This window comes from Rhodococcus sp. GQ147 (assembly GCF_059759155.1).
Map to the genome: position 1 here is coordinate 1 of NZ_JCAXDU010000012.1, position 170741 is coordinate 170741.

Annotated in this window: 144 protein-coding genes, 1 tRNA gene, 2 pseudogenes and 1 riboswitch; of the genes and pseudogenes, 70 read left to right on the forward strand and 77 right to left on the reverse strand. The window is 70.4% G+C overall.

What is annotated here, in order from left to right; translation table 11 throughout:
* The first annotated feature begins 39 nt into the window (after positions 1 to 39).
* From pepN to AC6CID_RS14810, 3 genes are all read left to right on the forward strand, one after another.
* On the forward strand, positions 40 to 2532 hold the full coding sequence (gene pepN, locus AC6CID_RS14800) for an aminopeptidase N (protein WP_498354188.1): 2493 nt from the start codon (positions 40 to 42) through the stop codon (positions 2530 to 2532).
* Positions 2529 to 3659 carry a site-specific integrase gene (locus AC6CID_RS14805; protein ID WP_258261160.1) on the forward strand — a complete coding sequence of 377 codons (1131 nt, stop codon included), beginning with the start codon at positions 2529 to 2531 and terminating at the stop codon, positions 3657 to 3659. Before pepN ends, AC6CID_RS14805 begins: the two co-directional genes overlap by 4 nt.
* A gap of 130 nt (positions 3660 to 3789) precedes the next feature.
* Complete coding sequence (locus tag AC6CID_RS14810; protein ID WP_498354150.1) at positions 3790 to 4473, forward strand: DNA alkylation repair protein; 684 nt, start codon at positions 3790 to 3792, stop codon at positions 4471 to 4473.
* 868 nt (positions 4474 to 5341) lie between these two features.
* On the opposite strand, the gene AC6CID_RS14815 is transcribed toward AC6CID_RS14810, so the two are convergent.
* On the reverse strand, positions 5342 to 5479 hold the full coding sequence (locus AC6CID_RS14815) for a hypothetical protein (protein WP_155738849.1): 138 nt from the start codon (positions 5477 to 5479) through the stop codon (positions 5342 to 5344).
* 263 nt (positions 5480 to 5742) lie between these two features.
* Here AC6CID_RS14815 and AC6CID_RS14820 point away from each other — a divergent pair, with 263 nt between their 5' ends.
* The gene (locus AC6CID_RS14820; RefSeq protein ID WP_498354151.1) at positions 5743 to 8109 is read left to right on the forward strand and encodes a phosphoketolase family protein; all 2367 of its coding nucleotides are present in this window, start codon (positions 5743 to 5745) and stop codon (positions 8107 to 8109) included.
* Between the two features lie 3 nt (positions 8110 to 8112).
* On the opposite strand, the gene AC6CID_RS14825 is transcribed toward AC6CID_RS14820, so the two are convergent.
* The 4 genes from AC6CID_RS14825 to AC6CID_RS14840 form a co-directional block, all read right to left on the reverse strand.
* Entirely contained in the window at positions 8113 to 8877 is a 765-nt protein-coding gene (locus tag AC6CID_RS14825; protein WP_498354152.1) for an HAD family hydrolase, read from the reverse strand.
* Positions 8878 to 8893: 16 nt separating this feature from the next.
* A complete protein-coding gene (locus AC6CID_RS14830) occupies positions 8894 to 11311 on the reverse strand; it encodes a glycoside hydrolase family 65 protein (protein WP_217580196.1) in 2418 nt (805 codons plus the stop codon).
* A 65-nt stretch (positions 11312 to 11376) separates the two neighbouring features.
* Positions 11377 to 12228 (reverse strand): trehalose-phosphatase, encoded by an 852-nt coding sequence (otsB, locus tag AC6CID_RS14835; RefSeq protein ID WP_230810854.1) that lies wholly within the window; start codon positions 12226 to 12228, stop codon positions 11377 to 11379.
* A gap of 72 nt (positions 12229 to 12300) precedes the next feature.
* Positions 12301 to 13368 (reverse strand): helix-turn-helix domain-containing protein, encoded by a 1068-nt coding sequence (locus AC6CID_RS14840; protein ID WP_498354153.1) that lies wholly within the window; start codon positions 13366 to 13368, stop codon positions 12301 to 12303.
* 120 nt (positions 13369 to 13488) lie between these two features.
* Here AC6CID_RS14840 and AC6CID_RS14845 point away from each other — a divergent pair, with 120 nt between their 5' ends.
* Positions 13489 to 13950, forward strand: coding sequence for a 6,7-dimethyl-8-ribityllumazine synthase (locus tag AC6CID_RS14845; RefSeq protein WP_006552156.1), 462 nt, complete (start codon positions 13489 to 13491; stop codon positions 13948 to 13950).
* 25 nt (positions 13951 to 13975) lie between these two features.
* On the opposite strand, the gene AC6CID_RS14850 is transcribed toward AC6CID_RS14845, so the two are convergent.
* On the reverse strand, positions 13976 to 14575 hold the full coding sequence (locus AC6CID_RS14850; RefSeq protein WP_498354154.1) for an SDR family NAD(P)-dependent oxidoreductase: 600 nt from the start codon (positions 14573 to 14575) through the stop codon (positions 13976 to 13978).
* A 1-nt stretch (position 14576) separates the two neighbouring features.
* On the opposite strand from AC6CID_RS14850, the gene AC6CID_RS14855 reads away from it, so the two are divergent.
* Entirely contained in the window at positions 14577 to 15368 is a 792-nt protein-coding gene (locus tag AC6CID_RS14855) for an AraC family transcriptional regulator ligand-binding domain-containing protein (protein ID WP_498354155.1), read from the forward strand.
* Positions 15369 to 15476: 108 nt separating this feature from the next.
* Here AC6CID_RS14855 and AC6CID_RS14860 read toward each other — a convergent pair whose 3' ends face one another.
* Both AC6CID_RS14860 and AC6CID_RS14865 read right to left on the reverse strand, forming a co-directional pair.
* Complete coding sequence (locus AC6CID_RS14860) at positions 15477 to 16622, reverse strand: MFS transporter (protein WP_006552159.1); 1146 nt, start codon at positions 16620 to 16622, stop codon at positions 15477 to 15479.
* Positions 16619 to 17518, reverse strand: a complete 900-nt coding sequence (locus AC6CID_RS14865; protein ID WP_006552160.1) for a PAC2 family protein — start codon at positions 17516 to 17518, stop codon at positions 16619 to 16621. Before AC6CID_RS14865 ends, AC6CID_RS14860 begins: the two co-directional genes overlap by 4 nt.
* Before the next feature lie 51 nt (positions 17519 to 17569).
* Between AC6CID_RS14865 and metH the strand changes: the two genes are divergently transcribed.
* From metH to hisG, 6 genes are all read left to right on the forward strand, one after another.
* Entirely contained in the window at positions 17570 to 21139 is a 3570-nt protein-coding gene (gene metH, locus AC6CID_RS14870; RefSeq protein ID WP_217579772.1) for a methionine synthase, read from the forward strand.
* The gene (locus AC6CID_RS14875; RefSeq protein WP_064851807.1) at positions 21132 to 21839 is read left to right on the forward strand and encodes an HAD family hydrolase; all 708 of its coding nucleotides are present in this window, start codon (positions 21132 to 21134) and stop codon (positions 21837 to 21839) included. The genes metH and AC6CID_RS14875 overlap by 8 nt, the downstream gene beginning before the upstream one ends.
* 1 nt (position 21840) lies before the next feature.
* On the forward strand, positions 21841 to 22701 hold the full coding sequence (trhO, locus tag AC6CID_RS14880; RefSeq protein ID WP_019289517.1) for an oxygen-dependent tRNA uridine(34) hydroxylase TrhO: 861 nt from the start codon (positions 21841 to 21843) through the stop codon (positions 22699 to 22701).
* A gap of 4 nt (positions 22702 to 22705) precedes the next feature.
* A complete protein-coding gene (locus AC6CID_RS14885; RefSeq protein ID WP_498354156.1) occupies positions 22706 to 23593 on the forward strand; it encodes a pseudouridine synthase in 888 nt (295 codons plus the stop codon).
* A 40-nt stretch (positions 23594 to 23633) separates the two neighbouring features.
* Positions 23634 to 23915: a phosphoribosyl-ATP diphosphatase gene (locus AC6CID_RS14890; RefSeq protein ID WP_170318512.1), complete on the forward strand. Its 282-nt coding sequence runs from the start codon at positions 23634 to 23636 to the stop codon at positions 23913 to 23915.
* Between the two features lie 93 nt (positions 23916 to 24008).
* Entirely contained in the window at positions 24009 to 24872 is an 864-nt protein-coding gene (hisG, locus tag AC6CID_RS14895) for an ATP phosphoribosyltransferase (RefSeq protein WP_006552165.1), read from the forward strand.
* 41 nt (positions 24873 to 24913) lie between these two features.
* Here the strand turns inward: hisG and AC6CID_RS14900 are convergent, their stop codons facing one another.
* Positions 24914 to 25753, reverse strand: coding sequence for a thioesterase family protein (locus AC6CID_RS14900; protein ID WP_033098345.1), 840 nt, complete (start codon positions 25751 to 25753; stop codon positions 24914 to 24916).
* The gene (locus tag AC6CID_RS14905) at positions 25750 to 26625 is read right to left on the reverse strand and encodes a RecB family exonuclease (protein WP_498354157.1); all 876 of its coding nucleotides are present in this window, start codon (positions 26623 to 26625) and stop codon (positions 25750 to 25752) included. The genes AC6CID_RS14900 and AC6CID_RS14905 overlap by 4 nt, the downstream gene beginning before the upstream one ends.
* Positions 26626 to 26714: 89 nt before the next feature.
* On the opposite strand from AC6CID_RS14905, the gene AC6CID_RS14910 reads away from it, so the two are divergent.
* Positions 26715 to 27566 carry a tRNA (adenine-N1)-methyltransferase gene (locus AC6CID_RS14910; protein ID WP_033098347.1) on the forward strand — a complete coding sequence of 284 codons (852 nt, stop codon included), beginning with the start codon at positions 26715 to 26717 and terminating at the stop codon, positions 27564 to 27566.
* Between the two features lie 21 nt (positions 27567 to 27587).
* Here the strand turns inward: AC6CID_RS14910 and AC6CID_RS14915 are convergent, their stop codons facing one another.
* The gene (locus AC6CID_RS14915) at positions 27588 to 28067 is read right to left on the reverse strand and encodes an MTB12 C-terminal domain-containing protein (RefSeq protein ID WP_498354158.1); all 480 of its coding nucleotides are present in this window, start codon (positions 28065 to 28067) and stop codon (positions 27588 to 27590) included.
* Positions 28068 to 28254: 187 nt separating this feature from the next.
* Between AC6CID_RS14915 and arc the strand changes: the two genes are divergently transcribed.
* The 6 genes from arc (at position 28255) to prcA (ending at position 34070) form a co-directional block, all read left to right on the forward strand.
* Positions 28255 to 30024: a proteasome ATPase gene (gene arc, locus AC6CID_RS14920; RefSeq protein ID WP_024101038.1), complete on the forward strand. Its 1770-nt coding sequence runs from the start codon at positions 28255 to 28257 to the stop codon at positions 30022 to 30024.
* A gap of 92 nt (positions 30025 to 30116) precedes the next feature.
* Positions 30117 to 30503: a nitroreductase family deazaflavin-dependent oxidoreductase gene (locus AC6CID_RS14925; RefSeq protein ID WP_019289524.1), complete on the forward strand. Its 387-nt coding sequence runs from the start codon at positions 30117 to 30119 to the stop codon at positions 30501 to 30503.
* 55 nt (positions 30504 to 30558) lie between these two features.
* Positions 30559 to 32052: a depupylase/deamidase Dop gene (gene dop / locus AC6CID_RS14930; RefSeq protein ID WP_006552172.1), complete on the forward strand. Its 1494-nt coding sequence runs from the start codon at positions 30559 to 30561 to the stop codon at positions 32050 to 32052.
* A gap of 166 nt (positions 32053 to 32218) precedes the next feature.
* Positions 32219 to 32410 carry a ubiquitin-like protein Pup gene (locus AC6CID_RS14935; RefSeq protein WP_006552173.1) on the forward strand — a complete coding sequence of 64 codons (192 nt, stop codon included), beginning with the start codon at positions 32219 to 32221 and terminating at the stop codon, positions 32408 to 32410.
* On the forward strand, positions 32407 to 33261 hold the full coding sequence (gene prcB, locus AC6CID_RS14940) for a proteasome subunit beta (protein WP_006552174.1): 855 nt from the start codon (positions 32407 to 32409) through the stop codon (positions 33259 to 33261). Before AC6CID_RS14935 ends, prcB begins: the two co-directional genes overlap by 4 nt.
* Positions 33258 to 34070, forward strand: a complete 813-nt coding sequence (gene prcA, locus AC6CID_RS14945; protein WP_064060381.1) for a proteasome subunit alpha — start codon at positions 33258 to 33260, stop codon at positions 34068 to 34070. The genes prcB and prcA overlap by 4 nt, the downstream gene beginning before the upstream one ends.
* Here the strand turns inward: prcA and AC6CID_RS14950 are convergent.
* Positions 33971 to 35569 carry a bifunctional phosphatase PAP2/diacylglycerol kinase family protein gene (locus AC6CID_RS14950; RefSeq protein ID WP_072740511.1) on the reverse strand — a complete coding sequence of 533 codons (1599 nt, stop codon included), beginning with the start codon at positions 35567 to 35569 and terminating at the stop codon, positions 33971 to 33973. The genes prcA and AC6CID_RS14950 overlap by 100 nt on opposite strands.
* Positions 35570 to 35600: 31 nt before the next feature.
* Between AC6CID_RS14950 and pafA the strand changes: the two genes are divergently transcribed.
* The 7 genes from pafA to AC6CID_RS14985 all read left to right on the forward strand — a co-directional run bounded on the left by pafA (position 35601) and on the right by AC6CID_RS14985 (position 44259).
* Positions 35601 to 36959 (forward strand): Pup--protein ligase, encoded by a 1359-nt coding sequence (gene pafA / locus AC6CID_RS14955; protein ID WP_498354159.1) that lies wholly within the window; start codon positions 35601 to 35603, stop codon positions 36957 to 36959.
* A gap of 88 nt (positions 36960 to 37047) precedes the next feature.
* Positions 37048 to 38043: a helix-turn-helix transcriptional regulator gene (locus tag AC6CID_RS14960; RefSeq protein WP_064062096.1), complete on the forward strand. Its 996-nt coding sequence runs from the start codon at positions 37048 to 37050 to the stop codon at positions 38041 to 38043.
* Positions 38040 to 39071, forward strand: a complete 1032-nt coding sequence (locus tag AC6CID_RS14965; RefSeq protein WP_064062095.1) for a helix-turn-helix transcriptional regulator — start codon at positions 38040 to 38042, stop codon at positions 39069 to 39071. The genes AC6CID_RS14960 and AC6CID_RS14965 overlap by 4 nt, the downstream gene beginning before the upstream one ends.
* Before the next feature lie 127 nt (positions 39072 to 39198).
* Entirely contained in the window at positions 39199 to 39453 is a 255-nt protein-coding gene (gene tatA / locus AC6CID_RS14970) for a Sec-independent protein translocase subunit TatA (RefSeq protein WP_033098352.1), read from the forward strand.
* Positions 39454 to 39557: 104 nt separating this feature from the next.
* Positions 39558 to 40520: a twin-arginine translocase subunit TatC gene (tatC, locus tag AC6CID_RS14975; protein WP_019289529.1), complete on the forward strand. Its 963-nt coding sequence runs from the start codon at positions 39558 to 39560 to the stop codon at positions 40518 to 40520.
* Positions 40517 to 43273, forward strand: coding sequence for a DEAD/DEAH box helicase (locus AC6CID_RS14980; RefSeq protein WP_033098354.1), 2757 nt, complete (start codon positions 40517 to 40519; stop codon positions 43271 to 43273). The genes tatC and AC6CID_RS14980 overlap by 4 nt, the downstream gene beginning before the upstream one ends.
* A 104-nt stretch (positions 43274 to 43377) precedes the next feature.
* The gene (locus AC6CID_RS14985) at positions 43378 to 44259 is read left to right on the forward strand and encodes a DUF4333 domain-containing protein (RefSeq protein ID WP_498354160.1); all 882 of its coding nucleotides are present in this window, start codon (positions 43378 to 43380) and stop codon (positions 44257 to 44259) included.
* 10 nt (positions 44260 to 44269) lie between these two features.
* Here AC6CID_RS14985 and AC6CID_RS14990 read toward each other — a convergent pair whose 3' ends face one another.
* Positions 44270 to 45247, reverse strand: a complete 978-nt coding sequence (locus AC6CID_RS14990; protein ID WP_033098355.1) for a 5'-3' exonuclease — start codon at positions 45245 to 45247, stop codon at positions 44270 to 44272.
* 35 nt (positions 45248 to 45282) lie between these two features.
* Between AC6CID_RS14990 and AC6CID_RS14995 the strand changes: the two genes are divergently transcribed.
* Positions 45283 to 46413 (forward strand): M24 family metallopeptidase, encoded by a 1131-nt coding sequence (locus tag AC6CID_RS14995; RefSeq protein ID WP_498354161.1) that lies wholly within the window; start codon positions 45283 to 45285, stop codon positions 46411 to 46413.
* A gap of 45 nt (positions 46414 to 46458) precedes the next feature.
* Positions 46459 to 47205, forward strand: coding sequence for a decaprenylphospho-beta-D-erythro-pentofuranosid-2-ulose 2-reductase (gene dprE2, locus AC6CID_RS15000; RefSeq protein WP_498354162.1), 747 nt, complete (start codon positions 46459 to 46461; stop codon positions 47203 to 47205).
* 955 nt (positions 47206 to 48160) lie between these two features.
* On the opposite strand, the gene AC6CID_RS15005 is transcribed toward dprE2, so the two are convergent.
* Complete coding sequence (locus AC6CID_RS15005) at positions 48161 to 49420, reverse strand: fatty acid desaturase family protein (protein ID WP_019289547.1); 1260 nt, start codon at positions 49418 to 49420, stop codon at positions 48161 to 48163.
* A gap of 203 nt (positions 49421 to 49623) precedes the next feature.
* Between AC6CID_RS15005 and AC6CID_RS15010 the strand changes: the two genes are divergently transcribed.
* Positions 49624 to 49800: a WGxxGxxG family protein gene (locus AC6CID_RS15010; protein WP_019289545.1), complete on the forward strand. Its 177-nt coding sequence runs from the start codon at positions 49624 to 49626 to the stop codon at positions 49798 to 49800.
* Between the two features lie 301 nt (positions 49801 to 50101).
* Positions 50102 to 50554: a response regulator gene (locus AC6CID_RS15015; RefSeq protein WP_019289546.1), complete on the forward strand. Its 453-nt coding sequence runs from the start codon at positions 50102 to 50104 to the stop codon at positions 50552 to 50554.
* Positions 50555 to 50593: 39 nt separating this feature from the next.
* On the opposite strand, the gene AC6CID_RS15020 is transcribed toward AC6CID_RS15015, so the two are convergent.
* The 3 genes from AC6CID_RS15020 to AC6CID_RS15030 form a co-directional block, all read right to left on the reverse strand.
* Complete coding sequence (locus AC6CID_RS15020; protein WP_037216795.1) at positions 50594 to 50794, reverse strand: cold-shock protein; 201 nt, start codon at positions 50792 to 50794, stop codon at positions 50594 to 50596.
* Between the two features lie 593 nt (positions 50795 to 51387).
* The gene (locus AC6CID_RS15025; protein ID WP_064063730.1) at positions 51388 to 52131 is read right to left on the reverse strand and encodes a GAF and ANTAR domain-containing protein; all 744 of its coding nucleotides are present in this window, start codon (positions 52129 to 52131) and stop codon (positions 51388 to 51390) included.
* On the reverse strand, positions 52131 to 52262 hold the full coding sequence (locus tag AC6CID_RS15030) for a hypothetical protein (RefSeq protein ID WP_259444072.1): 132 nt from the start codon (positions 52260 to 52262) through the stop codon (positions 52131 to 52133). The genes AC6CID_RS15025 and AC6CID_RS15030 overlap by 1 nt, the downstream gene beginning before the upstream one ends.
* A 1604-nt stretch (positions 52263 to 53866) precedes the next feature.
* Here AC6CID_RS15030 and istA point away from each other — a divergent pair.
* Together istA and istB are read left to right on the forward strand one after the other, a co-directional pair.
* A pseudogene (gene istA, locus AC6CID_RS15035) lies at positions 53867 to 55464 on the forward strand (IS21 family transposase).
* Positions 55461 to 56232 (forward strand): annotated as a pseudogene (gene istB / locus AC6CID_RS15040) (IS21-like element helper ATPase IstB). Before istA ends, istB begins: the two co-directional pseudogenes overlap by 4 nt.
* Before the next feature lie 199 nt (positions 56233 to 56431).
* Here istB and AC6CID_RS15045 read toward each other — a convergent pair.
* Positions 56432 to 56590 (reverse strand): hypothetical protein, encoded by a 159-nt coding sequence (locus AC6CID_RS15045; protein WP_157100847.1) that lies wholly within the window; start codon positions 56588 to 56590, stop codon positions 56432 to 56434.
* 158 nt (positions 56591 to 56748) lie between these two features.
* Between AC6CID_RS15045 and AC6CID_RS15050 the strand changes: the two genes are divergently transcribed.
* Together AC6CID_RS15050 and AC6CID_RS15055 are read left to right on the forward strand one after the other, a co-directional pair.
* A complete protein-coding gene (locus tag AC6CID_RS15050; protein ID WP_019289557.1) occupies positions 56749 to 57090 on the forward strand; it encodes a hypothetical protein in 342 nt (113 codons plus the stop codon).
* A gap of 596 nt (positions 57091 to 57686) precedes the next feature.
* Positions 57687 to 58148, forward strand: a complete 462-nt coding sequence (locus AC6CID_RS15055; RefSeq protein WP_019289558.1) for a DUF5994 family protein — start codon at positions 57687 to 57689, stop codon at positions 58146 to 58148.
* 292 nt (positions 58149 to 58440) lie between these two features.
* Here AC6CID_RS15055 and AC6CID_RS15060 read toward each other — a convergent pair whose 3' ends face one another.
* The 3 genes from AC6CID_RS15060 to AC6CID_RS15070 form a co-directional block, all read right to left on the reverse strand.
* Positions 58441 to 58677, reverse strand: a complete 237-nt coding sequence (locus AC6CID_RS15060) for a hypothetical protein (RefSeq protein WP_064062091.1) — start codon at positions 58675 to 58677, stop codon at positions 58441 to 58443.
* 822 nt (positions 58678 to 59499) lie between these two features.
* Complete coding sequence (locus AC6CID_RS15065) at positions 59500 to 60963, reverse strand: dihydrolipoyl dehydrogenase family protein (protein ID WP_498354163.1); 1464 nt, start codon at positions 60961 to 60963, stop codon at positions 59500 to 59502.
* 96 nt (positions 60964 to 61059) lie between these two features.
* Positions 61060 to 61824: a ferredoxin-like domain-containing protein gene (locus tag AC6CID_RS15070; RefSeq protein WP_039586446.1), complete on the reverse strand. Its 765-nt coding sequence runs from the start codon at positions 61822 to 61824 to the stop codon at positions 61060 to 61062.
* A 74-nt stretch (positions 61825 to 61898) separates the two neighbouring features.
* On the opposite strand from AC6CID_RS15070, the gene AC6CID_RS15075 reads away from it, so the two are divergent.
* From AC6CID_RS15075 to AC6CID_RS15085, 3 genes are all read left to right on the forward strand, one after another.
* Positions 61899 to 62315 (forward strand): PPOX class F420-dependent oxidoreductase, encoded by a 417-nt coding sequence (locus tag AC6CID_RS15075; protein ID WP_498354164.1) that lies wholly within the window; start codon positions 61899 to 61901, stop codon positions 62313 to 62315.
* A gap of 5 nt (positions 62316 to 62320) precedes the next feature.
* A complete protein-coding gene (locus AC6CID_RS15080) occupies positions 62321 to 62821 on the forward strand; it encodes an acyltransferase (RefSeq protein WP_498354165.1) in 501 nt (166 codons plus the stop codon).
* A gap of 105 nt (positions 62822 to 62926) precedes the next feature.
* On the forward strand, positions 62927 to 63460 hold the full coding sequence (locus AC6CID_RS15085; protein ID WP_006550017.1) for a glutathione peroxidase: 534 nt from the start codon (positions 62927 to 62929) through the stop codon (positions 63458 to 63460).
* Positions 63461 to 63502: 42 nt separating this feature from the next.
* On the opposite strand, the gene AC6CID_RS15090 is transcribed toward AC6CID_RS15085, so the two are convergent.
* The 3 genes from AC6CID_RS15090 to AC6CID_RS15100 form a co-directional block, all read right to left on the reverse strand.
* Positions 63503 to 64873, reverse strand: coding sequence for a metallopeptidase TldD-related protein (locus tag AC6CID_RS15090; protein WP_498354166.1), 1371 nt, complete (start codon positions 64871 to 64873; stop codon positions 63503 to 63505).
* Positions 64870 to 66381: a TldD/PmbA family protein gene (locus AC6CID_RS15095; protein WP_498354167.1), complete on the reverse strand. Its 1512-nt coding sequence runs from the start codon at positions 66379 to 66381 to the stop codon at positions 64870 to 64872. The genes AC6CID_RS15090 and AC6CID_RS15095 overlap by 4 nt, the downstream gene beginning before the upstream one ends.
* A 62-nt stretch (positions 66382 to 66443) precedes the next feature.
* Positions 66444 to 67208 carry a TSUP family transporter gene (locus AC6CID_RS15100; protein ID WP_033098288.1) on the reverse strand — a complete coding sequence of 255 codons (765 nt, stop codon included), beginning with the start codon at positions 67206 to 67208 and terminating at the stop codon, positions 66444 to 66446.
* A gap of 105 nt (positions 67209 to 67313) precedes the next feature.
* On the opposite strand from AC6CID_RS15100, the gene AC6CID_RS15105 reads away from it, so the two are divergent.
* From AC6CID_RS15105 to AC6CID_RS15120, 4 genes are read left to right on the forward strand one after another with little or no spacing between them, the layout of a single operon-like run.
* Entirely contained in the window at positions 67314 to 67856 is a 543-nt protein-coding gene (locus AC6CID_RS15105; protein WP_064061913.1) for an FxsA family protein, read from the forward strand.
* A gap of 18 nt (positions 67857 to 67874) precedes the next feature.
* Complete coding sequence (locus tag AC6CID_RS15110) at positions 67875 to 69485, forward strand: amidohydrolase (protein WP_254707529.1); 1611 nt, start codon at positions 67875 to 67877, stop codon at positions 69483 to 69485.
* Positions 69482 to 71110: an apolipoprotein N-acyltransferase gene (gene lnt / locus AC6CID_RS15115; RefSeq protein WP_498354168.1), complete on the forward strand. Its 1629-nt coding sequence runs from the start codon at positions 69482 to 69484 to the stop codon at positions 71108 to 71110. The genes AC6CID_RS15110 and lnt overlap by 4 nt, the downstream gene beginning before the upstream one ends.
* Positions 71110 to 71886 carry a polyprenol monophosphomannose synthase gene (locus tag AC6CID_RS15120; protein WP_006554797.1) on the forward strand — a complete coding sequence of 259 codons (777 nt, stop codon included), beginning with the start codon at positions 71110 to 71112 and terminating at the stop codon, positions 71884 to 71886. The genes lnt and AC6CID_RS15120 overlap by 1 nt, the downstream gene beginning before the upstream one ends.
* A gap of 114 nt (positions 71887 to 72000) precedes the next feature.
* On the opposite strand, the gene AC6CID_RS15125 is transcribed toward AC6CID_RS15120, so the two are convergent.
* The 5 genes from AC6CID_RS15125 to AC6CID_RS15145 all read right to left on the reverse strand — a co-directional run bounded on the left by AC6CID_RS15125 (position 72001) and on the right by AC6CID_RS15145 (position 77062).
* Complete coding sequence (locus AC6CID_RS15125) at positions 72001 to 72996, reverse strand: AurF N-oxygenase family protein (protein ID WP_498354169.1); 996 nt, start codon at positions 72994 to 72996, stop codon at positions 72001 to 72003.
* Positions 72993 to 73907 (reverse strand): prephenate dehydrogenase dimerization domain-containing protein, encoded by a 915-nt coding sequence (locus AC6CID_RS15130; protein WP_498354170.1) that lies wholly within the window; start codon positions 73905 to 73907, stop codon positions 72993 to 72995. Before AC6CID_RS15130 ends, AC6CID_RS15125 begins: the two co-directional genes overlap by 4 nt.
* Entirely contained in the window at positions 73904 to 76075 is a 2172-nt protein-coding gene (gene pabB / locus AC6CID_RS15135) for an aminodeoxychorismate synthase component I (RefSeq protein WP_498354171.1), read from the reverse strand. Before pabB ends, AC6CID_RS15130 begins: the two co-directional genes overlap by 4 nt.
* 8 nt (positions 76076 to 76083) lie before the next feature.
* Complete coding sequence (locus AC6CID_RS15140) at positions 76084 to 76464, reverse strand: chorismate mutase (protein ID WP_019289573.1); 381 nt, start codon at positions 76462 to 76464, stop codon at positions 76084 to 76086.
* Positions 76465 to 76723: 259 nt separating this feature from the next.
* Positions 76724 to 77062, reverse strand: a complete 339-nt coding sequence (locus AC6CID_RS15145) for an RNA polymerase-binding protein RbpA (protein ID WP_006554802.1) — start codon at positions 77060 to 77062, stop codon at positions 76724 to 76726.
* A 232-nt stretch (positions 77063 to 77294) separates the two neighbouring features.
* Between AC6CID_RS15145 and AC6CID_RS15150 the strand changes: the two genes are divergently transcribed.
* On the forward strand, positions 77295 to 77636 hold the full coding sequence (locus tag AC6CID_RS15150) for a hypothetical protein (RefSeq protein WP_006554803.1): 342 nt from the start codon (positions 77295 to 77297) through the stop codon (positions 77634 to 77636).
* Positions 77637 to 77660: 24 nt separating this feature from the next.
* On the opposite strand, the gene AC6CID_RS15155 is transcribed toward AC6CID_RS15150, so the two are convergent.
* Positions 77661 to 78248: a hypothetical protein gene (locus AC6CID_RS15155; RefSeq protein ID WP_033098325.1), complete on the reverse strand. Its 588-nt coding sequence runs from the start codon at positions 78246 to 78248 to the stop codon at positions 77661 to 77663.
* A gap of 541 nt (positions 78249 to 78789) precedes the next feature.
* On the opposite strand from AC6CID_RS15155, the gene AC6CID_RS15160 reads away from it, so the two are divergent.
* Positions 78790 to 100839: a non-ribosomal peptide synthase/polyketide synthase gene (locus AC6CID_RS15160; RefSeq protein ID WP_498354172.1), complete on the forward strand. Its 22050-nt coding sequence runs from the start codon at positions 78790 to 78792 to the stop codon at positions 100837 to 100839.
* 33 nt (positions 100840 to 100872) lie between these two features.
* Here AC6CID_RS15160 and AC6CID_RS15165 read toward each other — a convergent pair whose 3' ends face one another.
* Together AC6CID_RS15165 and AC6CID_RS15170 are read right to left on the reverse strand one after the other, a co-directional pair.
* Positions 100873 to 101442: an ATPase gene (locus tag AC6CID_RS15165; protein ID WP_498354173.1), complete on the reverse strand. Its 570-nt coding sequence runs from the start codon at positions 101440 to 101442 to the stop codon at positions 100873 to 100875.
* Positions 101439 to 101825: a TA system antitoxin ParD family protein gene (locus AC6CID_RS15170; protein ID WP_039585981.1), complete on the reverse strand. Its 387-nt coding sequence runs from the start codon at positions 101823 to 101825 to the stop codon at positions 101439 to 101441. The genes AC6CID_RS15165 and AC6CID_RS15170 overlap by 4 nt, the downstream gene beginning before the upstream one ends.
* Before the next feature lie 206 nt (positions 101826 to 102031).
* Here AC6CID_RS15170 and AC6CID_RS15175 point away from each other — a divergent pair, with 206 nt between their 5' ends.
* Positions 102032 to 103102 carry a class I SAM-dependent methyltransferase gene (locus tag AC6CID_RS15175; protein WP_006552788.1) on the forward strand — a complete coding sequence of 357 codons (1071 nt, stop codon included), beginning with the start codon at positions 102032 to 102034 and terminating at the stop codon, positions 103100 to 103102.
* A 69-nt stretch (positions 103103 to 103171) separates the two neighbouring features.
* Entirely contained in the window at positions 103172 to 103537 is a 366-nt protein-coding gene (locus AC6CID_RS15180; protein ID WP_024101068.1) for an HNH endonuclease, read from the forward strand.
* Positions 103538 to 103553: 16 nt separating this feature from the next.
* Here AC6CID_RS15180 and AC6CID_RS15185 read toward each other — a convergent pair whose 3' ends face one another.
* The 5 genes from AC6CID_RS15185 to AC6CID_RS15205 all read right to left on the reverse strand — a co-directional run bounded on the left by AC6CID_RS15185 (position 103554) and on the right by AC6CID_RS15205 (position 109672).
* A complete protein-coding gene (locus tag AC6CID_RS15185) occupies positions 103554 to 104099 on the reverse strand; it encodes a hypothetical protein (protein ID WP_498354174.1) in 546 nt (181 codons plus the stop codon).
* Between the two features lie 1130 nt (positions 104100 to 105229).
* The gene (locus tag AC6CID_RS15190; RefSeq protein ID WP_498354175.1) at positions 105230 to 106162 is read right to left on the reverse strand and encodes a TAXI family TRAP transporter solute-binding subunit; all 933 of its coding nucleotides are present in this window, start codon (positions 106160 to 106162) and stop codon (positions 105230 to 105232) included.
* Positions 106159 to 107586 carry a sensor histidine kinase gene (locus AC6CID_RS15195; RefSeq protein ID WP_094980434.1) on the reverse strand — a complete coding sequence of 476 codons (1428 nt, stop codon included), beginning with the start codon at positions 107584 to 107586 and terminating at the stop codon, positions 106159 to 106161. The genes AC6CID_RS15190 and AC6CID_RS15195 overlap by 4 nt, the downstream gene beginning before the upstream one ends.
* A 1-nt stretch (position 107587) precedes the next feature.
* Complete coding sequence (locus AC6CID_RS15200; RefSeq protein WP_498354176.1) at positions 107588 to 108244, reverse strand: response regulator transcription factor; 657 nt, start codon at positions 108242 to 108244, stop codon at positions 107588 to 107590.
* Between the two features lie 15 nt (positions 108245 to 108259).
* Entirely contained in the window at positions 108260 to 109672 is a 1413-nt protein-coding gene (locus tag AC6CID_RS15205) for an MFS transporter (RefSeq protein WP_498354177.1), read from the reverse strand.
* Between the two features lie 184 nt (positions 109673 to 109856).
* Here AC6CID_RS15205 and AC6CID_RS15210 point away from each other — a divergent pair, with 184 nt between their 5' ends.
* Together AC6CID_RS15210 and soxR are read left to right on the forward strand one after the other, a co-directional pair.
* On the forward strand, positions 109857 to 110075 hold the full coding sequence (locus AC6CID_RS15210; RefSeq protein ID WP_230826497.1) for a hypothetical protein: 219 nt from the start codon (positions 109857 to 109859) through the stop codon (positions 110073 to 110075).
* A 96-nt stretch (positions 110076 to 110171) separates the two neighbouring features.
* A complete protein-coding gene (gene soxR / locus AC6CID_RS15215) occupies positions 110172 to 110663 on the forward strand; it encodes a redox-sensitive transcriptional activator SoxR (protein WP_064061652.1) in 492 nt (163 codons plus the stop codon).
* A 10-nt stretch (positions 110664 to 110673) separates the two neighbouring features.
* On the opposite strand, the gene AC6CID_RS15220 is transcribed toward soxR, so the two are convergent.
* The gene (locus tag AC6CID_RS15220; RefSeq protein WP_064061651.1) at positions 110674 to 111558 is read right to left on the reverse strand and encodes an alpha/beta fold hydrolase; all 885 of its coding nucleotides are present in this window, start codon (positions 111556 to 111558) and stop codon (positions 110674 to 110676) included.
* A 13-nt stretch (positions 111559 to 111571) separates the two neighbouring features.
* Positions 111572 to 111805, reverse strand: coding sequence for a hypothetical protein (locus AC6CID_RS15225; protein WP_019289588.1), 234 nt, complete (start codon positions 111803 to 111805; stop codon positions 111572 to 111574).
* A gap of 138 nt (positions 111806 to 111943) precedes the next feature.
* On the opposite strand from AC6CID_RS15225, the gene AC6CID_RS15230 reads away from it, so the two are divergent.
* Positions 111944 to 112978 carry an NAD(P)H-binding protein gene (locus tag AC6CID_RS15230; RefSeq protein ID WP_498354178.1) on the forward strand — a complete coding sequence of 345 codons (1035 nt, stop codon included), beginning with the start codon at positions 111944 to 111946 and terminating at the stop codon, positions 112976 to 112978.
* Between the two features lie 9 nt (positions 112979 to 112987).
* The gene (locus AC6CID_RS15235) at positions 112988 to 113731 is read left to right on the forward strand and encodes a VIT1/CCC1 transporter family protein (RefSeq protein WP_039958188.1); all 744 of its coding nucleotides are present in this window, start codon (positions 112988 to 112990) and stop codon (positions 113729 to 113731) included.
* Between the two features lie 72 nt (positions 113732 to 113803).
* Here AC6CID_RS15235 and AC6CID_RS15240 read toward each other — a convergent pair whose 3' ends face one another.
* Positions 113804 to 114010: a hypothetical protein gene (locus AC6CID_RS15240; protein WP_006552774.1), complete on the reverse strand. Its 207-nt coding sequence runs from the start codon at positions 114008 to 114010 to the stop codon at positions 113804 to 113806.
* A gap of 130 nt (positions 114011 to 114140) precedes the next feature.
* Here AC6CID_RS15240 and AC6CID_RS15245 point away from each other — a divergent pair, with 130 nt between their 5' ends.
* Positions 114141 to 115337, forward strand: coding sequence for a Fic family protein (locus tag AC6CID_RS15245; RefSeq protein ID WP_498354179.1), 1197 nt, complete (start codon positions 114141 to 114143; stop codon positions 115335 to 115337).
* A gap of 45 nt (positions 115338 to 115382) precedes the next feature.
* Here AC6CID_RS15245 and AC6CID_RS15250 read toward each other — a convergent pair whose 3' ends face one another.
* Positions 115383 to 115607: a DUF2188 domain-containing protein gene (locus AC6CID_RS15250; protein ID WP_039585957.1), complete on the reverse strand. Its 225-nt coding sequence runs from the start codon at positions 115605 to 115607 to the stop codon at positions 115383 to 115385.
* A gap of 151 nt (positions 115608 to 115758) precedes the next feature.
* On the opposite strand from AC6CID_RS15250, the gene AC6CID_RS15255 reads away from it, so the two are divergent.
* Positions 115759 to 116802: a tyrosine-type recombinase/integrase gene (locus tag AC6CID_RS15255; RefSeq protein WP_064061648.1), complete on the forward strand. Its 1044-nt coding sequence runs from the start codon at positions 115759 to 115761 to the stop codon at positions 116800 to 116802.
* Between the two features lie 79 nt (positions 116803 to 116881).
* A complete protein-coding gene (locus tag AC6CID_RS15260; protein WP_217579748.1) occupies positions 116882 to 118321 on the forward strand; it encodes an NAD(P)/FAD-dependent oxidoreductase in 1440 nt (479 codons plus the stop codon).
* Positions 118322 to 118376: 55 nt separating this feature from the next.
* Here the strand turns inward: AC6CID_RS15260 and AC6CID_RS15265 are convergent, their stop codons facing one another.
* From AC6CID_RS15265 to AC6CID_RS15275, 3 genes are all read right to left on the reverse strand, one after another.
* Complete coding sequence (locus AC6CID_RS15265; RefSeq protein WP_006552769.1) at positions 118377 to 118826, reverse strand: PaaI family thioesterase; 450 nt, start codon at positions 118824 to 118826, stop codon at positions 118377 to 118379.
* A gap of 118 nt (positions 118827 to 118944) precedes the next feature.
* Entirely contained in the window at positions 118945 to 119430 is a 486-nt protein-coding gene (locus tag AC6CID_RS15270; protein WP_498354180.1) for a hypothetical protein, read from the reverse strand.
* 557 nt (positions 119431 to 119987) lie between these two features.
* Positions 119988 to 120704 carry a hypothetical protein gene (locus tag AC6CID_RS15275; RefSeq protein ID WP_006552766.1) on the reverse strand — a complete coding sequence of 239 codons (717 nt, stop codon included), beginning with the start codon at positions 120702 to 120704 and terminating at the stop codon, positions 119988 to 119990.
* Between the two features lie 196 nt (positions 120705 to 120900).
* On the opposite strand from AC6CID_RS15275, the gene AC6CID_RS15280 reads away from it, so the two are divergent.
* The 7 genes from AC6CID_RS15280 to AC6CID_RS15310 all read left to right on the forward strand — a co-directional run bounded on the left by AC6CID_RS15280 (position 120901) and on the right by AC6CID_RS15310 (position 128201).
* Positions 120901 to 122319 (forward strand): FecCD family ABC transporter permease, encoded by a 1419-nt coding sequence (locus tag AC6CID_RS15280; protein ID WP_498354181.1) that lies wholly within the window; start codon positions 120901 to 120903, stop codon positions 122317 to 122319.
* The gene (locus tag AC6CID_RS15285; protein WP_482127052.1) at positions 122316 to 123452 is read left to right on the forward strand and encodes a FecCD family ABC transporter permease; all 1137 of its coding nucleotides are present in this window, start codon (positions 122316 to 122318) and stop codon (positions 123450 to 123452) included. The genes AC6CID_RS15280 and AC6CID_RS15285 overlap by 4 nt, the downstream gene beginning before the upstream one ends.
* A complete protein-coding gene (locus AC6CID_RS15290) occupies positions 123449 to 124321 on the forward strand; it encodes an ABC transporter ATP-binding protein (RefSeq protein WP_217579744.1) in 873 nt (290 codons plus the stop codon). Before AC6CID_RS15285 ends, AC6CID_RS15290 begins: the two co-directional genes overlap by 4 nt.
* 78 nt (positions 124322 to 124399) lie before the next feature.
* On the forward strand, positions 124400 to 124810 hold the full coding sequence (locus AC6CID_RS15295) for a BlaI/MecI/CopY family transcriptional regulator (RefSeq protein ID WP_006552762.1): 411 nt from the start codon (positions 124400 to 124402) through the stop codon (positions 124808 to 124810).
* Between the two features lie 13 nt (positions 124811 to 124823).
* Positions 124824 to 125774, forward strand: a complete 951-nt coding sequence (locus AC6CID_RS15300; protein ID WP_498354182.1) for a M56 family metallopeptidase — start codon at positions 124824 to 124826, stop codon at positions 125772 to 125774.
* 71 nt (positions 125775 to 125845) lie between these two features.
* Positions 125846 to 127297: an NADP-dependent phosphogluconate dehydrogenase gene (gene gnd, locus AC6CID_RS15305; protein WP_482127054.1), complete on the forward strand. Its 1452-nt coding sequence runs from the start codon at positions 125846 to 125848 to the stop codon at positions 127295 to 127297.
* Between the two features lie 4 nt (positions 127298 to 127301).
* Positions 127302 to 128201: a DMT family transporter gene (locus AC6CID_RS15310; RefSeq protein ID WP_220666637.1), complete on the forward strand. Its 900-nt coding sequence runs from the start codon at positions 127302 to 127304 to the stop codon at positions 128199 to 128201.
* Here the strand turns inward: AC6CID_RS15310 and AC6CID_RS15315 are convergent.
* Positions 128155 to 128796: a class I SAM-dependent methyltransferase gene (locus AC6CID_RS15315; protein ID WP_051121633.1), complete on the reverse strand. Its 642-nt coding sequence runs from the start codon at positions 128794 to 128796 to the stop codon at positions 128155 to 128157. The genes AC6CID_RS15310 and AC6CID_RS15315 overlap by 47 nt on opposite strands.
* 304 nt (positions 128797 to 129100) lie before the next feature.
* Between AC6CID_RS15315 and AC6CID_RS15320 the strand changes: the two genes are divergently transcribed.
* The 6 genes from AC6CID_RS15320 to AC6CID_RS15345 all read left to right on the forward strand — a co-directional run bounded on the left by AC6CID_RS15320 (position 129101) and on the right by AC6CID_RS15345 (position 137839).
* Entirely contained in the window at positions 129101 to 130504 is a 1404-nt protein-coding gene (locus AC6CID_RS15320) for a hemolysin family protein (protein ID WP_019289600.1), read from the forward strand.
* Positions 130501 to 131619 (forward strand): hemolysin family protein, encoded by a 1119-nt coding sequence (locus tag AC6CID_RS15325; protein ID WP_006552756.1) that lies wholly within the window; start codon positions 130501 to 130503, stop codon positions 131617 to 131619. The genes AC6CID_RS15320 and AC6CID_RS15325 overlap by 4 nt, the downstream gene beginning before the upstream one ends.
* Positions 131616 to 132554 carry a hypothetical protein gene (locus AC6CID_RS15330; RefSeq protein ID WP_006552755.1) on the forward strand — a complete coding sequence of 313 codons (939 nt, stop codon included), beginning with the start codon at positions 131616 to 131618 and terminating at the stop codon, positions 132552 to 132554. The genes AC6CID_RS15325 and AC6CID_RS15330 overlap by 4 nt, the downstream gene beginning before the upstream one ends.
* 66 nt (positions 132555 to 132620) lie before the next feature.
* Positions 132621 to 134804: a malate synthase G gene (locus AC6CID_RS15335; protein WP_006552754.1), complete on the forward strand. Its 2184-nt coding sequence runs from the start codon at positions 132621 to 132623 to the stop codon at positions 134802 to 134804.
* 142 nt (positions 134805 to 134946) lie between these two features.
* Positions 134947 to 136680: a substrate-binding domain-containing protein gene (locus tag AC6CID_RS15340; RefSeq protein WP_498354183.1), complete on the forward strand. Its 1734-nt coding sequence runs from the start codon at positions 134947 to 134949 to the stop codon at positions 136678 to 136680.
* 1 nt (position 136681) lies between these two features.
* On the forward strand, positions 136682 to 137839 hold the full coding sequence (locus tag AC6CID_RS15345) for a metallophosphoesterase (RefSeq protein ID WP_006552752.1): 1158 nt from the start codon (positions 136682 to 136684) through the stop codon (positions 137837 to 137839).
* 135 nt (positions 137840 to 137974) lie between these two features.
* Here the strand turns inward: AC6CID_RS15345 and gcvP are convergent, their stop codons facing one another.
* From gcvP to AC6CID_RS15400, 11 genes are all read right to left on the reverse strand, one after another.
* Positions 137975 to 140827, reverse strand: coding sequence for an aminomethyl-transferring glycine dehydrogenase (gene gcvP, locus AC6CID_RS15350; protein ID WP_498354184.1), 2853 nt, complete (start codon positions 140825 to 140827; stop codon positions 137975 to 137977).
* Between the two features lie 162 nt (positions 140828 to 140989).
* Positions 140990 to 141085, reverse strand: a riboswitch (glycine riboswitch).
* A 117-nt stretch (positions 141086 to 141202) separates the two neighbouring features.
* Positions 141203 to 141829, reverse strand: a complete 627-nt coding sequence (locus AC6CID_RS15355; protein ID WP_006552749.1) for a MerR family transcriptional regulator — start codon at positions 141827 to 141829, stop codon at positions 141203 to 141205.
* Between the two features lie 239 nt (positions 141830 to 142068).
* The gene (locus AC6CID_RS15360) at positions 142069 to 142542 is read right to left on the reverse strand and encodes a bifunctional nuclease family protein (protein ID WP_006552748.1); all 474 of its coding nucleotides are present in this window, start codon (positions 142540 to 142542) and stop codon (positions 142069 to 142071) included.
* Between the two features lie 148 nt (positions 142543 to 142690).
* On the reverse strand, positions 142691 to 143428 hold the full coding sequence (gene ftsR / locus AC6CID_RS15365; RefSeq protein ID WP_064852427.1) for a transcriptional regulator FtsR: 738 nt from the start codon (positions 143426 to 143428) through the stop codon (positions 142691 to 142693).
* On the reverse strand, positions 143428 to 143889 hold the full coding sequence (gene garA / locus AC6CID_RS15370) for a glycogen accumulation regulator GarA (RefSeq protein WP_006552746.1): 462 nt from the start codon (positions 143887 to 143889) through the stop codon (positions 143428 to 143430). Before garA ends, ftsR begins: the two co-directional genes overlap by 1 nt.
* Before the next feature lie 155 nt (positions 143890 to 144044).
* Positions 144045 to 144449, reverse strand: coding sequence for a glycine cleavage system protein GcvH (gene gcvH, locus AC6CID_RS15375; RefSeq protein WP_006552745.1), 405 nt, complete (start codon positions 144447 to 144449; stop codon positions 144045 to 144047).
* Between the two features lie 42 nt (positions 144450 to 144491).
* A complete protein-coding gene (locus AC6CID_RS15380; protein WP_387399439.1) occupies positions 144492 to 145253 on the reverse strand; it encodes a DUF881 domain-containing protein in 762 nt (253 codons plus the stop codon).
* A 2-nt stretch (positions 145254 to 145255) separates the two neighbouring features.
* Positions 145256 to 145615: a small basic family protein gene (locus AC6CID_RS15385; protein WP_006552743.1), complete on the reverse strand. Its 360-nt coding sequence runs from the start codon at positions 145613 to 145615 to the stop codon at positions 145256 to 145258.
* Positions 145612 to 146475, reverse strand: coding sequence for a DUF881 domain-containing protein (locus tag AC6CID_RS15390; RefSeq protein ID WP_024101102.1), 864 nt, complete (start codon positions 146473 to 146475; stop codon positions 145612 to 145614). The genes AC6CID_RS15385 and AC6CID_RS15390 overlap by 4 nt, the downstream gene beginning before the upstream one ends.
* Before the next feature lie 4 nt (positions 146476 to 146479).
* A complete protein-coding gene (locus tag AC6CID_RS15395; protein WP_217579739.1) occupies positions 146480 to 147082 on the reverse strand; it encodes a CDP-alcohol phosphatidyltransferase family protein in 603 nt (200 codons plus the stop codon).
* Between the two features lie 111 nt (positions 147083 to 147193).
* A complete protein-coding gene (locus tag AC6CID_RS15400) occupies positions 147194 to 147811 on the reverse strand; it encodes an NUDIX hydrolase (protein ID WP_217579738.1) in 618 nt (205 codons plus the stop codon).
* Positions 147812 to 148008: 197 nt separating this feature from the next.
* On the opposite strand from AC6CID_RS15400, the gene AC6CID_RS15405 reads away from it, so the two are divergent.
* The gene (locus AC6CID_RS15405) at positions 148009 to 149037 is read left to right on the forward strand and encodes a phosphotransferase family protein (RefSeq protein WP_217579737.1); all 1029 of its coding nucleotides are present in this window, start codon (positions 148009 to 148011) and stop codon (positions 149035 to 149037) included.
* A gap of 40 nt (positions 149038 to 149077) precedes the next feature.
* Complete coding sequence (locus AC6CID_RS15410) at positions 149078 to 149473, forward strand: MmcQ/YjbR family DNA-binding protein (protein WP_024101105.1); 396 nt, start codon at positions 149078 to 149080, stop codon at positions 149471 to 149473.
* A gap of 21 nt (positions 149474 to 149494) precedes the next feature.
* Here the strand turns inward: AC6CID_RS15410 and AC6CID_RS15415 are convergent, their stop codons facing one another.
* Both AC6CID_RS15415 and AC6CID_RS15420 read right to left on the reverse strand, forming a co-directional pair.
* Positions 149495 to 149911 (reverse strand): VOC family protein, encoded by a 417-nt coding sequence (locus tag AC6CID_RS15415; protein WP_006552737.1) that lies wholly within the window; start codon positions 149909 to 149911, stop codon positions 149495 to 149497.
* 123 nt (positions 149912 to 150034) lie between these two features.
* Positions 150035 to 150256, reverse strand: a complete 222-nt coding sequence (locus AC6CID_RS15420) for a hypothetical protein (protein WP_019289610.1) — start codon at positions 150254 to 150256, stop codon at positions 150035 to 150037.
* Here AC6CID_RS15420 and AC6CID_RS15425 point away from each other — a divergent pair.
* On the forward strand, positions 150219 to 150407 hold the full coding sequence (locus AC6CID_RS15425) for a hypothetical protein (RefSeq protein WP_350247647.1): 189 nt from the start codon (positions 150219 to 150221) through the stop codon (positions 150405 to 150407). The two genes, AC6CID_RS15420 and AC6CID_RS15425, sit on opposite strands and share 38 nt — an antisense overlap.
* Here AC6CID_RS15425 and AC6CID_RS15430 read toward each other — a convergent pair.
* Complete coding sequence (locus AC6CID_RS15430) at positions 150334 to 151350, reverse strand: helix-turn-helix transcriptional regulator (protein WP_498354185.1); 1017 nt, start codon at positions 151348 to 151350, stop codon at positions 150334 to 150336. The genes AC6CID_RS15425 and AC6CID_RS15430 overlap by 74 nt on opposite strands.
* Before the next feature lie 126 nt (positions 151351 to 151476).
* Between AC6CID_RS15430 and AC6CID_RS15435 the strand changes: the two genes are divergently transcribed.
* On the forward strand, positions 151477 to 151872 hold the full coding sequence (locus AC6CID_RS15435; protein WP_006552734.1) for a RidA family protein: 396 nt from the start codon (positions 151477 to 151479) through the stop codon (positions 151870 to 151872).
* 516 nt (positions 151873 to 152388) lie between these two features.
* Here the strand turns inward: AC6CID_RS15435 and AC6CID_RS15440 are convergent.
* The 18 genes from AC6CID_RS15440 to AC6CID_RS15525 form a co-directional block, all read right to left on the reverse strand.
* Positions 152389 to 152462: transfer RNA gene (locus AC6CID_RS15440), tRNA-Pro, on the reverse strand.
* Between the two features lie 97 nt (positions 152463 to 152559).
* Positions 152560 to 153990 carry a ribosome biogenesis GTPase Der gene (gene der / locus AC6CID_RS15445; protein WP_019289613.1) on the reverse strand — a complete coding sequence of 477 codons (1431 nt, stop codon included), beginning with the start codon at positions 153988 to 153990 and terminating at the stop codon, positions 152560 to 152562.
* Positions 153987 to 154649, reverse strand: a complete 663-nt coding sequence (cmk, locus tag AC6CID_RS15450; protein ID WP_039585988.1) for a (d)CMP kinase — start codon at positions 154647 to 154649, stop codon at positions 153987 to 153989. The genes der and cmk overlap by 4 nt, the downstream gene beginning before the upstream one ends.
* 32 nt (positions 154650 to 154681) lie before the next feature.
* A complete protein-coding gene (locus tag AC6CID_RS15455; RefSeq protein WP_498354186.1) occupies positions 154682 to 155821 on the reverse strand; it encodes a pseudouridine synthase in 1140 nt (379 codons plus the stop codon).
* Positions 155822 to 155831: 10 nt separating this feature from the next.
* Positions 155832 to 156464 (reverse strand): SMC-Scp complex subunit ScpB, encoded by a 633-nt coding sequence (scpB, locus tag AC6CID_RS15460; RefSeq protein WP_064852432.1) that lies wholly within the window; start codon positions 156462 to 156464, stop codon positions 155832 to 155834.
* 215 nt (positions 156465 to 156679) lie between these two features.
* On the reverse strand, positions 156680 to 157576 hold the full coding sequence (locus AC6CID_RS15465) for a segregation and condensation protein A (RefSeq protein WP_082937684.1): 897 nt from the start codon (positions 157574 to 157576) through the stop codon (positions 156680 to 156682).
* A 5-nt stretch (positions 157577 to 157581) separates the two neighbouring features.
* Entirely contained in the window at positions 157582 to 158565 is a 984-nt protein-coding gene (locus tag AC6CID_RS15470) for a ParA family protein (RefSeq protein WP_064061543.1), read from the reverse strand.
* Between the two features lie 134 nt (positions 158566 to 158699).
* Entirely contained in the window at positions 158700 to 159671 is a 972-nt protein-coding gene (gene xerD / locus AC6CID_RS15475; RefSeq protein WP_052040137.1) for a site-specific tyrosine recombinase XerD, read from the reverse strand.
* 3 nt (positions 159672 to 159674) lie between these two features.
* A complete protein-coding gene (locus AC6CID_RS15480) occupies positions 159675 to 160301 on the reverse strand; it encodes an NUDIX domain-containing protein (RefSeq protein ID WP_006552726.1) in 627 nt (208 codons plus the stop codon).
* Between the two features lie 5 nt (positions 160302 to 160306).
* Positions 160307 to 162061: a CTP synthase gene (gene pyrG, locus AC6CID_RS15485; RefSeq protein ID WP_024101113.1), complete on the reverse strand. Its 1755-nt coding sequence runs from the start codon at positions 162059 to 162061 to the stop codon at positions 160307 to 160309.
* Positions 162062 to 162220: 159 nt separating this feature from the next.
* Positions 162221 to 163171 carry a copper transporter gene (locus AC6CID_RS15490; protein ID WP_019289621.1) on the reverse strand — a complete coding sequence of 317 codons (951 nt, stop codon included), beginning with the start codon at positions 163169 to 163171 and terminating at the stop codon, positions 162221 to 162223.
* Positions 163168 to 164352, reverse strand: coding sequence for a putative cytokinetic ring protein SteA (gene steA, locus AC6CID_RS15495; RefSeq protein ID WP_006552723.1), 1185 nt, complete (start codon positions 164350 to 164352; stop codon positions 163168 to 163170). Before steA ends, AC6CID_RS15490 begins: the two co-directional genes overlap by 4 nt.
* 85 nt (positions 164353 to 164437) lie before the next feature.
* The gene (gene recN, locus AC6CID_RS15500) at positions 164438 to 166207 is read right to left on the reverse strand and encodes a DNA repair protein RecN (RefSeq protein ID WP_006552722.1); all 1770 of its coding nucleotides are present in this window, start codon (positions 166205 to 166207) and stop codon (positions 164438 to 164440) included.
* Between the two features lies 1 nt (position 166208).
* Entirely contained in the window at positions 166209 to 167153 is a 945-nt protein-coding gene (locus AC6CID_RS15505; RefSeq protein ID WP_006552721.1) for an NAD kinase, read from the reverse strand.
* Positions 167150 to 167974 (reverse strand): TlyA family RNA methyltransferase, encoded by an 825-nt coding sequence (locus tag AC6CID_RS15510; protein ID WP_024101115.1) that lies wholly within the window; start codon positions 167972 to 167974, stop codon positions 167150 to 167152. Before AC6CID_RS15510 ends, AC6CID_RS15505 begins: the two co-directional genes overlap by 4 nt.
* Position 167975: 1 nt before the next feature.
* Positions 167976 to 168206 (reverse strand): hypothetical protein, encoded by a 231-nt coding sequence (locus AC6CID_RS15515; protein ID WP_019289625.1) that lies wholly within the window; start codon positions 168204 to 168206, stop codon positions 167976 to 167978.
* A gap of 52 nt (positions 168207 to 168258) precedes the next feature.
* Positions 168259 to 169290, reverse strand: a complete 1032-nt coding sequence (locus AC6CID_RS15520; RefSeq protein ID WP_019289626.1) for an HAD-IIA family hydrolase — start codon at positions 169288 to 169290, stop codon at positions 168259 to 168261.
* Positions 169287 to 169844, reverse strand: coding sequence for a tetratricopeptide repeat protein (locus AC6CID_RS15525; RefSeq protein ID WP_006552717.1), 558 nt, complete (start codon positions 169842 to 169844; stop codon positions 169287 to 169289). The genes AC6CID_RS15520 and AC6CID_RS15525 overlap by 4 nt, the downstream gene beginning before the upstream one ends.
* Before the next feature lie 6 nt (positions 169845 to 169850).
* Between AC6CID_RS15525 and AC6CID_RS15530 the strand changes: the two genes are divergently transcribed.
* Positions 169851 to 170717, forward strand: a complete 867-nt coding sequence (locus AC6CID_RS15530; protein ID WP_498354187.1) for a hypothetical protein — start codon at positions 169851 to 169853, stop codon at positions 170715 to 170717.
* The last annotated feature ends 24 nt before the right edge of the window (positions 170718 to 170741 follow it).

The following is a 170741-nucleotide window of genomic DNA, read 5'->3' on the forward strand; positions in this document are numbered from 1 at the left end:
CCCGTCGAGTCCGGGCGCGTGATGGCAGGATCGGGACTCGTGAGCTCCGCGAATCTGACCCGTGCCGAAACCGCCGCGCGCGCCCGCGCACTCGACGTGCACTCCTACCGCGTCGAACTCGACCTGCGGGGTGCCGTCGATGCCCGCCGCACCGGATTCCCCACGGTCACGACGCTCGAATTCACCGCCTCCACCGACGAGGCCTGGCTCGACTTCATCGGCGACTCCGTCGAGTCGGTGACGATCAACGGCGAGCTCGTGCCCGTCGTCTACGACGGCGCGCGGATCACGATCGGCGGTCTGAAGGAGATCAACGTCGTCACCGTCGTCGCGACCGGCCGGTACAGCCGGTCGGGGGAGGGGCTGCACCGCTTCGTCGATCCCGTCGACGGCGAAACCTATCTCTACACCCAGTACGAACCGGCCGACGCGCGTCGCGTGTTCGCGTGCTTCGAACAGCCGGATCTCAAGGCGCCGTTCACCTTCGTGGTCACCGCGCCGCGCCGCTGGCAGGTGCTGTCGAACGAGGCCGCCGAGCGCACGGTGCAGCGCGACGACACCCAGACCGTGACGTTCGCGCCGACCCAGCCGATCTCCACCTACATCACCGCGATCGTCGCCGGCCCGTACCACCGGGTGGACGCGTCGTGGAGCCGCGACGAGCTGACGGTGCCGCTGGGGGTGCTGTGCCGCGCCTCGCTCGCCGAGCACCTCGACGCCGACGAGATCGTCGAGGTCACCCGGCAGGGCATGGACTTCTACGCCGAGCACTTCGACTATCCGTATCCGTTCGGCAAGTACGACCAGGTGTTCGTGCCCGAATACAACCTCGGCGCGATGGAGAACCCCGGCTGCGTCACCTTCACCGAGGCCTACGTCTTCCGTGGTGCCGCCACCGCCGCCCAGCACCAGGGTCGAGCCAACACGATCCTCCACGAGATGGCCCACATGTGGTTCGGCGATCTCGTGACCATGAAGTGGTGGGACGACCTGTGGCTGAAGGAGTCGTTCGCCGACTTCATGGGCGCCTTCACCAGCGCCGAGGCCACCAAGTTCACCGACGCGTGGGTGGCCTTCGCGAACCGCCGCAAGGCCTGGGCGTATCTGCAGGACCAGCTGCCGACGACACATCCGATCGTCGCCGACATCGTCGACCTCGAGGCCGCGAAGCTGAACTTCGACGGCATCACCTACGCAAAGGGCGCGAGCGTGCTCAAGCAGCTCGTCGCCTATGTCGGCCGCGACGCCTTCTTCGAGGGGGCCCGCCGGTACTTCCGCAAGCACGCCTTCGGCAACACCACCCTCGACGATCTGCTCGTCGAACTGTCGAGCACCTCCGGCCGCGACCTGTCGTCCTGGGCGCAGGCGTGGTTGCAGACCACCGGGGTGTCGACCCTGCACCTCGAGGAGACCGGGACCGGGTACGAGATCGTCCAGAGCGATCCGCGCCCGCACCGCCTCGCCGTCGGTTGCTACGACTCCGACGACTCCGGCGACCTCGTCCGCACCCACCGCGTCGAGGTCGACCTCGCCGACGAACGCACCCCCGTCGACCTGCCCGAGGCGGCGCTGGTGCTGCTCAACGACGACGACCTCACCTACGCGAAGATCCGTCTCGACGCCCGGTCGCTCGACACCGTCGAGGCCACCCTGGACCGCGTCCGGGAACCGCTCGCGCGCGGCCTGCTGTGGTCGGCGCTGTGGAACGCGACCCGCGACGGGGAACTCGCCGTCGACCGCTATCTGTCCATGGCCGCGCGATTCGCCCCGCACGAGGCCGACATCGCGCTGCTCACCGCCGTGCTCGCCAACGCGGCCCAGGCCGTCGAACACTATGTGCCCGACTCGGTGCGCACCGACGCGCGGCGTGGCTGGCTCGACGCGGTCTGGGACGGGATGCACGGTGCCGCACCCGGCAGCGACGCCCAGCTGGCGTTCGCTCGCGCCGTCGGTGTCGCGGCGAGCGTCGACGACCGGCACGCCGCCGACCTGCGAGCGATCCTGTGCGGCAACGTCGCACCGCCGGAGGGCCTACGTCTCGACCCCGACCTGCGGTGGAGCTGGTGGGCGGCGCTGACCACCACCGGCGACGCCGACGAGGCCGACCTCGACGAGGAACTGCGCAACGACGACACCGCCTCGGGACGCACCGCGCACCTGCGCGCACTCGCCTCCCGCCCCCGCGCCGAGGTCAAGGCGCACGCGTGGGCGACGATCCTCGCCGACCACACCCTCACCAACGACCACCTCGACGCGACCATCGCCGGGTTCCGCGCCGGGGCGCGCCGCGACCTGATCTCCGCCTACGACACCGACTACTTCGCGGTGCTCCGCGAGACCTGGACGAGCCGCAGCATCGAGATCGCCCGCCGGATCGTCGTCGGGTTGTTTCCCGCGGCCGACAGTCTCGAACCCGTCGACACCTGGCTCGAGGCCCACACCGCCGCTCCGGCCGCGCTGCGGCGCCTGGTGATCGAACAACGCGACCATCTCGCCCGCGACCTGCGTGTCCAGAGGATCAACACGCCGTGACCAGCCCGGATCTGCCCCGTCCCGAGGTGCCCGCGGTACCGGACACGGTCGCCACCGCGATGCGGCGACTGCGGGAGAAGGCGACCTCGGAGAACACCCGCGCCGCCCAGATCGGCGACTGGACGATCTTCACCCGCTGGTGCGAACGCACCGGGCACAGTCCGATGCCGGCCACCGCCGAGCAACTGAGCTGGTTCCTCACCGAGAAGGCCGCCGAAGTGCGCCCCGACGGACGCTGGGCGTACGCGCCGTCGACGCTGTCGCGGTGGGTGTCGACCATCAACAAGATGCACGCCCTGGCAGACCTGCCGAAACCCGGTGGGCACGAATCGGTTCGGGATCTGCTGCGTGGCATCCGACGCGACCGGGCCACCCCGCCGGCGCGGCGCACCCCGCTGCTCACCGACGACATCCGCACCATCCTCACCGCGATGCGCGCCGAGGCCGCCGACGGCGGGTGGGCCGAACGCGTCGCCGAACGTCGCGACGCCGCGCTGCTGCTCATGGGACTGGCCGGGGCGCTGCGCCGTTCCGAGCTCACCGGGCTCGTCGTCACCGACGTCGTCCCGCACCGCGCCGACGGGCTCTACGTGAGGGTCCGCCGGTCCAAGACCGACCGCAGCGCCCGCGGCCGCACCGTCACCCTGCCGTACGGGTCCGATCCGCACACCTGCCCGGTGTGCGCCTATCGACGCTGGCGGGAGGTGCTCGACGCCTGGGACGAGTCCGGACGCGAGGCCGTCGTCGACCTGCTCGGCAACGCCACCGCCGACCCGGCCGAGCACTGCTGCCGTGGTCTGGCAGCCGGGCGCACGCAGGACGGCGATCGGCCCCTGTTCCGGCCGGTGCACCACAGCGGCACGGTGGGGACGAGCGCGCTGTCGGGGCAGTCCGTGCACTCGATGATCCAGCGCCGCGCCCGCCGCGCCGGGTTCAGCGACGACCTCGTCGCCACCCTCGGCGGGCACAGCCTGCGGGCCGGGTTCGTCACCCAGGCGGTGCGCGGCGGCGCGACCACGCAGACGATCATGACGCAGACCGGGCACGCGGACGAACGGATGGTCGCGCTGTACAGCCGCCACCACGCCGGTCTCGTCGGCAACGCGGTCACCCAGCTCGGCCTGTGAACGGATTCGGGTGGATCCGACCCCGCTCAGCGGGGCCGAACCCACCCGAATCGACGACGGAACCGGCCCAGGCTGTCGCCCGGCGCTCGTAGGCTGAGGCGCGACCGACACGCACGGACAGGAGATCGCGGTGGCACAGACGACAACGGACGCTCCGACCGTCGACGAGCTGCTCACCGAACTCGCCGCGCTCAACGACCCGAAGATCCGCGCGGTGAACGAGAAACACGGCGACGACCACGGCGTGAACCTCAGCGCCCTGCGCGCCGTCGCCAAGCGGGTGAAGACGCAGCACGAGCTCGCGCAGCAACTCTGGGCCACCGGCGACACCGCCGCCCGGCTGCTCGCGCTGCTGATCTGCCGCCCGAAGGCGTTCACCGCCGACGAACTCGACACGATGGTCCGTGAGACCGGCACCCCGAAGGTGCACGACTGGTTCGTGAACTACGTCGTGAAGAAGAACCCGCACGCGGAGGAGCTGCGCGGGCGATGGATGACCGATCCAGATCCGATCGTCGCGAGCGCAGGCTGGGCACTCACCGCCGAGCGTGTCGTCAAGAACGCCGACGGCCTCGACCTGTCCGGCCTGCTCGACATCATCGACGCTCACATGCGCAACGCCCCCGAACGATTGCAGTGGGCGATGAACACGTGCCTGGCGCAGGTCGGCATCGAACACCCCGACCACCGGGCCCGCGCGCTCGACATCGGCGAACGCCTCGAGGTGCTGAAGGACTATCCGACGTCACCGGGCTGCACGTCACCGTACGCGCCGGCCTGGATCGGCGAGATGGTGCAACGGAAGAGTACGTGAGCTATCGCAGGCCGCTGGGAAGGATACGACTATTCCTCATCGAGGGTTGCACTGCACGTTTGCGCGTCAGTGTTTATTTCCCACACGAACGCGTATTGGCTACCTTCGGCTACATCGATCGCCCCTGATTCCCTCAGATTGCAGCGCACTCCGAGAGAATTGCACTGCAGTAGTCCAGTCATGGAGTAGGGCTGCAATCCAATAGGAACATTCCGGATAGTATGGCGTGCCCCGGTCGGGATAATCACTTGATTCGCGATATGGACCGTAATATCCGCGGTGCACCCGTAGTCCTGATCTTCGTAAACGAGCGCAATCGTCGCTGTGGCGGGCTCGGATGATGGACTTGAGGTGTCGTTGGGGGGGCGGGGGAGGAGGTTCTTGGCCCTGAGTGCTAACGATTACGCCGAGAACGGCCCCCAATGCGGTAATCAGTGCAGCCAACGCCCCGATGCCCTCTGCGGACTTCCAGAAACTCTTGCCTTCTCCGCTGGACTGGTCGGAGGGTGCGTTCATCGGATCCTCCCGCGTTCGTTGCAGTGGTTTCACAACGTTGGGTGAAGCGCCATCGGCATGGCTCCACCGGCGGCCTTGTGGCGGGCCCGGTTGGTGACATGACCAGTATGAGCTGTCCGAAGATGCGAAATTTCTGAATTGCCGATTTTCCCTGGAGTGTTCTCGCGGCGACATCCAATTTTGTGTGATAAGTAATGGAGTAATTTGGTGCGGGCAACTCTTTGCTGAGTGAATTTCGAGGTGGTGGCCTACGCGCAAACATCCCCGGAGCGACAGACGTCCCCGTACGCACCGGGCTGGATCGGCGAGATGGTGCGATGGAGGAACGAGGCGACGGCCACCCCCTCGTAGCTCACGCCACGTCGAGTGTGCGGATCTCCTGCCGGATCTCGTTCCACCCGGTGGTCCGTCCCGTCAGCAACCACACCCGGGCGTCGAACCAGTATCCGCGGCCACCGGCCACCGCCGTGACCAGGTGTGCGAACGCCACGAGCGCCCGATCACCCCCACCGCGCGGCCTGCGAACGGGATGGATCACCCGCCGCTGCGGTGCTTCGTAATCGACTGTGCGGTCCTGGCCCAGGGCATTCGCATTCGACTTCCGGTGTCGGATCGTTCCGGTCGGTACCGGGAGTGGGTACCTCCCCGATTGGGTACCGTTCCGAGCGAGGGTACGCGGCAGGCCGGGCCCCGCATGCGCTTTCGCGGGAAAGCCCTGGCCGGCGCCGGATATCAGCGACGACGAGGAGAACGATGCAGCTCCCCACCACCGACACCGACTTCGACACCCTCGACGCGTGGTGGCGGGCCGCGAACTATTTGTCCGTCGGCCAGATCTACCTCATGGACAATCCGCTGCTGCGCGAACCGCTGCGGCCCGAACACATCAAACCGCGGCTGCTCGGACACTGGGGCACCACACCGGGATTGAACTTCGTCTACGCGCACCTCAACCGCGCCATCACCACCCGCGACCTGGACATGATGTACGTCATGGGTCCCGGTCACGGCGGACCCGGACCGGTGGCCGCGGCGTGGCTCGAAGGCACCTACAGCGAGGTCTACCCGAGTATCTCCCGCGACGAGGACGGCATGCGGCGCCTGTTCCGCCAGTTCTCGTTCCCCGGCGGCATTCCCAGCCACGTCGCCCCCGAGACCCCCGGATCGATCCACGAGGGCGGTGAACTCGGCTACTCCCTCTCGCATGCCTACGGCGCCGCCTTCGACAATCCCGATCTGATCGTCGCCGCGGTCGTCGGCGACGGCGAAGCCGAGACGGGACCGCTGGCCGCGAGCTGGCATTCGACGAAATTCGTTGACCCGCGCCGCGACGGCGCGGTACTGCCGATCCTGCACCTCAACGGTTTCAAGATCGCCAACCCGACGGTGCTCGCGCGCATCGGCGAGGACGAACTGATCTCGCTGCTGCGCGGCTACGGGCACGAACCGATCGTCGTCGCCGGCGACCATCCCGCCGACATGCATCGGCGCTTCGCCGCCGCCCTCGACGCGGCGCTCGACCGCATCTCCGAGATCCAGCAGACCGCCCGCAGCTCGGGAAACGCGACCCGCCCGGCGTGGCCGATGATCGTGCTCCGGTCCCCGAAGGGCTGGACCGGCCCGGTGGAGGTCGACGACGCCCCGGTCGAGGGCACGTGGCGCGCCCACCAGGTGCCGATCGGTGATCCGCGCAGGAACGACGAGCACCGCCGCCTCCTCGAGGAGTGGCTGCGCAGCTACCGGCCGAAGGAGTTGTTCGACGACGACGGCGTTCCCGTCGCGGCCCTGCGCGACCTCGCGCCCCGTGGCACCCGGCGGATGAGCGCCAACCCGCACGCCAACGGGGGAGCGGTGCTGCGGGATCTGATCCTGCCCGACTTCCGCGACTACGCCGTCGACGTTCCCGAACCGGCCACCGCCACGGGCGAGGCCACCCGCATCCTCGGCACCTTCCTGCGCGACGTCATGCGGCGCAACGCCACGAACTTCCGGATGTTCGCGCCCGACGAGAACAACTCCAACCGCCTCGACGCGGTCCTCGACGCCACCGACCGCACCTGGAACGCGCGCATCGAGCCGGGTGACGACCGGGTCGCCCCCGACGGCCGCGTCATGGAGATCCTGTCCGAACACACCTGCCAGGGCTGGCTCGAGGGGTATCTGCTCACCGGCCGGCACGGATTGTTCTCCAGCTACGAGGCTTTCGCGCACCTGGTCGACTCGATGGTGAACCAGCACGCCAAATGGCTGCTCACCACGAACCGGATCCGCTGGCGCCGCCCCATCCCGTCGCTGAACTACCTGCTCACCTCCCACGTGTGGCGGCAGGACCACAACGGCTTCTCGCACCAGGATCCCGGATTCATCGACCACGTCGTCAACAAGAAACCCGAAGTCGTGCGCGTCTACCTGCCGCCGGACGCCAACACCCTGCTTTCGGTGGCCGATCATTGCTTGCGCACCCGCCAGTACATCAACGTGATCGTCGCCGGGAAGCAACCGGCCGTACAGTTCCTCGACATCGACGACGCGATGACCCACTGCCGCAAGGGCATCGGGATCTGGCAGTGGGCCTCGACCGACCGCGACGTCGAACCGGATGTGGTGCTCGCCTGCGCCGGCGACATCCCCACGATGGAAACCCTCGCAGCCGTCGACATCCTGCACCGCCGCTTCCCCGACCTGCGGATCCGGGTGGTCAACGTCGTCGACCTCATGCGGCTGCAGGACGACCGGGCGCACCCGCACGGGCTGCCGGGCGCGCACTTCGACGCGCTGTTCACCACCGACAAGCCGGTGGTCTTCGCCTACCACGGCTATCCGTGGCTGATCCACCGTCTCGTCTACCGGCGCACCAACCACGAGAACTTCCACGTCCACGGCTACATCGAGGAGGGCACGACCACCACACCGTTCGACATGTGCGTGCTCAACCGCATCGACCGCTACCACCTCGCGCTCGACGTCCTCGACCGCGTCGAGCGGATCCGGCCGATCGCCGGGCACGCCCGCGAGGAATTCGAGAACATCCTCGCCGAACACACCCGCTACGTGCGTACCCACGGCGAGGACATGCCGGTGATCACCGACTGGCACTGGCAGGGCGTCGGAATAGACTGAGCGTCAAACCGATCCGCGGCGGGCCAGTCGCCCGGCGGTGAAGGCGTCGACGTCGACCTCGTCGAGGGAGGTCACCACCAGATCGGCGCCCGCGTCCTCGAGGTCGGCGGCGTCGTCGAAACGGGCGACACCGAGCGCCCACATGCCGCCGGCCTTCGCCGCCCGGATCCCGCTGATCGCGTCCTCGACGACCACGCACGCCTGGGCGGGCACCTCGAGTTCGTCGGCGGCGGTGAGGAACAGTTCCGGGTCGGGTTTGCCGTGGGCGACCGGCCGGCCGGACAGATCCGCGTCGAACCGGTCGAGCAGCGTCTCGCCAGGACGGTCATGGGCGGGGACCGCCCGCAGGAACAGCCCGGCATTCTTCGACGAGGACGCCGCGGCCACCGCGATCCCCGCCGCCTGCACGGCCGCGACGAAGCGCACCCCGTCGTCGTAGGCGCGGAACCGGCGCTCGTCGATCAACCGCAGCAACCGGGCCTGCTTGCGCTGGGCGTAGTCCACCGCGCGGCGCTCGGCGTCGGGCACCGCGAAGTATTCGAGCGCGGCGCGGGCGCCGTCCATCCGCGGCCGACCCGACAGCACCTGCCGGTACACCGCCGCGGTGAACGCCTCGTCGGTCCAGGAGGTCTCGGGTTGCAGGTCGCGCCAGTCGCCGGTCATCAACTCCGCCAGCGCTTCCCGCCACGCCGTCTCGTGCGGTGAATCGACGAGCACCCCGTCGACGTCGAAGATCACCGCACGGAACCGCGACTGCGTCTCGGCCACGATGCCCTCCTCGCGGTCAGGCAGGGACGGCGGCGAGCCGGAACTCGTGCGACTCGCCGGCGCCGAGCTCGACGAGTTCGCCGTCCACCGCGACCTGCACCGGCACCCGGAAGCCCTCGGTCTCGGCGCGCACCGACAGCTTGTCGCCGTCGATCCGCACCCGCAGGGGAGTGCCGCGGTACCGCATGGAGAACGACACCCCGTCGAGGTGCGAGACGAGCTTGGGCCGGAAGACGAGCACGTCGCCGTACGCGCGGGCACCGACGTAGTAGCGCTGCACCAGATCGAGGGTGCCGCCCATGACCCCCATGTGGATGCCTTCCTTGGTGGTGCCGCCCTGCAGGTCGCTGACATCGCTCTCGAGCGCGAGCTTGAACCGCAGCCACGACGACTGCGGGTCGAAGGTGGCGAGCACACCGGCGAACGTCACGTGACTGAGCGTCGAGCCGTGCGAGGTGCGCTGGTCGTAGTAGTCGACGGTGCGGCGCACGAGGTCGCGATCGTAGGGATAACCGAGCTGCTCGAACACCTGGCGCAACTCGGCATCGTCGAACAGGAAGAACAGCATCACCGTGTCGGCCTGCTTGGCGACCTTGTAGGCATCCGGGTCGCGGCCCTCCGCCCGCAGGATGCGGTCCATCCGACCGATGTTGCCGTACTTCGTGCGGTAGTGCTCCCAGTCGAGTTCCTCGAGATCCTCGTAGCCCTCGAACTGGCTGATCACCCCGTCGTGGTAGGGCACGAACATTCTCCGGCTCATCTCCGACCAGGTGCGCAGTTCCTCGTCGGTGACCCGCAACCGGGCCCGCAGGGCCGTGCGCCGGCTCTTCGACAACACCTCGAAGACGTCCAGGGCGCGCGCCGCGATCCACGCGACCATCACGTTGGTGTACGCGTTGTTGCGCAGACCGCCCTCGGTGGCTCCCGGATACCGTTCGTGGAACTCGTCCGGGCCCATCACCCCATGGATCTCGTAGCGGTCCCGCTCCGGGTTGTAGTGCGCGATCGACGCCCAGAACCGCGCGATCTCGAGCATCATCTCGGCGCCGTAGTCGGCCAGGAAGTCGACGTCGTCGGTGGCCTGGTAGTAGTGCCACACGTTGTAGAAGATCGCGGCGCTGACGTGACGCTGGTTCCGGCTCAAGTCCGGATCCCATTGCCCCGACATCGGATTGAGATGCACCGTCTGGGTCTCCTCCGTGCCGTCGCTGCCGCTCTGCCAGGGGAACATCGCGCCGCGGTAACCGGCCTCGCTCGCCGCGGCCTGCGCCTCGCCCAACCGGCGGTAACGGTAGAGGATCAGTCCCTTGGTGATCTCGGGGACCCGCATGTTCAGGAAGGGATAGACGAACATCTCGTCCCAGAACACGTGCCCGCGATAAGCCTCGCCGTTGAGTCCGCGCGCCGGCACTCCCGCGTCGAGACGCGCGGTGTGCCGTGAGCAGACCTGCAGCACGTGCGAGACGTGCAGACGCAACAGCAACTGCGCGCGCGGCTCCCGCGGCAGCCGGATGTCGCAGATGTCCCACAACTCGTCCCAGGCCGCGACGTGCTCGTCGTACGCCTCGGCGAAATCCGGATAGCGCAACACGTGCCGGCCCGCCGACGCGAGGGGCTCGGTGATCGCGTCGTCGCGGGAGGTGAACATCGCCACCATCTTCTCGATGCGCACCGTCGAGCCCTCGGCGATGTCGAAGGACAGGACCTGCTGGATGTAGTCCTCCATCTGGTACAGATCGCGGTCGACGAGCATCGCCCCGCACGAGCCCTCCCGGAACACCCGGGTGCGGGCGGCCTGGGCGATGTAGGTGTCGGACTGGCGGATCTGCACCTTCAGCGCGATCGTCTCGGGGCCGTAGGTGCGCGGCGAGACCGGATCGAGGTGCCGTGCCTCGAGATCGCGGTAGCGGGCCACGGCGCGGTTGGAGACCCGGCCGTCGAGGGCGGTGACGATCTCGACCCGCCCCGACCAGTTCTCCGGGGTCAGCGACCATTCGAGCGCCCCCTGGTTCGGATGCTCCATGCTCACGAACCGCCTGCTGCACAGCGACGTCTCGCGGCCGTGCCGATCCCGGAACCGCAGTTCGCGGACCACGGTGGCGGTGCGGATGTCGTAGACGTGCCGGTAGTCGAGGATCTCCACCTGTGCCAGGCGGATCGCCTCGCCGCCGTCGATGCGCAGCTTCAGCACGAGCCAGTTCGGGAGGTTGACCAGATCCTCGTTCAGGACCGGGCTGCCACCCATGATGGTGGTCTCGCGGTTGTAGCAACGATGCGCGTAGGTCCCCGGATAATGGACCTCGCCCATGTCTTCCCACTCGGCGGTGCCGCGTGAACAGAAGTAGCCGTTGCCCGTCGAGGTCAGGGCTTCGCGCAGGGGTTCGTCGTCTGGATCGAAACCGTCGTAGTCGAGGGTGAACTCCGGGTCGTACACGCGAACCTCCTGGCGGGTCGTACTCGACACGAACTGTCCGGCGGTGCTGTCACCCGGCGGCGCTGTCATCTACCCAGGGCCGACAGGAAACGTTCGACGTCGTCGACCGACGCGAGGACGAACTCGGCGTCGGTGCGGCGTCCGGCCATCTCCGGGTCGTCGGGGCTGCCGACGAGGATCCCGATGCCGCGACCCCGCAACGCCCGGAAGGCGTCCTCGTCGGTGATGTCGTCGCCGAGATAGAGCGGCACGACGTCATCGGAGGCGAGACCGAGGACCTCGATCAGGTGCAGGACCGCCTTGCCTTTGTTCCAGTCCACGGCCGGTTTGAGTTCGTAGACCATCTTTCCCGGCACCACGGCGAGCCGGTCGGGGTTCTCCTGCAACAGCGTCTCGACGATCGCACCCACCCGGTCGTGCACCTCGGGGGAGGCCTGCCGGTAGTGCACGGCAACCGACGCGCGCTTCGGTTCGATGCCGACACCGTCGAGACCGTCCAGGCGGGTGCGCAGGGTCTCGGTGGTCTCGGTGATCAGATCGGTGAAGTCGGTGAGGACGTCGTGGGCGATCTGCCCGTGGGTGGGGCTCCAGATGTCGAAACCGTGGCTGCCGGCGACGACGAGATCGTCGACCCCCATGAGCTGCTGGACGACGTCGCGGTCGCGGCCGGTGACGATGCACACCGACACGCGGTCGGCGAGTTCACGGACGGTGCGGCGCATGGCATCCGACCACACCGCGTCCTCGGGACGGGCGACGATCGGGGTGAGCACACCGTCGTAGTCGAGGAAGACCGCGGGCCGGCGGCCCGCGAGACGATCGGACAGAGCGGCGCCGTCGAGTGCCGACGGTAGGTCCTCCACGGTGCGCGGCGCGGTCATCTGATCGGTACTCCTGTCGTCGCGGCGACCCGTCATGGTTCGCACCGTACACAAAGATCGAAAGGCTCGGCCGTGGATCCGGGGAGGGGGATCGGCCGGATGCAGCGGTCAGCGGACCGGGCGTCGCCAGTGCTCGTCCGCGGTGAGCCGGGAGCGGACGTGTTCGGCGGCATCGTCGTTGCGGAACGGGCCGGCCAGCAGGTCGGCGTAGACGTGTGAGACGGCGGCATGCCGCAGTCCGCCGCGACGGTCCATCCGTTCGAAGACCACCGGCGACCAGGGGATCGCCACCACGACGTCGCCGCCGTGCTCGACCGGGCGCAGGCCGAGACTGTCGGCGAAGTCGTCGGGGTCGTCGGCGTAGACCTCGAGCAGCGTCGGGGCCGCGTAGTCGGTGGCGCCGACGCCGGTGAGCGCGTAGGGGATGTCGATGCGTTCGGCCAGTCGCGCGCGGGTCGCGGTGACGCCCTCGGGGGCGGTGAACCGGCGGACCGCGCACACCTTCCGCTCGGCGGCCCAGGCCCGCAGCATCGGTTCCCAGCGCACCTCGACGATCGGGCCGCGCGGGACCCGGCGCACGAGCTCACGTTCGACGAGCACCTCGACGACGCGGTAGGTCGCGCCGGTGGACGCGCCGGACAGCTTGATCAGTTCCGGGACGGAGATCTCCCCGACGTGATCGGCGAGTGCGCGCACCACGCGGTCGGACGGTTCGCCGGTGAGCACCCCGGACGGGCGGCCCGGGCCGCGCCACGGGTCGGCGTCGGCGCCGCGGTCGCGGACCCACACCGCCGGGCGGTCGGCGACGAGCGAGAGGTTGCCGGTCGCGTCGGCGTAGGAGATGCCGTGCCGGTCGAGCTGGCGGCGCACCGGATCGGACAGATAGTGGGCGCACACGAAGCCGCGGTCGGAGTCGGACAGGTCGGCGGCGATGCGCGCGACGTCGCCGGAGAGCACACCTCGGGAGGCGACCACGGAGAAGGACACGGTGTCGCCGTCGGGGGCGGAGACGAGCATCCGGGTGGGTGCCTCGGGGGAGCGGGGGCGGTCGCTCGACAGCGACCAGCCGAGCGGCAGGCACGCCTCGAGTCGGGCGGTGGCGCGACGGTAGATGTCGATGTACCGCTCGGGGCGGGGACCGATGGTGTTCTCGGGGACGGGAGCCGACTGTGTCACATCCACCACCGTAGTCACTCTGTGCATGACGGAAAAGAGAAATAATCGAAATCCCATAGGGCGGAACAGCCCCTCTCCCGCACCGCAAACTATGACGCGGCATGCGCTAGTTTCGTGACCATGACCGACATCACCGGGCGCATCGCGTTCGTTCAGGCGACCTGGCACCGCACCATCGTCGACCAGGCACGTACAGGCTTCACCGAGGAGATCACCCGCCTCGGCGTCTCGCAGGACGCCCTGGACTTCTTCGAGGTCCCCGGCGCCTTCGAGATCCCGCTGCACGCCAAGCGACTGGCGAAGACCGGGCGTTACGACGCGATCGTCGCGGCCGGGCTGGTCGTCGACGGCGGCATCTACCGGCACGACTTCGTCGCCACCGCGGTGATCGACGGCCTGATGCGCGTCCAGCTCGACACCGATGTGCCGGTCTTCTCCGTCGTGCTCACCCCGCACAACTTCCACGAGCACGACGAGCACGTCGAGTACTTCACGCGGCACTTCGTCAAGAAGGGCGCCGAGGCGGCTCGCGCCGTCGACGCCACGGTGCGCTCGCTGCGCGCGCTGCCGACCGGAGACTGAGCCCCGGTCGGCAGCGCGCGTCGGATCAGCGTGCGCTGCCGGAGGGATTCTTCGCCGCCGAGTCCTCGCCGGCCGCTGCCTGGTTCGGAGCCTCGGTGCGCCGACGGTAGGCCGCCCGCGCGGTCTCGTCGGTGTTCAGTGCCAGCGACTGCAGACCGAATGCCGCGGTGATGCGGTGACGGGTCGCTTCCGGCACCGCCTTCCGCGCTCCGAGGATCGCGCCCGCCGTGCGGGGCACGTACCGCAGGCTGGGACGAGCCGTCGCGATCACCTGCACGATCGCGGCGGCGACCTCGTCCGGGCCGATCACGGCGTGCTCGGTCGCGGAGTACACCGTGAGGCCGGGGGCGCCTTCGATGCCCACGACGGAGCCGAGATTGACGATGTGTCCGTAGCCCTGTTCGGTGAACCGCGCCGCGGGCGGCTTCGAACCGAGGATCACACCGCGGACGTTGATGTCGATCTGCCGGTCGGTGACCGTGTCGGTCTCCTCGAGGAACGCGCCGGTGGGCATGATGCCGGCGTTGTTGACGAGCACGTCGATCCCGCCGAACTCCATGTGGGCCAGGCTGAGGAATTCGTCGAAGGATCCTCGGTCGGTGACGTCCAGAGGCCACCGGAACACCGTGGTGCCGAAGCGCGCATCGATCCGGGCGGCGGTGCACGGGATCTTCGGTTACGCCCTGATGAGCTGTGCGACGGTGCGCGACGGCATCGAGGTGGGCACCCGTTTCTTCGATCTCACCTTCGCCTTCTCGCGCGCCGCCCTGGAGTATGCGGGCGACGAAGTCCGCTTCTGCCTCGACGACCGGCACGTGCCGGTGCAGCTGCGGGGCTTCCTGCTGGAGCGCGACGTCCCGGGGATTCTCGCCCATTGGGGTGCGCTGTGGGGGCAGCCGTCCGAGATCCGTCGCATCGAGGTGGCCGAATCGCTCGGTGAGCGGATCGCGCCGGTGTTTCGCGACCGGGGGTTCCTGGTGAAGACGACGGCGTCGACGCATGCGGTGGTAGTGGACGCGCGGGCGTTGGACCGGCCCATGCCGACCGCGAGCCCGGAGGCCGCCGCCGTACTGCTGCGGGAGTGCGCGGAACTGCTGCAGCGCAGACAGAACCACGGCGAGCTCGGCGCCCGCGTGCGGGAAGTGCTGCTGCGCCGGGCCGCGGAGGGCCCCACGCAGGACCAGGTGGCCGAGACGCTGGGGGAGGAAGGGGGCCTCGTAACGGGCGATCGTGGCCGAGACGCTGGGGGACGATGGCGGGGGAGAGGGTGGCGCACCGTCTGGGCTACGCCGATGCGTCGAGCTTCTCGGTGGCGTTCCAGCGGTGGACCGGCCGGACGCCGGGTGGGCGAGGACGGGAGAGACGCTCGGTCTGAGGCGACTGCGGGACCGGTTCGAGAGCTCTTGGAGATATTCTGAACAGTACGGAAAACATAGAAAGTCAGAATCCATCCTCCTTCAGGACCTACTCACCGCACAGCGGGGCACCAGCTACCAACCACCAAACCTGCCAGGAGAACGTCGGTGTCAGCGGCTCGATGCCTCAGGGCGTCGAGTCATGGCCAGGGGAACGAGCACACCGAGCAGCGCGGCAGGCAGCAGGAACGCGAGGACCGGGTCGGCGCCGTACACCGGCGTCAGCAGGAGAGGGGAGAAGGCCGCACCGCCGAAGCGGAAGGCCTGCACGACGGACACCGCGCCACCGCGGTTGCCGCCCGGCCCACCGAGCACCGCGGCGTTGACCCCGACGAGGATGAACTGCGAAGCGATACCTGCCAGGAACCACGCGACGCCGAGCACGACGAGCCACGGGACGGTACCGACGACCACGACCAGCGCTGCGCCGCTCACCGCGCCGATGAGCACGATCGCGCGGGCACCGACGCGGTCGATGAGCATCCCGACCGGCCGGGAACTGAGGATGCCGGCGAGTCCGAACACGGTGAGTACCACGCCGCGTTCGGACGGGGACAACCCGAAGTCGTCCTCGACCCGGAAGGCGAGGAGGAATCCGAGTCCGCCGAGCGCACCCCAACCGAGCAATGCGACCAGCCCGATACGCAGGACGCGCGGGGTCAGCGCGTCGCGCAGTCGGACCCGAGTGGTACCGGACGGGTCGTCGCGCACCGATTCGGGCAGGCCGGCGAGCGCCAGGAGCAGCGCGGCGCCGGCAAGCACAACGAACGCCCATCTCCAGCTCACCTCGGCGGCGAGACCGCCGATCAGTGGGGCGACGGTTTGGCCGGCGGCCTGCATCGCCCCGAACAATCCGAGAGCGCGTCCGAGCCTGTCCTTCGGGGTGATAACGGCCAGCGCCGCGAGCAGCAGCGGAGTGGTGAACGCGTTGGCCGCACCCTGCAGCATGCGGGTGCCGATGAGCACCGAGAAGGTCGGCGCCAGCGCCGCGGCGATCGAGACCGCCGCGTAGACGAGATAGGCGGTGCGCACGGTGCGGACGCGTCCCCACCGTGCGCCGAGCGTGCCGGAGAACAGCATCGCGGCGGCGAACACACCGAGATAGGCGGTGACCGTCGTCGCGGCTGTGCCGGTGGACACACCGGTGTCGGCGCCGATCTCCGGCAGCATCGACACGACGACACTGCCGCCGAAGGGACCGAGGAAGCCGCCCGCGTACAGCGCCGTGCGCTGCAGCGGTTCGCGCAGATCCCTCACTTGTTGAAGCCGCCGGGGCCCCGTCGCCGCAGATAGCGTTCGAACTCGGCGGCGAGGGCGTCGCCGTCGATCTTGGCGATGACCTCGGAGATGTCCTCCTCGGCCTCGGCGTCGCCGCGCTCCTCGAGGGTGCGCACGTACTCGGCGATCTCCTCGTCGTCCTCGATCATGTCGGTGACGGTCTGTTCCCACTCCTCGGCGAGGAGGGGGAGTTCGCCAAGGGGCACCTCGAGGTCGAGGACGTCCTCGACGCGGCGCAGCAGCGCCACGGTGGCCTTGGGGTTCGGCGGGTTGGACACATAGTGGGGGATCGCCGCCCAGAACGACACCGCGGGGATGCCCGCGCGGACGAAGGCGTCCTGCAGCACGCCGGTGATCCCGGTGGGTCCTTCGTAGCGGGAGGTCTGCAGCTTGAAGCGTTCGGCGGCCTCGGAGCTGTAGGCGGTGCCGGTCACCGGGACCGGGCGGGTGTGCGGGGTGTCGGCGAGCAGTGCGCCGAGCAGGACGACGGTGTGGACCTCGAACTCGTCGACGAGTTCGATGATGGCGTCGCAGAAGCTGCGCCAGCGCATGCTCGGCTCGATGCCGTGCAGGAGGACGATGTCGCGGTCGCTGCCGGGCGGGGAGCACAGCGACAGCCGGGTGGTGGGCCAGTCGATCTCGCGGGTGACCCCGTCGACGAGCCGCACCTGCGGCCGGTTGACCTGGTAGTCGTAGTACTCCTCGGAGTCCAGCTCCGCGAACGGCTCGGCGTCCCAGATCAACTCGAGGTGTTCGACGGCGCCGCTGGCGGCGTCGCCGGCGTCGTTCCACCCTTCGAAGGCGGCGACGAGCACCGGATCGCGCAGGACGGGGACGTCCTGGTCCGGGGTCTCGGGAAACTCGGGTGTACTCACTCGTCCAGCCTACGACCCGGCCCGATCCGGGCGCCCACTAGTCTGAAGGGCATGTCCACCCCACTTCATTCTGTCCTGCTCGATGCGCTGAGCCAGCGCGTTGTCATCGGAGACGGGGCGATGGGCACCATGTTGCAGGCCGCGGATCTGTCGCTCGACGACTTCCGCGGTTTGGAGGGGTGCAACGAGATCCTCAACGAATCTCGTCCCGATGTGATCCGGGGGATCCACCGGGCGTACTTCGAGGCCGGCGCCGATGTCGTCTCGACGAACACCTTCGGCTGCAACCTGCCCAACCTCGCCGACTACGACATCGCCGACCGCATCCGTGAGCTGTCCGAGCTCGGTACCCGCCTCGCCCGCGAGGTCGCCGACGAGATGGGTCCCGGCGCCGACGGCATGGCCCGGATGGTGATCGGGTCGATGGGTCCGGGTACGAAGCTGCCCACCCTCGGCCACGCGCCGTTCGCTGCGCTGCGCGACGCCTACGGTGAGGCGGCGCTGGGCATGCTCGACGGTGGTGCCGACGCGATCCTGGTGGAGACCTGTCAGGACCTGTTGCAGGCGAAGGCCGCGATCATCGGTAGCAAGCGGGCGATGGAGCAGGCCGGTCGCCGGATCCCGATCGTTACCCACGTGACAGTGGAGACCACCGGCACGATGCTGCTCGGTTCCGAGATCGGTGCCGCGCTGACCGCCCTCGAGCCGCTCGGCATCGACCTGATCGGGTTGAACTGCGCGACCGGTCCGGCGGAGATGAGCGAGCACCTGCGGTATCTGTCGCAGCACGCGACGATCCCGGTGTCGGTGATGCCGAATGCGGGTCTGCCGGTGCTGGGCGCTAACGGCGCCGAGTACCCGCTGCAGCCGGAGGAGCTCGCCCAGGCCCTGGCAGGTTTCGTCTCCGAGTACGGGTTGACCTTCGTCGGTGGCTGCTGCGGCACCACCCCCGAGCACATCCGGCAGGTTGCGGCGGCGGTGCGGGGGGTGCAGCCGGCGCCGCGCGCCGCGCAGCCGGAGCCGGGTGTGTCGTCGCTGTATACCTCGGTGCCGTTCGAGCAGGACGCGTCGATCCTGATGATCGGTGAGCGGACCAACACGAACGGGTCGAAGGCGTTCCGTGAGGCGATGCTCGCCGCGGATTGGCAGAAGTGCCTGGACATCGCGAAGGATCAGATCCGCGACGGTGCGCACATGCTTGATCTGAACGTCGACTATGTCGGGCGTGACGGGGCGGCGGACATGGCGGAGCTGGCGTCGCGGTTCGCGACGTCGTCGACGTTGCCGATCATGATCGACTCGACGGAGCCGGACGTGATCAAGGCGGGTCTCGAGCATCTCGGTGGTCGGTGTGCGGTGAACTCGGTGAACTACGAGGACGGCGACGGTCCGGGTTCGCGGTTCGAGCGGATCATGGAGCACGTCGTCGAGCACGGCGCGGCGGTGGTCGCGTTGACGATCGACGAGGAGGGCCAGGCCCGCACCGCCGAGCACAAGGTGCGCATCGCCGAGCGGTTGATCGCGGATCTGACCGGTCGGTGGGGGTTGTCGCCGCAGGACATCATCGTCGATGCGTTGACCTTCCCGATCTCGACGGGTCAGGAGGAGGTGCGGCGCGATGCGATCGAGACGATCGAGGCGATCCGCCGCCTCCACGAGGCGCATCCGGAGGTGCACTTCACGCTGGGCATCTCGAATGTGTCGTTCGGTCTGAATCCGGCGGCGCGGCAGGTGTTGAACTCGGTGTTCCTGAACGAGTGCACCGCGGCGGGTCTGGATACGGCGATCGTGCACGCGTCGAAGATTCTGCCGATGGCGCGGATCCCGGAGGAACAGCGGCAGGTCGCGCTGGATCTGGTGTACGACCGGCGCAGCGAGGGTTACGACCCGCTGCAGAAGCTGATGGAGCTGTTCGAGGGGGTGTCGGCGGCGTCGGCACGCGAGTCGCGGGCGCAGGAGCTGGCGGCGTTGCCGCTGTTCGAGCGGCTCGAGCGGCGCATCGTCGACGGCGAGCGCAACGGTCTCGAGGACGATCTGACCGAGGCGATGAGGACCACCCCGCCGCTGGCGATCATCAACGACACGCTGCTGTCGGGCATGAAGACTGTCGGTGAGCTGTTCGGGTCGGGTCAGATGCAGTTGCCGTTCGTGCTGCAGTCCGCCGAAGTGATGAAGACCGCGGTGGCGTTCCTCGAGCCGCACATGGAGTCGACGGGCGACGAGGGCAAGGGCCGGATCGTGCTGGCGACGGTCAAGGGCGATGTGCACGACATCGGCAAGAACCTCGTGGACATCATCCTGTCGAACAACGGCTACGAGGTGGTCAACCTCGGCATCAAGCAGCCGATCGCGACGATCCTCGACGCGGCGGTGGACAAGCGCGCCGATGTGATCGGCATGTCGGGTCTGCTGGTGAAGTCGACGGTGGTGATGAAGGAGAACCTCGAGGAGCTCAACTCCCGCGGGGTCGCGGAGCAGTTCCCGGTGTTGCTCGGTGGTGCGGCGCTGACCCGCAGTTACGTCGAGAACGATCTGGCGGAGGTCTACGAGGGCAAGGTGTCCTACGCGCGCGATGCGTTCGAGGGTCTGTCGCTGATGGACCGGGTCATGGCCGAGAAGCGCGGTGAGGGTCCGGCGCCGGACAGTCCGGAGGCGATCGAGGCCGCCCGCAAGGCCGCCGAGCGCAAGGAGCGGCACGAGCGCAGCAAGCGGATCGCGGAGAAGCGCAAGGCCGCGGAAACGCCGGCGGAGATCCCCGAGCGCAGTGACGTCGCGAAGGATCTGCCGGTGCCGACGCCGCCGTTCTGGGGCACCCGGGTGATCAAGGGCATCCCGCTGGCCGACTATGCGGCGCTGGTCGACGAGCGTGCGCTGTTCCTGGGGCAGTGGGGCCTGCGCGGGCAGCGCGGTGGCGACGGCCCGAGCTACGAGGAGCTCGTGGAGACCGAGGGCCGGCCGCGGTTGCGGTACTGGCTGGACCGGTTGGCGACCGAGGGCATCCTGCAGCACGCGGCGGTGGTGTACGGCTACTTCCCGGCGGTGTCCGAGGGTGACGACGTGGTGGTGCTGACCGAGCCGCGCCCGGACGCTCCCGAGCGTTACCGGTTCACCTTCCCGCGGCAGCAGCGTTCGCGGTTCCTGTGCATCGCCGATTTCGTGCGGTCGCGGGAGGATGCGCTCGCGTCGGGCCAGGTGGATGTGTGGCCGTTCCAGTTGGTGACGATGGGGCAGCCGATCGCGGACTTCGCGAACGAGTTGTTCGCGTCGAATTCGTACCGCGACTATCTCGAGGTGCACGGCATCGGTGTGCAGCTGACCGAGGCGCTGGCCGAGTACTGGCATCGGCGGGTGCGGCAGGAGCTGGCGTTCGCCGAGGGCGGCACGGCCGCGGACGAGGATCCGGAGGAGGTCGCGGAGTACTTCAAGCTTGCCTACCGCGGTGCCCGGTTCGCGTTCGGTTACGGCGCGTGCCCGAATCTCGAGGACCGCATCAAACTGGTCGAGCTGCTCGAACCCGAGCGGATCGGGGTGGAGCTGTCGGAGGAGCTGCAGTTGCATCCCGAGCAGTCCACCGATGCGTTCGTGCTGCACCACCCGGAGGCGAAGTATTTCAATGTCTGATCGGGTGGAGGCGCCGCTCGCGGTGCAGACCGGTGCGCTGCGGGCGGTGCTGTGGGACATGGACGGCACCCTGCTCGAATCAGAACGCTTGTGGGACATCGGGATGCACGAGTTGTCGTTGCATCTCGGTGGGCCGATGAGCGACGAGACCCGCATCTCCACGATCGGGGGGCCGATGGATCTGGCGGTGCTGCGCACCTTCGCCGGGTTGGGTCTGGAACCGACCCCGGACGAGGCGGCGGCTGCGGCGGCGTGGCTGACCGACTACATGGGCCGGTTGTTCGCCGACGGGCTCACGTGGCGGCCCGGCGCGCAGGCCGCGCTGCGCACCGTCCGCGAGGCGGGACTGGGGTCGGTGCTGGTGACCAACACCGAGCGGGCGTTGTGTGAGGTGGCCCTCGCGACCCTGGGCCGTGAGCATTTCGATCATTCGGTGTGTGGCGACGAGGTGCCGGCCGGCAAACCCGATCCGGCGCCCTACCGTCGGGCTGCGGAGTTGCTCGGTCTGGATCCGGCGCAGTGTCTGGCGGTGGAGGATTCTCCGACCGGGGCGGCCGCGGCGGATGCGGCCGGGTGCACGGTGCTGGTGGTGCCGTCACTGGTGGATGTGCCCGGCTCGGAGCGGCGGGTGTTCCGGTCCACGCTCGAGGGGTTGAGCGCCGAGGATCTGCACGAGCTGCACGGTGCGGGGGTGCCCTGAGGTGGCGGTCCCGAAGATCGTGCTGTTCTACAAGTTCACCCCGTTGCCCGACCCGGAGGCGATCCGGTTGTGGCAGCACACCCTCGCGTCGTCGCTGGGGTTGACCGGGCGGATTCTCATCTCGGAGCACGGCATCAACGGCACCGTCGGCGGTGACATCGCCGACGTGAAGAAGTACGTGCGTGGCTTGCGCGGTTATGCGGCCTTCAAGGACACCGATATCAAGTGGTCCGACGGCACCGGCGACGACTTTCCGCGGCTGTCGGTGAAGGTACGTCCGGAGATCGTGACGTTCGGGGTGCCCGACGAGGTGAAGGTCGACGAGAACGGCATCGTCGACGGCGGCACCCATCTGTCGCCGCACGGCGTGCACGAGCTGGTCGCCGAGCGCGGCGACGAGGTGGTGTTCTTCGACGGCCGCAACCGCTTCGAGGCGCAGATCGGCCGGTTCCGGGATGCGATCGTGCCGGATGTCGCCACGACCCGCGATTTCGTCGCCGAGCTCGACAGCGGACGCTACGACCATCTCAAGAACCGCCCGGTGGTCACCTACTGCACCGGTGGGGTGCGCTGTGAGGTGCTGTCGGCGTTGATGCGCAATCGCGGGTTCGAAGAGGTCTACCAGCTCGACGGTGGCATCGTCCGCTACGGCGAGACCTTCGGAGACGAGGGCCTGTGGGAGGGTTCGCTGTACGTCTTCGACGGGCGGATGAACGTCGAGTTCAGCGCCGAGGCGCCGGTGATCGGCCGCTGCACCCTGTGCGGGACGCCGACCTCGCGGTACCGGAATCATCCGGATCTCCACGGCCGGGAGTTGACTCTGGTGTGCGAGGGCTGCGTCCCGGACCTCGTGGAGGCGTAGACCGGTGCGTGCTGCACCGCTGCCGGTGCGCGACGGGCTCGGCCCCGACCGCATCCGGATGCCCGCCGATGCCGACGCGGCCACGATCGTCGAGTTCCTGCAGGCCGGCCACCCCGAGGAGGACTGGGCGGCGCACATGGGGGCGGGGGAGTTGGTCGACGAGCACGGCCGCCGCGTCGATGCGTGCACGCCGTATCAGCCGACGCGGTTCGTGTACTTCTACCGCGATCCGCCGCCGGAGGTGCCGGTGCCGTTCCCGGTGCGCGTGTTGCATCGGGAGGACGGTCTCGTGGTGGTGGACAAGCCGCATTTCCTGGCGACGATCCCGCGCGGAGCGCACATCCGCGAGTCGGTGGTGGTGCGGTTGCGGCGCGAGCTGGAGTTGCCGCATCTGGTGCCGGTGCACCGGCTCGACCGGATGACCGCCGGGGTGCTGCTGTGCACGACGGATCCGGCATGGCGGCGGCCCTATCAGGAGCTGTTCGAGCGTCAGCGGGTGCGCAAGGTGTACGAGGCGGTCGCCGGTTATCGGTCCGACCTGCCGTTCCCGCAGGTGGTGCGCACGCGGATCGTCAAGCGGCACGGGGAGCCGACGGCCGAGCAGTTCGCCGACGAACCGAATTCGGAGACGCGCATCGAGCTGGTCGAGCGGCGTGGGGAGCTGGCCCGTTACCGGTTGTTCCCGCGCACCGGTCGCACCCACCAGCTGCGGCTGCATCTGGCGTCGTTGGGGGTGCCGATCGTGGGGGACAACTTCTATCCGTGGTTCCGGCGGCGCGACGCGGACGATTTCACCGATCCGCTGCGGTTGCTGGCGCGGTCGCTGGAGTTCACCGATCCGATCAGCGGGGTGGAGCGGCGGTTCGTCAGCGGGCGGGAACTCGAGTTCTGAGCGAGGGTTGGTGTCCTGGCTGTGGGGCCGGTGGCGGGGCATGAAACAATCGACCCCTGTGAAGACCTTCGATTCCCTGTTCGCCGAGCTGTCCGAACGCGCCGCGACCCGCCCCGAGGGCTCCGGCACCGTCGCCGCCCTGGACGCCGGCGTGCATTTCCAGGGCAAGAAGGTACTCGAAGAGGCCGGTGAGGTGTGGATCGCCGCCGAGTACCAGTCCGACGAGGAACTGTCCGAGGAGATTTCGCAGCTGCTGTACTGGGTGCAGGTGCTGATGGTGGGGCGGGGTCTGAAGCTCGAGGACGTCTACAAGCATCTGTGACGGCCGGTGGCCCGCTGTGCCGGTGCCGCCGTCCGTGCCCCCTGTAGATCCCTTCCTCGCTTCTGCTCGTCGTTCGAAAGGACCCAATCCGTCATGCTGCGCGTCGCAGTCCCCAACAAAGGTTCGCTGTCCGAGTCCGCCGCCGAGATCCTGCAGGAGGCCGGCTACCGTCGGCGCACCGACTCGCGGGATCTGACGGTCATCGACCCGGTCAACGACGTCGAGTTCTTCTTCCTGCGGCCGAAGGACATCGCGATCTACGTCGGTTCCGGCGAGCTGGATCTGGGGATCACCGGCCGCGACCTGGCGATGGATTCGGGGGCTCCGGTCACCGAGCGGTTGTCGCTGGGCTTCGGGTCCTCGCGTTTCCGGTACGCCGCGCCGAAGGGCCGCGACTGGTCGGTCGAGGATCTGCAGGGTCTGCGCATCGCCACCTCGTACGCGAATCTGGTGCGTCGTGATCTCGCCGCCCGCGGCATCGAGGCCGAGGTGATCCGGCTCGACGGTGCGGTGGAGATCTCCATCCAGCTCGGGGTCGCCGACGCGATCGCCGATGTGGTCGGCTCGGGCCGGACGTTGCGGCAGCACGATCTCGTCGCCTTCGGCGAGTCGTTGTGCGATTCGGAGGGTGTGCTGATCGAGCGGGAGGATTCGGATCGCTCGGATCGGGCCCGCAACCAGCTGATCGCCCGTCTCGAGGGTGTGGTCTTCGCGCAGCAGTACGTGATGATCGATTACGACTGCCCGAAGCACCTGCTCGAGCAGGCCGTGCAGGTCACGCCCGGTCTCGAGTCGCCGACGATCTCGCCGTTGGCGAACGAGAATTCGGTGGCGGTGCGGGCGATGGTGCCGCGCAAGGGCCACAACGCGGTGATGGACCGGCTCGCCGAGATCGGTGCCCGCGCGATCCTCGCGTCGAACATCCGCTCGTGCCGGGCGATGCGCGCCCCCGAATAGACGCGCACCGATCCCGACATCTTCCGGTGCGGTCCCGCTGATCAGCGGGAGCGCACCTGCACGTTCTGGGCGATGCGGCCGAGCGCGCCGGTCTCGTCGTAGAGCAGACCGGCGGTCATGCCGACCCCGTCGGGTCCGACGGACATCTCCGCGGCGATCCCCACCCAGTCCTGTTCGCGGAACTCGGGGGCGCGGAACAGGTGCACGGTCAGTTCGGTGTTGAGGAAGGTGTACTCGCGGGGGTCGAGTTTGGATCCGACACCGTTGGCGACGTCGGCGACGCTCATCAACCGGTCGAGCCCGCTGGGGGTTTCGCCTTCCACGAGGGCGATCTCGCTGCGCACCCACGCCGACGACAGGCCGGGAGCGCCGAAGGGGACGATGATGCGCCATTCGACGGTGTCGATGTAGCCGCCCTTCCAGAAGACGTGCGGGGCGGTGGCTTCGAAGTGGTCGGGGGCGGGCAGCGGGGTTTCGGAGGTCCGCGCGACCTGCGGCAGGTCGATGGTTTCGAGGCGCCAGCCGGTGCCGCGCGCCACCGGGCGGTCGGTGCCGTCGGGGGCGGTGGCCCACAATTCGGCGACGACCAGTTCGATGCGGCGACCGGGTCGTTCGATGTGGGTGCGCACCTCGAGGTCGGTGAGGGGGACGGGGCCGAGCAGTTCGACGGTGAGCCGGCTCAGGCGGGTGTCGGGGCGGGGCCGGTGCCGGTCGATGGCGCGGGCGAGCAGCGCCGAGGGTGGGGCGCCGTGCTGCAGGTGCGGTCCCCAGGTGCTGACGGTGTGTTCGGTGGGGCGGAACACCGCGATCTCGACGTCGTCGACCGGGCCGGTGGGGGTGGTCGGCCGGGGGACCGGCACGTAGTAGGCGGCGTCGCTCACTCGGGATTCTCCTGCTGCTCGATGTGGTGGGGCGCGCCCGGTGTCGATTGCGTCGCAACGCCGTCGGCGGGATACGGCGGTGGGGTACCGCCGAACGCCGGGCACAATGCCCGATGATCGCACCACCGGCAGCCGGGACCGGGATTGGGGCGGAAGTCGCCGCTGGCGCGCAACTGCTGGATCGTCGCCCACATCGCCCGCACGATCCGTTCGAAGCGACGCAGTTCCTCGGGGTCGGGCCGGTAGTGCAGCACCTGACCGTCGCCGAGATACAGCAGCCGCAGCGAGGCCGGGACGATGCCGCGTTGCCGCCACACGATCAGCGCGTAGAACTTCAGCTGGAACAGCGCCGCCCGCTCGCCGCGCGGGGACGGGGCGCGGCCGGTCTTGTAGTCGACGACATGCACCGCACCGGTGGCGTCGACATCGAGGCGGTCGATGATGCCGCGCAGCGGGACGTCGCCGTCGAGGGTGGTCTCCACCCGCAGTTCGCAGCCGTCGGCGGTGACCGCGGTGGGGTCCTCGACGGTGAAGTAGGTGTCCAGCAGCGCGGCGGCCTCGGCGAGGAACCCCGCGTCGTCGGTGTCCACGCCCAGATCGGGGGTGGCGGCGAGGACCCGGGCCAGGGCGTCGGGCAGCAGGGTCTGCGCGGCGGTGGCGGTGCGGGCCGGTCCGTCGAGGCCGAACAACGCTTCGAGGGCGGCGTGCACGACGGTGCCGCGTGCCTGGGCGCGGGTCGGGGGTGCGGTGAGCCGGTCGACCGCCTTGAAGCGGTAGAGCAGCGGGCAGCGGGTGAAGTCGGCGGCCCGGGAGGGGGACAGGGCGACCGGCCGCGTCGTGTCGGTGGGGGGTGTGGGCGCAGCTGTGGTCACACCTGGCAGGCTAGGACGCGGGTCCGACACGGTGCCGGACCCGCGTGCCCGATCCCGGGTGCGGGGCTGGAACGAAGGTGGACACGGCGATGGCGGTAGGCGGACTCGGGCGCAGCGGACCCTTCCAGGTGGGGGACCGGGTGCAGTTGACCGACGCCAAGGGCCGCAAGTACACCGTGGTGCTCGAACCGGGCAAGGAGTTCCACACCCATCGCGGCGGGATCCTGCACGACGATCTGATCGGCACCGACGAGGGTGTGGTGGTCACCTCCACCAACGGCACCCCCTATCTGGCGTTGCGTCCGCTGCTCGTCGACTATGTGATGTCGATGCCGCGCGGTGCGCAGGTGATCTACCCGAAGGACGCCGCGCAGATCGTGCAGGAGGGCGACATCTTTCCCGGCGCGACGGTGCTCGAGGCCGGCGCCGGTTCCGGCGCGCTGACGTGTTCGCTGCTGCGCGCCGTCGGCGAGAGCGGCCGGGTGATCTCCTACGAGGTGCGCGAGGACCATCTCGAATACGCCGAGCGCAATGTCGACACCTTCTTCGGGCAGCGCCCGGCGAACTGGGCGACGGTGCTCGGGGATCTGGCGGACTACGACGTCGAGAAGTACGGCCGCGTCGACCGGGTGGTGCTGGACATGCTCGCCCCCTGGGATGTGCTCGAGACGGTGAAGAAGGCGCTGGTGCCCGGCGGGGTGCTCATCGTCTATGTGGCGACGACGACGCAGCTGTCGCGGGTGGTCGAGGCGATGCGGGAGCAGACCTGCTGGACCGAGCCGCGTTCGTGGGAGTCGATGGTGCGCGGCTGGCACGTGGTGGGGCTGGCGGTGCGGCCGGAGCATCGGATGCAGGGGCACACGGCGTTCCTGGTCAGTGCCCGGCGCCTGCAGGACGGGGTGGAGACCCCGAAGCCGCAGCGCCGGCCCAGCAAGGGCTGAGCCGACGCCGACCCGCAGGGGTTATTCGCAGCTGAGCGTGCCCGCGGCCAGGATCGAGCAGGCGCTCTCGTCGGCGATGACCCAGGTGCCGTCGATCTGCTCGAAGGTCAGCGGCATCGGGGCGCCGCCGTGCGGGCCGGCGACCTCGGTGGTCGCGGTGACGGTGTCGGCGTCGACCGTGGTGATCTCGCCGACGGTGCCGGTGAGCGGGTAGCCGGCGAGCACACCGGTGAACTGATCGAGCACGGCGGTGCGCGCGGCGCCGTTCTCCACGACCGCGGCACGGTCCTCGGTGGTGGCGGCCGGGTCGAAGAACACGTCGATCTGTTCCTGCAGTTGCTCGACGGTGACCGCGGCGGTCACGGTGGTGCGGGTGGTCGTCGTTGCGCTGGTCGTGGCAGCGGTGTCGTCGCCGGCGTCGTCGGAGCTGCAGCCGGTCAGGGCGGTGAGGGCGGCGATCGCGGTGGCGGCGCAGAGTGTGCGAACTGGACGTGGGGTCACGGAGGAGTACCTTTCGAGAGAAACGGTCGACGCACGGTATTTAGGGGAGCCTAACAGCGTGCCGGAGGTGCGGCGCCATGGCGCGCCCCACGCGCGACACATGTTCGGAACACGACTGTTTCGTGTCCTCCCCCATGTGGGGCGATGTCCCGGTAGCGTGGAATGACCGACAGTGGAGGGAGTCGCTATGAGCTCGTCAGAGAAGCCGGATGCGGTTGCGGCGGCACGCGAAATCGAAGAGTTGCGCGCAGAGGTGGCGACCTTGCGTCGTCGGCTCGGCGAACCGTCCGATCAGGTACGCGATCTCGAAGCCCGGCTCGAGTCCCTCACGGTCCGCAACGGCAAACTGCTCGAGACCCTCAAGGATGCGCGCCAGCAGCTGATCACGCTGCGCGAGGAGGTCGACCGGCTGGCCCAGCCGCCGAGCGGCTACGGGGTGCTGCTCGAGACGTTCGACGATCAGACCGTCGACGTGTTCACCTCGGGCCGCAAGATGCGGGTCGCGGTGTCCCCGAATCTCGAACTCGACACCTTCCGGCCCGGTCAGACGGTGCGGCTGAACGAGGCGTTGACCGTCGTGGAGGTCGGTGGTTTCGAACGCGTCGGCGAGATCACCACCCTGCGGGAGGTGCTCGACGACGGCACCCGCGCGCTGGTGGTCGGGCACGCCGACGAGGAACGCATCGTGTGGCTGGCCGCCCCGCTCGCCGCGGCCGCCGCCGACGACAAGACCGATCTGCTCGTCGACGACGAGAACTCGTTCACGCTGCGCCCCGGTGATTCGTTGCTGGTCGACAGCAAGGCCGGCTACGCCTTCGAACGGATCCCCAAGGCCGAGGTCGAGGATCTCGTGCTCGAGGAGGTCCCGGACGTCGGCTACAGCGACATCGGCGGTCTGGGCCGGCAGATCGAGCAGATCCGCGACGCGGTGGAGCTGCCCTTCCTGCACAAGGACCTGTTCCGCGAGTACTCGCTGCGCCCGCCGAAGGGTGTGCTGCTGTACGGCCCGCCCGGTTGCGGTAAGACCCTGATCGCGAAGGCGGTCGCGAACTCGCTGGCGAAGAAGATCGCCGAGGCCCGCGGGGACGATTCGAAGGAAGCGAAGTCGTTCTTCCTGAACATCAAGGGCCCGGAGCTGCTGAACAAGTTCGTCGGTGAGACCGAACGGCACATCCGGTTGATCTTCCAGCGGGCCCGGGAGAAGGCGTCCGAGGGCACCCCGGTGATCGTGTTCTTCGACGAGATGGATTCGATCTTCCGCACCCGCGGTTCCGGTGTGTCCTCCGATGTGGAGACCACGGTGGTGCCGCAGCTGCTCGCCGAGATCGACGGTGTCGAAGGGCTCGAGAACGTCATCGTCATCGGTGCGTCGAACCGTGAGGACATGATCGACCCGGCGATCCTGCGGCCCGGCCGCCTCGACGTGAAGATCAAGATCGAGCGTCCGGACGCGGAGGCCGCGCAGGACATCTTCTCGAAGTACCTGACCGAGAGCCTGCCGGTGCACGCCGACGATCTCGCCGAGTTCGGCGGCGATCGGGTCGCGTGCGTGCGGGCGATGATCGAGCGGGTCGTCGAGCGGATGTACGCCGAGTCCGAGGACAACCGTTTCCTCGAGGTCACCTACGCCAACGGCGACAAGGAGGTCCTGTACTTCAAGGACTTCAACTCCGGCGCGATGATCCAGAACATCGTCGACCGGGCGAAGAAGTATGCGATCAAGTCGGTGCTCGAGACCGGGGCGCCCGGTCTGCGGGTGCAGCACCTGCTCGATTCGATCGTCGACGAGTTCGCCGAGAACGAGGACCTGCCCAACACCACGAATCCGGACGACTGGGCCCGGATCTCGGGGAAGAAGGGCGAGCGGATCGTGTACATCCGCACCCTGGTCACCGGCAAGAACGCCAGCGCGAGCCGCGCGATCGACACCGAGTCGAACACCGGCCAGTACCTGTAGGAATCGACCCGCGACAATCGATCCGCGACGGCCGGGCCTTCCCTCCTCCGGAAGGTCCGGCCGTCGCGGCCTATCCAGGGGGAGGACCGACCGTGCCGTTGCCGCGCACCCTGGCCCGGTTCAACAAGATCGTCACCAACCGGGTCACCACCCCGTTCGCGCAGCTGCTGCCGGGCACCGCGGTGGTCGAGCATCGCGGGCGCCGCTCGGGCCGGGTGTTCCGCACCCCGGTGCTGCTGTTCACCGTCGGTGACGATCTGCGGATCGCGTTGACCTACGGCGCCGACACCGATTGGGTGCGCAACGTGTGCGCCGCCGGCGAGGCGGTGGTGCACACCCGGGGCAGGGCGATCCCGGTGCGCGACCCGCGACTCGGGACCGATCCGCAGGCGAGCTGGGCGCCGCTGCCGGTGCGGGTGGCGCTGCAGGCGATCGGGGCGCACGGCTATCTGGACTGCACCCCGCAGCCGCACCGCTGACCGGTGGCGGGGCTGGTCACGACCGTGAGCGTCCGGATCGCCTAGGCTCGAGGGCATGCAGCGGATCATCGGTATCGAGGTCGAGTACGGGATCTCCTCACCCAACGAGCCATCGGCGAACCCGATCCTGACCTCCACGCAGGCGGTGCTGGCCTACGCGGCCGCCGAAGGGGTGCCGCGCGCCCGCCGCACCCGCTGGGACTACGAGGTCGAATCGCCCCTGCGCGACGCGCGGGGCTTCGATCTGGGGCGGTTCAACGGCCCGGCCCCGGTCATCGACGCCGACGAGGTCGGTGCCGCGAACATGATCCTCACCAACGGGGCGCGCCTGTACGTCGACCACGCCCACCCCGAATACTCCGCCCCGGAGGTCGCCGACCCCCTCGACGCGGTGATCTGGGACAAGGCCGGGGAACGGGTGATGGAGGCCGCCGCCCGGCACGCGTCGAGTGTGCCCGGCGCGCCGCGACTGCAGCTGTACAAGAACAATGTCGACGGCAAGGGCGCCTCCTACGGCACCCACGAGAACTACCTGATGGACCGGGAGACCCCGTTCTCCGCAGTGGTCGCGGGCCTGACCCCGTTCTTCGTCTCCCGGCAGGTCATCACCGGCTCCGGCCGGGTCGGGATCGGCCAGTCCGGTGACGAGCCCGGTTTCCAGCTCTCGCAGCGCGCCGACTACATCGAGGTCGAGGTCGGTCTCGAGACCACCCTCAAGCGCGGCATCATCAACACCCGCGACGAGCCGCACGCCGACGCCGACAAGTACCGGCGCCTGCACGTGATCATCGGCGATGCGAATCTGGCGGAGATGTCCACCTACCTCAAGGTCGGCACCACCGCGCTGGTGCTCGACCTGATCGAGGCCGGCATCGACCTGTCGGATCTGCAGCTCGCCCGCCCGGTCACCGCGGTGCACCACATCAGCCACGACCCGTCGCTGCGCAAGACCGTCGCGCTCGCCGACGGCCGGGAGCTGACAGGTCTGGCGCTGCAGCGGATCTACCACGAGCGGGTCGCGAAGTTCCACGACGGCACCGAGGACAAGCGGATCCTCGACATCCTCGACAAGTGGGCGATGGTGCTCGATCTGCTCGAACGCGACCCGATGGAATGCGCCGACCTGCTGGACTGGCCCGCGAAGCTGCGGCTGCTCGAGGGCTTCCGCAACCGCGAGGGACTGTCCTGGTCGGCGCCGCGCCTGCACATGGTCGACCTGCAGTACTCGGATGTGCGCCTGGACAAGGGCCTGTACAACCGCCTCGTGGCCCGCGGGTCGATGCAGCGGCTGGTGTCCGAGCAGCAGGTCCTCGATGCGGTGCACACCCCGCCTTCGGACACCCGCGCCTACTTCCGCGGTGAGTGCCTGCGCCGTTTCGGTGCCGATATCGCGGCGGCGAGCTGGGATTCGGTGATCTTCGATCTCGGTCGCGAATCGCTGGTGCGCATCCCGACGCTCGAGCCGCTGCGTGGCAGCCGCGCGCATGTCGGGGAGCTGCTCGAGACTGCGCAGTCGGCGGCGGAACTGGTCGATCAGCTCACTCACTGACCACCCCTCCCGGCGGAGGGCGGTGGCCGGATCACAGGCCGCGAGTACGCGTGTCGCCACCGGTGGACCGGTTCGCTGGGTAGGGTAGGAGTTCGAAGCAGCGGTGACCACACCGATCGTCGACCGGTGACGGTTCCGCGCCGAGTACAGGAGGAGGTCGGCGGCTATGGCACAGGAGCAGACCACACGCGGTGGCGGCGGAGACGACGACGAGGTCGTCGGTGACGGCGGTGCCGGTCAGGAGCGTCGCGAGAAGCTCGCCTCGGACACCGACGATCTTCTCGACGAGATCGACGACGTGCTCGAGGAGAACGCAGAGGACTTCGTGCGGGCATATGTGCAGAAAGGTGGCCAGTGACAGCCGAACGATCCTCTCTTCCCTACCGCGAGGTGCAGCCGAAGCTGCACCTCGCGTCGCCCTTGTCGTCGTTCTCCGACCACCTGCGGATGCACGCCCCGGAGATGCTGCCGGAGAACCGGTTCCGATTCGAACGAGGTGACCACGTGGACCTCGCCCCGCACGGCACCACCATCGTGGCGCTGACCTTCGACGGGGGTGTGCTCATCGCCGGCGACCGGCGCGCGACCATGGGTAACCTGATCGCCTCCCGCGATGTCGACAAGGTGTTCATCACCGACAACTATTCGGCGGCCGGCATCGCCGGCACCGCGGGTCTGGCGATCGAGCTCGTGCGACTGTTCGCGGTCGAACTCGAGCACTACGAGAAGATCGAAGGTGTGCCGCTGACCTTCGACGGCAAGGCCAATCGGCTCTCGTCGATGGTGCGCGGCAATCTCGGTGCGGCCATGCAGGGCTTGGCCGTGGTGCCGTTGCTGGTCGGTTTCGACCTCGACGCGTCCGATGCGCACCGCGCCGGGCGGATCGTGTCCTACGACGTGGTCGGGGGCCGCTACGAGGAACGCGCCGGCTACCACGCGGTCGGCTCCGGATCGTTGTTCGCCCGCTCGTCGCTCAAGAAGCTCTACCGCGCCGATGCCGACGAGCAGAGCGCGCTGCGCAGCGCCGTCGAGGCGCTGTACGACGCGGCCGACGATGACACCGCCACCGGTGGTCCCGACACCACCCGCGGGATCTACCCGACGGCGGTGGTGATCACCGCGGCCGGGGCCGTGGCCGTCGCGGAGGAAACCCTGTCCGAGCTGGCCCGCACCATCGTGGCCGACCGCACCGCAGGAGATGCCCGGTGACACTTCCGTACTATGCGTCCGCCGAGCAGATCATGCGCGATCGCTCGGAGCTGGCCCGTAAGGGCATCGCCCGCGGCCGGTCGGTGATCGCGTTGACCTACGCCGGCGGTGTGCTGCTGGTGGCGGAGAATCCGTCGAAGGCGCTGCACAAGATCAGCGAACTGTACGACCGGGTCGGTTTCGCGGCCGTCGGCAAGTACAACGAGTTCGAGAATCTGCGGCGCGCCGGGATCATGCACGCCGACATGCGCGGCTACTCCTACGACCGGCGGGACGTGACCGGGCGGGCACTGGCGAACGCCTACGCGCAGACCCTCGGCACCATCTTCACCGAGCAGCCCAAGCCGTACGAGGTGGAGATCTGCGTCGCCGAGGTCGGGCGCGCCGACACCGACGACGGCCCGCAGCTGTACCGCATCACCTACGACGGCTCGATCGTCGACGAACCGCAGTTCGTGGTGATGGGCGGCAACACCGAACCGATCATCACCGCGCTGCGCTCGTCGTACAAGCCGGGTCTGCCGCTCGACGAGGCGGTCGCCGTGGCGGTGACCGCGCTGCAGCAGCCCGCCACCGCCGACGCGGCGCCGCGGGTGCTCGGCCGCGGGGAACTCGAGGTCGCGGTGCTCGAGAAGCAGCGGCCGCGCCGCGCCTTCCGGCGTATCTCGGGGGCGGCGCTCGACGCGCTGCTGACCAGCACCGGGTCCGCTCAGGCGGCCCCGTCGGAGACGCCCGCCGATCCGGCCCCCGAATCGGGGTCCGACACCGCGACCGGCTCGGAGACCGAGTCCGGTCCCGACGCGGGCTGATCCACCGCGAGCCGATAGACCGTCAACGCCGACGGCACCACCTCGAAGTCGAAACCGGTGCCGTCGGCGAGGACCTCCCCGTCGGTGGCCAACGCCACCGGATCCCCGATGACCTCCACCGCCAGGCCCGGGATGTGCCGCTGCCGATACATCGGTGACGCGCCGAGGGTGCCGGTCGCCGCAGCGAGGAGCAGACGCAGCCGCGAGAACCGATTCTCCGCGGGTAGATACCGCACGTCGAGGGTGCCCGGATCCAGATGCGCCCGGGACATCGGCACCTGATCTGCCGGGGTGTAGCGGCCGTTGCCGACGAACAGCAACCACACCGCCCGCCCCGCCCCGTCGATGCGGACCGGCATCGGGCTCGCCGTGCGCAGCACCGCGAGCATCGCCAACCCCGCCGCCGGCCACTTGCCGATCCGCGGTTCCCAGTGCTGCCGCAACCGCACCGCATCCGGATAGCCACCGAGGCTGGCGGTGTTGACGAACCGCCGCACCGTGCGCCCGTCCGGCCCGGTCACCGTCACCTGCCCGAGCCCGACGGCCACCGCCTGCCCGGCGGTGACCGCCCGCACCGTCTCCTCCAGATCCACCACGCCGAGATCGAGCGCGAAATGGTTGAGGGTGCCGCCGGGGAACACCGCGACCGGCAGCCGCGCGTCGACGGCGACGTCGAGCACCGCCGCGACGGTGCCGTCCCCGCCGCACACCCCCACCGCCTGCGGCCGATATTCGGTCAGCAGACGTTCCGACTGCTCCGCCGGATCACCGTCGGGATCCAGATCGACGCGACGCACGCTCGGCAGCGCGGCGGTGACCCGCGCGGCGATCTCCTCGGCGGTCCCGGCATCGCGGTTGACCACCAGCAGCATTCCGTCGCCGCCGGGCAGGGCGGGCGCGGCCGCCGCGACCTGCACGGTCGCCGGTTCGCGGCTGCGCACCGCCCACCAGCGGCGCGTCGACCACGCCACCGTCGCCCCGACCGCGGCGCCGACGACGACGTCGCCGGGCCAGTGCACGCCGGTGTGCACCCGCGAATAGGCCACCGCCGCGGCCAGCGGCGCCAGAACCGCCCCAGCCGCAGGGGATTCGAGCACCACCCCGGTCGCGAACGCCGCCGCCGACGCGGCGTGCCCGGACGGGAACGACGACGAGCGGGGGATCGGCACCGTGCGGCGCCGAAACTTCGGGTCGGTGCGCGCCGGGGGCCGGCGGCGCGGCAACAGCGGTTTGAGCAGCCCGTTGGTCAAGGCGCTGGCCCCGGCCACCGACAACAGACCCCGCACCGCCCCGCGGCGGGCGTGACCGCCGGCGGTGGCGCACACCGCGGCGCACGCCACCCACAGCACACTGTGGTTGGCGGCGCGTCCGAGGTCGCGCAGCAGCGGGTCGGCAGGGGACGCGCGCAGCGCCCCGGAGCGCTCGAACAGGGCCCGGTCGGCGGTGCGGTAACGCTCGGGAACGATCACACCTCGACCGTAGATGTCGTTGCGACCCATGGGGGTCGGGTTCGCGCGGTACTGTCGAAGTGTGCAGCGACGAATCATGGGTATCGAGACGGAGTTCGGCGTCACGTGTACCTTCCACGGGCATCGTCGGTTGAGCCCCGACGAGGTGGCCCGCTATCTGTTCCGCCGGGTGGTGTCCTGGGGGCGCAGTTCGAACGTCTTCCTGCGGAACGGGGCGCGACTGTATCTCGATGTCGGTTCGCACCCCGAGTACGCCACCGCCGAGTGCGACGACCTGCTCCAGCTCGTCGAGCACGACCATGCCGGTGAGCGGGTCCTCGAGGAACTGCTCATCGACGCCGAGCAGCGTCTCGCCGAGGAAGGCATCGGCGGCGACATCTTCCTGTTCAAGAACAACACCGACTCGGCGGGCAACTCCTACGGCTGCCACGAGAACTATCTCGTCGCCCGCGTCGGCGAGTTCTCCCGCATCTCCGATGTGCTGCTGCCCTTCCTGGTGACCCGCCAGCTGATCTGCGGCGCCGGGAAGGTGCTGCAGACCCCCAAAGCCGCCACCTTCTGCCTGTCGCAACGCGCCGAGCACATCTGGGAGGGCGTCTCGTCGGCGACCACCCGGTCGCGGCCGATCATCAACACCCGCGACGAGCCGCACGCCGACGCCGAGAAGTACCGGCGCCTGCACGTGATCGTCGGGGACTCGAACATGTCCGAGACCACCACCATGCTCAAGGTGGGGTCGGCGGCGCTGGTGCTCGAGATGATCGAGGCCGGGGTGCCGTTCCGGGACTTCGCGCTCGACAACCCGATCCGCGCCATCCGCGAGGTCTCCCACGACCTGACGGGCCGGCGCCCGGTGCGCCTGGCCGGCGGCCGGCAGGCCAGCGCCCTGGACATCCAGCGCGAATACCACGCGCGGGCGGTGGACTATCTGCACCAGCGCGAACCCGACCCGCACGTCGCGCAGGTGGTGGACCTGTGGGGCCGCGTCCTCGATGCCGTCGAATCGCAGGACTTCGCGAAGGTCGACACCGAGATCGACTGGGTGATCAAGCGCAAGCTGTTCCAGCGCTACCAGGACCGCTACAACATGGAGCTGTCCGACCCGAAGATCGCCCAGCTCGACCTGGCCTATCACGACATCAAACGCGGACGCGGTGTGTTCGACCTGCTGCAACGCAAGGGACTGGCGGCGCGGGCCACCGACGACGAGTCCGTCGACGCCGCGGTGAACACCCCGCCGCAGACCACCCGCGCGAAGCTGCGCGGTGATTTCATCGCCGCCGCGCAGGCCGCGGGCCGCGATTTCACCGTCGACTGGGTGCATCTGAAGCTCAACGACCAGGCGCAGCGCACCGTGTTGTGCAAGGACCCGTTCCGGTCCGTGGACGAACGCGTCGAACGGCTCATCGCCTCCATGTGAGTACCGCCGTCCATCGGAGCGGACCGTCCGGTCCGCTCCGATGGACGGTGATGCGGTGCCGGCGGCGCGCGGGCACTAGGGTTGGCGCGTGGCGATCTCGAAAGTCGAACGGCTGGTGAACCTGGTCATCGCGCTGCTGTCCACCCGACAGTTCGTGACCGCGGAGAAGATCCGTGCCTCGGTGGCCGGCTACTCCGAATGCGCGAGCGACGAGGCGTTCAGCCGCATGTTCGAGCGGGACAAGAACGAACTGCGCGATCTCGGGGTGCCCCTCGAGACGGGCCGGCCGTCGCGGTCGTCGACGGTGGAGGGCTACCGCATCAACCGCGACGCCTACGAACTGCCCGAGATCGACCTCACCCGCGAGGAGACCGCCGCCGTGGCCGTCGCCGCCGCGCTGTGGGAATCGCCGGAGCTGACCGCCGCCGCGCAGGGCGCGGTGCTCAAGCTGCGCGCCGCCGGGATCCGTGTCGACTCCGACGGCGGGGAGGTCGTCGCGCCGCTGCCGCCGCGCGCCCGCGGTTCCGAACCCGCGTTGACGGCGTTGCTCGCCGCGATCGACGCGCGCCGCGCGGTGCGGTTCACCCACCGCAGTTCCCCCACCGAGCCGTGGTCGACGCGAACCGTCGAACCGTGGGGTGTGGTCACCGTGCACGGCCGCTGGTATCTCGTCGGCCACGACCGCGATCGCGACGCCGTGCGCACCTTCCGGCTCTCGCGCATCGGCGACGAGATCACCGCGATCGGCCCAGAGGGGGCGGTGCAGATCCCGGGGGGCGTGGATCTGCGGGGGCGGGTGCTCGCCGCGACCTCCCCGGCGGAGGTCAGCGGATCGGCACGCCTGTGGGTGGCCGATGGACGCGCGTGGGAGCTACGCCGGCTCGGACGGACCGGCGCGGCACGGCGGATCGGAGACCGCGACGGGGTGGAACTCGAGGTGCCGGTGCGCTCGTGGGAATGGATCGCCCGGATCGTCGCCGGGCAGGGCGCGGACGCGTTGGTGCTCGACCCACCGGAGTTACGGGCCGAGGTGCACCGCATCCTCGAACAGGCGGTCACGGATGCGGGGGAGGAGGAGCGATGAGCACACGACTGTCGGCGCGACTGGGACGACTGCTCAATCTCGTGCCCTACTTCCTGGCGCACCCGGGGATCAGCGCGGCCGAGGCCGCCCGCGATCTCGGGGTCACGCCCAATCAGGTGATGGACGATCTGAACCAGCTGTGGGTGTGCGGCCTGCCCGGCTACGGACCCGGTGATCTGATCGACCTGTCGTTCTCCGAGGACAGCATCGTGGTGACCTTCACCGCCGGCATCGAACGACCCCTGCGGTTGACCTCCACCGAGGCCACCGCGCTGCTCGTGGCGCTGCGGTCGCTGCAGGAGATGCCCGGCGTCGTCGACCCGTCCGCGGCGCAGTCGGCGATCGCGAAGATCGAGGCGGCCGCCGGGACCGCCGCGCTGCCCGCCGACACCGCCACCGCCGACACCGCCACCGCGGCGACTGCCGAGCCTGATCCGGAGGCAGCCGGGGACTCCGACGCCGCCGGACAGGTGCGGGCCGCGGTGCGCGACGGGCGCGCCGTGCACCTGACCTACTATTCGGCTTCCCGCGACACCGTCTCCGAACGCGACGTCGACCCGATCCGCATCGTCATCATCGACGAACACGCCTACCTGCAGGCGTGGTGCCGCAGCGCCGAAGGAGTGCGGCTGTTCCGCTTCGACCGCATCGACGCCGCCACCGTGCTCGACGAGCCGACGCGACCGCCGCACCGGGCGATCACCGACGACGAGCACCTCGAACTGTTCGAGGGCGACCCGTCGCTGCCCGCCGCGCGGTTGCGCATCGCCCCGTCGTACACCTGGCTGCTCGACTACTACCCGCTCACCGACGTGCAGGTGCTTTCCGACGGCAGGTGCGAGGCGTCGATGCGGTACGCGTCGCCGGGGTGGATGGCGCGGCTGCTCGTCGGTCTCGGCGCCGGGGTGCAGGTGCTCGACCCGCCCGAGTTGCGGGCCGCGGTGCGGGCGCGGGCCGAGGCGGCGCTGGCCGCCTACGCCGAGCTCGACGGGGAGAACGCGACCCGCGGCGCGGGTCCGACACCGTGACGGTCGCGTTGTGAAACATCTGTGTGAACCCTCCGCGAATTGTGGGTGGATACACCGGCGCGAAGCCTCGGGCTGTGCTCGAGGTCCGGTAGCATCGATCGGAGCCGATCAGTGGAGGTTGTTGTAAATGGGTGCAATGAGCCCCTGGCACTGGGCCATCGTGGCGCTGGTGGTCGTGATTCTCTTCGGTTCGAAGAAGCTGCCCGACGCCGCGCGCGGTCTCGGTCGTTCGCTCCGGATCTTCAAGAGCGAGGTCAAGGAGATGCAGAACGACGACGCCCGGGCGTCCACGCCGCAGCCGGCGCCGAATCCGTTGCCGGCCGCGCAGCCGACAGCCGATCCCGCCGCGCCGAACACGCACACCGAACCGCGGTCTGCCTGACCGACGTTCATCCTGCCGGGGCGCCCACCACGGGTGTCCCGGCGTTCCGCTGACCCCGGCACGCCCGCACGCCGGTGGTCTCGACAGGAGCTGAGAACCGCACCGTGCGCATCCCGTTCGATCCGCGCCGAAGCCGGCGCAAGACCAATCCCGACGGCACCATGTCGCTGGTCGAGCACCTCTACGAATTGCGCACGCGTCTGCTGATCGCTCTCGCTGCGATCGTGCTCACCACCATCCTCGGATTCGTCTGGTACAGCCGCAGCCTGTTCGGCCTCGACAGCCTCGGGGAGATCCTGCGCGGCCCCTACTGCGACCTACCCGCCTCGGCCCGCGCCGACCTGAGCAACGACGGCTCGTGCCGACTGCTCGCCACCGGACCGTTCGAGCAGTTCATGCTGCGCCTGAAGGTCGCCGCGACCGCCGGCATCGTCATGGCGTGCCCGATCTGGCTGTACCAACTGTGGGCGTTCGTCACCCCCGGCCTGTACCGCAAGGAACGCCGCTACGCGATCGGCTTCGTCACCTGCGGGGCGGCGCTGTTCGTCACCGGCGCGGTACTGGCCTATCTGGTGATCTCCCACGCGTTGTCGTTCCTGCTGTCCGTCGGCAACGACGTGCAGGTCACCGCCCTTTCGGGCGCCGAATACTTCGGGTTCCTCATCAACCTGCTGGTGATCTTCGGGGTGTCCTTCGAGATCCCGCTGGTGATCGTCGCGCTCAACGGCGTCGGGGTGCTGCCCTACGCCAAGCTCAAGGCGTGGCGGCGCGGGCTGATCATGGCGGTGTTCGTCTTCGCCGCCATCGCCACCCCCGGCCAGGATCCGTTCTCCATGCTCGCCCTGGCGTTGGCGCTCACGCTGCTCGTGGAGTTCGCCATCCAGATCGCCCGGCTGACCGACCGGCGCCGCGCCCGCAAGGCCCGCGCCGAGGGCTGGGCCGATCTCGACGACGACGAGGGTTCGACGATCCCGGCCCCGAGCCCGGTGGAGCCGGCAGCGCCGACGGCGCCCACCGACACCGTACGGACCGATCCGGCCCGCACCGACTACTCCGACACCCTGTGACCGGCGACCCCACTCCCGGCCCTGCCGGTAACGACGAGACCGGCACCGCGCCGCTCGTCCCCACCCCGCAGCTCGCGGAGTTCGCCACCGGCCTCGGGTTCCCGCTCGATCCGTTCCAGATCGAGGCGTGCCGCGCCCTCGAGGGTGGGCATTCGGTGCTGGTGTGCGCCCCCACCGGCGCCGGCAAGACCGTCGTCGGCGAGTTCGCGGTGTATCTGGCGCTGCAGGGCGGTTCCAAGTGCTTCTACACCACCCCGATCAAGGCGCTGAGCAACCAGAAGTACGCCGATCTGTGTGCCCGGCACGGCCGGGACTCGGTGGGTCTGCTCACCGGCGACCAGTCCATCAACTCCGATGCGCCGGTGGTGGTGATGACCACCGAGGTGCTGCGCAACATGATCTACGCGTCGTCCACCGCCCTGATCGGGCTCACCCACGTGGTGATGGACGAAGTGCACTTCCTCGCCGACCGGTTCCGCGGCGCGGTGTGGGAAGAGGTGATCCTGCACCTGCCGGAGGACGTGCGGCTGGCGTCGCTGTCGGCGACCGTGTCGAACGCCGAGGAGTTCGGCGACTGGATGACCACGGTGCGCGGCGACACCACCGTCGTCGTCGACGAGGTGCGGCCCATCCCGCTGCACCAGCACATGATGCTCGGCTCCCGTATCTACGACCTGTTCGACCGCCGCGCCGACACCGACACCGCCCCGACCCGGCGACGCCGCGACATCGTCGTCAACCCGGAGCTGGCGTCGGCGGTGCGGCAACGGCAGAGTCTGTCCGGGATGGACCGCTGGGGTGAACGCGGCCCCCGCTTCCGGCCGCCGCCGCGCCCGGAGGTCATCGTCCGTCTCGACCGCGACGGTCTGTTGCCGGCGATTACCTTCGTGTTCAGCCGCGCCGGTTGCGACGCCGCGGTGCAGCAGTGCCTGCGCTCGGGTCTGCACCTGACCGACGAGACCGAAGCCGCCGAGATCCGCCGGATCGTCGACGAGCACACCCGGGATCTGCCGCGCGGCGACCTCGAGGTCCTCGGCTACGCGTCGTGGCGCACCGCCCTCGAACGCGGCATCGCCGCCCACCACGCCGGGATGTTGCCGGCTTTCCGGCACACCGTCGAAGAGCTCTTCGTGCGGGGGCTGGTGCGGGCGGTGTTCGCCACCGAGACCCTCGCGCTGGGCATCAACATGCCGGCCCGCACCGTGGTGCTCGAAAAGCTCGTCAAGTTTAACGGCGACACCCACGCCGAGCTGACCCCCGGCGAGTACACGCAGCTGACCGGCCGGGCCGGGCGGCGCGGCATCGACGTCGAGGGCCACGCGGTGGTGCTGTGGCAGCCGGGCATCGAACCGGCGGCGGTCGCCGGGCTCGCCTCCACCCGCACCTTCCCGCTGCGCAGCTCGTTCCGCCCGTCCTACAACATGGCGGTCAACCTCATCGACGCCGTCGGGGTGGAGCGGTCGCGGGCGTTGCTCGAGATGTCCTTCGCCCAGTTCCAGGCCGACAAGTCGGTGGTCGGTCTCAAACGCGGCATCGACCGCAACGAGGCCACCCTCGCACAGCTGCGCGACCAACTCGGCGGTGAGGGCAGCGAGATCCTCGACTATCTGCGGTTGCGCGCCGAGCTGACCGACGCCGAACGCGCCCACGAGCGGCGCGGCAAGCAGGATCGTCGGGCCGCGGCGGTGGCGTCGCTGGTGACCCTGCGGCGCGGTGACATCATCGCCGTGCCCGCCGGTAAACACACCGGCCTGGCCGTGGTGGTGCTGCCGGACACCGACGCCGGCGATCCGCGGCCGCAGGTCGTCACCGCCGACGCGTGGTCCGGTCGCCTCTCCGCCGGGGACTTCCCGACCCCGGCGACGGTGCTGGGCACGCTGCGGCTGCCGCGGCACGTCGATCACCGCACCGGCCGTGGGCGCCGCGACATCGCGTCGGCGTTGCGGTCGAAGGGCCTCGTGCCGCCGCGCCGTCCCAAGCGCAGCACGTCCAAGGGCGACACCCGCGAGATCGACGCGTTGCGCCGCGAACTCAAGCACCATCCGGCCCGCAAGCACCCCGATCTGGACTCGCTGGCGCGTGCCGGGGAGCGCTACCACCGGTTGCTGCGCGAAACCCAGCAGCAGCGCCGCAAGGCCGCCGCGGCGACGGATTCGCTGGCGCGCACCTTCGAGCGGATCGTCGCGCTGCTCACCGAACGCGGCTATCTCACCGAGGGTGACGATCCGGCGACCACCGAGGCGGGGGAGCGGCTCGCCCGCATCTACACCGAATCGGATCTGCTGGTCGCCGAATGCGTGCGTCGCCGTGCCTGGGCGGGACTGTCCGCCGCCGAACTCGCGGCGGTCGCCTCGGCGGTGATCTACGAGTCGCGCACCGACGAACCGGTCACCGTCGTCGGGCCGACCGGCCCGATCCGGCACGCGCTGGCCGAGACCACCCGGATCTGCGACGGCTTGCGGGCCGACGAGATCCGGCACCGGCTGCCCCCGACCCGCGAACCGGATCTGGGTTTCGTCACCGCCGCCTACACCTGGGCGTCGACCGCGTCGCTGACCGAGGCGCTCGTCGCCGCGGAGGCCGCCGGCAAGGAACTTTCACCCGGAGATTTCGTGCGGTGGTGCCGGCAGCTGATCGATCTGCTCGACCAGATCCGCACCTGCGCGGACGATCCGGAACTCGCCCGCACCGCCGGCAAGGCGGTCGGGGCGGTGCGTCGCGGGGTCGTCGCCGTCGATCCCACCGCCGAATGACCCGGCCCCTGCGGGGTGTCCGGGACGCCCGGTAGGCGTGGATGCCCGCGGCGGGTGGACGCTACCGTATGGGCACACAACGGGAAGGGTGAGTGGAGACGACGATGACCGGGCCGAACGAACCGCAGGACTCGCCGGGGCAGAAGCCGCGGGAATCGACGGATCCATGGGCACCCAACCCGACCTCCGGGGGCGGTGAGCAGCCCGGATCACCGTGGGCGCCGCCCGCCGGCCAGCAGCAGTGGGGGCAGGGCAGCGGCACCGGCTGGGGACAGTCGACCGCCGGGCAGTCGCCGTGGCAACCCGACACCGGTGCGGGCGGGAACGCTCCGCAGCCCGGGTGGGCGCCGCCCGCCGGGCAGCAGACTCCCGCGCAGCCCGGTGCCGGGCATCAGAATCCGTGGGGTGCGCCGACCGGTGCGCCGCAACAGGGCTGGGGTCCGGCCCCACAGCCGCCCGCCCCCGGCTGGGGGCAGCCGGCACCCGGTCAGCAGGCACCAGGACAGGCGCCGGGCTGGGGTCAGCAACCGGGCGCACAGCAGCCGTGGGGCGCGCCCGGTCAGCAACCGACGCAGCCCGTCCCCGGGTGGGGTGGGCAGCAGCCCGCCGGGGCGCAGCCCTGGGGAGCGCCCGCGAACACCTGGCAGCAGCCCGGCGGCGCGCCTCAGCAGAACGGCAAGTCGAAGCTGCCGTGGATCCTCGGCGGCGCCGGGCTCGTCGTGGTGCTCGCCATCGTCGGGATCCTCGCCACGACGATGTTCGGTGGGAAGGTCCTCGACACCGAGTCCACCCAGGCGGGCATCGCGAAGGTGCTCACCGAGTCCTACGGGGCCGGGCAGGTCGGCGACGTGCAGTGCCCGAGCGATCAGAAGGTCGAGGCCGGCCACAGCTTCACCTGCGCGGTCACCGTGGACGGCCAGTTCCGGGAGGTGACCGTCACCGTCACCGACGACAACGGCACCTACGAGGTCGGCCGCCCCAACTGACCGGAAGCGGTCATCGGTCGGCCAGGGCCGCGACCAGCGCGGACACCGGCCGTTCCAGACCCCACCGCTGCGCCAGCGCGGTGAGCTGCTCCGGAGCGGCCGGTGCCGCCGGCAACACGTCCGAGCGGGACAGGTCCACGTCGGCGTCGGTGGCGACCCGCACCACCGGCAGCGCCGCATCCAGATAGTCCGCCGCAGCGGCGAGTTTGACCCGCATGCCCTTCGCCATCGACGACGACTTGTCGACCGCGGCCGCGCGCACCGCGTCGAGGGAGCCGTACTGCTGCAGCAACGACGCGGCGGTCTTTTCCCCGACCCCCTTGACGCCGGGGAGTCCGTCCGACGGGTCGCCGCGCAGCACCGCGAGTTCGGCGTAGGCGGCGCCGGCCCGCTCGCCGGGCACTCCGTAGCGTTCGGCGACCAACGCCGGATCGAACAACTCGGCCTTGGCCAATCCGCGCCCGGCGTAGAGCACCCGCACCGGCACCGGACTGTCGGCGACGACCTGCAGCAGGTCGCGGTCGCCGCTGACCACGATCACCCGGTCGATGGTCTCGCGGGCGGCGAGGGTGCCGAGCACGTCGTCGGCCTCGAAACCGGCCGCCCCGCCGGTGGCGATGCCGGCGGCGGCGAGCACGTCGAGGATCACCGGCACCTGCGGCAGCAGCGCGGGTGGGACCTCCTCGACGGTGCCGTCCGACCCGGTGGCGACCCGGTGCGCCTTGTAACTGGGGATCGCCGCGACACGGAAGGCCGGCCGCCAGTCCAGATCGAGGCACACCACCAGCCGGGTGGGGCGGTGGGTGCGGATCAGCGAGGCCACCATGTCCACGAAGCCGCGCACCGCGTTGACCGGGCTGCCGTCGGGGGCGGTGACCTTCTCCGGGATGGCGTGGAAGGCGCGGAACCACAGGCTCGCGCCGTCGAGCAACATCAGCGTGGGGTCCGGTGCGGGCGTGGGGTTCTCCGGTGCGGTCACGGACCACATCCTGCCATCCGGCCGCGGCCACTAGGCTCGAAGACATGACCACTGCCGCCCCCCGATTCCCCGCCGACCGTTACGCGGCCCGCCTGGCCCGCGCCGCCGAACTCGGTGCCGCCGCCGGCGTCGACGCGCTGCTCATCACCCCCGGACCGGACCTGCGGTATCTCACCGGCTCCCGCGCCGAGTCGTTCGAGCGCCTGACCTGCCTGGTGATCCCCACCGACGGTTCCGGCGCCACCGTGGTGGTGCCGCGGCTGGAACTGGCGTCGCTGAACGACTCCGCCATCGGTGAACTCGGTCTGCCGGTGCGGGATTGGGTGGACGGGCAGGACCCCTACGCGCTCGTGCGTGAACTCGTGGCGACCGCAGGGGCCTTCGCGGTGGCCGAGGCGATGCCGGCGCTGCACCTGGTGCCGCTGACCGCCCGGTTCGGCAGCGCCCCGGCGCTGGCGACGTCGGTGATCCGGCAGCTGCGGATGGTCAAGGACGCCGACGAGGTCGAGGCCTTGCGCCGCGCCGGTGCCGCCATCGACCGGGTGCATGCCCGCATGGGTGAATGGCTGCGCGCCGGGCGCACCGAAGCCGAGGTGGCTGCGGACATCACCGCCGCGATCCTCGAAGAGGGGCACACCGCGGCGGCGTTCGTCATCGTCGGTTCCGGCCCGCACGGCGCCGACCCGCACCACGAGGTGTCCGAGCGGGTCATCGAATCCGGCGACATCGTCGTCATCGACATCGGTGGTCCCGTCGAGCCGGGCTACTACTCGGATTCGACCCGCACCTACAGCATCGGCGAACCGAACCCGGAGATCGCGACGAAGATCGCGGTGCTCGAGAAGGCACAACAGACCGCGGTCGACGCGGTGCGTCCCGGGGTGCGCGCCGAGGACGTCGACGCCGCCGCCCGTAACCTGCTCGCCGCCGCCGGTTACGGGGAGGCGTTCGTGCACCGCACCGGGCACGGCATCGGCCTGTCGGTGCACGAGGAGCCGTACATCGTCTCCGGCAACGACGACACCCTGCAGCCCGGCATGGCATTCAGCATCGAACCGGGCATCTACTTCCGCGGCGAATGGGGGGCGCGGATCGAGGACATCGTCGTCGTCACCGAGGACGGCTGCGAGTCGATGAATCTGCGTCCGCACGGGCTGACGGTGCTGCCGGGCTGAGACCCGACACTGCCTCCCGGAAATCGACCCGGGACACTGGGCCGCATGAACCACAGCGCGCAGAGAACCGTCGTCATCTTCGGGGGACGCAGCGAGATCGGCGTCGAGGTCGCCACCCGCCTCGCGCCGGGCCGCACCGTGATCCTGGCCGCGCGTCGCGCCGACGACCTGACCGACGAGTGCGCCGCCGTGCGGGCGGCAGGAGCGACGGCGGTGCAGACGGTCGAGTTCGACGCCGACGCCCTCGACACCCACACCGCGGTGCTCGACCGCATCGCCGCTTTCGGGCCGATCGATGTGGCGGTGCTGGCCTTCGGCATCCTCGGCGACCAGGCCCGTGCGGAAACCGATGCGGCGCACGCGGTGTCGATCGTGCACACCGACTATCTCGCGCAGGTCGCGCTGCTCACCGACCTGGCCCAGCGGCTGCGCGCGCAGGGCTCGGGGCGGCTGGTGGTGTTCTCCTCCGTGGCCGGGTGGCGGGTGCGCCGCGCCAACTATGTGTACGGGTCGGCGAAGGCCGGCCTCGACGGTTTCGCGTCCGGCCTGGCGGATGCCTTGCACGGCAGCGGGGTGTCGTTGCTGCTGGTGCGCCCCGGTTTCGTGATCGGCCGGATGACGGAGGGCATGAGCCCTGCACCGTTGTCGAGCACCCCACCGCAGGTCGCCGGCGCGACGGTGCAGGCGCTGCACCGCGGGCGCGGGGAGGTGTGGGTGCCGGCGGTGCTGCGCCCGGTGTTCTTCGGGATGCGCCTGCTGCCGCGGGCGATGTGGCGGCGTTTGCCGCGCTGACGACTGCGGCAGACGGCGAGCGCTTCGCACAGACCGGGCCGATGTCGCTTGTCTCCCGCGTAGCCCTTGTCCGTATAGAGCGCCCTTGTCCGTATAGAGCCGGTCGTCGCGGACTCCGGCCTTTGAGGGCTCCGTGGTGCGGTTGCAGATCTTGGCCCGCGGTGCTGCATCGGGAACAGCCGATCAGGATTCCGTCCATGAGGCGACGAAAGTGCTGTTTGAGTCAGCTATTCGAGACCGACATGCAGGACGGTTAAGCAGGACGGTCGGACGGCCGTCTTCCGCAGGACGCGATCGAGTGCCGGACCGTGTCGGGGTGTGCTGTTTGAGGATCGGTCCGCAGACTTGATCTTGTTCCGAAAACGAACGTACATGAAACATCCGCGGCGGAATCGGGCGATCTGATCTTCAGTGATAACGGCAGTTTTTTCGCGGGGCTAGGTGATGTTGCTCCGCGAACCCTAGTACCCGCCCGGGATAGAAACATTCCGGGCGCGGGTGGATGGTGTCGCTGTTCCACAGCACGTTCATTGTCGGCGAAGACCTCGAAGGCTTCCAGCTCGGCAGAGGCGAGGATCGCCTCGACACACTGCTTGGACCCGCTCGCATGGTTGGCCATCGCTCGATATTCGTCGCCACGCACCAGGCGCGGTCCTGCGGCCGTCAGGGGTTCGGAGAGGGCAGGTTGCGGAACCGGTTGTCTCGGAATCTACGGCCGCAGCACGCTGAGTCCGTGCCCGAAAGGTGCGATTGTTCCTGGTCAAGGGTGGGTCAGGAAGGCCTGGCACGGCGGCGGCTTCGCCTTCACCCTGCTGGTGGGGACTGCCTATGCCTGAAAGTCGCTTCACCGCAGAGGGGTTCGGCACGTCTATGCTGCGGGGCAGTCCGCGCGGGGGCGGTCCATCGTGTTCGGTGCTGGGAGATGTGAAGTTGCGATCGATACGGACGACGCCGGTCACTTCCGGCGCGTGAACCTGCGTGCTTCGACGCGGACCTCGGTGTGCGCACGCAGCGCCGACAGCAGCCCGCGGCGCCGCCCGGTCTCGGTATCGATCCGCGGTGCCTCGGTGGTCCGCGAGCCGGTGGGCCGGAACTTGTGTTCCGACGACGTCTCGGGTGCATCGTCCGAGGTCCGCTCGAGGAAACGGTCCGGCAGGGCAAGCTTGTGGATCGTGCGCAGCGCAAGCAGGTACTGCTTGCCCAGCGGCCCGCTGGTGTACGGCAGGTCGTATTCGGCGCATAGTGCCCGCACGCGTACGGCGATCTCGGGGTACCGGTTCGACGGCAGGTCGGGGAACAGGTGGTGCTCGATCTGGTAGCTGAGGTTGCCGGTTAAAAATCCCAGGACCGGGCCGGCGTCGATGTTGGCGCTGCCGAGCATCTGCCGCAGATACCACTGGTCCCGCGTCTCGGTCTCGAACTGGTCGGCGGTGAACTTCTCGGCGCCGTCGGGGAAGTGCCCGCAGAAGATCACCGCGTACGCCCACAGGTTACGGATCAGGTTCGCTGCCGCGTTCGCCGCCAGCGTGTGTTTCCACGCCCGGCCGGTCAGGGCCGGGAACAGGACGAAGTCCTTGCCCACCTGCCGGATGATCTTGCGGGCGAACTGCCGGTTCGGTGCGCTGTCCAGCGTCCACGGGCCGACGCCGTGGAGTTTTTGTTGTGCTTCCAGGTCGTGCAACGCGATGCCCCACTCGAATGTGGCGGCCAGGATTACGTTCGCGAACGGCTGCAGCACGTTGATCGGGCGCCACTTCTCGTCCCGGGTCATCCGCAAAATGCCGAATCCCACATCGCTGTCCATCCCGACGATGTTGGTGTAGGTGTGATGCGCGTAGTTGTGCGCGCGCTTCCAGTGCTCGGACGGCCCGGTCTGGTCCCACTCCCACGTCGCGGAATGGATCTCCGGATCGTTCATCCAGTCCCATTGCCCGTGCATCACATTGTGCCCGAGCTCCATGTTCTCGATGACCTTGGCCAGCGCGAGCAGTGCCGCGCCCGCGACCCAGGCGGGACGCCGACGACTACCGAACAGCATTGCCCGCGCACCCGACTCGAGGGCACGATGCAGGCGGATCACACGCCGGATGTACCGGGCGTCACGGATGCCGCGGGACTGTTCGACGTCGCGTCGGATCTCGTCCAGTTCCCGCCCGAGGGCGTCGATTTCGGCATCGGTGAGATGAGCGAACTCGTTGATATCGGTGATGGCCACCGAGGGTCCTCCGTCAAAAAGATAGGTTCACCGGCACCAACTATCGACGCAGGTCACTAGGTACAAGGCTACGGGAACTCGGGCATCGGCCGCGGTGCGACCGAGCCGAGGTCATCGCAGGCACTTATCCCGTGTAACGCCCAGAAACGCAGGCGCTTGCTCACCGGCTTGCCCGTTGGCTCCCCGGGTGCGGCCCTGAAGCAGTGACGGGCCCCCAGATAGTCGCCCAGCAGAACCAGGACAACGACGCCGACGGCGATAAGACCGGTTTGTGGGGTCTTGCGGGTCTGCTCGGTCTACTCGGCCTCGCCGGACTCAAACGCCGAAACGAGCCGCACGTCCACAACACCCCGACTGTCGATCCCCACCGTCGCCCGTAAAGCTCTCGACCCGGGAACCCTTTTCCGCCCGCATCCTCATTTCTTCACCCCGAGGGTGCGGGCGGATCCGGTGATGCAGACACGTGCTCGTCGGCACCCCCGGACTCCGGCTCGTGACCGTGCCGCTGCGCCCGCGGATGATCAGCCGTGTCCGATCGCGTCGAATCCGTCCTCGTGCCGGTTCACGGCACGGTCCAGCCGGCCCCCGAGCCGGGCACCGGCACGGGGGAGTCAAGGGGGCACCGGCGTAGCGTCGAACGGGTTCGAAGACTATGCACTCAGAATTCCGGGAGAACGCACGATGACCGACTTTGCGCAGCCCGTCGTCGTGCTGCTCGTCGAGGACGACCCCGCCGACGAACTGTTGACCGCCGAAGCCCTGGGCGAGCACAAGATCACCAACCGGGTGCATGTGGTGCGGGATGGGTACCAGGCTCTGCGTTTTCTGCACCGGCACGGCCCGTACAGCGAGGCGCCCCGCTCGGATCTGATCCTCCTCGATGTGCACCTGCCTCGGTCCAGCGGAATCGAGGTGTTGGACCGGATCCGGCTCGATCCGGATCTGCGGGCCATTCCCGTGGTGATGCTCACCGCCTCGGTCGCCGAGGAAGATCTCCTGCGCAGCCGCCGGCTGCCGGCCGATGCCTACATCGTCAAACCGGTCGATCTTGCGCAACTCGCTGCGGTGGTCCGCCGCATCGACGACTTCTTCTTCCAGGTCGTCCACGCCCCCACCCCCGCTGATCCCCGCTGAGACAGGGGAATCGAGCAGAGCGGCGCTTCGGGTCGTCACTCACAGCCGACGTACCCGGCGGGCGTGGCGCCGCTTCGGGCCCACACCCACGTCGAATTCCACGTCTTGGTCGTCCTGGAAGACGGGGACGTTGCTGCATTCGATGTCGGTGTGCTCGACGAACAGGTCGCCGCCGCCGTCGGGAGCGATGAAACCGAAGCCTTTCGCACCGTTGAACCACTTGATCACGCCGCGTGCCACCGCCACCCGCCCTTCCTCGATACCGCCGAGGTCGATGCCTGATTGTGTCATCGCTCGGTTCGATGAGCGGTGGCATTCGACGAGGACGCGAGGACCTTCAGCACGGCAGGGCCGCCGCGAGGGCGGGGGAGGACCGATTCTCCGGGTCGGTCGCAGGGTGGTCCTCTGTGTGTTCGGCAAGAGCCCTGAACCTCAAGGTGGACGTCACTTGCTGCTGCACCCCCACGGACGGTGACCGAGCGGCGACGCTGCACGGTGGCGTTGCCGGGCCTCGAGTTCCCCGAATCCGTGACTCTCCGAGTGTCGATGTCCACGACTGCGCCCCGTGGCACCGTCCCCCGCGGAGCGGCCCTGTCTCCGCGGCGACCGCGGATCCTGCGTGCCTGGATGTAACGCTAGAGGCGAAAGTCCATATGTGTTTGTCGGCAGTCCCCGCTTTTTCTCCCTCCTCGGAGTGACGGGGCCGCTCGGTCCGCGCATTCCTCCCCCGGTGTGCGTGGATCGGCGGGAAGCCCGGTGGGTGCACACCCGGGTTTTCCGCGCCGCTGTCGGCGGTACTGCGGACCGCCGGGCGGTCGCTTTCGTCGGAACGATCAGGGATTGTGGGCGCGGCCGTGCCGCTCAAGCATGGCGCGGGCCAGGTCGGCGACTTTGAGGTTCATCTGCTGGGAGGTGCGGCGCAGTGCGTCGAAGGCCTCGTCGGCGGTCATCTTCTCCAGTCCCATCAGCAGGCCGACGGCGGTGCCGATCTCGCGGTTGCTGAGCAGCCCGGCCCGCAAAGACGCGATGTCCTGATCGCGGCTGACCGCGGTCGCGGTCACCGACGCGAAGGCAGCAAGCACACCGGCCTGGGCGGCGGCCTGGGTGGTGAACGCGCCCGGAGTGGTGGAGAACAGGTTCAGGGCACCGATCTTGTGCTGGTCGATGGTCAACCGGAAGCCCATCACTGCGCGCACCGGGGTGGTCTCGACCACCGCGCGGGCGAGTTCGGGCCACTGGGAGGCGGTGCGCAGATCGGCGTCGATCTGCGGGATGTTCTCGGTGATCGCATCGACGCACGGGCCTTGTCCGAGGCGTCGCTCCAATGCGTCGATGCGGGCAGCGATGTCATCGGTGGCGGCGACGGTGACGTGCTGTCCGCGCTGCTGCAACATCACGCTGGCGTGGTCGCAACCCGGTACCAGCAGGGTGGCGGCGACGCAGATCGCCGCGTACACCTCGCTCGCGTCGGAGCCGCTGTACAAGATCTCGGCCAGCGCGGAGAACACTGTGGCCGGATCCGCCCGGGTCGGCTCGGGGATCAGCGGGGACTCGGCCACCGCGTCCTTGTCGGTCATCACATAAGGATTTCACGCCCCCGATGGCAGCCGGCACCGGGGATGACCCGCACGGTAACCACCACCAGGTGGCCACCCGCGGTGAAGGCGAGCCCACCGACCGTGTCCATCCGCAGTGCGGACGGTGCCATCACTGTCCTACCGCAGAGGCGGCACGGACCCGGGATCTGTCGCAGGGGCACGCTCCTTCGGCATCGCGCCCCTGCTCGCGATCGTCGTCGAGCGGTGGCGGGACCTCACGTAGGTCGCGGTCGGATGATGCGACCGAGGTGGAGAACCGAGCACCGATCTACGCGATGACCAGCCAGGGAACCCAGTTCACGGGGGCAATGAGCCGAACCGAAGCAGGCTTACCGGATGGTACGTAAATCCGGTAGTTTCACTCGGGTCGAGAGCACACCCGAGGATAGTGGCACCGTCAGCTGCGCTACTGAACCGACGGCACCTCTACCGTGCCGACCCGAAAGCCGACGACCGCTCCCACGCTACGCCTCTGCCCGGGTGTTCTATTCTCAGCGTCGCCGAGTCGCAATGCGATCAGTGCCCCCGACGGGTACGGACGGCCCCACGTCCCCTGCGGGAATCGGCCCCCGCACGATGCTCGCGCATCACTTCAGGGCGGAGCCGGTGCGAACCCGAAGTTTGTTTACTCAGGCAAATCCGAACGTATACTCGAATAACCCCTTCCCCCAGGGTGGATGACCGGCCGACACTTCCGTCCAGGAAGGGTCGGCCGGTCGGCACCGTCGAATCCACAAAAAGTCCACTTCTGCGGGGTTCGCCCGGCTCGACTCCCGGACGCGGCCCCGTCTGGCTGTGCCCACTTCTGAGCTGGGGGAACGCTGGGGGAGGGTCCTACCGGCACGAAGGCCAGGATCCGACACGTCCCCGAGGAAGCGGTGTCCTGCGTCATTCGACCTGAGGCACGAAGAGGCCACTGACCAGCAGTGCCTCAACCATGTGGCAAAGCGGCGCCGTGGCGTTTCTGCCACCTTGGTGAGGCAAGCCCTTGGCCGGCTATCGGGACATACGTTGCTCGACGGGTAGAGGCGCTCGCGTGACGAGCGATCCCTGGCGCTCGTGAGGCGTTGCGCAACGGTTATGACGAAGACGCACTGCTGCATGCCAAGACCAACCCCGGCGACCGGCACGACACATTCTTTGAGGACCAGAACGCGCAACACTGCATCGACAATTGCACACGTACGCAGCATCGCGGGCACTACGGTGCTCATCACGCCGCGGCGGAACGATGCCGCTGTCCCAGTCGTTCCTATCGATGTACTGCAGATCCGATCTTTTCTTGTCTGCGCGTAGCCCGATAAACTGATCGGCACCACCGGCACCCCCTGCGCGGTGGTCGAGACCCCGCCGACGTGGCTTCCGCCCCGCCGACGGGGTTTCTCGTCGATGTGAACACACAGCTATCGCTGGGGTCGGAATGATGGGACGCTGGGCGAGGCCGGATCGGCTGTGTCCTGCAGGGGGCTGCGCAGCCGTTCCGGCCGCCACCGGCGCATTTCTGCCACCACTGGCACGTTCGCTCGATGACAGAGGTGAAAGCGGACATGCCAATCTCCCTGTAGACGGACACCTCTGTCCCTGCTGACGGACAGCTGATCTCCCTGTCGATGGACGTGGGGCCGGCGGTGTGTCGGTCCTGAACCAGACGCCCCTGAAGGGGTTTTGCTCGAGGTCTTCGACCACCACCGAGCGACTCCCACCGGAGGGACGCATGAAGAAGTCTGACAGGGACATCATGGAAATTCTCGAAGCCTACGACGCGACCGGCAGCGCGCATTCCGCCGCACAGCTGGCCGGTGTCGATCCGAAAACCGTCCGGCGCTACGTCACCGCCCGTGACGCGGGGCTGACACTGGCCGGTCCCACTCGGCGACCACGCCTCATCGACGACTACCTGGCGAAGATCGAAGAGTGGATCGACCGCAGCAAGGGCAAGGTCCGTGCCGACATCGTCCACGAACGTTTGATCGAGCTCGGCTTCGACGGCACCGAACGCACCACCCGCCGGGCTGTGGCGGAGGCGAAGGCAGCGTGGCGGGCCGGGCATCGTCGCACCTACCGGCCTGGGGGCACCTCCCACGCAGTGGGGGAGGATCACCGAACCCGGCTTGTGGATGCAGTTCGATTGGGGCGCAGGACCGAAAGTACCCGGCCCCGACGGGATCATGCGCTCAACCCTGCTGTTCTGGGCCTGGCTGGCATGGTCACGCTACCGCGTCGTGATTCCGGTCTGGGACCAGACGTTGCCGACGTTGATCGCCTGTCTCGACGCCACGCTGCGCCGCTTCGGTGGGGTGCCGACCTACGCGTTGACCGACAATCCGCGCACCGTCAGCATCGATCACGTCGCCGGGATCCCGGTGCGGCATCCGCAGATCGTCGAGGCCGCCCGGCACTACGGCATGACGGTGCACACCTGCGTGCCCTTCGATCCGGAATCGAAGGGTGGCAGCGAAGCCACGGTCAAGATCGCCAAGGCGGATCTGGTGCCCACCGAAGCGAACCTGCTGCCGGACTACGCCTCGTTCGCCGACCTCGAAACCGCCTGCGACCGGTTCTGCGCCACCGTCAACGGCCGGCGGCATCGGGAAAGCGCCCGCATCCCCACCGAGGCGGTGGCCGAGGAACGTGCCCGTCTGCACACCCTGCCGACCAGCCCGCACACCCTGGCACTGGGCACCACCCGCAGCGTCGGCACCGACCAGACGATCCGGTTCGGGTCGGTGCGCTATTCGACCCCGCCCGGCCTGGTCGGCGTCGAAGTCTGGGTGCGGGCCGCCGGCACCGAGTTGGTCATCGTCGCCGACCTCGATGCCCTGCCCCGGACCCCGGCCTGGGCCCAGAACAGGAAAGGATTGAGTGAGGTTGCCCGGCACCGACTGTCGACGCCCGGGAATCCGAGCATCGACCCGGCGCACTATAGAAGACCATCCGCAGGAACCGGGCGGTGCCCCGAAGCCTCCGATCCCGAGGGCCCGTTCGGCGGCCGAGGCCCGGTTCCTCGATCTCGGTCCCGGCGCGCATGCCTGGCTGATCGCCGCCTCGGCGGCCGGCGCGGTCCGGATCCGCGCGAAGATGACCGCCGCGGTCGAACTGGCCGCGTTCGTCGTCGTCGGCACCGTCGACGCCGCGTTGGCGGTCGCCGCCGAGGCAGGCCGGTTCGCCGAGTCGGACCTGCCGGCGATCGTCGCCCACCATGCCGACGCCCCCTCCAGTGGGAATGTCGTTGCCGACGAGGAGCATTCGGTCCAACCCGGCACCGGTGCCTGGGCCGGATTCGGCACCACAGCGGCGGGAGCAGGATCGTGAACCCGACTCCGCCGCCGCTGTCCGAGGATCTGGTGGCGGTACTCAAACGGATGCGTCTGCCCTATCTGCGTGCTGCCGCACCCGAAGTCCTCGCCACCGCGAAGGCGCAGCGGTGGGATCCGGCCGAGGTCCTCAAGGTTCTGCTCGACGAGGAGATCCGGGGCCGGGACGAGGCCACCAGGGCGATGCGCCGCAAGAGCGCCGGCCTTCCCGCGGGCAAGACCTTTTCCTCCTGGCGCGAGACGGATTCGTCGATCCCGCTACCCACCCAGCACGCACTGGCGACGTTGGAGTGGGTGCATCGCGCCGAGAATCTTGCGGTCAGCGGGCCGTCCGGAACCGGCAAGACCCACTTCGTCGAGGCACTCGCGCATGCGGTGATCGACGCCGGGATGCGGGTGTCGTGGTTCAGTCTCGAATCGTTGACCGCGGCGATCGGGCGGGCTGCGGTGGACGGATCGATCACCAAGGCCATCACCCGCATCACCCGGGCCGAGTTGATCGTCGTCGACGACATCTTCGATGCTGCCCTCCGGTCAGGCCGCCGCCGAGGCGTTCTACCGTCTCGTCGATGCTGCCTACGAACGGCGCAGCGTGGTGGTCACCAGCAACCTGCACCCGTCCGGCTTCGACACGATCATGCCGAAAACCCTCGCTACCGCCGCGGTCGACCGACTGCTGCACCACGCCCATGTGGTCATCACCGAGGGCACCTCGTTGCGACTGCAGGACGCCACCGCCGGACGCGGGGTGATGCCCTTGGCCTGACCTGCCGCGGGAGATCAGTTGACCGCCGGCAGGGAGATCAGCTGTCCGCGCACAGGGACGCAACATGTCCGCCTACAGGGACGCCCTCATGTCCCTTGACAAGAGGAACACGCATGTTTCCGATCCACGGTGAGGGGGCACACGGTCGGTACCCAGGCCGGTCTATCCGGAGAGCTCAGCTCGGGGAGGCATCGCCAGTTCAACCCAGCAGCTGGCGATGCCGTCTTCGCACTCGTGCACCCGCACCAGCCTCCTCGAAACCTGATAAACAAACGTGAACTGCTGCGTCCATTCCGACCAGGACGATGAGCAACAGCAGCATGTGAGCTTTCAGCGAATTCAGGAGTTCATTGCTCACTGCTGCACCTGGTCTCGGCTGATCGGCGAGGCTTCCACGACAGATGATTCGCTCGTACCACTCCCCTTGGTGGTGGGCACCGATGCAGTTCGGAGTCGGAGCCCCGTTCCACGGAAGTCCCACTTGATCCGGAGATGTTCCACCGACGAGGAGAGACCATGAGTTTGGTGTACTACATCCTTCCCGACGGTCGTGAAGCCGGCTACGGAGTCGCCGCCGAATGCGACGATCCTCAGTGCCATCAGCTGATCGACCGGGGACGCGGGTATCTGTGCGGGGACAATCCCCTCGGGCGTAAGGAGGACGACGAAGCGGGGTGCGGCAACTACTTCTGCCTCGTGCATCTGCCCGACCACCGGTGCCCGGTGCCGGGATGCGATGTGCCCTGCGATGACGCGTTGCCGTGTTCGCTGGTGCGTGGTCACGATCGGCCGCACCGGAACACCACCGCCCGGCCACGCACGCGTACGCGTCGACGCTCACCCCCGAGACACCCGTGACCACCTCACACACCCGCGCTTGTCCCACCTCGATACCTGAGGGCGGTGCCCACACACCGGATCGGAGAATTCGCCGGGCCGCATCCAGCGCCGAGACGGCCGTCGCAGGCGTGGGCCGTCGCTACGGCGCGGGCCGTCGCTACGGTCCTTCCGCCGGTGGTGTCGTCCCGGGGACAGACAGGTCCCACCGAGGGATGCGACCTGACCGGCTCTCCCGCAGGCCGACGCTGCGCCTTGGCGGTCTGTGCGCTGGCCGCCACGTGGGCTCTCTCGCGGTGTACCGGGCCACGGTGTGCCGATTGCCGACCACGTGACCGTGGTGACGGTAGGCTGAAGGTGCCGGGGCCTGAAGTGCGAGACCATGCCCGGTCTCGTCGGCGCCGTCGATATGAGCAGGCCGCTCTGCGGCCCAGTCAGGAGCGTCGCGATGACGCTGCACCACGCCCGGATCCGCTCGGATCGCTCTTTCTCTCGTTACCCCGCCGGACCTCGGCGACTGCGCGGTGATTGTCGCGAGTACCGGGTCCGGTGGACAGCCGCCACGGACCTCGGATGCCGGCACCGGCCTCCATCCGGACCCGACACGGGACTATGACATGAGCAGACTTCCGCGGCGCCTGTTCACCAATCGTGACCTGGGGCGTTTCCGCGCTGCCGCCGACGGTGGACAGCCCTTCGACGCCCCGACCCGCACGGTGCGGCTGCTTCTGCGCGACCCCGACGAGCACTCCGCCGGCGTCGACGGCGCCTGGTGGCCGCGGGGCGACAATGTCACCGCCGAACTCCACAACCTGGTCTCCGCACTGACCTCCCGCCTGGGACGAACCGAACGGATCGCCTTCGACTGGAATGCCCTGAGCATCTCCCAGCGAGGTATCGATCCTCCGGACGGTCTCGACTTCGTCGGACCGGCACCGGATCAGCCACGCAACCAGATGTACGTTTTCGGCCGGAACGGAACCTGCCTCCGGTTGTTGATCATCGAGCCCATGCTCGATGCCGATCGAGCGTACGAAGACATGCAGAAGACCGTGGCACCGAATACCGAACAAGCCTGAGCAACCTAGGTGTTCGGTCATCGACAGACCCTCGCGGTGCTGCCGTGTCACCACGACAGGCCTGAATGTGCGTAGCGTTCATCCGGTCCTACCAGCTCCCAGCCGAGGATCACACCCGCACACCGAAGACCACCGGGGATTCGGACCCGCGACGAACCCATCCGCCTCCAGGTGAGGATCTGCACAGCTGAACGAAAGGCGCCGGACGATGCCCATGCTCCCCATGATCGAGGCAGTGCTGCGGACCCATTACCGCCTCCTCCGAGTCCCGCTGGCGGTATTCGAGCAACACCTATCTCGTCCTGCCGGGCAGGGCTCTGCCGTGCATTCGGCCTGCCGACAAGTACTGATCACGTGTGACCGCACGGCCGCGCACGTTCTGCGTGACGGGACGGCCGGCCATGCCGCCGACCGGACCGAGCAGCGCCACACCGCCGACCGCCACGCTCACGCCCGGAAACAACACGACCGAGACCTGCGGGACGCAGCAGTACTCGACGAGCACCGCCGTCGATTCCTCGACAGCCACTACCGGGCTGGACACACCTCGCCACCGGCCCATTCATCGGAGACACCACCGAAAGCCGCCAACGGTAGCGTTGAACAACGATGATCCCCGATATTCGGATGTGCGCTCCGGGGGCCTCCCGCACCGAGAACCGCCAACGATCTGAAGGAATGCGCAGGCGAGGGGATCTCCCGTCACGAGATACGGGCAGTGCACCTCATCCTAAAATCCACAAATAGGCTGTAGGTTCTCGCCCAACTTGTCAGTCGTGCAGCAGCGCGTGGACCCGCGGCGTTCCGACTTCGTGTCCGTCAGAGATTCTCGCGAACTTGCCGGAATCCTCAGAAATTCCGACCCCGTCTCGCTGCGCACCTGCCCTGAACTGGGGAAACGCGGAGATGAGGGCGCCCTACCGACACGAAATCTGAAAATGACACGTTCCGGCGTGTGACGTCCTGGTGGTGGTGTCGGTCGGAGCCAGGGAACTACGGGCGTGAAACTAACGGTGAGCAGGTAGGTGGCGGCACCGGCGCATCCGGTGACAGTCACCGCTGTTGATGAGGTCCGTGGCGTCCGCATCACCGGAGGCAACCCGCGCTCATCGTCGGCCCGGGCTCCAACAAGTCGCCGGTCTACGTGCCGAAATGCACGTAGACCGCGGGGACCTGCGTGCCTTCGGCACCGTCGGGGGAGCGCAGGGTGCGGCGCAGCATGTCGTCGGTGTTCTTCGGGATGCGCCTGCTGCCGCGCGCGGTGTGGCGGCGTCTGCCGCGCTGACCGTCGGCGTGCAGTTCTCGTCGCCACGCGGCGTGTCACGACGACAACTGCACGTTCGAGAGGCGGTCAGCTGCGGCGGGATTCGAGCAGCCGCAACCAGATCTCGCTGATGGTGGGGTAGGACGGCACCGCATGCCACAGGGCGTCCAGCGGCACCTTCCCGACCAGGGCGATCGTGGCGGCGTGGACGAGTTCGGCGACCTCCTGGCCGACGAAGGTCGCGCCGACGAGGGTGTCGGTGGCCCGGTCGACGACGAGCGCGGCGTGGCCGGCGTAGTCATCGCGGGCGAGCGAGGCGCCGGCGACATCGATGTCGGCCTCGAGGACCTCGACGTCGAGTCCGTCGGCGCGGGCCTGCTCGGCGGTGCGGCCGACCGCGGCGATCTCCGGGACGGTGAAGATCACCTGCGGGACCTGCCCGTGGTCGGCGCTCGCCCGGAACCGTGACCCGTCGGTGGGGCGGTTCTCGGCGCGGGCGGCGATGACGTCCCCGCACACCCGCGCCTGGTATTTGCCCATGTGGGTCAGTGCGGCGCGACCGGCGATGTCCCCGACCGCATACAGCCACTGGCCGTCGACCCCGTCGACGGTGAGATCGTCGGCGACGGTCACCTTCCCGTCGGTCAGGCCGACAGTGTCGAGACCGAGCCCGTCCACGGCGGGGCAGCGGCCGGCGGCGACGACGATCTCGTCGACCTCGAGAGTGCTGCCGTCGGACAACTCCACGGTGGCGGGACCGCCGTGGATGCGGCCGACGCCGGTGTCCTTGACGTCGGGGCGCTGCACCGAGCGGATCTCGGTGCCGTAGCGCACATTCAGGCCCTTGTGGGCCATGCGGGTGGCGACGCGTTCGGCGGCGAACGGCTCCACGCGCGGCAGCAACCGGTCGCCGCGCACCGCGAGGGTGAGTTCCTCGACGCCGAGTTGCCGCAGCCAGGTGGCGGTTTCGCAGGCGACGACACCGCCGCCGACCACCAGCACCCGGCGGGGGACCTCGAGCAGATTCGTCGCATCCCGGGAGGTCCACGGCAGCGCGTCGCGCAGGCCGGGCAGGTCCGGGATCGACGCGACGGTGCCGGTGGCCAGGACGACGGCGTGCCGGGCCTGCAGGCGACGCTCCCCGTCGGCTCCGGTGACGGTGACGGTGCGTTCGCCGGCGAGGCGGCCGTGGCCGCGCACGACGTCGATACCCGCGCCCTCGGCCCAGTCCACCTGGGAACTGTCGTCGCGGTTGTGGGTGAAGCTGTCGCGGCGGGCGAGTACGGCCGGTACCTCGACGCCGTGGGCGCTGATCTTGTCGGCGACGCCGGGCATGTTGCGGGCGGTGGTGAGCACCTGGGTGGGGCGCAGCAGGGCTTTGCTGGGCATGCAGGCCCAGTAGGAACATTCGCCGCCGACGAGTTCGTGTTCGACGAGCACCGCGGTGCGGTCGCTGCCGGCGATGGCGTACTGGGCGGCGTTCTCCCCGGCCGGGCCCGCGCCGAGGACGATCACGTCATAGCTGTCGGATTCCGCTGTCGGACCGCTCATCCGTCCACGATAGGCGCGGCCGAACCGTCGGCGGGCCGGATCGGGGGCGACGGTCCGGTTCGCGAAGTCCGCCCGTTCGTGCAGGTCAGCGGCGGCTCAGCGCAGATGCGGGGAGTCGGCGTCGAAGATCAACCCCATCGGGGCGAGCACCCGCACCACCTGTTCGGCGGTCCACTCGTCGAGATCGCACAGCAGCACCGACCGCCACGGGGTGACGATCACCGGACGTTCGACGGCGGCGAGGAATTCCGCCAGTCGTGCGGGAAGGATCCCGCCGGGCAGCCCGCCGGCGAGGGTGACGGCCCCGTCGGGCTGGTCGAGCCACCCGATCGGTGGCCGCGGCTGCTCCGGTACCGGTTCCGGATCCCCGGTGGGGTCGGTCGGTGGGGTGAGCAGCGCCTCGGCGGCGTCCTGCGGGTCGACGCGCACCCCGGTGTCGGCGCCGTCGCGGATCACCGCGAAGCGGCCGTCGGGGCGGGCGAGGACCGCGACGGTGGGGGCGAGGGCGACGATGTCGCCTGTGCCGTCGTCGAGCCCGAGGACGGTGCCGGCCGCCACGGGCCGGTCGTCCAGGCGCGCGATCACCGTGGCGGTGAGTTCGCGCAGGTCGTGGTGTCCGCCGATGCGGCCGCTGAGCGGGGAGACGAGAAGCCGTGCGCGGGTGGGCACGTCGACGGTGAGACCGGCGGCGGTGACGGCCGCGCTGATCGCGGCGTGGTCGCCGCGCACCCGCAGCTGGGCATGGGCGGTCAGGTGCAGTTCGCCGCCGCCGTGGGTGTGGGCGAGCTCGGCGAGCACCTGCACCTGCGCGGAGGTCAGGTGCCCGGCGGGCAGGTGCACGTCGACAGCGGTATCGGCCATGACCGCCAGCGTAGAACGCGGCGCCGGGGGGACGAGCGGTGCCGTGAGACCGGGCGGTTTGTAGGGTGGTGGCCATGCCCGAGTCGACGACCCCCACCTTCGCGGACCTCGCCGCCGCCAAGTTCGTGCTGCTGACCACCTACCGCAAGGACGGCAGCGCGGTGGACACCCCGGTGTGGGCGGCGCCCGACGGGAACCGGCTGCTGGTGTGGACGGTCGCCGACGCCTACAAGGTGCGGCGACTGCGCCGCGATCCGCGGGTGTCCCTGGCGATCTGCGACGCGCGCGGCAACCCGAAGTCGGCGGCGGTGCCCGGCACCGGGGAGGTGCTCGACGCCGACGGGTCGGCGCACGCCCGGTCGGTGATCGCCCGCAAGTACGGGCTGCTCGGCCGGATCATCGTCGGCGCGAGCGTGGTGCGCCGCGGCCGCACCGGCACCGTCGGGTTGGCGTGTGTGCTCGATCCTGCCGACGAGAAGCTCGGCGGGTAGGCGTCGTGGCTCGTTCTCATACCTATCGGTCCCAGGCGATCGCGGTGGCGCTCGCAAGCAGCCCGCTGATCTCCAGCGGGAGTCGCTGGAAGTGGTTGCGCCGCGCCGGTGTCGACGCCGCACCGCCGAGCCTGATCCACACCGGCGTGGTGGTGCAGGGCCTCGGCCGGCTCACCCTCGGCGCGGGCTCGTTCGTCAACCACGGCTGCTATTTCGACACGGTCGCCGACATCACCCTCGGGCAGCGGGTGTTCCTCGGCGACCACGTGCGGGTGCTCACCAGCAGCCACCGCATGGGCACCGCCGAACAGCGCGCGTCGACGCTGACGGGGGAGCCGGTGACCATCGGCGACGGCGCGTGGATCGGCTCCGGTGCGGTGATCATGCCGGGCGTGAGCATCGGCGCCGGTGTGGTGATCGGCGCGAACTCGCTGGTGACGAAGGACTGTGCCCCACACACGCTGCATCTGGGCAGCCCCGCCCGGCACGTCCGCGACTTGGACTGACCCCGCACCGGCAGCCCCGCCCGGGTCGTCCGATCCCGTAGGGTCCGTGGTGATCTCGGCCTCACCTGCGGGGCCGAGCCGATCGAACCCAGTTCAGGAGAGCGCATGTCCGTGCACGAGTACACCGTGGCCACCGCCGACGGCGGCAGCGAGGATCTCGCCCGCTTCGCCGGCCGGCATCTGCTGATCGTCAACGTCGCCAGCAAGTGCGGCCTGACCCCGCAGTACGAGGCCCTCGAGGCGCTGCACCGCGAGCTGGGCGAGCGCGGACTGCAGATCCTCGCGTTCCCGTGCAACCAGTTCGGTGGTCAGGAACCGGGTAGTGACAGCGAGATCCAGGAGTTCTGCCGCGTGAACTTCGACGTCACCTTCCCGGTGTTCGCGAAGGTCGATGTCAACGGCGACGATGCGCACCCGCTCTACCGGCACCTGCGCGCCGAGGCTCCCGGTGATTTCGGGCCGCAGCACGGTTTCCTGTTCGAGCACGTGAGCAAGACCCGCCCGGAGGCGATCGGCACCGACGAGGTGAAGTGGAACTTCACCAAGTTCCTCGTCGACCCGCAGGGCGCGGTGGTGCGCCGCTTCGAGCCGACGGTCACCCCCGAGGAGATCGGCAAGGAACTCACCGACCTGCTCTGAGCCCCTGCCGGTCCGGTCGGTGCCTACGGACCGGACCGGAGGTCAGTGGGCGGCGCTGACCGAGGACATGCGGAAGTCGGGGATGCGCACCGGCGGCATCGCGGTGCGGGTGAACCAGTCCTTCCACTCCCGCGGCAGGGTGCGTTCGGTGGCGCCGATCTCGGTGGCGCGGCCGAGCAGATCGACCGGGGATTCGTTGAACCGGAAGTTGTTCACCGCCGCCCGCACCTGCCCGTCCTCGACGAGATACACCCCGTCGCGGGTCAGGCCGGTCAGCAACAGCACCGCCGGATCGACCTCCCGCAGGTACCACACGGTGGTCAGCAGCAGACCGCGTTCGGTGCGGGCGATCATGTCGTCCACATCGGCAGTGCTGCCACCGGTGAGCAGCAGATTCTCGCCCGGCGCCGTGGGGGTGGCCCCGAATTCGGCGGCTGCGGCCCGCGGATACGCCAGCGCGTGCAGGGCGCCGTCGCGGAGCCAGTCGACGCGCCCGGCGCTCATCCCGGTGTCGAACACCGAGACGCTGTCGGTAGAGGCTGTGGTGACCACGAACGGCGCATAGCCGAGCCCCGGCGCGGCCGGATCGGACGTCAATGTCACCGGCAGCGCCGCGATCTGCTCGCCGAGGCGGGTGCTGCCGGGCCCGGCCCACACCGACCGGCCCTCCTCGGCGCCGCGCCCGTCGAGGGACCACAGCAGCGGGATCATCAGGTCCGCGACCACCGAGGGTGGCAGCAGCGTCTCGTACCGTCCGGCGGGCAGGTCGACGCGGGTACCGGCCCAGTCCAGCCGCCGCGCCAGTTCGGCGCGCAGCGGATCCATTGCGATGTCGGTGAAGTCGACGGTGCCGGCGCCGACCCAGGCGCTCGCCCCGGTCAGGCCGCCGCGTTTGCCGTTGATCTCGAGCGACCCGTCGCGTTGCACCCAGCGGCGCCGCACCCCGGTGGAGGTGCCCAGCCACATCGTCGTGGATTGGTGGTGGGCGAATCCGTAGAGGGCGTCGGTGTCGTCGAAGCCGGCGGCGAGCCCGTCGAGGAGCGGGGCGAAGACCTCGACGTCGGTGCCGACGGCCTCTTCGCCCCACTGCGGGTCGGTGTCGTCGCCGTCGATCAACGGCATGGCATCCGGGGCCGCCGGGGCCTGCTGCGCGGCCGCCCACGCCGCGGCAACCACCGCGCCGATGTCGTCGGCGTCGACGATCGGGGCGCTGACCACCCCGCAGTGTGCGCCGTCGGGGGTGCGGCGGATCGCGAGGATCGTGGCGCCGCGGGCACGGGCGGAGCCGTTGGTGGTCATCGAACTGCCGGCCCACCGCAGCGACGCCTCGGCACTGTCGGTGACCATCACGATGGTCTCGTCGGCAGGGGAGGTCGCCAGGGCGGTTTCGACGAGTCGGTCTCCGGGGATCATCGGCCACCTTCCTGCACCGTGTTGAGCACGTTCACGCCGCGCACCAGCACCGACGGGCAGCCGTGCGAGACGGACGCGACCTGCCCGGGTTGCGCCTTGCCGCAGTTCATCGCGCCGCCGAGCTGCCAGGTCGACGCGCCGCCGACCGCCTCGAGGGCACCCCAGAACTCGGTGGTCGACGCCTGATAGGCCACATCGCGGACCTGCCCGGCGAGCCGGCCGCCGCGGATCCGGTAGAACCGCTGACCGGTGAACTGGAAGTTGTGCCGCTGCATGTCGATCGACCAGCTGCGATCGCCGACGATGTACAGCCCGTCGTCGACCCCGGCGATCAGATCGGCGGTGCTGCGATCGACGCTCGGATCGGGTTGCAGCGACACGTTCGCCATCCGCTGGATCGGCACGTGATGCGCCGAATCGGCGTAGGCGCAGCCGTTCGAGCGGGCCACCCCGAGCTTCGGGGCGAACGCCCGGTCGAGTTGGTAGCCGACGAGCACCCCGTCCTTCACGAGATCCCAGGACTGGGCGGCGACCCCGTCGTCGTCGTAGCCGACGGTGGCCATGCCGTGCGGTTCGGTGCGGTCGGCGGTGACATGCATGACGTCGCTGCCGTAGCGCAGGCTGCCGAGCAGGTCGGGGGTGGCGAAGGAGGTGCCGGCGTAGGCGGCCTCGTAGCCGATGGCGCGGTCGTATTCGGTGGCGTGCCCGACCGATTCGTGGATCGTCAGCCACAGATTCGTCGGGTCGATCACCAGATCGGTGCGGCCCGGGATCACCGACGGGGCCTGCGCCTTCTCCGCGAGCTGCTCGGGCAGTTCGGCGAGCTCACGGCTCCAGTCCCACCACCGGTCCGAGGCCACATACTCCCAGCCGCGGCCGGTCGGCGGGGCCAGGGTGCGCATCGACTCGAAGGTGCCGGCCTCACGGTCGACGCGGGTCGCGTCGAGGTCGGAGTGGATCCGCACCCGCTGCTGGGTGATCGTCGACCCGGCGAGATCGGCGTAGAAGGTCTGCTCCTTGACCAGGGTCAGATTCGCGGCGACATGGTCGACACCGACGGCGTCCTGCAATCGCCGCGAACGGTCCTCGAGCACCGCGATGCGCTCGGCGGCGGGGACGGTGAACGGGTCGATCTCGTACGGCGAGACCCACACCGCGTCCCGGTGGACCGCTTCGTCGGCCCACTGCACCGGATCCCGGTTCAACGCGCGCAGGGTGCGGGCGACCGCGACGGCGCGGGCCGCGGCATCGGCGGCGCCGTCCGGGCCGGGCACCGGATGCGACGCGAATCCCCAGGTGCCGTCGAGCAGCACCCGCACCGCCACCCCGCAGTCGCTGTCGTCCACCGCCGCCTGCAGGGCGCCGTCGCGCAGGGTGCTCGTCCCGGTCCGGATCCGATGCACCCGCACATCGGCGTGACTCGCACCCGCCGCCCGCGCGACCGTCAGGCCCGCGTCGGCGGCCGCGTGCAACGGCAGGGCCAGGAAATCGTCGTCCACCGCATTCACCCGCCCACGGTAACGCCGGGATGTGCGGCATCGGGGTTGCCGCACCGAGCGTCTCGGGTGGCTCAGCCGAACTGTTCGATGCCGAGGCGGATCACCATGGCGATCACCACGACCAGCAACACCACCCGCACGAACCCGGCGCCGCGGGCGAGCGCCATCCGGGAGCCGAGCACCGAGCCGGCGACATTGCACACCGCCAGCGCCGCCCCGAGCGCCCACCACACGTGCCCGCCGACGGCGAACAGGACCAGCGCCCCGAGATTCGAGCCGAAGTTGAGCACCTTCGCCATCGCCGCCGAGGTGACGAACTCGCTGCCGAGCATCGCCGCGAACACGATGATGAAGAAGGTGCCGGTGCCGGGCCCGAGGATCCCGTCGTAGAAGCCGATCACCGCCGCGGCCGTGACCACGACGGTGGCCAGCCGCAGCGTGGACGGGCGGCGGGTGCTGCCGGTGCCGAGTTTCGGGCGGGCGGTGACGAACACCGCTACCGCGACGAGCACGACCATCACGATCGGGATGAACACTTCCCGGTCGATGAGCGAGACCGCCGCCGCCCCCGCCGCCGCGGCCAGCGCGGCGACCAGGGCGGCGGGGCCGAGCAGCGACCAGCGCAGCGGGATGCGCCGCGCGAAGGTCAGCACCGCCGCGCCGGTCCCGCAGATCGCGGTGAGCTTGTTCGTCGCCAGCGCCGCCTGTGGCGTCAATTGCGGGGCGACGAGGAACAGGGCGGGCAGCAGGATCAGCCCGCCGCCGCCGACCACCGCGTCCACCCAGCCGGCGGCTGTCGCGGCGGTCATCAGCAACGCCCAGTCACCTGCAGTCATGGCGGCCATTCGATCACGCGCCGCATCCGCGGGTCGGGTGCGGGAGCAAAACCGGTGGTCCGTTCGTTGACCGGACAGAAGCCGCCGACGGAAGGAAGTCCCGCCGTGTACCCGTTGTTGTTCGTGCTCTACGTCGTGGCGGAGATCGCGGTGCTGGCCTGGCTCGGCTCCACCCTCGGAGCCCTGGCCACCGTGTTGATCTTCCTCGGTGTCAGCGCCGCCGGTTATCTCGTGCTTGCCGCCCTGGGTCGCCGCGCGCTGCGCAACCTCGGTGAGCTGCGCGGTGGCCGGGCGCCGCACGCGAATTCCCCGGAGCGGGTGCTCACCGACGGCGCGCTCATCGGCGCCGGCGCGGCCCTGGTGCTGATTCCCGGCATCGTCAGCACCGTGCTCGGGGTGCTGCTGTTGCTGCCGTCCCGCGCCGCGCTGCGTCCGGCGGTGCGCACGCTGGTCGCGCGGCGGGCCCGCGCCGCCGGGTTCTCCGCGCAGCGGCTGGTGGTGGTCGACGGGCAGGTCGTCGATCACAGTGTCGTCGGTGGTGCCCCGCACCTGACCGGTGGTGCGGCCGTGACCGAGCAGGTCGACGACCGTGGCACCGTGCTCGAAGGGGAGATCGTGGAGACCCCGCGCCGCCGCGAGGAGCGGTAACGGGCAGACTGGGCACTCGTGAGCCCTGCACCGCACACCCAGCTTCTCGTCGGCGGCCGCATCTACAGCGCCAGCGCCCCCGATGCCACCGCGATGGCCGTCACCGACGGCACGGTCGTGTGGGTCGGGCAGGACCGGCCCGGCCGCGCCCTGCACCCGGACGCCGAGATCGTCGATCTGCACGGCGCGTTCGTCGCCCCCGGTTTCGTCGACACCCACGTGCACACCACCAGCCACGGCCTGGCGTTGACCGGGCTGGATCTGACCGACGCCGTCGACCGCGACGACGCATTGCGCCGGGTCCGCGCGCACGCCGATGCGCACGACGACGCGGTGATCTGGGGGCACGGCTGGGACGAGACCCGCTGGCCCGACCCGACGCCACCGACCACCGCCGACCTCGATGCCGCCGCCCCGGCCCGGCTCGTCTATCTCGGCCGGATCGATGCGCATTCGGCGGCGGCGTCGAGCGCGTTGCGGGCCGTCGCCGAACCCCTCGACGAGCTGGCCGGCTTCGATCCGCAGCAGCCGCTGACCGCCGCGGCGCATCATGCGGTGCGCGGCGCCGCCCGCTGCGGGCTGACCGCCGCGCAGCGTGCCCGCGCCCGCCTGGCGGCCCTCGACGATTTCGCCGCGCACGGTTACGTCGCGGTGCACGAATGCGCCGGCCCCGACATCTCCGGGCTCGACGACTTCACCGAACTGCTCGGCACCGACCATCCGGTGCAGGTACGCGGCTACTGGGGTGAGGCGGTGCGCACCGGCGAGGAAGCCGCGGAGCTGCTCGCCGAGACCGGCGCCGATGCCCTGGGCGGGGATCTGTTCGTCGACGGGTCGATCGGTTCGCACACCGCCGCGCTGGCCCGCCCGTACGACGATCTGCCGGACTGCTGCGGCACCCGCTATCTGACCGAGGACGAGCTGACCGCGCACGTGCGCGCGTGCACCTCGGCGGGCATTCAGGCCGGTTTCCACGTCATCGGTGACGCGGCGACCACCGCCGCGGTCGCGGCCTTCGAGGCGGTCGCCGCGGAGGTCGGGGGACCGGTGCTCGCCGCGCGCGGGCATCGGCTCGAGCACGTCGAGTCGTTGACGGTCGCGCAGGCGGAGGTGTTGTCGCGGTACGGGGTGATCGCGAGCATGCAGCCGAGCTTCGACGCCTTGTGGGGCGGGGCGGACGGGATGTACGCGCAGCGGCTCGGCGCCGACCGCGCCGCGGCGTTGAACGCGTTCGCGCCGCTGGCAGCGACCGGGCTGGCGTTGGCGTTCGGTTCGGATGCGCCGGTGACGGCGCCGCGGCCGTGGCCGATGCTGCGGGCGGCGGTGCACCACCGCACCGAGGGCAGCGGGATCTCGCCGCGGGCGGCGTTCGCCGCCGCGACCCGCGGGGCGTGGCGTGCTGGTGGGGTCCGTGACGGTCTGGCCGGCACCCTCGATCCGGGTGCGCCGGCGTCGTATGCGATCTGGGAGGTCGGGGAGCTGGTGGTCAGCGCCCCGAAGGATTCGGTGCAACGGTGGTCGACGGATCCGCGGTCGCGGGTGGCGCCGCTGCCGGATCTCGCCCCGGGCACCGCCGATCCGGTGCTGGTGCGCAGTGTGCACCGCGGCCGGGTCGTGTACGCGCGGTGACCGGCCGGCCCCTCGCGACGGTCACCGTGCGGGCGGTGCGGGTCGTCGCGCTGCGCGCGCTGCTCGCCGTCGTCGCGGGAGTGGTGCTGTTCGCGTCGTTCCCGCCGCGTCCGCTGTGGTTCCTCGCCCCCGTCGGGATCGCGCTCCTGGTCGGTGTATCGACTGCAGTACCGATGCGGCGACGCGCGGGGTTCGGCTACGGCTATCTCGCCGGCCTCGGTTTCCTGGTGCCGCTGCTGCCCTGGATCGGCGTGTACGTCGGTCCGTTGCCGTGGTTGGCGCTCGCCGCCGCCGAGGCGGTCTTCGTCGGCCTGTTCGGGGCGCTGGTGGTGCACCTGCGGTCGTTGCCGGTCGCGCCGTTGTGGATCGCGGCGGCGTGGAGCCTGACCGAATGGTTGCGGTCGAGCGTGCCGTTCGGCGGGTTCCCGTGGGGTCGGCTGGCGTTCGGCCAACCCGACGGTGGGTTCGTCTCCCTCGCCGTCGTCGGCGGCGCCCCGCTGGTGTCGTTCGCCGTGGCCGCGACCGGCGCCGGGCTCGCCGCCCTCGCCCTGACCGCCTCCCGCCGTCCCCGCCCCGTGCGGGCCTGGACGGTGCCGGTCGCGGTGACGCTGCTCGGTCCGCTGCTCGCCGCGGCGGCGTGGCCGCTGGTGCGCACCGCCACCGACGAGTCGTCGACGGTGACGGTCGCGGCGATCCAGGGCAGTGTGCCGCGCCTGGGCCTGGACTTCAACGCCCAACGCAAGGCGGTGCTCGACAATCATGTCGCCCGCACCCTCGCTCTCGCCGAGGACGTCACCGCCGGACGGGCTCCGGCCCCGGATGTGGTGATCTGGCCGGAGAACGCCTCCGATATCGACCCGCTGCGCAACGCCGATGCCGCACGCGACATCTCCGCCGCGTCCGCCGCGATCGACGCGCCGATCCTCGTCGGGGCGGTGCTCGTCAACGACGACCGGACCACCACCAATTCGGTGATCGTGTGGGACGCGCAGACCGGTCCGGGGGAGCGGCACGACAAGAAGATCATCCAGCCGTTCGGCGAATACCTGCCGTGGCGGTCGTTCTTCCGGTTGTTCTCCGAGTACGCCGACCGCGCCGGCCATTTCGTGCCCGGCGACGGCGACGGCATGGTCACCGCCGGCGGCATCGACATCGGGGTGGCGACCTGCTACGAGGTGGCCTTCGACCGGGCGTTCCGCGACTCGATCGACGCCGGCGCGCAACTGCTGGCGGTGCCGACGAACAACGCCACCTTCGGCGACACCGAGATGACCTATCAGCAGCTGGCGATGTCGCGAGTGCGGGCCGTCGAGCACGGCCGGGCCGTGATCGTCGCGGCGACCAGCGGGGTCAGCGCGATCGTCGATCCGGCCGGTCGGGTGCAGCAGAGCACACCGTTGTTCGTGCCCGATGCCCTGGTGGCGCAGGTGCCCGTGCGCGCAGACGTTACGCTGGCTAGTCGGCTCGGAGTGGCGCCGGAGCTTGTGCTCTGCGCCGCGGCCGTGGCCGCCGCCGGTTTCGTCCTGGTGCGAGGACGGCGGGAGAAGGCCGGTGCGGCAGCTCGCACCAGCACCGGCGCAGCAGGAGCACCGGCCGGTGGCCGGTTCGACAAGGAGGACCTCTGATGGCAGCGGCGACGCCGGCCGGGAACGACAGCGCACCCAGCGCCCGCACCCTGGTGATCATTCCGACCTACAACGAGCGGGAGAACCTCGGTCGGATCATCACGCGGCTGCACGCTGCGCTGCCGCACACCCATGTCCTCGTCGTCGACGACGGCAGTCCCGACGGCACCGGTGACCTCGCCGACGACCTCGCCGCCGCCGACGAGCGCATCGCGGTGCTGCACCGCACCGAGAAGAACGGTCTCGGTGCCGCCTACATCGCCGGTTTCCGGTGGGGGCTCGAGCACGGCTACACGGTGCTCGTGGAGATGGACGCCGACGGCAGCCACGCCCCCGAGCAGTTGCACCTGCTGCTGGAGAAGGTCGACGCCGGCGCTGATCTGGTGCTCGGCTCCCGTTACGTGCCCGGCGGCACGGTGGTGAACTGGCCGTGGCACCGCGAGGTGCTCTCCCGCGGCGGCAACATCTACTCGCGTCTCGCGCTGGGGGTGTCGATCCAGGACATCACCGGCGGCTACCGTGCCTACCGCCGTGAGGTGCTCGAGAAGCTCGACCTCGACGCGATCGCCTCGCACGGCTACTGCTTCCAGGTCGATCTGGCGTGGCGCACCCTGCAGGCCGGATTCACCGTCGCCGAGGTGCCCATCACGTTCACCGAACGGGAAATCGGCGAGTCGAAGATGAACGGCAACATCGTGCAGGAGGCCCTCGTGCGGGTCACCGTGTGGGGGCTGCGCAGCCGTCTCGCGCGGTTGCGGGCACTGCTGGGCCGCTGACTCGGCCCGCGCGGCCGGGATACCAGGCGCTGTGCGGCCGAGGCGCTAGGCGCTGTGCGGCCGAGGCGCTAGGCGCTGTGCGGCCGAGGCGCTAGGCGCTGCGCGGCCGAGGCGCTAGGCGCTGCGCGGCCACGGCCAGCGGGCGTCGAGTTCCTCCCCGAGCCCCAGTCCCGCGCACAGCCGGCGGATGGCGCTGCAGTCCTGCACCACCGGCCGGCCCTCGGTCACGGCGATGGTGTCGGCGACCAACTCGTCGCCGCCGGGGATGTTCTCGCGCGCGATGATCGCCGCCCAGGTGGAGGTGTCGGCGCCGGTGAACGCCGCGACCGCGGTGCCGAGCGCGTCGAGCAGCCGCACCCGATCGGTGTCGTCGAGTTCGGTGAGGACCGCGGTGAGCAGCTCACCGGCCAGCGAGGCGTGGCACAGCTCGTCGCGGCGGTGCACCGCCACCGTCGCGCGGTTGACCGGTTGCAGCTCCGGGTCGGTGGTGAGCAACGCCAGATAGGCGCTGATCGAAGTCTCTGCGACGGTGGTGAACGCCAGCTGCACCAGCGCCGCGTCCCGCGGGGTCTCGGCGTGCGCGACCGCGGCGCGATGCTCGCGCACAGTCGGGCACGGCGGCAGCACCGACTCCTTCAGCGCCCAGCCGCGGCGGCGGCGGGTGAGCACGTTGGCCTGCTGGTGCATGAGGGTGTGGTACTGCTCGTCGACCATCGCCTGGAGCACCCCGGTGACCACCGTGTCGGACGGGCCGATACCGAAGGCGTCCTCGGTGATCAACGCGAAGCCGGGGTTGACGACGTGCTGTTCGATGTCGACGACGCTCTTGTTGTAGGCAATCCACGCCCAGGCCCGCAGCCGCGCCTGTTGTTGTTCGTCGAGCGCGAGATAACGCGGATGCTCGGCGAAGGGCAGCATCTGCTCGGGATAGTCGGCGCGGTCCGCCTCGAACAGCGCGTCGAGGTCGACCTCGGGTTTCTTGACGGCGGCGCGGCGCGGCCACGAGCGGGTCAGCCCGGCGATCACCGCGCTCTCCGCCGGATCGGACGGGTCGTACTGCGGGAGTTCCGGCGCGCGCAGCTGCGGGCCGGGGATGTCGGATTCGTTCATGTCCGGCTCCTTTCCTCGCTCGGACCGCCGACCGCGCCCGGATCGCGGGGCAGTGCCGCGAACAGCTGCCCGCACAGCTGCGTGGCGGCGGGTTGCCCGTCGCCGAGCGCGGCGCGGGCCCGGTCGAGCAGCGCCGCGAAGTCGGGCAGGGCGTCGGTGGCGGCGTCGAGATCGGCGACCGCGCCGGCGAGGGCGCGGCGGGCGGTGGCGGCGTACGGGTTGGTGAGCTGGATGTCGTGGTAGACCTCGGCGGTGCCACCGGAGACGCGGGCGAGCAGCGCGCGCAGCACGGTGTGCGGGGGCGCGGCGACCCGCGCGGCGGCATCCGGCACGTCGAGCCGGTCGAGGGCGATACCGAACGCGAGGATCGCGGCGTGGGTGAGCACCTGCACGGCGGCGGTGATGCGGTCGTGTTCGTCGGCGGTGGTCTCGACCACGGTGGCACCCCAGTCGCGCAGCGCCGCGACGAACTCGGTCACGACCGGTGCGTCGTGGTGGCGCACCGTCAGCACGGGTCGGCCGGGCAATCCGAGATCGGGGGCGAACATCGGGTTGATGCCGAGCGTGGGGGCGCCGAGCCGGTAGGTGTGCAGCGCCGCGGCGATCGGGGTCTTCACCGACAGGGTCTCTACCAGCAGGGTGTGCGGGGGCAGCAGCCGCGCGAGCACCGGCAGGGCGGCACCGGCGACGACGTCGGGGACGGCGAGGACCACGATGTCGGCGCCGTCGAGTGCCGCGGCGAGGCGGGTGTCGGGGGCGGTCAGATCGGCGCGCAGCATCCCGGGTGCAGCCGGGGCGGCGGCCGGGTCGACGACGAGCACCTGACGGCCGGCCTCGCGCAACGCCGCGGTGAGCAGGGCGCCGACGGCGCCGCATCCGCCGGCGACGATCACCCGGCCGGGCGTGATCACGGCCCGGCCCGCCCCGGCAGCACCGGTGGCCCGTCGACGAGATCGTCCGAGTCCGCGGAGCGGATCGCATCGGTTCCGTCGGTCGGGGTGGTGTCGCGCGCGGCGGCGAGGCAGCGGCGCATCACCACGGATTTGACGAGGGTCTCGTCGAGTTCGTCGTCCGGATCGGACAGCGCCACGATCGCCCCGCCGATCCCGAAGGTGACCTCGTGGGCGGTGGCGACGAGGGTGCGGATGACCACCGACAGGTCGGCGGCGCCGGTCGGCGACAGATATCCGATGGCCCCGGAGTACACCCCGCGGGGGCCGTCCTCGAGCTTGTCGATGATCTCCATGGTGCGCAGCTTCGGGGCACCGGTCATCGATCCGCCGGGGAAGGCGGCGCGCACACAGTCCACCGCCGAGACGTCCGGACGCAGCGTGCCGCGCACCGTGGACACCAGCTGATGCACCGCCGCATAGGTTTCCACCGCGAACAGTGCCGGCACGTGCACCGAGCCGGGCACGCACACCCGCGACAGGTCGTTGCGCACCAGATCGACGATCATCAGGTTCTCGGAGCGGTCCTTTGTGCTGGCCCACAGTCCGTCCCGCAACGCGGCGTCCTCGCCGGGGGTCCGGCCACGTGGGCGGGTGCCCTTGATCGGTTTCGATTCGACGGTGCCGTCGGCGTCGATCCGCAGGAACCGTTCCGGGGAGGCGCTGAGCACCGCGACCTCGGGGAAGTCGAGCAGCGCACTGTAGGGGGTGGGGCTGATGCGGCGCAACGCCCGATAGGTGCTCAGCGGGTCGATGCCGCCGTCGACGGTGACGGTGTTCGTCAGACACACCTCGTAGGTCTCGCCGCTGCGGATCTCGTTCTGACACTGGGCGATCAGATCGAGATAGCGCTGCGGGGAGTGCCGCAGCCGCAGTTGCGGGCCACCGTCCGCGCCGATCAGCGGCACCGGGATCTGCTCGTCGGTCACCGGTTCGGGCAGCGCCGACAGGATCGCGGCGGTCGCGTCGAACCAGGCGAGGGTCTCGGGATCGTCGGTGTCCTCGGTCAGGGCGAGCAGATAGCAGCAGCGGTCGTCGTGGTCGACGATCACCGCCCGGTCGGCGAAGACCAGCGCGGCGTCGGCGTAGGGGGAGGTGTGCACGAGTTGCGCGCCGGCGTCGGCCTTGAGTTCGTAGCCGAGATACCCGACGTAGCCGAGCGCGAACCCGAACGGCAGGTCGTCGCGGGCGGCGGCGCGGCGCTCCGCGAGGCGGGCGGTGAGATGGTCGAAGACGGGTCGGCGGTGTTCCTCGACGGTGCCGTCGGCGCGGTGTTCGCGCACGATGCCCTCCCCGACCCGGTAGGTCAGGTAGTCGGCGCGGGGTCCGGCGCCGTTGCCGAGGACGGTGAACCGCGACTGCGGTTCCAGCGCGGCGCTGCCGTCGAGCCAGAAGCCGTGCGGGCCGGCGGCGAAGAGCGCCTCGTACACCGCGGACGGGTCGGGGTGCAGCGGCAGCCGGCGGCTGGCCAGCAGATAGCGCGGGGCCGGTTCGGGTACCGGTTCCGGATCGGCGGGGGCGGTGACGGTGATCGGGCTGCGCGGCGGGGTGGCGTCGCGGAAGTTGGCGAGCAGTTGCGCGCCGTGGGCGGTGCCGATCGATTCGGGATGGAACTGCACCCCCCACAGCGGCCGGTGCCGGTGCGCGACGGCCATGAGCAACCCGTCCGGGGTGTGGGCGGTGGCGACCAGCTCGTCGGGGACGGGGTCGGCGATCAGCGAGTGGTAGCGCACCGCCTCGAAGGGCGACGGCAGCCCGGCGAACAGGCCGGTGCCGTCGTGCAGGATCGGGCTGGTGCGGCCGTGCACCGGTTCGGGGGCAGTGATCACGGCGCTGCCGAACAGCTGGCACAGCCCTTGATGGCCCAGGCACACCCCGAGCAGCGGCACTTCTGCGTCGGTGAGGGCGCGGGCGCTGATCCCGAAGTCCCTGGCCCGGTCGGGTCGGCCCGGGCCGGGGGAGATGACGATGTTGTCGAACGGTTCGGCGACGAGCTCGTCCCAGCTGCGATCGTTGGTGAGCACCCGCGGCGGGATGCCGTTGACGCGGGTGATCAGGTCGTAGAGGTTGTAGGTGAACGAGTCGTAGTTGTCGATCAACACCGTGCGGATCGGTCGGGGCGCGGACACGACGGGCCTCAGTTCGTGCCGTCGCCGCGGCGACCGGAGCCGACCCGGTCCGCGGGGGCGCCGCCGGAGACGATGCGGTCCTCGACCCGGCACGCCTCGTCGATGAGCAGGGTGTACAGCGAGCGCACGAAGTCGCCGGACAGGCCGTGCCTGTGCGCGTAGTCCTGGGCGCGGCGGTGCACGACCTCCATGCGGCCGGGTTGCAGCACGTCGAGGCCGTGGCGTTGCTTGAGTTCGGCGACGCGTCCGCACACTTCGAGGCGGGCGCGGATCCCGTCGAGCAGGGTCCGGTCGATGTCGTCGAGTTCGGCACGCAGGTCGGCCAAATCGGCGGCGGCCTGTGTCGACGGCGCGTCCGCCGCAGTGTGGTGACGGTCGGTCACGGACATTCACCCCCTTGCAAGCGACCCGCCGGAGCACCGGCGCGAAGGTCGTGGATCGGGCGTGCCGATCATGATCGATCGGCGTGCGATCATGATTGCACGCACCATCCGGCCGATATCGACGATTGATCGATTCGTGGCGGGGCCGCAATCGAATTCGCGGAACCACCGTCCCGTCGGGCTGCGCTTGCGGGGTCCGTAACGACGTGTGCCGCCCCGGACGATCGTCCGGGGCGGCACACGTACGTGTTCGGCGGCGCGGGTGTCAGGCGCCGCGGCGCTTGGCCTTGAGCAGGTCCAGGCGCTCCTTGAGCAGGTCCTCGAGTTCCTCGACGGAGCGACGCTCGAGCAGCATGTCCCAGTGGGTGCGCGGCGGCTTGACCTTCTTCGGCTCCGGTGCGGCGCCCTCGACCAGGGTGCCCTCGAGGCCGTTCTTGCAGATCCAGGTGCCGGGGATCTCCGCGTCGTCCGCGAACGGCACGTCGTATTCCTCGCCGTTGTCGCAGCGGTAGCGCGCGATTCGCCGCGGCGCCAGATCGTGGTCGCGGTCGGTTTCGTAGCTCACCGCCCCGAGTCGGCTGCCTCGCAGTACACGATCTGCCATGGTGGTGTCCTTCCTTGTGTGCTCCGCCCGGGTGACGATGCCGTGCGGCATCGACACCGGGCTCGACGTCCACTGTGCTCAACGTCTGCGGAGCCGATTCCGTTCCCGCGGCCCACCGAGGAGCCGAGGGACCAGTCTACCGACTCGCCGCACCGCCGCGCGCACGGCGCCCGCACCGGCCCGTGCGTCCGGGGTTCCCGCCGCCCCGCCGGGGGTGCAGGTGGGCAGTACAGTGACGCTCGTGACCGGACGTGACACCCGAGCGAGCACGTGCCTGTGGTGCGGGCGCCCGGTACCGGAGATCGGCACCGGGCGGCGACGCCGCTACTGCCGCCAGTCGTGCCGGCAACGCGCCTACGAGCAGCGCAGCAGCGCCCGCCGCGCCGGACTGCCCGAGGATTCGGTGGTGCTCACCGCCGGCGAGGTCGAGGCACTCGCCGACCGCGCGTTCCGGGCGCGCTGCGCCGCCGAGGACGTCGCCACCGCGGTCGCCGAGGGCGCCGCGGCCGACGAGCTGACCGCCCTGTGCGCGGAGCTGCTCGATCTGGCCCGCGACGCCGAACGACTGCGTTGACCGCCCCGATCGGGGAGCGCGGGCTCAGGCGAAGAAGCCACCCATGGTGTAGATCACCTGGCAGAACGCACCGTTGGCGTACTGCAGCGAGCCGAACAGGGCGCCGAGCACCGCACCGGGACCGCTGTCGATCACTGTGGACTGCAATCCGCCGCCGTTGTTGTCGAGGGTGGCGACCCCGGCCCGGATGTTCTCCATGTTGATCCACACGAATTTCAGGTCCGAGGCGGTCACCGGCGCACCGGCAGTGGGTTCGACGATCACCTCGATCGACCCGAACGGCACCTGACCGTGCGGGCCGGGATGCACCCACGCGGTGGTCATCGCGAACGGCACGAAACCGCCGCCGCAGCCCGGACCGACGGTCGGTGCGGGTGACGAGAACGGCTGCGGGATGTTCTTCGGTGGCGGCGCGAACGGATCCGCCGAGCCGGAGTCGGCGACGAGCCGCTCGAGCGCGGCGAGGGTCTCGGGGGAGTCGGCGACCTCCGCGCGCAACTGATCGAGCGGCACCCCCGGCGGGGCGGTGTCGGCGGCGGCCTGGGCGGGGGCCGCGAGCAGGGCCGCGGCGAGCAGGGCGGTGACGAGCGGGGCGGATCGGCGACGCAACATCTCGGGCTCCTTCGAATCGGGTCGAGCGGGCGGGACGAGACGATCCGGTCGCGATCCGATCACGCACGGGTCGCCGCACGGGGGCACGAAGGTGACGGCCGCTTCGAGAATAAGGAGAGCTGTCCGGTTTCGGGGCGTTTCCGGCGAGCCCGATCCTGCTTCGACGCCGACCTCATTCGTCACTCCGGTCACGAACAGGGCATTCCTCCCGGCCGTCGGGAAAACGTTATCGAAACGCGACCGATCCCCTGCACGGGAACGATTTCCGAGGTCACTCGCGGTTCCGTACCGGTCCTGTCGCGGCACGGGCACGGCCTCCGGGGCGCATCGGCGGGTGGTGGTGCGGTCGTCGCCGCAATCCGGTCGTACCGGTCGCACAGGTGGTCTAGCTTGTTGTGTGGTCCCGGTCACACGGGATCACACGATCGAACGGGGGTCCGATCGCGGCGCCGCACGCCCAGCGGCACCGGGGTCGGCCCCTGCACGCGATGTCGGGGGACACACGCCGATCACGGCCAACAACATCGCTTTCGGAGGGGACATGTCGCTGCGACACCGTCGTCCGCAGATACCGGCCGGCGCTTTCCCGCTGTCGTCCGCGCAACGGGCCATCTGGTTCGCGCAGCAGCTCGCACCCGAGGTACCCGTGTGCATCGCGCAGTATGTGGATCTGCGCGGCGCCCCGGACCTGGATCTGCTGCGTCGCTGCGGATATCGCGCCGGTGCCGAGTTCCGGTCCGCCTATCTGCGGGTCGTCGACGTCGACGGTGAACCCGTCCAGTACGTCGACCCCACCGTCGAGGACCGCAACGGGATCCCGCTGCTCGACTTCCGCGGCGAACCCGACCCGATGGCCGCGGCGCACGAGTGGATGACCGCCGACTACTCCACCCCGGTGGACCTGGCGAACGACCTGCTGGTGAACATGACGATCCTGCAGGTCGCCGACGACCGGTTCCTCTGGTACGCCCGCATCCACCACGTCGCCCTCGACGGATTCGCGGCGATGACCATGGTCAACCGCATCGCCGCCCTCTACACCGCGGAGATCGACGGCCGCGAGCCGGAACCGTCGAAAGCCGCCGACCTGCGCGCCCTGTACGACTGGGACCGCGAGTACCGCACCTCCGAGCGCTACCGCACCGACCGCGACTACTGGATCGAGCGGGTCGCCGGACTCGAGGACGGCTCGACTCTGGCGCAACGCGACGCCCCCACCGCGGCGGTGTCGCTGCTGTCGAGCCACACCCTCCCCGACGACCTCGTCGACGCGCTGACCGCGGTCGACGACGAACCGGGACTGTCCTCGACGGCGGCGGTCATCGCGGCGTTCGCGTGCTATCTGGCGCGGATGACCGGCCGCGACGACGTGATGATCAACCTGCCGGTCTTCGCCCGCACCACCGCCATGGCCCGCCGCTCCGGCGGCATGCTCGTCAACACCGCGCCGCTGCACATCTTTCTCGAACCGGACGACACCCGCACCGACCTGGTGCGGCGGGTGCAGCTCGAACTCACCGGGGCGCTGCGCCACCAGCGATTCAGCCTCGAGGACATCCGCCGCGAGACCGGCGCCGCCGGCGACCCGTACCGCTATGCCGGGCCGATGGTCAACGTCATGCTGTTCCGGCAGGAGATCGTGCTCGGCGACATCCGCGGCGAGTTCCACATCATGACCTCCGGTCCCGTCGAGGACCTGCTGGTCAACATCTATCAGAGCGGCGACCCGGCCCGGACCTTCCTCGACTTCCGCGGCAACCCGCACCGCTACGACGAGGACGAACTCCGTGCCCACCACGACCGGTTCGTCGAACTGCTCGACGATTTCCTGCGCAGCGCCCCCGACCGCGCGGTCGCCGTGATCCATCCGGCCAGCGTGACCCTGGGCGAGCAGCGCCGCCGCGCCGCCGCCGACGCCGGTTTCTGGCGGCAGCAGCTCGCCGACGCCGCCGAACGCCTCGAACTGCCCCGCCCCGTCACCGCCCCCGCCGACGACACCCCCGCCGACGTCGAGGACCGCCTGGCGGTCACGGCCGCGGCGCTCGCCGCGCGTTTCGCCACCACCGAGGGCGACGCCCCGGACACCACCGTCGCCGCCGTGCTGCACGCCGCCACGGCGGCTCTCATCGCCCGGCTCACCGGTCACGACGACGTCCTCGTCGGCGTGGCCCGCGACGGGCGGGTGCTGCCGCTGCGCGTCGAGCTGGACCCGGCCGAGCCCTTCGCCGAGCTGGTGCGGCGCGTGCGCACCCTCGGCGCCGATCTCGCCGCCCACGCCGAGGTCGACCCGGCCGTGCTCGCCGGCCTCGCCCCCGCCTGCCCGGTGGTGCTCACCCTCGACGACCCGACCTCCGCCCCCGCGGACGCGGTGCTACGCGTGACGATCGACACCACCGGCACCGCCCTGCAGGTCCGCACCGGCTACCGGCCCGACCGGGTGGACGCGCACACCGCCACCACCACCGGCCGGCGACTCGGCCGCGCCCTGACCGCGGTGCTCACCGACCCGCACCTGCCCATCGGGGATCTGCCGTTCGTCGGCAGCGACGACGTCGCCGGTCTGGTCCCGGCGCACGGCGACCCGGCCCGCTCCGCGCAGACCCTGCCGGAGATCCTGTGCGCGGTCGCCGCGGTGGTGCCGGACACCGAGGCGGTGGTGTGCGAGGACCGGCGCATGACCTACGGCGAACTCGACGCCTGGTCCAACCGGCTCGCCCGCGTCCTCATCGACGCCGGCGCCGGACCGGAGACCTTCGTCGCGGTCGGCATCACCCGCTCCCTCGAATCGGTGGCGGTGATCTGGGCGATCGCCAAGTCCGGGGCCGCCTTCGTGCCCGTCGACCCGAAGTATCCGGCCGAACGCATCGAGTACATGCTCACCGACTCCGGGGCGATCCTGGGCCTGACCACCGCCGCGCACCGCGACGAGCTGCCCGACACGGTGCCCTGGCTCGTCCTCGATCCGGATCTCGACGCGCGGATCGCGCAGGCGAGCGATGAGCCGGTCACCGACGACGACCGGCCGGCCACCCTGCTGTTCGACCATCCCGCCTACCTGATCTACACCTCCGGCTCCACCGGCCGCCCCAAGGGTGTGGTGGTGCCGCACCGCGGCCTGGCGAACCTGTCGGCGACCCTGCACACCCGCCTGGCCCCACCCCCGGCGGCCCGGGTCTCGCACTTCTCCTCGCCGAGCTTCGACGCGTCGATCTTCGAGTACATGACCGCCTTCGCCATCGGCGCGACCCTCGTGGTGGTGCCCGCCCACATCTACGGCGGCGACGAACTGGCGGCGCTGCTGCGCCGCGAACAGGTCACCCACCTGTTCTCCACCCCGGCCGCGCTGGCGTCGGTGGACCCGACCGGCGTCGAATGCGAGGCGGTCACCGTCGCGGGCGAGGCGTGCCCACCGGAACTGGTGGCGCGCTGGGCACCCGGCCGCCGGATGTACAACGCGTACGGGCCCACCGAGACCACCATCGTCTGCAATATCACCGACATGCTGGTGCCGGGGGAGACCGTCACCATCGGCCACCCGGTGTGCGGTATCGACGAGCTGATCCTCGACGGCCGGTTGCACCCGGTGCCGGTCGGGATCGCCGGGGAGCTGTACATCGCCGGGCCGGGCGTCACCCGCGGCTATCACGACCGGCCGGGCCTGACCGCCACCCGTTTCGTCGCCGACCCCTTCGGCCCTCCCGGCTCGCGCATGTACCGCACCGGTGACGTCACCCGCTGGCGCATCCGCGACCCGCACCGTCCCGCCCGCTCGGTGACCGTCGAATATCTCGGCCGCTCCGACTTCCAGGTCAAGATCCGCGGGTTCCGCATCGAACTCGGCGAGATCGACGCCGCCCTCAGCGACCGCCCCGACGTCGCCTTCGCCGTCACCCTGGGCCGCGCCGCGCCCTCCGGGGAACAGATGCTCGTGTCCTATGTGCTGCCCGATGCCGGCTGCACCCTCGACCCGGAGCAGCTGTCCGCGGCGCTCGCGGCGCGGTTGCCCGCCCACATGGTGCCCGCCGCGATCATGGTGCTCGACGAGATCCCGCTGACCGCCGTCGGCAAACTCGACCGCACGGCACTGCCCGAGCCGGTCTTCGGCGGCGCCGGTGGGGCGGCGGCGATGTCGCCCACCGAGACCGCGTTGGCCGCGATCTTCGCCGACCAGCTCGGCGTCGCCGAGGTCGGTGCCGACGACAGCTTCTTCGAGCTCGGCGGCAACTCGCTGGTCGCCACCCGGGTGATCTCCCGCATCAACGACGCCTTCGGCACCGATCTGGGGGTGCGGTCGCTGTTCGAGGCCCCCACCGTGCGGGCGCTGGCGGCGAACCTGCCCGCCGGTGACGACGTCGACCGGCCCGCCCCGGCGCCGGTGCTGCCGCGCCCGGACCGCATCCCGGTCTCCGCCGCCCAGCAACGCCTGTGGTTCGTCGACCAGCTCGACCCGTCCTCGGCCGCCTACAACATCCCGATCGCGCTGCGGCTGCGCGGCGCCCTCGACCACGCGGCGCTGGTCGCGGCGACCCGCGATGTGCTCGACCGGCACGAGGCGCTGCGCACCGTCTACCCGGCCACCCCGGCCGGGCCGATCCAGCAGGTGCTGCCCGTCGACGCGCTCGCCCTGGATCTGACCCCCACGGTCACGGACGATCTCGACGCGGACGTCGCGGCGGTGGTCGCGGCCGGTTTCGACGTCACCGTCGACCCGCCGCTGCGGATGCGGCTGTTCCGCGTCGCCGGCGACGAGCACGTGCTCGCCGTGGTGGTGCACCACATCGCCGCCGACGGCGCGTCGCTGGCACCGCTGTCCCGGGATCTGGTCACCGCCTACGCCGCCCGCGCCGCGGGCACCGCCCCGGACTGGGCGCCGCTGCCGCTGCAGTACGCCGACTACACCCTGTGGTTCGCGGATCTGCTCGGCGACGTCGACGACCCGACCTCCCGCGCCGCCCGGCAACTCGAGTACTGGCGCGAGATCCTCACCGGCGCCCCCGACCTGCTGGCGCTGCCCACCGACCGGCCGCGCCCACCGCAGCAGTCCTTCCGCGGCGCGAGCGTCGACGTCGAGATCGCCCCGGAGCTGTACGGGCGGATCCGGCAGCTCGCCCACGCCCACACCGCCACCGAGTTCATGGTCGTGCACGCCGCCCTGGCGGTGCTGCTGGCCCGCCTGTCCGGCGGCGACGACATCGTCGTCGGCACCCCCGTCGCCGGGCGCAGCCACCGCCACCTCGACGACCTGGTCGGCATGTTCGTCAACACCGTCGCGCTGCGCACCGCCGTACCCGCCGACCTGTCCTTCGCAGACTTCCTCGCCGCGGTGCGCGACACCGACCTGGCGGCCTTCGCGCACACCGACCTGCCGTTCGACCGGCTCGTCGACGCCGTGGTGCCCGCCCGCTCGGCGGCCTACTCGCCGCTGTTCCAGGTGATGCTCGCCTTCTCCGACACCACCGCCGCGCACCTGACCCTGCCCGGCCTGGACGTCGACATCGCCGAAATCGACACGCACACCACCAAATTCGACCTGCATCTGCAGCTCGGCGCGGTCGCCGACGGCGACGGCCGCACCCACGCACTGCGCGGCGCGCTGTCCTACGCCACCGACCTGTTCGATCCCGCCACCGCCGCCGCGATCGGGCAGCGCCTCGTGGGGCTGCTCGAGACGGTCACCGCGGATCCGGCGGTGCCGGTCGGCGACGTGGAGCTGCTCACCGCCGACGAACGCCGCACCGTTCTCGACACGTGGAACGCCACCACCGCCGACACCGGACCCGCCACCACCCTCGGGGAACTGGTCGCCGCGCAGGTCGCCGCGACCCCGCACGCCCCGGCCGTCACCGTCGACGGCCGCACCCTCGGCTACGCCGAATTCGACGCGGTCACCAACCGGCTCGCGCGGCGGTTGCTGCGCGCCGGCGCCGGACCGGACCGGGTGATCGCCCTCGCCGCGCCGCGGTCGCTGGATCTGCTCGTCGGCATGTACGCGATCGTCAAGAGCGGTGCCGCCTACCTGCCGCTGGATCCGGAGCATCCCGCCGAGCGGCTGCGCTACGTCCTCGACACCGCCGCCCCGCGCGCGGTGCTCACCACCAGCGATGTCGCCGACGCCCTGCCCGACACCGGCGCCGAGGTGCTGCGCATCGACCGCCTCGACCTCGCCGACGAATCCCCGGCGGCCCTCACCTCGGCGGATCGACCGGAGCCGACCGGCGCGCATCTCGCCTACGTGATCTTCACCTCCGGCTCCACCGGCCGCCCCAAGGGGGTGGCGGTGCCGCACGCCGCGATCGTCAACCGGTTGCGCTGGATGCAGCACACCTATCCGCTGACCGCCGACGACACGGTGGTGCAGAAGACCCCCGCCACCTTCGACGTGTCGGTGTGGGAGTTCTTCTGGCCGCTGCAGGTCGGGGCGCGGCTGGCCGTCGCCGCCCCCGGCGGGCACCGCGATCCCGGTTACCTGCTGCGGCTGTTCGCCGAGGAGCGGGTCACCGTGGCGCATTTCGTGCCGTCGATGCTCGCGGTGTTCGTCGACGCCCTGCACGGCCGCGACCGGGAGCCGCTCGCGCTGCGGCACGTGTTCGCGTCGGGGGAGGCGCTGCCCGCCGAGACCGCCGCCGCGCTGCGGGAGGCGCTGCCGCACACCGCCCTGCACAATCTGTACGGGCCCACCGAGGCCGCGGTGGACGTCACCGCCTGGACCACCACCGACACCGATGCCGGGTCGGTGCCGATCGGGTTGCCGGTGTGGAACACCCGCGCCTACGTGCTCGACGCGCGGCTGCATCCGGTGCCCGCCGGCGCCGCCGGCGAGTTGTATCTGGCCGGGATCCAGCTCGCCCGCGGCTATCTCGACCGCCCGGGACTGAGCGCCGACCGGTTCGTCGCCGACCCGTTCGGGGCGCCGGGGGAGCGGATGTACCGCACCGGGGATCTGGCCACCCGCCGCGCCGACGGTGCCCTGATGTACTTGGGGCGCACCGACTTCCAGGTCAAGATCCGCGGTCTGCGCATCGAGCTCGGGGAGATCGAGCAGGTGTTGCGCGCCCGCGAGGAGATCGGACAGGCGGTGGTGCTCGTCCACCACGGCGCCGACGACCGGCTCACCGGCTATCTCGTGCCCACCCCGGGCCGCAGCATCGACACCGCCGCGGTCACCGCCGATCTCGCCGCGCACCTGCCGGATTACATGGTGCCCGCCGCCCTCGTCGTCCTCGACGCGCTGCCGGTCGGCCCCAACGGCAAACTCGACCGCAACGCGCTGCCCGCTCCGCCGGCACCGACCGCCGCCGGTGGCTACCGGGCGCCGCGCACCCCCACCGAACAGCTCGTCGCCACCGTCTTCGCCGACCTGCTCGGCGTCGACCGGGTCGGCGCCGACGACCACTTCCTCGACCTCGGCGGCACCTCCCTGCTCGCGATGCGCGCCGCCGCCCGGCTCGCCGCGGACACCGGCGGTGAGCTCGGCATCCGGGAGATCTTCGATCATCCGGTCGTCGCCGATCTCGCCGCGCATCTCGACCAGCCCGACCGCACCGGCGCCGGGCGCGGCGCCCCGGTGGCCGGGCCGCGCCCCGACCCGGTCCCGCTGTCCCCGGCGCAGCAGCGGATGTGGTTCATCAACCAGTTCGACACCACCTCCCCGGCCTACAACATCGCCGTCGCGCTGCGCCTGAGCGGCAGGCTCGATCAGGCCGCGCTGCAGCACGCCATCGGCGACGTCGTCGCCCGGCACGAATCGCTGCGCACCCGCTATCCGCTCACCGACGACGGGCCCGTGCAGGTCGTGGTGCCCACCGGCGCCGCCGTCCCCGATCTGGTGATGCTCACCGTCGACGACGGCACCGACCTCGACAGCGAGCTCACCCCGATCCTCGCGGCCGGATTCGATGTGGCCACCGAGATCCCCACCCGCATCCGGGTGCTCGCCCTGGCCGAGGACGAGCACGTGCTCGTGCTCGTCGCCCACCACATCGCCGCCGACGGTTTCTCCATGGGGCCGCTGGCCCGCGACGTCATCGCCGCCTACAGCGCCCGCCACGCCGGGCAGACCCCGCAGTGGACCCCGCTGCCGGTGCAGTACGTCGACTACACCCTCTGGCAGCACCGGGTGCTCGGCGACGACACCGACCCGACCTCCCTGGCCGCCGAACAGCTCCGGTTCTGGCGCGCAACCCTCGCCGGCGCCCCGGAACTGCTCGAACTGCCCTTGGATCGGCCCCGCCCGGTGCAGCCGTCGCGGCGCGGCGCCCGCATCCCGTTCACCCTCGACGCCGCCGCGCACCGCCGGCTGCTCGACCTCGCCCGCGCCCACGACGCGTCGGTGTTCATGCTGGTGCACGCCGCACTGACGGTACTGCTCGCCCGCCTGTCCGGCAGCGACGACATCGTCGTCGGCACCCCCGTCGCCGGGCGCGGCCACCGGGCCCTCGACGACCTGGTCGGCATGTTCGTCAACACCGTGGTGCTGCGCGCCCGCGTCGACGACGACGAGCCGTTCACCGCGCTGCTCGACCGCATCCGCACCGGCGACCTGACCGCCTTCGGGCACACCGAGGTGCCCTTCGAGCGGCTCGTCGAGGTCCTCGACCCGCCCCGCTCGACCGCCTACACCCCGCTGTTCCAGGTGCTGCTCGAATTCCAGGACACCGAACGCCCCGAGATCGAACTGCCCGACCTGTCGGTGCGGGTGATCGACCTCGACCCGACGCTGGCGCTGTTCGACCTGCAGCTGTCCATCGCCGAGACCACCGACGCCGACGGCCCCGCCGGCATCCGCGCGTCGTTCACCTACGCCACCGACCTGTTCGACCCCGCCACCGTCGCCTCGTTCGCCGACCGGTTCGTGCGCATCGTCGAGGCGATCACCGACACCCCCGACATCGCGGTCGGCAACATCGACATCGTCACCGACCGGGAACTGGCCGACCTGACCCCGGCGCGGGGCCTGCCACCGGTCTCACCGCAACTGTGGCCGGAACTGCTCACCTCGATCGCCGCGATCCTGCCCGACGCGGTCGCCCTGCGCTTCGCCGACCGGCAGATCACCTACGCCGAACTCGACGCCTGGTCCACCCGCGTGGCGCGGCTGCTCGTCGACGAGCACCGGATCGGCCCGGAAACCGTCGTCGCGCTCGCGCTGACCCGCTCGCTCGAATCGGTCGCGGTGGTGTGGGCGGTCACCAAGACCGGCGCGGCGTTCGTGCCCGTCGACCCCGCCTACCCACCGGAGCGGGTGAGCTACATGCTCACCGACAGCGCTGCCGCCCTCGGCATCACCACCGCCGCGCACCGCGACGCGCTGCCGGTGCAGGTGCCGTGGCTGGTGCTCGACGACGACGCCGTCGCCGCCCGGATCGCCGCGACGAGCGACGCACCCATCACCGACGCCGACCGCACCGCCGCGCTGCACTTCGACCACCCGGCCTACCTGATCTACACCTCCGGCTCCACCGGCCGCCCCAAGGGCGTGGTGGTCACCCACCGCGGCATGACCAACCTCAACGCCGAGGTGCGCAGCCACTTCACCATCACCCACCAGGCTCGCGTCTCGCACCTGGCGTCGCCGAGCTTCGACGCGTCGATCTTCGAGTTCACCAAGGCGTTCTGCGCCGGCGCCACCCTGGTGATCGTGCCGCCGGACATCTACGGCGGCGACGAACTCGCCCGGCTGCTGCGCGAGGAGAAGGTCACCCACGCCTTCATCACCCCCACCGCGCTCGCCTCCCTCGACCCCACCGGACTCGACGACCTCGAGGTCCTCGTCGTCGCCGGCGAGGCCTGCCCACCGGAACTGGTGGCGCGCTGGGCACCGGGACGGCGCATGTTCAACGGCTACGGCCCGTCCGAGGCCACCATCGAGACCAGCGTCAGCCCGCAACTGCGGCCCGGGCACACCGTCACCATCGGCGGGCCCGCCGTCGGCTTCCACCAGACCGTCCTCGACGACCGGCTGCGGCCCGTCCCCGTCGGGGTGGCCGGCGAGCTGTACATCGCCGGGCCGGGCGTGGCCCGCGGCTACCATCGCCGCCCCGACCTCACGGCCGCCCGGTTCGTCGCCGACCCCTACGGCACCCCCGGCGAACGCATGTACCGCACCGGGGATGTGGTGCGCTGGCGGCACGACGGCACCGTCGAATATCTGGGCCGCTCCGACTTCCAGGTCAAGGTGCGCGGCTTCCGCATCGAACTCGGCGAGATCGACGCCGCGCTCACCGCCCACGACGCGATCGCCTTCGCCCACACCATCGGGCACCCCGCACCCAGCGGCGACACCGTGCTCGTGTCCTACATACTGCCCGACACCACCGACACCACCGCCACGCAGATCGATCCGCGGGCACTGCGCGCCTGGGCCGCGGCGCGGCTGCCCGGTCACATGGTGCCCGCCGCGGTGGTGGTGCTCGACGAGCTGCCGCTGACCCCGGTCGGCAAACTCGACCGCCGCGCCCTGCCGGTGCCGGACCTGACACGGCTCGGCGGCGACTACCGTCCCCCGAGCACCGACCTCGAGGCAACCGTCGCCGAGATCGTCGCCGAGGTCCTCGGGCACCCGCAGGTCTCCGTCGACGACAACTTCTTCGATCTCGGCGGCAACTCGCTGATCGCCACCCGCGTCGTCGCCCGCCTCAACGCCGCGCTCGGCACCGACGCCGGGGTCCGCGCCCTGTTCGAGGCGCCCACAGTGCGGGCGCTCGCCGCGCGGATCCTCGACGATCACGGTGGGCACGGACGGGTGCCGCTGGTCGCCGCCGACCGGCCCGAACGGTTGCCGCTGTCCCCGGCCCAGCAACGCATGTGGTTCGTCAACCAGTTCGACACCACCTCCGCCGCCTACAACATTCCGCTCGCCATCCGCCTGTCCGGCCGCCTCGACGTCGCGGCACTGACCGGAGCGGTGCGCGACGTGCTCGACCGGCACGAGAGCCTGCGCACCTGGTATCCCGGCGACGAACAGGGCCCGCGCCAGGTCGTCGTCGACACCGACCGGGTGCTGCCGGCGCTCACGGCGCGGCCGGTCACCGGCGACGACCTGCCCACCGACCTCGCCGACTTCATCGGTGCCGGTTTCGACGTGGCCGCGGCGGTGCCGGTGCGGCTACGGCTGTGGCGCCTGAACGAGCACGCCCATGTCCTGGCGGTGGTGGTGCACCACATCGCCGCGGACGGCTCGTCGATGGCGCCGCTGGCCCGCGACCTGATGCTCGCCTACACCGCCCGCACCGGCGGGACGGACCCGGATCGGTCGCCGCTGCCGGTGCAGTACGCCGACTACGCCCTGTGGCAGCGCCGGCTGCTCGGCGACCCGGACGACCCGACCTCCCTCGCCGCCGCGCAGCTGCGGTTCTGGCGCGACACCCTCGCCGACGCCCCCGAACTGCTGCCGCTGCCCACCGACCGGCCGCGCCCCACCCAGCGCAGCTTCCACGGCGCCCTGCACCGCTTCACCGTGCCCGCCGACGTGCAGCGGCGCCTCGAGGCGCTGGCCGCCGAGCACGACACCACCGTGTTCATGGCCGTGCACGCAGCGTTCGCGGCGCTGCTGGCCCGCCTGACCGGCACATCCGACATCGTCATCGGCTCCCCGGTCGCCGGTCGCGGCCACCGCGCCCTCGACGACCTGGTCGGCATGTTCGTCAACACCGTGGTGTTGCGCACCCCCGTCGACGGGGCGCTGTCGTTCACCGACCACCTGCACCGCACCCGCGAGATCGACCTCGCGGCCTTCGGGCACACCGAGCTGCCCTTCGAGACCCTCGTCGACGTGCTCGCCCCGGCCCGCGAGACCGACCGGTCCCCGCTGTTCCAGGTGGTGCTCGAATACGGCAACACCGAACGGGCCCACCTGGTGCTGCCCGAACTCGAGGTCGACGCCCTCGACCCGGAGCTGCCCGTCGCCAAGTTCGACCTGCAACTGACCCTGCAGGATCCAGACCCGACCGGAACAGGGGAGAGCGACGGAATGCCCGCGGCGTTCACCTACGCCACCGACCTGTTCGATCCCGACACCGTCGCCTCCTTCGCGCAGCGGCTGGTGCGGCTGCTCGACGCGGTCACCGCCGACCCGCACCGCCCCATCGGCGACGTCGACCTGCTCACCGACGACGAACGTCCCACCGCCCCGGCGCCGCTGCGCCCGGCCACGGCGAGCGTGCTCGGCTCCGCCTCGGCGTCGCTGCTCGATCTGTACGCCCGCGGCGCCGGACTCGACCCGGCGGCGATCGCGGTCACCGCCCCCGACGGGACGCTGCGCTACGACGAGCTCACCGACCGGGTGCAGCGCCTGGCGCGGCTGCTCGTCGAGCACGGCGCCGGACCCGACCGGCTCGTCGCCGTCGCCCTGCCGCGCGGCACCGACCTGATCGTCGCGCTGCTCGCCGTATTGCACAGCGGCGCCGCCTATCTGCCCATCGACGTGGCGTTCCCCCCGGACCGGCTCGCGTACATGTTCGACGACGCGGCCCCGGTGTGCCTGCTCACCACCGCCGACCACGCCACCGCTCTGCCCCCGCACTCCCCGCCGATCGTGGACCTGCACGACCCGGCCGTGCGCACCCGCCTCGACGAGATGCCCAGCGGCGGTGACGGATTGCCACGCGTGCACCCGGAGGCGGCGGCGTACGTCATCTACACCTCCGGCTCCACCGGCCGCCCCAAGGGCGTGATGGTCCCGCACCGCACCGTCGTCACCCTGCTCACCGACACCACCGAGATGTTCGGTTTCGACGCCTCCGATGTGTGGACACTGTTCCACTCCTACGCCTTCGACTTCTCGGTGTGGGAACTGTGGGGCGCCCTCGCCCACGGTGGCCGGCTCGTCGTCGTCGACTACCACACCGCCCGTAACCCGCAGGAATTCCTGGCACTGCTGCGCCGCGAACGGGTCACCGTGCTCAACCAGACCCCGACGGCCTTCTACCAGCTCATCGACGCCGACCGCGCCGCCGGCACCGACCTGCCGGCGCTGCGCCGGGTGATCTTCGGTGGGGAAGCCCTCGACTTCGGGCAGCTCGACCGCTGGTACCGGCGCCACGACGACACCGCCCCGACGCTGGTGAACATGTACGGCATCACCGAGACCACCGTGCACGTCACCGCCCGCACCATCACCCGCGAACTCGCTGCCACCGCCGCGGCAAGCCTGATCGGCCCACCGTTGCCGTCGCTGCGCCTGCACATCCTCGACAACCGGCTGCATCCGGTGCCCACCGGGGTGATCGGCGAACTGTACGTCTCCGGCGCCCAGCTCTCCCGCGGCTACCTGCACCGCCCCGATCCGACCGCCACCCGGTTCGTCGCCGACCCGCACGGCGCCCCCGGCGACCGGATCTACCGCACCGGGGACCTGGCGCGCCGCACCCGCGACGGCGAGATCGAATATCTCGGCCGCGCCGACTTCCAGGTGCAGCTGCGCGGTTTCCGCATCGAGCTCGGCGAGATCGAAGCGGCGCTGCTGCGCGCCCCCGGTGTCGGCCGCGCCGTGGTCGTCGTCCACACCGACCCGGCCTCCGGTACCGACCGGCTCGTCGGCTACGCGGTACCCGAACCCGGCCACGACCTCGACGTCGACGTGGTGCTCGAGCATGCCGCCGGGGAACTCGCCGCGTACATGCTGCCGTCCACCCTGATGGTGCTCGACACGCTGCCGGTCACCGCAACCGGCAAACTCGACCGGCGCGCGCTGCCCGCCCCCGACTTCGCCGCCCGCACCACCGTCTCCCGCGCCCCCGCGCGCGGCCACGAAACGGTGCTGGTGGAACTGTTCGCGCAGGTCCTCGGTCTGCCGACGGTGGGGGTGGACGATTCGTTCTTCGCCCTGGGCGGCGATTCGATCATGTCCATCCAGCTGGTCTCCCGCGCGAAGGCTGCCGGCCTGGACCTGACTCCGCGCGAAGTGTTCGAACACAAGACCCCCGCCGCGCTCGCCGCCGTCGTCGGCACCGCCACCCCCACCGAAACCCTCGCGGAGCTGCCCGGCGGTGGGGTCGGGGACATGCCGCTACCGCCGATCGCGCACTGGATGCTCGACCGCGGCGGCAGCATCGGCCGCTACTCGCAGGCGCTGCTGCTGCGCCTGCCCACCGGCCTGGACGCGGCGACGCTGCGGGCGATCGTCACCGCGGTCCTCGACCGGCACGACATGCTGCGCGTGCACCTGCACGCGGTGCCGGACGTCCCCGGCGGGCACGTCCTGCACGTGCCCGCCCCGGGCAGCGTCGACGTCGACACCGTCATCCACCGGGTGCCGGTGACCAGCGCCGCGGACAGCGACGACTTCTTCGCCCTGGCCGCCGCCGAACTCGACGCCGCCGCCGACCGACTCGACCCGCACAGCGGGCGGGTGGTGCAGCTGGTGTGGTTCGACGCCACCAGCGGCGCCGGCCGACTGCTCATCGTCATCCACCATCTCGCCGTCGACGGGGTGTCCTGGCGCATCCTCGTCCCCGACCTGGCCGCCGCGTGGGCGGCCGCCGCGGCCGACGGTGCCACGAGTGGTGCGCTGCTGCCCCTCCACACCGGCACCAGCGTGCGCCGCTGGGCCCACGCCCTGCGTGACGCCGCCCCCACCCGCCGCACCGAACTCGACTTCTGGCGCGCCACGCTCGACGGACCGAACCCGCCGCTCGGGCACCGCCCCTTCGATCCGGTCCGCGACACCAACGCCACCGTCATCACCGTCGCCACCGAACTGCCCACCTCCGTCACCGAGGCGCTGCTCACCGCCGTGCCCAACGCCTTCCACGGCGCCGTCGACCACGGCCTGCTCACCGCACTCGCCCTCGCGGTGGCGGCGTGGCGCCGCGACCGCGGCCACCACCCGGCCCAGCTGCTGCTCAACCTCGAAGGGCACGGCCGCGACAGCAATGCCGCCGCCGGCGCCGACCTGTCCGGCACCGTCGGCTGGTTCACCACCATCCACCCGCTGCGCCTGGACCTGACCGGCATCGACCTCGACGACGCGCTCGCCGCCGGCCCGGCCGCCGGTCGCGCCGTCAAGACCGTCAAGGAACACCTCGCCGCCGTCCCCGACCACGGCACCGGCTTCGGGCTGCTGCGCTATCTCGACCCCGACACCGCCACCGAACTCGCGAACGCACCGACGCCGCAGGTCAGCTTCAACTATCTCGGCCGCCCCACCGCCGGGGTCACCGACACCGACACCCCCTGGCTGCCCATCGACGGCTTCCCCCACGGCGGGGCACAGAGCCCGGACATGCCCGCCGCCGCGGTGCTCGACATCAACGCCGTCACCACCGACACCCCCACCGGGCCGGTACTCGAGGTGCACTGGTCGTACCCGGCCGGGCTGCTCGACGACACCGACGTCACCGCCCTCGCGCACCACTTCGCCACCGCCGCCACCGCACTGACCCGGCACACCCGCAGCCCGCACGCCGGTGGCCTGACCCCCTCGGATCTGCCGCTGGTGCGACTGCACCAGGACGTCATCGAACGCCTCGAGCAACGCTACGGGCCCCTGGACACCGTGTGGCCGACCGCGCCGCTGCAGACCGGGCTGCTCTTCCACGCCCTGCTCGCCGGGGACCGCCCCGACGCCTACATCGTGCAGCTCGTCCTCGACCTGCGCGGCGAGGTCGACGCGAGCCGGATGCGCCGCTCCCTGCAACTGCTGCTCGACCGGCATCCGGCGCTGCGCGCAGCGTTCCCCGCCGCCGGCGACGGACACGTCCAGGTCATCCCCACCCACGTGGAAGTGCCGTTCACCGTCGCCGACACCAGCGACGACCCCGACCCGGACGACGCCGCCGCGCAACTGCTCGCCCTCGATCGACGCACCCGCTTCGACACCGAGACCACGCCGCTGCTGCGCGCGACCGTCGTGCACACCGGCCCGGGCCGGCACCTGCTGGCGTTGACGAACCACCACCTGCTGCTCGACGGCTGGTCCACCCCGGTGCTGATCCGGGAACTGCTGATGCTCTACGCCACCGACGCGGACCAGCGGGCACTGCCCCCGGCGCCGCACTACGGCAGCTACCTCACCTGGCTCGCCGACCGCGACCCGGAAGCCTCCCTCGACGCCTACCGCCGCGCCCTCGCGGGGGTGGACGAACCGACCCTGCTCGCCCCGCAGCACCGTCCCGGCACCACCGCCGGGATCTCCGAGGACCTCGACCTCGACCTGGACACCGCTCTGTCGGTGCGGCTGCACGACACCGCCACCGCCCGCGGCGTCACCGTCAACACCCTCGTGCAGACCGCCTGGGGTGTGGTGCTCGGCGCCCTCACCGGCCGCACCGACGTGGTGTTCGGGGCGACCGTCTCCGGGCGGCCACCGCAGATCCCCGGCATCGAGGCGATGGTCGGGTTGTTCATCAACACCGTCCCGGTGCGCATCACCGTGCGGCCCGACGACACCGTCGGTGCGCTCGTCGACCGGGTGCAGGCCGAACAGGTCGCCCTGCTCGATCACCACCATCTCGACCTGGGCACCCTCGACCGGCACCTCGGGGCCGCCGTGCGATTCGACACCCTCACCGTCTTCGAGTCGTACCCGGTCGAACGCGCCGGTCTCGACCGCGACACCGACCTCGGCGGCATGCGGGTCGCCGACATCACCGGCCGCGACGCCGCGCACTACCCGCTGTCGGTGGTCGTGCACACCGACACCGCGGTGCACCTGCGCATGAAATACCTGCCGGAGGTCTTCGACCGCGACGCCGTCGCCGCGATCGCCGCGCGCATCACCGCTGTGCTCGACGCACTCACCGGCGACCCGGCCGCCCCGATCACCGCGCTGCCGGCACTCACCGCCACCGAGCAGGACGCGCTGCTGCCGGTGCACGGCCCGGCCGGGGGCAGCGACGTCGCCCTGCCGCAACTGCTCGCCGCGACCGCCGCCGCACACCCGGACCGGCCGGCCCTGCGCGAGGGGGAGCGGGTGCTCACCTACCGCGAACTCGACGAACGCTCCACCCGGCTGGCGCGGGTGCTGCTGCGCCGCGGCGCCGGACCGGAGACCTTCGTCGCCCTCGGCATCGCCCGCTCCGTCGAGTCGGTGACCGCGATGTGGGCGATCACCAAGACCGGGGCGGCGTTCGTGCCCGTCGACCCGCGCTATCCGGCCGAACGCGTCGCATTCATGCTCGACGACTGCGGCGCCACCGTCGGCGTGACCACCACCGCACACCGCGACCGGCTCCCGGACACGGTGCCGTGGCTGCTGCTCGACGACCTCGACCGCGACGCCGCGGGCGAGGACACCACCACGATCGACGACACCGACCGCCCCGTCGCGCTGCGGCTCGATCATCCCGCCTACCTGATCTACACCTCCGGCTCGACCGGCCGCCCCAAGGGTGTGATCACCACCCACCGCAGCCTGGACAACTTCGCCCGCGACCAGCGCAGCCGCTTCGGTGCCGGACCCGGCGCGCGGGTCATGCACGTCTCGTCGCCGAGCTTCGACGCGTCGATCTTCGAATACCTCCTGGCGTTCGGGTCCGGCGCCGAACTGGTGATCGTGCCCCCGCACATCGTCGGCGGCGCCGAACTCGGCGCGCTGCTGCGCGAGCAGCGGGTCACCCACGGGTTCATCACCCCCGCCGCGCTCGCCTCCCTCGACCCGGCGGATCCGACCGACCTCACCGATCTCGCGGTCGGTGGGGAGGCGTGGCCGGCGGACCTGCAGGCCACCTGGGCGCCCGGGCGGCGTCTCGTCGACGCCTACGGGCCCACCGAGACCACTATCATGGCCGCGATCAGCGACCCCCTGGGCGCCGACGACCCACTGACCCTCGGCGGTCCGCTGCGCGGGGTGCACGCCGTCGTCCTCGACACCGCGCTGCGACCCGTGCCGTTCGGTGCCGTCGGTGAGCTGTACCTGGCCGGCTGGGGCCTGGCCCGCGGCTATCACGCCCGGCCCGCGCTGACCGCCGCCCGGTTCGTCGCCGACCCCTACGGCGCCCCCGGCGAACGCATGTACCGCACCGGGGACCTGGTGCGCTGGGTCGGTGACCTCGACCGGCGGGATCTGCGCATCGAATACGTCGGCCGCAGCGACTTCCAGATCAAGATCCGCGGCTTCCGCGTCGAACTCGGCGAGATCGACGCCGTGCTCGCCGCCCACCCGGCCGTCGGATTCGCCGCCACCGTCGCGCACCGCGCCCCGAGCGGAGAGACGGTCCTCGTCGCCCACCTGCACCCCGCACCCGGCGCCGACATCGACCACGCCGCAGTGAAATACCATGTCTCCGAGCATCTCCCGGCGCACATGGTGCCCACCGTCATCAGCGTGCTCGACGAGATCCCGCTGACCCCCGTCGGTAAACTCGACCGCGCCGCCCTGCCCGCACCGAACCTGACCGCCGGCACCGGCGACCGTCCGGCACCCACCGACCCGCTCGAGTCGCTCGTCGCCGACGAACTCGCCGACGTGCTCGGCCTCGACCGACTCGGCGTCGACGACAACTTCTTCGACCTCGGCGGTAACTCACTGCTCGCCACCCGCGCCGTCGCCCGCCTCGGCGACCGGCTCGGCCGACCCGTGCCGGTGCGCGCCCTGTTCGAAGCCCCCACCGTCGCCGCACTCGCCGCACACCTCGACCACCGGCCCACCACCGAGGTCGAGGAACCCACCGCCGACACCACCTCCGGCCCGATCGCCGGACCGCGCCCCGAGCACATCCCGCTCTCCCCGGCGCAGCAACGACTGTGGTTCATCAACCAGTTCGATCCGACCTCCGCCGCCTACAACATCCCCCTGGCGATCCGGTTGTCCGGGCATCTGTCCCCGGCCGCGCTCGGCGCCGCCCTGCACGACGTGCTGGCCCGGCACGAGAGCCTGCGCACCATCTACCCGGCGTCGGCGGCCGGACCGCACCAGCGGATCCTCGCCGCCGCCGACGCCCCGCTGCCGCTGGACGTGGTGCCCGCCGGAGAGGACACCGTGCACACCGCCATCGCCGACTTCCTCGGCGCCGGATTCGACGTCACCGTCGACATCCCGGTGCGGGCACGGGTGTTCTCCTTCGGCCGCGACGACCATCTCGCCGTGCTTGTCGTACACCACATCGCCGCCGACGGCGGCTCCACCGGCCCGCTGGCCCGCGACCTGATGATCGCCTACGCCGCCCGCAGCCGCGGCGAGACCCCGGCGTTCGGACCGCTGCCGGTGCAGTACGCCGACTACACCCTGTGGCAACTCGACCGGCTCGGCGACCCGGACGACCCCGGCACCCTCGCCGCCGACCAGACCACCTACTGGCAGCAGCGCCTCGCGGGGCTGCCGGAGGTGCTGCCGCTGCCCACCGACCGGCCCCGGCCGCCGCAGCAGTCCTTCCGCGGCGACATCACCCGCTTCACCGTCGACGCCGATCTGCTCGCCCGGCTGCAGCAGCTCGCCGCCGTCCGGCACAGCACCGTGTTCATGACCGTGCACGCGGCGTTCGCGGTGCTGCTCGCCCGCCTGTCGGGCAGCGACGACATCGCCGTCGGCTCGCCGGTCGCCGGTCGCGGACACCGCGCCCTCGACGATCTGGTGGGCATGTTCGTCAACACCGTCGTGCTGCGCACCGCGGTGCCCGCGCAAGCGTCGTTCACCGAGCTGCTCACCGCCGTCACCGACAGCGACCTCGATGCCTTCGCGCACGCCGACCTGCCCTTCGACCGGGTCGTCGACGCGCTCGCCCCGACCCGCTCGACCGCACACTCACCGCTGTTCCAGGTCTCCATCGAATTCCACACCGCCGAACTGCCCGCGGTGGAACTGCCGCACCTGAGCGTGCAGGGCGTCGCCCTCGACCCGACGGTGTGCAACTTCGACCTCGAACTGCTCGTCGGGGAGAACGCCGAAGGTGGCCTCGACGCCGCCTTCGTCTACGCCACCGACCTGTTCGACGCCGAGACGGTGCGTGGCTTCGCCGACCGGTTCACCCGGCTGCTGCACGCGATCGCCGCCGACCCGCACCGTCCCGTCGGCGATCTCGACCTGCTCACCACCGCAGAACACACCGCGCTGGTGCCCGCCATCGGACCGCAGGCCGAACCGGCGGTGCTGTGGCCGCACCTGCTCGACACCGCCGTTGCCACCGCCCCGGACGCGGTCGCGGTCATCGACGACGACCGGCAGGTCACCTACCGCGAACTCGACGCCCGCGCGCACCGGCTCGCGCGGCGCCTGCTCGACCGCGGCGCCGGACCCGAACAGGTGATCGCCCTGGCGATCCCGCGCTCGCTCGAATCGGTCACCGCGGTGTGGGCGACGGTGCGCAGCGGCGCGGCATTCGTGCCGGTCGACCCCACCTATCCGGCCGACCGCATCGCCTTCATGCTCGACGACAGTGCCGCGCGCATCGGCATCACCGTCGCCGCGCACCGCGACGCGCTGCCCGACGAGGTGGACTGGCTCGTCCTCGACGACCTCGACCTCACCGCCGGGCCGCTCGCACCGATCGACGACGCAGACCGGCCGACGGTGCTGCGCCCGGATCATCCGGCCTACCTGATCTACACCTCCGGCTCCACCGGCCGCCCCAAGGGCGTGGCGGTCACCCACCGCGGCCTGGCCTCCCTCGCCCGGGAGGAACGCGACCGTCTGCAGGTCACCGCCGCGGCCCGGGTGTCGCATCTGGCGTCGCCGAGCTTCGACGCGTCGATCTTCGAGCAGATAATGGCGCTGTGCGCCGCGGCGACGCTGGTGATCGTGCCGCCGCACGTCTACGGCGGCGACGAGCTCGCCGCGGTGCTGCGCGCACAGCGGGTCAGCCACGCCTTCATCACCCCCACCGCGCTGGCCTCGCTCGACCCGCACACCGTCCCCGAACTGCACACCCTGCTCGTCGCCGGCGAAGCACTCCCACCGGAGCTGGTGGCACGCTGGGCGCCGTCGCGGCGGGTGATCGACGCCTACGGTCCCACCGAGGCGACGATCATGACCTCCCTCGGCGAGCCGCTCACCGTCGGCGAACCCGTCACCATCGGCACCCCCAGCCGCGGTTTCCACGCCCTGGTCCTCGACGGGCGGCTGCAACCCGTCCCGGTCGGGGTGGCCGGGGAACTATATGTCGCCGGGCCGGGTCTGGCCCGCGGCTACCACGACCGGCCCGCGCTGACCGCCGCCCGGTTCGTGCCCGATCCCACCGGCACGGGGGAGCGGATGTACCGCACGGGGGATCTGGTGCGGTGGACCACCGATCATCGCCTCGACTACGTCGGCCGCACCGACTTCCAGGTCAAGATCCGCGGCTTCCGCGTCGAACTCGGCGAGATCGACGCCACGCTGACCGCGCACCCGCAGGTGGTCTTCGCCCACACCCTCGGCCACACCGCCCCGTCCGGGCAGACCGTGCCGGTGTCCTACCTCCGCCTCGCCCCTGATACCGACATCACCGCCGCCGAGGTGAAAACGTTCATCGCGCAGCATCTTCCGCCGCACATGGTGCCGGCGGTGATCACCGTGCTCGACGACATCCCGCTCACCCCGGCCGGCAAACTCGACCGCGCCGCGCTGCCCGCCCCGGATTTCACCGCCCCGGTCGGGGACTACCGGGCGCCGCGCACCGACCTCGAAAAGCTCGTCACCGACCTGTTCGCCGAGCATCTCGGCCTCGACCGGGTCGGTGTCGACGACGACTTCTTCGACCTCGGCGGCACCTCGCTGCTGGCGACCCGGTTGCTACCGGCGCTCGGGGAACGACTCGGGCGGCGGGTGCCGATCGCGTCGATCTTCACCCATCCGACCCCGGCAGAACTCGCCGCACACCTGAGCAGCGGCGAGTCCGAGGAGAGCAACGGCATCGACGAGGCGTTCCGGGTGCTCGTGCCGCTGCGCCCCGGCACCGGCACCGCGCTGTTCTGCATCCATCCCGCCGCGGGGCTGGCCTGGCCGTACAGCGCCCTCGCGCACCGCCTCGACGACGACCGGCCGGTCTACGGTCTGCAGTTGCCGGCCCTGTCCGGTGGTCCGCGGCACGACACCATCACCGCGCTGGCCCGCCACTACGTGCGGGAGATCCGCCGGGTGCAGCCGCACGGCCCATATCACCTGCTGGGCTGGTCGCTCGGCGGGGTGGTCGCGCACGCCGTCGCCGTCGAACTGCGCCGCGACGGGGAGATCGTCGACACCCTCGCCCTGCTCGACAGCCACCTGATGGTCGGGGCGTCCCCGGCCGTCGGCACCCGCGACATGCTGCGCGATCTCGGGCTTCCCGTCGACGACGGTGAGCCGAGTTTCGAACACGCCGCCGCGGTGCTCGACGAGGCGTTCGGGGGCGGCACCGGCCTGACCGCCGCCCACCTCGAACGGCTGCACGCCGGGTCGACCGACACCGCCCGCGCCGCGCGGCGGCACGAACCGGACACCTTCGACGGGGACGCGTTGTTCTTCACCGCGGCCCGCTCGGAGACCCCGGTCCCGGCGGTGGCGGCCTGGCACAACGTGATCGCCGGCGAGATCCACCAGTACCGGCTCGACTGCGATCACCACGAGATGGTGAGTGCCCGGGCGGTGGAGACGATCGTCGCGGTGCTCTCGGCGCGGCTGACCGAGAGCGACGCGGCGCTGCGCCGGTGGGGACGAGTCGCGGTGCAGGTCGCCGGACGCAACGGGGACCGCCGGAACTGACCTCGACGCATCCGCTCACCGGGCCCGGATCTCTCAGCCGAGCCCGGTGAGCGCCGCCGGCGCCCATCCCGGCCAGCCCACCGCACCCACCGGCACCCCGCCGGCGAACCGCGCCACCACCACCGGGGTCCCGGACGCCGTGTCGTACACCGACGCCTGATCGGCGCGGCCGATCGCTTCGGTCACCAGCGGCCACAACCGCCGATAGCGCGCCCGGATCTTGTCCTCGGGCACCGCATGCCCACCGGAGGCCACCCGGTGCTGTACACGCAGCACCGACATCGCCTCGGGCACCAGCATCACGTGCAGCACCACCGTGAACCCCACCTCGTGCGCGCGGTCGATCAACTCCAGCTTCGACGGATGCGAGAACACCGTCTCCGCAATGAACGACCGGCCCTGCCGCAGCAACCGGTCCCGCGCCGCCGCGGCGAGTTGCGCCGCCTCGTACGACATCTCCTCCGCCCGGTCGGGCCAGCGCTGCCGCGCGATCACATCCGCATTGACGAACACGCTGCGCGGCAGCAGGGGAGCGAGGGACAACTCGACGAACGTCGACTTGCCGGAACCGTTGGGACCGACGATCAGATCCAGACGCCTCATGCGTCGTCGAGCACCCGGCGACTACCGTCGGGACGCTGCTCGACCAGCCGGCCTTCGTCGTCGAGCACCACCGTGGTGACCCCACGCGCGGCGAGAATCTCGGCGTAGTCGGTGCGGGCCAGCCCGTCCGCCAGGCGCGCATCGATCTCCGCGTCGAACAGCCGTCCCTCGGCGGCGGTGAGCTCGCTCAGCTCCCGTGTCCCGGCCAGCGCCTCGTGCACCCGGTGCAGGGAGGCGGTCTCGTGGGCGGTCATCGCGCGGCCGATGCGGGCCCAGTATTCGAGTTGCTGGCGTCCGGTGCGGTTCTGGCGGCCGCCCTCGGCGATGGCGCTGTCGACGAGTTCGGCGTCGAAGCGGGTGACCTTGTCGGTGGATGACGTCATGACGGCCTCCTGATGTTGCAGTCTGCTACAAGCGTAGCTGTCTGCAACACGCCACGCACCCCCGAATCCTCCCGCCACCACCCGGTTCGTGACCTCCCGCTACGCACCGCCACCCGGATCGACACCCGATCGAACCCGAGCCGTCGCCGCGGAACCGGCCACGCGACCTACCGTGAGCGAGTACTCCCATCGTCAGGAGGTGCGTGATGACCACGGAGATGCACGAACCCGACCAAGCACGACTCGAGCAGACCCTCGGACAACTCGTCGTCGACATGGGTGCGGCCATGAACGGCGCACTGGTGCTCATCGGCGCCGAACTCGGACTGTGGCGCGCGCTCGACGAAGCCGGCCCGGTCAGCAGCGAACAACTCGCCGACCGCACCGGCATCCGCGAACGCTATCTGCGCGAATGGCTCTCCGCCGAGACCGCCAGCGGCTATCTCACCTACGATCCCGACGCCGGAACGTTCAGTCTGGCACCGGAACACGCCATGGCCCTCGCCCGCGAGGACAGCCCCGTCTACCTGGCCGGCGGCTTCCACCTGATCGGCTCCGTGTACAAGGACCGCGGCCGCATCGCCGAACGCATCCGCAACGGCGAAGGTTTCGGCTGGCACGAACACGATCCCGAACTGTTCGTCGGCACCGAACAGTTCTTCCGCCCCGGCTACCGCGCCAACCTCGTCGACGTGTGGCTGCCCGCCCTCGACGGGGTCGTCGACACACTGCGCGCCGGCGCCACCGTCGCGGACATCGGCTGCGGCCACGGTGTCTCCACGACCCTGCTCGCGCAGGCGTTCCCGCAGTCCACCATCCGCGGCTTCGACTACCACGACGCGTCCATCGCGCGGGCGACGGAACTGGCCGCGGAGGAGGGCGTCGACAACGCCACCTTCACCGTCGCCTCGGCGACCGACTTCCCCGGATCCGACTACGACCTGATCTGCTACTTCGACTGCCTGCACGACATGGGCGATCCCGTCGGCGCACTGCGGTACGCGCGCGGCGCGCTCGCCGACGACGGCGCGGTGATGCTCGTCGAACCGTTCGCCCGCGACAGCCTGCCCGAGAACCTCAACCCGGTCGGCCGGATGTACTACGCCGCATCGACGGTGCTGTGCACCCCGTCGTCCCTCGACCAGCCGGTCGCGCTCGGGCTCGGCGCGCAGGCCGGGGAGCGACGGCTCGCCGATGTCGCGGCCGAAGCCGGATTCGGCACCTTCCGCCGCGCCACCGAAACACCCTTCAACCTCGTCCTCGAAGCACGCCCCTGAAACAGTCTCCGGGACACCGGATCGGACTCATCGGCGACTACGGCGGCGCCGATAGGCGACGATCGGAGGATGGACCGCGTCACCCGACTCTCGCTCGCCCTGGACCGTCAGGACGGGCGGTGCCTGTGGTGTGGACGGGAGTTCGGGCGGCTGATCACCCCGACCACCGATCATCTGGTGCCGCGCCTGAAGGGCGGGCCGAGCATCACCGCCAACGAGGTCGCCGCGTGCCGACGCTGCAACGCCGACCGCGGACACATCGCGCCGGTCGAATGGCTCGACCGGTGCCGGCAGCGCGAGGGCTGGTCACCCGACGAGGAGCTGCTGTCACGACTGCTCGAGGAGCTCGCCGACGAACTCGTCCGGGTCGGTGGTCATCGCCGTGCCCGGGATTATCTGTCCGCGCAGTTGCGGCGGTTGCGGCGAGCGTCATAATGCACGGGAGGCGAGATTAATACGTCACTGTGACGTTTCTGGGTTTATCGTCCGAGGCAGAGGAGGGGAGTCCGCACCCTCGACCCGGCGGGATGCGACCCGCAGACAGGTCAGGACGAGCACGGCGACCCCGACGGCCACCGCGGACGCGACAGGCGAGCAGATCCCGCTCGCCGCCAGGAGCGTCCACCGTCCACCCGAGTTCCTCGCACACCGTCGCAACGAAATACGCACCGGCGACCGCCACGAGGGAGACCGAGATGCCGGACGGACCGGTACCGGCGACCACGATGGATGCGACCAGCACCAGCGCAGCTGATACAAACAGTGCGACGATCAGCCACAGCGCGCGCGGCAGCGTGCACATGCGCCGCCGGGCCGACTCGCGCCCGCCGCCGGTGGCGAGGGTCGCAAGCGCCGGGCAGACGAACATCAACGCACTGACCGGCAGACGCGCACCGGTGATGTCGAATTCACCGTCGGTGAGTGCACCCCAGAGATAGAACGGGACGGTGGTGATCGCGAAGACCACCCAGGAACGCAGGAGCCGTGGTTGCGTCACGGTCGACCTTCCCGGACCACGTTGTCACTGCCGCGCCGATGATATCGACGCAGATAGGTGTCCACAGCGGGACCCGCTAGACCACGTGAAAACGTCACTGTGACGTTTTCGCGACGGCTGGGCGAACAGGCAGGGGGCGAGGGTGGCGGGCCCGGAAGGTCGTATCGGGCGTCCGAGGCAGCGAACCGACACCAGGCGGCGGACCGGGCCGGGCACGGACCGGGCCGGGCACGGCGAATGCGCGGCAAGCTCGAGTGCCGGGAGCGCGTCGTTCGGCGCGGTTCGCACGTCGCACGAGGCGGAGGGAACAACGCGCGCCGGACGGCACGGCGCACGACGCGATGCAGTGCGTGCGACGACGGCGCGAATCTGCGGATCAGGGACGTCACTCGGCAGCATCGGGATTATCAGCGCCGAACCCCAGTTCACCGCCCATATCCAAATTGCCGATAATCTACATTATGTTAACTAGAGTGGAACCGGACCTCCTCCGGACAGGTGCGGCAGGGCGTCCGAGGCGTTCGGAGATCCCTGGTTCGCCCCGGATCGATGCGATGGGCCCCACCTGTCACTCGGCCTCTGGCTCGAGTCCGGCTCACCTCCGGACTGCGACCGGCCTGCCCGCGCCCGTGCCGGATCGAGCCGCCGATCCGCTCGACGCGCGTTCGGCTGCTCATGCATCGGGTGCCATGCCGCAGCGACGCGCACACTGCACCGACCCACGGTTCACCGATGCGGCGTTGCGGCAGCACCGTGTGGTCGTCGCGTGCGCGTTGCGCGCCGCAGATCGCGCGGACGATACGCATGTTGGTGGCGCGGGATCATCCCGTCCCCCGGGGTGCTGCGACCACCGATCGCCCCTTCTCGCCTCTTCCACATTTGATGGATAATCACCGTTATCCATGAATCATGTTGGCTGCCAAAGAATTTCACGCACACAGAGGTGAACGGTTCCATTGTGCCCCGCGCATGTCCCCTGCACAGCCGATCCGGTCCCGATCTCCTCGAACCTCGAGGGCGAGCCCGATCTCCGCACCGCATCCCACCGACACCAGCGCATGCCTTCCACCCCACTATGTGCCTGGGTCGGCACGATTCAGGGGCCCCTTCTCCCCTGTCCGCCCGTCTCGTCAGCCGTGATGGCGCCGGTACGCGGCCACCGCTCCCGGATGCAGCGGGACATCGGCGGTGACGATCAGCGATTGCCGGTCGAGGAACTGGCTGCCGGTGGCCTGAGCCGGCACGAGTTCGGAGGCGTGGTCGACGAGCAGATCGACCAGTGCGGCGGCGGCCTCGTCCGACACCGAGGCTCCGGCGAGCAGGAGGTTGCCCAAGCCGATGGTGGCGACGGCGTCCGGCTGCCCGTACGTGCCGGGCTGGATGAGCACCGGTTCGTAACGCGAACCGAATCGCGCCCGCAGCGGTTCGAGGAGCACGGACAGATCGATCAGCCGTAGCGACACACCCAGGTTCGCAAACGACGGGGTAGGAACACCACCCGCCCACAGCACCGCGTCGATCTCGCCGTCCACCAGCGCGCGACCGGCGTCGGCCATCGACAGGTGCACCCGGGTGACGGCTCCCGGCTCGGCGAGCCCGGCGACGGCGAGGATGCGTTCGCCGGTGAATTCGGCACCCGATCCGGGAGCGCCGAGGCTGATCCGTGCGCCCCGCAACTGGGCGATCTTCCGGATCGGTGAGTCTGCACGCACGGCCAACTGCATGTAGTTCTCGTAGACCCGCCCGATCGCCGTGAACTGCGCGCCCTCGTCGTGGGCCCGCACCGCGACGTCGGTGAGGGTCAGCGCCAGCTCCGCGTCCCCCGCCGCCAGCGTGGCGAGATTGGTGACCGACCCTGGCGTGCGTTCCGGCACTATCGCGATGGGCAGGCCCGCCCGGTCGGCGGCGGCGGCGGTGAGTTCGGCGAACTCCCAGAAGAACCCACCCTCCTCCCCTGCCGCCAGGATCAGTTCCTCACGCTCTCCGGTGCGCGTGCAGCCGGCGACGGCTCCGCCCACCGCTAGCAGCGCGACGGACCGCAGGAGATCGCGGCGGGTGATCATGATGCCTCCGCGCGGGAGTCGGCGGGCAGGGTCAGGGTGACGGCCAGTCCGTGCGGGTCGGCGGCGGCGAGGTCGAGGGTGCCGCCGCCGGTCTCGACGAGCGCGACCGCGATGGACAGCCCGAGGCCGGTGCCGGGCCCGTCGGCGCCGGACCCGCGGAAGAACCGGGAGGTGAGGGCGCCGAGCTCATCGGGTGCGACTCCGGCGCCGTCGTCCTCGACGCGGATCCGGATGGTCCCGTCGTGGTGTCGGGTGGTGATGCGGACCCCGGTGGCCGCGCGGGCGTACTTGCTCGCGTTGCTGAGCAGCACATCGAGCACCTGGGCGAGATGGTCGGCGGAGGAACAGGCGTGCAGGCGCGGCCCGGTCGGTTCGTCCACGGTGACGGTCATGCCGGCCTCGGCGAGGGCCTCGGACCAGGCGTCGACGCGGTCGGCGACGACGGCGCCGACATCGCACCCGTCGTGTCCTTCGGTGCCCGCTGTGTCGGTGGGTGATTCGGCGGTGGCGAGGGCGAGCAGGCCGTCGAGGATGCCGCCGAGCCGGTCGACTTCGACGGCCGTGCGCCGGTAGGTCTCCGCGCCGGCGGCGGCGACGTGCGGTTCGAGGGAGTCGAGTCGGATGTGCAGGGCGGCGAGCGGGTTCCGGAGTTGGTGCGCGGTGTCGGCGATGAGTTGCTTCTGGGCGCGGGTGGACGTGCGGACGGCTTCGGACATGGTGTCGAAGGCCTGCGTGAGTTCCCGGACCTCCGGTGGGCCGTGGTACCGGACCGAGACGGTGGTGTCGCCGGTGCGGGAGCGTGGATGCAGTGCCGGGACGCTGTCGGTGAGCGCCGCGACCCGCGCGGTGAGCGCGGTGAGCGGACGGACCGTCCACCGCGACAGGGCGGTCGCGAGGATCGTGACGAGCACGAGGGCCGCTGCCGCGCCGGTGACGATGAGCAGCCACGAGGTGCGGATGTCGTGGCGGGCGGCGTCGGTGGACACGTCGACGACGACGGCTCCTTCGACCTGGGCGCCGGTACCCACCGGCACGGCGAGCAGTACCCGGTGCGGGGACCACGGGGTCAGCGGACCGCCGATGCCCTGTTTCTGGTTGCGCAGACCGGCGGTGATCGCCTCCGGCACACCGGGGTCGGTCGGGGTCAGGCCCGCGCTCGCGCGGGGTGCGCCGCGCGCGTCGACGATGAGCACGCCCTCGTCGTAGAGCCGGTGGTAGCGGGTCACCTCCTCGTCGAGCAGGGCGGTGCTGCCGGGGGCGCGCGTCTGGACGGCGAGGGTGGCGAAGTGGTGGGCGTCGGCTTCCCGGTTCGCTCCCAGGACGGCGGTACGGCCGGCGCTGGTGGCGAGGGCGAGCGGGACGGCGAAGGCGACGACGGCGACGGTCGCGAAGACGAGCAGCACCGCCAGGACCCGCCGGTGCATGTCAGCCGCCCCACCGGTAGCCGTAGCCGCGGATGGTGGAGATGAGTCCGGGGCGGGCGAGTTTGGCGCGCAGCCCGGTCATGTGCACGTCGAGCGACCGGGAGATCGCCACATACGCGTCGCCCCACACGGCGTCCATGAGTTGTTGGCGGCTGACCGCGGCGCCGGGGCGGGCGACGAGGACGGCGAGCAGGTCGAATTCCTTCGGGGTGAGGGTGACCGGTTCGCCGCCCACCTCGACTTCGCGGGCATCGAGGTCGACGACGACGTCGCCGGCGCGGACGATGCGGGAGGACTCGGACAGCGCGCGGCGCCGTTGGGTGACGACGTCCACGCGGGCGAGCAGTTCGGCCAGGCGGGCCGGTTTGACGAGGTAGTCGTCGGCGCCGCCGCGCAGGCCGCGTACCACCGATCGTTCGTCGCCGCGCGCGGTGAGGATCACGACGGGGACGTCGTTGACGGCCCGCAGTTGCCGGAGCACCTGCAGGCCGTCGGCGTCGGGCAGGCCGAGGTCGAGGATGACGACGTCGAGGTCGCGGTGTCCGAGGAGCAGGTCGGCGCCGCGCCGCATGCGGATCGGCGGGTGGCCGTGGGAGGTGAGGGCTTCGACGAGGGCGTCGCCGACGCCGTCGTCGTCCTCGACCACCGCGATCTGCACGTGGGTCCCTTTCGGTCAGTGTCGCGAGGTGGCCAGGTCGGCGTGCTCGTCGGGGGTGTCGGTGTGGGTGCTCGTGCGGTCGGTGCTCGTGCGGTCGGTGCTCGTGCGGTCGGTGCTCGTGCGGTCCAGGGGTGAGCCGTCGGAGGTCTCCCGCATGAAGAAGTACACGACGAGCGAGACGGCGATGCAGCCGGTCACGTAGTAGAAGAATAGCGATTCGTGGCCGGCGCGCTTGAGCGCGAGTGCGACGGTTTCGACGGTGCCGCCGAAGATCGCCAGGGTCAGCGCGTAGGGCAGGCCGACGCCGAGCGCGCGGACCTTGGTGGGGAACAGTTCGGTCTTCACGATGGCGTTGACCGAGGTGTAGCCGGTGACGACGGTCAGGCCGAGCATCATCAACCCGAACGCGATCAGCGGGTTCGTGGTGCTGCCGAGGATCGTCATCAGCGGGACGGTGAGCACGGTGCCGCCGACCCCGAAGAAGATGAGTAGTTTGCGGCGGCCGATGCGGTCCGACAGGGCCCCGCCGATGGGTTGCAGGACGATGAACACCAGCAGGGCGGCGAAGTTGATCCAGGCGACGGTGTCCTTGGAGATGCCGGAGGTGTTGATCATGTATTTCTGCATGTAGGTGGTGTAGGTGTAGAACGCCACGCAACCGCCGAGGGTCAGCGCGCACACCAGTAGGCATTCGCGGGGGTACTGCAGCAGCATCCGGATGCCGCCCTGCTCGGGCGTGCCCTCCGGCCGGTCGGTGGCGCTCTTGGCCGCGACTTCCTCGGTGAACGCTTCGGATTCGTCCATGGTGCGGCGCAGCCACATCACGGCGACGGCGGCGACGGCGCCGATGACGAACGGGATGCGCCAGCCCCACGCCTGCATGGCCTCGGCGGAGAGGGTGAGCTGCAGGACGATCTGGACGCCGAGGGCGATGAGCTGTCCGGCGACGAGGGTGACGTACTGGAAGCTCGAGTAGAACCCGCGGCGTCCGGGTGAGGCGACCTCGGCGAGATAGGTGGCGCTGGTGGCGTATTCACCACCGACGGACAGTCCCTGCATCATGCGGGCGAGGACGAGAAGAAGGGGTGCGGCGAGTCCGATGGTCGCGTAGGCCGGGGTGACGGCGATGATGAGGGAGCCGACGGCCATGACGGTGACCGACAGGGTCAGCGCCGAGCGCCGTCCGCGCCGGTCGGCGTAGCGGCCCATGATCCAGCCGCCGATCGGTCGCATGAGGAATCCCACGGCGAAGATCGCTGCGGTGGACAGCAGTTGGGCGGTGGGGTCGCCTTCGGGGAAGAATTCCTTCGCGAAGTAGACGCTGAACGCGGCGTAGACGTACCAGTCGTACCACTCGATCAGGTTGCCGACCGAGCCTTTCAACACGTTGCCGATGACTCGGCGTTCGCCCGTCGAGGTGGTGCTCACCCGGGACTCCTTTCGCTGCGTGGATCTGTGCGCTCCCCACAGTGGTTCGGGTCACAGTGGTTGCGGAAGGGTCTGTGGCGGTTCCTAACACTCCCTTAGGAATGTGGTCGGACGGGTGGGATCGGCGTGGCGCGCGGAGTGCCGATCCCCCGCTGTGCCGGTCGGAGGTTCTACGGTGATCGACGTGACGATCCCCGCATCGAGTTATCTGTTCCAGGCCCGGACGTTCGTGAGCGGTTCCCGTAAGTGGCGGTTCGAGGCGGCGTTGGCGACCGCGCGGGTCTGCGAGCGGTTCGAGCGGCCGTACCCGAAGTCGGTGCGGACGCTGGCGCACACCGCGTACGACATGTTGCGGATGGATGCGCCGGAGGTCGCTGCCGAGTTCGGGCCGCCGCCGTTCTGACCCTGGTGCTCACGCGACCCGGGTGCCCGGTGCCTCCGGTGGCCGGTACTGTGCAGCACAACTCGATCACGATGTCTGCGCGGCGAGGAGGGGCCGATGAACCCTGCTGTATGGCTGACACCCGGCCAGTTGGCGGACCGTTCCGGGGTGGCGGTCTCGGCGCTGCACTACTACGAGTCGCGTGGTCTGATCACCAGTCGCCGCACCTCGGGCAATCAACGGCGTTATCGTCGCGACACGCTGCGCAAGGTCGCGTTCATCAAGGTCGCGCAGGGTGTGGGGGTGTCCCTGGACGAGATCAAGGAGGCGTTCGATTCGTTGCCGGACAGTCGTGTGCCGACGACGGAGGACTGGGCGCGGCTGTCGCGGGCGTGGCACGACCGGCTGACCCGCCGCATCGAGGATCTCACCGCGTTGCGCGACAGTTTCACCGATTGCATCGGCTGCGGTTGTCTGAGTTTGGCGTCGTGTCCGCTCGCGAATCCCGGTGACGTGCTCGGGCAGCAGGGTCCGGGTCCGCGTCGGCTACCGGTGCACGACGACGATCCGCCGGTGGAGGCGGCGCCGCGCGCGGAGTCGTCCGGCTGAGGTCATGCGGTCAGGTGCGCGCGGCTTCGATCTGCTGCACGAACCGGGCGGTGGCGTCGGCGACGTCGCGGGGATGGGAACGCGGCGACCAGTGCCCGGCGTCGAGCGGGTGGATGCGCAGGTCGGTGACCCAGCGGGAGGTGTCCTCGTAGCCCACGGGGCGTACCGCGCGGTCGCGCAGGTTCTGGATCAGCTGGACCGGGACGTCGGTGCGCCGCTCGCGGGGTCGGGTGAGACGCGCGCGGATGTTCGCCCGGTACAGGGACAGTCCGTGCACCATGTCATCGGCGAGGGTGGGGGCGACCGGTGCGATCGCGGTGGGATCGATGCGGTCGAAGAACCCGACGAAGGCCGGCCAGTGGTGGGCGAGCGGGCCGCGCAGCACCGGATTCGGCAGAGCGGGGATCTGGAAGGCGAGGGTGTAGGCGGAGGCGAGAGCCTGTTCGGCGGGGCCGAGTGGGCGTTTCTGTCGGAGACGACGGCGCATCCACAGGCCGAGATGGTCGAGGTTGGGGCCGGAGATCGAGGTGTAGGAGGCGATGCGATCGCCGGCGTCGGGTTCGCATACCGCTTCCCAGCACAGCACCGCGCCCCAGTCGTGGCCGAGTAGGTGGACCGGTTCGTTCGGGGCGAGGGCGTCGATGACGGCGTGCAGGTCGGCGGCGAGGTGCTCGAGCCGGTAGTGCGCCACCGCGCGGGGCACGGTGGAGGCGCCGGCGCCGCGGTTGTCGTAGCGCAGGATGCGGAAGTCGTCGGCGAGCAGGGGTGCGACGCGGTCCCACAGGGCGTGGGTGTCGGGCCAGCCGTGGACGAGGACGAGCGTCGGGCCGTGCGGGTTGCCTTCTTCGACGACGTGGAGTCGGATAGGCCCGTTGGGGACGGTGTGGGTGGTCATGGTTGTCCTGTGGTCATGGTTGTCCGGGCGTCTCGGGGGCCGGGGGGTGGTCGCCGGTGGGTCGGGTGAAGAGCGTGCGGCGGCGCAGGCTGCTGGCGATGGCGAAGAGGGATTCGGAGACGGAGGTGGGCCGGCCGTGGCGGCGCTGGACGAGATGTCCGAGGGCGGACAGCAGTCCGGCGCCGAGGGGGACGGCGAGGACGAACAGGATCCGATGTCGGAGTGGGCTGCCGCGCAGCATCGACATGGGAGGCCTCCTTCGATACCGGCCACTGTATTTGTGACCAACGGTAACACTATTTCCGGTGATGGGAACCACTCCTGATGTTTCGCGACGGTCCCGCGCGTGCATCCCTCCCGAAGGCGACAAGGGATGGGACAGCGCATGAGAGTTCTCGTGATCGGTGCCTCCGGCTACGTCGGCAGCCGGGTCGTCCCCGCCTTCCTCGCTATCGGCTGCACCGTGCGCGCCGCCGCTCGGAACCCGACGGCCTTGCGACGCTTCTGGTGGCACGACCAGGTCGAGACCGCGCGAGTGGACGTCACCGCCGCGCACACTCTCCCACCGGCGTTCGACGATGTCGACGTCGTGGTCTATCTCGTGCACGGGATGCGCTCGGCGCACTTCCGGGACCTCGACCTGGCAGCGGCCCGCACCGTCCGGCACGCGGTCGATGCCTCTCCGGTGACGCGTGTCGTCTACGTCTCCGGGTTCGTCCCCGAGTGTGCGCCGGACGCGCTGTCCGAGCATCTGCTCTCACGCTGGGAGGTCGAGCAGGAACTGTCCCGCTCCCGCCGCACGGTGATCACGCTGCGAGCCGGGATGGTGCTCGGCTCCAGGTCGACGAGCTTCGAGGTGCTCGGCCAACTCGCGGGGCGCCTACCCGTCACCGTGGTACCCGACTGGATGGACTCGCGGGTCGAGCCGATCGCGGTCGTCGACCTGGTCGCCGCAGCGCTCGGGGCGGCCGTCGCGGACACTCCCACGGACTCGTTCGATGTGGGCTGCGGACAGTCGCTGCATTATCCCGAGTTGCTCCGCCTCTACGGGCAGGTCACCGGCATGTCGCGCGCCCAGGTCACCGTCGCCGGATTGCCGGGCGCGGTGATCGGCCGGTTCGGCTCGTGGTTGACGGAGGTGCCGTCGGGAACCGTGGCGGCGTTGATGGAGAGCCTGCGGCACGACATGACGGCCCGCGATCGTCGGTGGATCGGCCGCCTGGCCCCGGCTGCTCATCGGCCGTTGGGGATCGTGCAGGCGCTGCAGCGCGCAGTGCTGCCCGCCGATGTGAGTGTGCCGTGCGCGCAGCGGGACCCGATGGGCGCGCTGCCCGGGGATCCGGAGTGGGCGGTCGCCGCGGCGGAGGCGCGCCGATACTCCGCCGTGGGGATCCCCCCGCGCCGCCGTCCGTCGGTGTAGCTTCACGACATGCCCCGTCCGGATCCGGCGTCACCGAACGATTCCCGCAGGCGGCACGAGGACCACGAACCGCACACCGCCGGATTGGCGAGCAGACTCAACTGGTTGCGGGCGGGTGTGCTCGGCGCGAACGACGGCATCGTCTCGACCGCGGGACTGGTCGTCGGTGTCGCGGCCGCGACGGCGAACGAGGCGGCGATCCTCACCGCCGGTGCGGCTGGGCTGGCCGCGGGGGCGGTGTCGATGGCGCTGGGCGAGTACGTGTCGGTGAGCGCCCAACGCGACACCGAGCGTGCGGCGCTGTACACGGAAGGTCGTGAGCTCGCCGCCATGCCGGAGGCCGAACTCGACGAACTCGCCGCCCTGCTCGAGGGCAAGGGATTGTCGGCGGTCACGGCGCGTGCCGCGGCGGAGGAGTTGACGGCGCGGGATCCGCTTGCCGCGCATGCCGAGGTGGAGTTGGGGATCGATCCGACCGAACTCGCGAATCCGTGGGTGGCGGCGTTGTCGTCGGCCGTGTCGTTCACCCTGGGCGCGCTGGTGCCGCTGCTGATGGTGGTGTCAGTGCCCGACACGGCGCGGATCCCGGTGACGTTCGTGGCGGTGTTGTGTGCGCTGGCGGCGACGGGATCGATCAGTGCGTGGCTCGGCCGGGCCCGGCGGGGCCGGGCGGTGATGCGGGTGGTGTTCGGTGGTGCGCTCGCGATGGTGGTGACCTACGGGGTCGGCCAGTTGTTCGACACCGTCGTGTAACGGGGCGCAAGCGCGGCGTCCCCGCTCCGCGGGCCGTGCCGGTCCGCGAGGCGGGGTGTACCGAGCGGTGCGTCAGTCGACCGGGCCGAGCGCGGGAGCGGTCACGAAGCTCAGCGCGTCGTTGCCGGCGAGATGGTTGTCGATGATGCGCTCGATGGCCTGCCGCCATTCCTCCCGCACCGTCCCGGCGTCGTCGCCGGCATCGAGTCTCTGCAGGATGTTGTGCTGCGCAACGTGATAGGCCATGGGCGTGTCGATGTCGAAGGTCGGTAATGCCATGGCCCAGCACCCTACGTCCGAACCACCTGTGGCCCAAACCTCCGGTTCCGGCCGTGCACAACGGCCGGAACCGAACCCACCCCCGATCCATACCATCGGATAATCGACTATCCGATGGTATGTTCCGGGGATGGCATCGGTTGACGTCGCGTCCGGCTGGCCCGCGGTCACCTACGAACAGCACCCGTGGGTGAGCAGCGATGCCTACGGCTCGCGGCGGGAGAAACGCCTGACCACCGGCCCCTACCGCGCCGCGGTCCCCCCGCTCATCGCCCACCGGCCCCTCCCGCTCGACGGCGAACTGCAGGCCCTCACCGAGGAAGCCGCGACGGAACTGACCCGCTTCGATGTCGAGGTCGGGCACATCACCGCCCCGTTCGCCTCCATCCTGCTGCGCACCGAGAGCGCGTCGAGTTCGGAGATCGAGAACCTCTCCAGCGGGGCGCGGCAGATCGCGCTCGCCGAACTCGGCGAACACGCCTCCCGCAACGCTCGCCTGATCGTCGGCAACGTGCGGGCGATGCGCGCGGCGCTCGAGCTGTCCGATGCGATCGACGCCGCCGCGATCCTGCGGATGCACCACGCGCTGCTCGAGTACGACGATCCGACCATCGCGGGACGGTGGCGCACCCAGCAGGTGTGGATCGGCGGGGGCAGCCTGGGCCCGCACACCGCACAGTTCGTGCCCCCGCACCACGCGCGGGTGCCCGAGCTGATCGACGACCTGGTGGCCTTCGCCCACCGGGTGGATCTGCCGGTGGGCGCGCAGATCGCGGTCGCGCACGCCCAGTTCGAGACCATCCACCCGTTCCCGGACGGCAACGGCCGGGTGGGCCGCGCGCTGATCCAGGCGATGTTGCGCGGCGGGCAGCTCACCCGCAGTGTCGCCGTGCCGGTCTCGGCGGGCCTGTTGCACAACACCGGGGAGTACTTCGATGCGCTCGGCGCCTACCGCGCCGGGGACATCGGGCCGATCGTGCACTCGATCGTCGACGCGTCGTTCGCGGCGGTCGCCAACGGCCGCACGCTCGTCGCCGATCTCGAGGCGGTACGCGAGCTGTGGCGGTCCCGGGTGACGGCGCGGCGGGATTCGGCAGTGCACCGGCTCTCGGACGTACTGCTGCGCCAGCCGGTGATCGACAACCGGTCGGCCGCCGCGGCCTTGTCGGTGACCGGCGCCAACGCGCAGATCGCCATCGATCGGCTGGTGGACGCGGGGATCCTCACGCAGATCACCGAGGGGCGCCGCAATCGCATCTGGCAGGCCAAGGATGTGGTGCGGGTGCTCGACGAGTTCGCCGCGCGCGCCAAACGCCGCCGCGACTGACCTCCTCGGTATCGATCGCCCCGGCGACGGTCGGTTCGGGGTCGATCAGCCCGGGATGTCGCGCGGGTCGTGACCGTAGGTGTTGCGTTCGCCGATCGTCCCGTCGAGGTTGTGGACGAGGTGTTCGACCTTGCGGCGGCGCGCCTCCTCGCGGCCGGCGGCGACGGCCTCCTCGCGGGTGGGATAGGTGCCGAGCAGGTCGCTCGAGCCCTCGATGCGGTTGTGCCAGGATCCGTCCTGGTGGAACGTCTCGACATCGCCTGCGGGCATGGGGTGCTCCTCTCCACGAACGGTCGGTTGTCCATCGCGTACCCGGCGCCGGTCTCCCCGAATCCGGACGCGGTCTCTGCTGTCCCGTCGGTCCCTGCTGTCACACTGGACTCGCACATCTGTACGAGCGGATCTTCACGGGAGGGGCATCGTGGCGGGCAGCGCGACCGAGCCGGGATTGTCGGACTGGATCGGGTCGTATCTGGAGACCTTGCAGACCGCGAAACGGTCTCCGCACACCATCAAGGCCTACCGGCTCGACCTGCACGCGGTGCGCGCGCATCTCGCCGCGACCTGCGCGGTGCCGCAGGACGCGCTGACGCTCGGGGACGTGACGGTACGCGGGCTGCGGTCGGCATTCGCGGCGTTCGCCGCCGAGCGGCAACCGGCGTCGGTGCGCCGCGCCTGGTCGGTGTGGAACAACTTCTGCAACTTCCTCGTCTCCGAAGGGGTGTCGGAAGGCAACCCGATGGCCTCGATCGCGCAGCCCAAGAAACCACAGCACACCCCGAAGGCGTTCTCCCCCACCGCGATCAACCAACTCGTCGACACCGTCACCGTGGAGGCGCAACGCCCCGCGGAGTCGGCGCGGGACTGGCCGCAACGCGATCTCGCGCTCATCGCGACCCTGCTGCTCACCGGGATCCGCTCCGACGAGTTGATCCGGCTCGATGTGGGCAGCATCCTCGGTGGCTGCCGGGCACCGGTGCTGCGGGTGCTCGGCAAGGGCGCGATCGAACGGGAGATCCCCCTCGAAGACAGCTGGACGGCGATCGTCACCGCCTATCTCGAGGAACGCTACGCCCGCTTCCCCGCCGCGCGGCGCCGCACCCGCGACCGCGACGAGTTGCCCGTGTGGGAGCGGCACGACCCGGCCGACCCGCTGTTCGTCGGCGCGGACGGCAAACGCATCACCCGCGGCACCCTGCAGTACCGGGTGCGGCGCATCTACCGCCGCGCGGGTATCGAGTCCGAACGCAAACGCGGTGCGCTCGCCCACGCGCTGCGGCACACCTTCGCGACGAGCCTGGCCGACAGCGGCGCAACGATGGTCGAGTTGCAGCAGCTGCTCGGGCACCGGTCGTTGCAGACCGTGCAGGTGTACACCTCGGCGACCAACGATGCGGTGCGGCACGCCGCCCGGCACAACCCCGTCTACGGGCTGCTCGGGTCGCTCGGCGACGGGCCGGGCTAGCTCGTCGGTTGCGCTGTGGGCGGGCGCGGCAACTGCAAGACTGGGGACAAGATCCATCCGGCAACGTGAAGGAGCATCCATGAGCGTCGAGCAGACCGAACCCCGCCGTCATCGTGTGGTCGTGATCGGATCCGGTTTCGGTGGGCTGTTCGGGACCCAGGCCCTGGCTCGTGCCGATGTGGACGTCACGCTCGTGGCGCGCACCACCCATCACTTGTTCCAGCCGTTGCTGTACCAGGTGGCCACGGGCATCCTGTCGGTCGGCGACATCGCCCCCGCGACCCGCATGGTGCTGCGCAAACAGAAGAACGCGCAGGTGCTGCTCGGGGACGTCGAGAGGATCGACCTGGAGAACCGGACGGTGACCTCCCGGTTCCTCGAGCGCTACACCACCACGCCCTTCGACAGTCTCATCGTCGCCGCCGGCGCCGGCCAGTCCTACTTCGGCAACGACCAGTTCGCCGAGTTCGCGCCGGGCATGAAGACCATCGACGACGCCCTCGAGCTGCGCGGCCGGATCCTCGGGGCGTTCGAGCAGGCCGAACTGTCCCACGATCACGACGAACGCGCCCGGTTGCTGACCTTCGTGGTGGTCGGTGCCGGTCCGACCGGGGTGGAGCTGGCCGGGCAGATCGCCGAGCTCTCACGCCGCACCCTCAAGGGCACCTTCCGCAACATCGATCCGACCGAGGCGCGGGTGGTGCTGCTCGACGGCGCCTCCGATGTGTTGCCGGTCTACGGCGGCAAACTCAGCCGCAAGGCCCGTAACACCCTCGAGCGGCTCGGGGTGGAGATCCAGCTCGGCGCGATGGTCACCGATGTCGACGCCGACGGTCTCGTCGTCAAGGAGAAGGACGGTTCGCAGCGGCGCATCGAGTCGCAGTGCAAGGTGTGGTCGGCGGGCGTGTCGGCCAGTCCGCTCGGCAAGCAGCTCGCCGAGCAGTCCGGGGCGCAGGTCGACCGGGCGGGGCGGGTGGAGGTGCTGCCGGATCTGACATTGCCGGGGCATCCGAACGTGTTCGTCATCGGCGACATGATGTCGCTGAACAAGCTGCCCGGTCTGGCGCAGGTGGCGATGCAGGGCGGCAAGTACGCGGCCCGGCAGATCATCGCCTCCCTCGACGGCGCCGACCCGACCCATCGGGAACCGTTCAAGTATTTCGACAAGGGCAGCATGGCGACCATCTCGCGGTTCAGTGCGGTCGCGAAGGTCGGCAAACTCGAGATCAGCGGGTTCCTCGGCTGGGTGGCGTGGTTGTTCATCCACCTGCTGTATCTGGTGGGGTTCTCGTCGAAGCTGTCGACGCTGTTGTCGTGGGCGCAGGCGTTCTTCTCCACCGGCCGCAACGAGATGGCCGCGACCGAGCAGCAGGTGTTCGCGCGGATCGCGCTCGAGCACATGCGCGCGGACGAACCCGACGGCGACTCGCAGAACGGCGAGAGCGCGACGAAGGACGGGGACCGCTCCGCACAGGCGCCGGCCGGGCGGGGCCGCGGCGGGACGCAGGCTGCGGGCTGACCGTCGGCGCTCCGGCCGGGCGCGGTGTCCCGGCCGGAGCCGCCCGGCTACAGGGTCAGTGCCCGATGCGGTCCGCGTTCGTGATGTTCGCCAGGCGCACCTGTCCCTGCGCGACGAGACGGTCCTGCTCGTCGACGATCTCCACCCGCCACACCTGCTGGGTGCGGCCGCGGTGGACCGGGGTGCCGGTCGCGGTGAGGACCCCTTCGCGGGTGGCGCGGAGGAAGTCGGTGTTGTTGTTGACCCCGACGACGTTGCCCTTGTCCCCCAACCAGTTGGCGCCGGCGACGCTGGCGACGGTCTCGATCACCGCGCAGTACACCCCGCCGTGCACGATGCCGTAGGGCTGGTGCTGCGTGGGGGTGATCGTCCACCGGGCTCGCGCGAGATCGGGGCCGAGTTCGACGAACTCGAGGCCGAGGGCAGTGTTGAAGCCGGTGTCGTTGACGGCGTTGATCGCCTGCACGTCGTGCTGGGCCGGGGCGGAGGTGGACTGGTCGCTCATACGGGCTTCCCTTGTTCGTGCGTGGTCTCGACCGGCCGCCGGGACAGGTGGCCGTCGAACGATGGTAGGACATGGCGGTTTTCGGCCGGCCCACCTCCGACCGTGGCAAGCGGGGTGGTCACTGCAGGGTCACCAGCAGCGCGTAGGCGACGATCGAGTGGCCGTCGGGGATCGGCCCGAACCGGTGCACGGTCCGCGGGCCCTCGTACTCGACGCCGTACCAACCCGCGTCCGCGGTCGGAATCCTCCTGGTTCGTTGGATCACCGGATGCCGTTCGGCGACCCGGGCGCGCCCGTGCGGGCGGGTGCGGTACAGCATCCACAGATAGCGGTCCCACACCAGATGCCCCGTGAGCACGACGTCGCCGAGGGTATCGAGCTGCGGTGGCAGCACAGTGGTGAAGCCGTGACCGAGATGGGCGAGCAGCTCGACCCGATCGTCGACGGTGACCTGCTCGACCCGGGCGGGCACGTGCCGCGCGAGTTCGCGGATGCAGTCGCTCGCGCCCGGTGTGATCCAGGAGGTGGTCGGTCCACACACCTGGCCGGGAGCAGGCGGGTCGGGCCACGGTTCGAGGTCTTCGATCATCCACAGGGTGGTCATCTCTCGGTGCTTCCCAGGACACGGTCGAGAAGATGCTCGACGAGGTCGAGCGGCGTCCGTGAGGTCGAGTATCCCTGCAACATGCCCTGCGCCAGTCCCTCCGCTGCCATGACGACGAGATCGGCGCCCGCTTCCGGATCACCGGCGTCCTCGCCGGTGCGTGTCCGCCGGAGTTGGTCGGCGACGATGGTCGCCAGGGCGCGCGGCGCCGCGAAGGTGTCCTCGGCGGTGATGCCCCCCGCCGGTGATCGCGGACCATCCGAACGCGCCGAGCACCTGGGTCTCCTCGCGTCGTTGCTCGTCGAGGGGCAGCAGTTCCGTCAGGACCGCGCGGATCGCCTCACGGGGGGGTGGCGTCGGGGCCGAGTTCGCTCCGGCGTCGTGTGAAGCGGGCACCGGCGTCGTCCATGACCGAATTGCCGTGCACGCCGGGCGCGGGGTGCTCCGGACACACGACGGCGGGCCCCACATGGATGTGAGGCCCGCCGCGGGAAGGGACCGGGAGTCACTGCAGCCCTCAGGACTCCGCTGCGGTCCGGCAGTCGGAACGGATTCGATTATAGGGAAGGCTGCCCTAATCCGGCAAGGCCTCGGACGGGATAGCCGGCGGCGACGAAGGCGTCGAGCAATGCCTGACCGCGGCGCGCGGCGGTACGGCGGGAGGCACCACCGAGCACGGGTAGCTGGGCGGCGCCGGTGACGACGGTGCGCCCGACGATCGCCCAGAAGCGGTTCCGGTCGAGCGGGACGAGGGACCGCAGCGCGAGATGGACGGCATCGAGAGCGGTCGCGGCGCGGTGCGCGGTCCACACCGCCATCGCCTGCTCGCACGGCAGCACCACCACGTCGCGTTCCCCGACGGCGCGGTCCTCGGGCAGCACCCGCAGGGTGTCGTCGGCGAGACCGGCCCAGTCGATGCAGCCGTCGCTGTCCTGGTGCAGCCACAGATTGTCCAGACCCGGATCCCAGACGCGGCCCTCGAGGGCGTAGGGGGCGAGGACGCGGCCGACCACGGCGTGGATGAGGGCGCCGGCGACCTGCTCGACGGCGATGCGCGGGTCCTCGGTGTCGAGCAGGGCACGGTCGTAGAGCGCCTCGATGCGCTGCTGGCGTTCACCGCCGCCGAGGAACCACCAGCGGCGGCGGGGTTCTTCGTCGATACAGGCCACCGCATACACGCGCGGGGCTCCCGCAGCGAGTGCGCGCAGCCGAGCGCGCGTGTCCTCGAACGGGCGGACGGGTGCCGCCGTGGGCGGCAGCAGCAGCGTCGTCATCCGACACCTCCTGATCGACGGTGAATCTTGATTAGGTAAGCCTAACCATTGCATCCGGGGGTGGTGTGCGCAACCCCATCCCCTACTCCCGTCGGCACATAGGATTCCGTAACCTAACTCCGAAGGCCTTCGCGTTCCCCACGATCCGCGACGACCCGAACCGCACCACCGCCTTCCCGAGGAGCACCCCGCGCCCGTGACCGTCACCCCCCACGCCCCACCGGACGCCGACCCGACCGCCCCGCCCCGCCCGGGACGCCGGATCGCCGCCGTCCTGTGCGACCTCGCGCTCCTCGCCATCCCCCTGCTCATCGGCGCCCTCGTCGTCGACACCCTCGCCGACGCCAACGGCGGCGGCCAGACCGACCGCATCGTCTTCGGCGGCGCCGCCCTGGCCGCCGCCGCCGGACTGCTGTGGTGGAACCACGGCTACCGCGCCGGCCGCACCGGCCAAAGTCTGGGCCTGCAGTGGACCGGGCTCGTGCTGCGCGACCGCGCCACCACCGGACCGGCCGGCACCCGCCGTGCCCTGCTGCGCCGCGGCACCGAGATCGTCACCGAACGCCACGCCCGCCACGACGAGTTCACCCCGCGCCCCACCGACGGCAACGTCGCCGCCCTGCGCCGCCGGCGCCTGCTCGGCCTGGCCGCGCTGCTCGTACTGCTGGTGCTCGGCGCGCTCGCCAGCATCGCCGTCGGCGCCCGCCCGATGACCTTCGCGGAGGTCTTCCACGCCCTCGTCGTCAACGACGGCTCCGAAACCGACGTGATCGTGCATTCGCTGCGCATCCCCCGCACCCTGCTCGCGCTGCTGATCGGCACCGCGCTCGGCGTCGCCGGCGCACTGATCCAGGGGCACACCCGCAACCCGCTCGCCGACGCCGGTCTGCTCGGCATCAACGCCGGCGCCGCCTTCCTGGTGGTGCTGTCGATCTACCTGTTCGGGCTCTCCACCCCGGCGCAGTATCTGTGGTTCGCCTTCGCCGGGTCCGCGCTCGCCAGCATCGTGGTGTTCGGATTCGCGTCCATCGGCAACGGCGGCTCGAGTCCGCTCAGTCTCGCGTTGGCGGGCGCGGCGGTGGCGTTCTTCCTGCAGGCGATGATCCAGACCATCGTGCTGCTCGACCAGACCAGCCTCGACGGCTACCGCTTCTGGGTGGTCGGCTCCGTCGCCGGCCGCGGCATGGACGTCTTCTGGCAGGTGTTGCCGTTCATCGTCGTCGGACTGCTCATCGCGCTCGCCTCCACCCCGGCCCTGAACCTGCTCAGCCTCGGCGAGGACGTCGCCCGCTCGCTCGGCACCAACGTCGTCACCACCCGGGTGATCGGCATCGCCGCGATCACCGTGCTCACCGGCGCCGCCACCGCCGCCTGCGGACCCATCGCCTTCGTCGGATTGATCGTCCCGCACATCGCCCGCGCGGTCACCGGCCCCGACTACCGCTGGCTCGTGCCCTATGCCGGGCTGCTCGGCGGGGCACTGCTCGTCCTCGCCGACGTCGTCGGCCGCATCGTGGTGCGCCCCGGCGAACTGCAGGTCGGCATCGTGCTCGCCCTCATCGGCGCCCCCTTCTTCATCGCCCTCGTCCGTCGCCGGAAGCTGGTGGCCTTGTGAACGACACCCCCACCCCGTCCCTCGACACGAACGAGCCGACGACGGACAAGCGCCGCTCACCCGCGCACGTCTCCACCCGCGTCCCGGGCCGGCCCGCCTTCCGGCTCGGCTCCGTCTCCGTCGTCTGGCGCGCCCGCATGGTCATCGTGTGCGCGCTGATCGTCGTCGCCACCGCGGTGCTGCTGTCGATCTCCCTCGGCCGCGGCGACTACCCGCTCAGCCCCCTGCAGGTCGTCGAGGTGCTCCTCGGCGGCGGGGAACGCCTCGACCGGTTCATCGTCTTCGACCTGCGCCTGCCGCGCGGTGTCGCCGCCGTGGTCGTCGGCGCCGCCCTCGCGGTCTCCGGCGCCATCACCCAATCGGTGTCCCGCAACGCCCTGGCCAGCCCCGACATCCTCGGCATCACCGCCGGCGCCTCCGCTGCCGCCGTGGCCCTGATCGTCGTCACCAGCGGCGGTTCCATCGTCGGACTGCTCGCCACCCTCGGATTGCCGATGTCGGCGCTGCTCGGCGCGCTGCTCACCGCCACGGTCATCTATCTGCTGGCCTGGCGGCGCGGCGCCGACGGCTTCCGGCTCGTGCTCATCGGCATCGGCATCAACGCCATGCTCATCGCCCTGACCCAGTGGATGCTCGTCTCCGCCGACATCAACGACGTCAGCCGCGCCCAGGTGTGGCTGACCGGCTCGCTCAACGGTGTCTCCTGGAGTCAGGTGGTGCCCGCCGCGATCGCGCTGCTGCTCGTCGGCGGCTGGGCCGCGACCGCCTCCTTCACCGTCGGGGCGCTGCGCCTCGGCGACGACACCGCCCGCTCCCTCGGCGTGAAGCTGCAGACCCAGCAGGCGCTGCTGCTCGTCGCGGCGTGCGCGCTCGCCGCCGTCGCCACCGCCGCCGCCGGCCCCATCGGCTTCGTCGCCCTCGCCGCCCCGCAGATCGCCCTGCGCCTCGTAGGCTCGGCGGGCAGCCCGATCATCGCCTCCGCCCTGACCGGGGCGCTGTTCGTCGTCGCCGCCGACCTCATCGCCCGCACCATCCTGCCGGTGCCGCTGCCCGTCGGCCTGGTCACCTCCGCACTCGGCGGCCCCTTCCTGCTGTACCTGCTGGTGCGTTCCAACCGAAAGGTCTCCCGATGACCGACACCCATCTGCCCCCCGCCCCGGCCCCCGGCCCGATCGAGCACGCGGCGCCGCGGCTGGTCGCCGAGCACATCAGCCTCGGCTACGGCGAACGGCTCATCGTCGACGACCTGGACCTGTCCATCCCCACCGGGGTCGTCACCACCGTCATCGGTCCCAACGGCTGCGGCAAATCCACCCTGCTGCGCGCGCTGAGCCGGCTGCTCAAGCCCCGCACCGGCACCGTGCTGCTCGACGGGCACGACATCACCACCATGCGCACCCGCGAGGTCGCCCGGGTGCTCGGCATGCTGCCGCAGGCCCCCGTCGCCCCCGAAGGGCTCACCGTCGCCGATCTGGTCTCCCGCGGCCGGCACCCGCACCAGTCGTGGTTCCGGCAGTGGTCCTCCGACGACGAGGACGAGGTCGCCATCGCCCTCGAACGCACCGGCATCGCCGACCTCGCCGACCGGCCCATCGACGAACTGTCCGGCGGGCAACGGCAACGCGCCTGGATCTCCATGGCGCTCGCGCAGGGCACCGACATCCTGCTGCTCGACGAACCGACCACCTATCTCGACCTGGCGCACTCGGTGGAGGTCCTCGACCTCGTCGACCGGCTGCACAGCGAACTCGGCCGCACCGTGGTGATGGTGCTGCACGACCTGAACCTCGCCGTGCGCTACAGCGACCATCTGGTGGTGATGAAGGACGGCCGCGTCGTCGCCTCCGGGGTGCCCGCGGAAGTGATCTCCGTGGAACTGCTGCGCGAGGTGTTCGACCTCGACGCGTCGGTCATCGACGATCCGGTGTCCGACCGGCCGCTGATCGTGCCCATCGGCACCCGGCACGTTTACGGCGCCGCCGGAGGTCCCCACCGGAGGTGACGATGGTCCCACTGCAGGTCAGAACCTACGACTAGGGGTAGTACGCACATTCGTCGGAGAAATCCGTAGAATCGACCCATGGCAGCACTCGGCGAACTCGAACGCGCAGTGATGGACCACCTGTGGTCCACCCCCGAACCACAGACCGTCCGGCAGGTCCACGAAGCCCTCTCGGCTCGACGCAACCTCGCGTACACCACCGTCATGACGGTCCTGCAGCGCCTCGCCAAGAAGAACCTCGTCATCCAGCAACGCGACGACCGCGCCCACCGCTACCTGCCGGTGCACGGCCGCGACGAACTCGTCGCCAGCCTCATGGTCGACGCCCTCGACCAGGCCGACGAGACCGCCGGCCGCGCCGCCGCCCTCGTCCACTTCGTCGGCCGCGTCGGCGCCGACGAAGCCGCCGCCCTGCGCGCGGCGCTGGCGAAACTCGAAGCGCAACACGGCGACGACAGCACCGGCCACGACACCGAGCGGGCCGGCTGACACACTCGATGTCATGAACGCGACCACGGCGCTGTTCTTCGGAACCACAGCGCTTCTCCTCGCCGGTCCGGTGCCGGGGCTGCTCGCCCGCGCCACCTGGCCGCACCGCAACCCCCGGGCCGCCCTCGTGCTGTGGCAGTCCGTGGCCCTGGCGGCGGTGCTCTCCGCGTTCTCCTGCGGCCTGGCCATCGCCGCCCGCCTCCTCGCACCCGGCGCCGACGGCCGACCCACCACCGGGCCCCTCGAAGAGATCGACGCCCTCGGTCTGCCCCTGTGGCTGACCTACGTCATCGTCTTCGCCCTGACCTTGTTCATCGGTGCCCGCCTGACCTTCTCCATGCTGCGCGTCGCGGTACGCACCCGCCGCCGCCGCTCCCGCCACCGCATGCTCGTCGACCTGCTCGACCGCCGCGAGAGCGGCGCCGCCGTCCGCCACCACCCGCACGTGCGGATCCTCGACACCGCCGACCCCATCGCCTACTGCCTGCCCGGGCTGCGGCACCGGGTGGTGCTCAGCGAAGGCACCCTCGACAACCTCGGCGACGACGAACTACGCGCGATCCTGCGCCACGAACACTCCCACCTGCGCGCCCGCCACGACCTCATCCTCGAGGCGTTCACCGCCGTCTACGAAGCATTCCCCCGCGTCGTGCGCTCCGGCTCGGCGCTCGGCTCGGTCAAACTGCTCGTCGAGCTGCTCGCCGACGACTCCGCCGTCCGCAAGACCGGCCCCGCACCGCTGGCCCGCGCCCTCGTCGCCTGCGCCGGCGCCCACACCCCCACCGGCGCCCTCGCCGTCGGCGGACCGAGCACCGTGCTACGCGTGCAGCGCCTCACCGGACCGGGGCCCAACCTCGGCATTTCCGCCGCCGCCTACACCGCCGCCGCCGCCATCCTCGTCGTACCCACCATCGCCGTGGCGGTGCCCTGGCTCACCGAACTGTCCCTGCTGCTCGGCCACTGAGCCGCGACACGCCGCACCGTTCGGCCCGCCCCGATTTCGATCGGCCCCCGTTTCGGGGGAAGCTGTAGACCATGACCGTCGAACGCACCGAAACACCGCAGGCCCAGATCGGCGTGACCGGACTGGCCGTGATGGGCTCGAACATCGCCCGCAACTTCGCCCGCCACGGCTACACCGTCGCCCTCCACAACCGCAGCATCGCCAAGACCGACGCGCTGCTCGCCGAGCACGGCAGCGACGGCACCTTCGTCCGCACCGAAACCATCGACGAATTCGTCGCCGCCCTCGAAAAGCCGCGCCGCGTCCTGATCATGGTCAAGGCAGGCGACGCCACCGACGCGGTCATCAACGAGCTCGCCGACGCGATGGAACCCGGCGACATCATCATCGACGGCGGCAACGCCCTCTACACCGACACCATCCGCCGCGAAGCCGCCCTGCGCGCCCGCGGCCTGCACTTCGTCGGCGCCGGCATCTCCGGCGGCGAGGAAGGCGCCCTCAACGGCCCGTCCATCATGCCCGGCGGCCCCGCCGAATCGTACGAGGCGCTCGGCCCGCTGCTCGAAACCATCGCGGCCCAGGTCGACGGCACCCCCTGCTGCACCCACATCGGCCCCGACGGCGCCGGCCACTTCGTGAAGATGGTGCACAACGGCATCGAATACGCCGACATGCAGCTCATCGGCGAGGCCTACCACCTGCTGCGCGACGCCCTCGGCTACGACGCCGGGCAGATCGCCGACGTCTTCGCCGACTGGAACACCGGCACCCTCGAGTCCTACCTCATCGAGATCACCGCCGAGGTGCTGCGCCAGACCGACGCCACCACCGGCAAACCCCTCGTCGACGTCATCGTCGACGCCGCCGAACAGAAGGGCACCGGCCGCTGGACCGTCAAGGCCGCCCTCGACCTCGGCGTCCCCGTCACCGGCATCGCCGAAGCCGTCTTCGCCCGCGCCCTGTCCGGCTCCCGCGACCAGCGCGCCGCCGCCCGCGGCCTTGCCGCCGGCAACCTCGGCGCCGCCCCCACCGACGCCGCGCAGTTCACCGAGGACATCCGCGCCGCCCTGTACGCGTCGAAGATCGTCGCCTACGCGCAGGGCTTCGACCAGATCGCCGCCGGCAGCGCCGAATACGGCTGGAACGTCGACCGCGCCGCGCTCGCAACGATCTGGCGCGGCGGCTGCATCATCCGCGCCCAGTTCCTCAACCGCATCAAAGAGGCCTACGACGCCGACCCGGCCCTGCCCAGCCTGATCCTCGCACCGTACTTCCGCGACGCCATCGAGATCGGCATCGACAGCTGGCGGCGCGTCGTGGTCACCGCCACCCAACTCGGCATCCCCGTCCCGGCCTTCGCGTCGTCGCTGTCCTACTACGACGGGCTGCGCGCCGACCGGCTGCCCGCCGCCCTCACCCAGGGCCAGCGCGACTTCTTCGGTGCCCACACCTACGAGCGCACCGACAAGCCCGGCAAGTTCCACACCCTGTGGAGCGGGGACCGCTCCGAAGTGCAGGCCTGACCCGATGACGGGCACAGCAGTCGCCGTCCTGTGCGCACTCGCCGCCGCCGCGCTCATCGCGGTCGGCAGTGTCGCGCAACAGACCTCGGCCGCTGCCGTGCCCGACACCGACTCCTTCGTCGGCTCGCTGCTGCGCAGCCCCCGCTGGTGGGCGGGCATCCTCGGCGACGGCGGCAGCTACGTACTGCAGGTCATCGCGCTCGTCTTCGGATCGGTGCTGCTCGTCCAGCCCCTGCTCGTCGCGTCACTGCTGTTCGCGTTGCCGCTCGCCGCCGCCACCACCGGCCGCCGCGTCACCCGCACCACCTGGCTACTCGCCGGCGCACTGTGCGCGGCGCTGGCGATCTTCCTGCTCGCCGGCAACCCCAGCGAAGGCACCGGAGATGCCGCCGCCGCCCGCTGGGCGCTGCCGCTCGGAACGGTGCTCGCCGTCACCGCCGCCGCAGTCGTCGTCGCCCTACTCTCCCCGCGACGGCGGGCACTGTCGTTCGGGATAGCCGCCGGCGTCCTCTACGGCGTGACCAGCGCGTTCACCAAACACGTCACCGACCTCGCCGAACACGGCATCCCGCAGCTGCTCGGCTCGTGGCAGACCTGGACACTCGTCGCCGCCGGCGCCACCGCGATCTACCTGCAGCAACGCGCCTTCCAGGCCGGATCGCTCACCGCATCGCTGCCCGCCCTGACCGTCGGCGAACCGCTCGCCGCGATCGTGCTCGGCATGACGGTGCTCGGCGAACACCTGCGCACCGACGGCTCCGGACGGATCCTCGTCAGCGCCGCCGTCGTCGTGATGCTCGTGACCACCGTGGCGCTCTCCCGCGCCCAGGCCGCCGACACCCCCGCCGACGCCGCGGCTACGCCCGCCCCAGCACCGCCACCAGAAACTCCGCGTCATCGCTGAACGGCCGCAGATCCCAGGTCGACAACCGCACCTGCACCGCCAGACCCGCCTGCTGCGCGTCGGCGAAGAACTCCTCGAACGGATACTCACGGCCCGCCCCGAAACCGATTACCCCCCGGCCCTGCGGCGCCAGATGCGCCGCGAAATTGCGCAGCACCGCCACCCGGGTCGACGGCGCCACGAAGGTCATCACATTCCCCGCGCACACGATCACATCGAAATCGGCGTCGACACCGCGGGCCGGCAGATCCAGCTCGGCCAGATCCCCCACCAGCCACCTCGGCCCCGGATGATCCTCCTCCGCCGCCGCGATCAGCACCGGATCGACATCCACCCCGACCACACTGTGCCCGGCCCGATGCAGATAACCGCCGAGCCGGCCCGGCCCGCACCCTGCGTCGAGAATCCGCGCCCCACGCGGCACCATCGCATCGATCAACCGGGCCTCCCCGACAGTGTCCTGCCCCCGGGCGACCATCGCACGGAACCGTTCGACGTACCACGACGAATGCGCCGGATTCTCCGCCACGATCTCCTCCCACCGGCTCGGCACCCGCTCGCCGCCACCGTGTTCCGGACCCTCGCCGCCGCTCATCCACGCTCCTTCGTTCCACCGGGACACCTGCTCGATCCCCACCGTAGGCGCCGCGCCGTCACCGGCACCGCAACACACGGCAACCACCCTCAGTAGAATCGGTACCCGTCGAAACCACTTCCGGCAAGCAGACACCGTCCGCGACCGGACCCGACGAGAGGACACCGGTGCCCGCGGCACCCACAGCCACCCCACCGCCCGACACCTCCTCCCCCTGCACGGAGTGCGACTCCGGGCCGGAAGGATCCTCTATCGGGCCGGGGCACCACCCCGGCCACCACCCCGCCCGGCAGGACCGCCTCTGATGTCCGTCCTGCTCGATATCGTCGCGCTCCTCGGCTTCGTGGCGCTCACCGCAGGCACCGCCCTGTTCGTCGCCGCCGAGTTCTCCCTGACCGCCCTCGAACGCAGCGCCGTCGACGCGCACGCCCACGACGGCGACCGGCGCGCCCGGCAGGTCCAGCACGCGCACCGCACCCTGTCGTTCCAGCTGTCCGGCGCCCAGCTCGGCATCACCATCACCACACTGATCACCGGCTATCTCGCCGAACCGATCCTCGCGCAGTTCTTCACCCCGCTGTTCGACGCGATCGGATTGAGCACCTCCGTCGCCTCGACCGCCTCGCTGGTCCTCGCGCTGCTCATCGCCACGTCCTTCTCCATGGTCTTCGGCGAACTGGTCCCCAAGAACATCGCCATCGCCCGGCCCATGGGCACCGCCCGCGCCACCGCCGGTCTCCAACTGGCGTTCTCCCTGCTGTTCCGCTGGGCGATCCTCGGACTCAACGGCGCCGCCAACCACATCGTGCGGCGCTTCGGCATCGAACCGGCCGAGGAACTGCGCTCGGCGCGTTCCCCGCAGGAGCTCGGTTCGCTGGTGCGCGCCTCGGCCCGCAGCGGCACCCTCGACGAGCACACCGCCCGCCTGGTCTACCGATCCCTGCAGTTCGGGGACCGCACCGCCGAGGACCTCATGACCCCGCGCAGCACCGTCGAGAGCCTCGACCGCAACGCCACCGTCCTCGACCTCATCGAACTGTCCGCCCGCACCGGCTACTCCCGCTTCCCGATCGTCGACGGCGACCTCGACGCCCCGCTCGGCGTCGTGCATGTCAAGCACGCGTTCACCGTGCCCGGCCCGGCGCGCGGCACCACCGCCGTCGGCGCCCTCGCCCGCCTCGTGCCCACCGTGCCGACCAGCCTCGACGGCGACACCGTCATGGAACGGGTGCGCTCGGACGGCATGCAGGTCGCGCTCGTCGTCGACGAATACGGCGGCACCGCCGGACTGATCACCATGGAGGACCTCGTCGAGGAGATCGTCGGCGACGTCCGCGACGAACACGACGAGACCGAACTCGACGCCCACCGCGACGGAGAGGGCTGGTCGTGCACGGGTCTGCTGCGCACCGACGAGCTCGCCCAGCTCACCGGCTACCGCGCCCCCGACGGCGACTACGAGACCCTCGCCGGGCTGATCCTCACCGAACTCGGCCGCATCCCCGAGGTCGACGACGAGATCCAGCTGCCGCTGCGCCGCGGCGAACGCGACCTCACCTGGTACGCGCGCATCCTCGAGATGGACGGGCACCGCATCGACCGGGTGCTGCTCGTGCCCGGCGCCGCCCCCGACCCCGAGAACCCCGACGGCGACAACGGTGACAGGGACGACGCCCCGGCCGCCGACGAGGGGGGTGCGCAGCGATGAGCGACTGGTTCGGAATCGTCCTCGCCGTTCTGCTGCTCGCCGGCAACGCCTTCTTCGTCGGCGCCGAGTTCTCCCTCATCACCGTCCGCCGAGACCGGCTCGAGACGCTGCTCGCCCAGGGCAAGACCCGGGCCCGCACCGTCATCCACGCCGGCGAACACCTCTCGCTCATGCTCGCGGGCTCCCAGCTCGGCATCACGATCTGCTCGATCCTGCTCGGCCGCGTCGCCGAACCGGCCATCGCGCACCTGATCGAGGTGCCGCTGCATGCGGCCGGGGTGCCCGACGCGCTGCTGCACCCCATCGCGTTCACCATCGGGCTCACGATCGTGGTGGTGCTGCACATCCTGCTCGGCGAGATGGTGCCGAAGAACATCGCCATCGCCGGCCCGGAACGCGCCGCGATGCTGCTCGTCCCGATCCACCTGCTGTTCATGCGACCCGCCCGGCCGGTCATCGCCTTCTACAACCTGTGCGCCAACGCCACCCTGCGCGCGGCGCGCATCGACCCGAAGGACGAACTCGACACCTCCGTCTCCGCCGTGGAGCTCACGGAGATGATCGGCGAATCCCGCTCCGAGGGGCTGCTCGACGAGGAGGAACACAAGCGCCTCACCCGCGCCCTGGCCACCGGCAACCGCACCGTCGCCGACGTGATGATCCCGCTCGCTCGGGTACGCACCGTCCCGCACACCGGCGCGGGCCCGACCCTCGGCGACGTCGAGCACGCGGTCACCACCACCGGCTTCTCCCGGTATCCCACCCGCCGTCCGGACGGCACGATCACCGGCTATGTGCACATCAAGGACGTGCTCGATCTGGTGCGGGAACAGTCCACCGGTCCCGAGACCGTCATCCCCGCCGCGGTGATCCGGGAGCTGCCGACCATCGGGATCGGCGACGGTCTCGACGAGGCGCTCGCCGCGCTGCGCCGCAGCAACGCGCATCTGGCCGGGGTGACCGACACCACCGGAGCACTGCGGGGCATCGTCGCGCTCGAGGACCTCGTGGAAGAGTTCGTCGGAACGGTCCGCGACGCCACCCACCGGGTCGCGGATCCGCTGGGCAACCGCCCCCGCACCACCGCACCCCGATCGACCGAACGAGAACCATGACCCGCTCCCTGTCCGTGACCGACCGCCCGGCGATCCTCACCGAGAACGAGTGGACCGCGCGGCGCGACGCCCATCACGCCGCCGTGGACGAGCTGCTCGCCGGGCATCTCGAACGACGCGCCGCCGGCCGCACCCATCCCGTGCACGACTTCCTGTTCACCTACTACAGCCTGCGGCCGAGTCAGCTGCGGCGCTGGCATCCCGGCTACGGCACCGTGCTGCTCGGCGCGGCCGCGGTGCGCGGCTACCGCGACCATCCCGGCTACGAACGGGCCACCGTCGACGGGCAGCCGGGGGTGCGGGTGAGCCGGGAGGTGCTCGACCGACGCGCCGACACCGTCGACTTCGTCGCGGGGCTGCTCACCGCGACCTCCTCCCGTCCGCCGCAGCTCGGCTGCTTCGGATTGCACGAATGGGCGATGGTGTACCGGGCGGGAGCCGACGGGGTGCGGCACTCGTCGGTGCCGTTGCGGCTCGGCCACACCGGAACCGACACAGTGGTGGAATCAATGCAGCTCCGATGCACCCATTATGATGCGTTCCGGTTCTTCACCCCCGACGCCGTCCCACGCAACGCCACCGAACTGACCCGCGACCAGCAGGTACGCACCGAACAACCCGGCTGTCTGCACGCCGGCATGGATCTGTACAAGTGGGCGTACAAGCTGCTGCCCCTGACGGATTCGGAGCTGACGGTGCGGTGCCTGCGACACGCGTCCGCAGCCCGTGAATTGGACATGCGGGCGAGCCCGTATGATCTCGAGGACTACGGCTACTCGCCCATCAGGATCGAGACTGCCGCAGGACGCGCACAGTACGTCCGCGAGCAGTCGGCGCTCACCCGTCGCGCCGCAGCTCTGAGAGAAGAGCTGGTGAATCGATGTACCGTCCTGCAGACGCACAGAACCACTGCGTCCGTTACTACCGGCGGGTAACATAATCGACGATTCCGTGTGGCCGGGACGTTTCCGGCCGCACAGCAACCGGAAAGAGTGAGGGTGATGACAGAACGCGTGCAGGTCGGCGGACTCCAGATCGCGCAGGTTCTCTACGACTTCATCAACAACGAGGCCATCCCCGGCAGCGGGGTCGACGCGGACACCTTCTGGGCGGGTACCGACAAGATCGTCCACGACCTCGCCCCCAAGAACCGGGCACTGCTCGCCAAGCGTGACGACCTCCAGGCCAAGATCGACGGCTGGCACCGCGACCGCGCCGGACAGCCCCACGACCCCGTCGCCTACAAGGCCTTCCTCGAAGAGATCGGCTACCTCGTCCCCACCCCCGAACCGTTCACCATCGGCACCGAGAACGTCGACACCGAGATCGCCGAGACCGCCGGTCCGCAGCTCGTCGTGCCCGTCCTCAACGCCCGCTTCGCACTCAACGCCTCCAACGCGCGGTGGGGATCGCTCTACGACGCGCTCTACGGCACCGACGTCATCCCCGAAGAGGGCGGCGCCGAGAAGGGCACCGGCTACAACAAGGTCCGCGGCGACAAGGTCATCGCCTGGGCCCGCGACTTCCTCGACAAGGCCGCACCCCTCGCGCAAGGCTCGCACGCCGACTCCACCGGCTACAGCATCGACGGCACCGAACTGAAAGTCACCCTCGAGGGCGGCACCGTCACCGGACTCGCCCAGCCCGACAAGCTCGTCGGCTACCTCGGCGACAAGGCCACCCCCTCCTCGGTGCTGCTGCGCAACCACGGTCTGCACATCGAGATCCAGATCGACCCCGAATCCCCCATCGGCAGCACCGACGCCGCCGGCGTCAAGGACGTCGTCCTCGAATCCGCCGTCACCACCATCATGGACTTCGAGGACTCCGTCGCCGCCGTCGACGCCGACGACAAGGTCGTCGGCTACCGCAACTGGCTCGGCCTCAACCGCGGCGACCTGTCCGAGTCCTTCGACAAGGGCGGCAAGACCCTCACCCGTAAGCTGAACCCGAACCGCGTCTACACCGCCCTCGACGGCAGCGACCTCGAACTGCACGGCCGCTCCCTGCTGTTCGTCCGCAACGTCGGGCACCTCATGACCAACCCCGCCATCCTCGACCGCGACGGCAACGAGGTCCCCGAAGGCATCCTCGACGCGCTCATCACCAGCCTGTGCGCCATCCACGGTCTGCACATCGACGAGGACCACGGCCCGCTCGCCAACAGCCGCACCGGCTCGATCTACATCGTCAAGCCCAAGCAGCACGGCCCCGAGGAATCCGCCTTCACCACCGAACTGTTCGGCCGCGTCGAAGAGGTCCTCTCCCTGCCCACCAACACCCTCAAGGTCGGCATCATGGACGAGGAGCGACGCACCACCGTCAATCTCGCCGCCTGCATCAAGGCCGCCTCCGACCGCGTGGTGTTCATCAACACCGGCTTCCTCGACCGCACCGGCGACGAGATCCACACCTCCATGGAGGCCGGACCCGTCGTCCGCAAGGCCGCCATGAAGCAGCAGCGCTGGATCGCCGCCTACGAGGACTGGAACGTCGACACCGGCCTCGCCTGCGGCCTGCAGGGCAAGGCCCAGATCGGCAAGGGCATGTGGGCCATGACCGACCTCATGCGCGACATGGTCGAGCAGAAGATCGGCCAGCCCAAGGCCGGCGCCAACACCGCCTGGGTGCCCTCACCCACCGGAGCCACCCTGCACGCCACCCACTACCACGAGGTCGACGTCTTCGCGGTCCAGAACGAGCTCCAGGGCAAGAGCCGCGCCACCGTGGACGACATCCTCACCATTCCCCTCGCCGAGAACCCCAACTGGTCCGCCGAGGAGAAGCGCGAAGAACTCGACAACAACTGCCAGTCCATCCTCGGCTACGTCGTGCGCTGGATCGACCAGGGCGTCGGCTGCTCCAAGGTCCCCGACATCCACGACGTCGCGCTCATGGAGGACCGCGCCACCCTGCGCATCTCCAGCCAGCTCCTCGCCAACTGGATCCGCCACGACGTCGTCACCGCCGACGACGTCGTCGCCTCCCTCGAGCGCATGGCCCCCGTCGTCGACCGGCAAAACGAAGGCGACCCCGGCTACCGGCCGCTCGCCCCGAACTTCGACGACAGCATCGCCTTCCAAGCCGCCAAGGAACTCATCCTCGAAGGCACCACGCAGCCCAGCGGCTACACCGAGCCGATCCTGCACCGCCGTCGCCGCGAGTACAAGGCCAAGTACGCCTGACCCGCACACCGACACCACAGGGCCCCGATCCACACGGATCGGGGCCCTGCCCGTCCCCGCACCGCGCGGCGGAGCCGGATCACATCCCGCCCCTCACTAGACTCGACCATCGGATCGACGAACGAAACGAGGCGGACACGACGTGAGCGGGCGACATCGCGGTAGCGGACGACGAGGAATCAGCACCAGCGTCATCGTGGTCACCCTAGGCGTAGTACTCTCCCTGCTCGCCGTCCTCGGCTGGTTCCGCCTCCGCGACAACATCGACAACCAGGCCACCGCCGCCGCCGAAACCTGCGTCGAAGGCGACACCGTCCTGCACATCGCCGCCGACCCCCTCATCGCCCCCGCCCTCACCGAACTCGCCGAACAATGGACCGACGGCGGCGTCCGCGTCATCCGCGACCACTGCGTCACCGCCGAGATCACCGCCGTCGACAGCCTCGCCGCCGCCGACACCCTCGGCACCGACGCCTGGGATCCGACGCTCGGCCCCGAACCCGCCCTGTGGGTACCCCTCGACACCCGTATGAGCGCCCGCGCCGCCGACGCCATCGACGGCACCCCCCGATCCCTCGCCACCTCCCCGGTCGTGCTTGCCGTCCCCACCGACCTCGGCCGCGCCCTCACCACCGCCACCGTCCGCTGGCAGGACCTGCCCCGACTCCAGAACGACCCCGCCGCCATGCGCGAGAGCGGACTCGACATCTGGGGCGCCCTCGGCCTCGCCCTGCCCACCGGCACCGAGACCCACGCCACCACCCTCGCCCTCGAAGCCGTCACCGCCGCCACCACCGGCATCGGCGCCGGACCGGTCACCCTCGAACAGGCCGCCACCCCCGCCGCCATCACCGCCGTGAGCACCCTCGCCCTCGGCGCCGACACCCTCGGCGCGGTCGGTACCACCGCCGACACCCTCGCGGCGCTCGGCACCCACCCCGACACCGCGGCCCCGATCCACGCCGTGCCGGTCATCGAACAGCAACTGCACCGCGCCCTCACAGATGGACAGGTCCGCGGCCTCACCGGCCACCTGCCGATCGGCGTCGCGCCCGTCGTCGACTTCCCCACGGCCGTCGTCGACGCCCCCTGGGTCGACGAGACGCTCGCCCGCGCCGCCGCGGAGTTCACCGACTACGCGCGGCGCCCCGAGCAGGCCGGCATCCTCACCGCCCACGGTTTCCGCACCGCCGACGCCGTCCCCGAACCCGCCGGGGAACTTCCGCTGCCCCGCGTCGACACCGTCCTCGCCCCCGCCGACCCCACCGTCGACGACGTCCTCGTCGCACTGCGTCTCGCCCCGGTGTCCCCGCGCAAGGTCACGATGGTCGTCGACACCTCCACCTCCATGGGCACCCCCGCCGGCGACGGCACCCGCCTCACCGCGACCGCAGGCGCCGTACGCGAGGCCATGCGTCGCGCGTCCATCAACTCGGTGATGGGCATGTACGTCTTCGCCGACACCCCCGAGGGACACCGTGTCGCCGTCATCCGCGACGGACTCACCGCAGCCAAGCGCGCGGCGATGTCCTCGATCCTCGACGACATCGATCTCGTCGACCGCGAACCCGTCTACGCCACTCTCACCGCCGCCTACCGCGACGCCGTCGACAACTACGACCCGGGCCGACCGAACTCCGTACTCGTCGTCGTCGACAGCGACGACCCCGACGAAGCAGCCGCCCGCGACCTGCGCGCCGCGATCGATGAACTCTCGTCCCCCGACACCCCCGTGCGGATCGACGTCGTCGTCCTCGGCGACCGCGCCGACCTCGTCCTCGAACAGGCCGCCGAAGCTACCGACGGCAGCCTCACCGTCGTCGACACCACCGACCCCGCCGATCTCACCGACCTCCTCCGAAAGCTGACGTCCTGACGTGCTCCGACTTCTCGTCGTGGGGGTCTTCCTTGCCCTCCTCACCTACCTGCTGCATCGACGACTCGTCCGGGCACCCGGCCTGCCGCGACCTGCCGCACTCGCCGCCGATCTCGTCCTCGTCGTCCTGTTCGTGCTCACGCTCGGCGCCTCCGGGGTGGGCACGGTGCTCGATCCTGCCTGGGCCCGCCCCATCGGGTTCCTCGGCTGGAGTTGGTTGGCGGTGGTGCTGTACCTGATGCTCGGGCTCCTGCTCATCGGAGTCGCGTTGTTCGTCGCCCGCCTCGCCCGACGCGGGCAACCCCGGCCGATCACCGAGGACGGCACGGTCGAGACCCCGGGACGGGGGCTGCGTATCGCGACCGCCGTGCTCGTCGTGGCCGCGGTCGCCGCCGTCGGATACGGCACGATCGAGGCCGACCGGCCGCAGATCGTCACTGTGCCCGTCGCCCTGCAGGACCTGCCTGCCGGCTTCGACGGTGCCCGCATCGCGCTCGTCACCGACCTGCACGTCGGACCCTCCCGCGGAGCCGACTTCGTGCAAGGTGTCGTCGACCTCGTCGCCGAGGAGCAACCCGACCTGATCGTGCTCGGCGGCGACCTCGCCGACGGCACCGTCGAACTCGTCGGCTCCGATCTCGAACCGCTCCGGCAACTGCAGGCCCCGCTCGGGGTGTACGGCGTCAGCGGCAACCACGAGTACTACTCCGACGACGCCGAATCGTGGCTGAACCACTGGGAGACGCTCGGTGTACGCACCCTGCGGAACGACCATGTCGTCCTCGAGCGGGACGGCGACGTCGTCGCGCTCGCCGGCGTCCACGACTACACCGCCCCCGAACCGCACCACCCCGACATGCCCGCCGCCCTCGCCGGCATCGCGGACGGTACCCCGGTGATCCTCGCCGCCCACCAGCCGCGGCACGTCGACGAGGCACGCGAGCTCGGAGTCGACCTGCAACTGTCCGGGCACACCCACGGCGGACAGATGTGGCCGCTGCGGCCGTTCGTCTCCCTGGCCAACCCGACCGTCACCGGACTCGACCGCTTCGGCGACACGCAGATCTACACGTCCCAGGGCACCGGCGCGTGGGGACCGCCCGTGCGGGTCGGCACTCCACCGGAGATCTCCGTCCTCGAGCTGACCGCCGCGAACTGACGGCCTTGTCTTAGTGGCTCGGTGAGTTTAGTTGTGGACGGCGGACAGTTCTGGATTTCTATAATTTCCGTATCGTTCGGAGTTATCCCATCGATGACGATGGCCGACGGACGTGTCCGTCGGCCATCCCCGGCATCAGCCGCTGTACGCCTCCAGGGGCGGGCACGCGCACACCAGGTTCCGGTCGCCGTGTGCGCCGTCGATACGCCGCACCGCCGGCCAAACCTTGGCTCGGCTCTTCCCCATCGGGAACACCGCGATCTCCCGCGAATACGGGTGGTTCCACTCGCCCACCAGGCATTCCGCGGTGTGCGGAGCGCCGCGCAGCGGATTGTCGTCCACCGGCCACTCCCCTGCCCCGACCCGGTCGATCTCACTGCGGATCGAGATCATCGCGTCGATGAACGCGTCGAGTTCGGCGATGTCCTCGCTCTCGGTGGGCTCGACCATGAGGGTGCCGGCCACCGGGAAGCTCATCGTCGGCGCGTGGAAGCCGTAGTCGGCCAGACGCTTCGCGACGTCGTCGACCGTCACCCCCGTCGCTTTCGTCAGCGGACGCAGATCGAGGATGCACTCGTGGGCGACCATGCCGGTCTCCCCCGTGTACAGCACCGGGAAGTACTCGTCGAGACGACGCGCGATGTAGTTGGCCGACGCGATCGCCGTCAGCGACGCGCGACGCAGCCCCTCGGCACCCATCATCTTGATGTACGCCCAGGTGATCGGCAGGATCGACGCCGATCCGTAGGGCGCCGCCGAGACCGGTCCCGCTCCCCCGAGTCCCGGCTCCGCCGGATGGCCCGGCAGGTACGGGGCCAGATGCGAACGGACGCCGATCGGGCCGACACCCGGACCGCCGCCACCGTGCGGGATGCAGAACGTCTTGTGCAGGTTCAGGTGGCTCACATCGCCCCCGAACTTGCCCGGCCGCGCCAGACCCACGAGAGCGTTGAGGTTGGCACCGTCGATGTACACCTGACCGCCGGCGTCGTGCACGGCACCGCAGATGTCGGCGATGTCGTGCTCGTACACACCGTGCGTGGACGGATAGGTGATCATGATCGCGGCCAGGCGCGCACCGTGGTCGGCGATCTTGGCGCGCAGGTCGTCGAGATCGACATCCCCGTTCGGGCGGCACGCGACGACCTCGACACGCATGCCCGCCATCACGGCGGATGCGGCATTGGTGCCGTGCGCGCTCGACGGGATCAGGCAGATGTCCCGATCGGTGTCGCCGCGATCGAGGTGGTAGTGACGGATCGCGAGCAGACCCGCGTACTCGCCCTGGCTGCCGGCGTTGGGCTGCAGGCTCACGGCGTCGTACCCCGTCACCGCGGCGAGCCAGCCTTCGAGGTCGGCGATGAGGCGGCGGATCCCCGCCGTCTGATCCGCCGGAGCGAAGGGGTGCAGACCCGCGAACTCGGGCCAGGTGATGGCTTCCATCTCGGCGGCGGCGTTGAGCTTCATCGTGCACGAGCCCAGCGGGATCATCGTCCGGTCGAGGGCGAGGTCCTTGTCGGACAGGCGCCGCAGGTAACGCATCATCGCGGTCTCGGTGCGGTAGCGGGTGAACGCCGCATGCTGCAGGAACTCGCTGGTGCGGGCAAGGGCCTGCGGCAGCGCCGTTCCCTCGGCGGCGTCCCCGGCGGTGACGCCGAAGGCGCGCAGGACCGCGTCGACGTGCGCCGCGGTGGTGGCCTCGTCGCACGAGATCGACACGTGATCGTCGTCGACCCGGTGCAGGTTGATGCCGGCCTCGAGGGCGGCGGCGAGCACGGCGTCGACACGCCCCGGGACGCGCACGAGGACGGTGTCGAAGAACTCATCGTGGACAACCTCGACGCCACCGGCGCGCAGACCGTCGGCGAGGCGGCGGGCGTGCCCGGCGACGCGGCGGGCGATGCCGGTGAGGCCTTCGGCGCCGTGGTACGAGGCGTACATGGCCGCGAGCACGGCGAGGAGCACCTGGGCGGTGCAGATGTTGCTGGTGGCCTTCTCACGGCGGATGTGCTGCTCACGGGTCTGCAACGCGAGGCGGTAGGCCGGGTTGCCGTCCGCGTCCACCGAGACACCGACGAGGCGTCCGGGCAGGGTGCGGGTGTGGGCGCTACCGACGGCGAGGTAGCCGGCGTGCGGCCCGCCGAAGCCCATCGGCACACCGAACCGCTGGGTGGTGCCGAAGCACGCGTCGGCACCCTGCTCCCCGGGCGGGGTGATCAAGGTCATGGCCAGCAGGTCGGCGCCGATGGCGACGAGCGCGCCGCGGCCGTGGGCCGCCGCGATGATCGGAGCGGCGTCGATGATGCGGCCCGAAGCGCCGGGCACCTGGAGGATCACGCCGAAGAACTCGCCCTCGGGAAGTCCGTCGGCAGCGAGGTCGACGGTGACGATCTCGATACCGAGCGGTTCGGCGCGGGTCGCCAGCACCGCGGCGGTCTGCGCGAACAGGTTGACGTCGACGACCAGGCGCGGGCTCTTGGACTTGCGGTTCGCGCGGCGCAGCAGGGTCATGGCCTCGGCAGCGGCGGTGGCCTCGTCGAGCATCGACGAGTTCGCGATCTCCATGCCGGTCAGGTCGGCGACCATGGTCTGGAAGTTCAGCAGCGCCTCGAGGCGTCCCTGGCTGATCTCCGGCTGGTAGGGGGTGTAGGCCGTGTACCAGGCGGGGTTCTCGATGATGTTGCGCAACAGCACGGGCGGCGTGAGCGTGTCGTAGTAGCCGTGGCCGATCATCGACGTCGCCACGGTGTTCTGCGACGCGAGTGCCTTCAGTTCGGCGAGTACGTCGTGCTCGGAGCGGGGCGTGTCGAGGACGTCGAGGCCGGTCGGCACGTTGTCTGCACGGTCGTCGAGGATGGCGGCCGGCACCGCGGCGGTGGCGAGGGCGTCGAGGGAATCGACTCCCACGACGTCGAGGATCCGGTTCAGGCCGGCGGTGTCGGGGCCGATGTGGCGATCGGCGAAGTTCGAGGTGACGGCATCTGTCATCGCAGCTCCCGGGCTGGTCGGCGAGGTCCACATGCGCGCGGTCGCGCGAGGTGGTTCCTCCCCCTCTGTCGTGAGCTCGCGGAGCGAGCGCCTGAGAGATTCGGCCGGCCAGAGCCTTTCCCCGTGGGCGGGCGGGTGCTCCCGCCACTTTCCAGAGACGTCGGAGCTCACGCGGTCCCGGTTGCCTGAGAGATTGACGGGGAGGTGCTGCTCCTTCGGCGCCCGGCTCGGTGTCCGGGTCTCTCCCGCGTGATGGCGACGCGTCTTCGAGTCTAGTTCACGTCGCGGGGGTCGAAATACCGCAGGTGCGGAAAGTGCCGCCGGCGGTGGAGTGGAGCGGTCATGTGGTCGGCCGATGCGACATCAGTGGTGTGGTCAGCCGATGCGGCGGTTGATGCGTTCGCGGCGACGCGACGCCAGTTCGTCCTCGGGGCGTTCCTCGACGCCGCCGCCGTCGGCGCGTTCGGCGGGGAAATCGGCGATGCTGCCGGTGAGCTCGCGCATCGCGCCGCTCACCGCGATCCCGAAGACGCCCTGCCCGCCCTGCAGCAGGTCGACGACCTCTTCGGGCGACGTACATTCGTAGACGGTGGTGCCGTCGGAGAAAAGAGTGATCTTCGCGAGGTCGCCCACCCCACGGCTGCGGAGATGGTCGACGGCGACGCGGATGTTCTGCAGCGAGACGCCGGTGTCGAGCAGGCGCTTGACGATCTTGAGGACGAGGATGTCCTTGAACGAGTACAGCCGTTGGCTACCGGAACCGGCAGCCCCGCGGATGGACGGTACGACCAGATTCGTGCGGGCCCAGTAGTCGAGCTGGCGGTAGCTGATTCCTGCGATCTGGCAGGCGATGGGCACGCGGTAGCCGACGAGCTCGTCGGGCGCCGAGTTGTCCGGAAACAGGCCCGGTTGGATCTCGTCGGTCTCGTTCGTCCGCGGCGCCGGATTCGAGCGATCGCCGGAATCGACGCCGAGTGGCTGTCCCTTCGTCCGATCTCGCACTACTGACTCCCTCTCGCGCGCCCAGTTCTGCCTCGCAACGATCGATTGGTGGATCCCCCGACCACATCCGATCATCGAGCCCTCCCAGGCTCACCGAGTCATCCCTGGCGGATCAACTCAGCGTACGCTCCGGTGTTGGGCGTCGGGCTGCGACACGCCGACCGGAAGGCAACGTTCGACATTACTACCGTCACGGCCGACGCGCGCGCCAACGCTCGTCGCCGTGCGACGGACGGCGCTCAGCCGTCCGTCGCCTTGAAATCGTCGGGCGAGACGGAGTCGAGGAACTCCTTGAACTTCTCGACCTCGTCCTCCCGTTCGTCGGGCATGACCAGTCCTGCCTCGGTGAGCACCGGTTCCTCGACGTGGACCGGCGCGCCGATGCGCAAGGCCACCGCGACCCCGTCGGAGGGCCGGCAGGAAACACGCATCCCTCCGTCGAAGACCAGATCCGCGTAGAACGTCCCTTCGCGCAGGTCGACGATGCGCACCTCGCGGAGGTTGCGACCGAACGCCTCGAGGAGGTTCTTGATCAGGTCGTGGGTCAGCGGCCGTGCCGGTTCGACCCCCTGCTGTTCGAGGGCGATGGCGGTCGCTTCGTTCTGCCCGATCCAGATCGGCAGATACCGATCGCCGTCGACCTCCCGCAGCAGGAGGACAGGCTGGTTCTGCGGCTGTTCGATACGAATCCCTACTATCCGCATCTCGCTCATCGCGATGCCTCCGTCCTGCTGCTCGTCGGTGGTGGGACCACCCGACAGGTACTGCCTGGAATTCTAGTGTCCTCCAGCACATCCGTCAGGTGCCGTAGGTCACCACCTGACGGAGGGCCGTGGTCGCACTCGACGACGAATTCGTCGCCTAACGGTCGAGGGCTCCTTGCACCGCCGCTTTCACCAGGCAGGTGTGCAATGTCAACGACAGTGCGGCCAGTTCGCGCACCATCTCCTCGGCGCGCTGCCGTGCCCCGGCGTCGCGGCCCTTCGCGATCGGGCCGGCGATCTGAGCGACGAGCGCGGCCTCGCGGTCGGCGGCGAGCTTGAACGCCCGCAGGTGCCGAACCTCGAGGCCGAACTCCGCCATCGCCTTCGCCGTGCGGGCGAGCAGCACCGCGTCCTCGTCGAAGAAACCGGCCGGGCCCGGCTTGAGCAGGCCCGCCCCCACCAGCTCGGTGAGGAAGGCCGCGTCGATCCCGGCACGGGTGCACAGATCCTCGCGGCTCACCCGGATCTCGCGATCGGTGCGCAGATCCTCCGGCGAGACCTCGCCGCGGGCCACCGCCAGCGAACGCGGCCGGGTGATCCGGGTCTCGACCGATCCCACCGTGGCGGCGCCGCGGTCGATCGCCTCGAGCTGCTCCTTGATCACCTTGAGCGGAAGGTACTGATCGCGCTGCGCGGTGAGCACGTACCGCAGACGCTCGCAATCGGCGATCGAGAAGCGGCGGTAGCCCGAGGGTGTGCGTTCCGGGCTGATCAGTCCCTCGGCCTCGAGGAACCGGATCTTCGAGATCGTCACGTCCGGAAATTCCGGACGCAGGCGGTCGAGCACCGACCCGATCGACATTCCGGCCGGCGCCGGCTGGCGGGCCGCGGTCATCAGCTACCTGCGCCCTGGTTACCTCGCGGACCGGTCAGGAACACCAGCCGGAACTTGCCGATCTGCACCTCGTCGCCGTTCGCGAGAACGGCGGAGTCGACCGGCTCGCGGTTGACGTAGGTGCCGTTGAGGCTTCCCACGTCGACGACCTGGAATTCGCCCTCGTCCTGGCGGAACTCGGCGTGCCGACGGCTGACGGTCACGTCGTCGAGGAAGATGTCGCTGTCGGGATGCCGACCCGCCGAGGTGGTGGGCTGGTCGAGCAGGAAGCGCGATCCTGCATTGGGCCCCCGCTTGACGACCAGCAGCGCCGATCCGGCGGGCAGGCCCTCGACACCCGAGACGGGCGCTTCGGTGGTGGCCGAACCCGCGCCCTCCACTTCGTTCAGGAAGTCGGCGCGAAATACCGAAGTGGTCTCTGCAGGAGTCTCCTCGTAACCCGCGTTGCCGTTCTCGCTCACCGTTTCTCCTTATCCGTTCGACCACCCGGGTGATCCCGGACGGTCGCTGATTCGTTCGCCCCGTTCAGGTCCGACACGGCACACGCCATATCCGACCGTACCCCGCTCTGGGGCACTGACGCAGACAGTCGCGGTCACGTTACCTGTCGGGTCCGTCAGCCTTCCGTGATCCCGCGGTAACCTTCCGCGTCGAGCGTCTCCGCGAGCGCCTCGTCGAGGTCGTTCTCGCTGCCCATCTCCACGTCGACGAGCCAGCCGTCCTCGTACGGGCTGCTGTTCACCAGTTCGGGATTCGCGTCGAGTTCCATGTTGACGGCGGTCACCTTCGCGGTCAGCGGCGCGAACACGTCCGACACGCTCTTGGTGGACTCGACCTCTCCGAAGGACTCGCCGGCGGCGATCTCGGCGCCCGCCTCGGGCAGCTGCACGAAGACCACGTCGCCGAGTTGGGACTGTGCGTAGTCGGTGATCCCGATGCGCACGGTCGTCGCGCCCGTCCTGCGCACCCACTCGTGCTCGGGGGTGTACCGCAGATCCTCGGGTGTCGCGAAATCGGTCAAGACTGGTCCTTTCGGAGACGACGTTCGACCGGAACGTCGGATTCAGTTACCGGGCTGAGAGTATTGGCGTGGCTCGATCTCCCGCAAGGCGGACACCTCCACCTGCGGAGACTGTTCTACGGACAATGATCCGCCCGCACGGGCGACCGTGTCGACCACTCCGCCGGGAATGTTCAGCGCGGCGGCGAGAGTCGGTCCGTCGCCGATGGCGGTGACGGTGTACGGAGCATCGAGTCGGCGGTCGTCGACGACGATGTCGCCGCCCGGTCCGGTGACCCACGAATCGACCCCGATGCGCACGGTCTCACCGTTCGCCCCGGCGATCTGCATCGTGTCGGCACCCGCCGCGCGCAGCTCCTGGATCATGTCGAGCAGCACCTCCGATCCGACACCCTCGCGCGGATCGTCGACGGTGAGAACCACTCCGGGCCCGGTGGCGGGTTCGGTGCCGAGTTGCGCCGACAGCGTGTACAGGCGCGTGCGGGCTTCCTCGAGCGCCGCTTCCGAGCCTTCCTGTTCGAGACTCGAGAGGGTGCGCTCGAGTTCGGTGACCTCCTGGCGGAGAGCGGCTTCGCGGCGATTGAGGTTGTCGAGCAGCACGAGCAGGTCCGCAGGGCGCGCCGAGTCGAGGTCGTCGCCGGTATCGGTCGTACGCACCTGGGTGGCGATGCCGGCGCCGAGCAGGACGACGAGAATCGCCGCGAGGACGAGAAAGACGCGTTGCGATCGGGTGGCGCGCGCAGTGCCGGTTTCGGGCGTTGCGCCGGTGTCGGGTGCGGGGCGGGGTTGTTGCGGTTCGGTCACGGTCAGGCCCCGAACAGGCGACGACGTAGGGCTGCAGCGTTTCCGAAGATACGGATGCCGAGGACGACGATGACCGCGGTCGACAACTGGGTGCCCACGCCGAGCTGGTCGCCGAGCCACACGATCAGGGCGGCGACGAGGACGTTGAAGACGAACGACACCACGAACACCTTCGCGTCGAAGATGTCGTCGAGATAGGCGCGTAGACCGCCGAAGACCGTGTCGAGCGCGGCGACCACCGCGATGGGCAGGTAGGGCTGCACGACATCGGGTACCTGTGGGCTGAACACGATTCCGGCGCCGATCCCGATCGCCAGTGCGAGCACCGCGTAGAGCGCGTGACCGTGTTCGAGTCGCTTCACCTGTACCCCGTTTCTCCACTGCTGCCGAGTTTCCGGACCGTGGCGGCCGGAAACTCGAGATCATCCTCCTCTGCGAGGGTGAATCCCACCCCGTAGAGCTGCTGTATCCCCGCGATGCGCAGGTAGGCGTCGCTGACGACGAAGGTCGTCTGCAGTCGGGAGGGAGATCCCACCGCCGAGACCGTGTACGGGGAGAATACGGGCCGGTTGTCGACGAGCATCGCTCCCCCGGCCTGCCGGATGGTCACCCCGGGACCCACCCGCACGCCCCCGACCTCTACGGCCTCCGCACCGGCCGCCCACAGCGCGTTGACGACCGACTGCAGGTCGCGGTCGAGGACGAGCGCGGTGGGTCGGTCCTCGATTCGCGCCGCATCCGACAGGTTCGGTCGCGCGGTGGGTTCGGTGAGGGTGACCGTGATCCCCGGACCGCGCACCGGTGTTGCCGCGGCTGCGGCCTCGGCGTCGCGGAGTCGGTCGAGGATGGTCGCGCCGTCGCCTCCGTCGGAGAACAGGGCGGTGCGTCGTTCGTCGACCGCGGCACCGAGTTCGTCCCGCTGTGCAGTGAGCGCGGTGATGCGTTCATCCCCTGCCCGGAGGGAGTCGAGGATCTCGGCGCGGGTGCTGTCGGTGCCGGCCTGCACGTCGGCGTTGTGCGCGTACGCGATGCCGATCACGAGGCCGGCGAGGAGAACTCCGGCGCCGAGCCACGCGCGCGACGCGCTCGGAGAGGTGCTCGAGCGCCCCGCAGCCCGGTCCGCGGCGGACGCAGCGTAGCCGGGGTCGAGATGATCCTCGAGGAGCGACTTCAGGAGCGAGGGCACCGGATTGCGCCGGATGCGTTCCCACGCGCGGCTCATCGGATCACCGCCCGGCCGGCACGGTCCGTGCCGTCACGACGGCCTGCCCGAGGTACAGCAGGCCGGTCCACACGTACAGTACGGTCCCCCAGATCAGGGTGGCCCAGCCGAGCGGTCCGGTGATCGGCTCCGAGGCGGGCACGGCGACGGCCCCGAGCATCAGCGGCAGCGCGCACATGAGCAGGAAGGTGGCGCCCTTGCCGAGGTAGAGCACGTCCGGCGGGGACAGTTCCCGGCGCCGGTAGACGGCCAGGGTCGGCGCCAGGACGAGTTCGCGGCCGACGAGGATCACCGCGATCCACCAAGGCACGATGTCGCGCGCCACGAGGGCGACGAGGGTGGCCACGATGTAGAGGCGGTCGACGGCGGGATCGAGAAGGGCTCCGAGGCGGGAGGTCTGGTCGAGCAGCCTGGCGAGTTTGCCGTCGGCCCAGTCGGTGATGCTACTCGCGGCCAGCAGGATCAGCGCCCAGACGTCGGCGTGGGCGACGAGGATGAGATAGAGGAAGACGGGCACACCCAGCAGCCGGACGAAGCTGAGGACGTTCGGCACGGTGAGGATGCGGTCCGATCCGCGCGCGTCGGCGGTTCCGGTCGCATCGGTCATGGTGGGGCCGCTCCGTATTCTCGTGAGGTCGTTCTCGTGATGCCCCGCCGGCGTTCCGTTCGGGCGCGGAGTCCAGCCTTCCACAGCCGCGCGAGCGGAGATTCCGGGGTGTCAGCGCCAGGCGAAGACCGGCTGCTCGAGACCGTCGATGCGGGTGGCCCGCCGGCGCAGCACGACTTCGCGGAATTGGTAGACCACCGCGGCGGTCGGTGCGTGCACGAGGTGACCGCGGAAGGGCCACTGGATCACCGGCTTGTCGGATTCGGGGATGGTGACGAAGCGCGGGTCGACGTCGAGTTCGTCGGTGGTGACGGCGAAGAGCACGTCGACCTCGTCGGGGCTGGGCTTCAGATCGCTCACCGCGGTGTCCGACCACACGACGAACGGTGACATGACGTAACCGGAGCGGGTGATGTAGTCGTCGAGCCGGCCGAGGACGGACTCGGGGCCGAGGTCGATTCCGAGTTCCTCGTGCAGCTCGCGCAGGGCGGCCTCCTCGGGCTGCTCCCCCTCGTCCAGACGTCCGCCCGGCAACGCGAACTGGCCGGGATGTGCCCGCAGACGGGTCGGTCGCCGTGTGAGGGGCATGACGGGCTTACCGTTCCCGTCGTCGAGCACCGCCACGACGACGGCTGCGTGCCGGCGGCCGTCGAGCGGCAGTCGGCGCGAATCGAACGCGTCCAGCGCGTCGCGGACGTTGTCTCTGTCGAGAGGGTGAGCAGCGGGCATGGGTCGACAGTAGTTCGTCACAACTGCCCCGGCGGCTAGGCGCATGCCCTGGCCGGTGTCGGTGACACCGGCCTCGAAGGGGGGAGTTCTGAATATTTATGGTTTCCGTGCAGTCCGGATTACCTGCGTGGGGTGGGAGTTCTCCGAACACGGATCCCCACCCGCGGTCATAGTGGGAGCCGACGGAAAGGAGCTCGATGAACGACGTGCCCGCCGGCCTCGACCTCGATGCGCTCGATGCCTATCTGCAGACCTCCGCCCCCGACCTGTTCTCCGGTCCCCTCCGCGCGCGCCTGATCAGCGGCGGACGCTCGAATCTCACCTACGAGGTGACCGACGGCGATCGGCGGCTGGTGTTGCGCCGTCCCCCACTCGGACACGTCCTCGCGACCGCACACGACATGGCTCGCGAGTACCGCGTCATCTCCGCGCTCGCCGGCACCGCGGTACCGGTCCCCCGCTCGCATCTGCTGTGCGAGGACGATTCGGTGCTCGGCGCGCCCTTCTATCTCATGGATCTGGTCGTGGGGACGCCCTATCGCACCGCGGAGCAACTCGAACCGCTCGGCGCCGAGCGCACGCGCGTGATCTCCGAGCGGATGGTCGACACCCTGGCCGCCCTGCACGCGGTGGACCCGGCGACCGTGGGACTCGAGGACTTCGGCCACCCCCAGGGCTTCCTCGAGCGGCAGGTGCGGCGCTGGACCACCCAGCTCGAGAACTCGCACAGCCGGGACCTCGACGGCGCCGACGAGCTGCACCGGCTGCTCGTCGACAATCTGCCGGGCGACGGCGAGGTGGGCATCGTGCACGGCGACTACCGGCTCGACAACGTTCTCGTCGACGACGACGACAAGGTGGTCGCGGTGCTGGACTGGGAGATGGCCACGCTCGGCGATCCCCTCACCGATGTGGCGTTGCTGCTGGTGTACCAGCGGCTGGCGCGGGAGAACACGGAGTTCCCCGTGTCGACGGTGTCCCGCGCTCCGGGCTTCCTCGGCGACGACGAACTGCTTGCCCGGTACGAGGCCGCCGGTGGACGCGACCTGTCGGACATGGCGTTCCACCTCGCCCTGGCCTACTACAAGCTCGCGGTGATCCTCGAGGGCATCTACTTCCGGTTCCGTCAGGGCAAGACGGTCGGCGACGGGTTCGAGGAACTCGGCCGCGGCGTCGAGCCGCTGTTGCACGCCGGTATCCATGAGCTGACGAGTCGGAAGAGTTGATCTCGCGACCGTTGTCGTAGTCGCTCGGTACGCTCCGCTCATGCCGCATCCGGTGATGTTCGACGAGGCGGATCCCCTGCTAGCTCGTGTGCGCTCGCTCGCGCTGGCCCTGCCCGGCGCCTCCGAGAAGATCTCGCACGGCCGTCCGTTCTTCTCCACCCGGACGGCCTTCGCGGTCTACGGAGGCGGCGAGAAGGGCACCCGCGCACCGTTTCCCCGCTCCCTCATCGTCAAGCCCGACGAGGAGGAGCGCCGCGCGCTGCTCGAGGAACCCCACACCTATGTGCCGATGTATTTCGGGCCGTCCGGGTGGGTCGGGTACGACCTCGCCCGTCCGGAGGTGGACTGGGACGAGGTCGCCGAACTGCTCGACATGTCCTATCGGCAGACCGCGCCACCGAAACTGGTGCGCGAGCTCGACGCCCGCCTCGGCTGACGGGCGCCGAGCGGCGCGGGTTCAGCCCTGCTGGTCGCCGATGCTGACCATCCACGACACGCCGAAGCGATCGGTGCACATGCCGAACAGATCGCCCCAGGGGGCACGCTCGAGCGGCATGTCGACGCGACCGCTCTCGCTCAGCGCGTCCCACCAACCCCGGAGCACGCTCTCGTCGTCCCCGCTGAGCGACAGCGAGAAGTTCGTGCCGGGCGTGTAGTCCATGCCGTTCGGGGTGTCCGAGGCCATGAGCACGAAGCCGCGGTCGGTGGTGAGCATCGAGTGCATCACCTTGTCGTCCTCGCTCGGATCCTGCGAGGCGTTCATGTCCGCGAATCTGCTCACCGTCAGTTCGCCGCCGAACACCGACCTGTAGAACTCCATGGCCTCGCGCGCGGAATCGCGGAATGCGAGATAGGGATTGAATCGTGTGGTCATCGTGGTCCTTTCGCGGGTGCCGCAGGGCACGGATGGTGCCGCACGAAGAATGACCGTCTGCCGACGCATTTCTCATCGTGGACGGTGCGCACCCCGCTCCGGGAGCGTTCGGCGCGATCCGTGTCAGGAGACCGCCACTGTGGCGCGGGCGTACTCGGGTCGGTCGACCAGATCGGCCAGCACGCGCCCGACCGCACGTCGCGGGACCGCCCACGACGAGACGTCGCCGTCGGACACCGTTGCCTCGGCGTCGTCGCCCTTCGGGCAATCTCCGATCGCGTACCCGACGATGCTCCGGACCGAGCGAATGGCAGCATGTCTGCGCACCACGGCTGCGCCGATCACGACGATCGCTGAGCGGGTGGGGTGGGGCGATCCGAACTTCGCTGCCCGTCAGTTTCGCCGTAGCGTGGGCGTCACTCCTAGTGGCTGTCGGGCGTTGAGCCGCGCGAAGGCTCCGCAGGTGACCGGGCAAAGCTCTCGTATCTGGCATTGAGGGTTGCCGCCCGGTCGCGGAGGGCCGCACGCAGCGACTCGGGTGCGAGGACTTCGGCGGCGGTGTCGAGCTGCCAGATCGCCCAGACAGCGTGCCGCAGGTCCTCGAAGGTCACGTCGAGACGCACCCAGCCGTCTTCCTCCGGTTCCTCGGCGCGGACAGCTCGCGCGGTGTTCAGCAACTCCTCACGTCGCGTGGGTTCGACCCTGACCAGCACAGGGATGTGGTTCTTCGACAAGAACTGGGCGCTGCGCTCGGCCCAGATGCGGTCGAGGTCAACCTGCGCGGGACGCTCGGCCAGTTCCGGAAGCTCCTCGGCGGTCACCATGCGCGAGAGCCGGTACGTCCGATCCTCTCCCGACTTGGTGGCCAGCAGGTAGGTGCGGCCGCGAACGGTGACCAGACCGATCGGATCGACGGCGTGCCAGCGGGGTGCCTTGCCCGGTGCGGTGTACTGGAAGCGAAGCTTGTGCCCGGTGAGCACGGCATGGCGGACTACGCCCATCACGCCACTCGCCACGTCCTCGGTGACCAGCCGTCGTGAGAGCAGGTCGGTGTCGGGCTCGACCAGGAACCGCCGGGCCGCATCGTCCAGGCTGGTGCGGTGGCCTTCGGGCAGCGCATCGACCACCTTGCGCATCGCGGAAGCGAGCGCGGTGCCGAGGCCGAAGACCTTCTCGCCGCGGCCCGACCCGGCGGTCAGCAGCGCGAGGGCTTCGTCATGGTTCAGTCCGGTCAGCTCCGTGCGGAAGCCGGGAAGCAGGGAAAACCCGCCGTGTCGCCCGCGATCGGCGTAGACCGGGACGCCGGCAGTGGACAGCGCCTCGATGTCGCGCAGCACCGTGCGGGCGGAGACCTCCAGCTCGCCGGCGAGCTCGTCCGCGGTCATCCGACCCCGCTGGCGCAGCAGCAGCACCAGTGAGACCAACCGATCGGCTCGCATAGTTTCATTCCTATCAAAAATCCTGACACAAGATGTCGCGTTTTGTTGGGAGGCTGAGTTTGCGGGCGTTGAGGACGGCGACCACCCGGCCGCCGGGCGCTCGCAGTCGCAACGATTGGAGTGGCAATGGAACGAACAGCGGTCAACCCGGTGACATGGTCGCAGGAGATGGGATTCAACCAGGGCGAGGTCGTCGCAGGGCACACCCGGACCCTCTACATCTCGGGGCAGACCGCGATGAGCAAGGACGGCCGGCCCGAGCACGACGGGGACATCGCGGCCCAGCTCGCGCTGGCCGTGGACAACCTCGAAGCCGTGCTCGCCGAGGCCGGCATGTCCCTAACAGACCTCGTCAGGCTCAACGTGTACACCACCGACGTGGACGCGCTGTTCCCGCACTACGGCGTGCTCGCCGGGCGGCTCGGCGCCGCGGGCGTCGCGCCCACAACCACGATGCTCGGGGTGACGCGGCTGGCGATCCCCGGTCAGATGATCGAACTCGAAGGAACCGCTGTCGCGTAACGCGGCCTTGCCACTCCTGCTGCTCGTGCCGGTCTCGCCGGCGCGAGCAGCAGGAAGATGGGGAGCATACGATGCTCACGATCATGACGATCGGGGTCTATGGCTGCGATATCGGCGCCTTCTTGGAGCGGCTGCGGGAAGCGAACGTCCGCCTGTTGCTGGAGTGCGCCGGCGCCGGGGTGCCCGGGACCCGAGTACGCCTGGACCAACTCGCTCAGGCTCCAGGCCGCCCTCGCCCAGGTGAAAATCGACTACCGGCAGGCCAACGCCCTTCTCAGCAGATCGTCTCGCGGTGCCGCGAAGTCCAAGGCACCGCGAGCCCGGCAGGGGCGCAGGCTGTGACCGCCGATCGACCGCTTCGCTGCGGCCCTGGTCCCCTTATCCACAGGAAGCCGCCGAGCCAACGTCGCGCACCGCACCGACGCGGCTGCTCGGTCGGCCGGGGGACCAGGCAAAAACGCCCCCGGGACATGACGAAGCCCAGGCGAGAAACTTACTCTCACCTGGGCGTTTACGTCGGGCTGACAGGATTTGAACCTGCGACCACTTGACCCCCAGTCAAGTGCGCTACCAAGCTGCGCCACAGCCCGTCCGCGCTCTCTCCGAGCGCTCTCAGAGATTACAACAGGAACGGACCGAAACACTAATCGGCTGGTCAGCGCGTTTTCACGACCGGACGTCGGGAGCTCACTTGCGGCGGTCGCGCTTCTCCCGCACGCGCACCGAGATCCGTACGGGACTGCCGTCGAAGTTGAACTCCTCCCGCAGGCGACGCTCGAGGAAGCGGCGGTAGCCGGCCTCGAGGAAGCCCGTGGTGAACAGCACGAAGGTCGGCGGCCGCGTGGCCGCCTGGGTGGCGAACAACACCCGGGGCAGGCGACCGCCGCGCATCGGCGGCGGAGTCGCGGCCACGACCTCCTTGAGCCACGAGTTCAGGCGTCCGGTCGAGATGCGCTTGTCCCACGACTCGAGGGCCGTCTCCATGGCCGGGACGAGCTTCTGCACGGCGCGACCGGTCTTGGCGGAGATGTTCACCCGCGATGCCCACGGCACCCGCAACAGGTCGCGGTCGATCTCGCGGCCGAGTTCGTAGCGGCGATCCTCGTCGACGAGATCCCACTTGTTGAACGCGATCACCAGGGCGCGCCCGGACTCGACGACCATCGTGATGACCCGCTGGTCCTGCTCGGTGATGGGCTGCGAGGCGTCGATGAGCAGCACCGCCACCTCGGCCGCGTCGATCGCACCCCGCGTGCGCAGGGAGGCGTAGAACTCGGCGCCGGACGCACTGTTGACGCGCTTGCGCAGACCGGCGGTGTCGACGAAGCGCCACGGCTTGCCGCCGAGCTCGACGATCGAGTCCACCGGGTCGACGGTGGTGCCGGCGATGTCGTGCACCACCGACCGTTCGTCGCCGGCGAGCTTGTTGAGCAGGCTCGACTTGCCGACGTTCGGCTTGCCCACCAGCGCGACGCGGCGAGGCCCTTCACCACCGGTACCCTCGCGGGGCGTGGCCGGCAGCTTGGCGAGCAGCTCGTCGAGCAGATCACCGGTGCCGCGACCGTGGGTGGCCGATACCGAATAGGGCTGGCCGAGTCCGAGGGACCACAGTGTCGCGGCTTCGGATTCGACACGGTCGTCGTCTACCTTGTTCGCCACGAGCAGCACCGGAGTCTTCGACCGACGCAGCACCTTCGCGACGGCCTCGTCCACGCTGGTGGCGCCCACGGTGGCATCGACGACGACGAGGATCGCGTCGGCGGTGCGCATCGCGACCTCCGCCTGGCGGGCCACGGACTGCTGCATGCCCTTCGCGTCGGGTTCCCATCCGCCGGTGTCCTGCACCATGAACCGGCGGCCGTTCCACGACGCCTCGTACGAGACGCGGTCGCGGGTGACGCCCGGGACGTCCTCGACGACGGCTTCCCGTCGGCCGATGATGCGGTTGACCAGGGTGGATTTGCCGACGTTCGGCCGGCCGACCACGGCGACGGTCGGGACCGGGACGAACTCCTCGAGGTCGCCGCCCTCGGCGAATTCGATGTCCCAGTCGCCTTCTTCCGACCACGTGCCGTCGCCGTCGAACCCGGTGTAGTCGGTACTCAGGTCGTCGCTCACAGCTTCGCTCCAGTCTGCTCGGCGACCACCGCGAGCAGCGCGGCGATCACCTCGTCGATGTTCATGTCGCTGGTGTCCACGACGACCGCGTCGTCCGCCGCACGCAGCGGGGACACCGCGCGGGTGGAGTCGAGGTGGTCGCGGCGCTGCACCGCGGCGAGGACCGCCTCGTAGTCGTCGCCGCGACCCTCGGCGATGTTCTGGTTGTTGCGCCGGTGCGCGCGGGCCTCCGCCGAAGCGGTGAGGAAGATCTTCACGTCCGCGTCGGGGAAGACGACGGTGCCGATGTCGCGTCCTTCGATCACGACGCGGTGCTCGGCGCGGCCGAGCCGCTGCTGGGCCTCGACGAGCAGGGTGCGCACCTCGGGCACGGCGGAGACCGCGGAGACCGCGGCCGTGACCTCGGCGCCGCGGATGACCTCGCGCACGTCGTCCCCGTCGAGGCGGATGTCCTCGACGGTGGGGTCGGTGCCGATCGACCACGGCAGGCCGGCGGTGACCGCGGCGATCGCGGCCGGATCGGTCAGATCGGTGCCGCGGCGCAGGGCGTGCAGCGTCGCGATGCGGTACATCGCGCCGGTGTCGAGATAGGCGGCACCGAGATGCTGCGCGAGACGCTTGGAGACGGTGGACTTGCCCGTGCCGGACGGCCCGTCCATCGCGACGACCAACGCGTCGGCCGGTGCGCCGGTCACAGCTTCACCGCCTGGTACAGGCCCCCGACCTCGTTGCGGCCGAGGACACGGAGGGTGCCGGGACGCTGGTCGCCGAGCGCCACGGGACCGATGTTGGTGCGCACGAGCCGGATCACGGGGAACCCGACCGCGTCGAGCAGACGTCGCACGATGTGCTTGCGCCCCTCGTGCAGCACGAGCCGCACGAGCGACTGGCCCTCGTGGACCTCGAGCAGCGAGAACTCGTCGACGGAGGCGGGTCCGTCCTCGAGTTCGATGCCTGCCTTGAGCTGCTTGCCGACACCACGGGCGAGCACACCCTTGACGGTCGCCAGGTAGGTCTTGGGCACCTCGAAGGACGGGTGCATCAGCCGATGGGCCAGTTCGCCGTCGTTGGTGAGCAGCAGCAGCCCTTCGGTGTCGGCGTCGAGACGACCGACGTGGAACAGGCGCTGCCCGGCGGCGACGCGTTCGGAGACGATGTCGCCGACGCACGGACGGCCGAGATCATCGGACATCGTGGACTGCCAGCCGCGGGGCTTGTTCAGCACGAGGTGCACGAGATCCTTGTTGATGACGACGCGGACGCCGTCGACCCGGATCACGGCGTTCTCCGGGTCCACGCGCAGGCCCTGCTCGACGACGATGTTGCCGTCGACCTCGACGCGACCCGCGGCGATGAGTTCCTCGGCGGCGCGGCGCGAGGCGACGCCGGCCTGGGCGAGCACCTTCTGCAGCCGCACGCCTTCACCGGCGGGCAGCTGGGCGGGGCCGGCCTCGCGATGCTGGTGCCGCGCGGGACGGGCGTTGCTCACGGTCGGAACGACGCGCTGCGCGACGCGCTTGGCGGCAGGCTTGGAGGGCTTACCGGTCGAGGTGCCCTTGCGGTGCGGTTTCCGACCGGCGGCCGGCTGTGACGGTTTGCGACCTCCGGCCGACTGGCCGGGAGTGGCCCGGCGATCGGAGCGGGGTGAGTCGGTGCGCTCCCCCGAACGGGGAGCCCCTGCGCGCCCCGAGCGGGGAGCTTCGGTGCGTCCTCCGGAACGCGGTGCTTCCGCGCGTCCCGAGCGGGATCCCCCGGTGTTGCGCGTGTTCGCGCTACGGGGATTGTTTCTTCTACGGTCCGGTGTGCCATCACGGCGAGCGGGTGTATTCACTTGGTTCCTGTCAGTTCTCTGGATCGAACTCCGCGGGCGAGAGAGTCTCGGGACGCGCGTTCCTACCCATTCTCTCAAATCGTGGGTCCGACTCGAGACTGTCGGCGATGTCGTCGATCACATCGACATCGGGCAGAAGCGGCGCCACGGGCGGCAGATCCTGCAGAGATGCCAGGCCGAGACGTTCGAGGAACAGCTCCGTGGTGACGTAGAGCGTGCCGCCGGTCTCCGGATCAGTGCCCGCCTCTGCGATCAGATCCCGCGCGAGCAGGGTGCGCATCACCCCGTCGACGTTGACGCCACGCACGGCACGGACACGGCTGCGCGTGACCGGTTGCCGGTAGGCGATCACGGCGAGCGTCTCGAGTGCGGCGCGGGTGAGCTTGGTGCGCGCGCCACCCTGCAGCAGCTTCTCGACGTAGGGCGCGAAATCGCGGCGCGTGTAGAAGCGCCAGCCGTCGCCCGCGAACCGCAGGTCGATGCCGGATCCGCGCGCGGTGAGGTCCTGTGCGAGACGCCGCAGCGCGGCCTCGGCGCGGTCGGCGGTGACCCCGATGGCGGTCGCGAGCTGCTCGGTCGGCGCGGGGGTGTCGACGACGAGCAACAGTGCCTCGAGTGCCGCAGTGAGTTCGTCGGCGGCGATCTCGAGAAGTTCACCGTCCCACGCGCGTTCCGGCGCAGCAGTGTCTTCGTCACGTTCCCGCGCGGTGTCGTCCGTGCTCCCCGGCGCAGCGTCACTCTCGGGCGCAGCGTCACTCTCGGGCGCAGCATCGTCCGCGTGCTCCCGCGCGACGGTGTCGTCCGCGTGCTCCCGCGCGACGGTGTCGTCCGCGTGCTCCCGCGCAACGGTGTCGTCGTTCACCCGTAGTCCTCCTCGAAATCGATGGCCTCCCCGTCGGTCTCCCCTGTCCACGCGACCTGCAGATGTCCGAGTGGGTCGGGTTGTTCGAAGGTGACGGCACGTTCGCGGTAGAGCTCGAGCAGCGCGAGGAACCGGGCGACGACGAGCAGTCCGAGATCGCAGTCGGCGACGAGTTCGTCGAATCCGACCCAGACGCCGGCGCCGCGGGCGCGCAGCAGGCCGAGGATGTGGGCGGCCTGTTCGGGAACCGACACCTTCGGAGTGTGCAGGTGGTCGAGGCCGACGGTCGGTGGTGGTTTCGGCCGGAACGCCGCGGCCGCGATCTCGGCGAAGCGGTGCGCGTCGACACCGAGCACGACCTCCGGTACGAGATTCTCGTAGCACTCCTCGAGCGACACCGCGCGCGGATAGCGGCGCAGGGCGGCGGCCTCGAGGGCGGCGAACTGTTCGGCGATCTGCTTGTAGGCCCGGTACTGCAGCAGACGCGCGAACAGCAGGTCGCGGGCTTCGAGCAGGGCGAGGTCCTCGGGGTCGTCGACCTCGCCGGCGGGCAGCAGCCGGGCGGCTTTGAGGTCGAGCAGGGTCGCGGCGACGACCAGGAACTCGGTGGTCTGATCGAGGCCGAGTTCGGGACCGAGTTTACGGGTGTAGGCGATGAAGTCGTCGGTGACCTCGTGGAGAGCCACCTCGGTGACGTCGAGGCGACGCTGCGAGATGAGGGTGAGCAGCAGGTCGAACGGGCCCTCGAAGTTGCGCAGGCGCACATGGAAGCCCGAGGTGGTCTCCTCGACCTCCGGCCGGTCCGGTTCGGTGGGTTCCTCGAGGACCACCGCGTCGACCTCCACATCGGGTGCCGTGCCGGTGTCCGCGGTGTCGTGGACGGGAGCGTGCACGGGGCTCAGCGACCGCTCCGGTGGATCACTTCCCGCGCGAGTGCGCGGTACGATTCGGCGCCGGCAGAGGTGGGCGCCCAGCGGGTGATGGGTTCGCCGGCGACGCTGGTCTCGGGGAACTTGACGGTGCGGTTGATGACGGCGTCGTAGACGAGATCGCCGAAGACCTCCACGACCCGCGACATCACCTCACGACCGTGCAGGGTGCGCTGATCGAACATGGTGACGAGGATGCCGGCAACGGTCAGCTTCGGGTTGAGCCGGTCGCGGACCTTGGCGACGGTGTCGTTGAGCAGCGCCAGGCCGCGCAGGCTGAAGAACTCGCATTCCATGGGGATGAGCACCGAGTCGGCGCAGGCAAGCGCGTTGACGGTGAGCAACCCCAGCGACGGCTGGCAGTCGACGAGGATGTAGTCGTAGCGGTCGAGCATCGGGTACAGGGCGCGGCCCAGGGCCTGTTCGCGGCCGACCTCGGAGACGAGCTGGATCTCGGCCGCCGACAGGTCGATGTTGCTCGGCAGCAGGTCGAGGCCCTCGACGTGGGTGCGCACGAGCACGTCGTCGGTGGACACCCGCGGTTCGACGAGCAGGTTGTGCACGGTGAGATCGAGATCGTGGTGGGCGACGCCGAGTCCGGCGGACAGTGCGCCCTGCGGGTCGAGGTCGACGAGCAGGACGCGGCGCCCGTACTCGGCGAGGGACGCCCCGAGGTTGATGGTCGAGGTGGTCTTGCCGACCCCGCCCTTCTGGTTGCACATCGCGATGATGCGGGCCGGTCCGTGGGTGGACAACGGCACCGGTTCCGGGACGGGACGGCGTGGCCGGCCGGTCGGTCCGAGATCGGGCTCGGCAGCGGTTCCGGAGGTGGTGGAAGGCTCGGTGGTGGACGTTCTGTCGGTGTCCTCGCGGCCGTGTGCGTCGACCGGGACGGTGTTCGACCGGAGGTGCTCCGGCTCCGTGTACGTGGCGGGTGGCCGAGGTGTGCCCACGTTCGGTACTCCCCCTGTCTTGCGACCCGGATGTCTTCTCGTCGACCCGTCGGGTGACCCGGCGGCTCGTCCCCAGAACGCTACCGCTTCGTCGGCAGGATCACCGCACGGACACGCGTCCCCTGCGGAGTCGGTCATCGTGCCCGCGGATGCGCCTGCGCCCATACCTCGCGGAGGGCACCGGCGGTGACCAGGGTGTATATCTGCGTGGTCGTCACAGAAGCATGCCCCAGTAACTCCTGTACCACGCGTACGTCGGCGCCACCGTCGAGCAGGTGCGTCGCGAAGGAGTGCCGCAGCGTGTGCGGCGACACCCCGACGTCGACTCCGGCGCGCTCGGCGGCGGTCTGCAGCACCTTCCACGCGCTCTGCCGCGACAGGCGGCCGCCGCGCGCGTTGAGGAAGACCGCGGCGGTGCGGCCGGTTGTCAGGGCGGGTCGTCCCCGCACGAGATAGGCGTCGAGCGCGCCGAGCGCCGGGCGTCCGACCGGGACGAGTCGCTGTTTGCCGCCCTTGCCGCGCAGCAGCACGGAGCGTGATTCGGTGTGGATGTCGTCGACGTCGAGCCCGACGGCCTCGGAGATGCGGGCGCCGGTGGAGTACAGCAGTTCGAGCAGGGCGCGGTCGCGCATGCTGCGGGGTCCGTCGGCGTCGCGGCCGGCGGCGTCGAGGATCGCGGTGACCTGGTCGACGGTCAGCGCCTTGGGCAGGCGACGCCCGGGCGCCGGGGGTTTGACGGTGCGGGCGACGTCGACCGGGGTCTGTCCTTCGGCGGCGGCGAAGCGGTGCAGGCCGCGCACGGCGATCAGGGCGCGGGCGGCCGAGCTCGCTGCCAGCGCCGGGCGGTTGCGTTCCGGGTCTCCGCGGCGCAGGCTCGCGGCGAAGTCGCTGATGTGGTGTTCGTGCACGTCGGCGAGGTCACCGATGTGGATGTCGGTGAGGTGTTCGACGTAGCGCAGCAGGTCGCGGCGGTAGGAGGCGAGGGTGTTCGTCGCGACCCCCCGTTCGACGGTCAGGTGCGCGAGATAGGCGTCGAGTTGCCCGGTGAGTGTCGGGGACGGCTGCGGAGCGACCTGCGTGGCGGGACGCTCCTCACCGGGCAGCACTGCTCACCCCTCCGCGCGCGTGCGGGCGAAGGTGGTGGGCCGGTCCGGCCACGGCGCGTCCGGTGCGCGGGTCGCGGTGCCCGTCGCGCGGGCGGTTGCGAACGCGAGGAGACCGGACACCGCGGTGGCGTTGACGATCTCCCCGCGCAGCACCATCGCCACGGCCTCGTCCACCGGGACGCGGCGGACCTCGAGATCGGCCTCCTCGTGCTCGGGTTCGGGCCGGTCGACCTCGCTCAGGCCGCGGGCGGCGAAGACGCGCACGGCTTCGTCGGTGAATCCGGGTGAGAGCGCGATGTCGACGAGGAGTTCCCAGTCGGCGGCGGCCAGGCCGGTCTCCTCGGCGAGTTCGCGGCGGGCGGTGTCGAGGGGGTCCTCGCCGGGTGCGTCGAGCAGCCCGGCGGGCAGTTCCCACAGTCGCCGGCCGAGCGGGTGCCGGTACTGGTGCACGAGCACCACCCGGTCCTTCTCGTCGACGGCCACCACCGCGACCGCACCGTGGTGTTCGACCACTTCGCGTTCGGCGGTGTGCCCGTCGGGCATCGCCACGTTGTCGACGCGCAGCGACACGATGGCGCCCGTGTAGATCCGCCGGCTGTCCAGGGTGCGGAAGTCGTGTCGCTGCGCCATGTCGACTACTCGGCGTCGCCGGCGGTGGACGTCGACGCGGTCGAGCCGACCGATTCCTCGGAGGTGCTGTTCTCGCCGTGGATGTCGACCGGGAGTCGCTCAGCCGCCTTGTACTGCAGTGCCGCGGCAACGAGGCCGGAAAACAGCGGGTGCGGGCGGGTGGGCCGGCTCTTGAGTTCCGGGTGCGCCTGGGTGGCGACGAAGAACGGATGCTGCTCGGCCGGGTACTCGACGAACTCGACGAGCCGCCCGTCCGGGGAGGTGCCGGAGAACACCAGACCGGACTTGGCGATCTTGTCGCGGTAGGCGTTGTTGACCTCGTAGCGGTGCCGGTGCCGTTCGGAGACCTGCTCGCTGCCGTAGGCCCTGGCCACGACCGAGCCCTTCTTCAGCGTGGCCGGGTAGGCACCGAGACGCATGGTGCCGCCGAGATCGGCCTCACCGGCGACCGCCTGTTCCTGGTCCGCCATCGTGGAGATCACCGGGGCGGTGGTGTCGGGATCGAACTCGGTGGACGACGCGTCCTCGATGCCGACCGACCGCGCGGCCTCGATGACGACACACTGCAGGCCCAGGCACAGGCCGAGCAGCGGGATCCGGCGGGTGCGGGCGAACCGGATGGCGCCGAGCTTGCCCTCGATGCCGCGGATGCCGAAGCCGCCGGGGATCAGGACGGCGTCGACGTCGCCGAGGTGCTTCTCGGCACCGGCCTCGGTCTCGCACTCGTCGGAGGCGACCCAGCGGATCTTGACCTTCGCGCGGTGCGCGAAACCGCCGGCGCGCAGCGCCTCGGTGACCGACAGGTAGGCGTCGGGCAGGTCGATGTACTTGCCGACGAGCGCGACCTCGACGGTCTCGCGGGGGTTGTGGACCCGCTCGAGCAGGTTGCCCCACACGGTCCAGTCGACGTCCCTGAAGGGCAGGCCGAGCTGGCGCACGACGTAGGCGTCGAGTCCCTCGCTGTGCAGCACCTTCGGGATGTCGTAGATGCTCGGCGCGTCGGGGCAGGAGATGCAGCCGGCGACGTCGACGTCGCACATCAGCGAGATCTTCGCCTTGAGCGAGGCCGGCACGTCGCGGTCGCAGCGCAGTACGAGCGCGTCGGGCTGGATACCGATGTTGCGCAGCGCGGCCACCGAGTGCTGGGTCGGCTTGGTCTTCAGCTCACCGGACGGCCCGAGATAGGGCACGAGCGAGACGTGCAGGAAGAAGCAGTTGTCGCGGCCGACCTCGTGGCGCACCTGGCGGGCGGCCTCGAGGAAGGGCTGCGACTCGATGTCGCCGACGGTGCCGCCGATCTCGGTGATCACCACGTCGGGGGTCTGGCCCTCGGAGTCGGGTGCGGCCATCGCGAGGATGCGGCGCTTGATCTCGTCGGTGATGTGCGGGATGACCTGCACGGTGTCGCCGAGATATTCGCCGCGGCGTTCCTTGGCGATGACCGTGGAGTACACCTGCCCGGTGGTGACGTTCGCGTCGGCGGACAGGTCGCGGTCGAGGAAGCGCTCGTAGTGGCCCACGTCGAGGTCGGTCTCGGCGCCGTCCTCGGTGACGAAGACCTCACCGTGCTGGAACGGGTTCATCGTGCCGGGGTCGACATTGAGGTACGGGTCGAGCTTCTGCATCGTCACGCGCATGCCGCGTGCGGTGAGCAGAGTGCCCAGGCTCGACGCTGTGAGCCCCTTGCCGAGAGAGGACGCGACGCCCCCGCTGACGAAGATGTGCTTGGTAGGGGTACGCGAGTGGCGTGACTGTGGCAAAGAAGCTCCCGTGACGTCAGGTGCAGGACTTTTGGACTGATGCGATACAGCTGGGGCCTGCCGACCCACGGAACTTCACGGTAACACCTCCGTGGGCGGGCGCGTACCCGACTCGCGATTGCCGACCCCCGGTGCAATCGACGTCACAGGCGGCGACGCTCAGCGGGCCGGGGAGCCGACGGTGACGGCGGTGGCGCTCGGCCCCGTCCCGTACCGGCCGGTGCCCCCGTCGTACTGCTCGCGCAGCGCCAGAACCGTCGTCAGGCGCCCCGATTCGCGGTCGAGATTGTCGACCGTGGACAGGCCCGCGGCGAGCGCGGCGTCGGCCCGCACGACGGCGATCGGTCCGTTGCCCTCCGCTGCCCCCGTGCGGCCGGCGAGCACCGCGCCGGCGCCGCGGCCGTCGACGACTCCGGCGAAGCGCGCGATGAGCGACCCGCGATTGCCGGCGCGTTCGGCGTTGCCGCTGTGGTCGCCGGTGACAACGAGGGCGCTCTGGGCCGGTTCGACCTGACCGTCCTCGTAGGTGACGAAACCGCCGCTGCGCAGCGTGGTCAGGGCGAGGGCGCGTTCCTCGGGGGTGCTGCGCGGTTGCCCGGTGCCCGGGTCGACGAGCAGCACCGCGCCGAGCAGATCCCCGGCGAGACTGCCCGGGTCGACGGCGCCGGTCTGCAGTTCCACGCCGGCGGGCACGACGTTGGTGACGGTTGTGCGGAGCTGGTCGGTGCCGGAGGCGTCGACGAACGAATCGGTCAGCGCGATCCGGGCGGTGACCCGGCCGCCGGCATCACCGACGGACCGCACGACGGCGTCGACGTCCTCGGGTGCGGCGTCCGGGGTGGTCACGAGAAGGACGGTGCGGTCAAGGAGTTCGTCGCGCACGATCCGCGGGCCGACGGTCGAGTCGAACCCGTCGGCGGCGAGCAGTTGTGCCTCGAGCCGGCTGCCGTGGTCCTCGGCCTCCTGGATCTCGCGGCGCAGCTCGGCCTTGTCGTCGCGCAAACCGGAGACGACGCTGTCGGCCAGCAATCCGGAGCCGAGCACGATCCCGACCGCCAGGCCGAGGAACACCGCCACCAGGGAGACGACGTGATGGCGCATCGAGATCACGCGCGCAGACCCCGAATCCACTCGACGGCGGAGTCCCACCACTGCCGGGCGAGTTCGACGACGTCGGCACCGAGATTGGACACGGCGAGTGCGGCGATCACGGCGATGAGGGCCGCGAAGACGAGCAGGGCGATCACGCCGCCCGAGACGCGGCTGCGGTAGAGGGTGGCCACCGCCTTCGCATCGACGAGTTTCGGCCCGACCTTCAGACGGGTCATCACCGCCGACGGATTGGTGTCGCGACGGCCGTGGTCGAAGAACTCGTCGAGCGAGACAGTGCTACCGACAGTCACCACCAGCGCCGCACCGTGATGCTCGACGAGCAGCAGCGCCAGGTCGGTGGGGGTGCCGACGGCGGGGAAGGTCATCGCGCCGATGCCGAGATCCTGTATCCGCTCGAGACCCGGGGCGTGGCCGTCCGGGTCGGCGGGCAGCACCACTTCGGCGCCCGATTTGAGGGTGGAAGTGCCGATCTCGTCGGGGTCGCCGACGATGAGGTCGGGGCGATAGCCCGCCTTGGAGAGGGCGTCCGCGCCGGGGCCGACGCCCACCAGGATCGGTGAGTACTCCTTGATGAACGGCTTGAGATCCTTGAGGTCCTGCACATGCCCGGGGCCGTCGGAGACGACGACGACGTGCCGGTCGCGCAGGTCCAGGTCGATGTCGGGGATGCCGACGCCGTCGATGAGCAGCGGGCTCTCCGAGCGGATGAACTCGATGGTGTTGCCCGAGAACGCCTCGAGGTGATCGACGAGCCCGGTTCGCGCCTCGATCATGCGGTCGGAGATCTCGATGTCGGTCTGCTCGTCGCCCTCGATGAGCAGCTTCTCCCCCGCGTACACGCCACCCTCGTGCACCCGGACCTTCGCGCCGTCCTTGATCTTCTTGAAGACCTCGGTGCCGACGTTGTCGACGAGCACGATGTCGTGCGCGACGATCACTTCGGGACCGAGATTTGGGTACCGGCCCGAGATCGACGGGGACGCGTTGATCACCGCGGTGACGCCCGCCTCGACGAGCGCGTCGGCGGTGACACGATCGAGGTCGATGGCGTCGAGGACGACCACGTCGCCGGGACCGATCCGGCGCAGCAGCTTCGCGGTGTTCCTGTCGACCCGGGCAATGCCACTCACTCCGGGCAACGTTTCGTTGTTACGGGACAGCAGCGCCGGCATCTTCATGCAAGAGATGATGCGCCGGTATACGAGTGAGGTTGTGGAGGCGCGCCGGTAGTCGTGTGAACATCACCCCGGCGCGCCGGGCGGGTCAGCCGGTGCGCTCGGCGTGGGCGACGGCCAGCAGTTCCTCGGCGTGCGCACGTCCGGTCTCGGTGTCGTCGAGACCGGCGAGCATGCGGGCCAGTTCGGTAACCCTCTCCTCCTCGCTGAGGGTGCGCACCCCGCTGCTGATCACCCCGGCCCGGTCGTCGACCTTGTCGACGACGAGATGGGTGTCGGCGAACGCCGCGACCTGCGGCAGGTGCGTGACCACGATGACCTGGTGGGTGCGCGACAGGCGCGCGAGACGCCGGCCGATCTCGACGGCGGCGCGGCCACCGACCCCGGCGTCGACCTCGTCGAAGACCATCGTCGCGCCGCGCTCGGAACCGGCGAGCACCACTTCGAGGGCGAGCATGACGCGGGAGAGCTCACCGCCGGACGCGCTGCGGGCGAGCGGGCGGGCCGGGGCGTCGCTGTGCGGAGCGAGCCGGAACTCCACCTCGTCGATCCCGGATTCGCCGGCGTGCAGGAGCCGGTCGCCGACCGACAGCGGGGCGGTGTCGCTCACGGTCGCAGCGCGGTCGGCGATGTGCACGTCGAGCACGGCGCGCCCCATCGCGAGGCCGGACAGTTCCTTGCTCACGGCCTTCGCGAGTTTGCCGGCGACCTTGTGCCGCGCCGCCGACAGCGCGGTGGCGGTCTCCGCGGTCGCGGCGGCCTCCGCGTCGACCTCGGCGGCGAGCTTGTCGATCGCCTCCGCGGAGACGTCCAGGCCGGACAGGCGTTCGCGGGCCTCGCGCGCCCACTCGAGCACGCCGTCTATGTCGGCGGCGTACTTGCGGGTGAGGTTCTTCAGTTCCGCCTGCCGGTTGAGCAGGGTCTCGAGCGCGCTCGGGTCGGACGGCAGATCGGACAGATAACCGGAGATGTCGCCGGTGACGTCGGTGACCACCGCGATCGCCTCGCCGAGGCGGGGCCCGAGCTCGCGCAGGGCGGGATCGTCGCAACCCTCGAGGCGGGCGCGGGCCTCGCCGAGCAGGTCGAGTGCCGCCGAGTACGCGTCGGCGTCGCCGCTGTCGTCGCCGGCGAGGGCGTTGTGCGCGACGGTGGCCGCCTCGCGCAGCGAGTCGAGGTCGGACAGGCGCCGCACCTCGTCGACGATGCGGGTGTCCTCCCCCGGTTCGGGTGCGACGCGGTCGATCTCGTCGAGACCGAAGTGCAAGCGATCGGCCTCCTGCGCGAGCTCACGCGACCGTTCGGTGCGTTCCTGCAGTTCGGCGCGGGCCTCGAGCCAGCGGCGTCGCCGGGTTCGGTAGCGGTCGAGCAGACCGGCGACGGTCTTGCCGCCGAACCGGTCGAGCGCGGCGCGCTGCTCGTCGGGACGCAGCAGCCGCAGCTGGTCGTTCTGGCCGTGCACGGTCAGCAGCGGCCCGGTGAATTCGGACAGCACCCCCACCGGCACGCTGCGTCCGCCGAGGTGGGCGCGGGAGCGGCCGTCGCTACCGACGGTGCGCACGGCGATGATGCTGCCGTCCTCGTCGCGCTGGGCGCCGGTGGCCTCGAGCAGTTCGGCGATCTGCTGTTCGATGTGGCTGGGCGCCGGTTCGATCTCGAAGCGTCCTTCGACCACGGCGCGGTTGGCGCCGACCCGTACCCGGGAGGGGTCGGCGCGCACCCCGGAGAGCAGATGCAGGCTCGTGACGACCATCGTCTTGCCGGCACCGGTCTCGCCGGTGAGCACCGTCAGTCCCCCGTGGAAGCGCGCGTACGCCTCGGAGATCACACCCAGGTTGTCGATCCGGATCTCTGCGAGCATCTCAGAGTTTCCTTCCCCGCCAGCCCTTCACCGGAAGTTCGAACTTGCGCACCATCCGATCCGCGAACGGTGCCGAATCGAGCCGCACCCAGCGGACCGGATCGCATCCTCGCACCACTTCGAGCCGGGCCCCGGCCGGGACGTCGATGATGCGGCGACCGTCGCAGAAGACCACCCCGTCGTGGCCGCCGGCGAGGGTCTCGACGGCGATGATCGACTCGGGGCTGGTTACCAGCGGGCGCGCGAACAGAGCGTGTGCGTTGCTCGGGATCACCAGCAGCGCTTCGAGTTCGGGCCAGACGATCGGTCCGCCGGCCGAGAAGGCGTAGGCCGTCGATCCCGTCGGGGTGGCGACGAGGACACCGTCGCAGCCGAACGACGAGACCGGACGACCGTCGACCTCGAGCACCACCTCGAGGACCCCGAGCCGCGACTTGTTCTCGAGACTCGCCTCGTTGAGCGCCCACCCGCGGTCGAGGACCTCGGCGTCCATGCGCACCGTCACGTCGAGCGTCATGCGTTGTTCGACGCGGTACTCGCGGCGCACCACCTGCATGAGCGCTTCCTCGAGGTGTTCGGCCTCGGACTCGGCGAGGAAACCGATGCGGCCGAGGTTGATCCCGAGGACGGGCACCGCCGAGTACTGCGCGAGTTCGGCGGCCCGCAGGAAGCTGCCGTCTCCCCCGAGGACGATCACCATCTCGCAGCCGGCGGCCGCCTCCGGTCCCGGTTCGACGACGCTGATGAAACTGCCCGGCAGGGCGAGGACGCCGAGTCCGTTGCTCACCGCCTCGTCGTCGAGGGTGCGCAGACCGATACCGGCCTCACCGAGCATCTTGGCGACCCGCAGCGCGGTGCCGGCGATCTCGTCGCGCCCCGAATGGGAGACCAGCAGGATCTCTCGGCCCGATCGCACCGCGCCCTCCGCGGCGGTCTCTTCGCTCACTGTGGTCCTTCCTGCACCGCACGCTCGATCAGTTCGACCACCGCAGGGTCGAGTTCCGCCGGCCCCGGCTCTCCGGCCCGCAGCCACAGGAAGTACTCGACGTTCCCGGACGGTCCGGGCAGCGGACTCGCCACCGCTCCGAGGGTGAGCAGACCCTGGCGTTGCGCTTCGCGCGCGACGTCGAGCACCGCCTCGGTGCGCAGCGCCGGATCGCGCACCACGCCACCGCTGCCGACCCGGTCCTTGCCCACCTCGAACTGCGGTTTGACCATCGGCAGCAGGTCGCCGCCGGGGGCGACGCAGGCGACGAACGCCGGCAACACCAACTTCAGCGAGATGAACGACAGGTCCGCGACCACCAGGTCGACACGCCCGTCGATCGTCTCCGCGTCGATGCTACGCACATTCGTTCGATCGATCACGTGGACACGCTCGTCGGACTGCAGGCGCCAGATCAGCTGGCCGTAGCCGACGTCCACTGCGACGACCTCCGCGGCACCCTCGTGCAGCAGGACATCGGTGAAACCGCCGGTCGACGCGCCGGCGTCGAGGCAGCGACGCCCCGACACCTGCAACCCCTGCGGCGTGAACGCCTCGAGGGCGCCGAGGAGCTTGTGGGCACCGCGGGACGCCCAGGAGACCTCGTCGCTCCCCTCGGTGACGATCAGCGGCGTGTTCGGTTCGACAGCGGTCGCCGGTTTGGAGGCCACGGTGCCGGCGATCAGCACCCGACCTGCGGCGATCAGTTCGCTGGCGTGCTCGCGTGAGCGCGCCAGACCCCGCCGCACCAGTTCCGCGTCGACGCGTGCCCGGCGTGCCACGTCAGATCTTGTCCACGGTCGACAAAGCCTGCACGAGGACCTCGTGGGCTCGTTCGAGCAGGTCGGCCTGCTCGAGCAGCACGGACTGATCGGCGCTCTCGGCACCGGGGACGGATGCGCCCTCGCGGACACGCGCCAGCAAAGCGTCGACCTCCTCGCGGACGTGTGCGGGATCGACGGTGGGGCGTGCGCCGGGAAGGTGTTCGCCCGGACGTGGAATCGGCGTGCTCATCGCCGTCCACGCTAGTCGATGGATGCGACCGGGCTACACCCTCCGGTGCGGATCAGACCGTCGCCGCCCACGCGTCCACGACGGACCGCGCCCGCTCGTCCACCGGACGGACCTGTCCGAATCCGGGGTTGGCCCAGGCGATGTCGAGCAGACCCCGCAGCGCCTCCATCGGATCGGCGGCCGACGGCGCGGCGGCGAGGTGAAGATCACCCCCGTCGACCGTGACGTCCCACGAGTCGTGCGATGCGACACGGAGCCGGTCGGCCGGCTGATCGAGACTCGTGAGCGAGGCCGCGACGTAGGTCGGGCGCTGCTCGGCCGGAGCCCGCAGCAGATCGTCGACGGTGCTGACCCCGGTCAGCACGAGCAGGGAATCCGCACCGACGGCGTTGGCGCCTTCGATGTCGGTGTCCAACCGGTCACCGATGACGAGAGGACGACGGGCACCGCCGCGACGGATCGCGTCCTCGAGCAGTGGAGCTGCGGGTTTGCCCGCCACGATCGGGGTCGCGCCGGTGGCGTTGTGCACCGCCGCGACCATCGACCCGTTGCCGAGGACGAGTCCGCGCTCGGTCGGCAGAGTCGAGTCCACGTTGGTGGCCACCCACAGAGCGCCTGCGCGGACGGCGAGCGTCGCCTCCGCCAGGATCGCCCATCCGGTGTCCGGGGAATGCCCCTGCACCACCGCCACCGGATGCGCGTCCGCGGACCGAACCGGGGTGAGGCCGACACCGGCCACCTCCTCGGCCAGGGCCTCGGTGCCGACGACGAGCACCGGCACACCGGCCGGGAACCGCTCGGCCAGCAGGCGCGCAGCGGACTGCGAGCTCGTCACCACCGACGAGTCGTCGGCCGGGAAGCCGAGTTCTCGCAGGTGCAGGGCGACCTCCGACGGCCGGCGGCTGGCGTTGTTCGTCACGTACAGAACGGTGTCGTCACCGGCGGCCAGCGCCTCGCGGGCACCCGGGACGGGTTCGGCGCCCCGGTAGACGGTGCCGTCGAGGTCGAGCAGCAGGACGTCGTAGATCCGACGCAGACTGTCGCTGGAAGCCGTACTGCCCGAAACGTCGGTGCCGTCGGTCACGGCGACTCTCCGGTGAGCTCCTCCACCCGCTCCTCGGCGTCGGTGACGCCTTCGATGTCCGCGCCTGCGGAGTGCAGGAACCATTGCAGGCCTTCTTCGGTCCGCCCGGCGGCGACGAGAGCGTCGGCGTAGGCGTAGAAGAGACGGGCAGCCGGTGTACCGGTCCGCTCGGGGTCGAGATCGGGCGTCTGCAGGGTGACGACGGCCTGGTCGTACTGACCGAGATCCATGCGGGCACCGGCTAGGACAATCCGCAGCTCTGTCGCCTCGTCGCCGGTCAGCTTGCGAGCTTCCTCGCTCCGGCCCAGTTCGAGCGCCTTCTCGGGGCGACCGAGACCGCGTTCGCAGTCGGCCATCACGGCGAGCAGTCCGGTACCACCGGACATGCGACGTGCTGCGCGGAGTTCGGACAGCGCCTCCGCCCACTCCCCGGCGTGGTAGGCGGTGATGCCGGCGGCCTCGCGGACGACCGCGATACGGCCGGCGCGCTGACGGGCGGCGCGAGCATGGGTGAGCGCGGCGCGAGGATCGTCGTCGAGCAGACGACCGGCCATCACCAGATGCCGGGCGACGGAGTTCGCGTTCGACTTGTCCAGGCTCAGCAGATCGCGGCGGATCGTCGGGTCGAGCTCGGATGCCTCGACGTCGTCGGGGATGTCCGGCTCGTCCGGACGTGCATCGCGACGCTGCGGTGCGACGCCATCGCGCCCGCGACCCGGACCGAATCCACCTTCACCGCCACGACGACGGGGTGCTCCCTCGCCACGACGGTCACCGGACTGGGGGCCACGGCGGTCGCCGGAATAGCCTCGCCGGTCGCCGCCACCTCGCTGGTCACTGCCTCGCTGGTCGCCGCCACGACGATCGTCGCGGTTGCCGTAGCTGCACTCACCGCCGGGACGGTCCGAACCCTGACGGGGACGGTCGCCGTACTGCCGACCACGCTCGTCGCCGCGGCTCGACCGGTCATCGCTGCGGCGGGGGCGGTCGTCGCCTCCGGAACGTTCGCGGTAGGGACGGTCGCTGCGACCGGAACGAGCGTCGTCGCGGCCGCGATCCCGGCGGTCTCCGCCCTGGAAGGAACGGCGGTCGTCGCCACGCTGGGAGCGCCGATCGTCACTGCGCTGGGGGCGCCGATCGTCACTGCGCTGGGGGCGCCGATCGTCGCTCCGGTGCGGGCGCCGATCGTCACCGCGCTGCGGACGGTCGTCTCGTCCGGACGAACGTCCGGCGGATCCGTAGCCACCACCCTGCCGGCGGTCGTCGCCGCGTCCACGCTCGTCGCGGTCGCGGGGTGCGCGCTCGTCGCGGCTGTCGCCGGCGCGTTCCTCGCGCTCGTTCTTGCGGCCCGACCACGGAGTGGATCCTCCACTCCTGAAGGACCGACGTTCACCGTTGCCGTCGGACACAGAAAAATCCTCTCATGAAAACACGAAAGGGGACCCAAACGA

Excerpts from the sequence above, each read along its gene's own strand:
- tatA (WP_033098352.1), top strand. The coding sequence starts at position 39,199 with ATGGGTGCAATGAGCCCCTGGCACTGGGCCATCGTGGCGCTGGTGGTC.
- AC6CID_RS15140 (WP_019289573.1), bottom strand. The coding sequence starts at position 76,464 with ATGTCCGTGACCGACCGTCACCACACTGCGGCGGACGCGCCGTCGACA.
- AC6CID_RS15250 (WP_039585957.1), bottom strand. The coding sequence starts at position 115,607 with ATGCCCGCAGGCGATGTCGAGACGTTCCACCAGGACGGATCCTGGCAC.
- AC6CID_RS15160 (WP_498354172.1), top strand. The coding sequence starts at position 78,790 with ATGTCGCTGCGACACCGTCGTCCGCAGATACCGGCCGGCGCTTTCCCG.
- AC6CID_RS14950 (WP_072740511.1), bottom strand. The coding sequence starts at position 35,569 with ATGGGTCGCAACGACATCTACGGTCGAGGTGTGATCGTTCCCGAGCGT.
- cmk (WP_039585988.1), bottom strand. The coding sequence starts at position 154,649 with ATGGACGGGCCGTCCGGCACGGGCAAGTCCACCGTCTCCAAGCGTCTC.
- AC6CID_RS15480 (WP_006552726.1), bottom strand. The coding sequence starts at position 160,301 with ATGGCGCAGCGACACGACTTCCGCACCCTGGACAGCCGGCGGATCTAC.
- AC6CID_RS15240 (WP_006552774.1), bottom strand. The coding sequence starts at position 114,010 with ATGGCATTACCGACCTTCGACATCGACACGCCCATGGCCTATCACGTT.
- AC6CID_RS15530 (WP_498354187.1), top strand. The coding sequence starts at position 169,851 with ATGCCGGGCGACGGAGTTCGCGTTCGACTTGTCCAGGCTCAGCAGATC.
- AC6CID_RS15410 (WP_024101105.1), top strand. The coding sequence starts at position 149,078 with ATGCCGCATCCGGTGATGTTCGACGAGGCGGATCCCCTGCTAGCTCGT.
- AC6CID_RS15525 (WP_006552717.1), bottom strand. The coding sequence starts at position 169,844 with ATGGCCGGTCGTCTGCTCGACGACGATCCTCGCGCCGCGCTCACCCAT.
- AC6CID_RS15025 (WP_064063730.1), bottom strand. The coding sequence starts at position 52,131 with ATGACCGACAAGGACGCGGTGGCCGAGTCCCCGCTGATCCCCGAGCCG.
- AC6CID_RS14845 (WP_006552156.1), top strand. The coding sequence starts at position 13,489 with ATGACCGACATCACCGGGCGCATCGCGTTCGTTCAGGCGACCTGGCAC.
- AC6CID_RS15180 (WP_024101068.1), top strand. The coding sequence starts at position 103,172 with ATGGACCGCGTCACCCGACTCTCGCTCGCCCTGGACCGTCAGGACGGG.
- AC6CID_RS15195 (WP_094980434.1), bottom strand. The coding sequence starts at position 107,586 with ATGCACCGGCGGGTCCTGGCGGTGCTGCTCGTCTTCGCGACCGTCGCC.
- AC6CID_RS14875 (WP_064851807.1), top strand. The coding sequence starts at position 21,132 with ATGTCTGATCGGGTGGAGGCGCCGCTCGCGGTGCAGACCGGTGCGCTG.
- AC6CID_RS15425 (WP_350247647.1), top strand. The coding sequence starts at position 150,219 with ATGGCAGCATGTCTGCGCACCACGGCTGCGCCGATCACGACGATCGCT.
- AC6CID_RS15310 (WP_220666637.1), top strand. The coding sequence starts at position 127,302 with ATGACGGGCACAGCAGTCGCCGTCCTGTGCGCACTCGCCGCCGCCGCG.
- AC6CID_RS15125 (WP_498354169.1), bottom strand. The coding sequence starts at position 72,996 with ATGAACGAATCCGACATCCCCGGCCCGCAGCTGCGCGCGCCGGAACTC.
- AC6CID_RS15435 (WP_006552734.1), top strand. The coding sequence starts at position 151,477 with ATGGAACGAACAGCGGTCAACCCGGTGACATGGTCGCAGGAGATGGGA.
- AC6CID_RS15065 (WP_498354163.1), bottom strand. The coding sequence starts at position 60,963 with ATGAGCGGTCCGACAGCGGAATCCGACAGCTATGACGTGATCGTCCTC.
- ftsR (WP_064852427.1), bottom strand. The coding sequence starts at position 143,428 with ATGACCGCGGCCCGCCAGCCGGCGCCGGCCGGAATGTCGATCGGGTCG.
- recN (WP_006552722.1), bottom strand. The coding sequence starts at position 166,207 with ATGCTCGCAGAGATCCGGATCGACAACCTGGGTGTGATCTCCGAGGCG.
- hisG (WP_006552165.1), top strand. The coding sequence starts at position 24,009 with ATGCTGCGCGTCGCAGTCCCCAACAAAGGTTCGCTGTCCGAGTCCGCC.
- AC6CID_RS15165 (WP_498354173.1), bottom strand. The coding sequence starts at position 101,442 with ATGAGGCGTCTGGATCTGATCGTCGGTCCCAACGGTTCCGGCAAGTCG.
- soxR (WP_064061652.1), top strand. The coding sequence starts at position 110,172 with ATGAACCCTGCTGTATGGCTGACACCCGGCCAGTTGGCGGACCGTTCC.
- AC6CID_RS15190 (WP_498354175.1), bottom strand. The coding sequence starts at position 106,162 with ATGATCACCCGCCGCGATCTCCTGCGGTCCGTCGCGCTGCTAGCGGTG.
- gnd (WP_482127054.1), top strand. The coding sequence starts at position 125,846 with ATGACCGTCGAACGCACCGAAACACCGCAGGCCCAGATCGGCGTGACC.
- AC6CID_RS15270 (WP_498354180.1), bottom strand. The coding sequence starts at position 119,430 with ATGACCACCCTGTGGATGATCGAAGACCTCGAACCGTGGCCCGACCCG.
- AC6CID_RS15330 (WP_006552755.1), top strand. The coding sequence starts at position 131,616 with ATGACCCGCTCCCTGTCCGTGACCGACCGCCCGGCGATCCTCACCGAG.
- AC6CID_RS15415 (WP_006552737.1), bottom strand. The coding sequence starts at position 149,911 with ATGACCACACGATTCAATCCCTATCTCGCATTCCGCGATTCCGCGCGC.
- AC6CID_RS15050 (WP_019289557.1), top strand. The coding sequence starts at position 56,749 with ATGAGTTTGGTGTACTACATCCTTCCCGACGGTCGTGAAGCCGGCTAC.
- AC6CID_RS15120 (WP_006554797.1), top strand. The coding sequence starts at position 71,110 with ATGGCAGCGGCGACGCCGGCCGGGAACGACAGCGCACCCAGCGCCCGC.
- AC6CID_RS15145 (WP_006554802.1), bottom strand. The coding sequence starts at position 77,062 with ATGGCAGATCGTGTACTGCGAGGCAGCCGACTCGGGGCGGTGAGCTAC.
- AC6CID_RS15335 (WP_006552754.1), top strand. The coding sequence starts at position 132,621 with ATGACAGAACGCGTGCAGGTCGGCGGACTCCAGATCGCGCAGGTTCTC.
- AC6CID_RS14935 (WP_006552173.1), top strand. The coding sequence starts at position 32,219 with ATGGCACAGGAGCAGACCACACGCGGTGGCGGCGGAGACGACGACGAG.
- dop (WP_006552172.1), top strand. The coding sequence starts at position 30,559 with ATGCAGCGGATCATCGGTATCGAGGTCGAGTACGGGATCTCCTCACCC.
- arc (WP_024101038.1), top strand. The coding sequence starts at position 28,255 with ATGAGCTCGTCAGAGAAGCCGGATGCGGTTGCGGCGGCACGCGAAATC.
- AC6CID_RS14890 (WP_170318512.1), top strand. The coding sequence starts at position 23,634 with ATGAAACAATCGACCCCTGTGAAGACCTTCGATTCCCTGTTCGCCGAG.
- AC6CID_RS15055 (WP_019289558.1), top strand. The coding sequence starts at position 57,687 with ATGAGCAGACTTCCGCGGCGCCTGTTCACCAATCGTGACCTGGGGCGT.
- gcvP (WP_498354184.1), bottom strand. The coding sequence starts at position 140,827 with ATGACAGATGCCGTCACCTCGAACTTCGCCGATCGCCACATCGGCCCC.
- AC6CID_RS14995 (WP_498354161.1), top strand. The coding sequence starts at position 45,283 with ATGACCACTGCCGCCCCCCGATTCCCCGCCGACCGTTACGCGGCCCGC.
- AC6CID_RS15075 (WP_498354164.1), top strand. The coding sequence starts at position 61,899 with ATGCCCGAGTCGACGACCCCCACCTTCGCGGACCTCGCCGCCGCCAAG.
- AC6CID_RS15320 (WP_019289600.1), top strand. The coding sequence starts at position 129,101 with ATGTCCGTCCTGCTCGATATCGTCGCGCTCCTCGGCTTCGTGGCGCTC.
- AC6CID_RS14990 (WP_033098355.1), bottom strand. The coding sequence starts at position 45,247 with ATGTGGTCCGTGACCGCACCGGAGAACCCCACGCCCGCACCGGACCCC.
- AC6CID_RS14985 (WP_498354160.1), top strand. The coding sequence starts at position 43,378 with ATGACCGGGCCGAACGAACCGCAGGACTCGCCGGGGCAGAAGCCGCGG.
- AC6CID_RS15400 (WP_217579738.1), bottom strand. The coding sequence starts at position 147,811 with ATGCCCGCTGCTCACCCTCTCGACAGAGACAACGTCCGCGACGCGCTG.
- AC6CID_RS15155 (WP_033098325.1), bottom strand. The coding sequence starts at position 78,248 with ATGTTGCGTCGCCGATCCGCCCCGCTCGTCACCGCCCTGCTCGCCGCG.
- AC6CID_RS15430 (WP_498354185.1), bottom strand. The coding sequence starts at position 151,350 with ATGCGAGCCGATCGGTTGGTCTCACTGGTGCTGCTGCTGCGCCAGCGG.
- AC6CID_RS15390 (WP_024101102.1), bottom strand. The coding sequence starts at position 146,475 with ATGAGCCGCGCGTGGGAACGCATCCGGCGCAATCCGGTGCCCTCGCTC.
- otsB (WP_230810854.1), bottom strand. The coding sequence starts at position 12,228 with ATGACGGGTCGCCGCGACGACAGGAGTACCGATCAGATGACCGCGCCG.
- AC6CID_RS15290 (WP_217579744.1), top strand. The coding sequence starts at position 123,449 with ATGACCGACACCCATCTGCCCCCCGCCCCGGCCCCCGGCCCGATCGAG.
- AC6CID_RS15015 (WP_019289546.1), top strand. The coding sequence starts at position 50,102 with ATGACCGACTTTGCGCAGCCCGTCGTCGTGCTGCTCGTCGAGGACGAC.
- AC6CID_RS15300 (WP_498354182.1), top strand. The coding sequence starts at position 124,824 with ATGAACGCGACCACGGCGCTGTTCTTCGGAACCACAGCGCTTCTCCTC.
- metH (WP_217579772.1), top strand. The coding sequence starts at position 17,570 with ATGTCCACCCCACTTCATTCTGTCCTGCTCGATGCGCTGAGCCAGCGC.
- AC6CID_RS15170 (WP_039585981.1), bottom strand. The coding sequence starts at position 101,825 with ATGACGTCATCCACCGACAAGGTCACCCGCTTCGACGCCGAACTCGTC.
- AC6CID_RS14820 (WP_498354151.1), top strand. The coding sequence starts at position 5,743 with ATGCAGCTCCCCACCACCGACACCGACTTCGACACCCTCGACGCGTGG.
- AC6CID_RS15030 (WP_259444072.1), bottom strand. The coding sequence starts at position 52,262 with ATGGCACCGTCCGCACTGCGGATGGACACGGTCGGTGGGCTCGCCTTC.
- AC6CID_RS15085 (WP_006550017.1), top strand. The coding sequence starts at position 62,927 with ATGTCCGTGCACGAGTACACCGTGGCCACCGCCGACGGCGGCAGCGAG.
- dprE2 (WP_498354162.1), top strand. The coding sequence starts at position 46,459 with ATGAACCACAGCGCGCAGAGAACCGTCGTCATCTTCGGGGGACGCAGC.
- AC6CID_RS15235 (WP_039958188.1), top strand. The coding sequence starts at position 112,988 with ATGCCCCGTCCGGATCCGGCGTCACCGAACGATTCCCGCAGGCGGCAC.
- AC6CID_RS15090 (WP_498354166.1), bottom strand. The coding sequence starts at position 64,873 with ATGATCCCCGGAGACCGACTCGTCGAAACCGCCCTGGCGACCTCCCCT.
- AC6CID_RS15265 (WP_006552769.1), bottom strand. The coding sequence starts at position 118,826 with ATGAGCGACCAGTCCACCTCCGCCCCGGCCCAGCACGACGTGCAGGCG.
- AC6CID_RS15220 (WP_064061651.1), bottom strand. The coding sequence starts at position 111,558 with ATGACCACCCACACCGTCCCCAACGGGCCTATCCGACTCCACGTCGTC.
- AC6CID_RS14965 (WP_064062095.1), top strand. The coding sequence starts at position 38,040 with ATGAGCACACGACTGTCGGCGCGACTGGGACGACTGCTCAATCTCGTG.
- AC6CID_RS15405 (WP_217579737.1), top strand. The coding sequence starts at position 148,009 with ATGAACGACGTGCCCGCCGGCCTCGACCTCGATGCGCTCGATGCCTAT.
- AC6CID_RS15275 (WP_006552766.1), bottom strand. The coding sequence starts at position 120,704 with ATGACGACGCTGCTGCTGCCGCCCACGGCGGCACCCGTCCGCCCGTTC.
- AC6CID_RS15225 (WP_019289588.1), bottom strand. The coding sequence starts at position 111,805 with ATGTCGATGCTGCGCGGCAGCCCACTCCGACATCGGATCCTGTTCGTC.
- AC6CID_RS14910 (WP_033098347.1), top strand. The coding sequence starts at position 26,715 with ATGGCGGTAGGCGGACTCGGGCGCAGCGGACCCTTCCAGGTGGGGGAC.
- steA (WP_006552723.1), bottom strand. The coding sequence starts at position 164,352 with ATGAAGATGCCGGCGCTGCTGTCCCGTAACAACGAAACGTTGCCCGGA.
- AC6CID_RS15230 (WP_498354178.1), top strand. The coding sequence starts at position 111,944 with ATGAGAGTTCTCGTGATCGGTGCCTCCGGCTACGTCGGCAGCCGGGTC.
- AC6CID_RS15175 (WP_006552788.1), top strand. The coding sequence starts at position 102,032 with ATGACCACGGAGATGCACGAACCCGACCAAGCACGACTCGAGCAGACC.
- AC6CID_RS15245 (WP_498354179.1), top strand. The coding sequence starts at position 114,141 with ATGGCATCGGTTGACGTCGCGTCCGGCTGGCCCGCGGTCACCTACGAA.
- AC6CID_RS15325 (WP_006552756.1), top strand. The coding sequence starts at position 130,501 with ATGAGCGACTGGTTCGGAATCGTCCTCGCCGTTCTGCTGCTCGCCGGC.
- AC6CID_RS15260 (WP_217579748.1), top strand. The coding sequence starts at position 116,882 with ATGAGCGTCGAGCAGACCGAACCCCGCCGTCATCGTGTGGTCGTGATC.
- AC6CID_RS15515 (WP_019289625.1), bottom strand. The coding sequence starts at position 168,206 with ATGAGCACGCCGATTCCACGTCCGGGCGAACACCTTCCCGGCGCACGC.
- AC6CID_RS15070 (WP_039586446.1), bottom strand. The coding sequence starts at position 61,824 with ATGGCCGATACCGCTGTCGACGTGCACCTGCCCGCCGGGCACCTGACC.
- AC6CID_RS15100 (WP_033098288.1), bottom strand. The coding sequence starts at position 67,208 with ATGACTGCAGGTGACTGGGCGTTGCTGATGACCGCCGCGACAGCCGCC.
- AC6CID_RS15395 (WP_217579739.1), bottom strand. The coding sequence starts at position 147,082 with ATGACCGATGCGACCGGAACCGCCGACGCGCGCGGATCGGACCGCATC.
- AC6CID_RS15360 (WP_006552748.1), bottom strand. The coding sequence starts at position 142,542 with ATGAGCGAGATGCGGATAGTAGGGATTCGTATCGAACAGCCGCAGAAC.
- AC6CID_RS15315 (WP_051121633.1), bottom strand. The coding sequence starts at position 128,796 with ATGAGCGGCGGCGAGGGTCCGGAACACGGTGGCGGCGAGCGGGTGCCG.
- AC6CID_RS15295 (WP_006552762.1), top strand. The coding sequence starts at position 124,400 with ATGGCAGCACTCGGCGAACTCGAACGCGCAGTGATGGACCACCTGTGG.